At 41.9% G+C, this 230,686-nt stretch carries 216 protein-coding genes, 2 tRNA genes, 1 pseudogene and 1 riboswitch; of the genes and pseudogenes, 135 read left to right on the forward strand and 84 right to left on the reverse strand.

Going from position 1 to position 230,686, the window contains the following annotated elements; all coding sequences use genetic code 11:
• The first annotated feature begins 249 nt into the window (after positions 1-249).
• Together QE417_RS00005 and folB are read left to right on the forward strand one after the other, a co-directional pair.
• Positions 250-1,605 (forward strand): GH1 family beta-glucosidase, encoded by a 1,356-nt coding sequence (locus QE417_RS00005; RefSeq protein WP_311946637.1) that lies wholly within the window; start codon positions 250-252, stop codon positions 1,603-1,605.
• Positions 1,606-1,817: 212 nt separating this feature from the next.
• Entirely contained in the window at positions 1,818-2,177 is a 360-nt protein-coding gene (folB, locus tag QE417_RS00010) for a dihydroneopterin aldolase (protein ID WP_311946638.1), read from the forward strand.
• Here folB and QE417_RS00015 read toward each other — a convergent pair.
• Entirely contained in the window at positions 2,174-2,623 is a 450-nt protein-coding gene (locus QE417_RS00015) for an acyl-CoA thioesterase (protein ID WP_311946640.1), read from the reverse strand. The genes folB and QE417_RS00015 overlap by 4 nt on opposite strands.
• A 146-nt stretch (positions 2,624-2,769) precedes the next feature.
• On the opposite strand from QE417_RS00015, the gene QE417_RS00020 reads away from it, so the two are divergent.
• Positions 2,770-3,210: an Hsp20/alpha crystallin family protein gene (locus QE417_RS00020; protein WP_311946641.1), complete on the forward strand. Its 441-nt coding sequence runs from the start codon at positions 2,770-2,772 to the stop codon at positions 3,208-3,210.
• Positions 3,211-3,391: 181 nt separating this feature from the next.
• Here QE417_RS00020 and QE417_RS00025 read toward each other — a convergent pair whose 3' ends face one another.
• Positions 3,392-3,883 (reverse strand): YajQ family cyclic di-GMP-binding protein, encoded by a 492-nt coding sequence (locus QE417_RS00025; protein ID WP_311946643.1) that lies wholly within the window; start codon positions 3,881-3,883, stop codon positions 3,392-3,394.
• Positions 3,884-4,036: 153 nt separating this feature from the next.
• Between QE417_RS00025 and ppk1 the strand changes: the two genes are divergently transcribed.
• From ppk1 to QE417_RS00100, 15 genes are all read left to right on the forward strand, one after another.
• The gene (gene ppk1 / locus QE417_RS00030) at positions 4,037-6,085 is read left to right on the forward strand and encodes a polyphosphate kinase 1 (protein WP_311946645.1); all 2,049 of its coding nucleotides are present in this window, start codon (positions 4,037-4,039) and stop codon (positions 6,083-6,085) included.
• Positions 6,086-6,089: 4 nt separating this feature from the next.
• Positions 6,090-6,977: a Ppx/GppA phosphatase family protein gene (locus tag QE417_RS00035; RefSeq protein WP_311946646.1), complete on the forward strand. Its 888-nt coding sequence runs from the start codon at positions 6,090-6,092 to the stop codon at positions 6,975-6,977.
• A 150-nt stretch (positions 6,978-7,127) separates the two neighbouring features.
• Positions 7,128-7,694: a UbiX family flavin prenyltransferase gene (locus tag QE417_RS00040; RefSeq protein WP_311946648.1), complete on the forward strand. Its 567-nt coding sequence runs from the start codon at positions 7,128-7,130 to the stop codon at positions 7,692-7,694.
• Between the two features lie 308 nt (positions 7,695-8,002).
• The gene (gene thrS, locus QE417_RS00045; RefSeq protein WP_311946650.1) at positions 8,003-9,928 is read left to right on the forward strand and encodes a threonine--tRNA ligase; all 1,926 of its coding nucleotides are present in this window, start codon (positions 8,003-8,005) and stop codon (positions 9,926-9,928) included.
• Position 9,929: 1 nt separating this feature from the next.
• Entirely contained in the window at positions 9,930-10,496 is a 567-nt protein-coding gene (gene infC, locus QE417_RS00050) for a translation initiation factor IF-3 (protein WP_311946651.1), read from the forward strand.
• A 152-nt stretch (positions 10,497-10,648) separates the two neighbouring features.
• Positions 10,649-10,849 carry a 50S ribosomal protein L35 gene (rpmI, locus tag QE417_RS00055; protein WP_090525627.1) on the forward strand — a complete coding sequence of 67 codons (201 nt, stop codon included), beginning with the start codon at positions 10,649-10,651 and terminating at the stop codon, positions 10,847-10,849.
• A gap of 78 nt (positions 10,850-10,927) precedes the next feature.
• Positions 10,928-11,272 carry a 50S ribosomal protein L20 gene (gene rplT / locus QE417_RS00060; RefSeq protein WP_311946665.1) on the forward strand — a complete coding sequence of 115 codons (345 nt, stop codon included), beginning with the start codon at positions 10,928-10,930 and terminating at the stop codon, positions 11,270-11,272.
• A 147-nt stretch (positions 11,273-11,419) separates the two neighbouring features.
• Positions 11,420-12,232, forward strand: coding sequence for a hypothetical protein (locus QE417_RS00065; RefSeq protein WP_311946667.1), 813 nt, complete (start codon positions 11,420-11,422; stop codon positions 12,230-12,232).
• A 49-nt stretch (positions 12,233-12,281) separates the two neighbouring features.
• On the forward strand, positions 12,282-13,604 hold the full coding sequence (locus QE417_RS00070) for an MFS transporter (RefSeq protein WP_311946669.1): 1,323 nt from the start codon (positions 12,282-12,284) through the stop codon (positions 13,602-13,604).
• 15 nt (positions 13,605-13,619) lie between these two features.
• On the forward strand, positions 13,620-14,348 hold the full coding sequence (locus QE417_RS00075) for a (Fe-S)-binding protein (RefSeq protein ID WP_311946670.1): 729 nt from the start codon (positions 13,620-13,622) through the stop codon (positions 14,346-14,348).
• 13 nt (positions 14,349-14,361) lie between these two features.
• Positions 14,362-14,856, forward strand: a complete 495-nt coding sequence (locus QE417_RS00080) for a DUF6265 family protein (RefSeq protein WP_311946672.1) — start codon at positions 14,362-14,364, stop codon at positions 14,854-14,856.
• 86 nt (positions 14,857-14,942) lie between these two features.
• A complete protein-coding gene (mtaB, locus tag QE417_RS00085) occupies positions 14,943-16,262 on the forward strand; it encodes a tRNA (N(6)-L-threonylcarbamoyladenosine(37)-C(2))-methylthiotransferase MtaB (protein WP_311946674.1) in 1,320 nt (439 codons plus the stop codon).
• Between the two features lie 28 nt (positions 16,263-16,290).
• Positions 16,291-17,463: a prolipoprotein diacylglyceryl transferase gene (locus tag QE417_RS00090; protein WP_311946676.1), complete on the forward strand. Its 1,173-nt coding sequence runs from the start codon at positions 16,291-16,293 to the stop codon at positions 17,461-17,463.
• Entirely contained in the window at positions 17,456-17,929 is a 474-nt protein-coding gene (locus tag QE417_RS00095; protein WP_311946678.1) for a GtrA family protein, read from the forward strand. Before QE417_RS00090 ends, QE417_RS00095 begins: the two co-directional genes overlap by 8 nt.
• Positions 17,910-18,698, forward strand: coding sequence for an inositol monophosphatase family protein (locus QE417_RS00100; protein ID WP_311946680.1), 789 nt, complete (start codon positions 17,910-17,912; stop codon positions 18,696-18,698). The genes QE417_RS00095 and QE417_RS00100 overlap by 20 nt, the downstream gene beginning before the upstream one ends.
• A gap of 180 nt (positions 18,699-18,878) precedes the next feature.
• Here the strand turns inward: QE417_RS00100 and QE417_RS00105 are convergent.
• Both QE417_RS00105 and purB read right to left on the reverse strand, forming a co-directional pair.
• Positions 18,879-19,431 (reverse strand): annotated as a pseudogene (locus QE417_RS00105) (NifU family protein).
• 84 nt (positions 19,432-19,515) lie between these two features.
• Positions 19,516-20,859: an adenylosuccinate lyase gene (purB, locus tag QE417_RS00110; RefSeq protein ID WP_311946682.1), complete on the reverse strand. Its 1,344-nt coding sequence runs from the start codon at positions 20,857-20,859 to the stop codon at positions 19,516-19,518.
• A gap of 224 nt (positions 20,860-21,083) precedes the next feature.
• Between purB and QE417_RS00115 the strand changes: the two genes are divergently transcribed.
• The 4 genes from QE417_RS00115 (at position 21,084) to QE417_RS00130 (ending at position 27,288) form a co-directional block, all read left to right on the forward strand.
• Positions 21,084-23,546 (forward strand): glycoside hydrolase family 2 protein, encoded by a 2,463-nt coding sequence (locus QE417_RS00115; RefSeq protein ID WP_311946684.1) that lies wholly within the window; start codon positions 21,084-21,086, stop codon positions 23,544-23,546.
• Entirely contained in the window at positions 23,509-24,051 is a 543-nt protein-coding gene (locus QE417_RS00120) for a hypothetical protein (protein ID WP_311946686.1), read from the forward strand. Before QE417_RS00115 ends, QE417_RS00120 begins: the two co-directional genes overlap by 38 nt.
• A 190-nt stretch (positions 24,052-24,241) precedes the next feature.
• The gene (gene uxuA / locus QE417_RS00125; RefSeq protein ID WP_311946687.1) at positions 24,242-25,447 is read left to right on the forward strand and encodes a mannonate dehydratase; all 1,206 of its coding nucleotides are present in this window, start codon (positions 24,242-24,244) and stop codon (positions 25,445-25,447) included.
• Positions 25,448-25,464: 17 nt separating this feature from the next.
• Positions 25,465-27,288 carry an AAA domain-containing protein gene (locus tag QE417_RS00130; RefSeq protein WP_311946688.1) on the forward strand — a complete coding sequence of 608 codons (1,824 nt, stop codon included), beginning with the start codon at positions 25,465-25,467 and terminating at the stop codon, positions 27,286-27,288.
• On the opposite strand, the gene QE417_RS00135 is transcribed toward QE417_RS00130, so the two are convergent.
• Complete coding sequence (locus QE417_RS00135; protein WP_311946690.1) at positions 27,279-27,848, reverse strand: GNAT family N-acetyltransferase; 570 nt, start codon at positions 27,846-27,848, stop codon at positions 27,279-27,281. The two genes, QE417_RS00130 and QE417_RS00135, sit on opposite strands and share 10 nt — an antisense overlap.
• 142 nt (positions 27,849-27,990) lie before the next feature.
• Here QE417_RS00135 and QE417_RS00140 point away from each other — a divergent pair, with 142 nt between their 5' ends.
• Positions 27,991-28,257 carry a hypothetical protein gene (locus tag QE417_RS00140; protein ID WP_311946692.1) on the forward strand — a complete coding sequence of 89 codons (267 nt, stop codon included), beginning with the start codon at positions 27,991-27,993 and terminating at the stop codon, positions 28,255-28,257.
• Between the two features lie 24 nt (positions 28,258-28,281).
• On the opposite strand, the gene QE417_RS00145 is transcribed toward QE417_RS00140, so the two are convergent.
• From QE417_RS00145 to QE417_RS00180, 8 genes are all read right to left on the reverse strand, one after another.
• Positions 28,282-28,968 (reverse strand): DUF421 domain-containing protein, encoded by a 687-nt coding sequence (locus QE417_RS00145; protein ID WP_311946694.1) that lies wholly within the window; start codon positions 28,966-28,968, stop codon positions 28,282-28,284.
• Between the two features lie 169 nt (positions 28,969-29,137).
• Entirely contained in the window at positions 29,138-31,732 is a 2,595-nt protein-coding gene (locus QE417_RS00150) for an ATP-binding protein (protein ID WP_311946696.1), read from the reverse strand.
• A 242-nt stretch (positions 31,733-31,974) separates the two neighbouring features.
• Positions 31,975-32,769, reverse strand: coding sequence for an SDR family NAD(P)-dependent oxidoreductase (locus QE417_RS00155; RefSeq protein WP_311946698.1), 795 nt, complete (start codon positions 32,767-32,769; stop codon positions 31,975-31,977).
• 164 nt (positions 32,770-32,933) lie between these two features.
• Positions 32,934-33,863 carry an alpha/beta fold hydrolase gene (locus QE417_RS00160; RefSeq protein WP_311946699.1) on the reverse strand — a complete coding sequence of 310 codons (930 nt, stop codon included), beginning with the start codon at positions 33,861-33,863 and terminating at the stop codon, positions 32,934-32,936.
• A 33-nt stretch (positions 33,864-33,896) separates the two neighbouring features.
• Entirely contained in the window at positions 33,897-34,892 is a 996-nt protein-coding gene (locus QE417_RS00165) for a hypothetical protein (protein ID WP_311946701.1), read from the reverse strand.
• Between the two features lie 17 nt (positions 34,893-34,909).
• On the reverse strand, positions 34,910-36,673 hold the full coding sequence (locus tag QE417_RS00170) for an amidohydrolase (RefSeq protein WP_311946702.1): 1,764 nt from the start codon (positions 36,671-36,673) through the stop codon (positions 34,910-34,912).
• 10 nt (positions 36,674-36,683) lie between these two features.
• Positions 36,684-37,460: an alpha/beta hydrolase gene (locus QE417_RS00175; RefSeq protein ID WP_311946704.1), complete on the reverse strand. Its 777-nt coding sequence runs from the start codon at positions 37,458-37,460 to the stop codon at positions 36,684-36,686.
• A 15-nt stretch (positions 37,461-37,475) separates the two neighbouring features.
• Positions 37,476-38,228, reverse strand: a complete 753-nt coding sequence (locus QE417_RS00180) for an SDR family oxidoreductase (protein ID WP_311946705.1) — start codon at positions 38,226-38,228, stop codon at positions 37,476-37,478.
• 534 nt (positions 38,229-38,762) lie between these two features.
• Between QE417_RS00180 and QE417_RS00185 the strand changes: the two genes are divergently transcribed.
• Positions 38,763-40,136: an alginate export family protein gene (locus tag QE417_RS00185; protein ID WP_311946707.1), complete on the forward strand. Its 1,374-nt coding sequence runs from the start codon at positions 38,763-38,765 to the stop codon at positions 40,134-40,136.
• Between the two features lie 43 nt (positions 40,137-40,179).
• Here the strand turns inward: QE417_RS00185 and QE417_RS00190 are convergent, their stop codons facing one another.
• From QE417_RS00190 to QE417_RS00215, 6 genes are all read right to left on the reverse strand, one after another.
• The gene (locus tag QE417_RS00190; RefSeq protein ID WP_311946709.1) at positions 40,180-40,497 is read right to left on the reverse strand and encodes a helix-turn-helix domain-containing protein; all 318 of its coding nucleotides are present in this window, start codon (positions 40,495-40,497) and stop codon (positions 40,180-40,182) included.
• Positions 40,494-42,131, reverse strand: a complete 1,638-nt coding sequence (locus QE417_RS00195) for a sigma 54-interacting transcriptional regulator (protein WP_311946711.1) — start codon at positions 42,129-42,131, stop codon at positions 40,494-40,496. The genes QE417_RS00190 and QE417_RS00195 overlap by 4 nt, the downstream gene beginning before the upstream one ends.
• 291 nt (positions 42,132-42,422) lie before the next feature.
• The gene (locus QE417_RS00200) at positions 42,423-44,621 is read right to left on the reverse strand and encodes a sensor histidine kinase (protein WP_311946712.1); all 2,199 of its coding nucleotides are present in this window, start codon (positions 44,619-44,621) and stop codon (positions 42,423-42,425) included.
• 367 nt (positions 44,622-44,988) lie between these two features.
• Positions 44,989-45,711 carry a VIT1/CCC1 transporter family protein gene (locus QE417_RS00205; protein ID WP_311946713.1) on the reverse strand — a complete coding sequence of 241 codons (723 nt, stop codon included), beginning with the start codon at positions 45,709-45,711 and terminating at the stop codon, positions 44,989-44,991.
• 75 nt (positions 45,712-45,786) lie between these two features.
• On the reverse strand, positions 45,787-47,037 hold the full coding sequence (locus QE417_RS00210; protein WP_311946715.1) for a sensor histidine kinase: 1,251 nt from the start codon (positions 47,035-47,037) through the stop codon (positions 45,787-45,789).
• A complete protein-coding gene (locus QE417_RS00215) occupies positions 47,034-47,711 on the reverse strand; it encodes a response regulator transcription factor (protein ID WP_311946717.1) in 678 nt (225 codons plus the stop codon). The genes QE417_RS00210 and QE417_RS00215 overlap by 4 nt, the downstream gene beginning before the upstream one ends.
• Before the next feature lie 107 nt (positions 47,712-47,818).
• On the opposite strand from QE417_RS00215, the gene QE417_RS00220 reads away from it, so the two are divergent.
• From QE417_RS00220 to QE417_RS00245, 6 genes are all read left to right on the forward strand, one after another.
• Positions 47,819-48,493: a cytochrome b/b6 domain-containing protein gene (locus tag QE417_RS00220; protein ID WP_311946719.1), complete on the forward strand. Its 675-nt coding sequence runs from the start codon at positions 47,819-47,821 to the stop codon at positions 48,491-48,493.
• 158 nt (positions 48,494-48,651) lie between these two features.
• Entirely contained in the window at positions 48,652-48,921 is a 270-nt protein-coding gene (locus QE417_RS00225; RefSeq protein ID WP_311946721.1) for a thioredoxin family protein, read from the forward strand.
• 151 nt (positions 48,922-49,072) lie between these two features.
• Positions 49,073-50,029, forward strand: a complete 957-nt coding sequence (locus QE417_RS00230; protein ID WP_311946722.1) for an FAD:protein FMN transferase — start codon at positions 49,073-49,075, stop codon at positions 50,027-50,029.
• A 4-nt stretch (positions 50,030-50,033) separates the two neighbouring features.
• On the forward strand, positions 50,034-50,264 hold the full coding sequence (locus tag QE417_RS00235) for a DUF4266 domain-containing protein (RefSeq protein ID WP_311946724.1): 231 nt from the start codon (positions 50,034-50,036) through the stop codon (positions 50,262-50,264).
• Between the two features lie 15 nt (positions 50,265-50,279).
• Positions 50,280-51,515, forward strand: a complete 1,236-nt coding sequence (locus tag QE417_RS00240) for a DUF3570 domain-containing protein (protein WP_311946726.1) — start codon at positions 50,280-50,282, stop codon at positions 51,513-51,515.
• 321 nt (positions 51,516-51,836) lie between these two features.
• Positions 51,837-52,259 carry a nuclear transport factor 2 family protein gene (locus QE417_RS00245; protein WP_311946729.1) on the forward strand — a complete coding sequence of 141 codons (423 nt, stop codon included), beginning with the start codon at positions 51,837-51,839 and terminating at the stop codon, positions 52,257-52,259.
• 96 nt (positions 52,260-52,355) lie between these two features.
• Here QE417_RS00245 and QE417_RS00250 read toward each other — a convergent pair whose 3' ends face one another.
• On the reverse strand, positions 52,356-52,949 hold the full coding sequence (locus QE417_RS00250) for a hypothetical protein (RefSeq protein WP_311946730.1): 594 nt from the start codon (positions 52,947-52,949) through the stop codon (positions 52,356-52,358).
• A 268-nt stretch (positions 52,950-53,217) separates the two neighbouring features.
• Between QE417_RS00250 and QE417_RS00255 the strand changes: the two genes are divergently transcribed.
• From QE417_RS00255 to QE417_RS00355, 22 genes are all read left to right on the forward strand, one after another.
• Complete coding sequence (locus tag QE417_RS00255) at positions 53,218-54,954, forward strand: ATP-binding protein (protein ID WP_311946732.1); 1,737 nt, start codon at positions 53,218-53,220, stop codon at positions 54,952-54,954.
• A gap of 167 nt (positions 54,955-55,121) precedes the next feature.
• Positions 55,122-55,508 carry a 4'-phosphopantetheinyl transferase family protein gene (locus QE417_RS00260; RefSeq protein ID WP_311946734.1) on the forward strand — a complete coding sequence of 129 codons (387 nt, stop codon included), beginning with the start codon at positions 55,122-55,124 and terminating at the stop codon, positions 55,506-55,508.
• Positions 55,509-55,524: 16 nt separating this feature from the next.
• Positions 55,525-55,788: a 4'-phosphopantetheinyl transferase superfamily protein gene (locus QE417_RS23600; protein WP_376717537.1), complete on the forward strand. Its 264-nt coding sequence runs from the start codon at positions 55,525-55,527 to the stop codon at positions 55,786-55,788.
• Between the two features lie 258 nt (positions 55,789-56,046).
• The gene (locus tag QE417_RS00265; RefSeq protein WP_311946735.1) at positions 56,047-62,604 is read left to right on the forward strand and encodes a polyketide synthase; all 6,558 of its coding nucleotides are present in this window, start codon (positions 56,047-56,049) and stop codon (positions 62,602-62,604) included.
• A 5-nt stretch (positions 62,605-62,609) separates the two neighbouring features.
• Positions 62,610-63,032 (forward strand): condensation domain-containing protein, encoded by a 423-nt coding sequence (locus QE417_RS00270; protein WP_311946740.1) that lies wholly within the window; start codon positions 62,610-62,612, stop codon positions 63,030-63,032.
• Positions 63,033-63,048: 16 nt separating this feature from the next.
• Positions 63,049-66,621 (forward strand): amino acid adenylation domain-containing protein, encoded by a 3,573-nt coding sequence (locus tag QE417_RS00275; RefSeq protein WP_311946741.1) that lies wholly within the window; start codon positions 63,049-63,051, stop codon positions 66,619-66,621.
• An 857-nt stretch (positions 66,622-67,478) separates the two neighbouring features.
• The gene (locus QE417_RS00280) at positions 67,479-68,072 is read left to right on the forward strand and encodes an RNA polymerase sigma factor (protein ID WP_311946743.1); all 594 of its coding nucleotides are present in this window, start codon (positions 67,479-67,481) and stop codon (positions 68,070-68,072) included.
• A 75-nt stretch (positions 68,073-68,147) separates the two neighbouring features.
• Positions 68,148-69,113 carry a FecR family protein gene (locus QE417_RS00285; protein ID WP_311946744.1) on the forward strand — a complete coding sequence of 322 codons (966 nt, stop codon included), beginning with the start codon at positions 68,148-68,150 and terminating at the stop codon, positions 69,111-69,113.
• 299 nt (positions 69,114-69,412) lie between these two features.
• Positions 69,413-72,634 carry a SusC/RagA family TonB-linked outer membrane protein gene (locus QE417_RS00290; RefSeq protein ID WP_311946746.1) on the forward strand — a complete coding sequence of 1,074 codons (3,222 nt, stop codon included), beginning with the start codon at positions 69,413-69,415 and terminating at the stop codon, positions 72,632-72,634.
• A 5-nt stretch (positions 72,635-72,639) separates the two neighbouring features.
• A complete protein-coding gene (locus QE417_RS00295; RefSeq protein ID WP_311946748.1) occupies positions 72,640-74,241 on the forward strand; it encodes a SusD/RagB family nutrient-binding outer membrane lipoprotein in 1,602 nt (533 codons plus the stop codon).
• Between the two features lie 10 nt (positions 74,242-74,251).
• A complete protein-coding gene (locus QE417_RS00300; RefSeq protein ID WP_311946750.1) occupies positions 74,252-75,304 on the forward strand; it encodes a glycoside hydrolase family 99-like domain-containing protein in 1,053 nt (350 codons plus the stop codon).
• 27 nt (positions 75,305-75,331) lie between these two features.
• Entirely contained in the window at positions 75,332-76,465 is a 1,134-nt protein-coding gene (locus QE417_RS00305) for a metallophosphoesterase family protein (protein WP_311946752.1), read from the forward strand.
• A 36-nt stretch (positions 76,466-76,501) separates the two neighbouring features.
• Positions 76,502-77,626, forward strand: coding sequence for a metallophosphoesterase family protein (locus tag QE417_RS00310; RefSeq protein WP_311946754.1), 1,125 nt, complete (start codon positions 76,502-76,504; stop codon positions 77,624-77,626).
• 112 nt (positions 77,627-77,738) lie between these two features.
• Positions 77,739-78,905 carry a glycoside hydrolase family 71/99-like protein gene (locus QE417_RS00315; RefSeq protein ID WP_311946756.1) on the forward strand — a complete coding sequence of 389 codons (1,167 nt, stop codon included), beginning with the start codon at positions 77,739-77,741 and terminating at the stop codon, positions 78,903-78,905.
• Positions 78,906-78,943: 38 nt separating this feature from the next.
• Positions 78,944-80,767 (forward strand): cytochrome c peroxidase, encoded by a 1,824-nt coding sequence (locus QE417_RS00320; protein WP_311946758.1) that lies wholly within the window; start codon positions 78,944-78,946, stop codon positions 80,765-80,767.
• A gap of 4 nt (positions 80,768-80,771) precedes the next feature.
• Entirely contained in the window at positions 80,772-82,193 is a 1,422-nt protein-coding gene (locus QE417_RS00325; RefSeq protein ID WP_311946759.1) for a metallophosphoesterase family protein, read from the forward strand.
• Positions 82,194-82,325: 132 nt separating this feature from the next.
• Positions 82,326-84,875 (forward strand): Kelch repeat-containing protein, encoded by a 2,550-nt coding sequence (locus QE417_RS00330; RefSeq protein WP_311946761.1) that lies wholly within the window; start codon positions 82,326-82,328, stop codon positions 84,873-84,875.
• A 161-nt stretch (positions 84,876-85,036) separates the two neighbouring features.
• The gene (locus QE417_RS00335) at positions 85,037-88,180 is read left to right on the forward strand and encodes a SusC/RagA family TonB-linked outer membrane protein (RefSeq protein ID WP_311946763.1); all 3,144 of its coding nucleotides are present in this window, start codon (positions 85,037-85,039) and stop codon (positions 88,178-88,180) included.
• Between the two features lie 10 nt (positions 88,181-88,190).
• Positions 88,191-89,795: a SusD/RagB family nutrient-binding outer membrane lipoprotein gene (locus QE417_RS00340; protein ID WP_311946765.1), complete on the forward strand. Its 1,605-nt coding sequence runs from the start codon at positions 88,191-88,193 to the stop codon at positions 89,793-89,795.
• A 29-nt stretch (positions 89,796-89,824) separates the two neighbouring features.
• Positions 89,825-90,883, forward strand: coding sequence for a glycoside hydrolase family 99-like domain-containing protein (locus QE417_RS00345; RefSeq protein WP_311946767.1), 1,059 nt, complete (start codon positions 89,825-89,827; stop codon positions 90,881-90,883).
• A gap of 135 nt (positions 90,884-91,018) precedes the next feature.
• Positions 91,019-92,155, forward strand: coding sequence for a purple acid phosphatase family protein (locus QE417_RS00350; RefSeq protein WP_311946769.1), 1,137 nt, complete (start codon positions 91,019-91,021; stop codon positions 92,153-92,155).
• Between the two features lie 119 nt (positions 92,156-92,274).
• A complete protein-coding gene (locus QE417_RS00355; RefSeq protein WP_311946770.1) occupies positions 92,275-93,120 on the forward strand; it encodes a phosphatase PAP2 family protein in 846 nt (281 codons plus the stop codon).
• A gap of 75 nt (positions 93,121-93,195) precedes the next feature.
• On the opposite strand, the gene QE417_RS00360 is transcribed toward QE417_RS00355, so the two are convergent.
• A complete protein-coding gene (locus QE417_RS00360) occupies positions 93,196-94,455 on the reverse strand; it encodes a sensor histidine kinase (protein WP_311946772.1) in 1,260 nt (419 codons plus the stop codon).
• A complete protein-coding gene (locus tag QE417_RS00365; RefSeq protein ID WP_311946774.1) occupies positions 94,452-95,129 on the reverse strand; it encodes a response regulator transcription factor in 678 nt (225 codons plus the stop codon). The genes QE417_RS00360 and QE417_RS00365 overlap by 4 nt, the downstream gene beginning before the upstream one ends.
• A 128-nt stretch (positions 95,130-95,257) precedes the next feature.
• Here QE417_RS00365 and QE417_RS00370 point away from each other — a divergent pair, with 128 nt between their 5' ends.
• The 5 genes from QE417_RS00370 to QE417_RS00390 all read left to right on the forward strand — a co-directional run bounded on the left by QE417_RS00370 (position 95,258) and on the right by QE417_RS00390 (position 102,664).
• The gene (locus QE417_RS00370) at positions 95,258-97,717 is read left to right on the forward strand and encodes an outer membrane beta-barrel family protein (RefSeq protein WP_311946775.1); all 2,460 of its coding nucleotides are present in this window, start codon (positions 95,258-95,260) and stop codon (positions 97,715-97,717) included.
• Between the two features lie 588 nt (positions 97,718-98,305).
• Positions 98,306-99,610 carry a mechanosensitive ion channel family protein gene (locus QE417_RS00375; RefSeq protein ID WP_311946777.1) on the forward strand — a complete coding sequence of 435 codons (1,305 nt, stop codon included), beginning with the start codon at positions 98,306-98,308 and terminating at the stop codon, positions 99,608-99,610.
• A gap of 101 nt (positions 99,611-99,711) precedes the next feature.
• Complete coding sequence (locus QE417_RS00380) at positions 99,712-100,137, forward strand: hypothetical protein (RefSeq protein WP_311946779.1); 426 nt, start codon at positions 99,712-99,714, stop codon at positions 100,135-100,137.
• Positions 100,138-100,414: 277 nt separating this feature from the next.
• On the forward strand, positions 100,415-101,344 hold the full coding sequence (locus QE417_RS00385) for an AraC family transcriptional regulator (RefSeq protein WP_311946780.1): 930 nt from the start codon (positions 100,415-100,417) through the stop codon (positions 101,342-101,344).
• A gap of 60 nt (positions 101,345-101,404) precedes the next feature.
• Positions 101,405-102,664, forward strand: a complete 1,260-nt coding sequence (locus QE417_RS00390; protein WP_311946782.1) for an alpha/beta hydrolase — start codon at positions 101,405-101,407, stop codon at positions 102,662-102,664.
• 479 nt (positions 102,665-103,143) lie between these two features.
• Here QE417_RS00390 and QE417_RS00395 read toward each other — a convergent pair whose 3' ends face one another.
• The 13 genes from QE417_RS00395 to dinB all read right to left on the reverse strand — a co-directional run bounded on the left by QE417_RS00395 (position 103,144) and on the right by dinB (position 116,223).
• Positions 103,144-104,211 (reverse strand): DUF932 domain-containing protein, encoded by a 1,068-nt coding sequence (locus QE417_RS00395; RefSeq protein WP_311946784.1) that lies wholly within the window; start codon positions 104,209-104,211, stop codon positions 103,144-103,146.
• 11 nt (positions 104,212-104,222) lie between these two features.
• A complete protein-coding gene (locus QE417_RS00400) occupies positions 104,223-104,393 on the reverse strand; it encodes a hypothetical protein (RefSeq protein ID WP_311946786.1) in 171 nt (56 codons plus the stop codon).
• Between the two features lie 4 nt (positions 104,394-104,397).
• Positions 104,398-104,526: a hypothetical protein gene (locus QE417_RS00405; RefSeq protein WP_311946787.1), complete on the reverse strand. Its 129-nt coding sequence runs from the start codon at positions 104,524-104,526 to the stop codon at positions 104,398-104,400.
• 66 nt (positions 104,527-104,592) lie between these two features.
• On the reverse strand, positions 104,593-105,228 hold the full coding sequence (locus QE417_RS00410; protein WP_311946789.1) for a hypothetical protein: 636 nt from the start codon (positions 105,226-105,228) through the stop codon (positions 104,593-104,595).
• Between the two features lie 520 nt (positions 105,229-105,748).
• A complete protein-coding gene (locus QE417_RS00415) occupies positions 105,749-106,936 on the reverse strand; it encodes an exodeoxyribonuclease VII large subunit (protein ID WP_311946790.1) in 1,188 nt (395 codons plus the stop codon).
• 82 nt (positions 106,937-107,018) lie between these two features.
• On the reverse strand, positions 107,019-107,327 hold the full coding sequence (locus QE417_RS00420; protein WP_311946792.1) for a hypothetical protein: 309 nt from the start codon (positions 107,325-107,327) through the stop codon (positions 107,019-107,021).
• A 4-nt stretch (positions 107,328-107,331) separates the two neighbouring features.
• Positions 107,332-110,244, reverse strand: a complete 2,913-nt coding sequence (gene ligD / locus QE417_RS00425; protein ID WP_311946793.1) for a DNA ligase D — start codon at positions 110,242-110,244, stop codon at positions 107,332-107,334.
• 64 nt (positions 110,245-110,308) lie between these two features.
• Positions 110,309-110,482: a hypothetical protein gene (locus QE417_RS00430; protein WP_311946795.1), complete on the reverse strand. Its 174-nt coding sequence runs from the start codon at positions 110,480-110,482 to the stop codon at positions 110,309-110,311.
• An 87-nt stretch (positions 110,483-110,569) separates the two neighbouring features.
• Entirely contained in the window at positions 110,570-111,139 is a 570-nt protein-coding gene (locus tag QE417_RS00435) for a GNAT family N-acetyltransferase (RefSeq protein ID WP_311946796.1), read from the reverse strand.
• A 78-nt stretch (positions 111,140-111,217) separates the two neighbouring features.
• Positions 111,218-111,826: an alpha-ketoglutarate-dependent dioxygenase AlkB family protein gene (locus QE417_RS00440; protein WP_311946798.1), complete on the reverse strand. Its 609-nt coding sequence runs from the start codon at positions 111,824-111,826 to the stop codon at positions 111,218-111,220.
• Positions 111,827-111,831: 5 nt separating this feature from the next.
• Positions 111,832-112,089, reverse strand: coding sequence for a hypothetical protein (locus QE417_RS00445; protein WP_311946800.1), 258 nt, complete (start codon positions 112,087-112,089; stop codon positions 111,832-111,834).
• Positions 112,090-112,113: 24 nt separating this feature from the next.
• Positions 112,114-115,062: a DNA polymerase III subunit alpha gene (locus QE417_RS00450; RefSeq protein ID WP_311946803.1), complete on the reverse strand. Its 2,949-nt coding sequence runs from the start codon at positions 115,060-115,062 to the stop codon at positions 112,114-112,116.
• A gap of 3 nt (positions 115,063-115,065) precedes the next feature.
• Positions 115,066-116,223 (reverse strand): DNA polymerase IV, encoded by a 1,158-nt coding sequence (gene dinB / locus QE417_RS00455; protein ID WP_311946804.1) that lies wholly within the window; start codon positions 116,221-116,223, stop codon positions 115,066-115,068.
• A gap of 119 nt (positions 116,224-116,342) precedes the next feature.
• Here dinB and QE417_RS00460 point away from each other — a divergent pair, with 119 nt between their 5' ends.
• The 5 genes from QE417_RS00460 (at position 116,343) to QE417_RS00480 (ending at position 118,931) form a co-directional block, all read left to right on the forward strand.
• On the forward strand, positions 116,343-117,137 hold the full coding sequence (locus QE417_RS00460) for an SOS response-associated peptidase (RefSeq protein WP_311946806.1): 795 nt from the start codon (positions 116,343-116,345) through the stop codon (positions 117,135-117,137).
• Positions 117,138-117,200: 63 nt separating this feature from the next.
• Positions 117,201-117,674, forward strand: coding sequence for a hypothetical protein (locus tag QE417_RS00465; protein ID WP_311946807.1), 474 nt, complete (start codon positions 117,201-117,203; stop codon positions 117,672-117,674).
• Positions 117,675-117,705: 31 nt separating this feature from the next.
• Entirely contained in the window at positions 117,706-117,981 is a 276-nt protein-coding gene (locus tag QE417_RS00470; RefSeq protein ID WP_311946809.1) for a hypothetical protein, read from the forward strand.
• A 219-nt stretch (positions 117,982-118,200) separates the two neighbouring features.
• A complete protein-coding gene (locus QE417_RS00475; RefSeq protein WP_311946810.1) occupies positions 118,201-118,494 on the forward strand; it encodes a type II toxin-antitoxin system HigB family toxin in 294 nt (97 codons plus the stop codon).
• A gap of 68 nt (positions 118,495-118,562) precedes the next feature.
• On the forward strand, positions 118,563-118,931 hold the full coding sequence (locus tag QE417_RS00480; protein ID WP_311946812.1) for a helix-turn-helix domain-containing protein: 369 nt from the start codon (positions 118,563-118,565) through the stop codon (positions 118,929-118,931).
• A gap of 27 nt (positions 118,932-118,958) precedes the next feature.
• Here QE417_RS00480 and QE417_RS00485 read toward each other — a convergent pair whose 3' ends face one another.
• The 17 genes from QE417_RS00485 to QE417_RS00565 all read right to left on the reverse strand — a co-directional run bounded on the left by QE417_RS00485 (position 118,959) and on the right by QE417_RS00565 (position 132,266).
• Positions 118,959-119,429 carry a hypothetical protein gene (locus tag QE417_RS00485; RefSeq protein WP_311946814.1) on the reverse strand — a complete coding sequence of 157 codons (471 nt, stop codon included), beginning with the start codon at positions 119,427-119,429 and terminating at the stop codon, positions 118,959-118,961.
• 50 nt (positions 119,430-119,479) lie between these two features.
• Positions 119,480-120,250, reverse strand: a complete 771-nt coding sequence (locus tag QE417_RS00490; RefSeq protein WP_311946816.1) for a hypothetical protein — start codon at positions 120,248-120,250, stop codon at positions 119,480-119,482.
• 65 nt (positions 120,251-120,315) lie between these two features.
• On the reverse strand, positions 120,316-121,446 hold the full coding sequence (gene traM, locus QE417_RS00495; protein WP_311946818.1) for a conjugative transposon protein TraM: 1,131 nt from the start codon (positions 121,444-121,446) through the stop codon (positions 120,316-120,318).
• A 6-nt stretch (positions 121,447-121,452) separates the two neighbouring features.
• On the reverse strand, positions 121,453-121,794 hold the full coding sequence (locus tag QE417_RS00500) for a hypothetical protein (RefSeq protein WP_311946820.1): 342 nt from the start codon (positions 121,792-121,794) through the stop codon (positions 121,453-121,455).
• A gap of 2 nt (positions 121,795-121,796) precedes the next feature.
• Positions 121,797-122,414 (reverse strand): conjugative transposon protein TraK, encoded by a 618-nt coding sequence (gene traK / locus QE417_RS00505; protein WP_311946822.1) that lies wholly within the window; start codon positions 122,412-122,414, stop codon positions 121,797-121,799.
• A gap of 18 nt (positions 122,415-122,432) precedes the next feature.
• On the reverse strand, positions 122,433-123,644 hold the full coding sequence (gene traJ, locus QE417_RS00510) for a conjugative transposon protein TraJ (protein WP_311946824.1): 1,212 nt from the start codon (positions 123,642-123,644) through the stop codon (positions 122,433-122,435).
• Positions 123,645-123,655: 11 nt separating this feature from the next.
• Complete coding sequence (locus QE417_RS00515) at positions 123,656-124,303, reverse strand: TerB family tellurite resistance protein (protein WP_311946826.1); 648 nt, start codon at positions 124,301-124,303, stop codon at positions 123,656-123,658.
• Positions 124,304-124,313: 10 nt separating this feature from the next.
• On the reverse strand, positions 124,314-125,009 hold the full coding sequence (locus tag QE417_RS00520) for a hypothetical protein (RefSeq protein WP_311946828.1): 696 nt from the start codon (positions 125,007-125,009) through the stop codon (positions 124,314-124,316).
• On the reverse strand, positions 124,996-125,670 hold the full coding sequence (locus tag QE417_RS00525; RefSeq protein ID WP_311946830.1) for a conjugal transfer protein TraI: 675 nt from the start codon (positions 125,668-125,670) through the stop codon (positions 124,996-124,998). The genes QE417_RS00520 and QE417_RS00525 overlap by 14 nt, the downstream gene beginning before the upstream one ends.
• Before the next feature lie 69 nt (positions 125,671-125,739).
• Positions 125,740-126,114, reverse strand: a complete 375-nt coding sequence (locus QE417_RS00530) for a hypothetical protein (RefSeq protein WP_311946831.1) — start codon at positions 126,112-126,114, stop codon at positions 125,740-125,742.
• Between the two features lie 15 nt (positions 126,115-126,129).
• Positions 126,130-128,619: a TraG family conjugative transposon ATPase gene (locus tag QE417_RS00535; RefSeq protein WP_311946832.1), complete on the reverse strand. Its 2,490-nt coding sequence runs from the start codon at positions 128,617-128,619 to the stop codon at positions 126,130-126,132.
• Between the two features lie 2 nt (positions 128,620-128,621).
• Positions 128,622-128,936, reverse strand: coding sequence for a DUF4133 domain-containing protein (locus QE417_RS00540; RefSeq protein ID WP_311946833.1), 315 nt, complete (start codon positions 128,934-128,936; stop codon positions 128,622-128,624).
• A gap of 11 nt (positions 128,937-128,947) precedes the next feature.
• Positions 128,948-129,286, reverse strand: a complete 339-nt coding sequence (locus QE417_RS00545) for a DUF4134 domain-containing protein (RefSeq protein ID WP_311946835.1) — start codon at positions 129,284-129,286, stop codon at positions 128,948-128,950.
• Between the two features lie 36 nt (positions 129,287-129,322).
• Entirely contained in the window at positions 129,323-129,931 is a 609-nt protein-coding gene (locus tag QE417_RS00550) for a hypothetical protein (protein ID WP_311946836.1), read from the reverse strand.
• 79 nt (positions 129,932-130,010) lie between these two features.
• The gene (locus QE417_RS00555) at positions 130,011-130,877 is read right to left on the reverse strand and encodes an RteC domain-containing protein (RefSeq protein ID WP_311946837.1); all 867 of its coding nucleotides are present in this window, start codon (positions 130,875-130,877) and stop codon (positions 130,011-130,013) included.
• 4 nt (positions 130,878-130,881) lie between these two features.
• A complete protein-coding gene (locus QE417_RS00560) occupies positions 130,882-132,048 on the reverse strand; it encodes a hypothetical protein (protein WP_311946838.1) in 1,167 nt (388 codons plus the stop codon).
• Between the two features lie 26 nt (positions 132,049-132,074).
• Positions 132,075-132,266, reverse strand: coding sequence for a hypothetical protein (locus QE417_RS00565; RefSeq protein ID WP_311946839.1), 192 nt, complete (start codon positions 132,264-132,266; stop codon positions 132,075-132,077).
• Positions 132,267-132,363: 97 nt separating this feature from the next.
• Here QE417_RS00565 and QE417_RS00570 point away from each other — a divergent pair, with 97 nt between their 5' ends.
• Together QE417_RS00570 and QE417_RS00575 are read left to right on the forward strand one after the other, a co-directional pair.
• Positions 132,364-133,458 carry a sensor histidine kinase gene (locus tag QE417_RS00570; protein WP_311946841.1) on the forward strand — a complete coding sequence of 365 codons (1,095 nt, stop codon included), beginning with the start codon at positions 132,364-132,366 and terminating at the stop codon, positions 133,456-133,458.
• Positions 133,455-134,186 (forward strand): LytR/AlgR family response regulator transcription factor, encoded by a 732-nt coding sequence (locus QE417_RS00575; protein ID WP_311946842.1) that lies wholly within the window; start codon positions 133,455-133,457, stop codon positions 134,184-134,186. Before QE417_RS00570 ends, QE417_RS00575 begins: the two co-directional genes overlap by 4 nt.
• Here the strand turns inward: QE417_RS00575 and QE417_RS00580 are convergent.
• On the reverse strand, positions 134,183-137,227 hold the full coding sequence (locus QE417_RS00580) for a lantibiotic dehydratase (RefSeq protein WP_311946844.1): 3,045 nt from the start codon (positions 137,225-137,227) through the stop codon (positions 134,183-134,185). The genes QE417_RS00575 and QE417_RS00580 overlap by 4 nt on opposite strands.
• A gap of 95 nt (positions 137,228-137,322) precedes the next feature.
• Positions 137,323-137,718, reverse strand: a complete 396-nt coding sequence (locus tag QE417_RS00585) for a hypothetical protein (RefSeq protein ID WP_311946846.1) — start codon at positions 137,716-137,718, stop codon at positions 137,323-137,325.
• 479 nt (positions 137,719-138,197) lie between these two features.
• Here QE417_RS00585 and QE417_RS00590 point away from each other — a divergent pair, with 479 nt between their 5' ends.
• From QE417_RS00590 to QE417_RS00615, 6 genes are all read left to right on the forward strand, one after another.
• Positions 138,198-138,776 carry an RNA polymerase sigma factor gene (locus tag QE417_RS00590; RefSeq protein ID WP_311946848.1) on the forward strand — a complete coding sequence of 193 codons (579 nt, stop codon included), beginning with the start codon at positions 138,198-138,200 and terminating at the stop codon, positions 138,774-138,776.
• A gap of 73 nt (positions 138,777-138,849) precedes the next feature.
• A complete protein-coding gene (locus QE417_RS00595; protein ID WP_311946850.1) occupies positions 138,850-139,962 on the forward strand; it encodes a FecR family protein in 1,113 nt (370 codons plus the stop codon).
• 115 nt (positions 139,963-140,077) lie between these two features.
• Positions 140,078-143,599: a SusC/RagA family TonB-linked outer membrane protein gene (locus QE417_RS00600; protein WP_311946852.1), complete on the forward strand. Its 3,522-nt coding sequence runs from the start codon at positions 140,078-140,080 to the stop codon at positions 143,597-143,599.
• Positions 143,600-143,653: 54 nt separating this feature from the next.
• Positions 143,654-144,586: a RagB/SusD family nutrient uptake outer membrane protein gene (locus QE417_RS00605; protein WP_311946853.1), complete on the forward strand. Its 933-nt coding sequence runs from the start codon at positions 143,654-143,656 to the stop codon at positions 144,584-144,586.
• Between the two features lies 1 nt (position 144,587).
• A complete protein-coding gene (locus QE417_RS00610; protein WP_311946855.1) occupies positions 144,588-145,052 on the forward strand; it encodes a RagB/SusD family nutrient uptake outer membrane protein in 465 nt (154 codons plus the stop codon).
• A gap of 60 nt (positions 145,053-145,112) precedes the next feature.
• Positions 145,113-146,651, forward strand: coding sequence for a TlpA family protein disulfide reductase (locus tag QE417_RS00615; protein WP_311946856.1), 1,539 nt, complete (start codon positions 145,113-145,115; stop codon positions 146,649-146,651).
• 109 nt (positions 146,652-146,760) lie between these two features.
• Here QE417_RS00615 and QE417_RS00620 read toward each other — a convergent pair whose 3' ends face one another.
• The 7 genes from QE417_RS00620 to QE417_RS00650 form a co-directional block, all read right to left on the reverse strand.
• Positions 146,761-147,123: a hypothetical protein gene (locus QE417_RS00620; protein WP_311946858.1), complete on the reverse strand. Its 363-nt coding sequence runs from the start codon at positions 147,121-147,123 to the stop codon at positions 146,761-146,763.
• Positions 147,110-147,595, reverse strand: a complete 486-nt coding sequence (locus QE417_RS00625; RefSeq protein WP_311946860.1) for a MauE/DoxX family redox-associated membrane protein — start codon at positions 147,593-147,595, stop codon at positions 147,110-147,112. The genes QE417_RS00620 and QE417_RS00625 overlap by 14 nt, the downstream gene beginning before the upstream one ends.
• Before the next feature lie 380 nt (positions 147,596-147,975).
• On the reverse strand, positions 147,976-149,910 hold the full coding sequence (gene mobC / locus QE417_RS00630; protein ID WP_311946862.1) for a conjugal transfer protein MobC: 1,935 nt from the start codon (positions 149,908-149,910) through the stop codon (positions 147,976-147,978).
• Positions 149,911-149,920: 10 nt separating this feature from the next.
• A complete protein-coding gene (locus QE417_RS00635; RefSeq protein ID WP_311946864.1) occupies positions 149,921-151,180 on the reverse strand; it encodes a relaxase/mobilization nuclease domain-containing protein in 1,260 nt (419 codons plus the stop codon).
• On the reverse strand, positions 151,135-151,557 hold the full coding sequence (locus QE417_RS00640; RefSeq protein WP_311946865.1) for a plasmid mobilization protein: 423 nt from the start codon (positions 151,555-151,557) through the stop codon (positions 151,135-151,137). The genes QE417_RS00635 and QE417_RS00640 overlap by 46 nt, the downstream gene beginning before the upstream one ends.
• Before the next feature lie 172 nt (positions 151,558-151,729).
• Entirely contained in the window at positions 151,730-152,050 is a 321-nt protein-coding gene (locus QE417_RS00645; RefSeq protein WP_311946868.1) for a hypothetical protein, read from the reverse strand.
• Positions 152,047-152,376, reverse strand: a complete 330-nt coding sequence (locus QE417_RS00650; protein WP_311946869.1) for a helix-turn-helix domain-containing protein — start codon at positions 152,374-152,376, stop codon at positions 152,047-152,049. The genes QE417_RS00645 and QE417_RS00650 overlap by 4 nt, the downstream gene beginning before the upstream one ends.
• A gap of 289 nt (positions 152,377-152,665) precedes the next feature.
• Between QE417_RS00650 and QE417_RS00655 the strand changes: the two genes are divergently transcribed.
• From QE417_RS00655 to QE417_RS00670, 4 genes are read left to right on the forward strand one after another with little or no spacing between them, the layout of a single operon-like run.
• The gene (locus QE417_RS00655; RefSeq protein ID WP_311946871.1) at positions 152,666-154,177 is read left to right on the forward strand and encodes an AAA family ATPase; all 1,512 of its coding nucleotides are present in this window, start codon (positions 152,666-152,668) and stop codon (positions 154,175-154,177) included.
• 4 nt (positions 154,178-154,181) lie between these two features.
• Positions 154,182-155,192: a hypothetical protein gene (locus QE417_RS00660; RefSeq protein ID WP_311946872.1), complete on the forward strand. Its 1,011-nt coding sequence runs from the start codon at positions 154,182-154,184 to the stop codon at positions 155,190-155,192.
• A gap of 38 nt (positions 155,193-155,230) precedes the next feature.
• Complete coding sequence (locus QE417_RS00665) at positions 155,231-157,018, forward strand: type I restriction-modification system subunit M (RefSeq protein ID WP_311946874.1); 1,788 nt, start codon at positions 155,231-155,233, stop codon at positions 157,016-157,018.
• Positions 157,018-158,307 (forward strand): restriction endonuclease subunit S, encoded by a 1,290-nt coding sequence (locus QE417_RS00670; protein ID WP_311946876.1) that lies wholly within the window; start codon positions 157,018-157,020, stop codon positions 158,305-158,307. The genes QE417_RS00665 and QE417_RS00670 overlap by 1 nt, the downstream gene beginning before the upstream one ends.
• Positions 158,308-158,325: 18 nt before the next feature.
• Here QE417_RS00670 and QE417_RS00675 read toward each other — a convergent pair whose 3' ends face one another.
• From QE417_RS00675 to QE417_RS00700, 6 genes are all read right to left on the reverse strand, one after another.
• Positions 158,326-158,994 (reverse strand): MAE_28990/MAE_18760 family HEPN-like nuclease, encoded by a 669-nt coding sequence (locus tag QE417_RS00675; protein WP_311946878.1) that lies wholly within the window; start codon positions 158,992-158,994, stop codon positions 158,326-158,328.
• The gene (locus QE417_RS00680; protein ID WP_311946880.1) at positions 158,987-160,063 is read right to left on the reverse strand and encodes a DUF262 domain-containing protein; all 1,077 of its coding nucleotides are present in this window, start codon (positions 160,061-160,063) and stop codon (positions 158,987-158,989) included. The genes QE417_RS00675 and QE417_RS00680 overlap by 8 nt, the downstream gene beginning before the upstream one ends.
• Before the next feature lie 29 nt (positions 160,064-160,092).
• The gene (locus tag QE417_RS00685) at positions 160,093-162,048 is read right to left on the reverse strand and encodes a DUF262 domain-containing protein (protein WP_311946882.1); all 1,956 of its coding nucleotides are present in this window, start codon (positions 162,046-162,048) and stop codon (positions 160,093-160,095) included.
• Positions 162,049-162,074: 26 nt separating this feature from the next.
• Positions 162,075-163,298, reverse strand: a complete 1,224-nt coding sequence (locus QE417_RS00690; RefSeq protein WP_311946883.1) for a site-specific integrase — start codon at positions 163,296-163,298, stop codon at positions 162,075-162,077.
• A 328-nt stretch (positions 163,299-163,626) separates the two neighbouring features.
• Positions 163,627-164,853, reverse strand: coding sequence for a site-specific integrase (locus tag QE417_RS00695; protein WP_311946885.1), 1,227 nt, complete (start codon positions 164,851-164,853; stop codon positions 163,627-163,629).
• 259 nt (positions 164,854-165,112) lie between these two features.
• Positions 165,113-165,186: transfer RNA gene (locus tag QE417_RS00700), tRNA-Arg, on the reverse strand.
• 124 nt (positions 165,187-165,310) lie between these two features.
• Between QE417_RS00700 and QE417_RS00705 the strand changes: the two genes are divergently transcribed.
• From QE417_RS00705 to QE417_RS00720, 4 genes are all read left to right on the forward strand, one after another.
• The gene (locus QE417_RS00705) at positions 165,311-166,147 is read left to right on the forward strand and encodes an MOSC domain-containing protein (RefSeq protein WP_311946887.1); all 837 of its coding nucleotides are present in this window, start codon (positions 165,311-165,313) and stop codon (positions 166,145-166,147) included.
• A gap of 58 nt (positions 166,148-166,205) precedes the next feature.
• Positions 166,206-166,457: a hypothetical protein gene (locus tag QE417_RS00710; RefSeq protein ID WP_311946893.1), complete on the forward strand. Its 252-nt coding sequence runs from the start codon at positions 166,206-166,208 to the stop codon at positions 166,455-166,457.
• Between the two features lie 190 nt (positions 166,458-166,647).
• Positions 166,648-167,265, forward strand: a complete 618-nt coding sequence (msrA, locus tag QE417_RS00715) for a peptide-methionine (S)-S-oxide reductase MsrA (RefSeq protein ID WP_311946895.1) — start codon at positions 166,648-166,650, stop codon at positions 167,263-167,265.
• A gap of 126 nt (positions 167,266-167,391) precedes the next feature.
• Positions 167,392-168,558: a GAF domain-containing protein gene (locus QE417_RS00720; RefSeq protein ID WP_311946896.1), complete on the forward strand. Its 1,167-nt coding sequence runs from the start codon at positions 167,392-167,394 to the stop codon at positions 168,556-168,558.
• 10 nt (positions 168,559-168,568) lie between these two features.
• On the opposite strand, the gene QE417_RS00725 is transcribed toward QE417_RS00720, so the two are convergent.
• The 3 genes from QE417_RS00725 to QE417_RS00735 all read right to left on the reverse strand — a co-directional run bounded on the left by QE417_RS00725 (position 168,569) and on the right by QE417_RS00735 (position 170,170).
• Positions 168,569-169,390, reverse strand: a complete 822-nt coding sequence (locus QE417_RS00725; RefSeq protein ID WP_311946898.1) for an SDR family oxidoreductase — start codon at positions 169,388-169,390, stop codon at positions 168,569-168,571.
• Positions 169,391-169,536: 146 nt separating this feature from the next.
• Entirely contained in the window at positions 169,537-170,025 is a 489-nt protein-coding gene (locus QE417_RS00730; RefSeq protein ID WP_311946900.1) for an HAD-IA family hydrolase, read from the reverse strand.
• The gene (locus QE417_RS00735) at positions 169,979-170,170 is read right to left on the reverse strand and encodes a hypothetical protein (RefSeq protein ID WP_311946901.1); all 192 of its coding nucleotides are present in this window, start codon (positions 170,168-170,170) and stop codon (positions 169,979-169,981) included. Before QE417_RS00735 ends, QE417_RS00730 begins: the two co-directional genes overlap by 47 nt.
• A 75-nt stretch (positions 170,171-170,245) precedes the next feature.
• On the opposite strand from QE417_RS00735, the gene QE417_RS00740 reads away from it, so the two are divergent.
• The 5 genes from QE417_RS00740 (at position 170,246) to QE417_RS00760 (ending at position 174,594) form a co-directional block, all read left to right on the forward strand.
• Positions 170,246-170,319: transfer RNA gene (locus tag QE417_RS00740), tRNA-Ile, on the forward strand.
• Positions 170,320-170,591: 272 nt separating this feature from the next.
• A complete protein-coding gene (locus tag QE417_RS00745) occupies positions 170,592-171,812 on the forward strand; it encodes a site-specific integrase (protein WP_157541658.1) in 1,221 nt (406 codons plus the stop codon).
• Positions 171,813-171,999: 187 nt separating this feature from the next.
• Complete coding sequence (locus tag QE417_RS00750) at positions 172,000-172,332, forward strand: type II toxin-antitoxin system RelE/ParE family toxin (protein ID WP_157541656.1); 333 nt, start codon at positions 172,000-172,002, stop codon at positions 172,330-172,332.
• Positions 172,333-172,352: 20 nt separating this feature from the next.
• Complete coding sequence (locus QE417_RS00755; protein ID WP_157541654.1) at positions 172,353-173,453, forward strand: HigA family addiction module antitoxin; 1,101 nt, start codon at positions 172,353-172,355, stop codon at positions 173,451-173,453.
• 19 nt (positions 173,454-173,472) lie between these two features.
• Positions 173,473-174,594 carry a beta family protein gene (locus QE417_RS00760; RefSeq protein ID WP_157541652.1) on the forward strand — a complete coding sequence of 374 codons (1,122 nt, stop codon included), beginning with the start codon at positions 173,473-173,475 and terminating at the stop codon, positions 174,592-174,594.
• Here QE417_RS00760 and QE417_RS00765 read toward each other — a convergent pair.
• The 5 genes from QE417_RS00765 to QE417_RS00785 all read right to left on the reverse strand — a co-directional run bounded on the left by QE417_RS00765 (position 174,591) and on the right by QE417_RS00785 (position 181,086).
• Complete coding sequence (locus tag QE417_RS00765) at positions 174,591-175,364, reverse strand: sce7726 family protein (RefSeq protein ID WP_157541650.1); 774 nt, start codon at positions 175,362-175,364, stop codon at positions 174,591-174,593. The genes QE417_RS00760 and QE417_RS00765 overlap by 4 nt on opposite strands.
• Positions 175,365-175,562: 198 nt before the next feature.
• Positions 175,563-176,372: a hypothetical protein gene (locus QE417_RS00770; protein ID WP_198171472.1), complete on the reverse strand. Its 810-nt coding sequence runs from the start codon at positions 176,370-176,372 to the stop codon at positions 175,563-175,565.
• Positions 176,369-178,081: an AAA family ATPase gene (locus QE417_RS00775; protein ID WP_157541646.1), complete on the reverse strand. Its 1,713-nt coding sequence runs from the start codon at positions 178,079-178,081 to the stop codon at positions 176,369-176,371. The genes QE417_RS00770 and QE417_RS00775 overlap by 4 nt, the downstream gene beginning before the upstream one ends.
• A 10-nt stretch (positions 178,082-178,091) precedes the next feature.
• Complete coding sequence (locus QE417_RS00780; protein WP_157541644.1) at positions 178,092-179,675, reverse strand: restriction endonuclease subunit S; 1,584 nt, start codon at positions 179,673-179,675, stop codon at positions 178,092-178,094.
• A complete protein-coding gene (locus tag QE417_RS00785) occupies positions 179,668-181,086 on the reverse strand; it encodes a class I SAM-dependent DNA methyltransferase (RefSeq protein WP_157541643.1) in 1,419 nt (472 codons plus the stop codon). Before QE417_RS00785 ends, QE417_RS00780 begins: the two co-directional genes overlap by 8 nt.
• A 195-nt stretch (positions 181,087-181,281) precedes the next feature.
• Between QE417_RS00785 and QE417_RS00790 the strand changes: the two genes are divergently transcribed.
• The 21 genes from QE417_RS00790 to QE417_RS00890 all read left to right on the forward strand — a co-directional run bounded on the left by QE417_RS00790 (position 181,282) and on the right by QE417_RS00890 (position 198,611).
• On the forward strand, positions 181,282-181,611 hold the full coding sequence (locus QE417_RS00790; protein WP_117381989.1) for a helix-turn-helix domain-containing protein: 330 nt from the start codon (positions 181,282-181,284) through the stop codon (positions 181,609-181,611).
• Between the two features lie 65 nt (positions 181,612-181,676).
• The gene (locus QE417_RS00795) at positions 181,677-181,928 is read left to right on the forward strand and encodes a hypothetical protein (RefSeq protein ID WP_157541641.1); all 252 of its coding nucleotides are present in this window, start codon (positions 181,677-181,679) and stop codon (positions 181,926-181,928) included.
• Between the two features lie 175 nt (positions 181,929-182,103).
• Positions 182,104-182,526 (forward strand): plasmid mobilization protein, encoded by a 423-nt coding sequence (locus QE417_RS00800; RefSeq protein ID WP_127702927.1) that lies wholly within the window; start codon positions 182,104-182,106, stop codon positions 182,524-182,526.
• A complete protein-coding gene (locus tag QE417_RS00805) occupies positions 182,481-183,734 on the forward strand; it encodes a relaxase/mobilization nuclease domain-containing protein (RefSeq protein WP_127702926.1) in 1,254 nt (417 codons plus the stop codon). Before QE417_RS00800 ends, QE417_RS00805 begins: the two co-directional genes overlap by 46 nt.
• Before the next feature lie 11 nt (positions 183,735-183,745).
• Positions 183,746-185,680, forward strand: a complete 1,935-nt coding sequence (mobC, locus tag QE417_RS00810) for a conjugal transfer protein MobC (RefSeq protein WP_127702925.1) — start codon at positions 183,746-183,748, stop codon at positions 185,678-185,680.
• Positions 185,681-185,808: 128 nt separating this feature from the next.
• Positions 185,809-186,675, forward strand: a complete 867-nt coding sequence (locus tag QE417_RS00815) for an RteC domain-containing protein (RefSeq protein WP_127702924.1) — start codon at positions 185,809-185,811, stop codon at positions 186,673-186,675.
• Between the two features lie 147 nt (positions 186,676-186,822).
• Positions 186,823-187,353, forward strand: coding sequence for a hypothetical protein (locus QE417_RS00820; protein ID WP_311946913.1), 531 nt, complete (start codon positions 186,823-186,825; stop codon positions 187,351-187,353).
• Positions 187,354-187,383: 30 nt separating this feature from the next.
• Positions 187,384-187,722, forward strand: coding sequence for a DUF4134 domain-containing protein (locus QE417_RS00825; RefSeq protein WP_117381996.1), 339 nt, complete (start codon positions 187,384-187,386; stop codon positions 187,720-187,722).
• Positions 187,723-187,732: 10 nt separating this feature from the next.
• Positions 187,733-188,053, forward strand: a complete 321-nt coding sequence (locus QE417_RS00830; protein WP_127702922.1) for a DUF4133 domain-containing protein — start codon at positions 187,733-187,735, stop codon at positions 188,051-188,053.
• Positions 188,050-190,539, forward strand: a complete 2,490-nt coding sequence (locus QE417_RS00835) for a TraG family conjugative transposon ATPase (protein ID WP_127702921.1) — start codon at positions 188,050-188,052, stop codon at positions 190,537-190,539. Before QE417_RS00830 ends, QE417_RS00835 begins: the two co-directional genes overlap by 4 nt.
• Positions 190,540-190,554: 15 nt before the next feature.
• A complete protein-coding gene (locus tag QE417_RS00840) occupies positions 190,555-190,923 on the forward strand; it encodes a hypothetical protein (protein ID WP_127702920.1) in 369 nt (122 codons plus the stop codon).
• Positions 190,924-190,976: 53 nt separating this feature from the next.
• A complete protein-coding gene (locus tag QE417_RS00845; RefSeq protein WP_127702919.1) occupies positions 190,977-191,660 on the forward strand; it encodes a conjugal transfer protein TraI in 684 nt (227 codons plus the stop codon).
• Positions 191,647-192,339, forward strand: a complete 693-nt coding sequence (locus tag QE417_RS00850; protein ID WP_127702918.1) for a hypothetical protein — start codon at positions 191,647-191,649, stop codon at positions 192,337-192,339. The genes QE417_RS00845 and QE417_RS00850 overlap by 14 nt, the downstream gene beginning before the upstream one ends.
• 11 nt (positions 192,340-192,350) lie before the next feature.
• The gene (locus QE417_RS00855) at positions 192,351-192,998 is read left to right on the forward strand and encodes a TerB family tellurite resistance protein (RefSeq protein WP_232336538.1); all 648 of its coding nucleotides are present in this window, start codon (positions 192,351-192,353) and stop codon (positions 192,996-192,998) included.
• Positions 192,999-193,008: 10 nt separating this feature from the next.
• Entirely contained in the window at positions 193,009-194,211 is a 1,203-nt protein-coding gene (gene traJ, locus QE417_RS00860) for a conjugative transposon protein TraJ (protein WP_157541637.1), read from the forward strand.
• A gap of 25 nt (positions 194,212-194,236) precedes the next feature.
• On the forward strand, positions 194,237-194,854 hold the full coding sequence (gene traK / locus QE417_RS00865) for a conjugative transposon protein TraK (RefSeq protein WP_127702916.1): 618 nt from the start codon (positions 194,237-194,239) through the stop codon (positions 194,852-194,854).
• Positions 194,855-194,856: 2 nt separating this feature from the next.
• Positions 194,857-195,192, forward strand: coding sequence for a hypothetical protein (locus QE417_RS00870; protein ID WP_127702915.1), 336 nt, complete (start codon positions 194,857-194,859; stop codon positions 195,190-195,192).
• Between the two features lie 7 nt (positions 195,193-195,199).
• Positions 195,200-196,438, forward strand: coding sequence for a conjugative transposon protein TraM (traM, locus tag QE417_RS00875; protein WP_127702914.1), 1,239 nt, complete (start codon positions 195,200-195,202; stop codon positions 196,436-196,438).
• Positions 196,439-196,447: 9 nt separating this feature from the next.
• On the forward strand, positions 196,448-197,266 hold the full coding sequence (locus QE417_RS00880; RefSeq protein WP_127702913.1) for a DUF4138 domain-containing protein: 819 nt from the start codon (positions 196,448-196,450) through the stop codon (positions 197,264-197,266).
• A 34-nt stretch (positions 197,267-197,300) separates the two neighbouring features.
• Entirely contained in the window at positions 197,301-198,068 is a 768-nt protein-coding gene (locus QE417_RS00885; RefSeq protein WP_127702912.1) for a hypothetical protein, read from the forward strand.
• Positions 198,069-198,125: 57 nt separating this feature from the next.
• On the forward strand, positions 198,126-198,611 hold the full coding sequence (locus tag QE417_RS00890) for a hypothetical protein (protein WP_127702911.1): 486 nt from the start codon (positions 198,126-198,128) through the stop codon (positions 198,609-198,611).
• Here QE417_RS00890 and QE417_RS00895 read toward each other — a convergent pair.
• Both QE417_RS00895 and QE417_RS00900 read right to left on the reverse strand, forming a co-directional pair.
• Positions 198,589-198,789, reverse strand: coding sequence for a hypothetical protein (locus tag QE417_RS00895; protein ID WP_311946924.1), 201 nt, complete (start codon positions 198,787-198,789; stop codon positions 198,589-198,591). The two genes, QE417_RS00890 and QE417_RS00895, sit on opposite strands and share 23 nt — an antisense overlap.
• Positions 198,790-198,868: 79 nt before the next feature.
• Positions 198,869-199,291 carry a helix-turn-helix transcriptional regulator gene (locus tag QE417_RS00900; RefSeq protein WP_311946926.1) on the reverse strand — a complete coding sequence of 141 codons (423 nt, stop codon included), beginning with the start codon at positions 199,289-199,291 and terminating at the stop codon, positions 198,869-198,871.
• A gap of 250 nt (positions 199,292-199,541) precedes the next feature.
• On the opposite strand from QE417_RS00900, the gene QE417_RS00905 reads away from it, so the two are divergent.
• The 10 genes from QE417_RS00905 (at position 199,542) to QE417_RS00945 (ending at position 208,058) form a co-directional block, all read left to right on the forward strand.
• Positions 199,542-200,948: a HEPN domain-containing protein gene (locus QE417_RS00905; RefSeq protein WP_164849850.1), complete on the forward strand. Its 1,407-nt coding sequence runs from the start codon at positions 199,542-199,544 to the stop codon at positions 200,946-200,948.
• 445 nt (positions 200,949-201,393) lie between these two features.
• Entirely contained in the window at positions 201,394-201,693 is a 300-nt protein-coding gene (locus QE417_RS00910; RefSeq protein ID WP_127702907.1) for a type II toxin-antitoxin system TacA family antitoxin, read from the forward strand.
• Complete coding sequence (locus tag QE417_RS00915; RefSeq protein ID WP_127702906.1) at positions 201,693-202,193, forward strand: GNAT family N-acetyltransferase; 501 nt, start codon at positions 201,693-201,695, stop codon at positions 202,191-202,193. Before QE417_RS00910 ends, QE417_RS00915 begins: the two co-directional genes overlap by 1 nt.
• A 600-nt stretch (positions 202,194-202,793) precedes the next feature.
• Entirely contained in the window at positions 202,794-203,411 is a 618-nt protein-coding gene (locus tag QE417_RS00920) for a hypothetical protein (protein WP_127702905.1), read from the forward strand.
• A 63-nt stretch (positions 203,412-203,474) separates the two neighbouring features.
• Entirely contained in the window at positions 203,475-203,603 is a 129-nt protein-coding gene (locus tag QE417_RS00925) for a hypothetical protein (protein WP_262707637.1), read from the forward strand.
• A 4-nt stretch (positions 203,604-203,607) separates the two neighbouring features.
• The gene (locus QE417_RS00930) at positions 203,608-203,781 is read left to right on the forward strand and encodes a hypothetical protein (RefSeq protein ID WP_164849849.1); all 174 of its coding nucleotides are present in this window, start codon (positions 203,608-203,610) and stop codon (positions 203,779-203,781) included.
• A 4-nt stretch (positions 203,782-203,785) separates the two neighbouring features.
• A complete protein-coding gene (locus tag QE417_RS00935) occupies positions 203,786-204,853 on the forward strand; it encodes a DUF932 domain-containing protein (protein WP_127702904.1) in 1,068 nt (355 codons plus the stop codon).
• 310 nt (positions 204,854-205,163) lie between these two features.
• A riboswitch (Fluoride riboswitch) is annotated at positions 205,164-205,229 on the forward strand.
• Between the two features lie 177 nt (positions 205,230-205,406).
• Positions 205,407-206,513 carry a phosphopyruvate hydratase gene (gene eno / locus QE417_RS00940; RefSeq protein WP_446670061.1) on the forward strand — a complete coding sequence of 369 codons (1,107 nt, stop codon included), beginning with the start codon at positions 205,407-205,409 and terminating at the stop codon, positions 206,511-206,513.
• A 31-nt stretch (positions 206,514-206,544) separates the two neighbouring features.
• On the forward strand, positions 206,545-206,685 hold the full coding sequence (locus tag QE417_RS23720) for a hypothetical protein (protein WP_446670066.1): 141 nt from the start codon (positions 206,545-206,547) through the stop codon (positions 206,683-206,685).
• A 14-nt stretch (positions 206,686-206,699) separates the two neighbouring features.
• The gene (locus QE417_RS00945) at positions 206,700-208,058 is read left to right on the forward strand and encodes a voltage-gated chloride channel family protein (RefSeq protein WP_157541635.1); all 1,359 of its coding nucleotides are present in this window, start codon (positions 206,700-206,702) and stop codon (positions 208,056-208,058) included.
• A 24-nt stretch (positions 208,059-208,082) separates the two neighbouring features.
• On the opposite strand, the gene QE417_RS00950 is transcribed toward QE417_RS00945, so the two are convergent.
• On the reverse strand, positions 208,083-209,276 hold the full coding sequence (locus QE417_RS00950; RefSeq protein ID WP_157541633.1) for a sulfite oxidase: 1,194 nt from the start codon (positions 209,274-209,276) through the stop codon (positions 208,083-208,085).
• Positions 209,277-209,390: 114 nt separating this feature from the next.
• Between QE417_RS00950 and QE417_RS00955 the strand changes: the two genes are divergently transcribed.
• The gene (locus QE417_RS00955; RefSeq protein ID WP_117392409.1) at positions 209,391-209,786 is read left to right on the forward strand and encodes a YidH family protein; all 396 of its coding nucleotides are present in this window, start codon (positions 209,391-209,393) and stop codon (positions 209,784-209,786) included.
• Between the two features lie 66 nt (positions 209,787-209,852).
• Positions 209,853-210,056, forward strand: coding sequence for a hypothetical protein (locus QE417_RS00960; protein ID WP_157541631.1), 204 nt, complete (start codon positions 209,853-209,855; stop codon positions 210,054-210,056).
• 11 nt (positions 210,057-210,067) lie between these two features.
• On the opposite strand, the gene QE417_RS00965 is transcribed toward QE417_RS00960, so the two are convergent.
• Positions 210,068-210,520, reverse strand: coding sequence for a DUF305 domain-containing protein (locus tag QE417_RS00965; RefSeq protein WP_157541629.1), 453 nt, complete (start codon positions 210,518-210,520; stop codon positions 210,068-210,070).
• Positions 210,521-210,665: 145 nt separating this feature from the next.
• Here QE417_RS00965 and QE417_RS00970 point away from each other — a divergent pair, with 145 nt between their 5' ends.
• From QE417_RS00970 to QE417_RS01045, 16 genes are all read left to right on the forward strand, one after another.
• Complete coding sequence (locus QE417_RS00970; RefSeq protein WP_117392771.1) at positions 210,666-211,772, forward strand: c-type cytochrome; 1,107 nt, start codon at positions 210,666-210,668, stop codon at positions 211,770-211,772.
• A 10-nt stretch (positions 211,773-211,782) separates the two neighbouring features.
• Complete coding sequence (locus QE417_RS00975) at positions 211,783-212,241, forward strand: DsrE family protein (RefSeq protein ID WP_117392407.1); 459 nt, start codon at positions 211,783-211,785, stop codon at positions 212,239-212,241.
• Between the two features lie 32 nt (positions 212,242-212,273).
• Positions 212,274-213,053, forward strand: coding sequence for a molybdate ABC transporter substrate-binding protein (locus QE417_RS00980; protein ID WP_311946940.1), 780 nt, complete (start codon positions 212,274-212,276; stop codon positions 213,051-213,053).
• Complete coding sequence (locus QE417_RS00985) at positions 213,016-213,195, forward strand: substrate-binding domain-containing protein (protein WP_311946941.1); 180 nt, start codon at positions 213,016-213,018, stop codon at positions 213,193-213,195. The genes QE417_RS00980 and QE417_RS00985 overlap by 38 nt, the downstream gene beginning before the upstream one ends.
• Before the next feature lie 4 nt (positions 213,196-213,199).
• Positions 213,200-213,940 (forward strand): substrate-binding domain-containing protein, encoded by a 741-nt coding sequence (locus QE417_RS00990; RefSeq protein WP_117392405.1) that lies wholly within the window; start codon positions 213,200-213,202, stop codon positions 213,938-213,940.
• Between the two features lie 163 nt (positions 213,941-214,103).
• Entirely contained in the window at positions 214,104-214,250 is a 147-nt protein-coding gene (locus QE417_RS00995) for a hypothetical protein (RefSeq protein WP_157541623.1), read from the forward strand.
• 14 nt (positions 214,251-214,264) lie between these two features.
• Positions 214,265-215,158 carry a LysR family transcriptional regulator gene (locus tag QE417_RS01000; RefSeq protein ID WP_117392404.1) on the forward strand — a complete coding sequence of 298 codons (894 nt, stop codon included), beginning with the start codon at positions 214,265-214,267 and terminating at the stop codon, positions 215,156-215,158.
• A 9-nt stretch (positions 215,159-215,167) separates the two neighbouring features.
• A complete protein-coding gene (locus QE417_RS01005) occupies positions 215,168-215,629 on the forward strand; it encodes a hypothetical protein (RefSeq protein ID WP_117392403.1) in 462 nt (153 codons plus the stop codon).
• A gap of 115 nt (positions 215,630-215,744) precedes the next feature.
• On the forward strand, positions 215,745-216,404 hold the full coding sequence (locus QE417_RS01010) for an MBL fold metallo-hydrolase (protein ID WP_157541621.1): 660 nt from the start codon (positions 215,745-215,747) through the stop codon (positions 216,402-216,404).
• 46 nt (positions 216,405-216,450) lie between these two features.
• On the forward strand, positions 216,451-217,059 hold the full coding sequence (locus QE417_RS01015; protein ID WP_157541619.1) for a Crp/Fnr family transcriptional regulator: 609 nt from the start codon (positions 216,451-216,453) through the stop codon (positions 217,057-217,059).
• Positions 217,060-217,118: 59 nt separating this feature from the next.
• The gene (locus QE417_RS01020) at positions 217,119-217,922 is read left to right on the forward strand and encodes a sulfite exporter TauE/SafE family protein (RefSeq protein WP_157541617.1); all 804 of its coding nucleotides are present in this window, start codon (positions 217,119-217,121) and stop codon (positions 217,920-217,922) included.
• Entirely contained in the window at positions 217,909-218,469 is a 561-nt protein-coding gene (locus tag QE417_RS01025; RefSeq protein ID WP_157541615.1) for a YeeE/YedE family protein, read from the forward strand. Before QE417_RS01020 ends, QE417_RS01025 begins: the two co-directional genes overlap by 14 nt.
• Positions 218,466-218,876, forward strand: coding sequence for a DUF6691 family protein (locus QE417_RS01030; RefSeq protein ID WP_198171470.1), 411 nt, complete (start codon positions 218,466-218,468; stop codon positions 218,874-218,876). Before QE417_RS01025 ends, QE417_RS01030 begins: the two co-directional genes overlap by 4 nt.
• A gap of 1 nt (position 218,877) precedes the next feature.
• Entirely contained in the window at positions 218,878-220,215 is a 1,338-nt protein-coding gene (locus QE417_RS01035; RefSeq protein WP_157541611.1) for an MBL fold metallo-hydrolase, read from the forward strand.
• Positions 220,216-220,217: 2 nt separating this feature from the next.
• Positions 220,218-220,835 carry a class I SAM-dependent methyltransferase gene (locus tag QE417_RS01040; RefSeq protein WP_157541609.1) on the forward strand — a complete coding sequence of 206 codons (618 nt, stop codon included), beginning with the start codon at positions 220,218-220,220 and terminating at the stop codon, positions 220,833-220,835.
• Between the two features lie 81 nt (positions 220,836-220,916).
• Positions 220,917-221,888, forward strand: coding sequence for a YeiH family protein (locus QE417_RS01045; protein ID WP_157541607.1), 972 nt, complete (start codon positions 220,917-220,919; stop codon positions 221,886-221,888).
• 63 nt (positions 221,889-221,951) lie between these two features.
• Here the strand turns inward: QE417_RS01045 and arsB are convergent, their stop codons facing one another.
• The 5 genes from arsB to QE417_RS01070 are packed head-to-tail and all read right to left on the reverse strand — an operon-like array spanning position 221,952 to position 224,835.
• A complete protein-coding gene (arsB, locus tag QE417_RS01050; protein ID WP_127702889.1) occupies positions 221,952-223,016 on the reverse strand; it encodes an ACR3 family arsenite efflux transporter in 1,065 nt (354 codons plus the stop codon).
• Positions 223,016-223,435 (reverse strand): arsenate reductase ArsC, encoded by a 420-nt coding sequence (locus QE417_RS01055; protein ID WP_127702888.1) that lies wholly within the window; start codon positions 223,433-223,435, stop codon positions 223,016-223,018. Before QE417_RS01055 ends, arsB begins: the two co-directional genes overlap by 1 nt.
• Positions 223,436-223,870: an arsenic resistance N-acetyltransferase ArsN2 gene (gene arsN2, locus QE417_RS01060; RefSeq protein ID WP_127702887.1), complete on the reverse strand. Its 435-nt coding sequence runs from the start codon at positions 223,868-223,870 to the stop codon at positions 223,436-223,438.
• Positions 223,871-223,881: 11 nt separating this feature from the next.
• A complete protein-coding gene (locus QE417_RS01065) occupies positions 223,882-224,451 on the reverse strand; it encodes a DUF6428 family protein (protein WP_127702886.1) in 570 nt (189 codons plus the stop codon).
• Between the two features lie 51 nt (positions 224,452-224,502).
• Positions 224,503-224,835, reverse strand: coding sequence for an ArsR/SmtB family transcription factor (locus tag QE417_RS01070; protein ID WP_078346180.1), 333 nt, complete (start codon positions 224,833-224,835; stop codon positions 224,503-224,505).
• A 359-nt stretch (positions 224,836-225,194) separates the two neighbouring features.
• Here QE417_RS01070 and QE417_RS01075 point away from each other — a divergent pair, with 359 nt between their 5' ends.
• The 3 genes from QE417_RS01075 to QE417_RS01085 all read left to right on the forward strand — a co-directional run bounded on the left by QE417_RS01075 (position 225,195) and on the right by QE417_RS01085 (position 230,666).
• A complete protein-coding gene (locus QE417_RS01075) occupies positions 225,195-226,508 on the forward strand; it encodes a phage integrase SAM-like domain-containing protein (RefSeq protein WP_311946958.1) in 1,314 nt (437 codons plus the stop codon).
• Positions 226,509-227,121: 613 nt separating this feature from the next.
• Complete coding sequence (locus tag QE417_RS01080) at positions 227,122-228,816, forward strand: DUF4979 domain-containing protein (RefSeq protein WP_311946960.1); 1,695 nt, start codon at positions 227,122-227,124, stop codon at positions 228,814-228,816.
• 359 nt (positions 228,817-229,175) lie between these two features.
• Positions 229,176-230,666 (forward strand): glycosyl hydrolase family 28 protein, encoded by a 1,491-nt coding sequence (locus QE417_RS01085; protein WP_311946962.1) that lies wholly within the window; start codon positions 229,176-229,178, stop codon positions 230,664-230,666.
• The last annotated feature ends 20 nt before the right edge of the window (positions 230,667-230,686 follow it).

The following is a 230,686-nucleotide window of genomic DNA, read 5'->3' on the forward strand; positions in this document are numbered from 1 at the left end:
GCAGGATATATAATCATAATCGGGGCTTAACCCTGAGTTAATGCTTGCGCGTTACCTTCGTTATAACAAAACACCGGGACGCCATGAAAGCATTACAATTGATTAAACACCTGCTACTTAATTTAAAAGAGCTGCTGGTATTAAGGAGCTTAAAATCTTCTTTCATACATTAATACTTAATGCGAATTTTATTTACTGATATCCGTTTTATTTGAACAATTTGGCCCCGGCTTAGTTGGGCATATATAAATGGATATTAACGATACTGCACAAGCTTTTAATAAGCATTTTTTTGGCCCCAATTTTAACTGGGGCGTTTCTACTGCTGCTTTCCAAACAGAGGGTTCCTGCGATACTGATGGCAAAAGTGCATCCATCTGGGATATATTCACGCAAAAAAAAGGCAAGGTTCATGGCAATCAAAATGCCTTTACTGCCTGCGATTTTTATAACCGCTACGAGCAGGATATTGACCTTATCAAGCAGCTTAATATTCCTTGCTTCCGTTTTTCTATTGCCTGGACTCGCATTTTACCTAACGGTACCGGCGAAGTAAACCAGGCTGGAATTGACTATTACAACCGCGTTATTGATTATTGCCTAAAAGTAGGCGTTGAGCCTTGGCTTACCCTTTACCATTGGGATTTACCGCAAACACTGGAAACCCAGGGCGGCTGGACCAACCGCGACAGTATACAGTGGTTTACCAACTTTGTAAGCGTATGCGCCAATGCATTTGGCGACCGTGTTAAAAACTGGATGGTAATGAACGAGCCTGCCGTGTTTACCGGGGCTGGTTACTTTTTAGGTTTGCATGCACCGGGCCGTACAGGACTAAAAAACTTTTTACCCGCTGTACATCATGTTACACTAAGTATAGCAGCCGGAGCACGTATACTGCGTGATGCATTTCCCCATGCTATTATTGGAAACACCTTTTCTTGTTCTCATATTGAACCTGTTAGCACTAAAGCTAATGACGTTGCTGCTGCTAAACGAGCCGATGTTTTAATTAACCGCCTTTACGTGGAGCCGTTGATTGGCTTGGGTTATCCCATTGCCGATTTGCCTGTGCTGCAACGCATAGAAAAATATATGAAGGATGGCGATGAGCAGCAACTGTCATTCGATTTTGACTTTATTGGCCTGCAAAATTACACGCGCGAAATTGTAAAGTATTCGTTATTTACCCCCTACATAAGCGCTAAGCTGGTAGAAGCCAAAAAACGAAATGTGCCTTTAACCGAAATGGGCTGGGAAGTTTATCCGCAGGCCATGTACGAGGTGGTTAAAAAATTCAGCGCCTACCCGCAAATCAAGAATATTAAAATTACCGAAAACGGTTCAGCATTCCCTGATACGTTAAAAGATGGCCGGATCGATGATGTTTTACGCACGCAGTATCTGCATGATAATCTTCAGCAACTGCTGAAAGCCAAAGAGGAGGGATGCCCTGTAACCGGTTATTTTGTGTGGACACTAACCGATAACTTTGAATGGGCCGAAGGCTACCGCCCGCGTTTTGGGTTGATACACATCAATTTTGAAACCCAGGAGCGTATCATCAAAAATTCGGGCCACTGGTACGCCGATTTTTTAAAGTAGCATTATTTACCGTACTTAGGGGCTTAGAAATTGCTTTAACAAGTGCTCCGGAATTGTGCGATTCCCCTCTTGAGAGGGGTGGAGGGGTGTGTCATTTGGATATGCAAAGTTTGCGAATAACACACACCTGCTAACGCTTATTCCTGCCCTCAAGAGGGACGCAAATTATTTAAGGCTATTTCTAAAACTAAAAAAAACACACATCTGCATTTATGATTAAAGTTGGACTTTACAGCGCCGAGTTTTTTGCGCGGCACGGCTATTATAAAGAAGAACAAATTTTAGGGAACCGTTTTTTGGTTACTATCGAAGCTACCTTCAATCCGCAGCACCCGGCCATAAACGATGATCTGGAAAAAACGCTCAATTATGAGGCCTTGTGCGAGGTTGCGCATGAAAACATGAAGTACCCGCAAAAACTACTCGAAACCGTGGCGCAGGGCATGGCCGATGCTATTATGCAGCAATTTCCATACATTAATCATTTACAGGTGGAAGTAAAGAAACTTAACCCGCCCTTGAAAGGGCAGGTGGCAGCATCAGGCGTTACCGTTTATGTTGATAATAATTAGTTGGTATTGGTAATCAATCCCGGCTCGTCATAATCAATCATGCGTTGGCGCTCGCGTGCGGGTATAGGCACTGATTTAAGGTTCGGGTAATCATAAGTAATGCAAACCGATTTGCCCGTTGTGCAAATTTCCTCTTCGCCGTTAGCATTAATTTTCACCAGTACATAGGTTACATCAAAACTACTGTTGCCAATGCGTGATGTGCGCAGGTAGCAGGCAATCTGATCGTCAACCTTAATTGGTTTAAGGTAGTTTATTTCCGATCGGCCTAAAATAACACCGCAATTGTTCCAGTCCCACTCCGCAACTTCTTTCCAATAACTCAGGCGGGCAATCTCAAAGTAAGTAAGATATATAGTGTTACTTACGTTTCCGTAAGCATCTATATCCGAAAAACGGATAGGAACGGGAGCTTTGAATTTATAATTAGCTAAATTTTCAGTCATTTCGTGTCAACTTGTCTTGTGAAAAATATAATAGCCGACAAAAAGTCATTTAAAATATTGTTCTGGTAGCGTTTTAAGCGGTTGGTACACCACTTGTATATATCACCACGAAAATAATTAAAAAGAAACTTTTGGAGGATATAAAAATGACTTTAGTAAAATTTAACAACGGACACAGAAAACCAGTAGCTGCACCTCGTTTTATCGATGTATTTGATTCCATATTTAACGATCAGTTTTTAAACGCTGCACCACAAAGCAAAGTTCCGGCTGTAAACGTAGCCGAAAACGAAACTGCATTTGATATTGAACTGGCAGTACCGGGTTTAAAGAAAGAAGATTTTAAGATTAACGTTGAAAAAGACCTATTAACCATAAGTGCCGAAGTTAAACAGGAAGAAGCAACCGAAGGTAAAAAGTATACTAAAAAAGAGTTTGGCTACCAATCATTCAGCCGCTCATTTACCTTACCCGAAACTGTTGATCAAAACAACATCGAAGCTTCGTACACCGATGGTATATTGAAATTAACCATCGCCAAAAAAGAAGAAGCTAAAATTCAACCGCGCGAAATTGCGGTGAAATAATATTAAAAAGTGTTTTTATAAGTTAAGTGTTGGTTTAGTTTAGATTGAAGCCGTCTCTGTAAAGGAGACGGCTTTTTTGTGTATGAACCTGAATTTTAAGAATTTGTTGAATTTTCAGAATTCTTTAATAAGTGACTGGAAATTCTGTCAATTAGAGAAATTCTTAAAATTCCGGTTCAGATTAATTTCTCATATTAATAAACTGCAGCGGCTGGCCAAAATCTTCGCCGCGGCAAAGGCTGATAACCGCTTGCAGGTCGTCGAGTTTTTTGCCTTGCACGCGTACCTGGTCGTCCATTATAGAGGCCTGCACTTTAAGGCCGCTGTCTTTTATTTTTTTAACTATTTTTTTGGCAACTTCCTTATCAACACCTTCTTTAATGTTTATTTCTTTACGAACCATGTTGCCCGAGGCATACTCTTCCTTGCCAAAATCAAGCGCTTTAGGGTCGAGGCCCTGTTTAACCATACGGCTAATGATCGAATCCTGGATGGCTTTCAAGCGCATATCATTTTCAGTTACCACCGTAATCTGATTTGTTTTTTTATCGTGGTCTACCGTACTTTTCGAATCGTTAAAATCATAACGGTTCAAAATTTCCTTTTTAGCGTTATTAATAGCATTATCAAAGGTTTGTGCGTCTATTTTACTTACAATATCAAATGATGGCATAAGGCGATGTTATATAAATGAAAGGTGCAAATGTAGGCTTGAATTATACTATAAACAAAAACACATTTAAAAAGATTGAAGTTAATATTATATTAACATAGAAATAAGCAGTTTTGCATACGCACATGCAAAGCCTTGCTGTGCTTACCTTATATGGCTACTAAAAACATCCCTTTAATTAATCGCGAGATTAGCTGGTTATACTTTAACGACCGTGTACTGCAGGAAGCGGCCGATATAACCGTTCCCCTAATTGACCGGATTAAGTTTTTAGCCATATTTTCGTCCAACCTTGATGAATTTTACCGGGTACGTGTAGCCACGCTATCAAGATTAACAAACCTGAACGAAAAATCGAAAGCCTTATTAGGATATAACCCTAAAAAGGTACTTAATCAAATTAAAAGCATAGTAGTTAAGCAGGAAAAGAAGTTTCATAACCTGTACGAGAACATCATTATTAAGCAACTGGCCGAAGAAAAGATATTTCTTCTAAACGAAAAGCAACTAAACGTAGCCCGTGGTGCTTTTGTTAAAAAACACTTTAGGGAAAAATTGCTTTCAACCCTGGTGCCCATTATGCTGGAGGATGAAAAGGCTATCCCGATGCTGCATGACCGTGCTATTTACTTTTTTGTAAAGCTTACCAAAGGACGTAAATCACGATTGGCGCTAATTGAGCTTCCTGCTAATATATCGCGTTTTCTCATACTACCCGAAACCAATCAGTTAAAGTTTATCATCCTCATTGATGATATTATCAGGTATAGCCTCGAAGATATCTTCTTTATTTTTGAGTATGATAGCATGGAGGCTTACTCCATACAGCTTACCCGCGATGCCGAGCTTGATCTGGATAAGGAACTGAGTGAAAAGTTTATCGATGCCCTTTCTAAAAGTTTGCAAAAGCGTAAAAAAGGCCGCCCCATGCGTATGCTGTATGATGCTGAGATGCCCGAAGATATGGTGGCCTATCTTAAACGCAAATTGGGGCTAAATACCGAAAATATGATACCCGGCAACAGGTATCAGAACTTTAAGGATTTTATTGCTTTCCCTAACGTAGGCGGCCCCGAACTGGAATATAACCGAACCAAGGCTTTGCCGGTGGATGGCCTTTCGTTTGGTAAAAGTTTAATGAGTTATGTGGCTAATAAAGATTATTTGATAAGTACGCCATACCAGAGTTATGATTATGTAATTCACTTTTTACGCGAGGCCGCTATTGACCCTAAAGTTACCGAAATCAATATATCCGTATATCGCCTGGCCAAAGATTCGCGCATTATGCATGCATTGGTTAATGCTGCGCAAAATGGTAAAAAGGTGAACTGTTTGATCGAGCTTCGTGCTCGTTTTGATGAACAGAACAACATCCAATGGACACGTCGTTTAGAAGATGAGGGGATTAAAGTAATACATGGCGTTCCTGGCTATAAAGTGCATGCTAAAATATGTTTGGTGGTGCGTATGGAGAAAGGTAAGCCCGCATATTACGGCTGTTTATCAACCGGCAACTTTAACGAAAAAACAGCCGCTATTTACGCCGACCATACCCTGCTTACCGCCAATAAAAAAATAACCGGCGATATGCTGAATGTGTTTCGCGCAATAAATAAGGGGCAGTTGGCTAAGGATATCAAGCACCTTGTCGTGTCGCCCATTGATTCGCGGCCGGCTATTTACCGTAATATAGATAATGAAATAGCTAATGCCAAGGCAGGCAAGCCGGCTTATATGATATTGAAGATGAATAGCCTTGCCGATGAACAGCTGATTGAAAAATTGTACGAAGCCAGCAATGCCGGGGTTAAAATACAAATGATAATTAGGGGCATGTGCTGTTTAGTGCCCGGAGTAGAGGGCTTTAGTAAGAATATAAAAGTTTATAGTATAGTTGATAAATACCTGGAACATGCGCGTGTACACGTATTTGCAAACGGTGGTAAAGAACTGGTTTACCTTACCTCGGCCGATTTTATGAGCCGTAACATTGACAATAGGGTAGAAGTTGGTTTCCCCATTTATGATGAAGATATTAAACAGGAAATAAGAGATATACTGGATATCCAACTGCGTGATAATACCAAATCGCGCGAGATCAATAAGAGCAATACTAACAGATACCATCGTACCAAAACCGATGTAAACCACCGGTCGCAGGTAGAGATATACGATTATTTAAAACAAATAAACACCTAATAACTTGAGATACGCAGCCATAGACACCGGATCGAACGCAGTTCGCCTGCTTATAGCCGATATTATACAGAATGACGGGAACATTACGTTCAAAAAAAACACCCTCGTGCGCGTACCCCTGCGCCTGGGTGACGATGCCTTTTTAGATAAGCATATATCAGACAAAAAAGCCGATGACTTGGTAAAAACCATGGCTGCCTTCAAAAACCTAATGGATGTGTATAAGGTGAGCGATTATATGGCCTGTGCAACATCGGCTATGCGCGAGGCTAAAAATGGCCCGGAGCTTATTAAGCGTATTAAACAAGAGGCAAATCTCGATCTGGAGATTATTCATGGAGAGGTTGAGGCCGGTATTATTTATGCCAGTCATATTGGTGTTGATTTAGATGAAAGCAAAACCTATCTATACATTGACGTAGGCGGCGGCAGCACCGAACTGTCGTTGTTTGCCAATGGCGAACAAATTGCTTCACAATCATTTAACATTGGTACTATTCGTATACTCGATAATCAGGACAAAGATGAAACCTGGCGCGAAATGCAGGACTTTGTTCGTAAACATACCAAGCCATATAAAATTATTTATGGCGTGGGTACAGGCGGTAATATTAACAAATTATTTAAGCTGAGCGATGAGAAAGACGGCGAGCCTCTAAGTTATATCAAGCTCAAATCACTATACAATTACCTGTCGTCGTACTCGCTTAAAGACCGCATCAACGTATTGAAACTCAACCAGGACAGGGCTGATGTTATTATTCCTGCATGTGAGATTTACACCACGGTAATGAAATGGGCTAACATCAAATCAATATATGTACCGAGTGTTGGAATGGCTGATGGCATCATCCAAACATTAATTGAAAAGAATTTATTGAAAAAAAATTAATTTAATTTTAATAATTAAAAAATACTTGTTACTTTTGTAATGCCCTCTCATAGGGCATGTTTTTCATAGGTAGATGTAGGGTCGAGTAGTAATATTCGACCCTTTTTTTATGCTATCAACTTTCCTACCTTTGCTTTGTTGTTAAACCAAATGATGAAGAAAAAGATCGTAGTTGCTATTACCGGAGCCAGTGGCGCTATATACGCCAAATTATTATTAGATAAATTACAGCAGCTAAATGATCAAATTGCCGATGTTGGCATCATCATGTCAACCAACGCCAAACAGGTTTGGGAAACCGAACTCGACAATACCGATTACCAGCAAATGCCCTTCAAGTTTTACGATAAGCACGACTTTATGGCCCCATTTGCATCAGGCTCGGCACGCTATGATACCATGGTGGTTATCCCATGCTCAATGGGCACACTGGGCCGCATTGCATCGGGCGTATCTGATGATCTGGTAACCCGTGCTGCCGATGTTATATTAAAAGAGCGGCGCAAACTCATTTTAGTAGCCCGCGATACGCCATTGAACCTCATCCACATCCGCAATATGGCAACCGTTACCGAAGCCGGCGGCATTATTTGTCCTGCTGTTCCCTCATTTTACAGTAAGCCTCAAACCATTGAAGAAGTAGCCATGACGGTGGTAAACCGGGTTATTGATTTGATAGGGCTGGAGAATGAGAGTTATAGGTGGAGTGAGGAGTAGATAAGACTACGCATACAAAAAACGCGTCATTGCGAGGAAGAGGGCGGCCAAGCATGGCCTCCGAAGCAATCCGGGGGGGCCTTCGCACTAACTCAAGTCTCTGCACAAAACCCGGAGATTGCTTCGACGACTGCCCCGCAATCCCAACGCTGTCTCGCAATGACGTAAAGTTTAAAGTATCGGTGAAATCATTCCCAATAATCGGTGCAATCATAATAAATATTCTAACTTTGCCGCCTAATAAATGATCACTCTCGTAGGTGATCTACTAAAACATATTTTTACAGAACAATAAATCATAGTTGTAGATGATTAACATTACACTTCCTGATGGTTCCGTTCGTCAGTACGACAAAGGAATCACTTCCATGCAAATTGCACAGTCAATTTCTGAAGGTTTGGCCCGTAACGTTTTAGCCGCCGAGGTTGATGGTATGGTTTGGGATGCAAGTCGCCCCATTGAGCAAGATGCCAGCGTTAAACTGTTAACCTGGACAAACGATGAAGGTAAAGCCACATTCTGGCACTCATCGGCCCACTTAATGGCCGAGGCGTTAGAAGCCCTTTATCCGGGTACCAAGTTTGGTATTGGCCCGGCTATCGAAACCGGCTTTTACTACGATGTTGACTTTGGCGATCGCACATTTTCGCAGGAAGATTTCAAGCAAATTGAAGACAAAATGCTCGAGCTGGCTAAAACCAAGGCCGAGTATATACGCAAACCGGTAAGTAAAGACGAGGCCATTGCCTACTTTACCGATAAGGGCGACGAGTACAAACTCGACCTGATCAAAGACCTGCCCGATGGTTCGATAACCTTTTACTCGCAAGGTAACTTTACCGACTTGTGCCGTGGTCCGCATATCCCAAACACCGGCTTTATTAAGGCTGTAAAGCTGATGAACGTGGCTGGCGCTTACTGGCGTGGCGATGAAAGCCGCAAGCAGTTAACCCGTATTTACGCGGTAACTTTCCCTAAAGCGGGTGAGTTGACCGAGTATTTGCACATGCTTGAGGAAGCCAAAAAGCGCGACCATCGTAAACTGGGTAAGGAGTTGGAACTATTTGCCTTTTCTGAAAAAGTGGGCATGGGTTTACCGTTATGGTTACCTAAAGGCACCGCTTTGCGCGAACGTTTGGTTAATTTTTTACAGCGTGCACAGGTTTCTGCAGGATATGAGCAGGTAATTACCCCGCACATTGGCCATAAAAACTTGTACGTAACTTCGGGCCACTACGAAAAGTATGGTAAGGATAGCTTTCAGCCTATACAAACCCCGCAAGAAGGCGAGGAATTCTTCCTTAAACCGATGAACTGCCCGCACCACTGCGAGATATATAAAACCAAACCACGTTCGTACAAGGATTTGCCTGTACGTTTTGCCGAGTTTGGTACCGTTTACCGTTACGAGCAAAGCGGTGAATTGCACGGCTTAACCCGCGTACGAGGCTTTACTCAGGATGATGCCCACTTGTTTTGCCGCCCCGATCAGGTGAAGGAAGAGTTTAAAAAGGTGATCGACCTGGTATTATATGTATTTAATGCTTTGGGTTTTGAAGATTATACTGCACAGGTATCTCTTCGCGACCCTGAAAATAAAGCCAAATACATTGGCACCGATGAAAACTGGCAACTGGCCGAAAGCGCTATCATTGAAGCTGCCGACGAAAAAGGCCTGCGCACCGTAGTTGAATTAGGCGAAGCGGCATTTTATGGCCCTAAGCTCGATTTTATGGTGAAGGATGCCTTAGGCCGTAAATGGCAGTTAGGAACCATACAGGTTGATTATAACCTACCTGAGCGCTTTGAACTGGAGTACACCGGCAGCGATAACCAAAAGCACCGCCCGGTAATGATTCACCGTGCACCGTTTGGTTCGTTAGAACGTTTTGTGGCTGTTTTAATTGAACATTGTGCCGGTAATTTCCCGTTGTGGTTATCGCCCGAGCAGTATGTTATTTTGCCTATCTCCGAAAAATATGAAGATTATGCAAAAAAACTTTCACAAATGTTAAATAATTCCGATATTCGCGGGCTAATTGACTTTAGAGATGAAAAAATCGGTCGCAAAATACGCGACGCTGAAGTCAAAAAAATCCCATATATGCTGATCGTGGGCGAAAAAGAGGCTGCTGAAGGCACGTTGTCGGTTCGTAAACATGGCACAGGCGATTTGGGAAGCATGAGTATTGAAGATTTTAAACAACAATTAATTAAAGAAATAACCATATAACTTGGCTTTAAATAAACCGAATTTCAGAGGTCCGCGTCCTCCTTTCAAGAAAAAGGAAGCAGAACACAATATTAATAATTTCATTAAGGCTCCAGAGGTGCGTTTAGTGGGCGATAACGTAGAGCAGGGGATTTTCTCTACCCGCGATGCGCTGGCCATAGCACAAGAACAAGAGCTGGATCTGGTTGAAATATCTCCTAATGCTGTTCCTCCTGTTTGCCGTGTAATTGACTATAACAAGTTCATCTACGAGCAAAAGAAGAAGATGAAGGAGATTAAAAGCAATGCCAAGCAAACGATTATTAAGGAGATCCGTTTCGGACCGAACACCGATGACCATGACTTTAACTTTAAGCTAAAGCATGCTATGGGTTTCCTGGAATCGGGCGAAAAGGTGAGAGCTTATGTTCACTTTAAAGGTCGTGCTATTGTTTATAAGGAGCAAGGAGAGATCCTTTTACTTAAATTTGCACAGGCTTTAGAAGATGTGGGCAAGGTAGAGCAGTTGCCAAAGCTTGAGGGAAAGCGTATGTTTTTAATTATGGGCCCTAAGGCTGCTAAAAAATAATTTTTTGATGTGCAAATGTGCGAATGTGCAAATGTGCAGGTAAAGAATAGATAAATAGTTTTTTAATCCGCGGATGATAAGATTAATGAAGAAAGCAGTTCATCTGCACATTTAAAAATCTGCACATCTGCACATCCAAATAAATAAGTGTTATGCCAAAAATGAAAACCAATTCCAGTGCCAAAAAGCGCTTTAAGCTTACTGGAACCGGTAAAATTGCAAGAAAAAACGCATACAAAAGCCACATCTTAACCAAGATGTCAACCAAACGTAAGCGTGCCTTAGGTCAGACCAGCTTAGTGTCTGATGCCGACATGGGTAACGTTAAACGTATGCTTTGTATCGGAAAGTAATTCATTAATTTTTTAACCAGGTATTCGAGTCCGCAAAGTTTCTTTAATTAGAACACTCACTACCAAAAAAGCAAAAAAATGCCACGTTCAGTTAACGCAGTCGCGTCGAGAAGACGCAGGAAAAAAATCATGAACCTTGCAAAAGGTTACTATGGTTCACGCAGCAAGGTTTACACCATTGCTAAAAACACAGTTGAAAAAGGTTTACAGTACGCTTACCGCGACCGTAAAACCAAAAAAAGAGAGTTCCGTGCTTTATGGATACAACGTATTAACGCTGGTACCCGTCAATTCGGCATTTCTTACTCGCAATTTATGGGTAAGTTAAACAAAAGCGAAATTGGCTTAAACCGTAAAGTATTAGCCGATTTAGCCATGAATCACCCAGAGGCTTTCAAAGCTGTGGTTGACGCTGTTAAATAAGCTTCTCTTACATACAAGCAAACAAAAAACGCCTGCTCATTTTGAGCGGGCGTTTTTTTGTATATGAAATTTTAGCTTCAAATCAGGCAAATTTAACTTTAAATAACAAAACTATTCGTGATATTAGGGCAACTAACATAAACCATTATGAACCTTAAAATCTTTATCACAATTGTTGCGGTGCTTAAATGCTTTTGCGCCGTAGCCCAAACCCATCCGCAGGAATTTTTCGACGGACTAAATAATCTTACCAAAGATGAGCCGTTAGCTAAAAAGCAATTGCTTATTGCCGCTTCAAAAGAGCCCGATTTTTATGGTACTTATCATTTTTTAGGCGTTATCAGCCAAAATAATAACCAGCTCGATTCGGCCATTTACTATTATAAAAAATCTGTCGACCTTAATACTGAAAATGTTAATCATACCCGTGAGATGGCTTACTCGAGGTTGATCATAGCACTACTTTACAAACACGATATAAAAAATGCGTTCGATGCAGCTTGGGAAGCCTGTAAAGCATATCCCGAAAGTAAAGGTTTGGAGAAAAATTTAGGAGACGTTTGCCTCTGGGCTTATTACACTAAGCACAACGGACTAAATCTTGATTATCTGGCTCCAGCTATTAAAGTTGAATACGTGGTTAACTCCATACCCGAAGAGTATTTGATAGTACGATACCTAAAACTAAATAATGAGCCATTGAATGTTGCAGGGCAAAGTCTGGTGCATAAAGGTAGTGGTAGTTATGATGTGCTGAAATGCGTAACCGCAAGCAAGGCAGAGGCAACTGTTAATTGCAAAATAAACTGGGATATGGGCAAAGAATTTGGAGGAAAGACCGGCCCTGTAGCTAAAGTTTTGGCCGATAAAAGCTTGCCGGTTTATGAGCGTGCCGGTGCCGTATTAGTAAATAATGCCAAAGCAGATATTAAAAAGGAAGTACAGAGCATGCTCAATTAAGCGGATGGGCTTAATCATCGCGGTTTATTTTATACTTTAGCTTTCCATAATGGAAACCAAAAACGATCCTAAAACCATACGCGCCTGGGCCATGTTCGATTGGGCAAACTCGGCGTACAACCTGGTTATCACCTCAACTATTTTCCCGGCATATTATGCAGAGATAACAACTTCTGATAAGCACGCTGATAGAATCATGTTTCTCGGGCGGGAATTTATCAATACTGCTTTATTAGATTATGTTCTATCTGCAGCATACATGATTGTGGTTTTGTTGCTACCCATTCTTACATCAATTGCCGATTATCGTGGTAATAAAAAAAGCTATATGCAGTTTTTTACCTGGATGGGGGCTTTGGCTTGTTGTGGTTTGTTTTTTTTTAAAGCCGATACATTAGAAGTAAGCTTATTATTTTGTGCCTTAGCTGCAATTGGCTATTGTAGTGGTACAGTATTTTACAATTCCTATTTGCCGCAAATTGCAACGCTGGAGGAGCAGGATAGAGTTAGTGCAAAAGGTTTTACTTATGGTTATATAGGCAGTGTACTACTTCAAATCATTTGTTTTGTTTTTATATTTAAGCCTGAGTGGTTTGGTATACCTGATAAAGCATTCGCTGCCCGACTTTCATTCTTATTAGTTGGTGCCTGGTGGTTGGCATTTGCTCAAATACCATTCCTTAAATTACCCAAAGGGCAGCCTAATAATACTAATAAATATCAAAATGTACTAACTGGAGGTTTTATCGAGTTAAGACACGTGTGGAATAAAATCAAAAATATGCCGGTTCTAAAACGTTACCTGTCGGCTTTCTTTTTCTACTCAATGGGAGTACAAACAATAATGTTGGTTGCTACAGGTTTCGCTGCAAAAGAACTTAAATTACCTAAAGAAAGCCTCATAATTACCATCTTAATTATACAATTAGTAGCCATTGCAGGTGCTGCTTTAATGTCAAAGTTATCATCCGTATACGGTAATATAAAAGTATTGATGGGCGTGGTTATGATATGGATAGGCGTATGCTTTGCTGCTTATTTTACTCAAAATCAAACCCAGTTTTATTTGCTGGCCGTGGTGGTGGGTTTAGTAATGGGCGGTATACAATCGTTGTCGCGCTCAACATATTCTAAGTTTTTACCGCAAAATATTACCGATACGGCATCGTTCTTCAGTTTTTATGATGTTACCGAAAAACTGGCTATTGTTATCGGATTGTTTACATTTGGCTTTGTGGAGTCTCTTACGGGTAGTATGCGTAACTCTACTTTGGTACTGAGTGTGTTTTTTATTGCAGGGTTACTGCTGCTGTTTTTGCTGTTATGCACACAAAAACGCGAGATAGAAAACATTACGCCCGGCACCGTGTAAATGTTAAGGTAAAAAATGAAAGTTGAGTTATTTGTACCGTGTTTTGTTGATCAGTTGTTCCCCGACACGGCTTTTAATACCGTAAAGGTGCTGCAAAAGGCAGGCTGCGAGGTTAATTTTAACCCCGAGCAAACCTGTTGCGGTCAGCCGGCCTTTAATGGTGGTTTTTGGGACGATGCCAAGGAAGTTGGCGCCAAGTTTTTGAATACATTCAGAGATGATGATGTGATTGTAACGCCGTCGGCCTCATGTACCGGTATGGTGCGCAATTATTATAATGATCTTTTCACTAATACTACCTCTCATAACAAATGCCGCTCGGTGCAGGGTAATATTTATGAACTATCTGATTTTCTAATAAATATCCTGCAATTTGATGCTTTTGGGGCTGAGCTCGACGGTCGTGCCGTTTTTCATGACAGTTGTGCCGGTTTGCGCGAGTGCAAAATAAAGGAAGAGCCTCGAAGGCTGCTATCCAAAGTTTACGGCTTGGAACTGGTAGATTTACCTGCCGGTGAAACCTGTTGTGGTTTCGGTGGCACTTTTGCAGTAAAGTTCGATGCTGTATCGAGTGCTATGGCACAACAAAAAGTAGAACATGCCTTATCGGTTGAAGCTGATTATATAATTTCTACTGATGCCTCGTGTCTGCTGCATTTGCAAGGATATATTGATAAGAATAACTTGCCTATAAAAACCTATCACCTTGCCGATGTACTGGCCAACGGGTGGGGGAATATATAACTCCGATCCACTTATGAAAAAATCACAACCACTCATTATCATCTTCCTGCTCACATTCAGTTTATCAGCGTTAGCTCAGGCACCCAAAGCCACGGTAAAAGACCTTGCCTTTATGGCCGGGACCTGGACACTTAAACACCAATGGGGCGACATGGAAGAATATTGGGGACCGCCCATGGGCGATAATATGGTAAGCAGCTACCGTTGTGTAAAAGATGGCAAAGTAGTTTTTTATGAGTTTGTGGTAATTGAACAAACCAACGGCACACCAGTAATGAAAATGCGCCACTTCAATCCCGGCAATATAGCCTGGGAAGAAAAAGATAAACCCCACACCTATAAGCTTATTGCCCTTACCAAATCAAAAGCTGTATTTGAAGATGATGCGAAAGCTGTAAAACTCATCTACGAGCGCATATCGCCCACAAAGCTAAATTGCATTTTAGAAGAGAAAGACAAGCAAGGTAAACTGCAAAAAGATGTTTTTGCCTACACGCTAAAGCCATAAATTGGTCAAAAACACCGCAGTAGCATAAACCAATCAACCACTCACTTCTAACTACTCACTAAATTAGTTATCTTTGCGGCTTTATAATGAACAAGAAAGTCGCTTTTTACACGCTGGGTTGCAAGCTTAATTATTCCGAAACGTCAACGTTGGGCAGGCTGCTCAATAATGCTGGTTTCGAAACGGTTGAGTTTACCCAAACGCCTGATGTTTTTGTAATTAATACCTGCTCGGTAACCGAAAACGCCGACAAGAAATGCAAGAAGATCGTTAAGGAAGCACTTAAAATTTCGCCCAATGCACACGTAACTATCGTGGGCTGCTACGCGCAACTAAAACCACAAGATATAGCCGAAATTCCGGGTGTTGATTTGGTGTTGGGTGCTGCCGAAAAATTTCAACTGGTTGATCATTTAACTGATCTCACTAAAAAAGAAAAAACTGAAGTTTTTAATCAGCCGGTATCTGAAGCTAATCAATTCGTATCATCCTATTCATACGGCGATCGTACCCGTACTTTTTTGAAAGTGCAGGATGGTTGCGATTACTCATGTACGTTTTGTACCATACCTATGGCTCGCGGAGCCAGCCGTAGCGATACCATTGAAAGTGCCGTTGCACAGGCCTATGAAATTGCCGCATCGGGCGTAAAAGAAATTGTACTGACCGGTGTTAACCTGGGCGATTTTGGCATACGCAATGGCGAACGTCATGATAAGTTTTTTGACTTGGTGAAAGCATTGGATGAGGTTGAAGGCATTGACCGTATTCGTATCTCTTCCATCGAACCTAATTTGCTTACCGACGAGATCATCGAGTTTGTGGCTACGTCAAAACGTTTTGTTCCACATTTCCATATTCCGCTGCAATCGGGCTCTAACAAAATACTCGGCTTAATGCGCCGTCGTTACCGTCGCGAATTATACGTGGATAGGGTAGCGAAGATTAAAGAGCTGATGCCCGACTGCTGTATTGGCGTCGATGTTATTGTTGGCTTCCCCGGCGAAACCCGAGAGGATTTTATCGATACTTACAATTTCCTGAACGAGCTTAATGTGTCGTACCTACACGTATTCACTTATTCAGAGCGCGAAAACACCATGGCAGCCGAAATGAGTGGCATTGTACCCGGTTCAACCCGTGCCGAGCGGAGCAAGATGCTGCACATTCTTTCCGACAAAAAGCGTCGTGCTTTTTACGAGTCTCAATTGAATAAAAGCGACGAAGTACTGTTTGAAGGCGATAATAAAGAGGGGTATATGCACGGTTTTACCCGTAACTATGTGAAGGTAAAAGCCAAGTTTGACCCCATATTGGTTAACGAATTAAAGACCGTAAAACTAACCGCCATAAGCGCCGACGGCGATGTGGAAATAACCGAAAGCGAAGAAATATTGGTTCATTAACCTTATATTCGCTTCAAATTACTACCTCATGTTCCCATCTATTTCCGACCTGATCAATTATCTTACCGGTTGGCATTTACCAACATTACCCATTCAAACCTTTGGTTTTTTTGTGGCAATGGCCTTTATGGCTGCATATTGGGCTTTTGTACAGGAGTTTAAACGTAAAGAAGCGTTGGGCTATGTACTACCCATGCAAAAAACAATTACCGTTGGCGAACCGGCTTCGGTAGGGGAGTTAGTGGGCAATGCCATTTTTGGTTTTATAATTGGTTACAAACTGCTTGATGTAATACTCAACTATAAATTAATGGTTGAAGATACCCAAGGCTTTTTGCTATCGGGCCGTGGAAATTTATTGGGCGGAATTATTGGTGCAGCAAGCATTGCTTACTGGGCTTATTACGAAAAGAAGAAAGAACAACTGGCCGAGCCTGTTACCAAGCAAGTTTTGGTACATGCCCACGAATTGATGGGTAATATATTGGTTTGGGCTGCTGTTTTTGGCTTTGCCGGAGCTAAGTTATTTAATGCGCTTGAAAATTGGGATGAGTTTATGGCAGACCCTGTGGGTATGCTTATTGGTTTTAGCGGCTTAACTTTTTACGGCGGATTAATTTGCGGTGGTGCTGCTGTGCTTTACATAGCTCAAAAAAATGGTGTAAAGCCTTTTACCATGTTAGATATTGGCGGCCCCGGCATGATGCTGGCTTACGGTGTTGGTCGTATTGGTTGCCAAATGGCCGGCGATGGTGATTGGGGCATACCTAATACTGCGCCCAAACCGGGCTGGTTTAGCTGGGCTCCTGATTGGATGTGGTCTTTTAAATATCCGCATAACGTTAACATGGCCGATCATGATAACCGCATTGCCGATTGCGTGGGCAGATATTGTTATGAGTTAAAATTGCCGGTTTATCCTACACCATTTTATGAGTGTGTAGCGTGTATTCTGCTCTTCTTGGTGCTATGGAGTATTCGCAGCCGTATAAAAGCGCCGGGTGTTATGTTTGGCATTTATTTGATATTGGCCGGTGTGGAGCGTTTCTTTGTAGAGTTAATTCGTGTAAATACCAAATATCACCTGTTCGGTATATCATTTACCCAGGCCGAAATGATTTCGTTATTTATGGTTATTGGTGGTGTTGCCTTAATAATTACAGGCAGGTCTAAATACAAAACACAGTTTGCCAATGGCTGATGTGCCTTTTTTTAAACGCATAAGTCAAAATAAGTTTGCAAGGTTCCTGCTTTCGGCAGGTAGTGGTTTTTTGATAGATGTGCTGGCCTTTCGAATACTTGAAGGGTATGTTTTTACCAATAAAGTTTATGTGTTGCTTGGACACCGTACCAGCAATATTGCGCTAACGCTCATCATCTCATTTACATTAGGCGTAATGGTTAATTTTTTAGTTACCCGTTACCTGGTTTTTAACGAATCGAAGTTGCCTTTTTTACAGCAATTTGTGAGGTTTGGTTTAGTGGCCTTTGTAGGTTATTTTGCCAATCTTGAAGTACTCAAGCTCTTTATCAGGTACTTGCATTTCGACCCAACCATTGCACGTATTACAGCGGCGTTGAGTCTTTTCTTCGCCAGTTTTTTTATTCATAAAGTATTTTCATTCAACATATCCAGCCGCAAAAAAAATGCTGAATCAAATAACTAACCAGGTAACCGAGGTGGCCCGCGAGGCCGGTGATTTTATTCGTCAGGAACGTAAGAATTTCAGCGCCGACCGTATTGAGTTTAAGGGATTGAACGACCTGGTATCGTACGTTGATAAAACTGCCGAACAAAAAATAGTTTCCTCACTTAAAAAAATACTGCCTGAGGCCGGTTTCATTACCGAAGAAAAAACCACCACCATAGTTGGCGAACGCTATAACTGGATAATTGATCCGTTAGATGGTACAACTAACTTTATTCATGGTTTACCGGTGTTTTCGGTGAGTATTGCCTTACAGGAATATGGAGAACTGGTTGCCGGAGTAGTTTATGAGGTAAACCAGGACGAATGCTTTTATGCCAGCGCCGATAGTCCGGCTTACCTCAACGGCCAGGAAATTAAAGTGAGCCCGGCTCCAACCATTGCCGATAGTTTGATAGCCACCGGTTTCCCATATTACGATTTTACTAAGCAAGCCCAATATATCAACCTCTTTACCGAACTGATGAAAGGTTGCCACGGCATCCGTCGTATGGGTTCGGCTGCGGTAGATTTGGTTTATACTGCTTGTGGGCGTTTTGAGGCATTTTATGAGTACAATCTCAACGCCTGGGATGTGGCAGCCGGAATTGTAATTGTAAAACAGGCCGGAGGAGATGTAGTAAATTTTTCGGGAGGTAATGAAGTGATCAATACCCGTGAGCTATTGGCTACCAATGGTAAGATAACGGCAGAGATGCTGGAGATGATTAATAAATATTTCAAGTAAAAAATATCCCGTCATTGCGAGGTACGAAGCAATCTCTGCGTAGGACAAGCAAGTAGACCTGTATAGTTCAGAGATTGCTTCGTACCTCGCAATGACGTATATAAAAGTAGAAAGGCCGATTAGTATTTTGCTAACCGGCCTTTCTATATACCTAATAATCGGTGAAATCACCAAAAAGAATTATAATGCTTCCGAAACCACTTCCTGTACCTCTGGTACCATGCGTTTCAACAGGTTTTCGATGCCCGATTTTAGAGTGATGGTTGATGATGGGCAACCGCTGCAAGAGCCGCGAAGCTCTACCGGTAACCACACCTTCGTTAAATGATTTATAGCTGATAGCGCCGCCATCCTGCTCAACAGCCGGGCGAACGTAGTCATGCAATATTTGCTGAATTTTAACTTCAGCATCAGTTCCTTCAAAGTTAGGGGTTTCGTCTTGTGCAACTTCCTGTATGGTGAGTTCCGATTCAACGGCACCTTTTACAAACTCTTTTAATATAGCCTCAATGTCGGCCCAGTTGCTGTCTTCGGTTTTAGTGACGGTAACAAAGTTGCTGGCGAAAAATACACCGTTAACAAAAGAGAATTTAAATAACTCTTTGGCAAAGGTCGATTTCTCAGCACTTTCTTTAGTGGCGTAATCTACACTTCCGTTAATCAACAACTTGTTCACAATGAACTTCATGGTTGCCGGGTTAGGGGTAGATTCGGTATATACGTTGATATTCATGACTATGCAATTTTGAATGAGAACAAATTTAATCAGCTTTTTGATTTAACAATACGTTGCTCTTGTATTTGACCTCAACATGACTTATACACCTGTGTAGTTCTGTGGTGTAATTTGTTTTAATTCGGCTTTTACTTCGGCACTAATATCCAATTTCTCCACAAATTCAGCAATGCTCTGTGCATTTATGCCCTGATTTGTTCTGGTTAAATCTTTCAAAGCCTCGTAAGGATTAGGGAAATTTTCGCGGCGTAAGATAGTTTGAATAGCCTCGGCCACTACCGCCCAGTTATCTTCCAGATCCTGGTTAATGGCAGCCTCGTTAAGCAGCAATTTGTTTAAACCACGAATGGTAGATTTTATAGCAATTAAAGTATGCGCTACCGGCACGCCAATGTTACGTAACACGGTGGAATCCGTCAAATCGCGTTGCAGACGTGATACAGGTAGTTTAGCAGCTAAATGCTCAAATAAGGCATTGGCTAAGCCAATATTGCCCTCCGAGTTCTCAAAATCAATAGGGTTAACCTTATGCGGCATAGCCGATGAACCTACCTCTCCGGCCTTTATTTTTTGCTTAAAGTAGTTCATGGAAATGTAGGTCCACATATCGCGGTCTAAATCCATAATGATATTGTTGATGCGTTTCAGGGCATCGCAATGGGCGGCAAAGTTGTCGTAATGCTCAATTTGCGTGGTGCGCTGCGAACGGCTTAAGCCCAATACATTGTTTACTAAATTATTCCCAAAATCTACCCAGTTAATAGCAGGGTAGGCCACATTATGGGCGTTAAAGTTACCGGTAGCACCGCCAAACTTAGCCGAAAACGGGATAGTTTTAGCCTGTTGTAACTGACCTTCAATACGCTCAATAAATACTTCAACCTCCTTACCTAAACGGGTAGGCGAGGCGGGTTGACCATGTGTGTGTGCCAGTAAGGGCACGGATTTCCAGTCTTCGGCATAGCCTTTTAATACTGCTAACAAATCATCAATAGCAGGGTAATATACTTCTTGCAAGGCCAGTTTAAAAGAGTACGGAATAGCCGTGTTATTAATATCCTGCGAGGTTAAGCCAAAGTGTATAAACTCCTTGTATACTTGCAGGTTAAGTGAGTCGAATTTTTGTTTGATGAAATATTCAACAGCCTTAACATCATGGTTAGTGGTCTTTTCAATGTCTTTAATGCTTTGCGCATCAGCTTCTGTAAACTGCTCGTAAATACTACGCAGGCTGCCGTAAACCGATTTATTAAAGCCGGCCAGTTGCGGTAGCGGATGTTCACACAGGGCTATAAAGTATTCAACCTCAACATAAACACGGTATTTAATTAAAGCGTACTCTGAAAAATAAGCCGACAACGAAGCGGTAGCATTATGATAACGGCCATCAACAGGAGATATGGCCATGAGCGGGGTAAGCGACATAGAAACAGTTTTTTGCGCAAAGTTAATAAAGTAGCCCGAATTTGGGACAGATTGCTCAATTTGAACTCATTGAATACCATATTAAAATTAGCAAGGGCAGGATAATGCAGGATAGTTGATAATAGCATTGAAAAAACGAAAAGTATACATTTGGTTACCATTATAATCTTCGGTTAGTGCATTGCCGAAAACAACACCTTACATATCATAAGTTGAAAAATTTGATGACTAAAAATCTACGCGCACTTGTAATTATAATAACCTTTTTGTTACCGGCGTTTGTTTACGCAGCGGGCTCGCCGCGCATTAAATACAATTTTAATCTTTCATGGAAATTAAATGTAGGCGATGCTCCCGGTGCCGACCAACCCGGCTATGACGATTCGGGCTGGAAAGCGGTAACATTACCACATGCCTGGAATGAGGATTCGGCCTTTAAAGTATCCATCGATCAGCACCCAACCGGTATTGCCTGGTACCGTAAACACTTTAAACTGCCCGCAACCGATGCCGGAAAGAAAGTGTTTATTGAGTTTGAAGGCGTGCGCCAGGCCGCCGAGATATACATCAACGGCCAAGGTATTGGTATGCATGAAAACGGTGTTATGGCTTTCGGGTTTGATATCACTACATTATTAAAGCCCGGCGCCGATAACGTAATTGCCGTAAAAACCGATAACTCATGGGAGTACCGCGAAAAAGCTACCAACACTAAATTTCAATGGAGCGATAAAAACTTTAATGCCAATTACGGTGGCCTCTCTAAAAACGTGTGGCTGCACGTAACCGATAAGTTGTACCAAACCCTGCCATTGTACGCTTTCCTGAAAACTTCGGGTGTTTATATTTATGCCAATAACTTTGATATTACAGGAGGGAAAGCCACTATCAATGCCCAATCAGAAGTGAAGAATGATGCTGATGCTGTTAAAATGTTCCAGTATGAGGTGGAGATCAAAGACCTCGACGGTAAAATAGTAAAGACCTTTGCAGGGGAAGCAACTATGCTTAAACCCGGCGAAAGTAAAACGGTTAAGGCAATGGCCGAGGTAACAGGGCTTAAGTTTTGGAGTTGGGGGTATGGCTATTTATATACAGTTACTACCCGCTTAAAAGTAAATGGTGCGGTAGTAGATGAAGTGCCCACTATAACAGGTTTCCGTAAGGTTGAATACAAAGATGGTATGGTATACCTGAATAATCGCGTGCTCATGATGCATGGATATGCGCAGCGCTCGAGTAACGAGTGGCCGGCCATTGGTCTTTCGGTACCGGCCTGGCTGAGCGATTACAGTAATGGTTTAGCTGTTGAAAGCGGTGGCAACCTGGTGCGTTGGATGCATATTACACCATGGAAACAGGATATTGAATCGTGCGATCGGGTCGGATTGATTGAAGCTATGCCTGCCGGCGATGCCGAGAAAGATGTAGAAGGTACCCGCTGGACACAGCGTACCCAGGTAATGCGAGATGCCATCATTTATAACCGTAACAACCCGAGCATATTTTTTTACGAGTGCGGTAACGAATCGATAAGTGAGCCGCATATGGCCGAAATGAAGGCCATCAAGTACCAATACGATCCATACGGAGGTCGTGCCATTGGCTCGCGCGAGATGCTGGACAGCAAGGAGGCTGAATACGGCGGCGAGATGCTCTACATAAACAAAAGCGCTCATATACCCATGTGGGCCATGGAGTATTCGCGTGATGAAGGTTTGCGTAAGTACTGGGACGAGTTTTCGCCGCCTTACCATAAAGATGGAGATGGACCGCTGTATCGTAACGCTCCGGCAACTGATTATAACCGCAACCAGGATTCGCACGCCATAGAAGATGTAAAACGCTGGTACGAATATTACAAAGAACGCCCGGGTACCGGTAAACGCGTAAGTTCGGGTGGGGTAAACATTATCTGGTCTGATAGCAATACCCACTTTCGTGGTTCCGAAAATTACCGCAGGAGCGGGGAGGTGGATGCCCTGCGTATTGCCAAGGATGGTTTTTATGCCCACCAGGTTATGTGGGACGGCTGGGTTGATGTTGAGAAACCGCGTGTACACATCATTGGTCATTGGAATTATAAAGCCGGCACTACTAAAAATATATACGTAGTTGCATCCGGTGAAAAAGTTGAACTTTGGGTAAACAATAAATCATTAGGCTTTGGCCAACGTTCAAACGGATTTCTGTTCACTTTCGACAATGTAAAATGGGAGCCGGGTACTATCAAAGCGGTATCATACAACGCAGCCGGAAAACAACTGGCGCAGGACGAGATTAAAACAGCTGGCGAACCGGCAGCCATCAAACTCATTTCTATGCAATCGCCCACTGGTTTCAAGGCCGATGGTGCCGATTTAGCATTGGTACAATTTGAAGTAGTTGATGCTCAAGGAAACCGTTGCCCAACAGCCATGAACATGGTGAATTTTAAGCTTAACGGCGAAGCCGAATGGCGTGGCGGACTGGCGCAAGGGCCTGATAATTACATACTGGCTAAATTATTACCTGCCGAAAATGGTGTAAACCGTGTGCTGATACGTTCAACCACAAAAGCCGGCAAAATTGTGTTAACTGCAAGTGCCGATGGATTAAAAAGTGCAAGCCTGACATTGAATACCTTACCGGTAACTGTGATGGAATGGTTTGGCTTTAACCGCTCCGGCTACTGGTTTAAAGCCTGAGCTAAAACGTGGTCCAACTCCGCAAACACCATCGTTCAAACCAAGCCGCAAAGCACTCGAAATTGTGAGTGCAACCGCAGGTGCAAACGCCGATAAAGCCATTGCCAGTTACGATGATAATGAATTATCAGATTGGGTTAATGACGGCAAGCAATCAACTGCCTGGATAAAATATACACTTAAGGAAGCCGAGACTGTAAACGAAGTAACGCTGAAATTAAACAATTTCAGAAGCCGGGTTTATCCTATCCGTATTTTGGTAGACGATAAAGAGGTATTTAACGGCAATACCGAAAAGAGCCTGGGATACTTTACAGCAATATGTAAAGCTGCTAAAGGTAAAACCGTTACCATATTACTTACCGGTGCTGCAACCACTAAAGACAATGCCAGCATAGGTACGGAAGTAGCCGGGCAAAAGCTTGACGATGGTGTTGCCCGGGATGATGCCAAAGCAAAAGGCTCACTCAGCATAATTGAGGCCGAGATTTATAAAACATTGTAAAAAATTATAAATCAGTTTAAAGTCCATAGATATACCTTGAAAAAAATTATTACATATATGGCTTTTTTCCAGAATATATTCAGCCCGTATTTCAAGCGAATAAAGATTATGCAATCGTTTGCATTAATCAATTCTTTAGGCTAAACTTGGCTGCAAATTTTAAAATGAGTGTTGTTATTATAAACACAATATGATACCTAATTTAGAGCAAACTTTCAGATGGTTTGGCCCAACCGACCCGGTAACCCTGCAAGCCATAAAACAAACCGGAGCTACCGGCATCGTATCGGCATTGCACCACATACCCTGTGGCGATGTATGGAGCATTGATGAAATACAGGCACGTAAAAATATAATTGAACAGGCCGGTTTTAACTGGGCCGTAGTAGAGAGCGTAAACATACACGAAAGCATTAAAATGGGCACGCCCGAACGCGATGCTTATATTGAAAGATATAAACAAACCCTAAAAAACCTATCGGCCTGTGGCATTGGCGTTGTATGTTACAACTTTATGCCCGTGCTCGACTGGACACGCACGCATTTGGATTACCGCCTGGATAACGGCGCATCGGCCTTACGGTACCACGCCCCGGCGCTGGCCGCTTTTGATTTATACATCTTAAAACGCGAAGGTGCTTTAAATGATTTTACTGTTGAAGAACAACAGGCGGCCAAAGTCTATCTGGATAGCCTGAACGAAGAAGAGATACAGTTATTAAGCAATACCATTTTGGCCGGATTACCTGGTACCGATGAGGTTTTTAGCATTGAAGAGTTCAAAGTATACCTGCAAAAATATGCTCAAGTAAATCAGGAGGTATTGAAAGCTAACTTAGCTTATTTTCTGCAAAATATAATTCCAACAGCCGAAGAGGCTGGCATTAAAATGTGCATTCACCCCGATGACCCGCCGTTCCCTGTGTTGGGCTTGCCACGGGTGGTTTCTAACGAGCAGGATTTAACCGATGTGGTGAACGCCTGCCCTTCATCATCAAACGGAATTACGCTTTGTACCGGCTCGTTGGGCGCTAACCCGGCTAATGATATTCCACGTATAATTGAGCGGTTGGGCGAAAATATACACTTTCTGCACCTGCGTAATGTGCGTCGCGAGGCAGATGGTAGCTTTTATGAGGATGAACACCTGGCCGGTACAACTAATATGTATGCAGTTATGAAAGCGGTTGTGGAGGAACAACTGAAAAGAGAAAATGCTGGTCGTGCCGATGCAGCCATCCCCATGCGCCCAGATCATGGACATAAAATACTCGACGATTATAATTACAACACCTATCCAGGTTATTCGGTTATTGGCAGGCTGAAAGGGCTGGCCGAACTGCGTGGTTTAGAAATGGGTATCAAATTATCTGTAGAAGTGGCATCAGCAAAATAATTACTTTTGCGGCCTGAATGAGTGATTATTTTAAAAACCTTGCTGCCCTGCTCGATGTGGAACGCCAGGCCGACGAAACTTCTTTTGCCAGTCTTACAAACGGGGTTGGCACTGCGCAACGCCGCGAACTGGGTTTGTGCTGGTACCCGATAGCCATTCGTAATACCGAACCGGTGCGTGGCGATTACATCAACGTTGAAGTTGAACGCACTACGCATAAAGAACTGTCTCACCAAATCCGTTTTGGTAGTTCGGTAGCATTATTCTCCAACCATAACCCCCAAGATAGGGTAAGGGGCACGGTAACCTATTTAGGTTCCGACCGGATGAAAGTAACCCTGCTTACCGAAGAACTACCCGATTGGGCCAGCGACGGTAAGCTGGGCATAGACCTGCTGTTTGATGCTTACAGCTACGACGAGATGAAGCAGGCCTTAAAAACTGCAGAAAAGCTCGATTCGCACCTAATTAAGGTACTTACCGGGCAGGAAAGCCCAGTAACTGCGAATGTGCCTTATCTTAATGCTGCGCTGAATGCATCACAAAATAATGCTGTTGCCCATATTTTAGGTTCTCAGGATTTAGCCATAGTACATGGCCCGCCCGGAACGGGTAAAACCACTACGCTGGTGGCCGCAATAAAAGCAGTTGTTGAGCGCAATGATGAACAAGTGCTGGTGGTAGCACCCAGCAACACTGCCGTTGATTTGCTGAGTGAAAAACTTACTGATGCCGGTTTGAATGTACTGCGCATAGGCAACCCGGTAAGGGTAAGCGAACGCCTGCAACAACTCACGCTTGATAATAAAGTTGCTGCGCACATACAAAGCAAAGAAATAAAGAAACTGCGTAAACAGGCTGCCGAGTACAAAAACATGGCGCACAAATACAAACGTAGTTTTGGCAAAGCCGAGCGCGATCAGCGCAAAGCCCTCTTTAACGAGGCGCATCGTATCATGAAAGACGTAACTCAAATTGAAGAGTACATTGCCGGCGATGTGATCAGCAAAACGCAGGTAATTACGGCTACCTTGGTAGGAGCCAATCATTACAGCATTAGTAAACTCAACTTTAAAACGGTTTTTATTGACGAAGCAGGTCAGGCCCTTGAACCAGCTACCTGGATACCGATACTAAAAGCCCAGCGTGTTATTTTAGCGGGCGACCACCTGCAATTGCCCCCAACCGTAAAATCGAGCCAAAGTGCATTAACCATTACCCTGCTCCAAAAATGCGTTGCCCTGCATCCCGAAGCTGTTACGCTGTTACAAGAACAGTACCGGATGAATAGCCAGATCATGAATTTTTCGTCGCGCAGGTTTTATGAAAATAGGCTCATAGCGCACCCATCGGTTGCCAACCGAATGTTATGGGAGGGCGATAAACCGTTTACCTTTATTGATACCGCCGGAGCAGGGTATGATGAAAACGCCGATGGCACCAGCACGGTAAACCCCGAGGAAGCAGCATTTGTAGTACGGCATATAGCTGCCCAAAACTATATTGGCCGTAGCGTTGCTGTAATAGCGCCGTACAAACAGCAGGTTGTATTATTAGCCGAATTGCTGGCCGGTACCGGCATCGAGGTAAATACGGTCGACGGTTTTCAGGGGCAGGAGCGTGATGTGGTTTATATATCGCTAACCCGGAGTAACAGCGATGGAACAATAGGCTTCCTGGTTGATTATCGCCGGATGAACGTAGCCATAACGCGTGCCCGTATGAAACTTATTATTATTGGCGACAGCGCCACTTTAGGGCAAGACCCTTTTTATAAAGAATTGTTAGCCTATGCCGAAGAAGTTGGCGGTTACAAAAGCGTGTGGGAATATCAAGATTGAGTTTTGGGGAAGTTATATTGCATGTGCCAGTTATCGGTTCCCAGCAGCTTTTTCTCACCCTTAATTTTAAACCCAAGCGAAGTATACAGCTTTTGAGCCTGATGATTGGTTTTAACAACCAACAAACCAATGGCCGGCCAGTTATTGGTGCGTCCTTGTTCAATCAACCCTTTTATTAGCTGCTTGCCAATACCTTTGCCGCGCATAGTTGGTTTTACACCAATGCAGTCAACATAATACTCGCCTTCTTTTGTTTCATCTTCGGGGATACCGTTGAACCCATATTGCTGCTGAATATAAACTAAAAAAGGCTGGCGAAGCTGGTTAAGTTTTGCGCCGTTGTAAGCGCAAATCATTCCTTTTACACCTTCATGGTCACTATAAACCAAGCAGTTTTGGAAACTATATTGGTTGCCCGGAATGGCGGCAAAACGTTCGAACAATAGCAGAGCTTCATGCTGCCCACGGCCGTTTACAAATGAGTTGGCCAGCGTACCCATAGCCATTATTATAAACGTGGCAAGTTCAGGGGCATCATTTGGTGTTGCAGGGTGTATCATTTGTTCAATATATTATTTTTAACATATATTGTGCTGTTCTTCTCAGTAAATTCTAATTCAAAACACCCGTTTGTAACGTTAAAGTTACTTTGTTGAAATGCTGTTTTAGGTAGCTTTGACGTAACCAATTATATATATCATTATGGCAGCATTCGAACTTCAGAACGCCATTATTGAGTTGTTAAAACGTGAGCTTGGCAGTGCACATACTGTTTCATTACTTCGCGATCAGATACTCATTCAAATAAGTACAGCCGATTTTGAACACCGGTTGGGTAATTTTCTTCAACAAATTTATAGCGTAATTGATCACCATGGGCCAAAACGCAATGAGCATATTTCACTCATCATCAGAGATGTAAACCAGCGTTACGAAAACGTTTTTAAAATATGGAAGTCGGTGTTTTAGGAAGTTATTTAAGGGAATGATAAATTATGCTATCCTACGATTTGATATAGCCGTTACCCACTCTTCATTTCCGCATCTTTTACATTTGCCGGCGGCAACTTTTTCTTCGGTAGCGGCACATATACCACAAGCGTAAATGTCTTTTTGTGCAATGTTTTTTTTTGAGCGTTGGTTATATGGTTTAGGAAGTACCGGTAAACCAAACTTTACTTCATTATCTTCATAAAAAAAGAAACTTACCTGTCCGTTAGTTTCCAGCAGTGCTGTACGTACCTGGCCAACATGCTCAATGCTTTGAGCTCGCATTTCGGCAAAAAACTCATCTTTGGCAAAGGTGTTATCGCTTTCTTCTTGCAAGGTAAACATGCCATTTTCAATAATGTACATCGGCTCACCCTCCAGTATACTTTCAAAACGTTCACTCTTGGCAGCAAAATAAGTAAGTAACCTGTAAAAAATAAGTATTACCGCAAATACCAGGAGCGATGGCAGCAAAGCAGCTTCTTTGCTAAACATGGGATCGCCTGCGGCCGAACCCAATGCAATAATAATGGCTACTTCAAATATGCTTAATTGCCGTACCCCTTTCTTGCCCGATAAGCGCAGCAGGATAAGTATAAAAGCAAACATAACCAAGGTGCGCAATACAATTTCAAAAGCAAAGCTCAAATCTAAATCGCTCAATAAAAGGTTATGCCAGTCGAGTTTCATTGTACTAATGGTCAATAATTTACAACAGCCATAGTACTTAAATGTTTATTATTAAAGGAATGCTAACGGGTTTTTAGGAAGACTAATTACAACGGCAGCACTTTAAATTAAAAACGCCACTTAAATTTTTTAAGAGGCGTTTCTGTTATGCTTTTTTTATAGGAATATCTCAAACCGGCAAACTCACAATAAATGTAGTTTGCTCGCCAGGTATGCTATCAACAGCTATTTTGCCGCCGTGTACTTTCACCACAACATCATAACTCAGCGAAAGACCTAAGCCGGTACCTTGTCCGGTAGGTTTGGTGGTAAAAAACGGTTGCATAATTTTGTCTTTAATATCATCAGGTATACCGGTACCATTATCTTTTACGATGATTTGTAATAGATTATTATTTAAAGTTGTACTTACTTCTACCACGGGCTTGTAATTGCCACCAATATTTTTTTGCTTTTGGTGTACGGCGTAAAAAGCATTATTGAACAGATTGAGCATCACCCGGCCCATTTCCTGCGGTATCATATTGGCCATGGGCAGGTCATCAGCAAAATTTGTAATGAGGTCGGCGTTAAAGGTTTTATCTTTTGCCCGCAATCCATGATAAGCCAAACGCAGGTACTCATCGGTCAGTTTATTAATGTCGGTAGGTTCTTTCTGTCCGTTTGAGGCGCGGCTGTGTTCAAGCATGCCCTTTACAATGCTGTCGGCACGTTTACCGTGATAATTTATTTTTTCTAATGCTTCTTTTAATTCTGTAGCCAGGTATTGAGCTTCGGCTATGTCACCTTTCACCAACTCGTCATTTAGTTCGGTCAACATTTCGGTACTTACTTCCGAAAAGTTATTTACAAAGTTGAGAGGGTTTTGAATTTCGTGGGCAATACCGGCGGTAAGTTCACCCAATGAAGCCATTTTCTCTGACTGCACAAGCTGGGTTTGTGCTGCCTTAAGCTCGGTAATTGCTTCGGCCAACTGGTCGCGCTGGGCGGTAATTTCTTCCTGTTTGTTGTTTAAGTCAGCATTCGCCTGGTTTATTAAAACATTTGCTTTACGCTGATTATAGTAGTTTAACCCAATAAAGCCCGATAGAACCACCAAAGTGGCCAAACCTCCCATGTAAAAATAGCTCTGATACTTTTTTGATTTAATTTCGGCTTTTTGCAACTTCATTTGCTCGTTAAGGCGTTGCGTAGCCAAGCGTTGAACGTATTTTAATGAGTCTTCACGTTTTTCGTATTCAAACCGGGCAATTTTTTGTTTAGTATCAGTTTTTTTCGTGATGTTATCTAAACTATCGGCCATATCGCGATACCGCTTATAGTGAGTAAATGCAGCCCGGTAATCATGTAACTTCTCATAAGCCAAACTTAACTCCCGATGAGCATTCTCCATGGAACTGGCATTGCCCGATTCAAAACTTTCATTCCAACCAATGTTTAAATACTTGATCATTAGCATATCACGTTCGCCTGGCTTTATCCCAGCAGCTAATAATGTTTTATCCGGGGCATCCCGAATGATAGTTCCCATGGTGCCATAAATTCCAGTAATTTTTAGTTTGTTATCAGTTTCGAGCCTGGCTGCCTCTTTAATATTGATGAGGGCTTGCTCGTAATTTTTTGCTTTATAATAAGTCCATGCAAGTGCGTTGAGGGTATTAATTTTAGTTGGCATATCAAGCGCATCAGTAACCGCTTGTTTACTGTAAGCCACCGCCTGATCATATTGCTCCACTTCGATAAGATTTTGCGCAATGGTAGCATTTAAACCGCTCAGATACGCCGCCGAAACCTGTTTGATTTTTTTTGCAGCTGTTAATGCGTGTTTATAATTTGTAGCAGCTTTTTCATAATCTTTTAGTTTAGCATAAATACCTGCAAGGTTCATGTAAGCCTGCATCAGCTCGGCCTGGTTACTTTTTGCTATGCCAATTTTAACTATCAGCAATCCGTCCTCAATTGCCTTATTGTAGTTACCTGTTGCCTGATTGGCCATTGCCCGTATAGCCAAAAAATGTGTGTATTGAGGCCACGTTTCATAGCCTTTCAGCATTTTTTCGGTTTGGCTGCAAATCAACAATGCTTTCTGGTAATTTTTGCTCATTACATAAGCCTCGGCAATATTAAGATGGATGGCAAATATTACCGGTAAATTTTTGGCCGCTTTGGCATAACCAAGGGCTTGGTTAAGATATTTAATAGCCTCGCTATATTGGGCTTTTTTTACATAAATACCGCCTTTAAGCAAAAGGTCGTTAGCCAGAATTTTGTTATTTCGGGTTTTTCTCAAATAAGGCTCGTTGGCTTCAATACGTTTAAGCGCTTCATCATATTTGCCTGTGCCTATAAAGCAAGAAGCTATATAGCTATTAATAAGATGTTTTTGAGTTTCAAGATGCAAAGTGTCGGCAAGTGCACCAACCTGCTCAAACCGTGCAATAGCAACGCTGATATTTGCTGCGTAATAATTGGCTACAGCCGATGCATAGAGCCATTTAAACTTACCTTTTTTCCAGTTAAGGCGTTTACTGAGCGCCTCGGCCTCGTTCACATATTTCATGGCCAGCGTAACCTGTCCTGCCGGCGAGTAGGCATTAGCAATATTGCATAATAAATTTAAGCGGGTGCTATCTTCGCGTGCTTTAACCAATTCGTTTTTAAGCGAATCAATTTCGGCCTGTCCACGTTTTTGAGCAAACGTTTGTGGGAGTGAAAAAACTATTAAAGAAAATAGTACTGATAGGGCAGGTACGGTTAGTTTCATATTGTAAAAAACTAAAGTACGCATTATCAGATTATTTATCCATAGTTAAAAATAGCTAACCAGCCGGGTTTCATCTGCTATTGTGACTTTTGTTTGAGTATTGGTTCCTGCGCAAAAATAGATTTTGGCAGTAATAATGAGCCTGCGCCAAACAGCGCAGTACTCTTTAAAATCTTTATGTGTGCTCATTCGGAGTATTATTGATACTGACTCTTAGGTTATATTATTTTGTGTAGGAATTTTTATAAGATTCCCTTTAATAATCCACCTTCGGCCCTAATTGCGGCACCGTTGGTAGCAGAGGCCAGTGGGCTTACTAAGTAAGCAACCATGTTGGCTACTTCACCAGTACTTAAAAATCGCTGTATGATAGAGGTAGGCCGAATCATTTTAAAGAAATCTGCCTCAACCTGGTTCGTTGTTTTATTTTGGTCTTTAGCCAGGTTTTCAATAATGCCGCCAACGCCTTCAGATAAGGTGGGTCCGGGCAATAGGGAGTTTACGGTAACGGCAGTACCTTTGGTCAGTTCGGCAAGTCCGCGGGCTACGGCCAGCTGCGCAGTTTTGGTTACGCCGTAGTGAATCATTTCTTCGGGGATCTGTACGGCCGACTCGCTTGATATAAAAATAATTCGCCCCCAGTTATTATTCAGCATTTTACCGAAGTAAGCACGGGATAAACGAATGCCGCTCATTACGTTTATTTCGTAAAAGCGCGCCCAATCCTCATCTTTAATATCCAAAAATGCTTTCGGCTCAAAAACAGCTACGTTATTGATCAGGATGTCGACCATAGGTATATGATTAACCAGGCTTTTTATTTCTTCGGCATTGGTTAAATCGGCAGTATACCCGCTAACGCTGTTATTGCCGCTTTCCAATTTGATTTCAGCTACCGCTTTCTCTACCCGTTCGGTAGTGCGGCCATTGATGATAACTTCGGCACCTTCTTTGGCTAATTGCAGAGCGATGGCATAACCTATACCGGCAGTAGAGCCACTGATCAATGCCTTTTTGTTTTTTAATTGTAAGTCCATAGTATGTTTAAGTTTGTATGTGATTTGTTAAATAATTTGTGTTTGGTAGGGGAGGTATGTTATTTAATGAGATGGATTAAGACGGCTAAGCATTGTATACAGCAAAGCATTCTGCACACTTAATGCAGAATGCCGCCGAAAGTAATTAAGGGGGTTAGGCAGAGTTATTTAAGCAAGAATGCCAGCAAGTCCTTTTTAACTTGTGGTGTGTTTTCTTGTACCACCCAGTGCCCCGAATCTTTTATTACAGATTCCTGCACATTGGTTGCCACCAATTTTGTATGTGTAGCCAGGAAAGGACCCGCAAAGTGATCAGACCCCATAGTCAGCACGGGCATTTTTATTTTTTGCTTAGCAAATTCTATATTATCCTTAGCGTCCTGGTTAAAGTAACCAAACCAGTGAAAAGCACCCGTGGTAGCACCAGGAACGGAATAGGCACGTATAAATTCAGCACGTTCAGCCGCAGTGAAGGCTTTTTTTTGAAAACCCACTACCGGCCAAAAATCTGTCAGGAATAGCCCTACTTTACCTGAAACCAGTTCGCCTGCATGCGGCTGGGCAAAAAAACCAAACCACCAGGCCTGTGCTTTTACCTGGCTCCAAACCGGCTCTATACCGGGTAGTAAAGCATCCAGTAAGGCAAGTTTTTTAACATCATCCGGAAACTGGGCAGCATAGGCGTAGGCTACCATTAAACCAATATCATGGCCTACAACATTAACCTGCTTGTAACCTAATTTCTGTGTTAGCTCATGCATATCTACAGCCATATTCTTTTTGTCATAACCTCCGGCTGGTTTTCCCGACTCACCAACGCCGCGCAGATCTGGCGCTATAACCGTGAAGTGTTTTGACAATTCGGGCAGTAGCCTGTTCCACATATACCAGTTTTGCCCAAAGCCGTGTATGAGCAGCAATGGCTCGCCTTTACCGCCAATTACATAATGAATTTTGACCTTGTTTACAGTGGCATATTGATGCTTGAAATTTGATGGAGGATTAGCTGCGCTAACTGCTGCCAGTACATTACCCACTAATGCTGTTAAGAGCAGGGTAACTAATACATGTTTGATTTGAGTTATTGTTTTCATATTTGTGATTTGTTGTATTTTATAAATCGGTGGTTATTTTTTTTGGCTGGTGCTGATGTCTTTGTAGGCGTTAGGCAGGTTAAAATTGTAATGCAGCCAATTGAAGAGCATATAGCCTTTATCAAAGGACTTCATGGTGACGGCCGTTTTGGTTTGTTCCAGGCTCAGTCCTTTGTTTACGGCTGCTTCCACCTCTTTCTTTAATTCTTCCACATAATCAATGGTGTTTTTGATGCCTGCTTTATTAGTAATGCGGCCATGACCGGGAATGACAATGGCATCATCGGGCAAAAAATCATATACTTTTTTCAGGTTGACCACTGGCTCTAAAAACACACCGTCGAACAACCAGGGAATAGCCGGACTTTCGGCAATGAAGGGATTAGCGGCCCAAAACACTTTTTGATCAGGCATCCAGACGAACAGATCGGCCTCCGATTGCGCCGGGCTTATGTTCAGCATTTCCACGATCTTGCCCCCGCCCATATCTACCTTGAGGTTACTGTTCTTTGGTATTACGATATCTGCCGGACGGAAAACCGTGTTTTCTATCCCTCTGCCTTTGCCAAATAAACCAACCATAAAAGTTTTAATACCCTCATAGTTTTTTGACAGGTTTTCCTTAGCAAATTCGTTTTGAATGATCATGGTAGAGGACGGTAAGAGGTAGTTACCGAAGCAATGATCTCCGTGGTCGCTGGTGTTAACTGCATAAATAATGGGCTTATCCGTTACCGACCTTATTAGTTTTATTTCCTGGTCATACAAGCGTTTGGTTAGCATCACCTCAATGAGCATTACCCCTTTTTCGCCAACTATAAAACCGCCTGTAGTAGCCTGGGGTATACCTTTGCTGGTTTCCGCTTCTGCAGTAGTTGGTATAATGGCGTATATATCCTTTGCCACCTTATGCAGTCCCAGTGTTACGGTATTGGCATCCCATATAGGAATTGTGGGTGGCATTTGTGCATACGCACTGCTGCTTAGCAGCAAACTTGCTGCTATTAGTTTTAAAATTATTTTTATCATGATGATGGGTTGAGTGTTTATTTTTGATAGCCGCCATAGTAATTAACCGGCGACCAATTAGGCATAGCTTTGTTTAAGGGAGGGCACAGGTTTTTATAAGGGCCAGCGGCGTAAACCACCTTACCATTAACTACGGTCATTAAAGAGGTAATGTGTTTTACCTTATCAGGATTGGCAGAAAAATAATCATCAGAAAGGATAACCATATCGGCATACATGCCTTTGATCAATTTGCCTTTTACATCCTGCTCGCCTGAGCACCAGGCACTGCCAGCGGTGTATAGCTTTAATGCTGTAAACTTATCCAGCACCTGATCTTTTGGCCAAAATTGCAGTGCGCCGATGGTTTTACCGGTCAGTAACCAATGCAGGGCCATCCACGGGTTATAAGTAGAAATGCGGGGGGCATCGGTGCCCATACCTACCGGGATGCCCATGGCCAGCATTTTTTTGATGGGCGGCAATTGCGTTTTAGGCAGGCCGTACATTTTGGTATAAAGTTCGCCCTGGTAGTACATGCGAAACTGCACGGCCACTCCACCACCCAATGCTTTAACACGCGCCAGCTCAGCATCGGTTATCGTTTCTGCGTGATCGAAGAACCACCTTAAACCGTTAAATGGTATTTCTTTATTAACTTTTTCAAATACATTTAACATACGGTCTATAGATTCTCCGTAGGTTGCATGCAGGCGAAACGGCCAGCGGTTTTTAACCAACAGGCGAATTACCGGCTCCAGGTCGCTTTCCATTTCCGGCGAAAGTTCGATGCGGGGTTCCAAAAAGTTTTCAAAATCTGCACCGGAGGCGATAAGGTTTTCACCAGCACCTTCCATCGCATAGCCGTTGGCCATCAGGATATGATCATTCTGCTTAGGATGAGTTTGTTTGATCCATTTTTCATAGTCAGCTAACTCTTGTCCCTTTTGCTGGGCAAATAAATAGTATGCCGTACGAACGGTTAGTTTACCCGCCTTGGCCAGTGCCAATGAAGCCTGGTAATCGGCATCATAATTTTGCGCTCCTCCTGCGGCATCCACCACACTGGTTATACCAAAGCTGTTTATCTCCCTGTAAAAGTGTTCAGAACTGTTGATCCGCTCTTCAGGGGTAAGTTTGCTGGTAAGCGCCAAAGTACGGTAGATGGCCATCGGCGTTTCTTTTGCATACAGTAAGCCGGTTGGATTGCCATCCTTATCCAATTCAACTAAACTACCGGGGTAGTTGGTGTTTTTATCATAGCCCAATACCTCGATGCCTTTCTTATTCAAAAAAGCTTTACCATACAGGTAAGTAATAAATACCGGTTTATCTGGTACGGCGGCGTTGATCTCCTCTATAGTCGGTTGTCTCTTCTCGGCAAATTGAAATTCATTCCAGCCGCCTACAACCTTAATCCAGGCACCATCAGGCGTTCTTGCGGCTTGTTCTTTCAGCATCTCCATGGCGCGTTTCAACGTCTTTACCCCGTCCCAGCGCAACTCCATATTAAAATTTAAGCCTTCGCGAATGGCATGCATATGGCTGTCATTTAAACCGGGTATTACTGTTTTTCCGGCTGCATTAATTAGTTTGGTTGCTTTATTTTTGTAGGATTTTATAATATGCCCGGTACTTCCTGTGCCGATGATCAGACCATCTTTTACCGCTATAGCCTGTTTATACTCGCCGGGTTTAGCCATCGTTGCGATCTTGCCATTGTAAATAATAAGGTCGGCTTTTTGCTGGGCTGAAGCCGTTAGCATGATGGCCAGAAATGATAAGGTCAGTAATTTTTTCATGGTTTTGAATTTAATTTAGCCAGTTGATGATGTAATCAGCGATCTCCTGCCAGCCAGGTTGACCAAGCACAAAATGGTTTCGGTCAGCAAATTCTTTGTAATCGGTCACCGAAGTGGAATCGTTGTATTTGCGATAATTAGTACGATTCAGCGATGGCGGGATAAAACGATCATCGCTGCCAGCTACAAACAATAGGGGGGCATGTGGCTGTGAAAAATCTATTTTAGCAGCATCGGTTGTAGCATCGCGAATGAGCAACTTGGACTCAGGAACAAGCAAATTATAGTAGGCCTCCTTTTGAGCCTCGAATGGCATTCCATTGGTAAATGCGTACTGCCATTCGGGGAAGGACATCAGATAGGTTTTACCGGTATTGGTAAAGAAGCCCAGCGCTGGCCAACCTGCTTTGTAAAAGGAGTATTTAAATGTAAATACTCCTTTTGGCTGGAGGGAATGTATTGCTATCCCCGCCGCTGCCAATCCATCCTGAATTAACAATTGTGTAATAAGACCGCCCATTGAATGCCCGATCAGGATCGGTTTTTCGGGCAGGGATCTTACAATATTTCTAAAATAAGCTGTTAGTTTATCAAGGCGCTGGCCGGCTACATCTGCATCAGGATGGCGCTGGCGCAATGTACAGGCAGGGGCATCTTTAAATGGCCATGCCGGGGCTAAGGTTTGATAGCCGCGCTGTTCAAAATAGCTTTTCCATTCGGTCCAGCAATCGCTGCTCACAAAAGCGCCGGTAATAAAAACAATGATTTTTGAATTGATATTTTTCATGGTGGTCGGCTTTAATTAAACCACCGGGTTTACGATCAGTCCTCCGTCGATCACCATCTCGGTGCCGGTAATGAAAGAGGAATCATCTGAGCCCAGGAAAGCTGCCAGTTGTGCTATTTCCTGTGATTGGCCAAACCGCTTTAACAAGATCTTGTCACTAAGTACTTTACTAAAGCCTGCAATTTCTTCTGCATTTAAACCTAATTTTTCATATACCGGGGTTTCGACCGGGCCTGGAGATATACAATTGACGCGGATTTTCCTGGACGATAATTCTGTTGCAAGCACACGGCTCAGGGCAATTAGCGCTGCTTTACTTGCCGAATAAACACCTGAATTGGGCATGCCCACACTGGCATTCACTGAGGTATTAAAAATGACCGAGCCACCATTGTTTAACAAAGGCAGTAATTTCTGAAGCGTAAAGAAAACGCCTTTTACGTTGATGTTGATGATCTCATCAAAATGCCCTTCGCTGGATTGCTCAAAAGGCGCAAAATTGGCTATACCGGCGTTTAAAAAAATAATGTCGATCGTACCGAAGTCAGCTTTTACCACCTCTGCCAACTTATCAATTGCCAAAATATCTCCCTGGTCTGAAATATAGCCGGTAACCCCTAATTCAGAGGCTGCGTCGTTAACCGCACCCGCATTTCTGCCTGTAATTATAACGTTTGCGCCTTTTGATTTAAATAATTTTGCTGTAGCATATCCAATGCCGCTGTTTCCGCCGGTAATGATCGCTGTCTTTTGATCTAATGTGTTCATGTGAAGAATATTTATGTTGAACACATTGATACAAGCCCAAAGCCATTTATGTAAATATTTGAAAATGAGTAATTTGAAAGTTATTGGTGTTTGCTCATTGGCTATATCTCGTAATTCGGGCAAAAAAGCAACGAAATACGGTTAGGATGCTACTAACAACAATCGTTAACTGTGCAGCCGCACCTACACACCTTATATGATTTTTATCAACTATGCCATGATATATATAGTATTTACGGCACTGATAATTGTTGATCACCTTTTATTGATACAGGTACTGCGGACAACGTTATTTCGTAGTAAAGCCGTTTAAAACCCCGAAATAAAGCCATCGTATAAGAATATATAGAATTTAATGTTCTGTTATTCAGTAAGTTGAATTGCGGGCATTACTCTTGGCTGTATTCAGAAAATGCATAACTAAAATTACAACACTTATTCCACCGTTACAGCCTGGTTGTAGTTATGATATAGGCATTTAGTAAGCATACCACTTTTACGCCGTTGATCAAATAATTCTATATACCTATCCTTATGAAAACGATCGCTTTCTCATTATTTTTCTATTTTACTTGCTGCGCTTGTTGGGCGCAGGATGTGCCTTTCAAACCGTTACGGTACGACGAAAATTATACTTACCTGAAAAAGGATACCTCCACCAATTGGTACCATCAGTTAAAGTTCAATCCGCTATCAAGGGACAAAGCCGTATATTTAAGTTTTGGCGGAGAGGTTCGCTACCAATACTTTTACTTTCATAACCAGGATTGGGGCGAAGCACCGGCGGATAAGAACGGTTTTATTTTAAACCGTTATTTGGGGCATGTCGATTTTCATGCAGGCAAGCATTTTCGCACATTCATTCAGTTACAAAGCAGCATGGCCAGTGGTCAGGTAGATACCCCATCACCTGTAGATCAAAACCTGCTTGATCTGCACCAGGCTTTTATTGATTACTCAATTCCCTCGGGTGCAAATAGTTTTCTAACATTAAGAGCAGGCAGGCAGGAATTATCCTATGGTTCGCAACGGTTGGTTGCCGTACGCGAAGCGCCCAACAACCGGCAAGCTTTTGATGCGGCTAAACTGATGTACGGCCACAACAACCTCAAAATCGACCTATTTTACTCTTATTATGTGCCGGCAAGGCCTGACATTTTTGATGACCGTTTAAATAAGGGAACCAAATTTTGGGGTGCTTATGGGGCATTTACTAAAATACCGGTAGTTCAAAATTTTGACCTTTATTATTTGGGCATTTATAAAAACGCAACTTCTTTTGATGATGGCGACGGTGTGGAGACCCGTCACACCATCGGCACTCGTTTATGGGAAAACACACCTTCCTGGCAATACGACTTGGAAGGTGCTTATCAGTTCGGCGATCTTTCAAAAGGCCGCATCTCTGCCTGGACCATGTCGGCAAATATTGCCTATACGCTCCACCGTACTAAATTTAAACCGCAGATCGGATTGAAGACCGAAGTGATCAGCGGTGATAAAAATCATGGTGATGGCAAGCTGAATACTTTCAATCCACTATTTCCAAAAGGAGCATATTTTGGCCTTGCGGCATTGATCGGTCCTTATAATTTACTGGATGTACATCCGTACATCCAGTTTAATTTGACCAAACGGTTGGTATTTGCAGAGGACTACGATATGTTTTGGCGAATGGACCGCAATGACGGGCTCTACGCGGTTAACGGCAAATTACTTTACAGCGGCAAGTCCGGCAATTCAAAAAAGATAGGCCGCCAATTAGGCAGCGAGTTGCAATATACCTTCAACAAATTTCTTTCCTTTAAGCAGGAGCTGACCTGGTTTCATGCTGGTGATTTTTTAAAAGAGGCCGGACTGGGGGAGGACATTTTTATGGTTGGCAGTACCCTCACGCTGAAATTTTAAAGATGATTATTCTATAAGCTTTCAAAAAACGAATATTTTAACGCTACACACCAAAATCTTTACGGATGCCCAGCTTTTTCATTTTTGAATTAAGCGTAGTAGGCGGCAGGTTTAATAAATGAGCCGCACCGCCTTCGCCCCAAATTTTGCCATTACACTTTTTTAATGCCGCCATAATGTGTGCACGTTCTCCGTCACTCATTGTTGTGGCTACGGGTTCAGGAGGGGCAGCGGCCGGGTGTTGCTCTAATTGCGTAGGCAGTACCATGCTGGTGATCATGTCGTCCCGGGTAAGCAAAACGTTCCTTTCAATCAGGTTTTCCAGCTCCCGGATATTTCCCGGCCAATGATATTGTTTCATGCTTTCTCCAGTACCTGTGGGGTAATTGCACGCACGGTTTTGCCTATCTTACGGGAATAAATGTTTAAAAAGTGATTTGCCAGATCTGCCAGATCTTCTTTCCTTTCCCTTAGTGGCGGCATTACTATTGGAAAAACGTTGATGCGGTAAAAAAGATCGAGCCTGAACCGTCCCTCCGCCACTTCTTTGGTCAGGTCGCGGTTGGTTGCGGCAATAATGCGCACATCTGTTTTGATGGTGGTGCGGCCACCTATACGTTCGATCTCTTTTTCCTGAAGAACCCTGAGAAGTTTGGATTGCGATTCGAGTGGCAGTTCACCGATCTCATCTAAAAAAATAGTTCCGGTATGCGCTTGCTCAAACTTGCCTATCTTGCGCTCATGTGCGCCGGTGAAAGCCCCTTTTTCATGGCCGAAGAGTTCTGAATCGATCAGCGAGGTTGGCAATGCAGCACAATTGATCCTGATGAAAGGCTTATCTTTCCGGAGAGACAATGAGTGTATACGTTCAGCTATCTTTTCCTTTCCGGTACCGCTTTCGCCCAGTATAAGCACGGAAGTGTCTGCCCGAGCTACCTGCATTACCTGATCAAATACGGTTAGCAAAAGATGGCTATTGCCAATGATACCCTGAAAAGGGCTGACCCCATCTGCTCGTTGCGAATGATTTTTGATAGAATAATTCCTTGTTTCTGACACCAGCGGGCTATCCGGAAGGCGATAGACCTTTTCTACAAAACTGTTTAAAACAGGCTGGAACTTTTCACATAATAATAAATGATCGGCCTGGTAGGCATCTGACCGGCGACTGTAAAAATTAAAATAAACCAGCTTTTCGTCACCAGCCGCTATTGGCCAGCATAAATGAGAATGTAAATGGTATGTGTCAGTTATAATGCGTTTTAACGATGGCGTGCGCAGTAACTCATCCAATTCATTTCCATCATACCAGGTCGTCATATCACTGTTAGGATCATTTAGTTTTAAACCCGCCAATTCAAGCTGCTTGTGCCTGGTTATAACCATTAACTCATTAACACCAATAACCTGGTATTCATCAAATCCAACCCTGTTAAAACCCAGTTCATAAAAAGCATTCGTTTCTTCTTGCTTTAAACCGATGGATAAATACTCAAAGGGTAGGAGAGGCTGCAGTACTTTGGCAATTTGCAGCATTTTAAGTTCCCAACTTTGCCCCTTAGCAAGTATTTCAGCTGCTTTCTTTTGTAACTGCGCCGTTTTCGTTGAGCCGTTTTCCAACAGTTGACCGTGACGATAAACCGCAATATCGAGAGCGGTCAAAACATCCTTATCACGAAAAGGCTTGATCACAAAGCCATATGGATTGGTCGTTTTTGCAGCATCGAGTACTTTTTGATTTGAATTGGCGGATATGTATATAAATGGAATGTTCATTTCCGAAAGCCTATGTGCCAGATCGATTCCCGTAAGCTTGCCTTTCAGATAAATGTCTAACAGGACAAATTCCGGCTTAAATTCCGTAATAAGTTCGAGTGCCTCCTTAACGCTGTCGGCAATACCGCAAACATAGTGCCCCGAAGATCTTAAAATATTAGCCAGCACATCGGCAATGATGAATTCGTCTTCGACAATAAGTATCCGTTTATTATCCACGTTCTTCGGTTTTACTAAAAAGTTCAATTATAAAGTTAATATTAATTGTACAGCCTTGTTAATTGCTGATGGCCAAACTGTTTAAACAATAATATAACCATCACCGTGTTCAGAAATCTTGCCATAAAGCCCATTGGTAGCGGTTTAAGTTATGATGACGAGATAAAGCTGTAGTTTTATGATAGGTAAGAAAAATTTATAACAGAATTTAGATGAAATTGATTAGTTAAACAACGATATTCCGTTGCTGTGCAACGATATGTCGTTACTTGCTACATGTATTTATGAGCGCTATGACAAATGGAACGACGTTTTAAGCACCACACCATTTTGGTTACTTATATCTAATTTGCCCCCTATCTGTTTACACAGACCACGGATCAAATTGAAGCCCATAGAATTTGCCTGATCCAAATCAAACCCAGGCGGAAGCCCCTCGCCGTTATCAGCTATTTGCAGGAGATAATCATTTTCACCGGTTTGTTTCAGGATGAGATGAATACCACATTGCTGTTGATGGCCAAAAGCATATTTGATGGCATTGGTGATCGCCTCATTTAATATCAATCCAATAGGTACAGCTACGCTCACCCCGAAGTTAAGCTCATCGATTTGTTTTTCAAATGTTATCCGGTTTCCCAAGTCAAAGCTTTCCTTCAGGTAATCCACCAGTTCGTTAATATAATCCACCATATTAACCACCATATAGCTTTCAGACTGATATAGCTTTTGGTGTATGAGCGCAATAGAATGCATCCGGTGTTCGCTGTCGCGTATAGCGGCTAATGCCTGCTCATTATCTATAAATGAAGATTGCCGCTGTAGTAAACCCATCACTATTTGCAAGTTGTTTTTTACCCGGTGGTGTACTTCTTTCAAAAGCCATTCTTTTTCTGTGATCAACTGGTTGAGTGTTTGGTTCTTCCTGCTTATTACCAGGTTGTTACGTTTATTTAAGCGATAGTTATGATAAAGCACCAGCACAAAAAGCAGTAGTATAACAACGCAAATTATCACCAGGTTCTTTATCTTATCAGCTTGGTTCACCCGATCGCGCTGCAACTGGGTTTCTTTTTTTAAAGCCGAGATGTTCTTTAATTGCTGTTCTGTTTCATATTTAATATTCAATTCTTCAATTTGCTTATTCTTAGTTGCATTGAAAATAGAATCGTTCATTACCTGAAACCTAAGCAGATGTTTGACGGCAGAGTGGTAATTATGTTGTGCCGAATCGACCTTGTATAGCAACAACTGAAGATCTTTTACTCTTTCTACATTACCGGTGTCGGTAGTAGTTTTTGATAAGTATGTGGCCGCCTTGTCATAGTCTTTTTTGGCAACTAAGAACTTGCAGAAATCAAACAGCGCTATATAATATATCTCCGCATCCTTATTTGAATAAAAATCTACTACTTCTTTGTAGTACTTTTCAGCAAGTTTATATTGTTTCAAAGCGTCAAAGCAATAAGCTTTTGCCTGGGCAATATTAATCCGGGCAGCATCACCCACAGGGCCATAATCAAGTTCCAGTTTTTTAAGATAAGCCAGTCCTTCAGCTTGTTTATTTTTTTTAATTAATTGTTGTATTAAAAAGCCTGCGGTTCTGAATATATAGTCTTGCCGCATTAATAGCTTGTTTCTTAGCTCTAAGGTCTTTTTATAATAAACTATGCTTTTGTCTGTTTGCCCCAGCGCTTGGTATATTTGTGCAAATTCACCGTAAACAGAATGTAACTCCTTAATGTCGCCTCCCGTTTTTAGTGTCCAGTTCTCACTTTCAAAGGCATAATAAAGTGCTTTGTTAAAATTAGCCTTATACCGGTAATACTTGGCCATGGCCCTGTAGGCTAACCCAATGGCTTTATGTTTGGAATTTTGATGATCATTGATCAACCTTTCACATAAGATCTTAACCGAATCGCTATTACTCAGCATTAAGTAGGTCATGGCAAACTTTACTTGTGCATCAAGTTTCTTTTCAATATTGTTTGCTTTGGTAAAGTAATACTGAGCGTTCTTCCAATAACGGAAACTTTCTGTTGGCCTTCCAATCAGTGCCGTGTTATAGGCAAGTTTTGCATAGGTATCACCGGCTTTTTCGTAATCATGGGTAAGTGTATAAAAATCAACCGCCTTTTTATAATATGCAGATCCCTGTGCATCCTTGTGCTGTAAATAAGCGATATCACCCAGCCTGCAGAGGATGCTGTGTGAATTATAATTTTTGGTTAGCTTCAACTTCTCGCTTAAAGTCAGGGCCTGGTTAAAATAATCAATTGCCCGGTTGAATTGATTGATGTTTTCTGTAGGCTCAGTTTTAATGAAATAATACTCACCTAAATTGTAAAGCAACCTAACTCGGGTAGAATCGTTATGGCTTGCTGAAAGCTCTTTTTTAAGCTGTTTTGCGTAGGGCGGGCCATACATTTGCGCATATCCGGCACGAGACAGGGCCAGGAGTAAGATTAATTGCAAAAGTTTATTAGGCATTTATTGATAAGCTGATGTGAGTATTTTGAAATTTAAATTGAATTGGCTAAACACGCCCTTCATCACCAATCTTTATCTTCCAAAACTACGAGGCTGCCATTACTTGAAATATCGATGCAATATATTGATTCTGGAAATTAATTTAAATTATCGAAGTTGGGTGGATCAAAGTATTGAGAAGCTGATATTGCTTATCAAAAGTATTTAAAATCACGAAAATATTTATAACGTATTTAAAACGGGAAATAACAGCTTACCAATCCGTATATCTACCAATTCATTCAATGGAATTCAATCAATAAACCTGCTTCGGGTCAACTGTCACGTTTCGTTTGTAAAATTAACTTCTGCATTCACAGATGCCTTATTAAACCTTTACACCAAACAGATAGCCCACCAAAGCTGATAAACCCATAGCCAGCGTTCCCCAAATAACAATACGAACGATAGCTTTTTTTATGCTCGAGCCGCCCGTGAGTGCAGCTATGGTACCTAAAATGACGAGGAAAATGATCGTAAAGCCATAAAGAAAGTACTCCAGATTTTTGACGGGGGCCATCAAAATGACTAAAAGTGGCAATACGCCGCCTGCTGTGAAAGATGCTCCGGAAGCTAATGCAGCCTGTACCGGCTTAGCCTGGCTAATATCATTGATGCCCAATTCATCCCTAACATGTGCGCCCAAGGCATCTACGTCCATTAATTCGGTAGCTACTTGTAAGGCAGTTTCTCTTTTTAGTCCCCGTTTTTCATAGATCTGAGCCAAAATCTCTAACTCTTCCTCGGGCATATCGGCAAGCTCCTGTTGCTCACGGGCAATATCGGCCTGCTCGGTATCGGTTTGTGAACTTACAGATACATATTCGCCGGCAGCCATAGATAGTGCACCAGCCACCAAGCCCGCCACCGTTGCCAGTACAATAGGTTCTCGCACGTTGCTTGCAGCCGCAACACCAATGGCCAGGCTCGATATAGAAATGATGCCGTCGTTAGCACCCAGCACTGCTGCCCTGAGCCAATTACTCCGGTGAATGTAGTGCTGGTTGAGATAATTGTCGATGGTGATCTTATCATTTTTGTTTGCATTCATAACCTAAGAATTATATTCTATTAATAATGATCCAATCTAAATTACCCACTTCGTTACAAACGGATATTATCCTGTTTAACTAAATTTCACTTCAAAACAGTGAAAAAATGGCCGGTATGTGTACTGCAAAGAAAACCCCTGCTTAATACATATCTGCTTCAGTATAGACAGGCCCAGGCCAACACCGTCAGACTGTGGGTCCTTATAAAATCTTTCAAAGATCTGGCCTTGGGGCAATTCTCCTTTGCTGCCTGTGTTTTCAAAACGGAGTTCGCCTTCTTTAAGCTCAATGCGTATCTCGCCGCCATTAATATTGTGCCTTATAGCATTGCTGAATAAATTGCTCAGTAAAATGTCGAATTGATATTTGTTCCCCAATATAGTGGTATCATCAGTTAAGCAGGTTATTTTAATATGACGCTCATCAATAAGCTCTTTAAAATTATCCTTTTTTTGTTCAATAAGTTCTGCAGGTTTAAGAAGCACTTTTTCTCCAAGCAATTCATGATCGATCTTTACCAGTAACAACAGCGATTGATTGATCTTATTGAGCCGGTTAGTTGCCTTGTACAGGTCAAGTAGCGCATTACTGTCGTTTTCGGCAAGGGTTCCTGATTGTAGCAGGGTGTCCAATTTTGAATTAATGATGGCTATGGGGGTCATCATTTCATGCGAGGCATTTTCTGTAAATAATTTGATCTCCCTGAAATCATCCTCTATTTGCCCGGTCATTTGTTGTAAAGCTTCGTCTAACTGTTGAAATTCCGATATGTTAGTTTTTAAAGCCTTGTAACTGGCTTTCATAATATTGAAGCTTTTAATTTGATTTAATATATCGTAAAAAGGCAACCATAACTTCATTAGCAAATAGCGGTTGAATATTGCCAGTAAACCAAATAATATTACAACAGGAATAATGATGGCCCAAAATACGATCTGCACCTGACGGGACTGCGCCGCCTTAGAATTTAGGATGATAACGTGAAAGGGACTTTTTCCGAATATAATATCAGCCTTGAGATAACGTGCAAATTCGGTTTGCTTTTTCCTCGGATTGTAAAATGTGGTATCTCCTGAATATTGCTTCCTGGAGACTTTGAGAGCAGGCTTGTACTCGATGACCAGGTCAACATCCTCCGGCGGTGCAGGAAAAATATTTTTTACATGCTGGTAGTCCATGGCCTCTATCAACTCCTCCCGTAAATTTTCGTCGATCTTGCTGTTCAGCGTGTAGTTAAGGGCGTTGTAAAATAAAAAACCAATGGAAAGCAATCCAACCAGTAAAACAGCTAATAATAACCTGTTATATTTGGTAAATAAATTCATATGTCGGCAAATCGGTAACCTACGCCGTATACAGAATGGAAATAATCTTGCGCGCCGGCATCTGACAGTTTTTTGCGTACATTTTTGATATGCGTATATATAAAGTCAAAGCTGTCGGCCATGTCGGCATCATCACCCCATAAATGTTCGGCAGCGGCGCTTTTAGATATAGCCTTGCCTTTATTGTATATAAAATAAAGCAAGAGGTCATACTCCTTGCGGGTAAAATGAACTTCCTGTTCGTTCACGGTTATCATCTTGGCATCCAGGTTAATACTTATTTCATTAAAGTTAAGCACATTTGAATACAGGTTGTTTTTACGCCTGATAATAGCAGCTATGCGCGCATTCAATTCAGAAAGATGGAACGGCTTGATCAAATAATCATCGGCCCCCAGGTTTAAACCTGTAATGCGATCATCAAGGGCATTACGCGCAGAAATGATAATGACACCTTCTGCCTTTTTTAACGATTTAAGGTGTTGTAAAAGTTTAAAACCATTTCCATCAGGCAGCATCAGGTCAAGCAATATGCAGTCATAAGTATAAAGCGAGATCTTTTGATAAGCCGTTTCGTAAGTTAAAGCTGTTTCGCACAAATTGCCCTCTGTAGTAAGGTAATCCTTTATAGCTGAGGATAGGCCGGGCTCGTCTTCAATGATCAGGATCTTCATTGAGGAAAGTTAATCAGAAATATTGAAGATAATCTGTAGTGCTTCTTCAAAATCCCTCCAAAGTCTAATTATACTTTTATTGAATTAAAATGGCATAACCTATTATCATGGCTATTATAGAACCGGTAAAACAAGATCCGAATCAACCATCTATTACACGCAAGTACCCGATACATATTCGGTTGTGGCACTGGTTGAATACGCTCGTGATCATGGGGTCATTGGTCACCGTTCTGATCAATAGTACCTTAATGGATAATAAAGCTACCGGAGCTATTATGACCGAACAAGCTTTAAAAGCGGGCCAGCAGTTAACCCCGGAACTCTCAAAACAGATCGCGCATGAACTGGAAGATAATGTTTGGAACGTGCATGCCTACATAGGCTTGGTATTGGTAGCGTTACTGCTTTGGCGTATCATTTACGAGATCATTTCCCCGGTGTCACAGTCGCTTTTTCGTAAGGTAAGTATTGCTCGAATAGCTTTAAAAAGTGGTGGTCATGAAGCTTACCTGGCCCGTCATGAATTAGTTGTTAAAGCGCTTTATATCGGATTTTATTTGGTGCTAATGCTAATGAGTGTTACCGGCGTGTTGTTGTTGTTTTTTAAACACGAATTGGGGCTACAAAAACCACTGGCTCATCAAATGCAGGAGTTTCATGGCTTTTGTATGTACCTGGTACTTTTATTTATAGGAGTACACATTGTGGGTGTAATACTTGCCGAGCGTAAAAAGAGTCCCGGTATTGTATCTGATATGATCAATGGCGGCGGTAAATAGCGGGGGAGGGTAGAATGATCAATGCTACAGAATATCTCCAGAATTGGATTTTATAATTACTCAAATTTTCGGGCAAACTGCGCTGATAATATAATGCGATAAGGCCTTATACCTTAACGCAGTTGAGTTTAAATAGTGGTGGTTGAATAAAGAAATTGATGATGAAAGTATTAATGCTCAGTATATTTTTAATAGCTCAGGTTGCATGGTTGGGCAACTTTAATGAGGCGCAGCAGCAAGCTAAACAAACGCATAAAATGATACTCGTTAACTTTTCGGGGTCTGACTGGTGCGGTCCTTGCATCCGCCTGCGTAAAGAAATTCTGGAGACAACCGAATTTGATAGCTATGCACAAGATCACCTGGTATTGGTGCGGGCCGACTTTCCTCGCCAGAAAAAAAATCAATTAAGCAAAGAGCAGGTATAAAGGAATGAGACCCTGGCAGACAAGTATAATGCCGAGGGGAAATTTCCATTCACACTGCTGCTTGATGAAGATGGTAAAGTTTTAAAAACCTGGGACGGCTATCCTAATGTTACTACCGCTCAGTTTGTAGCACAAATTAAAACGTTTGAGCATGCAAAGTAGTGAGCTAACCACTACTTTGCCCGCTGTATTTAAGCGTGGCTTGCGCTTAATGGGTAACCATTTTGAAATAAGCGTGGTATGCGATGATGAGCGTGTAGCGCAAAACTGTATTGACGAAGCAGTTACCGAGATACAACGAATAGAAGCCTTGCTAACCACCTACAAAGATAGCAGCCAAACCAATTATATTAATAATAACGCCGGCATTGCTCCTGTAAAGGTAGACCAGGAGGTATTTGACCTGATCGAACGCTCGCTTAAAATATCGCACCTTACACAGGGTGCGTTTGATATAACCTATGGTTCGATAGACAAAAGCCTGTGGAACTTTGATGTGAATATGAAGCAGTTGCCTGATACGGAAATTGCCATGCAATCGGTGCGACTTATCAATTACCACAACGTTGTATTAGATAGACAAAACCTAACAGTATTTTTAAAAGAGCATGGCATGCGCATTGGCTTTGGCGGCATAGGCAAAGGCTACGCGGCAGACAGGGCCAAAATGTTACTCCGGCAAGCCGGCATACAAAGTGGCATCGTAAACGCAGCCGGCGATCTGGCTACCTGGGGCACCCAGCCCGACGGCAAACCCTGGACGGTAGCCATTGCCGACCCTAATGGCAAGGTGCCCTACATTTCAAAACTAAACATCAGCAACACAGCTATTGCCACCTCGGGTAATTACGAAAAATATGCCACCATTAATGGCAAAAGATACTCGCACACCATTGATCCAAAAACAGGGCTGCCCGTAGCAGGCATTAAAAGTGTAAGTATTATTTGCCCCAGTGCCGAACTGGCCGATGCCCTTGCAACGCCCGTTATGGTAATGGGGGTAAAGGTAGGGCTCGACCTGATTAACCAGCTTAAAGGAGTGGCATGCATTATTGTAGATGATCACGATCAACTGTACACCTCTCAAAACATTAATCTACACTATTAAATCCATGAACAAAAAATATCAGCTATATGTCCTGCTGGCCTTAGTGGCCTTTAGTTGCAGCGGGCTTGCATCATGTGTTTCGGTAAAGCCTTATCAAAAAAACAGGCTCAATGATGCCGAGATGGAGCTTAGGGCTCGCACGGCTCAAAAGTTTGAGCAAAGTTTCCAGCTTTATCGCGAAGGTGGATCGGGTGCTAATGGCGGTAAAAGTGGTGGCGGCTGCGGTTGTAATTAATTGATGGAAGCCTAAATGAAAAAACTATATTTAAACGTCGCCCTGTTTTATATGGGCATCTTAGCATCGCATGCTCAGATAGTTTCCCCTGTTCCTGCTAAAGCAGATACGGCAAATGCTGCCTATCACTCTAAAAAGCTTACGGTCGACGAGGTTAACTTCGTTTCGGCATATTACCATCAGGATGGTAACCATTCGGCAGTAACCGGTGGTATTGGTACCGAATTGCTCACAGATTTTGCCAATACTATTGACGTACAGTTATCTAACTATAACAAGCGCGGTCGTAAGAATACCTTTTTGTTCGAATTAGGCATCGATCATTATTCGTCGGCCTCGTCTGATAAAATAGACCCGTCAACCATATCTTCTGCATCAAAGTCTGATAACCGTATTTACCCATCGCTCAACTGGACCCGTACCAACGAGCAAACGGGCAATGCTTATGGTTTTACAGGCTCTTATTCGCACGAATATGATTACCAGTCGTTCGGCGCTGCCTTTAATCTTACCCGCTTGTCTAAAAATAAGAATACGCAGTTTGATATGCGGCTGCAGGCATTTTTGGATAAGTGGAAAGTGATCTTGCCGGTAGAGCTACGACCGGGTTATGCGCCTGGCAAAAACTATGAACACGATCACAGTGCGGATGGCTCGGCACCACGTAATTCGTTCAGCGCATCGTTTTCTTTATCGCAGGTAATTAATCCGCGGTTACAGGTACTGATTATAGTAGAACCTGCATATCAGCATGGATTGCTTTCTACACGTTACCAGCGCGACTATTTTACCGATGGATCGCTACGGGCCGAGAACCTGCCTGGTAAGCGTTATAAACTGCCTGTAGCGGCCCGCTTTAATTACTTTTTAGACGATCATTTTATCATCCGCACCTATTACCGTTACTACATGGATAATTGGGGCATAAGAGCCCATACCGCAGAAGTGGAAGTTCCGGTAAAACTAACTTCATTCGTATCGGTCAGTCCGTTTTACCGATATAACTCGCAGCAGGGAACCCGGTATTTTGCACCATATGGCCAGCACAACCCCAATGCCGCTTACTACACCAGTGATTGTGATCTGGCCGATTTGCACAGCAGTTTTGTTGGGGCAGGGTTACGCCTTAGTCCGCCAAAAGGAGTTTTTGGCTGGCAGCGCCTCAATATGCTTGAATTGCGTTACGGTCATTACATGCGTTCAACTAACCTGACATCGAACGTTATAACATTGAATATGAGGTTCAAGTAAAAGCTATTTGGTTTGATCTACATTTCATTTACCTAAGCTGGCCGAAATGGAACAAGTCGTTTTGTATTCTAAAAAACGGCTTGGGTAGAAAAATTGAAAGTTCGATTGATTTAGTATTATGTCTACCTTAAATTCACCGGCTCATCGGTCAGGCTGTAGCCGTTCTGAATTGTAAATGATATTTGAAATTACCAGATAGGTGGGACTTTACGGAACCGTGATTTTGTGGGCATTCCTTTCTATATGTCAATATATTAAAAGTTACAGGCGAAATTAAGATATACCGAAAATTTATATTTTCACCATAAAAATACAGATCTAATGGCATCGTTTGTACATCCAGAGTCTGAAGACATTGAAATAATCAGGCAGTTTTATTCAGGCATAAATCGCAATGATATTGAGTTTGTATTGACACTAATGGATGTCGATGTCAGTCGTATTGAACCTGAAGAATTTTCGGCAGCCGGTATCTATCAGGGGCACTCCGATTTGCGAAAGCATCTAACAGCGGGAAGAAGCACTTGGGCAGAGGGCACATGCGAACCGGTCGATTTTTTTTCTAACGGAAATAAGATAGTTGCTACTGTCCATATCAAAGTTCGGCTTAATAATCAATCAGAATGGATTGACGCAAGAATAGCAGATGGGTTCATGATTAAAGATGGCCTGGTGATGGAATTTAATTCATTTGCGAACATCCAGAATGCTTTTGCATGGGCTAACATTGCAGCCAACAGTTAAACTGTTTTTTTTCTAAAAAACACCACTTGCCGCAAATGTTCTTGTTAGAGTTTGAAATTGCCCGGTCTGAATAATCTGGATGCCATAATAAGGTTATTAATTAGTAGCCTTAGTGGTAATTGCCTTAATGATCAAATCCAGCTCTCTGGCACTACGTTCCAGCATTTGCGTTAATTTTAATATTTCAGTTTGATCTTCCTCATGAGCAATTATGTCAGCGATACCAAGAATGTTGGCTAAGGGTTTACGAACTCCATGAGACTGTATAAAACTAATTTCATCCAGTTGAATTTCTGCATGATTGAGCCTTTCTTTTGCCTCCATAAATTCTGTTATGTTATAACCAATGCAAAAAATTCCCTCCGGTATACCTTCTGCGTTTAACATGGCTTGCATTTCCCACTGCGTAACAACAAAGCCTCCTTTTCCATCATGTTTTCGCAATGTTACCGGGAACAATTGCCCCGGAGCCTCAAAACACTTTGGGCCGGTTTCTTCACAAATTTTAATATCCTCCGGATGAAGCGTAACCGAAAAGTGTTTTCCTTTCAACGTTTTTTCACCCATTGCAAAATTTCGGTCATAATTTTTGCTTACAAATGAATACCGGCTATCCAGCCCAATAGAAATGGTATAAAAGAATGAGGAATCCCTGAGGAAATTATTTATTGGGGCGTAGCTATTTATCAATGTTATTTTGTTTAAGCAGTTTAAAACAGTGACGTGAAATTAGTGCATAATTTATTTCGTTCTAATTTATATACGAAATTGCAAATTAAAAGTTAACATGCGCTGCTAAATGAGATCAAAAAGTTGCCAGAATAAATCAATTGACGATAGTTTACTTATCAACTTGAAGTGCCCTGGCACTTCAATCATCAATGTTATTAAGCGTTTTAACGCTTAATAATTCTTAAAGCTATTATTATTTACCTTTGAAGTTTGTTAAGTAACATCAATGAAGATTCAGCAGGCAGCTCAATACATCAATAAGTGGTCAGGAAGTGAAACACTTTTAAACGCACAGCTGAAGCTGTTCACTCTGATGCTCTCTGCCAATGTACTTAAAGGTGGGATATACCTTTATGATGCCATTTATCGTCACGGCGGCGAAGGTAGCGGCAGGGCGGTCCGCCTGATGGTTACGTCAGTAGTTATCATTTTTGTATTACGGAAATTTCCTAAGATTATTCAATGGGGTATCCATTACGCAGTACTGGCTACTATTGCCCATGTTTACTACCGGGCATTTAATAAATCGGTTGGCTTGGATGCGGTTACAATGCAAGCCATTATTATGGTCATTATTTCGGCCTTTTATGGACTCGGAAAAAAGTGGGGTACCGTTTACACGCTTATTGCAGCTGCCTCAACTTTACTGATACATTACATAAAGTTTCGTTTTACGGGATTAATTCCTTTGCCACAGCATCTTAACGACATTTACATAGCTGTAAATTGGGTGGTGATCCTGATTTCTCATTTATACTTTCATGGTGTGCTGTATGGCAACCTGAAGGCCAGCAAAATCCTGAGTTTACAATTGGCAGAAGCTGCACAGGCAAAAACTAATTTTTTGTCGACCATGTCACATGAACTGCGTACACCACTAAACTCCGTTATCGGCATTGCCGGGTTATTAATCAGCGATGATGCCAATTCCAAACAGAAAGAACAACTTGATGTACTCAAATTTTCGGCCGAAGGATTATTAACGCTCATCAATGATATTCTGGATATAAATAAACTGGATGCCGGAAAGCTTGAACTGGAATCAACTCCGTTCTCACTCACCTTACTTTTAAACGGTATAGGTAGGGGAATGGAATTCAAAGCGCATGAACAGGGCCTTAAGTTCAAATTTTTTATGGATGAAAAGTTGAAGGATAAGAGCTTTCAGGGAGATCCTTCACGGCTTAGCCAGGTGCTTTACAACCTGATAGGTAATGCGGTCAAATTTACTGAACAAGGGGAGGTAAGCTTAATTACGGAAGTGATGAACCAGGATGGTTCTAACTACATAATCAGATTTAAAGTAACAGACACAGGTATAGGTATTTCGGAAGAGCAACAAAAGCTGGTATTTGATCCGTTTCAGCAAGCTACGGCCAGCACTACACGTAAATTTGGTGGTACAGGTTTAGGTTTGGCTATCGTTAAACAACTCGTAGAAATGTTTGGTAGCGAAATTAAGCTGAAAAGTAAGATTGGTGACGGAACATGCTTTTATTTTGATTTATCCATGCAGCAGGTAGAGCAGAAGGTTGGCGATGAATTAAGCGAAACACGTGATCAGGGAGAAAAGAACTTGAGCAGCCTACGTATTTTGCTTGCCGAAGATAATATGATGAACATCTATTTCATGAAGCAATTGTTCAAGCGCTGGAATATTTCTGCCGATATTGCCGAAAACGGTACAGAGGTTTTGGAAATGCTTAAGGATGCTGATTATGACCTGATATTAATGGATATGCACATGCCGGTGATGGATGGTATGCAGGCAACTGAACAGATCAGGAAGTTGGCTGATCCGTCAAAAGCAGGTGTACATATCATTGCCTTAACAGCTTCGGTATCTGATCAGATACAAAAACGTGTTATCAGTTGTGGCATGAATGATTATTTGCATAAACCTTTTCAGTTAGATGAGCTTAGGGCGAAACTGGAAGCGCGGTTATATTCGAACGCGTATTGACGCTCTTAGTTGATTTGATTTTTATGAGAATCTCATTTTTGTAAAAAAATCAAACGATAATTTGCATTACATTTTGTTCATACCCTTTTGAAATGCTTGTATATAGTGAGTGGCTTTTTGAGATTTAACAGTTCATTAATAATTTCGATCACAATATTGCTTCACCTATGGACGAATTTGACAAAATCCAGTTTACCGGTATTACCCCGTTTATTTCCCGGTACTTTACACATAAATTTATGGGTGTGGATTGTTTGTCATCTGCCGAACGAAACATCATACAAGGATCTGCCGAAAAACGCCGTATTGATTTTAGTACCGGGCGTTATTGCGCGCGCCAGGCGCTGGGCATGCTCATTAACAGTAAACCGGCCATTATGCAGGGCGAGGGGCGTGAGCCCTTATGGCCCAATGGCGTTGTAGGCTCTATCAGTCATTCGGGTAAACTGGCAGGAGCGGTGGCAGCACTACAAAGCAATATAATGGCCATTGGTGTTGATATAGAGACAGTAGGAGAGGTAAAGCCAGAGATATGGGATTTGATTTTTAAATGATGATGAGCAAATACTTATACGCAGCAAACAGGGTGATACTGCGCTTTGGGCAACCTTACTTTTTTCTCTTAAAGAAGCGTTTTATAAGCTTCAATATCCAATTACCAGGCAGTTTGTTGATTTTAAAGATATTACCATTTCGCAAAACGAAAAACTATTAAAGTTCGAAAGCGCTAACCCCAATATAAATCTTTCACCTGTTTTACTTAGCCAGGTTGAAACGCACTGGATTAAGGCTCAAGATCAATTGATATCAATTTGTTACATTTCAGTGAAGTAACATAATCATGCTCTAATAAGGCTTAAAGGCACATTTATATCCTCCATCAATCACAATATTGATAAGTATAACTATCAGGTTGTGCACAGAATTTATTATCATTGCCATACCCCTAAGCTAATTTATCTGTTAAGTGCCTAAGCAACGGCGCTTATTAATTTTTATGATAACTAAAATGCAGCTTGCGGTTAAATGTTGAAACACTTAACGATTCGCTGCAAGCGGTCGTTGTGGTAAAACGTAAGTTCACACGCGCACATGATCAAGGCAGATACGGTACTCGATATTCTTTCATTTCAGGTTAGTACAACACCCGGAAGTTTAGCATTAAAATTTGGTGAAACTGAGCTAAGCTACAAGCAGTTTGATGAATGTTCCAATCAGGTAGCCAACGCATTGATCTCGAAAGGTGTAACGCCGGGGATGCTTGTTCCTGTCTCCTTACATAATCCAGCCGATATGGTTATTGGCATTTGGGGTATCCTCAAAACCGGTGCTGCTTATGTACCTATCGACCCAGATTTCCCGGCCGACCGCATTAGCTATATGCTTGCCGATACAGGTGCAGGTGTTGTTTTATCTGACAGTGCCTCAACAATATTCATTAAAGCTGCTCAAGATAAGGTTATTGTAACTGCTGATGATAATTGGGCTGCGATACAGGATTTTCCTGCTGCTTATCCGGCTGTAAAAGTAGCTGACGACCAGTTAGCCTATGTGATCTACACTTCTGGTTCTACAGGTCAACCTAAAGGGGTGTTAATAGAGCATAGGTCTCTTCTTAATTATCTTACTGGTTTAACTACCCGCCTGCCTTATCATACTTTAACCACGTTTGCGCTGGTAGGTACCCTTGCCGCCGATATAATTATCACCAACCTTTTTGGCTCCTTTATGGTAGGAGGCGCATTGCATCTTTTTAACAAAGATAATCTTAACGATATTGAATACATACACCGGTACTTTAATGAACACAGTATCGATTGTATCAAGATAACGCCCTCACATTGGCAGTCGCTTACCTTTAAAGGGAAAGAATTACTGCCCCGTAAGCTTTTGATGTTTGGCGGCGAAGCCTTGTATACATCGGTGATCAGGGAGGTAATGGCTGATCCAGCACGGACCTGTATGCTGGTTAATCATTATGGACCTACCGAAACCACGGTGGGTCAGTTGTTGCACGTGGTGGACAAAAATGATCATTACGATCATATCATCCCTTTGGGTAAGCCATTTACCGGTGCCAGTGTTTACATATTTGATAAAACAGGAAATAAAGTTAAAAACGGACAAACCGGCGAGATATACATTGGCGGCAACTGCGTGGCTCGCGGGTATTTAAACCGGCTCGACTTAACCGAACAACGGTTTATAAAAGATAGCTTTAATACCGATAACAACGATCGCTTTTACCGCACCGGTGACCTGGCGCGCCAATTACAAAACGGCGATATTGAATATGCAGGCCGCATAGACGACCAGGTTAAAATAAGGGGTTACCGTATTGAATTAGGTGAGATAGAAAGTGTATTGCAAAAAGCACCCGGCGTTAAACAAGGTGTGGTACTTGCAAAAGAGAACAGCAACGGCGATAAGCGGTTGGTAGCTTATGTGGTTAGTACAAATGGATATGATAAGTGGGCCATCGTCAACTTTTTAGAACAGAAATTACCCGCCTACATGGTGCCCCAAATACTGGTGTCACTTGCCGAATTGCCTTTTTTGCGTAATGGCAAGGTAGATAAAAAAGCATTGCCTGATCCCGATGTATCAACACTACTTACCAATGCTTACCGGGCACCTGCAAATCATACAGAGACACTGATCGCTAACATCTGGAAAGATCTGTTGGCGGTAGCAAAGGTAGGCACCCATGATAACTTTTTTGAGTTGGGTGGCAATTCGTTGTTAGCGCTAAGATTCATTGCGTTATTAAGAGATAAGTATGGGTTGAAATTACCTGTGCCCAAGCTTTATCAATACCCACGTATAAAAGATATAGTAGCTTTTTTAGAAGGCAAGGCAGTTACAATACCCGTAAGGAGAAGTGTAAAACACGCTGATGCCGACATAGCCATCATTGGAATGGCTGGGCGGTTCCCGGGTGCCGATGATATAAGCAGTTTTTGGGAGAATTTAAAGGCGGGTAAAGAAACTACGCGCTTCTTTGAAGACCACGAATTAGATGCCACGGTATCAGCGTCGCAAAAAAACAACCCGGCTTATGTAAAGGCACGAGGTGTGCTTACTAATGTAAAAGGTTTTGATGCTGCGTTCTTTGGCATTACCCCCGTTTCGGCCCAATTGATGGACCCGCAGCAGCGTATATTTTTAGAAATCGCATGGGAGGCATTAGAAAATTCGGGATATGCATCGCAACAAGCACTACGGGTGACTGGGGTATTTGCCGGGGTGCGCTCTAATACTTATTACGCTAACAATGTTGTAAGTAATACTGAATTGGTAGAAAAGGCAGGCACTTTCCAGGTAATGACCTTGAACGATAAAGACTATGTAGCATCGCGCACCGCTTATGCACTCGATTTAAAAGGTCCGGCGGTAAATGTACAATCGGCTTGTTCAACTTCATTACTGGCCATAGCGCAAGCCGTGCAAAGCATTCGTAGCGGACAATGCGATATGGCTTTGGCTGGCGGGGCAACGATTAACGCCCCGGTAAACATTGGTCATTTATACGAAGAAGGCGCCATGCTGAGCAGTGATGGGCATTGCCGGCCCTTTGATGCCGATGCCACCGGTACCGTATTTAGTGATGGGGCAGGTGTAGTAGTATTAAAAAATAAAGAACAAGCGTTAAGGGATGGAGATACGATTTATGCCGTTATTAAAGGCATTGGCTTGAGTAACGATGGCGGCGGAAAGGGAAGCTTTACCGCACCAAGTGCCGAAGGCCAGGCGGCAGCTATTGCCATGGCCATAGACGATGCAGGGGTTAGTGCGGGTGATATAGCTTATGTTGAAGCGCACGGCACTGCTACACCCTTAGGAGACCCCATCGAAATTTCAGGGCTCAAAATGGCTTTCGGTGAGCACGGAAAAAAACAGTATTGCGCTATTGGTTCAGTAAAAAGCAATTTCGGCCATTTGACTGCCGCATCGGGCGTGGCCGGTTTAATAAAGGCCTGTTTAGCACTTTATCACAAGCAAATACCGCCAACTATTAACTATTTTAAACCCAACCCGCATCTTGATCTTGAAGACAGTCCGTTCTTTATAAATACCCAAACAATCAATTGGCCCAAAAACGCTAAGCACATTGCCGGTGTAAGTTCTTTTGGCGTTGGCGGCACCAATGTGCATGTGATATTAGAGAGCGGCAATGATGCACTTATAGCAGAAACCACGACATCCCGACCGGTGCAGCTCCTGTGCTGGAGTGCCAAGTCAACGCAAAGTTTGAATGCTTACGGTGACAGGTTAGCAAGCTATTTAAAAGGTGCTAATGATGCACACCTGGCCAATACAGCATATACGCTGCAAACTACACGAAAGAACTTCAACAACCGTCGCTTTATAATTGTACAGAATGCGAATGAATTTGTAGAAAAGCAAGATCATAGTTCGTTTAGCACCGGGTTAGTAAAAGATAGTGCCGGCAACATCGTGTTTATGTTCCCGGGGCAGGGAGCGCAGTTTTTAAATATGGGTAAAGGCTTGTACCAAACCGAACCCGTATTTAGAGCGGCAATGGATGAATGTGCTGCCATATTGATGGACATATTGAAATTAGATCTGCTGGATATTATTTATCCGGAAGTTGAAGATGAAGCCGCTGAAAAACTGTTAATCCAAACGGCACATAGTCAGCCTGCTTTATTTTCCATAGGCTATGCGCTTGGCAAATTATACATGAGCTGGGGAATATTCCCGGCGGCTTTTATAGGCCATAGTGTGGGCGAATTTGTATCAGCCTATTTTGCCGGAGTATTCAGTTTGGCCGATGGCCTGAAACTGGTAACCAGCCGCGGACAAATAATGGGCTCCGTAGCGCCAGGCAGTATGCTATCGGTTCGCTGCAGCGTTGATGAAATACAGCCGTACTTGTCAGATGAAATTGCTTTGGCGGCAGTAAACAGTCCTAAACTATGTGTTATTGCCGGTGAGGTTGAAGCTGTGGTTAAACTAAATAACACGCTCACATCTAACGGCCTGCTTACCCGCCTGTTGCCAACAAGCCACGCTTTCCACTCACATATGATGGATGCCGTTGTACCATCTTTTGAAGAGGTGGTAAAAACAATTGAGCTTAGTTCACCACTCATACCAGTAGCCTCTACCGTTACCGGTGAATTTCTTACAGCCGATGAGGCAATATCACCAAACTATTGGGCTTCACACCTGCGCGCAACCGTACAGTATAGCAAAGCGGTGCAGCGCTTATTGGATGATGAGTATACGTTATTCCTCGAACTCGGACCAGGCAGTTCATCCTCAACGCTAACACGTCAGCAAGCAGCAGGAAAGGTGGAGGTAATCGCCATTTCAACACTCGAAAAAGCAGATGAAGAGCAATCGTGCAAGTTGGCCATAAATGCCTTGGGGCAACTTTGGTTACATGGTGCAGATGTTGATTGGGCTTCTTTTTACAAGAACGAAACCCGCCTGAAGCTAACCGATGTGCCTACTTACGCTTTTAATAAACAAGATTATTGGGTAGAACCGGTGAGGTTGAATACAACTTTGACGAATATTAACACAGCAGTACAACCCACTTATACAGAAAAACAAAGCAATACTACGCCGGTAATGAGAAAGCAGGAACTGATAACACGGCTTAAACTAACATTGGAGAATGCATCGGGCATTGAGATGCATGCCGCCACGCCAGAAATGAGCTTTATTGAACTGGGACTGGATTCGCTTATTCTCACCCAAGTGGCGATGATTATCAAAAAAGAGTTTGCGTTGCCGGTTACCTTCAGGCAGTTGAATGAAGAGTTGGGTACCTTGGATTTGCTTGCAGCTTATTTGGATGCTCATATGCCGGTAAATGCCTATCCACAACAGGCAGCTATGCATAATAGTTCATCGCAGGCTTCGGCAGTAAATGCGCTAACCAGTAATGGAGATGCCCTTACCATCATCAGCCAGCAGTTACAGCAATTGGCTGCGCAGGTAGCACAGTTACAGGGGCAACCATATCAGGCTGCTACGCCCAGGCATTATGCAAATAATACTACTGTATTGTTGCCATCGGCGCAGTCACCAACTGCACAGCCCGAACTCACCGCAGAAGAAGCAGTTGAGATCAAAAAGCCATTTGGTGCCATAGCCCGCATCGAAAAACGGTCCGAAGCTTTAAATGAAGATCAACAGCAATACCTGGCTGATCTGGTCAAACGCTATAACGAAAAAACCAAGTCGAGCAAAGCCTATACCCAGCAGCACCGCGCCCGCATGGCCGATCCGCGGGTGGTATCGGGCTTTAAGCCGGCCACTAAAGAGTTGGTTTACTCCGTGGTCATTAAAAGATCGAAAGGCAGCCGCTTATGGGATTTGGACGGCAACGAATACATAGATGCCCTGAACGGTTTTGGTTCGAGTATGTTGGGCTACCAGCCCGATGTGGTCAAGAATGCATTACTCGAGCAAGTTGAACTTGGTTATGAGATAGGTCCGCAGCATGAATTGGCAGGCGAGGTATGTGACTTGGTTTGCGAATTTACAGGCTTTGACCGCGCCGGGTTGTGCAACACCGGGTCAGAAGCCGTGGTTGGCGCTATGCGCATAGCGCGTACGGTAACGGGCAGGTCTGTTATTGTAGCCTTTGCTGGCTCATATCACGGTATTAATGATGAAGTTATTGTGCGGGGCAGCAAAAAGCTAAAAACTTATCCCGCAGCGCCGGGTATTATGCCCGAGGCCGTGCAAAATATGCTTATTCTGGATTATGGTACCGATGAGGCATTAAAAATAATTGAAGAACGTTCGCATGAAATTGCCGCAGTGTTGGTAGAGCCTGTGCAAAGCAGGCGTGCCGATTTTCAGCCTGTCGATTTCCTGAGAAAGCTCCGCAAGCTTACAGAAGATACCGAAACCATCCTGATATTTGATGAGGTTATCTCAGGTTTCAGGTTTCATCCGGCAGGAGTGCAGGGTATGTTCGGTATTAAAGCCGATATAGGCACATATGGCAAGGTAGCAGGTGGCGGCCTTTCTATAGGCATAATTGCTGGTCATAAACGATTTTTGGATGCGCTGGACGGCGGTTTTTGGCAATACGGCGATGACTCTATACCCGAAGTGGGCGTTACCTATTTTGCCGGTACGTTTGTAAGACATCCGCTGGCCTTGGCCACTACCAAGGCATCGCTCAATTATATGAAAGCAATGGGGCCGCAGCTACAAGAAAACCTCAATGCCAATACACGCTACCTGGCCGACAGCATAAACACCATTTGCCAAAGGTTAAAGGTGCCTATATTCATCGCTCAATTTGGCTCGCTTTGGCGCATCCGTTTCCTGGCCGAATACCCATACCAGGAATTGTTTTTTACCCTAATGCGCTACAAAGGTATTCACATACTCGAGGGCTTTCCTTGTTATATGACCACCGCCCACAGCAAAGCCGATATAGAGAAGATCATCAGCTGTTTTGAAGAAAGCCTTACAGAATTGATCGGCTATAATTTTATTCCTTCATACGATCATCCGGCACCTGATAAAATTAAAGTATTGAACCAGCCACCTATACCCGGTGCAAGGCTTGGTAAAGACAAAGATGGAAACCCGGCCTGGTTCACCATCGATGAAGCAAACCCCGGTAAATACTTAATGATAAATCAATCTCACTAATTTTAATGCACACTTTTACGCCTGTTGATTTCGATCCTTTTGCTGATGAACAAGAGATAGAGAAAATTATTTATACCAATGAGCCGCAAAAAGAAATGTGGCTTTCCTGTATGATCGGTGGCCAGGAGGCTAATTTATCCTATAACGAATCGGTCTCTTTAGAATTGAAGGGTAATCTTAATTTTAATGCGTTTGAGCAAGCAGTACAAAGCTTGGTTCAGCGGCATGAGGCTTTGCGATCTACCGTTAGTCCTAATGGCGAAACACTTATCATATACAAAAACTTCCCGCTAAATCTATTACTGACAGATATTTCCAACATTTCCGAGATTGAGCAAAATATCGAAATAGAATCGTTTTTACGCCGCGAGATCGGCATACCGCTCGACTTGCATAAAGGGGCCGCTTTTTCGTGCATTTGTTCATGAAATCTCTGAGAAAAAATTGCTTTTTACCATCATTAAACATCATATCATTGGTGATGGCTGGTCTACCGGGGTAATGCTCGAAGACCTGGCGAAATTTTACAATGCTTATAACCAAAACCACAGTGCTTATTTAGCTACACCCACTCAACTCAGTGATTATGCCTCATGGCAAGCAGCTTTTAAACAAAGTGCAGTGTACCATGAAACAGTAGCTTTTTGGCTTAACGAGTACAAAAATGGCGCACCGGTACTTAATCTACCTACTGATAGGCCCCGCCAACCAACAAGGACTTATAAAGGGCACCGCATCGACGTGCCATTATCGCCTAATTTAGCCTCGAAAGTTAAAGCTATGGGAGCTAAGGCCGGTGCGAGTTTGGTGACCACCTTGCTTACGGCATTCGAGATACTGTTATACCAAAAAACGCAGCAAACTGATGTTGTAGTAGGGCTTCCCGCTGCTGGGCAGGCAGCATCAGGTCTTACGGGCGTAGTGGGACATTGTGTAAACCTGTTACCGCTGCTAAGTCATATAGCACCCGCTTCATCGTTTATCGACTATTTAAAGAAGCGTAAAAAAGAGGTATTAGACGCCTATGATCATCAAAACATCACCTTTGGCGAACTGATTCGTAAACTTTACATCCCCCGCGATGCCTCGCGTATACCGTTGGTGCCGGTTATTTTTAATATTGATATGGGTATGGATAACGCAGTAGCGTTTGATGGGCTTGAGCTTAAGTTGATCAGTAACCCGCGATCATACGAGAATTTTGAACTGTACCTGAACGTAACCCGTTCTAAAGAGGACATAGTTTTGGAGTGGTCCTACAATACCGATATTTTTGATGCCCAAACCATTGAAGGCTATAATAGTAGTTATGTTGATATACTACAGGCAATGGCAGATACTCCGGATGCAAATATTGCACAAATTGCCGGAGTACAGCAAGAACCGGTTAACTTAAGTGTCATTTCTGGCGATAAAGCTCATATTGAGGCAAATACCAATCTGATAACCTTGTTTGGGGCTACTGCAAAGCAGTATGCACACAAGATCGCAGTAACTTTTAATCAAACTACGCTTACATACGCACAACTTGGCCAAAAAGTAAACCAGTTATCTGCATTTTTGGTGCAGAAGGGGGTAAGCAAAGGCGACATCGTAGCCCTGTTACTCAGTCGGTCGGCACAAATGGTGGTCTCAATGCTGGCTGTTTTAAAAGCAGGAGCGGCGTATTTGCCCTTAGATCCCAATTATCCGGAAGAGCGGATAGCCTTTATGCTCGAAGACTCGTTGGCTAAATTACTGCTGGTATCTCAGCCCTATAAAGGCATTTATGGTAATGTTGTTAATGAGATTATTGTAGAAGATGCCTGGACGCAGTTAGATAACTATGATACTAACGACACAGCCGCTAAATTAATTGGCGATGACCTTGCTTATATAATCTATACCTCGGGCTCTACCGGCAAGCCTAAGGGGGTGAAGATAACACATGGCAACCTGATCAACTTTTTGCTCAGCATGCAAAAAGTGCCCGGCGTTAATAGTACCGACCGCTTGCTGGCTATTACCACAATATCATTCGATATTGCCGGTCTCGAGCTGTACGTTCCGCTTATATCAGGAGCCGAACTGATAGTGGCTGATGCCGAAACGGCAAGAGATGGTCGTTTGCTGGTTAACAGGATCACTGAGAGCAACATTACCGTATTGCAGGCAACGCCATCTACCTGGCAAATGCTTATCGATTCGGGTATGCAAAGGCGGGAAAATTTAAAGGCACTATCAGGCGGCGAACCGCTGTCAAAAGAATTAGCCAATCAATTGCTTACGCTTACCGCGAGTTTATGGAATATGTATGGCCCTACCGAAACCACCGTATGGTCTACCCTCAAACAGGTAATAAAAGGCGAAAAGCTGATCACCGTTGGTAAGCCGATTAGTAACACCCAGGTTTATATCATGAATGAGGCAGGTAACCCACTTCCTGCTGGCACTTCCGGTGAGATCTGCATAGGCGGATATGGTGTAGCAAAAGGGTACCTAAACAGGGCTCAACTTACTGCCGAAAAATTTGTGACCGATACCATATTTCAAACACATCCCGCTAAATTATACCGCACGGGCGACTTGGGTAAGCTGTTGGATAATGGCGAGATCCAATGCTTGGGAAGAATTGACGATCAGGTAAAAATAAGAGGACACCGCATAGAACTTGGCGAGATAGAGAATTCGATATCCTTATTAGATGGCGTAAAGCAGTGTGTTGTTATGGCTTATGATGATGCTTTGCTTAATAAATACCTGGTGGCCTTTGTTATAACCGACAATGCACATGCAGGGCTGGTAACAAGCAATATAACCAACCAATGGCGGGAAAAGCTGGCAGCGTATCTTCCTGAATATATGTTGCCCGAAGATTTTATACACGTCGCCGCTTTTCCAAAAACGCCCAATGGTAAAACAGACCGTAAAGCCCTTCCTAAGCCCGAGCGTACACAACAGTATGAAAGCAAAAGTGAAGCACTACCAGTAACAGATGAGGAAAAACTGATAGCCACTATATTTGCAGAGATACTTGGCCTTACTAACGTGTGTGTTACCGATGATTTTTTTGCATTGGGTGGGCATTCTTTGTTAGCTATTAAAGTAATGGTAGCTATTGAAAAGCTTACCGGCGACCGACTTCCACTGGCTGCTTTTTTTAATAATTCTACCGTAGAAAAATTAGCAGCCCTATTGGCAGGCCATAAAACTGTTGAAAGTTGGGAAACCGTTGTACCCATTAAAAAAGACGGTATAAAGCCACCGCTGTTTTTGGTACATGGCAGCGGGTTGAATTTGCTGTTGTTCAAATCTATAGGTGATCATTTTGATGAAGACCACCCTCTGTACGGTATCCAAGCCATTGGTCTTGCCTCGCCGGCAGCACTTCCGGAGACTGTGGAAGCTATAGCTGCGTATCATGTAAGCGAGATACTCAAGGCGCGGCCCGAAGGCCCTTATGCCATTGCTGGTTACTCGTATGGCGGCTTTATAGCCTATGAAATTGTGAAAAAGCTTATAAATAGCGGTAAAAAAGTGAGTTTTTTTGGCATTATTGATACAGATGCATGGGCAGCTATGCCGCCCAAAACCACTGCAGGGCGCATCATCAAAAAGGTGATCAGACAATTTCATAAGATCCCTTTCTTTATTAACTCCTTCATTAAATATCCGGGCGAAGCATTAGCCTATCAGCAACTGGTATTTAAAAGGAAATTTGCTCAGAAAGACTTATCCAGATCTGCATCTTCAGTTCAGCAATATACAGCCTATGAGCAACAGCTACGCAAAAGCTATAATAATGTAGTTAAAGCTTATCGCATAACGCCTTTTGATATTGAGGTGTCGCTTTTTAAGGTTGAGAAGAGAATTTATTTTGTAGATAATCCCAAATTCATGGGCTGGAATAGGATCGCACTAAAAGGTGTTAAAGTATATACCGTTCCGGGCGATCATAACACGTTCCGTTTACCGCCAAATGATAAAATTTTTGCCGCAGTAATTCAAAAAGCTATGGATGTAAGCGTGAAAAATTGATCATAGACCAACCTTTCACTTTATCCAGATGGAATAATTGACAGTGAATTAAGCGAAAAATTGCCCGTTTTAAAGCAATTGGATCTAAAGCGTGAAATATTGGTGATCAGTTATTACGTGAAGTATTTGATCACAGTGGTAAGAACTTTAGGTAAAGGGTTTGGATGCAACTGAATTCAAGTAACCTAAAATCGTTAATAAATTAATTGTCAACGGATTAAGTTGTATTTGAAATACCTAAGGTAAGTTTTACCCGCAGGTGTTCAGTTAGGTATTCTGAAACGTGGCTTTACTGAGGGGTAATTAATAAAAAAAACCTTAAATAAGCTATTTAAGGGGTTTCGGGTGGTGGAAAGATCACCTGTTGTGATCCCATCAGGATTCGAACCTGTCCTTGTAATGTGCTTATTATCAGTAATCTATGTAATTAAAAGCATTTCAGGTGTTTACCTGGGTAACTCAAACCATTAACAATTCGAATATAAGCTATTTTACGAGTAACTTATAACTTTAAATTTCTTTCAACTTTAAAGCTATACTTTTTCATTTAACTTACATGCTACCCATTCCTATCTAGCAAAAGGTTTCCATTTACTTGATGGAGGAAGAGCATATATAAATAGGAAATGATAAAAGCTGCTATGACCTTACAGACCGGACCGTATGTCTTTGTTATTTTATAAAGAAGCCAGATTTGTTATGTATACTGAAAGTATTTGACCACATGAGTTTTGCAAATAACATATGTAGCGTGCTTGACCGTTTTTAAAAATAACAGAAACGAAAATATAAATAGATTCATTAGGTTAATATTGAGTTAATACCAACAGCTTACTTTCGCTACAATTAAACGTCCTATGGCTATTGTGAATATTGAGCACCTGAAAAATTTAAAACGGGGAGATAGTAAGGCTTTCAATATGATTTTTAATGCTTATTGGGATAAGCTTTTCAGGGCTGCATTTTATCGCGTCGAAAACTATGATCAGGCTCAGGACATCGTTCAAGAGGTGTTCATTAAGCTTTGGGACTGCCGTTCAGATTTAAATATTACTGAGGAAAATATAGAGTATTACCTGTTAAAGTCAGTTAAACATAGAGTAATCTCCTATTACCGTTCTTCACAAGTAGCTGAATCGGTGTTAGAGGCTTCGTTGAAGGATTTTAATGAGGCTTTTGAGGGAAATATGAATGTTCAATTTGAGGTAGTCGAAAAATATGTTCAAACTCAATTAATGCAACTCCCTCCAAATATGCGTGTCGCTTATCAAATGCGCGATGACGAACACAGTATAACAGAAATTGCCAGTCATCTCAATCTGGCAGAGCAAACGGTTAAAAACCATCTTTATGAGGCCAAAACCAGATTGCGCGCTGCTGTTAAATCAGAATTTCTTACAGATCAGATCGCAATGCTCTTTGTTGCCATTATTCTGCTAACAAAGAATTAACATAAGCCTAAACTCTTCTTAAAGTACTTTGAAGTTTTCAAGCGTGTACAGTATGAAAGATCATCATTGCTGTATATGGATAAAGACTATTTAAAAGAGCTTTTTGAAAAATTTGAGCGTAACGATTTAAGCGAGCAGGAAAAAGAACATCTTGACAACTGGTATAACTCTTTTGAAAAAAAAGCACAGTTTGAACCTTTACAGGATAGTGCAATCAGGAAAGAAGTTTACCGCGCTATAAATGGTCCGGTTACTAAGTTTATCTCTCAAACTAAACCTGTAATTAAAAGGCTTTACTGGCCTTTGGGTATAGCAGCATCTTTACTGATCGTCTTTACCGTGCTTATCCAAACGAAAGGTACCTTTAAGCAAAATAGAACAACTACGGAACTGGCATCGTCGGTTTATACCGTATTTACCCAGCCAGGAGAAGTTAAGAAGCTAACCCTTCCGGACAGTTCGGTGATATGGGTCAATTCTGCATCCAAAGTACAGTTCAACACCCATACGTTTTCGAATAAAAGAGATATACTGCTTAAAGAAGGCGAAGCTTATTTTCAAGTAGTTAAAAATCCCAAAAGCCCTTTTAGGGTACATACAAAAACGCTTACTACCCAGGTATTCGGTACCTCGTTTAACGTGAAGGCTTACGAAAAACTGGGTTATACTTCGGTTCATGTAATTACTGGTCGTGTGGGTGTTAGCAGTAAAAGCGGTAATGCACATGTAATGTTGGTACCTAACCAGTTCACCATACTTAATGCCGGTACAAATAAACTGGATATAAATATTAGCGAACCAGGTGCCAATAGCTGGATAGATGGTACCATAAAAATCAAAAATGCATCTTTTAATGAGTTAGCCTTAATTCTTTACAATCACTATAAAATTAAATGTACTACTACAGTACCTCGTATACAGCAGCAATCATTTACCATAACTATACTGAAATCTACCACGCTCGATCAAACGCTCAGGATCGTTTGTGCAATCCACAACAATAAATACAGGAGGGAAAAGAATGAAGTAATGATCTACTAATTGCAAAAAAAACCGGCAAAGTTGTTAGCGCAACCTTGCCGGCAAAAAAATCATAGTCCGGGCAAGCCTCGAAAACTTCCGGCTATTACCATTAAATCAAATGAAATCAAACGGTATTCAAATTTATGAAAAAAAACAAATGGCTAATCAGGAAAGTTATGCGCATTTCTTTTGTTATTCTAACAATCACCTTATTCTGCGGTCATTTATTATTTGCGGCAATATCTAACGCCCAAGTACTGACCAGATCGGCAAATATTGAGCTCACTGACGGAAAACTTGAATCAGCCCTCTCATTATTGAGTAATAAACTCAATGTGCCAATTGCTTACGATGACAAAGATATATTGGCCAGCAAGCATTTGATAAAGGCACGAACCTTTGTGAATACCAATGTAGCGAGTATTTTAAATTACATGCTGCAACGGACAAATATTACTTATAAAGTTGCTGAGGGTACAATAATTCTTTTTAAAAAGGCAGATCCCATACGAATCAATGGTAAGGTGCTGGATGAAACAGGCGAACCATTACCTGGAGTAAACATTGCTGTTAAAGGTACATCGGTACGGTCTATTACTAATTTGAAAGGAGAGTATAGTATCGCTGCTTCCAGCCGTAATGATGTTTTAGTATTTACATCAATTGGTTTTACAACCAAAGAGGTGTTAGTTGGTGTGCAGTTAACGGTAGATGTTAAGATGACCGCCAGTACAGGATCTTTAAATGAAGTTGTAGTAACCGCATTGGGCATAAAAAGGGAGGCCAAAGCATTAAGTTACAGTCAGCAAAAAGTTGATGTGGAACTCCTTAGTGAAATAAAAAGCCCTAATTTTATTAACTCACTTTCGGGTAAAATAGCAGGCTTGCAGGTTGTGCCCGCCGGTTTTAATACAGGTTCGGCTCGTGTTGTTATCAGGGGTAACAACTCGTTAACGGGTAATAACCAGCCGTTGTTCGTGGTAGACGGTATGCCTATCGATAACACACCAGGCGATGCCGGAAGTTTGGATTACGGTAATAACGCGGCTGATATCAATCCAAATGATATAGAGAATTTGGAGGTTTTGAAAGGACCCAATGCGGCTGCACTATATGGTTCTCGGGCCGCCAACGGTGTAATACTCATTACCACCAAAAAAGGATCCGGGAAATTTAAGGTCTCTTTTAATTCTAACCTGCAATTTCAACGGTTAACAGAGTTGCCCGAGTACCAAAATGCATATGGCGTGGGTACCTCTTTTTACATTGATAACACCCATACGCTGCCGGTAGCCAATGTTAATTACCGCAGTTGGGGATCGCCGCTTTTAGGCCAGCCTTATGTGGCATTAAATGGCGAAACGAAGGCTTACCTACCTCAGCCTGATAATGTCAAAGACTTTTATTCTACTGCACACCTGTTCACCAACTCATTAGCACTTGAAGGTGGGAACGCAGGAACCACGTACAGGCTCTCATATACCAATTATGATGGAACAAGCGTAGTAGAAGGATTAAACACCAATAAGAGCCATAACATAGACCTTAGGTTAACCAACGCATTAACCAAAAGGATCACGTTTGACACCAAGATCACCTATAACCGAAATACGGTTAATAACCGGCAGTATTCAAACTCAAATGGGCGTAATCCGACTAATTTGTACACTCAAATGGCAAGAAGCACCGAGCTTTCGGAACTATTACCGTACAAAGATCCGCTTACCGGCATGGAAATAGGCACACACCGTAACTTTAGCAACCCTTACTGGGTAATAAACGAAAATCCCAACGAGGATACTAAAGATCGTTTGATTGCCGCATTCAACCCACAGGTTACCATAACACCCTGGCTTAAATTTGTAGGACGTTTGGGTGCAGATATTTTTTGGAGAGACGGGTTTGAATTTAATAACATTGGTTCGGTTGTAGCCAGTAATCCAAATGGTTTTATGCGCGCCTTCAACACCAAGCAACAGAATTTCAATCTCGAAGGCTTTTTTACGGTAAATAAAAAAACAAGAGACTTCTCCTTTAATGGTGTTTTGGGTAGCAGCAGTTTCAGGTCTGGGTATGAAGACAGGCAGCAACGAGTTAATTCGTTATTGCAACCGGGGTTCATCAATTTATCCAATGCTAAAGAACTTCCGACCGTAACCCAGACCATTCGTAAAAAACAGATCAATTCAGTTTACGGATCGCTATCGGTAGGGTATCATAATTACGCTTTTGTAGATGTTACTGGCCGTAATGATTGGTCGTCAACATTACCTAAAGCCAACAATTCGTATTTCTACCCTTCATTAGGGGGCTCATTAATACTTACAGATATGCTTAAACTTAAAAGCGGTATCTTAAGTTACGCAAAGCTTCGTGCTTCTGTTGCCCATGTAGGTAATGACGCTGATCCGTACCGCTTAAATCAAACTTATTCGTTTAACGGTTTTTTTGACGGAGCACCGCTGGCCTCTTTATCCACTACCATGAACAACCCGGACCTAAAGCCGGAAAAGACATCATCATTTGAATATGGTGTGGACTTAAACTTTTTTAATAGTCGCTTAGTAATCAATGCGACGCATTATAAATCTGCCACCACTAACCAAATCCTTACTGCACAACTCCCGGCATCAAGCGGTTATCAGCAGCGTGTGTACAATGCAGGTGAAGTTAAAAACTGGGGTAATGAGCTTTCTGCAAGTATAGCGGTCATCAAAAAAAGTAAATTTACCTGGCAAACCAACATCAATTACTCGAACAATAAGTCGATGGTTGTAAGCTTAATAGATGGTGTAGATCGTTTTGTTCTCAATAATAATTCCAGTTACATTTACGTATACGCACAGGTTGGCCAGCCTTACGCATATCTGCGCGGACTTGGGGTAGCACGTGATGCCCAGGGTCATATGCTAATTGACGATGGTGGGGGCTTACTTACTAAAGATAATGACATGGCATTTGGTACGGCCTCTCCAAAATGGCTTGGCGGTATCAGTAACACATTTACCTATCGCAACTTCACGCTGAATTGCCTTATTGATATTAAAAAAGGTGGCGTTATTTATTCTGGAACATACTCCCGAATGCTAACCAATGGTGTAACAGCCGAAACTTTATACGGAAGGGATGATTTTTATAAACACTCAATTATTTTAGGAGAAAATTCATCTGAATTATCCGGAGGTGCAATATGGGATGCTTATTATGCCAATGGCAAAAAGAATACACAGTATATATCGCCTCAAAGCTACGAATATGCCCGGCCTAATTATGCCGAATTTGTGATGTTTGATGCCTCTTATGTCAAATTAAGAGAGCTATCTCTGGGTTATAATATTCCTGTAAAACTGCTGTCTCGTACACCCCTTAAAACCGCACGATTTTCTCTAGTTGGACGTAACCTGGCCATATTTCACAAAAATACCCCACGAGGCATTGACCCTGAAGCGGCTTCTACTTCAGGTAATGGCCAGGGTATCGAGAATGGTTCGCTGCCGCCAAATACCACCTATGGCTTTAATGTTAATTTAACTTTTTAATTGGTATGAAACTAATAAATTTATTATTGATCCTATGTTTAGGCGTGTTGGTTTCCTGCACCAAAAATTTCGAGGAACTTAATACCGACCCCAATCAGCCCACTAAGGTCGAACCTGATTTTTTGCTGACCAGCTCAATATATAATACCCTCAATCTTCAGGGAGGGGATATGAACAGGGTTGTACTTTTTAATTATACCCAATACTTCTCCGGGTTTCAGGGTGAGTTTCAACGTTACACATATAACGATGCGAGCAACAACACAAACTGGTCAAACACCTATATCAAATGCCTGCAGCCTGTTTATCAAATTGAGTTAAATTACAAAGACAATCCTGCATATAGTAATCGTGTGCTTATAGCACGTATATGGAAAGATTATCTATTCTCAAATGCTGTAGCCATGTGGGGAAGTATCCCAATGGAATCTTCATTGCAGGGTAATCCGAGTGTACCTTTTACAAAAGAGCAAGATGTGTATTATAAGCTGCTGGCTGATCTTAAAAATATATCAGACTCACTAAACGTGAACGGTGATAAATATACTGCCGGTGCGGATAAAATTTACGGAGGAGATGTATTGAAATGGAAGAAATTTGCCAACACCCTTCGCCTCAAAATTGCCTTGCAAATATCAAATGATGCCCCTAACGGTGATCCGGAAGCCGCTAAAAAGGCTATACAGGAAATTGCTCAGAACGAAGCTAATACTATTACCAGCCAAGCCGAAACCGCAGCAGCTACCTGGGGTACTACCAGTGATACCTGGAGCTATTTGTACAACTACGTAACCTATAACTATACCGCAAACAAAGCAACTATACCTGTACTTTGCGAGTCATTAGTTTATTACACACTGCCTTACGGTGATCCACGGATAACTATTTATGGGCAGCCAGCCAAACAGGGGCCTAACGCCGGCAAGTATTTTGGCCAAAATATTTCTTACGGCGGGGGCAGTCAATACGCTGGTAATATTGTTAATCCGCACACTGGTTTAAAACAAGACGATTATTCTTACATCGGCACACGCTTTTTAAAGCCCAACGCCGAGTTTGTATTTATCTCCTATGCGCAATCGTGTCTACTAAAAGCCGAAGCTGCCCTTAAAGGATGGTGGACAAATGCTGCACCGCAGACTTACTATTATCAGGGTATAGGAGCTTCATTCGACCGTTATGGGCTTACACCGGCTCAAGCTACCGCTTATCAAAATACGCCGGGTATTAAATGGGGTACCGCGTCAGACACCACCGGCCGTCAGGCACAGTTTCAGGACTGGATGCGCATTTGTACAAGTTATGTACCTGCCGGTGATACCTATCGCCAAATTATTATGCAGCACTGGCTGGCTACTCCCAATCAGGGAATGGATGCCTGGTCGCTCATACGCCGTACAAGAGTGCTTGATTTTGAACCTCAGTTTGCCACTTATGATGGTAATTATGCCTATGTGCCACAACGAATTCTTTTTCCGGCAAGCGAATATGCAACCAATGGGGCCGAAGTTAAAAAGGCTGCGCAGTGGTTGGGTGGAGCCGATAACCTATTTGCCAAGCTATGGTTTGCTTTGCCAAATAAACCCAATCCAAAATTACCTTACTAAATTATTTCAAATGAAAGCATTTCTTTCTATCTCCTGTTGTTTATTACTGGCATTAAGTGCATGTAAAAAGCAGAATGATTATTTACCGCCCGATTTTAATTATGATATTCCGGCTGTTAATATCACCGAAAACGTAAATGTAGGGGCCTATTATTACAACTATGCCGCCGCCGACTGGGCAAAGAAATACACTAATAATCCGTTACAGGGTGAATATAATTCACTGGATTCTAAAGTTATGGCGCAGGAATGCCAGTGGGCCGATGCTGCGGGTGTTAACTTTTTTGTATTTAACTGGAACGGCGCATCGGCCGGAAACCCTATACTTAACAGCTTTATACAGGGAAATACCAGCCAGGTAAAAATGGTGATCAATTACAATATTGCACACTTAAGTGCCACCAATGCCTTGCCGCTTACCGGGACCAAACTCACCACCATGATCAACGAGTTTACCAGTTTTGCAAATACTCATTTTAACAAGGATTATTATTATAAGATCAATGGGCAGCCGGTGGTTCTGATCACACCACTAAACTTGGCAAGCAGTGCAACCACCAGTGTTAATTATGCTACGGTTATACCCGCACTAAAGCAAGCCATGTCTTCTATAGGCATAAACCTGTATATCATAGGAGAAATCACATCGGGTTGGCTGCCTCCTGTACGCTATGCGCCTGCAATTAAAGCAATGGATGGTGTTGATTTGAATAACTGGTCGACCGATGTTTATGACCGGGCTACGTTTATGGCATCATACACCGACACCAACTGGAAAAACTGGACGGACTCTACATCAAAATGGAAGGTTGACTTTGTGCCAGCCATTTTCCCTGCCTTTAATGATAAGACCATGACCCCGGCAAGCAAGTTGTACAACATTGACCGTAACGCGGCATTTTATACCGATTACTGTAATGTAGCCAAACGTAATATGAGCAGCAAGCGCATAGTGCTGATCAATTCATGGAACAATTTTCAGTTAGGCACTACTTTGGAGCCTGCTAAAGAATACGGCACCACTTATCTCGAAATTACCAAAGCTCAGTTCAAAGTTAAATAACGTTAACCTCGATTATCTACCATGGTAATGAATAATTTAAAAAGAAGAAGGTTCTTAAAATATCTTTCTATTGCAGGTATAGCACTTCCTTTTAAGAGTGTTGCAAAAAACATGTTGCCGAGGTCTTCACAAGCCTTTAGCTTTATGTTTTTGGGCGACTTGCATTTTGATAAACTGATGCACCATGATATGGCTTATCTGAAAGAAAAATACCCAAACGATATCCGCCAGATCGAAAACTATTCAAGGATTACAAAAGATAACCTGTCTTCGTTGATACAGGCATCTAAACAACGCGCCAAACAAACCAATTCAAACTTTTATCTGCAAATTGGCGATTTTGTGGAAGGTCTATGCGGTTCTAAAGAATTAGCTACACTTCAAACCTCCGAGCTGATCAATTACATTGATCAACAGCAACTTGGTTTGCCTTTTATTGCTATAAAAGGCAACCATGATATTACTGGTACAGGTGCCCGAGAGGTTTACCAGGAAGTTGTTTTGCCATGGCAAAGCAGGCAGTTAAAGCAACCGGTAACCACTGCAAACAACGTGTATGTACATAAGAACACCAGGTTTATATTATTCGATTGTTTTTCTGAAAAAGAAAGTTTAGAATGGTTTAAAATGGTAATTAAAGATCATAAAAAGAATGAACAGTTATTCTTTTGTACGCATATTCCGTTAATACCATATGATGCACGCTCCAACTGGCATATTTATGTACGCCCCGGGCAAGAGAAAGAGCGAGAGGAACTTCTTAATTTACTGGCCGAACATAAAGCGATCATTTTAAGCGGTCACTTGCATAAAACCAGCATAGTGGTTCGTAACACTCCCTCGGGCAATGTTGTTCAGGCGGCTATTGGCAGTGTTATATCAGCATTAAATGCGCCTGTTAAAAATCATCTAAAAGGGTTAGAGGCTTATAATGCCGACCTGGTTAACTTGGAACCGAACTTTAATCCAACATCGTTGCAATTAAGAAGAGAAATTTTGGAAAAGGAAAAGCCATTTATCCGCCATTACGAATACGCTGATTTTTGCGGCTATGCCTCTATGAACATTACCGATAAGAACGAAGCAGTGCTTACGATATTTGCGAACGCAGACCAAGAGCCTTGGAGCACCGTAAACTTAACACAACTACAAAATTTATAAAGCTGTATGTTGCTTTTTAAGAGAATAAACGGAATAATGCTGTTCTTATTGGTTTGTTTGCCAGGAGTTGTATTATCACAGGATGTGAGCTTTATAGCATTGGGAGATATGCACTATGACCGGTTACAGGATCATAACCTGGATTTTGTAATGAGCAGACCGCAGGATTATAAGCAAATACTAAATGAATATCCGCAGTATACTGCTTTTTACATGCCCCGGTTTTTACAACTTATTAAAAAGCAAACCAACGCCCAGCCTGGGGTTAAAGCAGTTGTACAATTGGGAGATTTGGTAGAAGGCGTTGCTGGATCGGCTGCTCTCGCCAGGCAGATGAACCGGGGAATAGTTGACATGCTTTATGAGACCGGCTTGCCGGTACCGTGGGTATTGGTTAAAGGTAACCACGATGTAAGTAATAGTCCGGGCCAGCCAGAGGCATGGCAGGAAGTAATTCGGCCCTTTATTGAAGGTCAGATAGGTAAATTTATTGGCCATGGTATGTATACTTATCAAATAAGTCCCAACACTGAATTTTTTGTTCTCGACCAATTTTTCAGTGTGGACCGTAATTTACCCGAAAGTGAAATGGTTGATTTTCTTGAAAATGCATTTAAAGGTTCCACGGCTACTTACAAGTTCGTGCTAACCCATCAACCAGTTATTCCAGTTACGCAGCGGTGTTGGCATTTATTAAGTGGTATTAGGAGGCCATTAAAAGATACCGTCCTAAGAGAAAGTTTGCTGAATATATTGGCTAAAAACAAGGCCATAGTTTTATGTGCCCACCTTCATGAGTATTCGGTTTTGAGTAGAAAAACAAAATCCGGAAATGTGGTTCAGGTAATGATCAATAGTGTAAACCGGGGGCTTAATACGCCTTTGCCAAATGTTATCCATAGAGAATACAAAGGAGAAGGCTGGATTGACAGTGATGCGTCATGGCAGCCTGAAACAAGCGAAACACGGCGTAAGATTTTAAGGGAAGAGAAGAAACATATTACCGATTTTCAGTTAATGGACCTACCGGGATATGCTCTTATATCTGTGTCGGATAAAACGCCGCAAGTTACGTTAAAGTATTTTAACGGGTTTGCAGAAGTACCTTATCAAACTATAGATCTGAGTAAACTGATGCTCACAGGAAAGTTGCCTTTTTAATATGTTAATAAGATCTTCTACTATGTTTTTTAAAACTGCAGCTTTTTTCCTCGTGTTCCTTCTTTTACAACCCTGTCTGGCACAAACCAGGCACAGTAAAAACTCTGCTTTTATGAGCTATAAAGGGTTGGTAATGGCGGGTTACCAAGGCTGGTTCAATAGTCCTGATGATGGTGCAAAGAGAGGCTGGAACCATTATGTGGCATCGGGTCGGTTTGAACCTGGAAATTGTAAGATCGACATGTGGCCAGATGTTAGCGAGTACTCAAAAGTATATCCAACAGCATTTACCAAAGCAGATGGGTCGCCCACCCATCTGTTTAGTTCTTATGACGTTTCAACCGTTCAGCTTCATTTTAAGTGGATGAAAGACTACGGTGTAGACGGTGTATTTATGCAAAGGTTTTTTGCCAGCATCAACTCCGATAAAGACCTTGCCCATACCGATAAAGTGCTGTCAGCGGCATTACAGGCCTCTCAAAAAAATCGGCGTGCCATTTCGGTTATGTATGATTTAAGCGGTATGGAAGGTGATGAGGGCATAGAAGTAATTATTAAAGATTGGAAGCATTTGGTAGATGACCTGAAACTCACTTCTAAGGGGGTAAGTCAAACCTATTTGTATCATAATCAACGGCCTCTGATTGCTATTTGGGGTGTTGGATTTAAAGACAGGAATTATACTCTTAAAGCCATTGATAAACTGTTGGACTTTTTAAAAAATAATGCCACATATGGAGGATGTTCGGTACTGCTTGGCGTACCTGCATTTTGGAGAGATCTGAAAGATGATGCGGTGGCAGATTCAGATTTGCATGACTTGATACGTAAAGCCGATATTGTTCAACCCTGGTTTGTTGGGAGATACAACGAGCAGAGCTATGCGCGTTTTAATGCCCGCATTATAGATGACCTGTATTGGTGCAAGTTAAATCATGTAGATTATGTACCGGTGGTGTATCCTGGCTTTAGCTGGCACAATATGTATCCGCGCAGCCCTTTTAATCAAATTCCGCGAAATAGAGGGCAGTTTTATTGGAAGCAAATTGCCGGTTCTATAAATGCAGGTGCCCAAATGCTTTATATTGCCATGTTTGACGAGATTGATGAGGGTACCGCCATATTTAAGATCAGTAAAGATCCGCCGATAGGAAAGAGCGTATTTATTACCTTTGAACAAGATATACCGGGGGACTATTATTTGTTTTTGACAGGTTATGCCGGCGAAATATTAAAAGGTTCGAAGACACTTTCCCTCAATGTCCCTTTAAAGCCGTAGATGTTGAGATGCAAATAAAGTTAACAAAATATAATTAAATGAAATGGCGAGCCCTGTTGATTTTGGCCTTCATGAGCGGGATGATTGCATTGCTGTCCTTTTCTGTATTGGAAAGTCATGATGTTGGGGCATCTCGGGCGGTAGGCTTATTCCGAAAGGATGCCGGTTTATTTTCAGCTTCGGCCAGTGAGCTATATGAAGCAGTTAAGGCAATTGATGAGAACAGCAGCACCATAGTAAACGCAAAGGAGCACTTAAAAGCTTGTCGGTTTCGGTACAAAGCGCTGTCTTATTTCACCTGCTATTTTTTCCCAAGTGAAACTAACGGGTTTAATGCTGCGGCCAAAATGGAAGTTGAGGAGCCCGAGCTTGAACTTGTAGAACCGATGGGACTACAGCAAATTGAGGCTTTGTTGTTTGATGCAGATGTGTTAAGCCATAAAACCGAGTTGGTGGCTCAGACCGAGGCTCTGTATACTTCGGCAAAAGGCATGCCTGCGCTGCTTTATCAATTTAAGGCCAATGACCGGCAGGTGCTCGAAAGTGTAAGAATTGAGCTGATTCGCATGGGCGCGCTGTATATTACGGGGTATGATGCCCCTTTGCTAAAAACAGGTATTACCGAGACCCTGATCAGTACAGATAAGATTAACGAGGTGTTGTTGCCTTATCTACAACATGGACGCAATACAGGTGATATTTTAAAAAAACAACTGAATGCCAGCATCCATTACTTGTCAAGCCATCAGGATTTTAATTCGTTTAACCGTATGGAATACCTGGTTAAATTCCTACTACCTATGCAAGAGCAGTTGGGCATGTTTATCAAGCAGCAAAATTTGGAGCTAAATACTTCTGCATATCTAAATTACCAATCGCGTAATATGTTTGATCGCCGCTTCTTAAAGGCTTTTAATAGTGTTCCCGGGTTACAGGAGCAGCAATTAGCATCACTCGGAAAAAAACTATTTTTTGACATGGCTTTATCGGGCAATATGAAAGTAAGTTGCGCGACCTGCCATCAGCCTGGAAAGTATTTTACAGACGGAATTATTAAAAGCCCCGCATTAATAAAAGATTCGATACTAAAGCGAAATACTCCTACACTATTATATGCAGGGAGACAGCATTCACAGTTTTGGGATGGCCGGTCTATAAGCGTGGTCGACCAGGTAAAGGACGTGGTTTTTAATCCTTTGGAGATGGGGTCAGTAATGGGGCAGGTAGTTAAGCGTGTTAAACAGAACCGGACATATCGCCAATCTTTTCGCAGCCTGTTTCCCGGCAAAAACTCCGACAGGCAGTTGCTGGATGGTATAGCGGTATCCATAGCTGCATACATAGCTAAGTTAGAACCCATGGATTCTCCTTTTGACAAGTACATTAATGGCAATAGAACCGCCATGACAACAGCCCAAATTAAAGGCTTTAACTTATTTATGGGCAAGGCACAATGTGCTACCTGCCATTTCGTACCTTATTTCAACAGCCTCACACCGCCATTTTATGATCATTCAGAGATGGAAATATTAGGAACACCTGGCAATGATGATTTAACCCACCCGGTAAATGACAAAGACTTGGGACGTTTTAACCTGTATCAAATACGGTATTATCAACAGGCATTTAAAACACCAACAATTAGGAACGCTGCAAAAACGGCACCTTATATGCACAACGGCGCATTCAAAACATTGCAAAATGTAATTGACTTTTATATTAAAGGGGGAGGGAAGGGAATTGGCTTGAAAACCAGAGAACAAACACTTTCATCTGAACCGCTTAATCTAACTAGGGAGGAAAGCGATCAAATCATTCAATTTATAAACTCGTTAACAGATGCCAGCCCTGCCAATATTTAACTACATGAAAAAACTAAGCCTCTATTTATTATTCACATTGACCATTCGGGCCACTGCCATGTGTCAAACTACAAGCCCAGCACCAACAATTAGTTCAAACTCAAAAGCCACCATTTTACGTGGCCCTTATTTACAGGTTGCTACTCCTAATGAAATGACCATTCGCTGGCGAACCAATACTGCCGAGCAAAGTACCGTGCGTTATGGTCTTACGCCAGATAACCTGGATATGAAAGCTAATAATTCATTGGTTGTTACAGAACATATGGTTAGACTATCAGACCTTAAACCACTTACTAAATATTATTATTCCGTGGGTAGTTTTGAATTTTCGTTGAAGGTGGATAAGAACAATTACTTCTATACGCTTCCTAAAAAAGGCAGTGATTCGCTTGTCCGAATTGCCGGGTTTGGTGATTGTGGCAATAATTCCATTAACCAGCGCAATGTGCGAGATCAGGTAATTAAATATGTTGGGAACAATGTACTGAATGCCTGGATACTTATGGGCGACAATGCTTATACAGATGGTACCGATGCCGAATTTCAGGCGAAGTTTTTTAATGTTTACCAAGATAATTTGCTGAAAAATTATCCCTTGTTCCCGGTTCCGGGTAATCATGATTATAATAACATCGCCTCAGTAGCTACGGCAGAGCAATTCAAACTGGCATATTTTCAAAACTTTTCTGTTCCTACTGAGGGCGAAGCGGGTGGGGTTCCCTCGCATACCAAGTCTTATTATTCTTATGATATTGGTAACACACATTTTCTGGCATTGGATTCATACGGCCCCGATAATAAAGGTGCATACATGTATGACCAGGCAGGTGAGCAGGCCGAATGGGTGAGAAAAGATCTCAAGGCTAATAATAATAAATGGGTTGTGGCTTACTTTCACCATCCGCCATACACCATGGGCTCTCACAATTCCGATACAGAGCAATTGCTGGTCAGAATAAGGGAAAACTTCATTAAGATTTTGGAAGATAACGGTGTTGATCTGGTTTTATGCGGCCATAGCCATGTGTATGAACGATCAAAGCTAATGAAAGGATATTATGGTAATGAAGCTGAGTTTGATCCTCAAAAATTTGATTTAAGTTCATCCTCAGCGCTATATAATGGAAGCAAAGATTCAGCCCCATACCTGAAAAGCAAGTCAAAGACCGATGGTACTGTTTATGTAGTTGCCGGATCTGCCGGTGCGCTTGGCGGTCATAAACCAACCTGGCCACACAATGCCATGTATTATTACAATTGCGACATTGGCGGTGCAATTATGCTGGAGGTACAAGGCTCCCGGTTAGATCTGAAATGGATATGTGCCGACGGACAGATACGCGATCACTTTACGATGATGAAAGATGTAAGTAAGAAAGATGAGGAGTATTTAAAGCAAGATAAGATTCTGATTAAGAAGTAATATAATATTATCATATACTAAACATTTTTTAATATTGGCTTAATATTAAAGCAGTTACTTTGTATGCTGAATCTGGACATTCAGAGGAGCAATTTGCACTACTGAACCCAGTATATTCATGGGTAAGTAATTATGTTTCGTGCAAAAATTAGCGTTAATAGAATTCAAAAAAGACTTAATTATTTATTCGTATTTTTTTGCTTAAGCACTCCTGCTATTTCATTTGCTCAAAATAACGGACTCCATTTTTACGGGCAGGAGACCGTTCAGGATAAAAGAACGTCACTCGACCTGACTGCCGATGAAGAGATGTGTTTTGATGGTGACTTTGAGTTGTCATTTGATCTTTATTTCACGCCAAAATTCAGGGACTATTATGGTTATGTATTCAGAATTATTGAAGAGAATGGCCATAACATTGATCTGATATATGATCAAAAAGCATTTAATACACAAAATTTTAAATTAGTAATAGGCGACAAGTTTTCTAATATTGCCTTCAACTTACCGGAAAAGCTTCTTTTTAAAAGCTGGAATCATTTCACGATCAGTTACAGGAAAGAGTTTGATGAATTAGTGTTCACTAACGGAAATCAAAAATTTTCACAGAAAAACGCAGGCTTTCAAAATTCTGGTTGTTATAAGGTCTTGTTTGGTGCCAACCATTATAAAAGGTTTAAAACAACGGATGTTCCTATGATGAACATCAAAAACATAAGCGTTTTGGACCATGGAAAGCTGAAGTTCTTTTGGCCACTAGATGAATTTAAAGGTGATGAGGCTTTTGACCGTATCGGAAAAAGGAGAGCAACTGTTGAGAACCCGTTATGGATCAATGCAATGCATACCAACTGGAAATTGGTCAAGAGCGTGGTAATTACGGGGCATCCAAGTGTAGCATTTAATCAGCAAAAACAAATTATTCATATTGTTGGACCAAGCGAGCTATACAATTTCTCTGTTGGGGATGAAAACATGGTAAAGCTTGAGTATGCCTCGAAAAGAGATATCGCTGCCGGCAACCAATCGGTTTATGATCAGCTATCTGGAAGGCTTTATAACGTTTTCATTGATCAAAAGAAGGCTTCATACTTTGATCTCCCATCTGGGCGCTGGGACAAGGACTTTGAACGTCCCACACGGCTCACTAAGTACTGGCATTCCAATAAATTCATTTCTAAGGCAGACTCTGCGCTTTATGTGATGGGAGGCTACGGGCAACTGGTTTATAAGAATGAAGTTCAAAAATATGATCTTAATAATAAGAAATGGACTTCTGTAAAGTACAAAGGGGACGCCTTTAACCCCCGTTATTTGGCGGGGCTAGGTGTAACGGACGATGGCAATACCGCTTACATTATGGGTGGGCATGGTAGCATTACCGGTGAGCAAATGCTCAATCCCACCAACTACTATGATCTGATTAGGTACCAGGTAAAAACCCAAATGTTTAAAAAGGTTTATACACTCAAAAGCCCTGAAAATGATTTTGCGTTTGCTAATTCGCTGGTTATCGATTCTCCGGCAAAAAGCTTTTACGGGCTTGTTTTCGCCAACAACAAATTTAAAACGCATTTACAGCTAATAAAAGGGTCGCTTACGTCTCCTACATATCAACTGATAGGAGGCTATATCCCATACCTGTTTCATGACATCCGTTCGTATGCTGATCTTTACTGGTGCCCCGAATTGAAAAAGCTGGTTGCCGTTACCCTGTTCACAAGAGAAGATAATAATACAGAAATAAAGATATATACAATCGAGTTTCCGCCTAATGGGCTGGGTATAGCAATAGGTGAAGCCCGTTTTCCGATACATAATATCATTATTTTGACGGGACTGGTTTGCTTATTAATAGGAGCGACTTATTATTTTTATAAAAGAAGAAAGATTGCTCAAACGGAAACGTTATTGTCAATACCAGCGCACAATAAAGATATTCCGGCGCCCAAGCAATATCAAACATCCATCCATCTTTTTGGAAATTTGCAATTGTTGGATAACAATGGCGATGATGTTACCAAGATGCTTTCGCCATTGCTAAAAGAGCTTTTGTTGCTAATTCTTTTATACAGCATGCGTAAAGAAGGTGGCATTTCCTCCAATAAATTAGATGAACTGTTATGGTTCGGTAAGTCAGAAAAAGTTGCTAGAAACAACCGTTCGGTAAATATAGCTAAGTTAAAAGGCATCTTAAGCAACCTGGAATATTGCAATTTAAACAAGGACTCCGGCTATTGGAAAATAGACATTGATTTTAACCATGTTTACATCGATTATTTCCATTACCTGCAAATAACAAAGGAGCAAAATCAGGGTACAAAACAACAAATACTGGAATTGCTGAAGGTTCTTCAACGAGGCCCGTTTCTTTCTAATATCGAATACGACTGGTTAGATGATATCAAATCAGAGGTTTCGCATAAAGTTATAGATCTTTTACTGAACTATACCACGTCTGCGGACACCGTTTCTCAACCCGAATTTATCATTGAGATTGCCGATCATGTTTTTTACTTTGATCGTGTAAACGAGGATGCTTTAAAGCTCAAATGTAAAGCGCTTTCGCAACTTGGCAAACACACACTTGCCAAAAATACTTTTGAAAAGTTCCAGCGGGTTTACAAAGCTATTTACACCGTCGACTTTGAGAAATCGTTTCAATCCATCATTGAAGCCTGATAATCATTTCTAATGTTTCCACAAGGTTAACTAATCACTAACAAATTCGCTGTTAAGGCCATATTAATGCGTTATTAATGGCATAAAGCGTCTTTTGTTCAAAATAAGGACTGCGAACCGCAGTGATATACCCTTTAAAATTTAGCTATTGAGATCGAAGTATGAAACGAATTTACTACGCATTATTGTTCTTGTTTGCGTTGCCCTTACAGTTGCTTGCCCAGCAGGTGAGTGTTAGCGGTAAGGTAACCGATGCCGCAGATGGAAAACCACTGACTGGTGTAAGTGTACGTGTTAAAAGTGGTGGAGGAGCTGCTACCATGACCAACCACGACGGAGACTACACTATTAAAGTCCCTGAACGAAACAGCGAACTTATCTTCTCCTATTTAGGTATGAATACCCAAGAGGTAAAGGTAAATGGCCGCACAACCATCGACGTAAGCATGGTTGTAAACCAAACTGCATTATCGACCGTAGTGGTAACTGCGCTGGGTATTAAAAGAGAAGCCAAATCGTTAAGTTATTCCCGGCAAACGATGGATGTTTCTACCTTAACACAGGCGCCATCCACCAATATTGTTGCCTCACTTTCGGGTAGGATAGCCGGGGTTCAAATTACCCCTGCATCCACCAATACGGGTTCTGCAAGAATAGTGATCAGGGGAAACAACTCCATTTCGGGCAACAACCAGCCGTTATTTGTTATTGATGGTATTCCTGTAGATAACGAAGCTGGCGATGGCAGGGTAACCACTTCGGGTAATGTAAACCTCGACTACGGTAACACTGCATCAAACATTAATCCCGAAGACGTTGAAAGCATTGAGGTGCTTAAAGGTCCTAATGCCGCTGCCTTGTACGGTTCAAGGGCGGCCAATGGGGCTGTGCTTATTACCACCAAAAAATCGGTGGGCGGTAAATTCAGGCTCACTATCAATTCCAATTCAACATTTCAACGCATCACTGAGTTTCCTGATTATCAGGACCAGTTCGGCGCGGGAAGTAGCTTTAAACTGGACGGTTCAGGGTCTACCACTAACCCACAGCGCATACCCATGCTTAGTGTATTTAACAGAAGTTGGGGAGCGCCATTATTAGGTCAGCCTGTAATAAGCGTGAATGGGCAGTTAAAAGATTATCTGGCCCAGCCCGATAACGTAAAGGATTTTTACCAAACGGCCGCCATGCTTACCAACTCGGTAGCCATGGAAGGTGGAACGGCTGCTAACAACTACAGGTTATCCTATACCAACTACCAGGGAGGTAGCGTGGTTGATGGCATTAACAAGTCATCGCGCCACAATGCCAATATCCGGATGCAGAACAAGTTTACCAACTGGTTGGATATGGATTCGAAAGTGACTTTTATTAACAACAAAGTGGTTAACAGGCAATACATGAATGGTAGTACTAGGAACCCGGTATACCAATATGCCTATATGGTAAGGGATGATCAGCTTTCGGAATTTGAAAACTATAAAGATGCTTACGGTAATGAGACCAACACCCACACCGATTTTTTAAATCCATATTGGGCTATCAACGAAAATCCGAATCAGGATGTAAAGAACCAGTTATTAGGCGCATTTAACATGAATGCCAAATTAACCAGCTGGTTAAAACTTACGGCAAAGCTCGGCACCGAAATGTATTGGCTTAATGGTTATACTTTCAATAATAAAGGTTCAAAAAGCAGCCCCAACGGTAGTATGAGTACTTTGAACAGTAATCTACAAAGTACTAATGCGGATTTTATGGTTTTTACTAATAATAAGGTTGGAAAACTTTCTGTAAACTCGTTTATCGGTGCAGGTACATTCAGGACAAAGACAGAAAGGAATGACCAAAGTATAAATTCGCTTATTCAGCCGGGTCTTATCAATTTATCCAATTCAGGAGAGTTTGCAACGGTGAACCAGTTCTCTTCTAAAAAGATCATAAACTCTGTTTATGGCTCAGTATCACTTGGCTACAATAGCTATTTATACATGGATCTTACAGCCCGGAATGACTGGTCGTCTACTTTGCCTCCGGCTAACAACTCCTATTTTTACCCCTCGGTTGGTGGATCATTTATATTTACCGAGGCTTTTAAAGGGTTGACCAGCCAGTTTAAAAATTTATTGTCTTATGGAAAAATAAGAGCATCTTATGCCGTGGTAGGTAATGATACAAGCCCTTATCAATTGACACCAACCTACAGGTTTAACGGTATTTATAACGGACAGGCTTATGCTTCACTGTCGTCCACATTTTACAATCCTGATTTAAAACCCGAAAAAACAGGTTCATTTGAATATGGGATCGATTTACAATTCTTGAAAGGCCGTATAGCATTTGGTGCCACTCATTACAAAACTTCAACCACTAACCAAATCGTTTCCGCTCAAATTACCCCTACCAGTGGTTACAATGCGCGATATTACAATGCCGGTGAGATCGAGAATACAGGTACAGAACTCACCTTGTCGGGAGCTCCTTTAAAGTCAAAGGACTTCTCCTGGACCGTATCTGCAAATTACGCTAAAAACAACTCTTTAGTAAAAAGCCTGGTTGATGGGGTTAACAGTTTTCAACTGAACTCGTGGTTTGGCCGTTTGCTGGTTTTTGCAGAAGTAGGTCAGCCCTATGGTGTAATTAGAGGCGCAGGCTGGAAACGTGACGAGCAGGGCCGTAAGCTGGTGGCCGCAACAGGGTTACCTATTGCAGACCCCAATATTGTGTTGGGAAACGCTATGCCAGACTGGACAGGCGGTTTTAGTAATACTTTCCGTTATAAAAACTTTAACCTAAGCTTGTTGGTCGACGTGCGAAAAGGCGGGAAATTTTATTCAGGAACCTACCGACGCTCTTATATTTCAGGCGCAAATGAAGCAAGCTTAGCGGGCCGGGAAGACTATTACCTGCATAGCTACATATACGGTGAAACTGCAGCCAGCCTTGCAGGAGGGTTCATTTTTAAGGATGCTTATTTTGAAGACGGTACACCCAATAACAAATATGTAAGTCCACAATCTAACGGCTTTGCTAATATTGATGAAATGCAGGTTTTTGATGCTTCATACGTGAAGTTAAGAGAGGTCGTATTAGGTTATGACTTGCCTTCGTCACTGGTTAAGAGACTAAAGGCGGTAAGTGCCCGTATATCTGTTTCAGGCAGAAATTTATGGACCATTTACAAAAAAGCACCTAAAGGCATCGACCCTGAATCAAGTGTAACCTCGGGAAATGGCCAAGGTATAGAATACGGTTCTTTGCCCCCCTTCTCAACTTACGGTGTGGATCTAAGAATAACCTTTTAATTTAAAATCAATGAAAAAATTTATCAATATCATACTGATACTGCTGCTCCCAGTATCTTTTATATCCTGTAAAAAACAACTTGCAGAAGCTAATATTAATCCTAACAACCCCGAATCTGTCGACCCTGAATTCTTGTTAAACACATCCGTATTTAATACGATGAATTTGTTTGGCGGAGCAATGCGCCGGGAGGCCTTGTCCCATTATTCTAATTATGTTTCTGTTGGTGGCGGGCAGCTACAACGGTATTATACATTTGCCAGTACGGTGAACGGATACTGGTCTTCGGCCTATGTTTCTTGTTTGCAGCCAGTAAATCAAATACAGCTAAAATATGCGACGGATCCTGCTTACAAGAACCGGGTAACCATTGCAAAAATATTTCAGAGTTATATTTATAGCAATGTGGTAGCTGTGTGGGGCGGTGTACCCAAATCAGCAGCCTTAAAAGGCGACCCTTATTCTGCTTACGAGAAGGAAGAAGACATTTATGTGGCTTTGTTAGACGAGCTGAAAACCGCAGCAAATTCGATAGACCTGAATGGAGATACGTACAAGGGTACAGCAGATGCCATATATGGTGGTGATTTGTTGAAATGGAAAAAATTTGCAAATACTTTAAGATTACGCCTGGCTATACAAATATCTAATGTAGCTCCAGCCAAAACGCGCGAAGTCGTTGCAGATGTACTATCCAATGAGGCTAATACCATTACGACTTCCGCCGAAACAGCAAAAAGCTCTTGGGGCACTACAACAGATACCTGGAGCTACCTGTACCAATATAATGTATTGCAGGCTGGTGCAAACGCGGCCAGCTTAAATGTTATCAGCGAGTCGCTGGTTCAGCATATGTTACCTTACAATGACCCACGCTTACCGGTATATGCCAAACCTGCTACCCAGGGGCCGCAAAAGGGAAAGTTCTTTGGACAGCCTAAAACCACCAGTCTACCAATAGGTGTAAGCATACCCGATAATCCGCATTTGGGATTGGCGCAGCTCGATTACTCGATGATTGGCGACACTTTTATCAAGCCCAATGCCGACTATACCTTTCTATCTTACGAGGAAAGCTGCTTTTTAAAGGCTGAAGCCATGCTTAAGGGTTTTGGAGGAAGTAAAACTGCCGAACAATATTACAACGAGGGTGTAACTGCTTCCATGCTAAAATATGGTATTGCACAGGCATCGGTTACCAATTACCTAAACCAGCCGGGTATTAAATTCAATACCAAAATTGATGTTACAGGCAGGGAAAGGGAGTTTGCTGATTATTTGGGAATAACAACCAGTGCAATTACCGCAGTAAACCCATACCGCCAGATCATTATGCAAACCTGGATCGCCGGATTTTATAATGCAATGGATGCCTGGACGTTGATACGTCGGAGCCAAGTACTTGAATTTCCGCCGCATTTTAATCCTGATGGTGGAGAGGGCGGCACTGCGGGGTATGCTTATATTCCACAACGCCTGAATTATCCCGGAATAGAATACCAGGTCAATACAACCGAACTAAACAAAGCTGTAGGATCACTTAGCGGCAACGACGCATTGACAACTAAGTTATGGTTTGCGCTACCCACTTTGAAGAATCCATTTCTCAAGTAGTTAAGTATTCCTATTTAATAAGTAAAAACATGAAACATATTATTACCATATTGATCATTTGCAGTATCGGATTTTTTTCCTGCAAAAAAGACGACAACCTCATTGATAAAGACAAATATATTTATGACATTCCAGCCGTAAAACTAACTACAGATGCCAGGGTTGGAGCCTATTACCTTAACTATGTAGCAGCCGACTGGGCGAAGGTGCACTCAGATACCTCATTGCTTGGCAAGCCTTATAACGCGGTAACAGATGCCGCCATCTTTCCTCAGCAGCTTAATTGGGCAGATGAAGGTGGTGTGGATTATTTGATATTTAAATGGAATGCAGCAGCCACTGATAACTCCTTACTGAATGCTTTTGCAAGCAGGAGAACCAATCAGAAGGTTAAAATGGTCATAGATTTTAATACTGCACATTTAAGTGCAACTAATGTTTCTCCGTTAAGTGGGGCTAAGTTGCAAACAATGATCAGTGAATTAAAGACGTTGGTTACCCAGCATATTTCTAAAGATTATTATTACAAGATAGATAATCGCCCTGTTATCATGCTTACGCCGTTAAACCTTTCGGCAACTACATTAACCAGTATAGATTTTAAAAGCGTTATGGCAAGCTTAAGAAATGAATTTGCAGCTATTGGACTAAATCCATACTTCATTGGCGAATTGACTACCGGCTGGGCTTCCCCGGCTAATTTTGATCAGGCAGCCTTAGCCTCAATGGATGCATTGGTGCTAACCACCTGGAATACTCCAGACTTTGACCGCTGGTGGGGCTTTAATAGTTACCTCGACCTTAACTGGAAGAACTGGACAAGTAATCTGACAAATATCAACGTGGAGTTCATTCCTTGTATTTTTCCCGGCTATAATGAGCCTTCGGCAACAACCCAACGAGTATTTGATAGGAGTGAGGCAAATTACCTGAATTACACTAATGTTGCCAAGGGTAATATGGGCAAGAACAGCATGATCATCATTAATTCCTGGAATGATTTTGCGAAAGGAAACTCGCTTGAACCGTCTAAAAAGTTCAATAAGCAATATTTAAACCTTACTAAAAATGCATTTAAGGTTCAGTAACAAGGTAATGAGCAAGTGTATAATGATACCTTGCTTATTGTTAGGCTTGTGCATGTATACGGCTGTATATGCTCAAACCGGTAACATCCATCTTAGCTGGGCAGGCAATAAAGCGCCTGACCCCCGGCACATACAATGGCTGTTACCTGGAACAGTGCAAAGCGCACTAACGGCATTGTACGTTACGGACTTGATAGCCTTCGGCTTAAACAACAAGTTGAATCGGCTGATATAAAGGTTAAGGGCGGTAATGACAGTAGTTATAATTACAAGGCTGAAATTAAAAACCTGAACCCAGGAACGCGCTATTATTATCAATGCGGATCAGAAGCAGGAGGCTGGAGTGCGGTCTATACTTTTAAAACAGCGCCTATACCCGGAAAGAAAGGGAAGTATACCATTGGCGTTTGGGGCGATACCCAAAATAATGCCGGGAATTTGGCTTTCGAACAAACAAGTAAGATCGTTGACCAGCTGGCAAAGTTTCCGCTGGATTTAAGTATACACATGGGAGACATTGTTGAAAATGGCTCGGTTGAAAACAGTTGGTTTGACTTTTTAAAAATTGCGCAGCCGGTTACATCCAAAGCTCCTTTTATGCCAGTGGTAGGAAATCATGATGTGGTTAACAACATTGATCAAATCAATTTTCAAAAGCCCTTTCAAATATTTTACAATTCATTTCAATTACCTAACCAATACTTAAATTATTCTTATGATTATGGAAATGTCCACTTTGTAGCAATTAACTCTGGTTTTGCACAGGGAGCAGCAAAGGTGGGCAAGGTATTGTTACATCAAAACTCACCAGATTACATTTGGCTGGAAAAAGATCTATCTGCCGCACGCAAGAATAAAAATGTTACCTGGATAATTTTATATACGCATTATCCGGTATATTCCTTTGGGGTAAGCCACATACAGGAGTGGCAGCATAACCTCAGTCCAATTTTAGATAGGTATAAAGTTGACCTGTGCTTAAGCGGACACCGCCATGTATATGAAAGACACAAAGCTATTCGGACTAACGCGGAGGAAGATCTTAAATTTGGCAGTTATTATGACCATTCCAACGGAACAGTATATATAACCAATGGCTCATCGGGAGGTTCTTTACAGGGAGTAGGAGGTTTTAACATGTCTTCGATTGTGTTTACACCTAAAGAAAAAACCTTTACCTACGCTATTATGACTGTTGACGGGAACTCCATACATTATGATGTATATGATCAAAATGATCATAAAATAGATTTTTTCAAGATCGTTAAATAACCCAATCAATTATAGTGCTTGCAGTACTACCATTGATTTAACCATAAAGGCGATAAATTATTTATTACTACAGAAATTCTACAGTTTCTTGGAGTAAATAGCGGCACTTAACACCGCTTATGAAATTCATCATATTTATAGTTCTGTTTCTGTTAGTTAACACCGCCCGGCTATCTGCCCAAATCGTTGAAAAAGACACGTCCGGCAAAAACATCGTTGATACGTTGAAGAAAGACCTGTTAACAGCACCTGATACGGTACAGTACCTCCGCAGTAAATTTATTTCCCTTATTCCGCCAGCAGCATTAGTGAGCTATGGTATAACCTCATTTTATGCCCGCCCGCTTCGCAGGCTCGACCATTATATTTACAAAGAAGCGCAGGAGCATAATATTTCTACTAAAGCAACCCTCGAAGATTATTTTCAGAATGCACCGGTAATATTGGTATACGGCTTAAATCTTGCAGGTGTGCATGGTAAAAATACGTTTATCGATCGTACGCTGATTTTTGTGATGGCGCAGGGCATGTTGCAGTTAACCCTGAATACATTAAAGCATTCCACTCAACGCCTGCGGCCTAATGAAACCGACCGGCTGTCTTTCCCCTCTGGCCATACAGGTAATGCCTTTGCCGGGGCAGAATTTATGGCGCAGGAATTTAGCGGAAAATCAGTTTACTATGGTTTAGCAGGTTATGCCTTTGCCACAACAACCGGTGTGTTTCGCATCTATCACCGCGACCATTGGTTGAGCGATGTTATTGCTGGCGCCGGTTTTGGTATTTTGGCTACCAAAGGTGCCTATCTGCTGTATCCATATATTCGCAACGCACTATTTAAAGCTAAGGAAGATAAACCAAACACTATTGACGAGATTAGGCGAAAAGCAAAAACAAGTTCATCACTATTACTTCCATCTTATCAAAACGGTTCGTTGGGCTTAACTTTTGTGGCCGGTTTCTAAAAAATGTGTTTTTTAAGCCGGCCATTCTTTACAAGATTGACTTCATATGAATGTCGTCACCAACCGTATACGTCTTCAAGCAGTAGGGGCAAAGGTTATGATAAAATGGTGTACACCGTTAAGGTGCATATAAGCGAGATTGAAACCGTACATGTCGCAAATTTGCTTGCTGATCGTGAGGCCAAGACCCGAGCCTTCTGAGGAAGCAGATTTCTGGAAACGCCTGAACAGGTTTTCGGTATTCAATTTATCAGCATTACTACTGTTGCTTACCTGTAATTTAAGATGATTGAGTTCTGTGCTGATAAAACCTCCGGGTTTATTATGCCGTAATGCATTACTAATTAGGTTACTAATAAGTACCTCCATCAAAAGCAAGCTCGCTTTCATTGGCTTATCATCCAGGTGGCTTTCAATAGTAATTTCTCGCGCAATAATAGGCTCTTCAAACTGGTTCAGCGCCTCTTCTACCAATATTTTAAGGTTAAGGTCTTGTTTGTCGGCAATTAACCTATTCTCAATTTTAGCCAGTAACAACATTGATTTGTTAAGGCGGGTAAGCCTGGTAACCGATGCATACATATCGTTGAGCAGCCTGCTTTGGGTGTCGGTAAATTCACCGGTTTGTACAAAAGTATCCAGTTTTGAATTAATGACCGAAATGGGTGTCATTAACTCATGCGAGGCATTCTCGGTAAATGCCTTGAGGGCTTGGTAATCGTCTTTAACCCGGTCGGCCATCAGGTTAACAGCGCTATCCAGCTCTCTAAACTCATCAATACCCGATGGTACCGTTTTAACAGAGCTGTTTTCGGCCAGATTAAATGCTTTCAGTTGTTCTAATATCTTATAAAAGGGCTTCCAAATATTTGACAGGATGATACGGTTGAGGAAAAAAAGTGCCGCCAACAAGGCTACAATTAGTCCAAGTGTAATGAGGAAGATAACTTTAATCAGGTCTTCAGTTTCTACTTTAGATTGCACCACCACAACCCGGTATTGCTTACCCTGTACTTTAACCCAGGTATAAAGTGCACGAGCCGATTCCAGTTCTTCATCCTTGAGATCGCGGTATACCGTATCCACAAATTTTCGTTGTTGCGGGGTGTTAACGGAGGTAAAAAGTATAGCCTGGTGATTGGTACTAAAAACGTGAGGTAAGGTACCGTTCAGCAAGGCATAATCGCGAACTTCGTGTTCTTCAACCTCCAGTGCTTTGTCAACCTGCCTTGATAATACGGCTGTTATGGCAAAGTAATAGGCCACAGCGGCAACCAACATAATAGCCGTAGTAATGGCAATAGTGGAGCGGTTATATCGGGTAAGCAATTTCATGCCGTGGTAAACTTATAGCCCATGCCATAGGCAGCCTGAATATAATCATTCCCACCCGCTTCCAACATTTTTTTGCGTAAGTTTTTGATGTGCGAATAGATAAAATCAAAATTGTCGGCCATGTCAACACTGTCTCCCCATAAATGCTCGGCTATTGCATTTTTAGATACCACTTTGCCTTTGTTGGCTAAAAAATACAGCAGTAAAGCATATTCTTTAGGGGTTAGTTTTATGGCCACATCGTTTATCTGCACTTCCTTTGCCGATAGTTCAATGTCTATTTCTTTAAACCGTAAATGATTATTGCCATCAAATGATTTACGACGTACAATAGCAGCAACGCGGGCACGCAATTCAGAGAGATGAAAAGGTTTGGTCAGGTAATCATCGGCTCCTAAATCAAGACCGTTCAGCCGGTCATCAAGTGAGTTTTTTGCAGAAATTATCAGTATCCCGTCTGTATGCTGCTCGTGCTTCAGATGCTTTAAAATATCTAAACCACTGCCATCGGGTAAGGTAATATCAAGTACTATGCAATCATAACGATAGAGGTTAACCTTGCCCATGGCCGAGCTAAAATCGAAAGCAGTTTCGCATATGCTGCCTTCTTCGTTAAAGTACTCCTCCATACTTTCCCGTAACCCTGCTTCGTCTTCAATAACCAGTAGTTTCACTGTAGTTTTTCATCAAAGTTACCGTAAAATTCTGTAGGAAATCTGTAAGGCATAAATTGGGCTAATTTAATCATCATGTAACAACAGCATGACAATACCTAACCTACAGATTTAATCCAAAATCGTTCATGAGTTTTGCACAAATGAAATGGATTACTACACTTTTGCTTGCCCTGGTAAGCACCATCGTATCAGCACAAAATAAAGGAAAAATAACCGGTAAAATAATTGATGCCAATAGTAAGGCAGCCATTGATTACGCTACCGTGAGCATCTATCAGCAGGGAAGCGAAAAGCCATCGGGCGGAACCATTAGTGATGATAAAGGCAATTTTACGCTTGATAAACTGGCCGATGGCCAATACCGTGTTGTTGTAAATTTTATAGGCTACCAGGCTTATACAGCTGGTCCTTTCAACATAAAGCAGAGCACTGTAAATGCAGGTAGCATAAGTTTACATTCCTCGAGTAAGCAACTGGGAGCCGTAACCGTTACCGCTAAAACACCAATAATTGAAAACAAAATTGATAAGATGGTTTACAACGCTGCCAATGATATAACCTCACAGGGTGGTGTTGCATTAGATGTACTGAAAAAAGTACCGCAAGTGAGTGTGGATATTGACGGCAACGTTGAATTGCAAGGCATTGCGAGTGTGCGTTTTTTAATAAACGGAAAACCATCAACCATGTTTGGCAGTAGTTTGGCCGATGTACTGGCCTCGCTTCCCGCCAGCCAGATCAAAAGCATTGAGGTGATCACCAGTTCCGGAGCCAAATATGATGCACAAGGTTTGGGCGGTATCATTAACATTATCCTTAAAGATAACAAAGTACGTGGCATTAACGGTACCGTTAACCTTTCAGCCGGAACACGCATGAATAATGGGTCGGCCAACCTGAATGTGCGCAGTACAAACTTTGGCATATCGGCTTTTTTTAGTGGCAACGCACAAGTAAATACCCGCACATTAAACCTGAATGATCGTACTTCAACAGATGCATCGGGCAGGAACACCCGTTTGGTGCAGGACGGTTATAGCGATTTTAAAAGAGGGGGCTACGAATCAGGGATCAACTTCGATTGGTCGCTGTCAAAAATGGATAACATTACGGGCTCCTTGGGTTACGACCATTTTAATAATCAAAACTCCGGTTTAACCTCACAAAGCCAGCAAACAAATGGGTTGGTCGGTGTTACAAGCCAGCGCAACTCGTTAAGTAAATTTAATGCCAATAGTTATGACTGGAGCCTGGATTATAAACACAAATTCAAAACCGACGGCCAAGAGCTGGAATTGTTGTACAACTCGAGTTTTGGAAAAAACAATTCGGCGTATAACCAAAGCCAGGTTTACAGCGGGCAGGCCAATCCTTTTTCGGCTTCATCGAGCAGTAATCCTGGAACGGATAAGGAAACTAATATTTCGATAGATTATACACACCCGCTTTCAAAAGATGTTGTTTTTGAAACCGGGGCTAAAACTGTTTTACAATACATTAACAGCACCGCCGCTGTTAATGCTTATAATGCAAACACAAACCTATACGCTTTTGACCCCAACCAATCTTATAGCCTCAAATACGACCGTAAGATATACGCAGGCTATATTTCGTTAGGTTTTACTGCATTTCATTTTTTTGATATAAAAGCAGGCGGCCGCCTCGAACATACCGATACCCATATCGATTTTCCGGGCACTCTTATCCCATCCTATAATACCTGGGTTCCTACAGCCGTAATCTCGCATAAACTAAGTACAACATCAACCCTAAAAATAAGCTACACCAAGCGCGTTGAACGTGCCGAGTACCGCGAAATAAACCCGTTTATTAACCTGAGCGACCCTTACAACATTACTACGGGCAACCCGCTGCTAAAGCCCGAAATTGGTAACGTATTTGAGCTGGGTTATAACAAATCATTTGAAGCTGGTGGCAATTTGTACATTGCCCTGTTCTCGCGGCATAACACCAATGATGTAAAGACTTATACCAATTTTTACAGCGAGTATCGCGTAGGCGATTCAGTTTACCGCAATGTGTCGGTAACTAACCGGCAAAATATAGGTACCGAGCAAAATACAGGTATCAGTATTTCCGGCTCGGTTCCTTTTAGTAAAAAGCTGAACCTGCGGACCAATACCACTGTAACCGATAAGTACATTGTCAATAAAGTGTACGGCGGTCCATCAGTGAATGCCGTCGTCGTCCGTACTAATCTCAATCTTACTTTTCAACTCTCCGAAACTTTTGTGGCCGAAGCCTTTGGTAACTACAACTCGCCTTTGAAAAACATTCAGGGCCGTACACCGAAATTCATGACGTATAATTTTGCTGTTCGCAAACAGTTTATGGGCAAAAAGGCAAGTCTTGGTTTTACTACTACAAATCCGTTTGCCAAATATGTTGATCAACTGACCACTATTACGCAAGCAGCCACCACTAACGGATTGCCTTACACCAGCTATAATTTAAGACGGGTACCCTATCAATCCTTCGGTGTGAGTTTATCGTGGCGTTTTGGAAAGCTCGATTTTAAGAAGGACAATGAGCAGGACAATATGGCAAAACCCATTGATAACTAATGTTTAAGTAATAGTAAAGGAGGTTTAATGGTATTTTGACTTTGTTATTGGATATTCCGGAGCCGTTGATCAAGGTGTTCCGACAATGAGTTCCGATCATTCCGTTACACTCTGACTATACTAACTTACTGATTTAAATATCAAAAACACAGCTCATTGGTCTAAGTCGCACGGAATCACATGGTCAAGTGAGCCGAAATGTCCATCCAGATGTCCGTATGCTCATTTTGCTGCGTTAAATAAAAATGTAAATTCGCGAGCTGCTAATTGGCAAAGACCTCAATGCTCAGAATTTATAGATGTGAAGATTACCCGGCACTCTGTGCTATTTACAATTGGATATTCTGAGAGGCTTGACCAGGCTATTCCGTGCGCTTTGGAGCAGCGAGTTGTGTAAGCAATTAAGACAAACGCAACTAATTATTAATAAATTAAAATGGTCAACGTGTTACGGAATTAATTGTTTGCTATTCCGGAACGGGGTGATCAATGGCTCCGGAATGTCCAATCACAGGCCGGATCGTTAAATTAAGTAACGACTACAACTTTCAGTCTGATTCCCTCAAATTGCTGCCCTCGGAGCAGACGATGGATATCTATTATAGGAATAATCTGTTAGTGGCCGTATCAGAGGAAGATGCGCTTTGGCAGCAAACCACTAAGGAATTGCTGGCGAAAAGCTGGAAAAGCAGCATTGGCAATGCTGTTAAGGCGTACCGTGAAGAAACGAATTGGTCGACTCTGGTCAAGGAAGGTGCAATGGCTTTGGCCGTGTTAATCTTATTGATTTATGGAATTAACCGCCTGTTCCGTTTATTATTATCTAAAACCCTTAACCCTGAGGCTTGGTACAGCAAGGGTATCCGTGTCAAAAACTACCAGCTGGTTGACCCTGCGCAATCAGCCCATGTCTTGCAAGCCTTGATCCGGCTCACTAAATGGGTGGTCATCATCATTCTCATTTACCTGGCTCTACCGGTTTTGTTTGGCATCTTTCCTTTCACCAAGGACATATCAGATACGCTAATGGGCTATGTGACAACACCACTGAGAAAGATCGGTATGGCCGTTTGGAACTACGTTCCGAATTTCGTCACTATAGTTGTGCTAGTCATCATCTTTCGCTATGTGCTCAAATTCTTCCGTTATTTAAAAACGGAGATTGAGCGTGGCAAGCTGACCATACCCGGATTTTACCCGGATTGGGCTAACCCAACATACCAAATCTTAAGGGTACTGGTTATGGCCTTTATGCTGATCGTGATCTTTCCCTATATGCCGGGTTCTGATTCGCCTGTATTCAAAGGGGTATCCGTTTTCCTGGGCGTGCTGTTTACCTTTGGGTCGGCAGGTGCGCTGGGCAATATTGTAGCAGGCCTGGTGTTAACTTACATGCGGGCTTTTAAAATCGGCGACCGGGTAAAGGTCGGCGAGGTTACCGGTGATGTGATCGGCAAATCTCTGCTCGTAACCCGCATCCGGACCATCCAAAACGAGATCATTTCTATACCCAACTCCACCGTCATGGGTACACATACTATCAATTACAGCAGCGATGCACCTGTTAATGGTCTGATCGTTCACACCACCGTGACCATTGGTTACGATGTGCCCTGGCGACAAGTGCATGACCTGCTCATTAATGCAGCACTTGCTACACCAATGATCGAAAAAGATCCCACGCCTTACGTGCTTCAAACCAGCCTGGATGATAACTATGTAAGTTACCGGTTGAACGCTTTCACGAAAGAGCCCAACCGGCAGGCAGTGATCTACTCGCATTTGCATGCCAACATTCAGGATATCTTTAGTGAAGCTGGCGTAGAAATTATGTCACCGCATTATTCAGCTCTACGGGATGGAAATGCGACTACTATCCCAAAAGTCAATTAGTTTCTGAATCAGGTTTCAAAACGATTTAAACTGTTTTATAACTGGATTGAACTAAAAATATCATGAAAGCCTTAATACTTTCAGCTTCGCTGTGCATCTGTATGTCATTTGCCGAAAATACGTTTAGTCGATGTTACTTAAATAAGTCAATTGCTGCAAGACAAAGCACTAATACCGAAGAATCAGCCGCTAATCCTTTAAAAGCAGTACAATTCACGAAGGATTTAAACGGAATTTATTTAACCCTGATAGTCAGAAGTACAACTTTAAATTCGGATAAAAAAGGTGTAACGATAACTTTAAAGAACGGCATGAAAATTTTCAGGCCAAAAGAAAAGATCAATGTAGAATATGACGGAGGTTATGTATATATGTCGTTTATGAAGCTTACTCCTAATGAAATCAAGAAGATGATGGGAAGTGCTATAATTAATTTCAGGCTATATCATCACAATAAAGTAGTAGAAATGAAGACAAGAAGCAATGCCTTACATGAATTAAGGCAACTTGCTTCTAATGGAATGTAAACAAATGATTGTATTAATAATTTAGTTACTGAATACCTGTCTCTAATCACAAATGAGACGCGTTCCGACAAAAATGCGGTCACAATCATCAATTTAAATCATTGTATATCCGGCTACCTTTCTACAACCCCGTACGCATCAAATTAAAAATAAATTTTATATCATTTGACCTCTACATTGCTTGTCGTTTAATTTGCTTACCATTAAGGATTTAACCTATATTTATTCGTTTGATTTTAGGTACCAAATGTCGTAAGTAATCAATTACCGGTCAGAAATGAAAAATGGTATAACGGATATTCCCAAATATGACCTGGAAAACTTCAGACCTTTACACAGGCATAGTATTTCAGTACCGCCTTTTGGACATAATATACCTGACGATTCCAAAATAATTGAAGGGTTTCAGCTTTATTCCAGTGACGGAATGATCTCAGCAAAAGGACCTTTAAAGTCTATCTTTTACAGAATAGGCATTACGGTTACCGGTTCGCTTAATATGCAGGTCGGGCTCGACAAATATGAACATCAACCACGGACTTTGACCTTTACATTCCCCAGCCAGATCTTTTCAACGGATAATGTTTCCGAAGATGCGTTCGGGTACTACATGTTTTTCACTGCTGAGTTTCTCAATGATATCATTCCGGCAATCAAAATCGCTGAGGAATTTCCCTTCTACGATTTTTCCGGTACACCTGTATTTCAAATCGAAAATGAAGAGCTCGAAAACATACTTGGGTTGGTGATGAAAATAAATGCGGAACTGCAGGGCAACCAGACCGGGCGCATTAAGGCGGTTAAAATGTATGTGTATCTATTGTTGTTAGAAGCCAAAAGAAGCTACGTGCGCCAAAATATAGGTAACACTGAATCCTTTCCGCATAGTTTTAAACTGATCAGCCGTTTCCGGAAATTAGTGGCTCAACATTATCTTGATAAAAAGCAGGTGAATGACTATGCGCAGATGTTAGGTGTCAGTCCGAACCATTTGAACAGGATAGTAAAGGAAAAAACCGGAAAAACCGCTTCAGAAGTTATAAAAGAGATGATTTTACAGGAGGCGAAATCCTTACTGCGCTACACGGGAAATTCAGTTGCTGAAATTGCGTACCGTCTGGACTTTTCTGACCCTGCATCCTTCAACCGTTTTTTCAAAAGTTTAACAAACGAGACGCCGCTCATTTATCGTTCAAGGCAGAATTAGGTCAATATAACGCATAATTTCGCTAATGATCTTCCTTGAAATAATGATCAACTTTGTTTCATGGAACGCAGGCATTTCATAAAAAGCACGGCGCTTACTGCTTTAGGAGCGGTTTTCATCCGCTCTTATGAGGGTTCTGAAGAAAAATCAACAAATGCTATGGAAACGAAAAATCAATTGGACGACCTGGAATTACCGGCAGGCATACGCGAACGGTACGTACCTGGAATAAACGGCTTGACAATACATGTACTGGAAGCTGGTTTTGAGACAGCCAAACGCCCTGCGGTGCTTCTGCTGCATGGGTTTCCTGAATTGGCCTATAGCTGGCGCAAAGTAATGTTCCCACTGGCTGCTGCCGGTTATCATGTGATCGCACCGGATATGCGTGGCTATGGCCGCACGACAGGGTGGGACGGCGATTTTGACGGAAATTATGCTTCTTTCAGGACACATGAGCTATCGAGTGATGCGATGGGTTTGGTCACGGCTATGGGACATGACTCGGTTTACACGATCGTTGGACATGACGTGGGTGCCACAGTAGCGGCTTATTGTGCGCTCGTCAGACCTGACTTTTTCAGGTCAATTGTTATTTTGAGTTGCCCGTTCGGCGGCGTACCTGCTTTGCCATCTAATGTCGCAACGCAATCCACGCCGGCTCAGCAGCCGGCAGTTGCTGTAAAAGATCCCCTTTCCCTATTACCAAAGCCGTGTAAGGATAGCATTACCTACTTTTCAACGCGCAATGCCAATGATGATATGCTGAACTGCAAGCAGGGGCTGCACGATTTTCAGCGGACTTACTTTTATGTAAAGAGTGCCGACTGGAGTCAAAATAAAGGACTTTCTCCACTTACATCAGGTAAGCCTGAGGAAATTGCTAAACAACCGATTTATTATGTTTTGGATATTGACAAAACGATGCCTGAACAGGTTGCGCCCTATATGCCGTCTGCGCAGGAAATTGCCGCGTGTAATTGGCTCCCGGATAATGAAATTGATGTCTATACCCGGGAATTTAAGCGTACCGGTTTCCAGGGTGGATTGAATTGGTACCGTTGCACTACTAGCGGATTAAACAACTCCGACCTCAAACTTTTTTCGGGGCATACCATTGATGTGCCTTCGTGTTTTATTGCAGGGGTTGCCGATTGGGCGAGATTTCGTCCTGTTGGCGCATTAGAGCAGATGCAAAACCAAGCGTGCACGAAAATGGAAAGTTTTCACATTATTGAAGGCGCTGGCCATTGGATAGCCCAGGAACAACCTGAAAAAGTTACCGATTTGATTGTTGATTTTTTGCAACGAATAAAATAAACGATATTAACAAATAGCCGATGAGAACCCGAAAGACCTTGTCGGCTATTTGATTTGTTAAAATCAGCAAGCGCTTCAGCTGCTCTTTCTTTTGCGCTATCAGATGTAATTTTTGCGCTGAATTGCATTAAATAACCAATTTCGCTAAGAAACAATATGCAAAATCGCCATTCACTTCGTTTTTTTAAAAAGTTTAAAGTGCCCTAATGGTTGGTAATTATGCATTTTGGACAGCTCCTGCACCGACAATAAATGCAATGTTATCAGGGTTCTTGAGTCAATTTTAGTGAATAGGAATTGATTTATCTGCTTAGGTAATTGTTTTTTTCGATTATCTAACGGCTTTTTTAGGTGGCTTCGCCCCCTGTTTTCACCGTCAATCATTAACCATAAGAAAACAGGGGGCGTCTTAACGGGCGGGCGATAGCCCGCCGCCGGGCAATTTCAAAAACAAGGGGGATCGCTCCCCCTTAAAACAATTAATTATAGATCAACGCTTCACTTCCCTGTATAGCAAAATCACGGCAAAGGTTAAAGGCGGTTTGCGCCCGTTGCTTGGCGGTGCCGTCCATTATAGATTTAAATTTGGCTTCATCGCTTTTAAAACTGCGCATGTTCTGAAAATAACCCGTTACCGCATTATAAGCACCAAATACCGTTCCTGCGGTCGTGTCCATTTGCTGGGTCGGGCTGGCCATTGCATATTCATAAACGTTATCTATGATGTTGGTGTAATGTGTTGACAAAAGTTCCAATTTACCACCTTCCAAATTGGCTAACACCTCTTCATTAGGTGCCATAGCGATCTGTATCAGCTTTTTCACTTCGGTATCCGTGATACGAACGCTTGCCCAGTGATTAAACAGGCCTTCCATTGCACCGCTCAATATACGGCTGATACCCATTAAGGTATGCGCCTGTTTTAATCTTTCGTTAGCGGATGCAGTATGCCGTATCTTAATTGCCCCTGAATGGTTCCGCATGGCTGCGTTAAGCGTATTATTACATACAATGCGGATGGGTGTAAAAGCAGCCGTAATACTACCTAATCCATCGTGAGAGGTAGTTAAAAACAAATATTGCTCTATCCAGTCCTTCGCACCAACCCGGATATAATCAGGTAGCTTGGCGGTTATAAAAACGCGTTCGCCGTTCCCTAATGCACCTGCCGTTTCGTATAAAATTCCGTCACCACCGCCAACAATGGCATCGAAAAACGAAAATGCGTCACGGTTTTGTACCACCTCGTAATCATTACCGACTACCCCTAAAACCTGCTCGGTATCTGCCCGAACGGTAGCAAAGAAATTAGGAACTTCTATTTCAGGGATAATAATGTCGTCGCTTGCCTCGCCTACATGGTTCGCGGTATCATATGTAAACAAGGGGCGTTTTTCGACAATGTAATCTAAACCTGCGTGCTCTATCGCTTCGCTGCTTGTGGGGTAACGGTCAATGATCTGCCCTAATCCGTGCCAGGCTTTTTCCTTTACGCTCATAAAGCTGTCTCTGCCTGTTTTCTGATTGAAATTGATTTGATGTCCCATGATATTAATATTTAAGATTTTTTAGTTTTTAAAGGAATGATCTCGGCTTTCGCCACTTTCACTTTTGAGGTGCTGGTTAGTTGCAATACGGTTTGCGTTTGCAGTTCCTCAATAGCCTCGTGTATGTCCAAATGCTCGGTTTCGATGGTGACACGCACCAACAGAAAAATTTTCTCTTCCATAACTTTAGTATTGATAGGTATTTAAAAAGTCGCCCAACTCCGCTAAGAATTGCTCGGGGTTATCCTGTGCCAGTTGTTCGGCGTAACCTTCCCAAAAAATTTGGTCGGTCAGTTCAATGAATTGTTCTACCATGTTATTTGAAATTTTGGAGTGGAGTATTAAAGATGCTCCCCGAAGCATCGGGGAGCATTTCAATGTTTAGGCGTTTGGAAAAACGATGTTGGCTTCAATGTCAGCCAGTTTTTCGTGGCAGGCATCAAATATGAATTGTGAAACCATGCGGATCAGGTTCGGGGTGTTGGTGACAAACTGCCTGCGTTTATCATCTTCGATGATCAGTTTGCATCCCTGGTATGGGTTGCTTTCCAGTTCATCGTTCTCTTCCTGTAACTGCACTTCAAAATCCTCTAAAGTTTTGATACGTGCAATTAAGGCTAAACGCTGAACGCTCAAACGGTGCAGGTCGGTAACTGATTTCAACGTTTGCTCTAAGTTCAGCGCAAACTTTTGAGGCTCAAATTTGACTGCTTCTTTTACCGCTTCTTCGGGTTTGGCGGGTTCAGGTTTTTGGGTTTCATCTATTCCCTGTCCTGTGGTAAAGGGCGCAATGTTAGCGGGTTGGTTATCCACTGTAGCGGTGCTACCGGTCTTAACTTCGGCTGCGGGGTTACTTTCTGCCGGTGGCGTTTGGGCGGGTTTTTGATCTGCTGCTTTTTCATCTTCTTTCGCTTCTTTGCCTGTTAAGCTTGGGCGGTTTGTTGTTTTGTTGGTGGTGTCGTTTCCTTTTGCTGCGGTAGCTGCTACCTCGTTTGCATTTTTTTGTGCTGTTTTCATTTTTTAAATGAGTTAAAGGGTTAAAAAATTTTTTTTTCGTTTCCCTCTTTTCCCGAAGACTTCCCTTAAAAGCTATTTTTCAAAAGAAAAAACGGTAAAAAAGAAAGTCAAAAAGGCGGTCGCAGAGCCTGGGCGGGAGAACTATAAGTCCCGAAGGGTGGCCGCAGCGGAGCAAGGACATTATGCGTTCGTACGAACAGGCTGACCGAACTTGACGCCGCTTTTGTCCGTTTTCTTTGGAAAATAGCTTGTAAAGCGATCATCTTTTCGCAGTCAGTTAAGGGCAGAGTGAAGGGCAAGCGCAGCTTTTCCCGGCGAAGCGGGTAAACAAGTGAAGGCCTGAAGGATGCGCTTAACGGATGTTAGGATAGAATACTAAAGGCGCAGGCTTTTGCAGCAAAGCGAAAATGCCTAAGCGGAGATAACAGCAAGGATAATGTGGACCTGTCAAGGATTGCAACGGCATCCTTTTCGGAGAAAAGATATAGTGGAAAGCCTGGCCGCAGGGACAGCCAAAAGATCAATTACCTTTTAACAGGTAGCCAATGATCAAACCTAAAATAACTGCAATGATGAGCATTGTCCAGTTCACCGATGATCTACCGCTAAGTTCTGTGACCTGCGTTTTATAATCGGTGATCTGTTCATTTAGGAGACCGATCCGTTCGGATTGTAGTTTTTGTTCGCTGGCCAACTGACCGTTAAGCATCACCAATTTTTCCTGATAAACCAGTTCCAGGCTTTTAGCGGTGCTTAACCGAAGTTCTTCGTTGGCCTTTAATTTTTCGTTCAGGTTATCGATCTGTTTTTCGTAGTTGGCGCTTAGCTGTAATTTAACAGATTCGATAAGCCTGGCCTTGGAGTTGTGCAACTCTTCAACCGTATGATTAAATACATCGTTAAAGAACTGGCCTAATTCAGACGGTGTGATAAAGGACTTATCCGCCACTTTCTGCAATAAGGTAACATCATCCTTATGACCAATAGCCGTGATGAATAAGGATCGCAATGTGACTGCCTTTTCTGCGATTTTAAACCGGTTAAAAATGTCCAGGTTATCACCACCACCACGCGACACCGCGATCACACCGTAATTTTCGTTATTAAGCCGGTCCAGTGTCGTTACGATCTCTTCTTCAGAAATCAAGTTGATCCGGTGAAAATTCAGATCGTAAAAGCCGATGGATTCCCGTAACTGGTGTTTAATATCATTATCAATGATGCCGGTTTTCCCAATAATGATACCGACCTTAAAGGGTTCTTCATTAATGATCTTCTCTTTGAGCCAACTGTAAACGTCACGATAACCGTTCACCGCTTTCTGCTGCATCAACTCAATTTTTCTGAGATCGTCATCATTGTATTTATTTTGTGTTTGCTCGACCAGATCTGTCACGGTTAGTTGTATCTGAATGCTGCCTGAAGAATTGATCACCCGGCGGGTTACAAATCCATTGACGGTAACCGTTTTGTTCGGTCGCATCTCATTGCGGATCAACGGCGGCACAAGTATGGTAATAGCAGCATCCGATGCTTCGTCGCGAAAAAAATCGTAAAAATAACCGCTGTACTGATTACCCTTGCCCTGCAAATAAATCCCTTTGAGCTGAACGATGCGTTTGATCTGATTTACAGAGATGGAGTTATTGAACAGGTTGAGTACAGCTGCCGGAGAGTAAGATATGATCACGGGGTTTTCGGATTCCATCGGCGATAAAATTAGGAAATTTGTTAGGAATGAGGATAAGATGGCTGCCGCACTTTCAAAGCAGGAAAATATGAAGTTTAGGCTATAGTATTCGCATTTTGAATACAGGGCGGGGATCAACATCCGAAATGATCATTTCCGGATAGTCTAAATACCGGGCATACCATAATGCTGCCTGGTGTAGAATATCCGGAGACTGTCCATGCCAGCCTTTTGTCTCGAAGGCAAGCCACTCACCATGATCATCGCCGAATATATGTTGCTCCTTTTTTGAAGGACGAAAATCCGCTGCCTCCAGGTTGAAGACACACACTTTTAAACCGGTATCGTAATGAATTATGATGTCCCTGTCCTGATCCTGGAGCAATGCAAATTTGAGAATATTCATCATCCACTTAACTGAAAAGGTTTTGTGCTTGTTTCAAGGTTTGCATCAGGTCGATCCCTTTACCGAGAACACCTGCAAAGAGGTCACCTGTCTCCCTTAAGCGACCGACCGCATTATGGATCGTGAAGTCGCGCATGGTCAAGCCAGGCTTAACTTCGTCCCAGGAAACCGGCATAGAGACTGTAGCACCGGGCTTTGGCCTTAAAGAATACACCCCTGCGATAGTTGCACCCGGCCTGTTTTGCAAAAAGTCGAGGTACATTTTGCCTTTACGGTTAGCGATCATCCGTTCCAGCGTGGTGAACTTAGGTATCTGCTGATGCACCAGTTTAACAATGATGTTGGCGAAAAGCTGGCTTTGCTCATACGAGTATTGAGCCCCTAAGGGAATGTAGATATGCATACCGGTTGATCCTGATGTTTTTGGATAACCCGGTATCCCGATGGCATCCAATACTTTTTTGACCTCCAGAGCCGCTTCGATCACCTGGTCGAAATGTTGTTTATCCGGGTCAAGATCGATAACGCAATAATCCGGGTTGTCCGGTGACTGTGCCCGGCTGAACCAGGGGTTCATTTCAATGCAACCTAAAGTAGCCATCCATAACAGCGTCGCCTCATCATTACCTAAAAGATAGTCTTTTTCTTCTCCTTTATCATTGGTATGCGGCATGGTCTTCGCCCAGTCGGGTGCTTTATCTTTCACATTCTTCTGGTAGAAGCTTTCACCATGGATACCGCCGGGAAAACGGTTCAATGACATGGGCCTGTCTTTGAGATAAGGGACCATGAACGGCGCGACCTGATGGTAATAGTTGAACATCTCCCGTTTGGTGATCTTATCCTCCGGCCAGTAAAGCTTATTCAGGTGGGTGAATTTGATCAGGTGGCCATCGACCTTTTGCTCCTCCGTGTCAGCATTCGAGGTAAGCAGTACGCCTGGTGTTTTATGAGCTCTTTCCGGCTTTACCGGTTTACTGCCGGGCGTTTTCAAGACAGGCTGTCCCAAATCTTCCAGATCCGCCTGCAATTCGGTTTCCTTGACCATAACCTCGGTATCAGCTTCGATTTCCAGCACCACATCTTTCGGGTTTTTATCAGTACGCATCCCTTTAAAAGATGCCTGCCTGACCTTACCATCGCTGGTGATCTCGGCAAATTCCACTTCGCAGACCAATTCCGGTTTGAGCCAGGTCGCTTTGGCACCCAGCCTGCGGGGACGGAACCGGGACGGTTCATCCACATCAGGTTCGATATCGAACGGGCTTTCAGTAGTGATCAACGGCTCGAATTGTTCCATTAGCTCTTTTTGGCTGGCTGCATTAAAACCGGTGCCGACCTTTCCGATATAGCGCAGTACGCCCGCCTGATCATGTACGCCAATGGCCAGCGCGCTGAAGTATTTGCCAGTGCCTTCATTGCGGGTAAACCCTGCGATGACCACTTCCTGTCTGCGCTTAGCTTTGATCTTTAACCATTCCCGTGAACGTGCATCTGCGGTATACACGCTGTCTGCCCGTTTGGCAATAATTCCTTCAAGACCCATTCGTTTGGCCGCTTCAAAGAATTCTATCCCACCTACCTCGAAGGTCGGACTGGTTTTGATCAGGTCATGCTCTTTAGGGAGAACGGCATCTAAGATCTCACGTCTTATCCTTAAGGGAAGCTCCGTTAGGTCCTTACCATTGTACCATAGGATATCGAACACGTAAAAAGCCAGGTGAGCAGTTTTGTTATTGCGCCAGTTTTGCAATGCGCCGAAGTCGGCGGTACCATGGTCGTTCAGTGCAACGATCTCCCCGTCGAGCACGACATTAAGGTCCCATTCATCGAGCAGGTCATTGATCGGGCCGAACTGGTCAAAAACAAGGTCGTTTCGAGAAATAAGACTTGCTTCTCCATTATTGACGATAGCCACTGCCCGGTAACCATCCCACTTGATCTCGTAGATCCAGCCCGGCTCATCGAATGGTTCATCCACCAAGGTCGCCTTCATGGGTTTGACCTTTGCAGGTATCGGGGATTCCGGCAAATCTTTCATCAGCTCGGTCAAGCCTTTAGGATCGGAAGATGCCACCTTATCTCCAGTATCCTCACTTTCCTGATTCTTGTGATCCTTGTTTTTTCGCTTAGGTTGGATAATCTCACCATCCGCTAACTCGATCCATACCGGCGCATGGTCACTGGCACCTTTCCATCCCCGGACATGTTTGTCTACCTTTGCGGCGACCAGTTTCGGCGCTACTTTGGGGTTAAGCAGAAAGTGATCAAGCCTTAATCCGGCGTTCCGGCCGTAAGCATCCCGGAGGTAATCCCAGAAAGTGTAGATCCGCTCATTTGGGTAAAGTTTTCGTATGGCATCCGTCCAGCCCTGGTCGATCAAAGCTTTGTAGGCTTCCCGGGTTTCAGGACGGAATAAAGCATTATTGATATATTTCTCGGGTTTATAGGTATCCAGTTCGGTCGGCATCACATTGTAATCGCCGATCAGCAGGACGGGTAGGTCACGATCCACCAGGTCCTTGGCATGTTCAGCGAGGCGCTCGAACCATCTTAACTTATAATCGAATTTGGGACCAGGGTAGGGGTTGCCGTTCGGCAGATAGATACACCCGATGACCAAGCCATTGGTAAAAGCCTCCAGATACCGGCTGTGGGTAAATTCTTCATCTTCTCCGGGCAGGTCATTTCGTAGTTCTTGTATCTCCGTTTTGGAGAGGATCGCTACACCATTCCAGCTTTTCTGCCCGTGCCAGATGGCCTGGTAACCGGCTTCTTCGATCGCTGTTTTGGGGAACTTTGAGTTCTCGGACTTTAACTCCTGTAAGCATACCACATCCGGCTGCGCTTCTTTCAACCAGCGCAGCAGTATCTCCAGGCGGCCATTGATGCCGTTGATGTTGTAGGTCGCGATCTTCATTTATGATGAGACAACAAAGCCCCTTGCGGGGCTTATTTTTCTTCAATAACTTAAGTATCGGCTATTATTTCTTAGCGCTCAGCTTTTTTTCCACAGCGCTGCGTTGGTTAGAGCCGGCTGACTTTTTAGCTGACTCAACATTCTCTGCGGTCGTACCTTTTTTCTTCGCTTCATAAGCTAATTCATGTGGTTGTTCCGATACGGAGTTCCTTTCCACTTTGGTTCCTCTGGTTGCCATAATTCGTTGTTTAGTAAATGATTTATGTGATTATCAACAACGATACAAGTTAAAAGTTCTAAGAGCATGAGTATCAATAATGCTGGTTTATGCCGAAATAGCGTACATATCCTGTTTTTCATCAAAACTATTGACCAATTTAAATCCAGCCTTTAGCAAGACCTTGCTCGCCGCAATGTTTTTTCGGTTCACCACGGCAGCCAACTCTGCTACACCATTACTTTTCAGACCGCTAATGACCTTGGGGAGCAATGCGGACATCAGGGCCTTGCCCTTGGCAGAGCTGTTGAGATAAAATTCAATAAAGTGAGGATATCGTTTTAAGCAGTAATGTTCCCGGGCCACGCTTGGCGGGATCAGGTCGATGATCCCTAACAGTTTGCTGCTTTTTTTGGAGGTGATCAGGTGGGTCTGATTTCTCCCGCAATGAATGTTCAAAAGGGTCGAGCCCAACCAATTCTGCGCTTCGGTAATGGAATGTAACCGTTTTTCCGGGATATACTGAAGCGTTTCATCATCGGATGGCATACTATAGATTTCTTCGATCAATTGTTTTTGACGGCTAATATCGGCTGTCCCTATCGGGCGGACCGTTAGTTTGTCATTTTCCAGATGAATATTGCGCATAGGGTAGTTGAATAGGGAACGTTCGGCCATAGCTGGCTATCTGTTCCGGCATGTTTAACGGACAAATATCGCTTAGTGTTTAGTATAAATTAAAGTTCAACGCTGCGTTTATTTTATTAACCTGAACGTTAAATTTATTCGTGGCTTCATGGGTTTTACCGACTTGGCGATACGGTGCTCCCAGTGTTCCTGCAAGCCGGACTTCATCATCAGTAAAGAGCCATGCTCCAGTCTCACTGAATATTTTTCGCTGTGATCGTCTTTGTGACGGATGTCAAAACTACGCACCTGCCCGAAAGAGACCGAGGCGATCACCGGGTTCTTACCGAGGATATCTTCCCTATCCGAATGCCACGCGACGGAATCATTGCCATCACGATAATAATTCAGTAGAACACAATTGAATTTGATCCCAGCCAGAGGTTCAACCAAAGCTTTGATCCTGAGCAATTCGGGTGTCCAGCTATGCGGTTTCGACTTGCCCAGTGACTGGTAATCGTAAGCTTCGGGATCACCGAACCAAGCCGTTAGGCGAGGTGTGACCACCTCTTTGGTGTACATTTTCCGTACCTTTTGTTCCCAGGGCATCTCCCGGATAAAAGTATCCAGCAGTTCGTCCCCCTCGGACTCATCGATCAGGCCCGGAAAATATTCCAGATATTCTACAGGCAGACCTTTGCTTTGTCCAGCCTCTGCAAATAATGCCAGTTGTTCCATGTGCCCTACCTCCCAAATCCTAAAATAAAGGTCGCCAATTGTTCCTGCTCATCGACACTCAGGTCGTTTCCGTCATAAATCCAGTAGCCCTCGTCATCAAATAGGATACGGCCTAAATGTTCGGTATGTTCCTCATAAGCGGTATACAATTCATACCGTTGAGCGACCAGGTCGGGTCTGTCCGGCAGGATCTGTATGATGTTCTTGCTTCCGTCCCGGCGATTCAGCCAGGCTTTCATTTCTATAGTGATCAGTTTATACATGATCGATCTTTTTAATGTTGATACTTAATTCATTACCGGGTTTCCCTTAATCTGCAATTTTTCGATCTTGGTCACCTCCAGGCTGGCGAACCCAAATTCTTCAACGACCCGTCCCTGCATCACGTAACACCCTTGTCCACGGAAAGGGTAGGAAAGCGTGCGGTTGGGAAAGTGCACTGTATCAAAGAAGTTTCCTTCCGCATCGATAAAATTACCGAACCACATTTTCTGGTTGTTCTTGGTATGCACCGTCTTCTCGCAAACGTAACGGCCGACCATTGCTACGGTCTGACCAATATGATTACTGAGGTCACCGGCCATGATCTCGCCGCGATAGTCTGTTTCCAGCAGCTCGAAGTAGGTCATGGATATTGGGAAACCCAGCAGCTCCAGTTCATGATAGGCATTTTCCAATTGCGTATTTTCCAATACAGGCAAGCAATAATCCTTTTTCTCGACGGCGAAGAGCTCAGTGTGGTTCACTGGTCTCGCTTTTACTCCCAGCAGGAGATGTACTTCCCACAAGAGCTGTTTTTTACTTTTACCGGTGAACCGAAGCGCTCCGATACGGATCAGCGTAATGGCCTGCTCAAGACCGACGCCTGTCCTTTTGATCAGGTCCTCCAGATCGGCGTACGGGCCATTCATTTTCCGTTCCTCCGGTATACGTTCGATATACTGGTTCTCTAATCCATGTACACCGACGAAGCCAAGGTAGACATCAATCCCATCGATATTGACAATGCTGTCACTATGGTTCACGCAGGGCAGATGTACATTGGCGCCTGCGCGCTGCAATTCATGTACGTATATAGCCCGGCTGTAAAAGCCGCCATAATTATTCAATACCGCCACCATGAATTCCCTTGGATAGTAGGTCTTTAAGAATAAGCTCTGGTAACTTTCCACGGCAAAGCTGGCCGAGTGCGCCTTGGAAAAACTATAACCTGCAAAAGAAGAGACCTGCCGCCATACTTCAGCCGTGATATGCTCCGGCCGTCCCAGCGCTTTGGCACATTCGAAGAAGCGCTCGACCAGCCGGTCAAATTCTTTTTTGGAACGGTACTTACCGCTCATTCCCCTGCGCAGGATATCCGCATCCGTGCCATCCATACCTGCATAGTGGATACAGATCTTGATCACGTCCTCCTGGTACACCATCACCCCGTAGGTCTCCTTGAGCTGTTCCTCCATGACCGGGTGCAGGTATCTGACGGTATGCGGCGCGTGATGGTTCTTGATATAGGTGCCCATCATCCCCGAACTGGCCACACCAGGGCGAATGATCGAACTTGCGGCGACGAGGATGCGATAGGTGTTGCAGACCAGCTTGCGGTTGAGCTGGATCATGGCAGGGGATTCTATATAAAAACACCCCAAGGTTTTGCCCTGGCTTAGATTGCTGTTGATCAGCGGGTCCTTCATGAACTTTTTGACCTCATGAATGTCAATCTTGGCCCGCTGGTTATCTTCGGCTAGCTGCACGGCCATCTTGATGTGTCCGATACCGCGCTGGCTCAGGATATCGTATTTGTCAAAGCCGATCTTTTCCGCTTCGTACATGTCCCATTGTACCGTAGGCATACCTTTAGGCGGCAGGTCGAGCGCAGTGTAATAGGTGATCGGTTCCTCGGTAATGAGCACACCGCCTGCATGGATCGATCGCTGGTTGGGCATATTGGCCATGCGCTCGTAAATGGCCACGATCTTTTTAAAGGTCGGGTTGTCACGATTGGCCTCAGCACGCGTCGGGTCGGTAAAACCGTCGATCTCGCTCTTTGGCAGACCCATGACCTTACCGATCTCGCGGATCACACTGCGGTCCTTGAAGGTCGACATCGTACCCAGCAGGGCCGTGTAACCCTTACCGTAACGCTTGAAAATATAGTCCTGCACATCCTCGCGCTCATCCCAGGAATAATCGATATCGAAATCCGGCGGCGAAGTGCGCTGCGCGTTCAGGAAACGTTCGAAGTACAGGTCGAGTTCGATCGGGTCGACATCGGTGATCTTTAAGCAATAGGCTACGATACTGTTCGCTCCCGAACCTCTGCCAACGTGATAATAACCCTGGCTCATCGAGTACCGGATGATATCATAGGTGATCAGAAAGTAAGCACAGAAGTCCAGCTCCTCGATCACTTTGAGTTCATGTTTGACCTTGGCCAATGCCTGCTTGTTATTGCGGCCATACCGGTATATCAGCCCTTTCATGGCCAGTTTTTCCAAAAGTTCCCGGTCATCCTTTTTACTGCCTGAACTGGAAAACGTACGCAGGTTGAGGTTGATTCGCCCTTTAGGGTAGTCCATAACGCAGCGGTCCATTAACCTGCGCGTATTATCCAAAATGAAAGCATAGCGGGAGAACTTAGCTTCCAGCTCACCCGGAGCAAGGAACATATCAGTGGGCAAGCATTTATCCTCGGCTTTAACCTTGGTCAGGATCGTGTTCAGGTCAATGCTACGCAGGTATTCATGCAGGCGGTAAGAGATTTTATCCAATACGAAAACCGGCTGCAAGGCGAGCAGTTTTTCCCGGATCGGCCCCAGGTCAACGCCGTACAATAAATTGAGTTCATCGAAGCGAACGCCTAAAAATTCGTTCGCCCGCAGTTCGCCTACATGTCCGAAAGGGTAGATCACGAACACATTGTTAAAAACTGGTGCCAGGTCCGGTAGTGGCTTTTGCTCCAGGTTATGTTCGGTCAGGTGATCATTGATCTCCTTCATGCCCTCGCGGTTCTGTGCCAGCGCGATATAGAGCAAACGCTTGTCCCGACGGAATTCCATACCGCCGATCGGTCTCATGCCTTTTTCATCGCATACCCGCATGAACTCCATGATCCCTGTGGAGTTATTGATGTCGGTAAGTGCCATCTGGGTAATACCCCTGGCCATGGCCTCCTCGACCAGGGTCTCGACGGACATCGTGCCATAGCGCAGACTGTATTGGGAATGGACGTTCAGGTACATCGCTTACAAGTTCAAGTTGATACCCGAGGCCAGTTTGATCGAATCGGGGCCAAAACGGCGGCGGATCTTATCCATGGCCTGGCACAGGCTATATTGCTCCTCCGATTCGCTGTACAGATCGATCTGTTCGTAGCCCGTTACTAAATTGGACAAGCGCACACCGATGAGCCTGATCAAGATCCGTTTTTGGTAGACCTGTTTGAACAACTCTTTCGCCTTTTTGATCAGCACACTGTCTAGTGCAGTGTAAGGAATGGAGGCCTGCCTGGTCACATCTTCCCGGGTCGAATAGCGCACGGTCACCGTTATGCAGGCACATTGGCGATGCTTCTGCCGTAACTCGAATGCCAGTTCCATCACCATGGAAGTGAGCAGGTAATTGATCGACTCCAAATCGATACTGTCGTTCTTAAAAGTGCTTTGGGTACCGATGCTTTTTTGTTCCTGGTAGGGGATGACCGGTGATTCGTCGATGCCCTTTGCTTTTTGCAGCAGCCAGATGCCGTTCTTGCCTAAGATGCTCGTCATGTACTCCGGGGAGACCTGCGTCAGGTGGTGGATACGTTTGATACCCATGTCACTTAGCTTCAGGAACGTTTTTTCACCCAGGCCGGGGATCTTTTTGATCGATAAGGGATCCAGGAACGGTTTTACACCGGGCTGTTCCACCGATAACTCCCCATTCGGCTTGCACTCATTGGTCGCCATTTTAGAGACCGTCTTATTGACCGACAAACCAAAGGAGATCGGCAGGCCGGTCTCCCGGATCACTGCGGCGCGCAACTCTTTGCTGTATTGCAACGTACCGAAGTGTTTATCCATCCCCGTCATATCGATATAGTGCTCATCAATGCTGGCCTTTTCGATCAGGGGCACCCTTTCTTTGAGAATAGCGGTGATCTCATGAGAGGCTTTAGAGTACTCATCCATGTTGCCCCTGATCCAGATCCCGTGTGGGCAGAGCATGCGGGCCAGCTTGGCCGGCATAGCCGAATGCACCCCGAATTTCCGAGCCTCATAACTTGCCGAAGTCACGACACCGCGGTCAGAAAGACTGCCAATAATAACTGGTTTTCCGACCAATCTGGGGTCTTTTCGTACCTCGACGGACACAAAAAATGCGTCCTGATCCATGTGTATGATCTGGCGGTCGGCGTTCATGAGCAATGAGTTAAGTAAAGTTTCTACAAAACTATGCTAATATTATTAGTATTTCATAGTTCTTACGACAAATTATTTTACAACTTGTTTTTATGGCTTGCAGATCAGTACATTAGTGCATGTGTTATCATTATTCCCTGACCGCCGACAAATTCGAGATCAGCACGCGTTATGCCCTTGAAGATGAAGAGACCATTGCGCTGATGAACGACTATGATATCGTTTATCACAATGACGGTTTCGGGCACAGGCCTATGCCGGTCATCACAGCGGATGAGCCGAACAAGATCCAGCTTTACGACTGGGGACTGATCCCGCACTGGTTTACCCCAAAAGAGGGGGCAGTAGATGCGAAAGGCAACAAACTGACCGCCCTACAGCAAGCCCGGGCATTCAGTAATCAAACGCTCAATGCCATCGGTGAGACCGTTTTTGAAAAACCGTCATTCCGCAATTATATTGGTAAAAAGCGTTGTCTGGTGCCTGCGAACGGTATTTATGAATGGCATCACCTGGACAAGAAGACCAAAATACCGCACTACATATACCTGAAGTCAAAGGAGATTTTTTCATTTGGCGGGATCTTCAGCCACTGGACCGACCCGGAAACCGGTGAGATCGTTAAGACCTTTTCCATATTGACCAATCCAGCTACACCGTTGATGTCCCGTATCCATAACAGTAAGTTGCGCCAACCGTTCATTCTGCAACGGGATGCCGAAGGACGATGGGTCGATAACAATTTAAAAAAAGAAAACATCAAGGAAATGATCCTGCCTTTGGAAGACACCCACTTCACGGCGCACACCATTTCAAAGCTGATTACTTCACGTTATGAAAGCTCCAATACGCCAGAGGTCATGGAGCCTTATGACTATGAAGGATTCAAGAGTTTGGTGGACGATGCGGCTTGAAAAGACAAATTACATTTGTTTTTACTAAAATTATTAGTATAACTTTGTGGTAAATTCATTGTCATGCAGGAAGAATTCGAAATACAGGACCGCGACGGCCACCACATGGTCTATTGCCGCAAGCGTAACCTAGAGATCCTGGTTACGGAACGGTTCGATATACCCGCCTATCCGGAGCACTTCCAACTGGTGTTCGCCAGGATCGACTGGCAGAACCACCCGCCGGTCAGACATTTGAAGGATGATGTGATCGTTTGTTTCGGTGTCTGCGACTACGACCAGATCGAGTATGAGCCCTATTTCAAACATTTGTTGGTGAGCAACGCAATCGGCGAGTACATGGCCCAGCAATGGTGCCTTGCCGCTGACGAGCTCATTTATTCGCCGGCTTACCAGAAGAATTTTATCGATAGCATGTCATTAGACCCGGATCAAATGACACCGGAACTGTTGGCCTATGTAAGCCGTGATCCTGCTGAAGAGCCATTAGATTTTTACACCTGGAAAGAAAAGTACTTAAAGCCTTTTCTTAACTGATATTTAGGAAACGATAATGTTTTCTATTGCTATGGAAACCTCGATCTATTTAAAAAAGGTGCTTATATTTCTAAAGCAGGAACTACCGGAAGAATATCGCGGGAGTTTGGAATTTCATAACGATAAGTTCGTTCTTACTTTGCCAGAGAACGAAGCTTTCCAGTCGAGTTACCAAAGCTTACACGCCCTGATACTAACACAGGTTAACCGTATAAGAGACCGTCAGATCGATCTGCACTTTACTATTAAATCAAAATTTCAGGAGCGGGATTTTACAATTATAAGATCAATCGCTTTCGATGCCTGAAGGATAACGACCATGGGAGCGGTGGGGGGGATCAGCATTTGTCCGATGAAGTGTACTGTAGTATCTTACGATATCAAACCCGCCCTCTTTTAACGACATTTCCAACCTATAAAAATAGGATTGTCTGCATAGGCACCGGCATGCATATTAAAAATAAGTTCGGGTCGTTTTTAGAAAAACTAAAAATTATTTAGATTTGCTAAAACAAATTCAGGTAACATGGTCGTTATCAGCTATGGAACATTACGAGATTTTTTTGAGAAACACGCTGATTCGAAAGATGCACTCAATAACTGGTACCGATTGGTGGAGCAGGCAGACTGGGCAAATTTTCATGAGATCAAAGCCATGTTCAATACCGTAGATGCCGTGGGAAACGACCGTTTCGTTTTCGACATCAGGGGAAATCACTACCGTATAGTGGCCATGATCTTCTTCGACATCAGAACTGTTTACATCCGTTTTGTGGGAACTCATAAAGCGTATGACAAGATCGATTGCACTACGATCTGAGCAATAGTGCACCATAAACCGTCTATGGAAAAGACGAGAAAAACTTTAAGAATCTTTTTATCAAGACGATGAAGAACGAGATAAAAAGCGACGCTGATTATCAGCAAGTAATGACGAAGATCGATGGCCTGATGGCCAAAGGAAGTGCAAATGTTACTCAAGACGAATTGAGCGAGATCAGAACGCTGGCCCAACAAGCACAAGCATTTGAGCAGGCTAAATATGTCATTGATGCACCTACCACATTGATAGGTATGGTCGAGATGCGCATGTTCGAGATGAAATTAAAGCAACGTGACCTGGCACAAAAGCTCAACATCAGTGATGCCAAGCTGTCGTTGATCATGAATGGAAAACAAAGGCCAGGTGTAGATTTCTTGAAAGCGGTCTATCAGCAGTTGCATATCGATGCCGGCTTTTTGCTGGAACATGCGTAACTGTAAGAAAAAACTCGAACCGCCAAATCATAAATCTAATCTTAATTCCCTCCAGTCAAGAGGATGGGCTGGTATGTTCTTCGGTGTTCCAGATATTTCCCAAAGTTTCAGTTCCTCTTTTAAAAACCTGATAATGCGGCGTAAACCTATATCATGGTAGGTAAAGACAGCGATTATGCCATTTTCATTCAACCAGTCTTGCTCATAACCTTGCGGTGTTAGTGGTTGAATGATCACATCTTCATCCCAGTCTAAGTCAAAGCCTAAACTAAAACCTGATGTTTCCTGTAAGAGTGGCTGGACAGCAGGTTCGTCCAGCTCAGATGTCAGGCGAAAATAGGCGGAGGGGTAGTGCCCGCCATCCGTCAACATGATCTCAGCTTTTACAAGCGCCCTGTTGTTAAGGGCCAATGCATTTTCTGTCATCAATCGAACAAAGCTCAACCATTGCTTGTCGCTGATGAAGGGGAGCGGATTGATCTTATGAAGTACTGTCATCGCTTTAAATTTTAAAGGAACGGATCACCAGGACCCGTTCCTGAACTTTTTTAAACACTCATTCCTTTTTTACGCGTCTGCTTTTTTGCCGGCAGGTCCTCCTTGGCCTGCTCGCTTTGCTGTAACTTTTTATTGGTTTTCGATTCGGGTTCCAGCAACAATTCCCGTTTGATCTTTTTCATGCTATCATCGTAGAGGTCGATCGTTTTAAACTGCGGGTTGGCTGCGATATAATACTTGGTATCCTTGCCGTCTTCCGCAACAGTTACCTGTTGTGCATTGCCTTTTTTCAAAGAGCGTAATAGATTTTCCTGGCTTTGCGGGTTATCCATTTCTTTGATGCCAATACCGCTGATCACTTTCTTCACATCGAAGCCGTAGTTTTCGTGATAGTGTTTAAGCTTCATATTCCCTTTTTCGGTCAGATTATCTTTATCCAAAGCAACCCAGGCCTGATATTTCTGCCCCTCCAGGTTGTATAACTGTTTGTGAACCGCACGGCCTTCCATTAGGTTAAAGGCTTCTTTAGCGGTTATGCCGCTGCCTTTATTAATGAAAAAACTTTGTTTCAGGTCTTTGGCCGGATCATTCTGATGCGGGATATTCGCATCATACTTATTGAAAAAGTACATTTCATGATTATCACCTGCTTTGAAGTGCAACGTGTAATCAATTGCCTTCTGGTTGAACTCATGACGGGTTTGAAGATTGAACTCCGGAGATCTCGCGGCAATCTGTTTTTCCAGGTCTGCATTTAAGCTTTCGCCAAACCCCAGGTTCAGCAAGCTTTTTTTCAAAAATTCTGCATTTTCGGTATTCATCGTTACTTAGTTATATGTTATAAAATTGATTGGTTTCGTTACTTAGAACTGCCTACTGTTTGAACTTACTTGTTGATCTTAAGCAGTACGGGATACTGATCATCTAATTTTACCTTGATCTTCCTGATCTTTTTGCTGAACAAGCCTTTTGCGGCATTAACGCCACCGGCTGCCGCCTGGGAAGCTATAGATTGATCCATACTCAGGATCTGCATGTTTTGCAACGCCGTATTGGCATTGGAACCAACCTCGGCACTTAGTTCCGCTTCAGGCGCGGGTATGCCGGGCATGCCATCCAGGCTATACACGATCAGATCTACAGGTACAATTTGCTGGTCTAAACGAATATTGCTGATACGGATAACTAACCTTTGATTGGTAACCTGTGCGGTCCCGTAGACCTCTTGCCCGATTGGGAAATGTTGCCCTTTCAGCGTTACGCTATCAGTCAGTTTTAACCGGACGGCACCGCCGTCACGCACTTTTTGTTTGCCATCGATAGTCGCGGCAATTGCTTTAAAAGGCTTTTCTGTCTTCCTGACGCTTTTCTTTTCCGTAGCATTTTCGGGGTTTTGAATATTTTGTATCTGCGTCAGCATTTTGCTCAACTGTTTCATTTCAGGATCAGCCTCTGCACCCGCGCTGTTCATGCTTTTCATCATCTTCGACAGCCGTTTAACATCTGCATTACTCTCCTGAGTCTGTGAACCACCACCTGAATAACGTGTTTGTTCCGGCTGATCGATCTGGCTAGTGATCTGTGCGAGCTTTGCTTTGATCTGCACTTCATTGGCTTCGGCACTGTTTGCAGTTGCTTCCGATGTTACGTTGGTGTTAAACTTTATGGAAGAATCCTTCGAGGCCGGGTTTGTGCCATCAAATCCTAAAGCTTGGGTAAAGGCGGGACTTATGCCATCGGCATTCAATTCCACCGAATCCTTTTTAGCGGTTTGATAGATACCCATCTTATCCTTTTCTTTCTCGTCTTTGAACTGTGCCTGTGGTAAGGTAGTATTTAACCCGTTTGCCAGGTTATTTACGTTGGTACCATCGTGGTGACGGCCACCACCTAAGGCCCAAAACGCCATAAGGAGAAAGGGAACGATAAGTACAGGTATCATCACCATGAACTTGCGTTCTTTTATAAAATCCGGTGTATGCAGCGGCAGTTGACCGCCTTTAGCTGTTGCTTCCATGATCTGTTATTTAATCGTTAATGAATCAGTGAGTTGTTTTTGGCCGTTTTGCGGTATAGGCAAATCTGATGGTTGCCCGATGTGAGCCGCACTATACGGTACTTTACTTTGTTTTGAAAAAGCATTAAAAGGTCCGTTAAGCGTGCTTAATAACCAGGTTATTATAGACACAGTAACCAAACCTAAAATCCATCTTTGTTGCCTTTTAGAAAATCCATTGAACCATAAGTTGATCGCCGTTGCCAAACGCTTCTTTAAATGAAGGATGGCATTAGCAATAGCCGCTGCCGCCCGATCTGATGCCGGGTTTTCGGTGGCATGTGTGTTTTTATCTTTGAAAAACTTCATGGCTATGGTCGTTGAATGGTCGTGTCCTTGTTAGCTATCGTTTCCCAATGCTGGATCAGGAAACCGTGCGGATTGTTATCGGAACGGGTAACGTTCCTTAAATAGCCCTGGGTGATCAAACTCCGGTTTACCGTAGATGTGGACCGGATCAGTTTTTGGGTCGCATAACATTTGAAATAGTAAGGGTATTGGTTGATGTCCAGTCGAACGCTATCGACAATGACCTGCTGAGAAATATTACCGGAGATCAAGTTGTTATAGTAACTCTTTTCCTTTAAGTCATTATACTGATTCTTGGCGCTTTCATCAGCCAGGTAAAGCGCTTTACTGATGTTGGCGTTGATCACTTTTTCATCCGGGTCGAGTGTAAAGAAGTAATGATGAAACATAGAGATGTGATCTTTAGCCTCCACCGGGATGTTATCTTTTCGGTCCGCAGCAAATGCTTCCAACGCTTTTCCATTAGCGAGAATATAGATATGCCGGCCAGCCATATCGGCTGCCTGATAGCTCTTGTACATGGCAAAACAAGAGATCACCATACACGCTGCGATCAGCAGGTAGGTAAATATTTTGACGTGTTTAAAAGCCGTTTCGATGTTTTTGAGATGTGTGAACATGATCCTCGAGTTTTAATTTTATGATTCTTGTTTACCAGCGATGCGTTGTGCCTGGAGGTCATTTGCCTTAGGTGATGCACTTTGCCCGGCACTATTCCAGCCCTTCATAAAGTTACCCGGCGCATTAACGAGGTTGAGTGCCCCGCTTGCCATCCGGCTACCCACCGCGGATCCAGCCTGCATAGACGTATTGGATGCCATGGTGACCATCGAATTGACCTTTTGCAATAAGCCGTTGCCGCCACCTGCATTTACAATATAATTGGCTACGCTGGGCACGGTGAAATAGCCGATAATACCGATGATCAGGAAGATGAGATAGGCAGTGTCAGTCGAACTAAAGAAAGTATCACCAGCGGTTTGTACCTGGGAAATGTCCAGCTTAAGCATGTTTTCCTGTACTTTTCCGATGATAGCCCCGAAGATGTTAGACACTGGTAGCCATAAGAATACATTGATGTATTTGGCCAGCCAAACTGTCAACGTATGCTGGAAACCATCAAAGACAGCAAGGCCAAAAACTATCGGGCCTAAAATGGCCAGTATGATCAGGTAAAACGTTCGGATAGTGTTGATACAAAGGGCAGCTGCTTCAAAAAGGACCTGCAAAACTTCGCTCATCCATTGCTTTACAGTATTGCGAAAGTTATAGGATGCTTTGGCCATCGCGAATTTTACATCATTACCGATACTGGAAAGCATACCTTCGCCGTCTCCTGTTTTATCATCGGGATGTGTGTATTTATACCACTTATCCCTGTCTCCATCACCATCAGTACCCACGTACATCTGCCATGTATTCGTTTTTTCCACTGCTTCCTGTTTGGCTTTTAACAGCGCTGCGATAGCAGCATCTGAGTTTTTGACCATTCCGCCTGTGGCATTTACTGTAGGCTGCATGATCCCGTTCACCACGGCGATCACCGTTGGAAATAACAGAATGGCTAAACCCAATCCGAAAGGTCTTAAGAGCGGGTAAAAGTCGATAGGCTCGGCACTGGCGATCTGCCGCCAAACACGGCTGCCGATATACCCTAAGGCACCAAACCCGGCGATAGCCCTGCCAACACCGACCAGCTGGCTGCACATAGGCAGCATGTCGTTGTAAACCTGATTGAGCGTGCCTTGTAACCCCTGTATGTCGCCTGACAAGCCCTCGGCTTTGGAAAGTCCGGGCAAAGCAATAGCGGTAACCGCGATCATCGCGGCTATCAAATGTTTCCTTTTCATATAGATCTGAATTAGTTGTTTATCCCGTAAAGTTGTTTTACCGTTTGGATTTCGCCCTTTTCTCTCGTCCGTTGCAAGCTAAGCATGATGCCCTGCCGGTTGAAATACCGAAGAAATTGCAGCTTATCGGTGCTGCCGGTGTAGATACGGTCGATGGCTTTGATCCGTTCATCGTCGCTCATCCGAAGCTTGGTCGCCGTGAGGATGTTGGCCAGTTCACTTAGATCATTAAGGCTTTGTTTAACTAAGCGGGAGTAAACGGTGCCCATGTAATCCAGTTCTTTCGCATTGAAACTCCCGCTTTTCTTAAATTTAGTAAAGGCCGCCTTATATTCATTTAGTAAACTGGCTTGCTGGCTTACTATTTCTGCAACCCGGCCATAGTTCCGAACCACCGGACTTACCTGTAAAAGGCCATTGAGGTAGACGCTATGCAAGCTAAAATTCCCTTTAGCTAAGGAAGATACGGTACCATACCCTTGCTCGTAGATCTGATAGCCGGTCTTCATATCGGCAAGAATACTTTTCAGCTGGGTCAGCTTCTCGATATTCAATAATAATTGCTGCATTTCCTGGCCCTGCGCATTAGCCGTTTTGGAAAAGCTGATTGAAATAAAGAGCAAAACCGTAGTGGTTAATCCTATGATGTGTTCTTTCATAATTCACAGTTTAATGATGATCGCCGTATAGTCTGATGATTGCCTTATTATCCCGACCAGTCTGTTGATGTTGGAGGCCGTATCTTTGTAATTGCCCAATAAAACTGGAAGTGAAACGGTAGTTGTCCTGCATAGCGGCATGGATCTGGTTAAGCCTGCTGATGCGTTCCTCATCATTCATTTGCAGTTTCCCATCTTCGAGCAGGTTGTGCAGTGCCGTTAACTGGTGTTCACAGTCTGCTAACAATGATTTTTTTACTTTATCGAGGTAGACCTTTTGTTCGAGTGTGAATTCACTGTTTTGATCGATCCGGGTAAACCTGCCCAACATCTCATTTTGCCAGTTCACTATCTGGTTCACTTGCGGGCTGTTTTTCACTACTGAGTTTATTGTACTGCGCCTGAAATAATACTCGTTGTGCAGCCCAAATTCCTGTCCAAGCGCTCCGGTGATCGTGCCTAATCCGTTGTGCGCAATGTTGTAACCTTGTTTGACATAATTGGAATACATATGTAATGCAGCGATCTGCTCCAACAGGTATTTTTTCTGGGTTTTCTTTTGCGAGAACCATTCGGCAAATGTTTGTGCATCCGCATGGGCGGACAGCAAGGCTGCTGCTGAAGTGAGTAATGTATAGGTTAGCAAAACCTTACTTTTAAGGCTGATCTGATCGGCCTTATGCTTGATGTTTTTAATTGATCCCATACCATTTTTTGATTGATTTAGTATCTGCTAAGTCGCGACTGCGTTGTAAGCTGACACTAATATTTTGGTTATTAAATTGCTTTAGATCATTATAGTTCCCGTCCAGCTGATCGCTGGCCTGATCAATGAGTTCCAGGCGTTGTTCATCTGTCATTTGGGTTTTGAAGCCATTGATGATCATCAGGATCTGATCCAGGTTTTGCATGCTGGCTTTCAGAATACCACTGTACACATTTTCCATGTAACGCAGCTCTTCCGGCTTGAAATGTTTATCCTGCCTGAATAAGGCCCAGGCGCGGTGGTACTGCTGTACTAAAGATGCTTGTTTAAGCGTCACGTCTTTGATCCGCTGGTAGTAAGCAATGGCCGATTTGATCTTCCAAAGCTCCGTGAAATAATCACTGTAAAGCTGTTTCTGCTGATCGGTCCACCCTGAAATTTCGGTGAGTTTCAACTTGGAAAGTTGGTTTTCGATCACTTTTTGAGCGTTTTGCAACCAAATAGTTTTATTCTGCATTCGCTGAACTTTCAAATCAATGGCTTTGATCACCTTTGTTACCGTTACCTTGATGACTTCAGTTGCTATAAATTGAGCTCTCACTTCGTAAGCCGTTGTTGTAAAGAACCCGGTCATAAAAAGAAATGCAATAATCATTTTCATTTGTTGTTTCATAACACCTCCAATCTTCCGGCACTGGCCGGTGAATCATGTCAATTGTAACGTTCCTGATTACTTAATTTTTATGTACTCGTACCCTTGAATCGTGAGTGAATTCTTATATGAGTTGTAATAGAATTTTCGTCCTAATGCACCTTCGGAAAGAATTTTAGCCTGCTCATCCCACTGTGTTGTCCACTTGCGTTGTTTATACAGTTTTGGTTGTATCACGCCATTTCTTATTTTTTGATACCCCGTTTTGGACAGTACCATGAAGGTGTTATTATTGGATTCAAAAGGCGTGACAACTAAAGTGTCATAGCTTTTAGTGTATTCATCTTCCGATTGGTTTACGTATGTCCCACTAATCTCTACGGCATGACCTGCATCGCTGCAACGGCTGAGTAAAAAAGCGAGAAACATCGCTACGATTGATGCACTTTTCATATCAAATAATTTTATTTATGCTGCTTGTTCTAATTCTTCCCGTACGATAGCCGCAATACCGCGCTGTATACTTCCGTATTTTTTAGCGTAGGCATGTACTTTTGCTTTTTCCGATGATTCGGTGGTATAGGTCCAATATTCCTCCCGGCTCACCTCAGTGCGGTACACTTTAGAAAGCTGGCCATTCAGGCTGATGAAAACCTCCTTGTATTTTAGCGTTTCATCATTGTTCCTATTCATGCTCATGATCAGAGCGGTTTCCTTGTCCGTTATACCTAAGAGCTGTTGAATTTTAGGAAAGTCATTCTGGTATTTGCGTTGGTCAAGCAGAATCTTGCAGTCACTATTGTTAATGATCGCTTGTTTTACCACGGGAGAACTGATGATGTCTTCAATGTCTTGCGTAACCACCAACGCCTCGCCAAAATACTTCCGTACCGTTTTAAACAGGTACTTGATATACTCGGCCATTCCTTCCCGTGCGATAGCTTTCCAGGCTTCTTCGATCAGGATCATCTTCCTTGTCGCTTTATCAAGCTTTCGCATCTTGGATACGAAGGTTTCCATAATGATGAGGGTAACGACAGGAAATAAAATGGGATGGTCTTTAATATTGTCCAGTTCAAAAACGATGAACCGTTTTTGCAGGAGGTCCAGGTTTTCCGTTCCATTCAACAGGTAGGCATATTCCCCTCCCTTGTAAAATGGTTTCAAAACGAATATTAAGTTGTCGATATCGAAACGGTGGTCTTTAACCTTCGACTGCTTCATCGTTTGATAGAATTCACCCCCTAAAAACTCATAGAAAGTATCAAAGCATGGAAAAATCTCAGGTTGGTTCCTCAGTTTTTCGTAATAGTGATACAACGCATCAGAGATAGCTACATATTCTGAACGCTGCACACCTTCGTCTTCCTTTTTCCAGAGGGCCAGGATCATCGCCTTAATACTTTCCTTTTTTTCTGTGTCCAGGTAATCGCCTTCAGGGATATAAAAGGGATTGAAACTGATCGGGTTCTGTTCGGTATAAGTAAAGTAGTAACCACCAACGAATTCACATAAACCCTGGTAACTATGACCTACATCAACCAAAACAATGTGCGCACCTTGTTCAAAGTAACTTCGCAACAAGTGGTTAGTAAAAAAGGACTTACCGCTGCCTGACGGACCTAGAATAAACTTATTACGATTCGTGGTGATCCCTTTGCTCATCGGATCATCGCTGATGTCCACATGTACCGGCTTACCGGAAAGTCGATCACCTAACCTCAATCCACAGGGGCTTAAACTTGATTGGTAATTCGTTTCCAGATTGAGAAAACAAGTGGCCTGTTCGACAAAGGTATCAAAGGAATCATTCATGGGGAAAGTTGATTCATTTCCTGGCAAGCCTGCCCACCATATCTGCGCAGCACCGTCCGTTTCCTGTTTGGGCTGGGCATCCAGTTGCGCTAAAGACGAACTAACCTTGTTTTTCAAGTCTTTCAAACCGGTTGGGTTATCTGTCCAGGCCAAAATATTGAAATGGGCTTTTACCGGTAAGCGCTGCTGGCCGATGGCTTCATTCAAAAAGTCGTGTGTAGCATCCCGGCCAATCGCATTTTCACGCGAGTAGGCTGAAAGGGATTGTAAGCGCAGTTTTTTAGCCTCCAGTTTTTTTAAGGTTTGCTGGCTATCTTCGATAAAAATGTACTGATTATATAAATGGTTGCAGTTCAGCAACCCACCGATCGGTGTGGCAAAGCCTGTACTGAATTTTGTCTTGTCGGTACTGTATTTATCGTAGGTGATCCTTGGCCCGCATAACGGCGGAAGGTCTTCGGCATCACTCATCGTATAAAGCTGACAGTGGTCATCCCCAATTCGAATTTCGTCCTGAATGTGCAGGTCTTTCAAAACAGGCGGCTGATGTTCGTTCAACAAAAAGCAATATTGCTCTAGAGCCCCTGTTTTATTGACCGTCCCAGCTAACTGATCATCATCTAAACGGGTTAGTGAGATCAGCCCACTATCTTCCAATACACGTACAAATTGCCCGGCGCTATCCTGAAAGTCATAAAACAGCTCGTCACAAGTGGTTTCTACCGGTACGATCCGTTTACGCATCAGGGTACTTACCGCACTGGTGTAATATTTAAATTTATCCGGCTTTTTCGTCAGGTAGATGTGGCAATGATGATGCAGATATGCGCGCTCATTGAAATACCCTTCGCTGGAATGGGAAAGGAATGTTTCCGACACCGCTTTACCATCCTTTGCAAAGGCCGCCTGATAGCTGTCGCCTATGAACCAATCCTGTTTGTGAAAAACGCTGTTCTTCGGCAGGAGTTTAAGCGCTTTGATCCATGCCTCGTGAAAAGCATGATATTCATCGTTAGACAAGGTAAATATCTCGGGAAGCTTAACTTTGAAACCAAGCGTCATATCGCCCTGCGCTGAGATCAAACAATTGTGCTCGATCTTATAAATTGGGAAAACTTGTTCCGCTTTGCTGTGTGAGGTCATGATTATCGTTTTAACCGTAAGAAAATTTTCCGGGAACTGAATTTAAGGTGGTTCGGCAGGTATCGTTTGGCCGCCATTTTCATCAGGCCATGTTCACCATATCTGTGGCTTAATTTAAAGACCTGATAAAAGAGCAGGATGCCTAAAGCCGCAATAATGATCAGACATATACTGACAGGTATGCCCATGATGTACGTGGCGGCGAAGACAACCAGTAACATGACCAAGCCACCGGCGAGATAGCCTATATACTGCGCTTTCAAACCTTTAAATTCAATAGGCTTATTAATGCCTTTGTTGATCTGATAGATTGCCATGGCGAACTATTTTATACCCCAAAAAATGATTTCAAAACCGTGGCTACAACAACTAGAAAGATACAGCTGCCGAACCAGCTGGAGGCTACCTTACCGGTGTCGTGCTCGCCGTCGTTCCATTTTTTGTAGACTTTGATCGCACCCACCAGTCCTACAATGGCACCAATGGCATACATCAAACTGGTTCCGGTATCGAAATAGCTTTTTACCTGTGTAGTTGCCTCCTGGATACCCGCATTTCCGTCTTGTGCATAAAGCGGGAAGCTGAGAAATAAAGTGCTTAGGAATACGGTGATGCGGGTCAATGTTGATTTCCAATCCTTTAGGATTTTTACTTGTTGATTTTTCATAACAAAAGAATTAAAGGGTTTACAAAGAGTTATTTGTCAATTGTGCTGAATATCTGCCTCGGTGACTGTAAATGGAAGTTTGTCTTTTGACAGCATTAGCGTTCGCTGCTTTACAGATGGCCAGTCGACTGAATTGGCTTCGGGTGATCGGTAAGAACTGTACTGGATACGAAGCAGAGAGAGGAATTCGGATTTATCATCAATCTCTTTAAAGGCTTCCACCAAATGGGATACATCTTGTAGCAGATCATTAGTCGGGTCTTGCGGTCTTGTATTCACGACTACCTCATGTCCTTTTGAGGCGATCTCTGTTTCAGGTTCTTCCTCAACGGCGAATTGCAAATCGCTCGTGTCAGAGATGGATACGCCGTGATCAGGTTTGGCTAAACCCATCACCTGGAAGGACGAGGTTAAGTTTGGACTCGGGAGCTTGCCCGTAGCGGGCTTCCTATTCACAAAGGCCCACAATTCCTTTTGGTAATACCGTAGCCCTACATAGCAATAGTAGGCTAAGACGATGAACGTCAGGACAGCTAAGAATTGCTGCCAGGAGACTGAAGACAACATAAGCTTTGGTTTAATAACCACCGCACCATGCGGCGATCTCTTAAGCAAAGGTTGAAGTACTCCGAATTTCTTTTTCACCCCTTGTACATGAGGTAGGTGTTTTTTTTTGCCTGAATCGTGCTTGCACAGCTGAAATTCAAGTAAAAATGTGGATAGGTTAGAATTTTATCTTTTGTTGCAGCGTAAAATCTTCGTCCATCTTCTCATCAATCCGCCTCAGTAAGGCCAGTTTTAATTTGTCCAAAAACGAGGTAAGATCTTTTTTACGGCGTGTGATGTCCGTGTATTTGTGATAGTAAGCTCCGAGTTCTACATGAAACGCAACTTGGAAAAAACTCACTGCTGTTTTAATTTCCGCGTTACCGTTGTTAAATACGCCTAAGGCCACTAACGCATAGATTAATTCTACGAGGTCAGTTTTATTGGCGGTCCAGGTTAGCGGGGATTCGATGGCGGTTTCCTGTGATTGCTCGTCATGAAGGATGATCCGTTGTAATTCAAGGTTTAGATAATCCTGGTATTTTTCGTTGGCAATGATTTTCGATAGTTTGTAGTCGTGGCTGGTGGAGTACATTTCGTCCTCCTCAAAATCTTCCAACTCTGCCTGCACATCAAAGCCGCCACGGGTAAAGTAGATCTCGTCCATTTGTGATGAACCAGACCGGTAGTATTGGTAAAAAGCCTGGTTATGGTCAAAAAAGCGTTTTAAATCGGCCAATTCGTAGGTGATATACTCCTTTACTATCTCGTCGCCACCAAGGGGCTTCTGCATAATAAAGTTGTAGACGTTTATAAAGTAAATATACTTGCTGTAAAACTGAGGTTTGATCAATTTGAAAAAGTTCATTTCCTCTTGTTTGTCCTCGAAAGCATAAGTGGAGATATAGCTTTTTAACTTAGCCATAGCCTTTTTGCACAGCAATATCGATGCTCGATATTGCTCTTCTGTTGTGTGCACATTCAGGGGCACCTCATTCAATTCCCTGTCCAGGGCACCAAATAAACGTTCAGCAAATACTTTCATATAATTAGGTTGGAAAGAACATTTTGTTAACTCGGGCGACCATTTTAATGAGAAGGTCTTTTACGACAGCTGCCGTAAATTGATCACTGGTGTAATACAATTTATTCATATTCCCTGAGGAGATATTTTCCTGCTTTTTACTGGTATAGTGGGCTGAAAAAAACCTGATTATGGCCGCAATATTTTTAATAGCAAAAACACCTTCATCATATAGTAGCCTGATCAATAGCGCCATTTGCGCCACTGTTAATTTGAGTTCCAATTTTTCGATCTGCACGTTATCCGACAATTCAAAAGGGAAGGTTTCCTGCTTGGTGAATTCACTTAACCAGTTTTCAAGCTGGCTATTAACCGGCGCAAGTTTTGGATCGTAATTGATCTTCGTATTTACCTGCAAGGATTTCAGTGTAAGCATCTGCTTGTTCATAAAAAAAGGTTGATCCGCAGGTCGCACCAATTGTTTTTTACTGATCAGGTTTTCCTCGTACCAATGACAAAAGCCGCTTTGATTAAAGTTCAAATAAAACAGAACCTCAATAACGGCATGTGTTAAATCCCGGTCGTCCTCAAAAGATGTTGTAGCCTCAACCGTTTCAATGAAGGAAAGAATGTATTCTGCCGTCCTATAATTAAGCGGGGCGTTGACCTCCGCGCCAATAATGGGTGATAAATAATCGCGGATACAGGCCTTTAAACCCAAATCCATTTCAACCTCTTGTAATCCTGCACTCAACTGCTCCGCAGCGTCTGACAGTCGTCTTCTAACATCTACTATCGCTGCATCCGGTATTTTGCCGTTCTCATCGATATACACGTTAAAATACTGTACCTGAAAATCTTTCAGGTTGAGCAAACAGTTTAAGAGTTTATCCGCTTGTTGAAAGTTAATGTCTGTCATTGCCAGATCTGACATCCTACCACGCTGAATAGCGCCAAATAATTGATCAGCCAATTCCACAATGATCTGTTGTTGAAAAGCAACATACCTTTTGATGACAGCCTCTTTAGGCTGGTTCAACAAAAAGTCTGTCCAGACTTTTTTGATCCGCTGGCATTCCGTAGAAATTCGTTTTTCAAGATCGTTGGTTTTGGTGATTGAACTGTTTGTTTCTAAAGCGGCAAGTATATTGACCGCCCATTCTGCCAGCAACGTCAATTCGTCCTTTAACATTGTTTAATTTTTAATTAAATTAGCAATTACAGTTTAAGCTGTCCAACGTTGACTGATTTTCCAAAGCCGGACTGATGACTAACCGTTGTCAGAATGGTAATCGTGGTATTGGTAGGATCGCCAACCGTTGTTTCAAAGCCGTTGGATTCCGATAAAGGGTTGAAACGATACAGTTTGCTGGTTTTTTTCTTGAATAGTTTTGCTTGTGGATTTTTCATAATGATAACTTTTCCCTCAAAATCCGGGTACAGAAGCTTTTATGAAACTTTGTTACACGCACGACATGTTGCTGTAGAAACATAACATTCGATGACAATGAGATTACAATCCAGCCTTATCTTCTTGGGTAAAAATGATTTGAAAATTTTCCTCCGACACTTAACAGGTTGGAGTATTTTCATTGGCTACGAGTTAACCTTTATTTTATTCAGTGGCGGGCGCATCGGCAGCCCATTTGATATCGCATGTTATTATGCGTTGAATATTGTATTGTTCTATTTCAACGCATTGGTTTTGTTTCCCTTCGGTATCCGTTCCAAGTCCCGTTCGCTCATCGTGATCCCCATCCTTGTCGTCTTTGAAATGGTGGCTTACCTGTTGATCAAATATTGCCTTGATTTTTTGTTATCGATCCCTGCTGATGGATTCCCCGATGAACTTTCCTATATCAAAATCATGTTGGTACCCAATATTTATAGAGGAATTTATTTCATTGGGTTTAGTGCGCTGTATTGGTCAATCCTAAGAACGAGCACTTTCCGTAAACGTGCTTTTGATAGTGAAACGAAACAACTCACTACCGAGAAGGAAAATGCCGAACTGGAGCGAAATTTGGCAGAGGCGATGAATGCTTACCTACAACAGCAGATCAACCCGCATTTACTTTTCAATACGCTGACCTTCATCCACAATACTTACTATAAGTATTCAAAAGCGGCTTCGCAATGTGTTTTGCTATTGGTTGATATTATGCGTTTTACCTTGGATGATGTAGACATCAACGGCAGAACTAAACTAAGCAAGGAAGTTGAGCAAATTGAGAACTTTATCGAGATCAACCAGCTCCGGTTCGACCATGAACTTCGGATCGATTTTCGATACCAGGCAGACACGGAATCACCGGTGATTATTCCTTTGATCTTACTGACACTAACTGAAAATATTTTTAAGCATGGCTATCTGAGGAAAAAGGATGAACATGCTAAACTTCATATTTCGGTCAATGAGCATAATGAATTAACGTTTTCCAGCTGGAACCTTAAAAAACACGAGCCGGAAGTTAAGCGTCGCAGATCATTAGGCATCAAAAATGTCATCAAGCGGTTAGAGCACAGCTATAAGCATCAATACGATTTGAGGATGGTGGATGAGGAAGAAAGTTTTGGGGTAGAATTAAAGATGCAATTATGAGTTTAAAATGTTATGTAGTGGATGATGAGCTTCATTCCGTAGAAATGCTAATAGAGTATATTGAACAAACTGAGGGTTTAGAATTGTATGGATATTCCACAAACCCATTGGTTGCTTTGAATGAGGTAACCAGCGCCGATCCTCCAGACATTACCTTTCTGGATATTGAAATGCCTGAGCTTTCGGGGATGGAATTTGCACCCCTGGTTAGTCTTTACACGAAGATCGTGATTACTACTGCCTTCCAAGAGTTCGCGTTTGAAGCATTTGAAAAGGAAGCTTTTGATTTTCTGCTAAAACCCATCAGTTATCCAAGGTTCAGGAGATGTATTCAAAGAATACAAAGGACTGTTGCACTGGCAGCACCTGTACAGGAGAAAAAGCGGAACTTCTTTTTTGTCAAAACTGAAACAAGGGGTAAGATGATCAAAGTAGCGATCAAGGATATTCTTTATGTCGAAGGCGCACAAAATTACATCAAGATCTATGTGGGCAACGAGGTTATTATGCCATACCTTACTATCAACGAGATAGAGCAATATTTGCCATTGGATCAGTTTGCCAGGATTCACCAATCCTTTATTGTTAATACAGAACGGATCAAAGCGGTGGAACAAACCAGGATCACCTTAGAAAATAATACTCATCTTAATTTAGGGCGGTATTACAAAGAACCCTTTCTTGATAAGATGAACGCCTTGCTACTCAAATCAAGGCGAAAGTTTTAACGGTTCGTTTTGTTTTTCGCCCGATGAGATTGAAAATATTTGTAGAGCACATAATATACAACCAGTTCGTTATTACGTTGCCGGTCAACGAACAAGCGGTTAATGTGCATATGGACCAGGTCCGCTAATAACTGGGTATTTCTTTTGCTTTCAAATTGAGCGGATCTGCGACGTACATTGTTTAAATGTAGCGTGAATAAATTAGCCGAATACCTTAATCCTAATTTATCGTAAAACATTTCATCACCTAACAAAAGGCCAACTTCCGCTCTCAATTCACGAAATTTCAGATCCAGATCAACTTTCAAGGTTTTGTCCGAGGAGAATTCTGCATAGAAAATATTAACCATTTGCTCCAAAAAGCTAATCTGTTCGTCAATGTCAGGTATAAATGCTTCTAAAAGTTGTACGACGGATACGAAGGCAAGGCTGTGGTAGGAGTATGCAAATGTCTTTAGATAAGTTTTTTTGATAAAATTTACCACCAACTCGCTACTGCCGTAAAACATACCCTCGACTGATTCGATCAGGTCTGCACCGTAGCGCTCCATTTCCCGCTTGTATATATCCGCCTGGTATTCGCGAATTAAATGATATTTAACTGTGCTGTTGATGCGTTTTTTCAGGCCGGAAAGAACCAAACCAATGGCATTTTCTTCGATATGTAACCGTAACCTAATATGATAGGCTGAATCCCGATACCGAATGAAAAACCAGGAATGAAATTGGCCTTTGTCTATTTGTGACAAATAAGGAAGCAGTTTTTTAACCAGCAATTCGTTTGCTATGGCAGGGTTGCAGTAAAACTTCAGGTAGAGCCACTTGCTGCCTAACACATAATCAGAAGGAATATGGCTATCTCTCAGAGGGGCATCAGCGCGAATTCCAGGGTAAACTTCCTTCGTTTTAAATAAGGAAGCAACGAATTGATTAACCATTGTTTGGCTACCCGTATGATCGAGCACAATTGGTGCGGGCCGAATAAATTCCTGTAATACGGCGGGTGAGCCCCGTTTTAAAGAGTCCAGCAAGAGTTTGACCTCCTCCATATTTTCCAGATCGAATACTAACTGCTGGTCAAAATTGCTCAGGGAGATAAACTGCGGCAAATTCCGCTTTTCTTTTAACTCATTGAAAATCTTGATAGCCGGGTCTTCTTTTGACCTTTTTAAAAGATCAACCTCATCTGCTGATAAATGCCAGGAGGCCAAACTTAAAATAGCATGCTTATAGGTAACCCTTGGGTAAGCGGGCATACCAGAAAAGAAATTTTCTAAATGAAAAGTATATGAACCTTGTACGCCCTGATATTGCAGGTCACAAAGCAAACGAAAAATAGCTAAGTGATTACGGTTGAAATTATAAGCAGAAGAAAGGCGTGGGATTATTACTTTGTTCAAACGTCTGGATTCCAAAACCAATTGGTCACCAACCACTGAGAGCCATAGATCAGGTAACGCGATCTGTTTTTCTACAGGTAAAGTTGACACGACATTGATTGGTATCTCATATTCATAACTATGTGGCCTCCGGTTAATGTTATCTGCATGTTGGTCAGAAAGCTGCCCTATATCCGCGAAGATCACATTAGGATTTGCTCGTTGTTCTTCATTAACCATTGACTTTGTTAATGATAACACATCTTTGCTCCAAGCCGCAAACCGGCCGAGTAACGCAGTTGCCGTAACGCCACCAACTGATTCCAGGTAAGTACCGTCTTCCAATACCCTAAAAAGTACAGAAATTGTAGGGGGTGAGGGGAGGGCCTGCGTTTTGTTCAACAAGCTTAAATCCTCATCCGTTAAATCGATACGATTTGAATTAGGCTTACCAGCCGTCCATTTAGATAACAACATCCGGTGAACACCAGACCATACGACGCTATTTTGGTTAGCCTGCCGCGACATAAATTTCACGTCACGTAGTAGATCTGTTTCATTTTCAACATTTTCGAGTGATCCATAACCAATGCCTATATCCGGGTCAAGTGCCTGCAGTAATGATATTTTTTGTTTGTCATACTTTAGCCTAAAAGCATTGATAAAATCCTGCAACATTGCCGGTTGCTGAGGTGCAACTAAAACGGACATCGCTTTTAAGCCATCGCGTAAATCATTTTGGTGGTCAGTGCCAAGGCATCCAGATCTTATCTTACTTTCTAATCCTGCATAAAAGTATTGTTTCGGTTGCTGTTCCTCATTGATACCCAACAGCTCGTTCAGTCTGCCGCTTATGGAAATAAGTGCTGCTAAGTCGTGTATTTCAACCTTTTTTAAATTTTGCAAAATATCCCCAAACACTTTTTGAAAGCGGTTAGGCTCAGACGCTTGATCTAACATTCGCTCTAAGTAATCCTGCCCGATAATATTAATCGAGGTATCGCTGATCACAATACCAGCTGTTACCAAAAATGTCAGATAATCACTGGCTGTATCTTCATCACAACCGGTAATCGACCTGATAAGACCAATGATCTCGTCACCTTTTTTTCTGCCAGAATGCAGGTAATCGAGGATGCCGGTGGTCAGCTTATTGCGCTCAAATGATTCCAGATCAAAGAAAATTTGGGGGCTGTTGTCTGAAAAACTCGTTTTTATAAATCTGTAATCCTTACTCCAGGGGTAGAGTGCGGGATTAAGCAGGTAGTGCTTCTGGTTAATGTTAAGATTGTTTATCCGCTCTGCGAGTGGTTTTAGGTACGTTTGATCAAAACTAATATGCGTTTTAAAATTAGCAGGTGATTCCAGTACTATTGCCTCTTTTTCACCCCATTCAATAGTCGTGAATGAAGCAAATGTTCCGAATGGTGTAGGTCTAAAACACATTCGGTTGAAATATCGCAGAATACTTTTAATTTGCCCATCTGTCAGCAATAGAGGATCAAACTTTTTTTGTTCCAACAATTTATACAGTGCAGGGCTGGCAAAGAAAATCGACTTTAAGTTTGGATTTTTTAGCAAAGAATCCAAACTTAAAGAGTAATTCTTAATACTTAAAGATGGCGATCTAAGCAATAAAGTCTTTGAGTAGCTGTAATCCATCTAATAACTGATACATCGAAATATTCAATCATAGATTGATTCGACTGAATTTAAAGAGGAGGATATACCTCAATTTAGTAAATCAAGGCGCGGATTTACTTGTTGCTCTTTTTTGACTTTGTTTCGCTTCTTTTATGGTTTGCTTCCTGTAGTGCGATAACTTTCTTTTGAGTGTCGACAATTTCAATCATGTCTTTAAGCTTATCATCCTTTAACCGTAAATCGGTCTCCAACTCTGTAATCTTATTTTGAAGAGAAATAAAATCCTGACTGAACATACTCTTTAATGGTTCTTCGTTTAGATAATAAAGAAATAAATTTTTGTTTAAAAGCTTAGACAACAGTATTAATTTGTCAATATCGACTGATTCACGTTTATAGATCCCGAACAATGTTGATTCACTTACATTGATATAATCCGCGACAACTTTGGCTTTAAGCCCGCGCTCTTTTACCAATTCATGAATTACCAAGCCTATAAATACGCCCATGTACAAATTTCGAGATTGCGGTCGGGCAAAAGGTCAATTGAAACTATGGTATATAGGAAGCAAATACTATCATATTTTAATAGTTAGGTTATAAAAGTTATATTTGTGATAGGATTTCGTGCTTACACTGTTAAATACGCAAGTAAAAGCTACAATGATTTGAAGAAAATCGAATCCAATTAAGAAAATTGATATTTTTGCAGGACTTACCGTTTGTTATTAAGTAGGACTGCTTACGAGCCTCGCAGCTAAATCTGACAATATTTTCCAGCGAGCGTGAGTGAAGCACCTTAACCCTATACTTATGTTATAGGGTCGGTGCTCGCTTATGTCTATGTTGGAGACTTAGGCCGAAAGGCTTTAGTTGGCTTTGTCAGAGCCATGCTACATTTGACTTTGCGAGTTACCGGCCCTGTAGCTTTTGGCCTTAACATCTTTCAAACGCGAGGCTCATATTATTAATCATAATAATGTGAGTAATGCCCGAGTACAAAAAACTATCTGATCAAGAACTTCTCGTCCTCATCAAGGACGACGATCATTTAGCGTACGAGGAAGTTTATCATCGTTATTACTTTCTTTTGTTCACCCATGCCTACAAAAAGGTTAACCGGGCTGAGGAAGCTAAAGACGTCATTCAAGATATTTTTACTAAACTTTGGAGCAATCGAAATAACCTATCAGCCACAAATCTTGCTGGCTACCTATACACCGCTGTCAAAAATAAGGTTTTTGACCTTTATGCCCACGAACGAGTTAAGTTCAACTATGTGCATGCTTTCCAGGAGTATATAAATAATTATCAATTCAGCGCCGCAGATCATCTTATCCGAGAGAAACAACTCCGTATCGCTATCGATCAGGAGATTGAACAGCTACCGCCTAAGATGAGGCGCATATTCAACCTAAGCAGGAAGGAACATCTTTCTCATTCAGAAATTGCACAGCAACTTGAAACATCGGAAAACAACGTTTCTAAGCATATTAACAATGCGATCCGAATTTTAAAGCTAAAGTTGGGCGTAATATCCTTCCTCTATTTATTTATCATTAAATAATTATAAATAGAGTATTAATAATTTTCCTTTTTGCTTTTCCCAGCCGTCTTGTGGTTAAATTGACTAAGCTGTTATGACCGAAGATGATATAAAAGATCTCTTTAAAAGATACCAGGAAGGAAATTGTACTGTTGAAGAACGTGATGTTTTAGAAAGTTGGTATTTACAATATCACTCTAAGACTGAAAGTCTCCGTACCGAGCAAATTGAAGAATTTGGTAAGGAGATATTAGCACAACTACCGGCAAAAAATCCGCATCGCCATTTTAAGATGCCCTGGCGTTTACTCACTGCGGCAACATTAGCATTATTCGCCGTTGGCTTCTCTATCTATCTATTAAAGCCCAATCGCCCCATTACTAAGAATTTTGCATATCACATAAAGCCAGGATCAAATAAAGCTATACTTACACTCGCAAACGGCTTAAAAGTGAACCTTAATGATGTTAGGAATGGCTTTATTACCAAACAAGATGGAATTACAATCGAAAAAGCTACTAACGGACTTGTCCAGTACAAACAGCATGGCAAATTCGCCAGCGTAGCTTTAAACCAGTTAAACACCGTCAGCACACCTAATGGCGGTCAATGGCAAATTAATTTACCGGATGGAACTCATGTTTGGTTGAATTCAGCATCATCATTGACCTATCCCATATCATTCGACCGCCTGCCTAATAGAAAGGTGAAAATAACAGGTGAGGCCTACTTTGAAGTTGCTAAAGATAAAAGTCACCCATTTATAGTAGAAGCAGGCAATCAGTTTGTTAAAGTGCTGGGAACTCATTTTAATATCAATTCTTATCCTAATGAGCCTACATTGAAAACCACACTAATAGAGGGAAGTGTTCAAATTTCGACCACGCAAAAAGAAGTAATATTAAAACCAGGGGAACAAGCAAAAGTATCGAAAGGTAAAATTTCAATTGCCAAGATCGACACTGAACCTGTCATCGCCTGGAAAGATGGGGATTTCATTTTCAAGGATATTGACTTCAAAACTACTATGCGTCAAATTTCAAGGTGGTATGACGTAGAGGTGATCTATAAAACTGAACCTGTCAGTTTCACGCCAGGTGGTTGGGTTTCCCGTTCTAAAGACATCAACACCGTTTTGAAAATAATGGAATCAACAGAACATGTTCACTTCAAAGTTGACGGAAGGAGGATCGTGGTTACCCAATAGAATTTTACTCCCTTTCCAAAAGGAAGGCCAGGTGTGCTGGAAACACAACTGGCCCGGTAGCTGGAAATACGCTAATTAATTTCTCAAGTCATCAACATTTTTCACAACTAAACAAATGTATAAATTTTATACGCATAAATTGGGTGTGCTCTTTTGGCGCTTACTCGCATACTTGTCAAATCTTAACACCAAACTAATCCTAATCGCCGCATTGCTTCTTGCAAGTACTGCTGCCAACGCCCAGCAAATCACTATAAAGGTCAAAAATGCTTCCTTGGAAAGTGTTTTTAAGGAAATTCGTAGTCAAAGTGGGTATGATGTGTTTTTCGACAGAAACCTATTACAAAAGGCAAAGCCAGTCAATGTCGATTTTGTAAGTGCCACTTTAGAGCAAGCAATGATAAACGTGCTTAAAAATCAGCCTTTGACTTATACGATTGAAGCAAGAACGGTAATCATTAAAGATAAACCAACACAACAAATTAAACCAACTTTACCGCAATCGCATCCGGCGGAAATAATGGGTAGAGTTACAGATACTACTGGTTCGCCATTAAATGGTGCGACGATACGTGTCGCCGGTCGAGATTACATCGTTTTAAGCAAATCAGATGGCACGTTTCGTGTTGAAGCTGACATTGGAGAAAGTTTAACAGTATCTTTTGTGGGGTACGATAGCAAAACTGTTAGAATTACTGAAATCATTGCCGGTAAATCAATCATGCTCAAAATGGCAGCAGCGTCATTAGAAGCGATAAATGTGGTCAGCACTGGCTATCAGTCAATTCAAAAGGAAAGAACAACTGGTAGTTTTGCACAACCTAATAAAGAGATGTACAGTTCCAGGGTGTCAACTGATGTTCTGTCCAAATTAAATGGTATAGCCAGTGGATTAGTATTTAATTCAAATACCGTAGCCTCAAGAAACGGCCTTGATGTTAATATCCGTGGTCGGAGCACGATTTTCGCGAATGATCAGCCTCTTATCGTAGTAGATAATTTTCCTTATAATGGAGATATAAATAACATCAATCCAAATGATGTTGAAAGTATTACAGTTTTAAGAGATGCCGCCGCCGCTAGTATATGGGGAGTAAGAGCGGGTAATGGCGTAATTGTAATTACCACCAATAAAGGGAAATTAAATCAAGCATTAAAAATAGGTTTCAATGCAAACTTAACTGTATTTAACAAGCCCGATCTTTACTATAATCCAAATCAATTGGAGTCAAAATCCTACATTGAACTGGAGCGTTTTTTATATGGAAAAGGCTACTACAATACCAGTCTTTCTAATACTACTACAGGGCCTGTTATATCGCCTGCGGTAAAGCTTTTCGCTTCAAACAGTAACGATATAAGTACGCAATTAGACAACCTAAATAGCTATGATGTTAATAAACAACTGAGCGAATATTTTTACAGGAAAGCAGTAAATCAACAGTATGCCGTAAATCTCTCTGGGGGATCACAAAAAGTGAGGTATTACTTTTCAGCAGGCTTTGATAATAACCTTTCCAGTCTGAATGAAAATGCAAGTGAACGAATCACTATAAATTCACAAAATATTTTCAGCGTTCTGAAAAACCTGGAATTGACAGCGGGTGTGAACATCGTCCAAACTAAAAGGGTTATTGATAACACGTTAACCAACATTCAAAATCGAATCTTTCCTTATACCCAGTTTGCAGATTCTAATGGAAAGCCTTTGGCGGTACCATATCAGTATAATGAGGCATTTATGCAAACTCAGATGTCGAAGGGTTTTTTAGACTGGTCTTATGTTCCATTAAATGAATTAGGTGCAACCGATAACACGTCTAAGTTGATGGATGTCAGGATCAATGCTGGTTTAAAATACACCTTAATTAAGGGTCTGACTGCTGAAGTAAAGTATCAATACCAGCGAAGTGATCTCGACAATCGACTATACCAAGGCCTTCAAACTTGGTATGTTCGTAATTATATAAATCAGTTCTCCGTGGTTTCCAGCAACAAAGTGTCTGGTTACAATGTACCGAAAGGTGGTATTCTAAATTTATCCGATAATAATGCTGTTGCAAATAATGTTCGGGGAACATTGAACTATACGTATTTAGACAAAGATCACAGCATAACCGCTTTAGCGGGTTATGAATTATCACAAACAACGGCAGACGGTAACACATCCGTTCTTTACGGTTATGACGATAATTTAGCTACTTACACAAATATTAACCCGCTTACCTCATTTAATATCAATCCTGTTGGGAGTAGTACAATAGCCAGCGGCTTGGGTATATCTTCAACGTTGGTTCGTCTGAGATCAACATTTGCTAATGCTGCTTATACCTATCAGAATAAATATACAATCTCTGGAAGTGCTCGGGTTGATGGATCTAACTATTTTGGGGTAGCTACTAATCAGAAAAGTGTCCCCTTGTGGTCGACTGGTTCCAAGTGGGACCTGAGTAAGGAAGAGTTCTATGAGTTGAAATGGCTACCTAATATTTCTTTAAGAGCCAGTTACGGTTATAACGGCAACCTGATTCAGTCAATTACAGGAATAACAACGTTTCGTTATAATAGTAACGCAACTAACACAAACTTAAATTATGCTCAAATATCGAATATCGGTAATCCAGATTTGCGTTGGGAAAAAACAGGAATACTTAACGTCGGTATTGATTTCGGAACAAAAAACAATCTGATTACTGGCAGCTTCGAATATTTCATTAAGCGAGGAACAGATATATTAGGTTTCAAAACTTTTCCAGCTAACTCAGGTATCACGACCTTACAAGGTAACTATTCGGATATGACCGGGCGTGGTTTCGATCTTTCAATTACTTCAAGAAACATAAACCGTGCTTTCAGTTGGTACACTACAATGCTTTTCAGTCATGCGACTGATATAGTTACAAGGTATGATGTTTCCCCGACGAGTAGCGATTTAGTTGGAGCAGGCGGCGCAGGAGTGCCAAATGTTGGCAAGCCAGTATTTGGCTATTATGGTTACAAGTGGGGCGGTCTCGAATCATCGACAGGAAATCCCTTAGGTTACATCAATGGTGCTCTGAGCCAGGATTATTCTGCAATAACTTCGAGTACTCCCATTAGTGAATTAGAATATGTTGGACCTGCGCGACCAACGTATTTCGGAGGATTAAATAATCGTTTTGCATATAAAGGATTTAGTCTTTCAGTGCAAATCAACTTCAAACTGGGGTATTATTTTAACGCTCCTTCCATATTTTACAGCTCCATAGGCTCAAGTGGAAATGCGTTCATTAAAGGAAACCGTGATTATGAAAAACGATGGCAAAAACCAGGGGATGAAAAAATCACAAATATTCCTTCTATCAATTATCCGTTTTCAATTGCTCGTGATCGATTTTACCAGTTTTCGACAATAAATATTCAAAACGCGAGTCATGTGCGACTACAAGATGTCAGTTTGAGCTATGATTTTAGCAAAGCGGTATTTAACAATTTACCTTTTAATAATCTACAACTATTTGTTTACGCGAACAATATCGCAATACTATGGAAAGCTAATAAAGCAGGCTTAGACCCAGATGCGATCCCCGGTATCATGATCAATGGCACTATGCCTGTGCCGCGTTCCTTTGCAATAGGCTTAAAGGGCAACTTTTAGTTTCTTATATGCTCATTGAGTCGAATTAAACACTACAGAACAAACCTTAGAATTATGGAAAAGACAATGACATCATGGATGTTGCTCACATTATTATTGGGAGTGATTTTAGTGAGTTCCTGCAAAAAAAATTGGTTAAACGCTAAGCCCAGTAAGTCCCTCGTTGTACCAGCCAACGTAGCCGATTATCAAGCGCTTTTAGATAACACCGATATGATGAATGTTCAAGCCCCAACATTAAGTATGGTTGGTGACGGTGACTACTTTATAAAGGATGCGACATATAATGCCTTAGGCTCCCCCTACGAAAAAGGAGCCTATGTCTGGGCAGCGACTGCGGATTTTTATGGTGGTCAATCTAATGCAGATTGGTTAGTGGCTTATGGCAGGATATTGCAAGACAATGTAGTATTGGACGGTTTAAGTAGTTTGAATCCAGAGCCTGTGGACGATGGAGGCTATAGTAATGTTAAAGGCTCAGCATTATTTTACCGTAGTTTCGATTTTTATTGTCTTTCACAGCAATATTGCAAAACCTACAAAGTTGAAACGGCCACAACTGATCTCGGACTTCCATTGCGAATATCATCCAACGTAAATGTTTCATTGGGCAGGTCATCCTTACAACAAACCTATGATCGTATGATCAATGACCTTTTGCTTGCTTGTAAGCTCTTACCGAATGCTTCCCTTTATCCAACAAGACCCTCAAAAGTAGCCGCCTACGGGCTATTGTCGAGGATATACCTCTCACAGGAAAATTATGGAAAAGCTTTAACCTATGCAGACTCTTGTCTGCAACTACAGAATGCTTTAATAAATTATAACGAGTTATCTACGAGCGTTTCCGCACCATTAGCACTATTTAACAAAGAGGTGATATTTCATACCCAATTAGGAAGTTATAAAAAAATAAAAATAAACCTCATTTTCAATTGCAAATGGCATTGTCACACCGGATTTGTATCAGTCATATTCTCAAAATGACTTGAGAAAAGAAATCTTCTACGTACTCAATTCAGGGAATTTGGCTTTTAGGGGGAGTTACACGGGTGCACGTACGAGATTTTTTGGCGGATTGGCTACAGATGAAATTTATTTGAACCGGTCAGAATGTTTGGCCAGGGCTGGTAATATTGATGCGGCGATGCAGGATTTAAATACACTCTTAAAGACTAGGTGGAAGACGGGAACTTATGTCGAATTAAAGGCTTCAAACATTCAAGAAGCATTAAGGATTATTTTGTCAGAACGGAGGAAAGAACTTTGTTTTAGAAATATAAGATGGAGTGATCTTCGACGGTTAAACAGAGATCCAAATTTCCAAGTAACTCTGACAAGAACTATAAACAACCAAGTTTTCACATTACTGCCAAACTCGGGAAAGTATGTATTACCCCTAGATCCAATTGAAACAACTTCAGGTGGTCTGGAGCAAAATGTACGATTTTAATTCCTCGTTCTTATGACGGTAGTCCAGACTTATAATTACTAAAATTAAGAAAACACTATAATGAATTTATATAAACTACTATTGATTATCTTCTATTCCTGCCTGTGCAATTACCTTTTTGCTAAGCAAACTGAGAATGGATCGGACGAAAAACAAATTACATACCTCACAGGCAAGATTAATTCGGATGTACAAGCAGATACACTTACATTGGTACTGCACGGCCCCTTCTTCTCTTATCAAACTGATCCAGAAAAATATTCGCCACAAACGTTGACAACAATACCGAATAAAAATGGTGAGTTTAAATTTAAGATCGTTGCGGGTACTTCACCATTTCATATCTCTCTTTTCCTTTCCAGTAAAAGAAACGGGCAGCTTGGTTTGATAAATGAAGCGGAAATATCCAACTATCTTATCGAGCCGGGTGATAGTATAAATGTTGTTTTTGCGGGACATAAGCAAGTTTACACGGGAAAAGGAAAGACTATATTCGAAGCACAATATACATTACAACAATCAGATATTGATGAACGACTTCTAAAAGCCGACAAGCCGTATTCTTTTGTTAGAGAGCCCTTAAGATGGCTTTCACAAAAGGACTCACTAATGAATATACAGCTTACTGTTCTGGAAAAATTCCGGCCATCTTTATCTGACATAACATTCTCAGTACTTCGCGCCGACCTTATCGGATCGAATAGGGCATTTGTTTATTCCAGGATCAGCTATTCAAAACCTTTTTTTTCGTCGGGGACAATATTAGATAAGAATTTGGATAGTCTTTGTAGAATGCTTGTACTAAGACCAGATTACATCAGTATAAATGATCGATCAATATTAGCGCCCAAGTATGTGGACTATTTATATAAAAAGCTTCAGATAGAAGTAAAATATGGCAGATTAAAGAATGATAGCGATGTTCGGGCTGGCCATAATTATTTTGACGCCATTAAAAATCAATTTACAGGTGTATTAAGAGATAAGTTATTAGCTTGGTGGCTATTAGAACTTGCTTCAATTAATGATCTTCAACCTCAATATTTAGCAAATGCAATGGAATTGATGCAGACCCCTGTATTTATTAAGATAGCTGAGGAACTCAAAGCAACCTTTACAAAAGGTCAGCTTGTAGAGGATTATGGTTTTACAGATGCGAAAGGAAAGATAGTTCATTTATCAGATTTTAAAGGACGGGTAATTGTTATAGACCTTTGGTTTTCGGGATGTACAGGATGTGTTAGAGTCGCGGAAAATATGCCATTAGTCGAAAAGGTTTTTGAAAAACGAAAAGACGTGGTATTCCTGTCAATCTCAATCGATCGAGATAAAAACAAGTGGTTAAAAAGCATATCAAAAGAACACGAGGGACAGGATTATACACACTATACGACACCAAGTACAGTGTATATATACACTGGAGGCACAGCAGGGAAAAACTCGTTTATCAAAAAGTACGTCCCTGGCAATAGTTATCCTTCGATTTTACTGGTAGATAAAAAAAGAAGAATGTTCTCCGCAACACCGCCGACGCCAGTTAGCGCACAGGCCCGGTCAGGTTTAATAGATTTAATCGAAAAGGCTCTTAATTTTAATTAGGTTGAATGTTGTGAAAAGGAATTTAAAAAAATAAAAATCACCTAAGTTCCATATTTGAGATTAACCTAAAAATGGGATGGCAGGCACGCCACCCCGTTTTTAGGTTAAATTATTCGCCGTTATAGATTCCGCGTTGGCTGTTATCTGAAGATAGCATTGGTGTTCCAACGTCGTCAGGACTTTGGCCATTGGTCGGGGCAACATCAGTCGTCCATTGCGAACTGCAAATGTTATTGGTGCCGGTGTTACAATCAGCATCTAATGCATTCGAGAACACGTAATGGCTTGGATCAGTATCCTGTGTATTGCTGGCAAACGCAGGCAGGCGGAAGTACTTGCTTGTTACACTAATGATCTTGCCATCAACATCTTTATGAATCACTGATGTGTTTTTGCTGTTAGTAAATGAACTGAAGCCGATTGCCATAGTACCTACCAACAGGCCTAAAGCGATTTGTTTAAAATTTTTCATTTTGATGATTTTTGTATTTAGTATTTGATTCCAAAAGCCAGAGAGCAAGTGCAGCCAAACCAATAAAAAAAAGGTTAAACCATAGATGCTGCGCCCAGCTTAATTTTTCTATAACGCCACCACAATGGCAAGGCAATGTTTTCTCAAAGATCATTGCGCCAACTATGTAGCCAGTGAATGAGAACATCAACCACAAAAAAGAAACAAAACCCCATTTGACCATCTTCGGAATAAGAAGCAATACAAATGTTAAAATCTCAGAGGCAGGCACGAACCATGAAATATATACGGCGAAGCCATTTATGATATGAACCTTTGACAGACCTTTAATGAAGCGATCATGGTCAACTATTTTGGCATAAGCGGTATAAAGAAAAAGGAACATACAAATCAGTTTGATCCCAATGATAAAACGATCTCGGTCCAGCTCTTTTAGTCTAAGTTCAATCTTGTTGAGTGTAATGTTTTCCATAACCTGCATTGTGATGTTTAAACAAAGTAGCGTCTGCTACCGGCAGGAACGTATCCCGCATTTTTTGTTAAAATACTCTTTGTCACGAACGCCCTTCCTGTTTTGTATTATCCCGCATGAGATAAGTGGTTAAAGAATCAGTTTGTTGATATCAAAGTAACCACAACTATTAGTTTTAAAACAGTAGTGGTATAGTAGCTTATTGATCGCTTGATTTTTTAAAGAATTAATAGGTTTTACAGGGGTGTATAACCACGAATGCTTGCGTAAGCATGTCTCCTAAGGAGCTAATTGATAAATATTTATAGAAAAAAAAGCTACCCCAAACCCGTATAGATTTAATGTAGGTTTAGTGAAGCTTAATTATTCTCAGTCTTAGTTCAACGACCTTGGGTAACAGAAATTACCAAATTTTTAATGTCCGTTTTGATCTGCTGGTAGTTCATCAAAACTTCCTCCGACGACACTTTACGGACTGCTGGAATAGGTTCATAAGCATCTTCTTCTTTCTTCAAAGCGTCATGATCATTTTGTATCTCATTATGGAATGTTTTAAGTTCAATCTTATTGGTTGGATCATCGGCGACCATTCCAACAAATTCCCCTGAAGATAGGCCAGCGATTTTTGATGCAGGAATCGAATAATCTAACTGGACGGATTTACTTACCGACGTATCTGAACTATTGATCGAGACGCTTTCCTTTTCCTGATTGATCTTGCCAAAACGTTCAGATAACTGTTTGGCCGTGTCACCGGTAACCTGCCCGAATACGATATTCCCCACTATGTTTAGAATCACCTCAGCCTGTTCCCGGCCATAGTCTTTTTTAAGCTGGCTGTAATCCTGTACTGCCAAAGTAACGGCAACTTTATTTGAGCGTGCGGTCGCGATCAGATTATCAATTCCATTGAAATATATAGTCGGAAATTCATCAAATATCATACTGCATTTCTGCTGATTCTTCCGGTTAACTAATTTGTTGATGCGATTAATATAAAGCGAAAGTACAGCGCCGTAGACCTGAGATTTTTGCGGATTATTTGCTAAGCACACTATTTTCGGCTCGGCGGGATTATTGATGTCGAGTGAAAAGTCATTGCCACTTAACACGTAGTACAGTTGTGGGGAAGAAAGACGTGCAAGGCTGATCTTGGCACTTGCCACTTGTCCTTCTAACTGTTCATAAGCTTCGTTTTGCCAGGCTGAAATAAAAGGATTGATCAATACCTCAATTTCCGGCTCCTGTAACAACACTTCGAATAATTCTTTATAATTCACTTGTGCCAGTTCGATAACATGTGGCAGCGTACAATAACGGCCGTCCTGGTATTTTTTAAGGAACCACATGATCGCTGTAATGAAGTTAATCGGAGACTCGACAAAGAAATCACCTTGCTTTTTTATCCATTCCCGATTTAGTCCAAGCATAATGGTTCTGCTGGAATCAATCGCGTCTGTAATATCGACCATGGTTTCGGGTTCTAAAGGGTTCGCCCGGTGCATGATCTGTTCTAAGTTAATGATGTATTGCGTAGGTTTTATTTTATATAGATGACCATATTTACGCAGCGCATTGTAAACGATCTTAGTCAGGTCATCATATTTAAAATCATAAAGCAACATGGTAAATCCTTTCTGGATATGCTGGGTAATAATGTGCCGGATGACAAAGTAAGACTTTCCAGAACCTGGACTACCACCGATCAACGTACCCCTAAACGGGTTAATGACATTGATCCAACTTTTGCGTATTGTTCCCTTCAAATAATACACGGCAGGTAGATTGATCGAATATTCATTCATTAACAAGCGTTCTTCCTGTGGAAAGGATTCATTTTCGCGGTTAAAAATATCATTGCCCATTTTAAGTTTGAGCATTCTAAAAAGCAAGCTTAAACCTGATAGCATCAATAAGTAACCCAGCGAGGTTACGCCGATGTAAAAAAGAGCTTTGGCTTGTACGCTATAGTTTATGCGTAAAAGGACGCTGCTTAACCCAAAAAGCAATAGCCCCGTCAATGTATAAGTGATAATCGTTTTCAGTCTGATCTTTTCATCTTTTTTGCCTTTGCTACCGATCAATGAAATTAATAGCAATACAAGAACACTGGCCTTCGCATACAACACCTTTTGAAAGATACCTATTTTAGAGATTGGCAGTAGTACTTTGCTCACCACGAGCGTGGTCAATCCCCAAACCTCGAAGGCTGGAAAACAGACCAAATAGAAATGGATGAGTAAAATCCCAATGCTGAGCAGCCTTGTAAAGTCTATTACTTTTCTGAGGGCTTGTTCATTTTCACCTGTTTGCATAACTTTATTTTTAAAGTGAATGTCCTTTGCGCTTTTTTCTGCGCTTCCTTTGTTGTAATTTTCCGATTGCTGATAAGTCCTGATGCTCTTCGCTAAATAGTATATCAAGTACATTTGAATCATTGCTTGACATTTGATCCTCACTTAATATACTATTGCTTACCAGCGAACTTTTAGCGTCATGATGACCGTGTGCTTCGTTGTGATCATGTAAAATGGAATCGGCATTCAGGAAACGAGCCGTTAGCATTGTAGCGCTATACGCTTTTCCCAGGTCGCTTCCGTTGAAGACAGCTTTTGAACGGTGATCAACAAACGTTAATCCGTATATCCGGCCTTCCTCATTTTGCCTGAAAACGACCTGTATATTTTGCGCATTTAAGTCTTTAGCGAATTTTGCTTTAGATGTTGGATTTAGTAATGCAACATCGATGGCCCTGACCAGTTGATCCTTCATTGGTTTGCGCAGGACTTCGTTTAGCCGAAAACGATCCTCCAATGTTTTTAAGGTCGGTTTACCATAAATGCTGCTGGCCTTGATGGGTACTCCAAGTTTATTGCCTCGTTCATTGGTAACCCAATAAACTAATCCGTTCTTCGCATACATCCTGGAATCTTTTGAGCCTCTGTCAGCCGTTACGTTTAATCGGTTCAATACTGCATTTAACTCGGGTAAACTGGTGAACTTGTAGGTTCGTAGCACCTCGTTGAGCATATTGGAGATCGACCGTTTTGTTTCAGATTTACCATAGATCACTTTTTCTAATGAAACCGGTATAGGCAGCTTGTGAGCGTTAGTTTGATCTTCGGCTTTAACTAGGTTGTAAGTTTGTTCTATCTGCTTACGTGACTGCTCGGAGGCCTTGTTGGCCAACAGGTGAAAACTGATCCGCTCGCCGTTGGCTTTAATATTGGTGGTAACAATATGCAAGTGCGGGTGTCCCGCGTCGTGATGCTGGTAAACGAGAAATGGTTGGCCGCCAAATCCCAAACCTTGTATGTAATCGTCCGCGATCTTTTGGAGCGTTATCCTATCCAGATTTTCGCCCACTGCAAAGTTCAATGAAACATGCAAGGTGTTTACGGCGGTACGCTCATTACGATCTGCCAGGTCCGTTAAGCGGTTTAGCTTTTCGCTAAATGATAAAGCCGTGGGTTCCTTTAGATAGCCTTGCGCCATTATCAATTCCGCCTTATCCAGCCGCACTTTGTGCTCATTGTAATTTATTGCTCCGAGGATGCTTCGTCCGGTTTTGATTTTTGCGACCATATTTCTGAGAAGTTTTGCATGCGGTCTTTGATCTGTGCTATCGCCGGGTCAACCTTTGAGCTTATGATAGACATTAAACTTAACCACAAGCGGTTATCAGCATCGCCATGGGCAGCATTTATTTGCCGCACAGCCTGGTTTAAATTGTTACCAATTGCAGTGAGCTCCCTTCGTAATAAAGCGAGTTCCTCCAGCATATCATCCATTGATTTATCGCGGTAAATTATGGTCAGTGGTTTCTCCAATAACACGCACCTAATGTACTCGCTCATTTTTCGAAAACGGGTTTTTCTGAACCTCCGGTCAATCAATATGAACTCACCTGGTTTAAACCTCGTCGTGATTTTTCTTTCGCGGTTTTCTTCTTCATTTTCCATAATGCAATCTTTTAAAATCCGACTTCGGAGGATTTTACATTCTCCCCGAACCGACTTTGGAGGAGAGGGCAAGATCCGTTTGTCCGACAAACGTTTATCTTGCTGATTGCTCAAAAATGCAATCTCGTCCATTTTCAAAGTCCTCGATTCGGATTTGTTCAACATCAATCATTTACAATGATTCGCTGTAAAATGGAGACTGCCTAAACCTGCGTTTCACATTTTGCCGATAGTTGTAAATCCATTCAGCAGCACATACCTTCCAATTGTAAATTGTAGCGCCGGTCGGCGTCTTCCACCCGCGACCGTCATGCTCATTGAAGAACTCGTTAGCCATTTCTCCTTCGCCTTTTTGGTCAAAGTAAATCAGCAAAACCTCCTTGTCGGGAGGCATGGTAGTTCCCAAGCCGTCGTGATTATGCACAGTATTTTTGCTGCTTTTCCTGACCTCCTTTGGCTGTCTCGGTACAGTGCGTTTGGCCTTGCGTTTCATGCCATCTTCATCTGATCGTTCAACTTACCGGAGGCCATAAGCTTTTCAATTTCCTCGGAATTGTAGTAAGTGATACCGCCCAACTTCTTGAAAGGGATCAGCCCCTTATCTCGAAGATATTGCAGTTTGCTTTCGGACAGCCGGAGCATTTTTTTGATCTCAAAAGCTTTCAGCCACTGGTGGCCAGGCTGGCCGGATTGTTCCCTGAGCAACTTCTTAATGTCAACGATAAGCTGTTGCTTGAAGTCGAGCAAGTCCTGAACCGTGATGAGTTGATCACGGTTTACTTTAGAAAAGTCATGTTGGATTTCATTATGATTTGCCATAGCTTAAAATTTAGCAACAGCAAATGTCAAGAACTGCAAAATAAATTTATCACACCTCATGTATAAGGTAGGATGTTTTATACTCAAAATCTTATCTGACATTACATGGATCGGTAAAAGTTTAATCCCTCATAAGACATTTTTATATCTTTGTTGGCATTGCACTATTGTAAGGCTCAAATTAACTGTGGTAACCCTTGATTATAGGCACTGGACTTGCGTGTGGTCAATTAATAACGGAGGTCTAAAACCTGTTAACCCTCAGTCGTAAAAAACTATAACTCACTTGATGAACTCTATTGGCTTTAAAAATTTTCGTCGCTTTCGCGATTTTGTTCCCATTGAATACAATAGCATTACCTTTTTGGTAGGTAGAAACAACTCTGGTAAATCGACATTGGTTAAAGCCTTATTGCTAATCATCGACTACGTTAAATCTGATGACATATCGATTTTTTCTTTCAATCAACAAAACCTTGAAGAAACTAATATATCAACCTATGGCCGAGCAAAGTCAAAACATGCAGTTGATGATTACATCACTTTTTATTTTTCGCAAGGTTCTTTTGAGTTTAAGTTAACAGTAAGTGGGGATAATGATAACACAACAGTTGGAGTCAATGAGTTTGAAATTCGCGATATGAAAGCAGGATTCTGCTTTAACGTGCGGCCAAGGGAATATTCAATCAGTATTTCAAACTATGTCGACCAACAAAATTTGTCGATCGATGAGGAGGATAAGCTGTTAAGCGAATTAGCGGAAAATGAAAAAGATTTAGTTCTTGCCTTGAGTTCCATAACTCAGAAAACTAGCCAAGAATACATTCAAAAAAATGGTGATCTTATTTCATTAAGAAAAAGGATATCAACAATTAAAGCTGCAAAAAAAAGGGAGCAATCACAAGGCAATTTCCAGCTTCAAACCCACTATAAGGGCACAGAAATCCAGGAAATATTGCAAGAAGCAATTCAAGATTTTTCAGCTGATTATGATGTGCAATATCGAGAGATTCAACGCGGTAAAAAGGCAAAAGCTACTTTTGAAGGATTCAAAGCTTTTAAGGATAATAAATTCAAGGTTGAACGGTCAGTTGACGATTTTTTGCAATTCAGGAAAGAAGTACAGAACATTTATTTAGGTGCTTCTTTGAATAAACAGTCCGCACTCTTCTCGATAAGGGATAAATCAAACCCCCTATCACAATCTATACATGAATTTAAACAATTAGGAGTTGACAAGAACCCGAATGGCGCAGCCTATCAATTTGTGTTGAAATGGATGGGTGAAGAGTTCTTTGCAATAGGCGAATCTTTTGATGTAATCATGCACGCTGGTGAGGCATACGAATTAATCATTTCAGAAGGTGATTTGACCATACATCTCGCTGACAAAGGAATGGGGTCAATTCAAATTATGTTGCTTTTAATCAGGTTAAGCACCATCATCTTTAAGCAACAAATTGACCAACACTTGTATACAGTGATCATCGAGGAGCCAGAGTTAAATCTTCATCCGGCATTTCAAAGCAAACTTTCCTTTTTGTTTTATGATGTAAGCATAAATCATGGAATTAATTTCATCGTCGAAACACATTCTGAATATATGATCCGCAAAACGCAGGTAATTGTTAACGAAAATGAATTTACAGATACTGACAGTCGTAATCCTTTTTCGGTTTTATATTTTGACATGGATTCTACACAATGGAAAATGAATTACCGTGCAGATGGTAAATTTATCGAAGAATTTGGGAGTGGATTTTTTGATGAAACCCGTAAACTCGTAAAAAAAATCCTTTAAATCCATGATTGTATACTTTGATAAAGCAAACTATATACAATATTTAAAAACAGTTGATGACGTTAGTGAAGGTCCAGATACTTTGCGAATGCTTAAAAATCAATTGAGTGTTCACCTTAACTTTAAGATTGAGGATTTAGATGAGTATGAGCAAATTTTACTTGAAGAATTTCAATCAGGTGTCTCAGCTCACTTTAAATTTACATTGGGCGATGATAGAATCGTTCGCCCGATTAAGAAAGAAAATTTGCCTTCAAAAAATGGTATTTACTTACTAGATGACGCAAATCTTAGCTTGTTAAAAAAACAACATACTGTAGTTGCTGGAGGCGTTGGTGAAGAAATAGGCGCACTGAATACTCTAATAATTGACATTGATTATTCTTTTCATTCAGAGAGGGTTATAGGAAAGGACATTACAAACACAAATCATCTCAATATTTTGGGTTTGCCTTTTTCAACCCTTGTCGTAGTTGATAGATATATATTCAAAGGACCGGAGGTAGGTGGGAATTTAGGATTATACCAATACAATCTAGATTTAATACTAAAAAACGCGTTCACAAATAAACAAGGTTATTCACGGCTCATCTTCATATACCAAGTAAATACTAAGGTCGCCAACTCTAGCCCTTACTATGACGAGGGCCCGGATTTGGAAAAGCTTACAACGAAAATCAAAAAAGTTACGCATAAACATTGCCCTGCACCAGAGCTTTATTTTATCGGTGTTCCGTCAGGGGTCATTGATGATGAACATGATAGATTTATCATTTCAAACTATCTAAGAATAAAGAGCGGAGATACTTTAATTTATTTTGACTCATCCGGTGTAGTAAAGACAAATAGCAAAACCGTTGACTTTTACTCATTGGGCAACAAAAATTATAGGGATGTTAATGAAATCATTCTAAACAAGATATCAAGAATTATTGAAGAAACACTTGATAAACATCCAAGATATTCGAAGGTGCCACACGGGACTCAATCAAAAGAAGTTATTAATTTTAATTAAAATATGAAAGTGCATTGGTGTTCTAATGCGATAAGGTAATGAAGAGACTAACGCCAAAGGTAGATGTATCATTCATCTTTCAAATTACTGATAGGGTTTTATGGAATGTTTTCAAAAAAAATGAAATTGGAGATGTCCTACTTCCATTTATCGTGATTAGAAGGTTAGATTGTATGTTAGAACCGGTAAACACTAAGGTGCACGATAAATATGATAATATCAAAAACTTTGAGAGCAACGAAAATATTGACTTTCAACTTAGAAAAGCCGCAGGAGGACTGCAGTTTTACAATGTATCAAAACATACGCTTGAATCCCTCAGGGCATTTCCAAGAAATATAGAGATTGACTTTATAAATTACTTAGATGGATTTAATCTAGAAGTTAGAGAAATACTAGAAAACTTTCAATTCGAGAAAATAATAGGGAGACTCATTAAAAATAAATTGCTATATCAAATGATTGATGCAATTTGTCAGGTTGATTTACATTTAAATAATGTTGACAACCATACAATGGGGTACATTTTCGAAGAACTTATTCGAATATCAAATGAACAAAGCAATGAAACCGCTGGTGAGCATTTTACTCCCAGAGACGTAATTGATCTTATGGTTAACATTGTATTCAGTACCGAAAAACGCAGACTAACCCAGCCAGGAACACAAATTTCTATTTATGATCCTACCATGGGTACAGGCGGAATGGTCAATCTCGCAAAGAAATATATTCTCGAAGAAATTTGTTCCTCGTCTATTAATAAACCTGAGGTAAATACATATGGACAGGAAATTAATGAACAATCATATGCCATAGCGAAATCCGAAGCCTTAATTACTGGTGAAAATTCGGATAATATTCGCCATGGAAATACCTTTACTGAAGATCGCTTCCAAAATAAATTCTTTGATTACATATTTGCTAATCCGCCTTATGGTGTCACTTGGAGTAAAGATGCTGATTTCATTAGAAATGAAAGCGTAATGCACTCCGGAAGATTTTTTGCTGGGTTGCCCTCAATAAGTGATGGACAACTGTTATTTATTCAACATATGATTAGCAAAATGTCTCCAGCTGGATGTCGAATGGCAGTTGTTACAAACGCATCACCGCTTTTCAGTGGCAACGCGGGTAGCGGTGAAAGCGATATAAGGAAGTGGTTGATTACTAATGACTTTCTTGAATGTATAATTGCTTTGCCGAAAGATTTATTCTACAATACGGGCATCAATACTTATTTATGGTTTTTTAATAATAAAAAATCTAAAATACGCGAAGGTAAAGTTCAGCTCATCAACGCAAATGTCGCTGATAATTCAGATACTAATGTGATTGGATTCTCTAGACCAGAAAAGAGAAGCTTAGGCAACAAGCGAAATCGAATCGAACCTTTCCATGTTGAGAGGCTGTTGGAGATTTATTCCAAATTTGAAGAGGACGAGCATTGTAAAATTTACAATAATGAATTCTTTGGTTATTACCAAATTGTTGTCGAGCAGCCGAAGTATAGTGTTACTGGTGACAAGGTAATTGAAAAAAATGGCCGGATAAAGGCAGATCCGAAAAAGCGAATAAAAGAGATTGTGCCTTTAAATACTGATATAGATAATTACGTAAAAAAAGAAATATTGCCATATTTTCCAGATGCTTACATTGATTATGATCGAACAAGAATTGGATATGAAATCAACTTTACCAAGTATTTTTATAAATTTAAACAAGTAAGGCCGTCAAAAGAAATTAAAGCGGAGATTGAAGCAATTGAGTTTGGCAATAAAGATCAGGCTGGAATTCAAGAATTATTGAGGAATTTACTCAAAGCATAATGGTAGATAACAATAATATAATTACTTCAAATCGATCTCCAAGATTTCGTCAAGATTGGAAATTTGCTAAATTGAAAAATGTGGCGCAGGTAAATTTTAGTACAGTAGACCGTCATGAATATGATAGTGAAAATTCCGTTGCTGTTTGCCACTATCCTCAAGCTTATAAAAATGAAATAATTAGCCAATCAACTATTTTGTCTTCAGGGACCTGTACTGACAATGAAAAAAGTCAGTATTTATTAAAAAGAGGTAGAATAATTTTAACAAAAGATTCCGAGAGTGCTGAAGATATTGGTATTGCAACTTACATTAGTGAAGATATACCTAATGCTGTTTGCGGATATCACTTGGCATTGATTGTTCCTGATGAAAACCTTGTTGATCCACTATTCTTATTTTGGTACTTAAAATCCCAAAAGGTAAGGTATTACTTTACGATAAACGCTAATGGCGTAACAAGATTTGGATTAAGTAAATCGGCAATTCAAAACGTTGAAGTTCCGCTTCCGCCGTTAGAAGAACAAAAGTTTTTAGGTACTTACCTATTAGAAAAAATAAAAAACTGTGACGAGATTCTTAAAGGTAAAGAGACAATTATTTCTTTACTAAGGGAAAAAAAGTTTTCATTGATAACTGAAGCTGTAACAAAAGGACTTAACAAAAATGTGTTACTGAAAGAAAGCAGCCAAGCTTGGCTAGGCCGAGTACCTAAACATTGGAACCTGAAGAAAAATAAGTTCCTTTTTAAGATAAAGAAGAATATCGCGGGAGAATTAGGGTATAACGTCTTGTCTGTCACTCAAAAAGGAATTAAAATTAAGAATATCAATAGTAATAAAGGTCAAATCTCATTTGACTATAGCAAATACCAATTAGTTGAACCTGGAGATTTTATTATGAATCATATGGATTTACTAACTGGATATATTGATATTTCCAAATGGAGTGGCGTGACAAGTCCTGATTATCGAGTCTTTTATGTAATTGATAACAATTCTTGTAACAAATACTACTTATATCTCTTCCAGCTTTGTTACATAAATAAAATCTTTTATGGGTTAGGCCAGGGGGTATCACAACTTGGAAGATGGCGAATGCCCAGCCATGAATTCAATGATTTTATTGTACCAAGTCCTCCACTTTTTGAGCAAGTTGAAATTGTAGAATACCTCGATAACCTTACTGGCAACATTGATGCTTTAATAGTTCAGGAATTAGCGACAATTGATTTACTAAATGAGTACCGCACTTCAATTATAAGCGAATCGTATTCACGAAATGATTAAATTAATGTTGAAATTATATCAGGCTTTGAAGCTCAGATCATGAATAAACCCATTTTTCAATCGTTCGAAAACCTCGTCCATTAATAATTCAACAATGGCTATTGCCCTAGATACGTCATCCGTGGTAACAACTATTGCATTGTTGCCATGGGCAATATCATTTCTTATTTTTAATAAAAATCTATCCAATTCAATTGCAATTGAATATCGCGGTCTGAGATAGTCAGGAATTGGTGTAAGATTGAAACTTGCTAGTATATCATTTAGGACATCAAAGCCCACATTGCTTTTTGTGTCCACGATTGGACTTATTTGAAAAGATTCACTATTAATTATTTGTTGCAATTTAGAAATCATTGCTACTTTCTTATTAAGCTCTGATGGGTATTTTTTTAGCTGCTTAACTCTTAATTCTAAATTGTAAATCTTAAGGGAATCGCAATATTCTTCCATTCGAAGATTCAGCCTATTTATTTCCCTTACATATGTTTGAAATGTGGTTTGAATAAATCCCTCCCAAACAGAATAAATGATAGGAAAGGAATAGTTAAGGAAATATTGTTGGTCATTGGCGTTTAAGGAGTTTCGTAGATGAAATGTTTTCGTTTGTAAAAGAAGCTCCTTTCTTTCAATGATATCAGCTTGAATGTCGTTTTCCAAATTGGAAGCGATTCCATTACTATTCATTACTAAAAATTCGTTTGGCTTCTTTAATTCTATTTTGAATTCTTGTAATCTGATTGTTGCCACCCTTACGAGAAAACTTTAATAAAACCGCGTCTTGCCGCACCTCATTGTCAATTTTTGACAAGATAACTTCAGGAGATTGAGTTTTGTAAAAAGCCAAATTTTCAGCAACACCTAAGGTAATTACGTCATATAAAGAAGTCGCAAACCGGCCATCCCTTTGACGGAAAATCTTGTTTTTAAGTGGCGACAACAAACTGAAAACCTCCATGAATACATTTCTGTATCGTCTATAATCAAACTCATTATTTTCTAGCGCCGACTTCATAAACTCAGTCATGTGATGTGCAATGCTTATTCGAATATTGCCACTATTGTTGAAAAGAGATATAAATCTTAATGCTAACTCTTCGTTGTATAATTGTTCGTATTGCTCGTAATCTAAGCTGATTAAATCTTTAAAAATTTTCTCATTGGCCAATTCTTTCAAAAAATCGTTAAATTTTGACGAAATGTCTCTATAAATACAATTTCTTATTTCTTGAGGCGTTAATGGTGATCCACCTGTGTTTAACCGATTAAATAGTTCGAATCTCATGTCATAACTACTGTTCCATCTTAAAATCTCAACCCTACAAGTAGCCCTTTTAATATTTCTTTGTAGTGCAATTGGCAGTGTCAGGTAATCAAATCCTTCTAAAGTTTCAACACGGTCCCCAGATGTTAATACCCAATTATTTTTTTTCCTTATACCTTCATCCGTCGTATTGAGAAGCCCAAAAAAAGAAAGGACTGTTGATACTCTTTGTAAGCCGTCCACTAATTCCCAAACGCCATCACCATCTTCAGCGACGAAAATCGGTGGAATTGGAATGCCAAGCAATATAGACTCGATAAAACGGCTTCTTTGTTCTTCATGCCAGCGAAAGTATCTTTGAAATGCTGGTTTGATAATAAGTTCTTTACGTTCATATAAACTGATTATTTCTCCAAATGACAAATCAAGCCTATCAGTATTAAGAAGATTCCTTTGTTCTTCGATTTGTTTTTTTAAATTGTCTGGGTTCATTGGATATTTAATTGGGTAGTAACATTTTTTTATACCGTCTTTTCAATGTAATCAGTATAATTCATACTGCTTTGGTTTAAATTTTTTTTAATTTCTTTTAAAGTCTTTAAACTGTTACCTGAATAATAATCTTTCAAAAGTTTATTAACTCTAAAGTGGTTAAAATGAACGGTTTCAATATTCCAATCTTTATAGGTAATAAAAATATAATTAGTATTGGCTCTATTTTCGATTGCGCCAGCATAACGTACCGACTTTTGTGCGTAGGGTAAGTTACTTAGAGAGGAATTTTTTTTTCTGTCAACTAAAATGATATTTCCAAGTTTGTGAAGCCATTGCTTGTGATCCTCTTCACGAATGTCCCAAGAAGTTCCCTCGATTTTTTGAGGTATTAGGTGTTCTACAGAAGAAATTGTTTTATTAAAGTATAATTGAGTATGGAAATTACTTAATAATAAATCTAGTTTTAAAAGCAAGTATCGAGTTTTATTGATTTTTGTACCAGAAAAGCTTCCCCATTTTTCTTTATCAAACAATTCATAAAGTTTCTCCATATCAAGAGCTGTAGATGCTTTCTCATCTTGATATTCGTATTTTAATATATCGCTATTTAAAAATTCATCTGCCGCCTGTTTTGGTAAATGAACGGATTTTGTAAGATCGTCCATTTTGCGCAACATCATAAAGATTCTTGACTGCAACCCTCTATGTCCTAAGAGCCATGAAGCTGAGCATAAATTATCCAATTTCAATATAAATTCTACAATACGGTATTCACCAAAACATTCTCTATAATGCATAAGCGGCGCAATGTATGTGCTACCGAATGTTGAAGTTAAGATGTAATTGAGGTTTGAAAAGAAGCATCCAGTATCATCACTTTGAAAATTATTGCTTGTAACCGCTTCAAAGTGCTTTATATACCGGCCTATAAAATCAAATGTATCACTGCCTTTTTGAATGACCTTTCGTTCATACATAAAATTAAAAGCCTTAGTTAGACTTAAATTGTCATCGCTTCTATATTTCATCTTTATAAAAACCATCGCCCATAAGAACTCATCAAATGATTTGTATGGGGCATCAATGCTACTTTCATAAGTTTCCCATAGTTTTGCGTATTCTTTCCTTTGTTTCTCATCAACAATTACTCTCAGATTTTGAGCTCTAAGAATATCACTAACTTGTAATTGAAGACCTCGGCTATTCAATACAGTAAATAAATTATAAGCGTCGTCTAAATTATCGGGTGTGGCGAGATATAAGGCCAAAACTTTTAATGACAGATAATTATAAAAATCATATAAATACTTTTGAATTGCTTCCTCACCGTCTAAATCATCGAACTTCCTTAACCACCATTTTCTCAAAGATAGAATTGCATTAGCCATATTTTTTATCGATGTACTCGATTCTTTATTGACCGCAATTTCTTCAATAAATGCTATGTTATCAGAAGTACTTCCTTTAATTATTATATGGTTGTCGATAAAATTTTTGTCATACCTGATTTGAAATTCAATCCGGCTTCTTTTAGGTATCCCATCAAATTGATCTTCCTCTTGAAGCATTCTTTCTTGAACTTTGTCATGTAATTGTTTACTAGTTGAAAAATCTCTTATAACAGCTTGTAACAAATACAATGTTATAAATCGTTGTTGTCCATCTAAAATGTCTTGGCAAACGTATTCGATATCTCCTTCCTTAACTTTCTTGGTGTTCCAAATCATACATCCCAAAAAGTATTCTTTGTTTTTATCGTGCTCCATTGCTGAAGTGATATCATCTAAAAGCGCTGAAATTTGATCTTCACCCCATACATAAGGGCGTTGATATTCAGGAATATTATAAAAGCAATGAGACGCAAAAATTTCTTTTATATATTTTTTACCTGTGTCTAAAGTGTAGTTGGACATTGTAATAAGATTAATTTGTTTAAAATAAAGAGAATGATTGACATCACAAAAGATCTCAATCATTTCCATATAAAATAGTAAAGTTGTTCTATTAATTATTTCGAAATCCTTAACCGGAGGTTGTCCATATCTTCTTTAAGTTTTCGCTCGATAACCTTAGCATAAATTTGCGTAGTTGTAATCTTTGTATGTCCTAAGATCTTACTCACCGTTTCAATCGGCACACCATTAGATAAAGTTACAGTGGTAGCAAATGTGTGCCTGGCAATATGGAAGGTTACGTTTTTTGTTATGTCGCACCGGTCAGCTATTTCTTTAAGGTAGCTATTTACTTTTTGGTTTGATATTTTGGGAAATACGCGCCCATCATATAAGGCGCGCTCATTGTTTTTATACTTATCAAGAATGATCAAAGCCTTTGGCAACAATGGTACTATAACAGGAATTAGAGTCTTTTCCCGACATGTTCTAATCCATCTGTCACCATCAGCACCAGTTACAATGTGTTCTGGTCCCAAGTTGCTAACATCAACGTATGATAGGCCGGTATAGCAGCAAAAGACAAACATGTCCCTAACCATTTCCAGGCGCTCAATACCGAATTTTTTCTCTTCAATGGCATTCAGTTCTAATTCAGATAATTGCTCCCTATTTACCTTTTGGATCTTCAATTTATAAGTAGCGAAAGGGTCGTTATTTATCCACTGTAAATTCAGTGCAAGGTTTACCATTTTTTTTAGGCGTATGATATGTTTCATAACACCGTTGTTATTAAGTGGCTTTTGATGATCTTTCGGTTTATGGTTTCTCAAAAAAACTTCAAAGTCTTTCACAAACTTATAATCCAGTTGATGCAGGTAAATGTCACTGGTGTTAAATTGTATGTTCAAAAACTTGATCAAATAGCGCTGGGTGACATAATAGTGCTTTAAGGTACTCCACTTCAAGTCGGTAGTAGAAGATTCATTGTGGTAGCTAAAAAGACGACTCATGGAATAAACTTCCTGTTCAGCACCGAGATACAAATCTTTAACGGCTTTTGCCGACAGCATTTTTCTTTTTAAGTGTAACTCTTTATAACTACTGCCAATGGCCAACCGAACTTCCTCCAGGTAATTGTTAATGGATTTGACTTCATCCTTGTTTCCCTTGGCTGTGCCCTTACCGCTATCCCAATTTTTAGGATCAACGTTTTGCTTTAAGGCGATGTAAGCACGCTGGCGATTTACGGTCACGCATGCATAAATAGGCTCTTTTCCGTCTTTGGCTTTGTCCGGACGGGTGGTAAAATGAATACCGAACGACTGTGATGTTTGCATAAAATTCAATTTTTGAGTTTAAATGTTTCATACTTCATCCCATTTTTTGAGGTAACACACAGGTAACTTAAATACATTATTATAAGCCGCTTTTAAACAACTTTTATCGCTGTAACTAAATGAAATTCAATTGCTTGAATCGATTTGTGTTACCTAAGTTAAAAACAAAAAACAGGTAGTCGGACAGGTAACGAGAACTTAGGCTTTACAAAGGGTTATAAAGGGGATAATTAATGAAAAAACCCCTTAAATCAGTGATTTAAGGGGTTCTACCGCCTCGCCAGAGTCGGATTTGTGCGCCCACCTGGGCTCGAACCAGTAGTCTTGATTAAATTGGATTTAATTTCTTTTGCAGCATTTGCATGTCTTCCTTCAGTTTGCGCTCTACGACCCGCGCATATATCTGGGTAGTTGCAATTTTGGTATGCCCCAAAATTTTACTAACTGTTTCAATTGGCATGCCGTTGCTTAATGTTACTGTCGTGGCAAAGGTGTGCCTGGCCATATGAAAAGTCAGATTTTTATGCACGGCACAGATCTCCGATATTTCTTTTAAGTAACTATTGACCTTCTGATTAGAGATAACCGGGAATACAGTACCGTTGTATAACGCACGTTCATTTCCATCATATTTTTTAAGAATTTTCAAAGCACGTGATAGGAGAGGGATGTTCACCGGCACGCTTGTTTTTTCCCGGTAAGTTCTTATCCAGGCATCATCATCCGAATTGATCACAATATTTGTTCTTTTCAAATTCATCAGATCGACATAAGTCAATCCAGTATAGCAGCAAAAAATGAAGATGTCTTTAATCATATCCAAGCGCTCGGTACCAAAGGATTTTAACTCTATCCGTGAGAGTTCAGCCTCCGTCAAATATTGCCTCGAAACTTTTTTCATCCGCAGTTTATAACTATCAAAAGGATCGCGGGATATCCATGCCAGATTATGCGCTAAATGAACCATCTTTTTTAAACGGATCATGTGAACAGTAACGCCATTGTTGCTTAATGGCCGATGATGATCAAGTGGCTTATGATTACGTAAAAAGCTGTCAAAATCCTGAATGAATTCAAAGTCGAGGTCCTTTAATGCTATATCATCCACTGAGTACTTCGCCTTTAAAAATTTGATCAGGTACCGCTGGGATACGGAATAGTGTTTCAAAGTGGCAGGATTAAGTACTTTATTAGAAACCTCGTTATGGTAAGCGATCAACTTCGTTAACGTATACCCATGTTCTTCCTCACCAAGAAAGAGACCTTTGATCGTAGAAGCAGTGATCGCCTTTCCCTTTAACTGAAGGTCATTGTGAATATTCGTGATCACTGTCCGGACTTCATTCAAATAACGGTTGAGATCCTTTGCTTCTTCCTTATGTCCGCGTGCAAGCCCTTTGCCTGTGTCCCACAAACCAACCGCAATTTGTTTTTTTAATGCGACCATACTTTTTTCCTTGTTCAGGGTGATCGCAACATATAGCGGTGCACAACCTGCTTTTTCCTTGTCCATTCTCAGCGTAAAATAGACGCTGAACTTCGATTGAGTCTTCATTTGTCCCTCCGGCGTTTAGAAATTAAAATTGGATCATAGGTTCGAATGCAGCTGAATCCAAGTTGCCTGTGATCGTTAATAAATTAATTGTCAACGGATTAAGTACTTTTGAAACACCTAAGGTAAGATTTACCCACAGGTGTTCAGTTAGGTATTCAGAAACCTGGCTTTACTAAGGGTTACCGAGGGGATAATTAATGAAAAAACCCCTTAAATAAGCTATTTAAGGGGTTTTCGAGTCCGGGGATTGCCCAGTTTGTGATCCCATCAGGATTCGAACCTGAGACCTACTGCTTAGAAGGCAGTTGCTCTATCCAGCTGAGCTATGGGACCATGCTTTTAAGCGGTTGCAAATATGCTAATTTAGGTTGATAATGGCAACCCTCCATAGTGGTTTATTTAAAATAGATGCATTAACAGGTAATTGTATCTTTGCCCTATCCTTAACAAGCTGTTTATGATACGTATTAGTGAGCTTTATATATATCCGGTTAAGTCATTGGGGGGCATTGCTTTACAAGAGGCTAAGGTAACCAGTCGCGGACTGGAGCATGATCGCCGATGGATGCTGATCGATGATAATAAACAGTTTTTATCGCAACGCAAATATCCGCAAATGGCCTTGTTTAAACTACAGCTATTGCCAAACGGCATACAGGTTTTGCACCAACCCAGCGGCAATTCAACAATAATACCTTACCAGCCGCAAACCAGCGAAGCGGTTGACGTTGTGGTATGGGATGATGTCTGTAATGGTACCTATGTAAGTGCAGAACTGGATAAGTGGTTTAGCCAAATACTCAATATAAGTTGCCGCTTGATACATATGGGCGATAGCCACATCAGGCAAGTTGATCCGCGCTATGCCGGACCAGAACATATAACCTCCTTTGCTGATGGATACCCGATGCTGCTGGTAAGTGAAGGATCTGTTGCCGACCTCAATACCCGCTTAGCCGAGCAAATTAGCGTAAAGCGTTTCAGGCCTAATGTGGTAATTACCGGTGCTGAGGCTTACCATGAAGATCGTATGCAGCATTTTGAAGTATCGGGCATAAATTTTTACGGCGTAAAGCCCTGCGCCCGCTGTGTAATGATAGGTGTTAACCCCGATACCGCAGATTCAGGTACTGAACCGCTTAAAACACTTTCCAGCTACAGGCGCATAAATCATAAAGTAATGTTTGGGCAAAACCTTATCCATAATGGCACTGGTACATTAAGGGTTGGCGATGTAGTTAAACAGCTTAGCGTAGGAGAGGGGCTGCAGTTTAGCCTGGCCGCAAACGCTTAAAATTTTTAGGAAAATTAATGTAAAGTAAACTAACTTGCAGCTTAAAGGTTATTACGCTATGTCAAACGCTTTCGAAATAGATATTCCTAAAAAAGACCATCCATTGGCCGTAATGGTACAACAGCGTGCCGATGCCAATGAATCCAATGTTTTCGACCTGTATTACTGCGACGAACTGTGTGGTTGCATTTTTAAAAATGAGCACAACGTATGGATTTATGAGCCACATACACATGCCGGTTTATTACTTGATGCCGACCAGATACAACACCTGGGTAAAGAAATTGGTGAGCACGCTTACAATAGCTAAATATTAGCTAAATGGGTTTTCTCCTTCGGGAGGATTGCAGAGGGATTTAGAATACATTACCTGATCGTCTAAATCCCTCTCAATTATTTATCTGTGAAATCTCTCCCAAACAAAAAGGCGCTCATTATCACCCTAAAGTCATACTTGCAAACACGCAAACTAAACCCGCCATGGCTTACGTAATTTGAGAATGATGAAGATAAAATATATTTTATTAACCATAGCATTTGCCATGGTTATGCAAAATGCTGTTTACGCGCAAGCCAAAAAACCTGCAACCGAAAAGGCCACATTTGGCATGGGGTGCTTTTGGTGCTCTGAAGCTGTTTTTCAGCGTTTAAAAGGGGTGACCAAGGTGCAATCGGGTTATGCAGGCGGGGCGGTTAAAAATCCAAGTTATGAGGATGTTTGTACCGGCAACACCGGCCATGCCGAGGTTATACAGGTAACATTTCAGCCTGATGTGATTTCTTATAAAGATCTACTCGAAATTTTTTGGAAAATGCACGACCCTACTACCCTTAACAGGCAGGGTGCCGACGAGGGTACGCAATACCGTTCAGTAATATTTTATCACACTCCGCAGCAAAAGCAACTGGCCGACGCATATAAGGTTGAATTGAACAAACAAAAGGTATATCCTAACCCTATAGTTACCGCTATTGAGCCATATAAAAACTTTTACGTGGCCGAAAACTATCATCAAAACTACTTTAATCTTAATGGTAGCCAGCCCTATTGCCGCATGGTTATACAGCCAAAAGTTGATAAACTGGAAAAGGTATTTAAGCAAAAATTAAAACAATAAGTTGTATAGGTGTTTTGTAAACTGTAGTTAGTTTCTTATTATTATATAAATTATCGTAAACGAAGGTTTATAAAATATTAAGTGTTAATTTGAAGCGCTAACCTCCTGAACAGATTATAACCATATATGAGTAACGAAACCGAGCGGATTGATGCTGTTAACCGTTTTAAAACATTAGATGCAGGTATTAATAACGACCTGAACGACCTCGTTAACTTAATTGCTTCTATATGTAATGTGCCCGTAGCGCTCGTTAGTCTTATTGATGATGACATGCAGTGGTTTAAGGCTGCTATTGGTACCGGTGGCCTTACCTGTAACGAACGCGATTTGTCATTTTGCCAGGAAACTATTCAACAAAGCGATGTTTTGGTAGTGAAGGACGCTACACAAGATTCCCGCTTTGCCAAATTACCTATTGTTGCCGGCCCGCCCAATATTAAGTTTTATGCAGGTGCGCCCTTGATTACTTTTGACGGCCATGCCGTAGGTACCTTGTGCGTTTTAGATGTAAAGCCTATGGAGCTTACACCCATGCAGGTGAATGCTATTAAAGTACTTAGTAAACAAGTTTTGACCCTAATTGAACTTAATTGGAGCATGCAAAGCCTGGTGGAGCAAAGTTTTACTGCGCAGAAGCAGAGTCGTGTTATTGAAGATTCGGAACTTAAACTGAAGGCTGTTTTTGAGAGTTCGAAAGATATACACCTGCTTATAGGCCGTAAAATGGAGGTGCTTGCTTTTAATAAGGCTGCCCAAACGTATGTTAAAGACCATTATCAAAAAGATATAAGAATAGGCTCACACCTGCTGAATATTTCTAACCAAGCCTTTACAGATGAATTATCTGAACATATTAGTAAAGCATTGAATGGCGAAGTGGTTAATGTAGAATGGCTCATTGCGCCCGAATCGCCCACCTCATGCTGGCTTTCGGTAAGGTTTGAACCGGTTAGTAATGACAATGGTGCAGTTACAAGCGTGGCCATAAATGCTACCGACATTACTACCCAAAAACTCCATACTGAGCAAATAGAATTACAAAACGCCGCATTACAGCGTATTGCCACCATACAATCGCACGAGCTGCGAAAACCGGTGGCCTCGTTGCTGGGATTGATAGATTTGGTTAAAATGGATGATTCCTTAAACTATGCACACAGCCCGTATTTTTCGCATATAGAAGCATCGGTAAAGGAGTTGGATGCCAAAATTAGAGGCATTGTACACGAATCTGAATCAACGGTTGAACAAACCACTCAAATAATTCCTGAGCTTAAAGGTGCTTGCTGATCAGGTTGTTTCAAAAAAGGTTTTCGGCAAAGCAGTCTGCCCAGTTTTTTACTGTGTAATCATAATTCAATAATAGCTGTGAACTTTTGCAGTTAACAATTTTCCAATTCCCTAATTCATCATTAAAAGAGGGCAGGGGCAAACCCGCATGCTTTGCGGCTAAAATGTAAAATTCCTGTTTTTGCGGATGATTGGGCGTGCAGGCATTGAACACATGACCATAGGCTTGGTGCTGCAAAATAGCCTCAGTTATACCAATACAGTCGTGCAGGTGAATGAGGTTTACCGGTGCCCGCCCATTAGCAACGCCGGTTTTACCAGCAAAAAAACGACCGGGATGACGGCCAGGGCCAACCAACCCGCCAAACCGAATAATGCTGGTTAAAAATCCGGTCTCTTGCTTGAAAAGATTTTCGGCTGATAGCAGTACCTTGCTGCTTCCCGAATCAGGCTGTATTGGCGTGTCTTCATCTACTTCGGCATTAACCTCAGGGTATACGCCTGTTGAACTGATGAAGATAAGCTGTTTAACATGATGCTTTTTTAGCACAGCTATCAATTGCTCAATTTTAAGTAAATACTCTTCATGCTCACCTTTACGTAGTTTAGGCGGAATGCTTATAATTAGCGTGTCGCAGTTAAAAAAATCATTATCATAAACAGCGGCACTTCCTGTAATATTAACCTGGTAAGGGTGTATTAAGGCCGCCTCTAATTCATCAAACCGTTCGGGAGATGTAGTTGAACCCTTTATGCTATACCCAACTTGGGCAAGCGCATTACCTACTGCCAGCCCATACCAACCACAACCTAAAATGCTTATAATTCTCATTAGTTATTTGCTTATTTATAAAGTATTGAAGTGTTCAATTCGTTCAACTCGTTCAATATTTTTCATAAAACACCATATTAAATATTCCAGTAATAACGGGAAAATATCGGGCAATTTCGAGGTTTTCAGAATAAAAAATCAAAATGCTACATCAGGTTTTCGCGGCTGGCAAATGCCTGTAAGGTATCGGGCTGAGTCATCAAAAAGGTTTGTATACCCAGTTTTTTAGCACCTTCCAAATGTTGCGGACTATCATCAATAAATAATGTTTCGGCTGGGTTTAGGTTGTTTTCATTTAGTACCTGCTCAAAAATAGCCTGCTCAGGTTTCCGTTTACCAGTAAAATGCGAATAATATATTTTCTCAAAAAGATGGTCGTTGCTCTCAAAATCGAACTTTTCTTTCAAATACTTCATGATGAAGTTGTAGTGGATTTCGTTGATGTTACTGAGTAAAAAAGTGCGGTACTTGTTTTTTAATTGGAGTAATAATTCGTGGTTCCCATCGGCAATACCAACCAGGATACTGTTCCATGCAGCATCAATTTCATCATCGGTAAGACTTGGATTAGCGGCTTTTTCGCGAATTTTATTGCGGAATTCGTCGGCAGAAATTTGTCCGGCGGTCAAAAGCATCAAACACGGGGTCTTGCTGCCGGTGCCCAAAAAATGTTTCTACATCGCTGATTCCCAAATATTTCAGGGATTGCTGTACACGGGCAAAATCGATGTTGAAAATCACGTTACCATAATCGAAAATAATGTTTTTTATATTTTGCATATAATGTTTGGGTATTTGCTGCAAATATCTAAATTTGCACACCCGGAAACAAAAAGGGTACACATAAAAATAACCGCGCCTATAGCTCAGTCGGTTAGAGTAGAAGACTCATAATCTTTTGGTCCCTGGTTCGAGCCCAGGTGGGCGCACAAACTCCGCTTCCAGGAGTACCTAAAACCCCTTAAATAGCTTATTTAGGGGGTTTTTTCATTAATTATCCCCTTCCTAACCCCAAAGAAAGCCAAACTTCTGAGCACCTAACTGAGCACCTCTTTTAAGTTTTTAACTTAGGTGCTCAGTTTCGATGCAATTTGTTGAAATGCAATCGGTTACGGTATTTTTTAGGTTTCATCGGCCACTTTACATGCACGGAATATGTAGCCTGCTACATCAATTTGAACATTAAATAAGGAGATAAAAAATGAAAACATCACAATCATTCAGAGTGCACTTTGTAGTTAGAGCCTATAAAGCGAAAAATGGTAAAGCTCCGCTCTACGCGGCAGTTACAGTAAATAGGGAAAAATGCCTCATTGGATTGAAAGAAAGTGTTCCAATAGAGATGTGGGATGTTGACAAGGGATACCCAAAGGGAACTCGGGATCAGGTCAAAAAGCTCTCAACATTCCTTGAAGAGGTACGCTTGAAGTTGGGAAATTGCTATAAGGAATTGCAATTGAAAGGAAAATTCATTGACACAAAATCGATCAAGAGCCTTTTCCTCGGTGAGAAGGAAGAAGCCTTTACGCTTAATAGCCTAATGAGCTACCATAATGAAACGGCTACATCTGACCTGAAATGGAGTACGCTTAAGCATTACTTTGTTACCCAGCGGTACCTAAAAAAGTTCATTGAAGAGCATTATAAGGCTACTGACATTTACCTACGTGAGCTTAATTACAAGTTTGTGAAAGACTTCGAAGTTTTCTTACGTAACCACAAACCGAAAGATCATCAAAAGCCGCTTAATAACAATGGAGTGATGAAACACATCATCCGGTTAAAGAAGATGACGAACCTGGCCTTAAATCTCCACTGGATAGATGCAGACCCATTCGCCACTTATAAACTTAAAATTCAAAAAGTAAATAGAGAGCAATTGTCGGAAGTTGAACTAAAAGCTATAGAAGAAAAAAAGTTTGGAATTGAGCGTTTGGAAATGGTGAGAGACATGTTCGTCTTTTGCTGCTATACGGGCCTATCCTACGTGGATGTAAGCAATCTTGAGCCCGAGCATATAGTAATGGGTGCTGACGGCGACCGATGGATTAGGACATGCCGTGAAAAGACGCTTATACCTGTGATAGTGCCGTTACTGCCCAAAGCGTTAGCTATTCTTGATAAGTATAAAGATAATGAGCGGGCTTTATACGACGGCCGAGTGTTTCCAAAAATATCTAATCAAAAAGTAAACAGCTACCTAAAGGAGATTGCTGACCGATGTGACATTATTAAGAATGTGACTTTTCATATCGCTAGGCATACTTTTGCTACCACCGTAACATTATCTAATGGTGTGCCTATTGAAACGGTAAGCAAGATTTTAGGTCATACTAAAATTACGACCACTCAGATTTATGCTAAGGTTGTTGAACGGAAGTTAAAAGAAGACATGAAGATGCTTCAAAGCAAATTATCTTGATTAGGGAAAACGTTAAAAAAATCTTAAACATGTCATTGTCTTGCATTTAAATATGTTGTATTAGAATAAACCTCAACGCAAGTCCACTCATTTTCAGCGGTATAAAAAGCTAAGGAATTTGGATTTAAAAAAATATTAAGTAAGTTTGTAAAAATATTACCGAAAATCGGTAATTAAAATTTTTGAAATGAACATTAGTTACCGTTCAAACAAGATCAAGAAAAAGCTTTGTTCCGCAGCCGAAATTAAAAAGGCATACGGTACAATGGCTAAGAAAGTACAGCAGAGATTGGATGATATTGAAGCATCCCCTAATCTTAAAGTACTGATGCAAATCCCTGCGGCAAATTGTCACCCGCTTTCAGGCGATATGCAAGGCGAATGGGCATTGGACATTTCAGGGAATCACCGGATGATATTCGACATCAACCATGATCCTGTTCCTCAAAAGGAATTCGGTGGTATCGAAACATTGGAAGTGACCGATATCAGGATTATAGATACGACAGATTACCATTAATCCATATCAAAAGAAGAGACATGAGCAGCAATATAAAAATAGAAAGAGAATTGTTAACTAAGCCTGGGGACACTATTTTGGAAACTCTTCAGCATCTAAAAATGAGCCAAGCTGAGTTAGCTGAACGCATGGGGAAAACTCCTGGAAAGATCAATGACCTGATCTCAGGAAAAGCTCCTATAACGGTTAATTCCGCTATGCAGTTAGAAAAAGTTTTGGGTATAGATATGCAGTTCTGGCTGAACCGCGAAATGTTTTATCGTGAGAAGTTAGCGAGAATCGAGCAAGAGGAATTTTTAGAACAATGCCTGGATTGGCTAAAAGAACAACCGGTCAAAGAATTACAAAAGTTCGGGTATTTAAAAAGTGATAAGGTTGGAACGGAAATGGTCGAGGAGTGCTTGCAATTCTATGGCGTAGTCTCGCCAGTTGAATGGGAAAACGTGTATATCGAAAATTACGCGCAGACCAGTTTTAGAAAAAGCCCGAATCATAAGACGCTTTTAAGCAGTATGGCAGCTTGGTTAAGGATTGCAGAACTAAAGCTAAGAAAACAACAATATCCGGAGTTTAAAAAAGATACTTTTAAGTCAGTTCTTCAGAAGGTTAAAAATTTAGTACAATCACAACCGGAAGATTTTCCAACTACCCTACAATCATTATGTCAGCAGGCTGGAGTTGCAGTTATTTATTCGAACAGTCTTCCAAAAGCACCAATCAGTGGTGCTGCTCGATGGGTCGGCGGGACACCTTTGATCCAAATTACAGATAGGTATAAGACCAATGATCATTTTTGGTTCACATTTTACCACGAAGCTGGGCACATCTTATTACATGGGAAAAAAGACGTTTTTATAGAGGAATTTGAGGGTGTGGAAAATGACAGTAATAAAGAACAGGAAGCGAATGATTTCGCTCGTGATTGGTTGCTTCCGGATACTTTTTTAGAACAGATTGATGAACAGCAAGTCGATGAAAAGATTGTTCGAAGAATTGCCCGGGAATATTCCACACATCCGGCTATTGTGGTCGGACGTTTACAAAACCTCAAAAAGGTTCCGCATTTCTTTGGATCGAATCTAAAAGTAAAGATCAACCTCGATTATTTCATTGAACACTAATCCAATTAACTAAATAGCCATGAGCATACCAACTTACATACCGGTCTTTAGATTACGTCAAGAGGAAAAGAAAGTATTGACCTCATTCAATTTCGGTGCTGATATTTTTCCATATGTTGAAATTTTCAAGGAATTTGAACGGTTACCACCGAAGCCTAAGGCTGGAAAACCCAAAAAAAAGCCGCGTGAACCTAAACATTTTAATGAGATTTATATCCCAACGCTTAATAGTATCAATAGCGAAAAAGTTTTTGTTGACCTGCCTGTTCATTTGCAGCAGTCAAGGAAAATGAAAAAAGAGGTGCTTGAGTTTCTTCGTGGTGTTGTTGGAAACAGGAAGGTGCGGACAGATTACCTGTTAAGCTTAAGTATTCTGCGGAACAAGGTCATACCTGTGATTAGCACCTATTCTCAATTAACCGGTGAGCCAAATTCGATTAAGTTGCAGGAAGCTGATCTGCGCGTCGTTTATCCAATTCTAGCTTTTAGAACGTCTGAAAAAACATTTACCAATGACATGAATCAGATTAGTTCAGTTGCTCAAGCAGGTGATTTTTTAATCGTCGATTTGGAAGACTACAATCTTTCAGACAAGGAAGATATGGCAACGATTCAATTCATGATCGATTTCTTAATGGCGTTTGATCAATGTCACGTCGTATTGCTGCGCAACAGTATCCTTAACAGCATCAAAAACTTTGAATTGGGGCATTGTGAAAGGATTAACGTCATTGATAACAGCTTAATGAATCGCTATGACAAACTTGGAGCGAACTGCTTTGCAGATTACGCAGGCATCAAAAAGGACAAAGTAGAAGATGGCGGAGCTGTTAGTCCAGGATTTATTTTTTACGATGCTGTACAAAATAATTTTTTCGGTTTTAAAGGATCTGAAAAACGTGAGTTGAAAGACTTTGAGAACATTATAATTCCGGCTGTTCTCGCATCAGATGCGGCTGCAAGAATGCAAAGCGCAGAATCCGACTATCTTTCTGTTGAAAATAAAGGCTGGAAAATGATTGAAGATATTTGGGATGAAGAAGAAAGCGGCAAGAATCAAGCAAAATTCAAACGGATATCAATGGAACATTATTTACATTGTATTAGAACAAAGATTGAGGACGGTTATTTTCTACTTTAGCTGTAGATATGTACCGGTTTGATGTTTTTGTTAAAAAAGAACTGAATATCAATAGGTAGAATGTCATTGGAATGTTCTACAACAAACTCCCACCTGCTACGGTAGCGCTCTTTAAGTGCAAGTTTAAATAAGTCATTTATAGTTGTGATATTATTGCTGATCAAAATATCTTCTTGGTTGCCCATACCGAAAAATTGCACTAATTCCTTTTTGGTTAGCAATGACAATTGAACTGAAGGATTGAGATGCTGATTAAACTTCGGTTTACGATAAAAGCTGTGCTGATCTTTTTCTACTGTGATGATCCCAAAATTCTCTGGTATTATGCCAATGCATCTCTTAAGATGACGCTCATGAATGACCAAGTTATTGAACTCAAAAGCTGATAAATAGTCAACGGATTGTTTTGCCAACTTATCTAAGTTATCCAGATTTGATTTAATCTCGAAACTGGTGGTAAAACCATTAATGGTCAGAAAGTCTACTCGGCTCCTTTTAACCTTTATCTCATAAGCCGCCACGACGTTTTTATCGTGGAATTCCTTAAATAATTCATACTTAAGCACCTGTTCACCATCATAGCTATGTAAGATCAGATCGTTGATCTTTTGATGCAATTCCAATTTGCAGCATTTGCTAAAATTGTTTTTGGGATAGATCATTAAAAGCAATTCCCGCAACTTTGGTCCATAGTGCAAGGTACTGTAACCTTTTACTACTTCCTTAACTGCCTTATAATCAATTGCTGTTTGTTGGCTTCTTTTTCCCATGAGTTCTTTGTAAAATAACTCAAAAAATTATGTTTAATGAATTATTTATGGAATATATCGTTATGGCATACTTTTGCTATCCTGTCACTTTATCGAACGATGTACCTAATAAGCACTTAAACTAAAACTTGCTTTAAAATCACTAATTTTTAACATCTACAAAATTCTATAACGAAGTTCGGAGAATAGCTTAAATATTTAAGCTTCAAGCAGCTGTTGAATCCAAGGATGATTTTCAGCACGTTGACCCCGTAATAGATACCTCATTTCACCACTATAAGGCGCTTCGCGACTTATAGTGGTGTGAATACGCTTGGCTACTTTTTTAAAACCTGGTTTTCTTGTTTCATCAACTTGGGAAATATCAAAAAGATTCTTCGCTTCCATGATGTCGGCTATTAGGCTAACTGCAATACCATGCCGCCTAACGCAAGTAGCATCTCTATCTAAATGGAAAATTTCAATTGATGCATTAACTCTTGACAAATCTAACTGGACTTCTGTCGCACAGCATGGTTTTCCGTTTTCTTGCTGGCACCCTAATAACTCACAGTCCTCGATTACGCAAGGGTCTAATAACTTGGGTCCTTCATTATCTATGGATGCTTGTTGATAAACCCTTCTTGCTTCGTCAAGCAGTGGAAACTTGTCAGCTTTTCCTCCTGCGGTTCCAAATTCTACATCTATTCGTTTACTGTTGCAAAATGTGCATGCCAGACGAAAGTTAGACTTATCAAGTGCGAGCCATCGATATCCAGTATGATTTAATGCTTCAAATACCCTGTTTTTAGGACGATAGTGATCTACTGCATTATCATTACGGTCAACGGGCGATTCGCAATACCAGCATTTGAAATGGGATAATTGAAGCATGGCAGGCTTAAGTTCTCTCCAAATATCTCCATAATCATCCGGGGCTGCTCCACCAGCTATTTGAGCTGCTGCGACAGCTGATCTTGCCAGCCACCCATCTGGCATTCTCAAAGAGTCAATATTAATGTATCTCATATTTGCTGATTGTCATTGTCAGCCAATAAATCGTCTATTAACTCTTTCGCCAGCTGTTCGCGTTCCTGTCTATTCAAACTCACAGTGCTCTTTGATAAGGCCTCTGTTTCTTCAGTTTTGAAACGCTTTGTTAGTGCGCGATGTCTAATTCTTAAATAACGGCTATATTCATCATCGGGATGAAAAAATCTAAAGCCTAACTTGTTCAGTTGATCATTAAGTTGATCAAGCTCTTGTTGTTCGCTTAGTGTGAGATTCTTTTTCGCACCTAAAATTCTTTGTTTTTCCAAAGTCTGTTGCGTCGATTGATCTAAAGTTGATGCTATACCAAACATGTCACTTGCGACAATCGCAGCATATCCCATTCCTCGCGGGTCATCTTCAGGGTAGGTTGCAATTACTTTTCTGTTCTGTTCTACATCATCAATATGCAAAATTTGAACTTGCTCTTTAACCAACTCTGCAATTGCTAATGGATTATGAGTTGTTAATAAAATGTGACTATTAGTATTTCCTTTTGACGACCTTGTAATCACATTTTTTAAGTAATTCAAATAATCTACACTCCATCGAGGATTTAAATGTGTATCTGGTTCATCAAGTAGAAAAAGGCTTTCTTCGTCTGCGGTAAACTTTAATAATCCTAAAACAGTAAGCAATTGTTGCTCGCCCTCACTTAACTCCCGAAAGGTTACCGTTTGATCACTTTTTTTCAATTTTACCTTTATTCTAACCTCGTTGATTAGTTGAGATACATATGTGCTTTCAAGATCTCTAAAAAAAGCAGCTGGAGATTGATCACCGACTAATTTTCGAAGTGAAGCAATGTCTTTGACAAATAAATATTTAAACTGCAACGTTTCCTTATTCCATAGAGAGACTGGAACTCTTCTCGTTGTCTCAATTGGGGCTAAAGAAATATCAAGTAGTTTTGATAAAAATTTACTTACTACGCCTTTTGCTCCCCAAAACCTAAGATCACCATCATCTCGCGGTTTCCACGGTGGCTGTCTAAGTACAAAAAGAACTGATTCTAATCCATCTATTGGATCTAATCCAAGATTATCTCTTAAAAAATCGGCAATTAGATCATCATCGCTTTCTCTTTCAATCAAAAAGGCAAGTAAGACGAACTGGCTATGTACTGGTAATGCATAAAACAATCTTTTGTTACCTGGATCTTCACCTTTTCTTAACTTGTCATCATACCATTCCAAATAAGGTAGAAAAATTTCATGCATCCGCTGGCTATCTCCAGAGTAGTAACTAAATACATACCGTGGAAGAGCCTTGGTATCGTCAAGAAATTTATTGATGGTTATAATATGATCTCTTTTAATGTCATCTGTGAAATACTCGCTTATTGATGCGTTATTCATAAGAGACTTTTCAGCAATATGAATTAAAAACTTATTGCGAATTCTGTCAGGATCATGGTCAATTACTACTGCTCTTTCGTCTTTGTCTGTGCCTATCCAATAGGAAAGATTGAAGGCAAAATCAATTTTCGGATTTTTTTTAGGACTAATAAACTCCCTAAAAATGATCGCTAATGCCTCAAGAACATTTGATTTTCCTGTTCCGTTCCAGCCTATTACAACTGTTACCCAATGATTTTGATCAAAATCAATTGTTATGTCTTTTAAGTTTTTAAATTGATGGCTTGGACTCTTAGACGAGGAACCAATTGTGATTTTATCTAATCGCATTCAAGTAGTATTAATGTGATAATTTAATGCGATCAAAAAGTTTCCTACCTTCAGAATCCAATACTGGTTGTACAGCCAACATACCTTTTTTGTCTAAAGCTCTTAGCTCAGCATATAATGGCTCAATTTCTTCAGTAGTTGAGTCCAGCCTGATGCCACATCGTTGAAATGCTTCTTGAGCAGCAAGCCATTCGTCAGCTTCTGATAAAACATCTAAAAGTTTTTTCATAATATTCGCTGTGCTTTTGCCCGTTTGTTTGGGCTTTCTTATGATAATTTTATTTGCATTTATATCATGCAGTTTAATTTGATCTAAAATATCAATTGCGGTGTGTTCGTGAGTAACATTTCTGGTAAGTTCTCCACTAAATGCTTTTGAGTAAAAGGTGGTTTCGAGACTGCTAAGTTTTCCTGAAGCGCCATCAACGCCATTTATTATATTTATGATACGGTTAAAGTTCTTTTCAATGATAGCGATGATTTCCCGTTGCTCTTCTACTGATGGTAACGGAAGAATAAATGTTTTTAGCTTTGTCGCATTAATATTTGACTGGCTAATTCCGTCGCTTTTAACGCGTCTGCAAAACTCTCTTCCCTGTGGGCTGTTCAGGCAAATATTTAAATAATCAGGAAGCATAACATCACTACAACGCACTCTTATCAAATAACCAGCGTAAATAGCTTCTCTTTCACCTTTATATACAGCAGTTTTCCCAACCAATTCAGGACTATTCGTTCGGTTGAACAAAACATCACCGGCTTTTAATATATACTTTTTTATCTCCTGATTGTCGTTAGTATAAACTAAGTCACTCCAATCAATAGCTCCGTCTTGTATATTACCCATCCGTAAAACTGGAATTTTACCAATTCTAGATGACTTAGATGATGTCCCATAAGTAATTTCTGAAATTATACTGCCAAGTTGAACTCTTTCAGGTGTGAATTTTTTGTGTTTAAATCTCCATTCTTCCGTTAACACTCCCGAATAAGCATTCTCAAGAACTTTGGCCTTCAAGGTTTCCGCTAATTGTACGGCAGCATTTAAATGTGATCGCGTTCTTTGAAGTTTACTATTCAGTCCTGATAGGTAGTTCACAATCACAGCCTGTTCCTCTAATGGCGCCAATGGAAAACTAATAGTAGATGCTTTAAAGCCAGAAAGTTCTTTAAAGGTAGTACCACTTGAAATACTCTCTAAGTAGTTCTTCGAGAATAAAAGATAATATCTGACATATTCGGGATTAATAGAGCCTTTTAAAACAAAAGTCTTAAATCCTTGGCTTGTACACAATTCATTTGCAGCGATAACACAATAACCAACAGGTGCTCTTGAGCTTAAAAGCACAGAACCTCTTGGTACAATTTTGGCCGAACTATTAGCATAGCCTTTCTCACTTAGACTTCTTTTACCCTTTCGTATAAAGGTTTCTGAATACCCGGTTAGATCCGCAGGTGTAATCCATGGTATTCCATTCATTTCAAAATTGGATCCATCTCCGGTTGGTGGCGTTCCTCCGCCAATGACTTCAGCTAATTCTCCAAGCCTCACCCAACACCAATCATCGGGTATGATCCACCGCATCTCAGTCATCGTTACCCTTTGATTCTAAAGCTTCGAAATCCTCTGTTAAATCTTTTATTTCACTCATTGCTTCCCGCAAATGATCAAAAATAGCAGCGGCAATTTCAGTCGTATCAAATACCTGATCTTCTATTGCATTCTCTGCTTTTAACCATGAAATATCAAGACTATCATCATTTTCACGAATTTCATCTCGCGTAAAGGAACGCCATCGCCCTTCATTTCCTTGATCAACTCGCTCGCTGTTACCTTTAGGATCCCTTCCAAATGCAATTTCGAAGGCTGCAAAGTCCTCTGTAGAAAGAGGCCTCCTCTTTCCAAATCTAACGGGTAAAGTCCTCATATCGTAAAACCAGACATTACTAGTATTTGCATTACCTGATTTCCCTTTTGTGAAAAACAAAACATTTGTTTTCACTCCTTGGCTATAAAATATACCGACAGGTAATCTCAAAATAGTATGAAGGTTGCATTTTGCCATTAACTCCTGACGAATGGTTTTTCCAACACCTGCCTCAAACAATACATTATCTGGAAGAACGACGGCAGCCCGTCCGCCAGGTTTTAGGGTCGAGATGATATGCTGTAAAAATGCAAGTTGTTTGTTACTTGTAAAATGAATTATATCTTGTCTTTTTTGCCTTGCGCTACCGGCTTTAGCCCCAAATGGAGGATTTGCTAAAACAACGTCGGCGCTTGAAAGTAATCTTGAATCATCCGTTAATGCGTCTCCTAAGATGATTGATGCACTTAATTGATGTAAGAATACGTTCATCAAACAAATCCTATAAGTTGACTTCTCAATCTCAACTCCCTCGTATTTGGGTGGATTCTCGTTGTAAACATTTAAACTATTATTATCACGTATATACTTATCAGCAGATATTAAAAATCCACCGCTACCAACAGCTGGATCTTGAATTAGTTCGCCAGCCTTAGGGCATATAAGTTTTACGATAGTATCTACGAGAGCTCTCGGAGTAAAATATTGGCCAGCACCAGACCTTGCGTCTTGGGAATTTTTTGAAAGCAGGCCTTCATAAATATCGCCCATGCCATCTTGGGTTATCGAATGCCAATCAATTTTTGCAATTCCATCGATTACAGCTTTCAGATTTTCCGAATGCGAAAATACGGTTGTCGGAAATGCATAGATTTTTCTAATTATATCAACACTAGCATGTCCCCCTAAAAACGTAAGTATATCCCGATACTCAGTCAATAAATCATCACCTTTATAACCGATTAATTTTCCCCATCGACAATGGTCGGGTAACAATTCCTCAGTTTTGTTTTCTTCCGCAATCTTTAAAAATAATAGATATGTCAACTCAGAAATGTACTCATGATAGCTAATGCCATCACCCCTTAGTATGTGACAAAGGTTCCATATCTTTTGAATTATATTCTCATTGTTCATTTACAATCTTTCAAGCTTCATTTTCCTGCTAAAGTACGTTGTTTTAGTGGCATGGCAGCGAGTAATTGACGGTGTCACTTGAACTAACTGATAATTAAAAATAAAATTTCTAAAAAAAAACACCCTACCTTGTACATGAGGTGTGATGTTTTCAATTTTCACTTCTTCACATTTGCTGTTGCTAAATTTTAAGCTATGGCAAATCATAATGAAATCCAACATGACTTTCCTAAAGTAAACCGTGATCAGCTCATCACGGTTCAGGACTTGCTCGACTTTAAGCAACAGCTGATCGTTGATATTAAGAAGTTGCTCAAAGAACAATCCGGCCAGCCGGGCCACCAGTGGTTGAAAGCTTTTGAGATCAAAAAAATGCTCCGGCTTTCTGAAAGCAAACTGCAATACCTTCGGGATAAAGGCTTGATCCCTTTCAAAAAATTAGGTGGTATAACCTACTACAATTCCGAGGAAATTGAAAAGCTGATGGCTTCCGGCAAGTTGAACGATCAGATGAAAATGGCATGAAACGCAAGGCCAAACGGACTATACCGAGACAGCCAAAGGAGGTCAGGAAAAGCAGCAAAAATATTGTGCATAATCACGACGGCCTGGGAACTACCATGCCCCCCGACAAGGACGTTTTGCTCATCTACTTTGACCAAAAAGGTGAAGGCGAATTAGCTGAAGACTTTTTCAACGAGCATGATGCTCGTGGATGGAAGACCCCAACTGGCGGCAAGATCTTCAACTGGAAGGTATGTGCATCTGAATGGATTTATAACCATCACCAGGACGTAAAACGCAGGTTTAGGCAGTCCCCATTTTACAGTGAATCGTTTTAAGTTGATGACGTTGAACAAATCCAAATCGAGGATTTTGCAAAAGGACGAGATTGCATTTTTGAGCAATCAGCAAGATAAACCGTTGTCGGACAACGGAATCTTGCCCTCCCTTCCAAAGTCAGTTTGGGGGCACTATAAAAATCCTCCGAAGTCGGATTTTTAGAAGATGTGAGTTATGGAAAATGAAGAAGAGAACAGGTTACGAAAGATCACCACGCGATTTAAACCAGGTGAATTTTTACTGATAGACAAGCGTTTCAAAAAGACGCGGTTCAGAAAGATGAGCGAGTACATCCGGTGCGTTTTACTGGAGAAACCGATCACCGTAACTTACCGGGACAAGTCCATGGATGAGATGCTGGAAGAGCTGGCTTTACTGCGCCGGGAGCTCAATGCCATCGGTAATAATCTAAACCAAGCTGTCCGTCAGATCAACGCGGCACATGGCTCCGCAGACAACCGTTTATGGTTATCGCTTATGTCTATCATCAGGTCCAAAGTTGATCCCGCCATCGCCCAGATCAAAGACCGCATGCAAAACTTTTCAGAACTATGGTCGCAAAAATTAAAACCGGACGAAGCATCCTCGGGGCAATAAATTACAATGAGCATAAGGTGCGTTCAGGCAAGGCTGAATTGATCCTGGCACAGGGTTATTTGAAGGAGCCGCTTGACCTGTCTTTCAGCGACAAGGTGAACCGGTTGACTGACCTGACAAAACGGAATGAGCGCACACAGGTCAATGCCTTACACGTGTCATTGAATTTTGCTGTTGGCGAAAGTTTGGAAAAATGGACACTTCAGCAAATTGCCGATGAATACATGGAAGGCTTAGGATTTGGTAAGCAACCCTACCTTGTCTACCAGCATTACGATGCCGGACATCCGCACCTGCATCTCGTTTCTACCAATATTAAACCGGATGGTGAAAGGATCAGCTTTCATTTGCTGGCTAATAAAGCCTCTGAGCAGTCGCGGAAGCAGGTAGAGCTGAATTATGGATTAGTCAAGGCAGAAGATCAAGGCAAAGCACAACATAACATAAAATCTCTATCCCTGGAACAAGTAGCTTACGGGAAATCAGAAACTAAACGGGCCATCACTAATGTCGTAAGTGAGGTATTGCGAACATACAAGTTTACCAGTATCCCGGAATTCAACGCGGTTCTGAACGGCTTTAACGTGACGGCTGACCGGGGTTCAAAAGAATCCAGAATGTATGAGAAAAACGGGTTGGTATACTGGGCACTGGATGGTAAAGGCAGCAAGATCGGCGTTCCCATCAAGGCCAGCAGTATCTACGGTAAACCAACGTTAAAGGCGCTCGAAGGACGCTTTGCTTTAAATGACGTGCTACGCAAATCATTAAGAGAGCAGGTAAAGCAGACGATTGATGATCTGCTGAACAAACCGATTGGTAAAACCGAGTTTCAGTTAAAGCTTAAGGAACAGAATATTGAAGCCATTTTTAGGCACAGTGAGGATGGCCGGTTGTATGGGGTGACGTTTGTCGATCATAAAACTAAAGCTGTGTTCAACGGCAGTGACTTAGGCAAAAAATATAGCGCAAACAGCCTTTCACAATTCTTTGCACGATCAGAAGGAAGCATTAAACCAAGCCATAACGTTGAACTATCCGGCAATAAACATTTGCCTGATAACACAGGAATTACAGGTAGTAACAACTTCAGCAGTGGCAGTGCATTCCTAGAAGCCTTATACCAGGAGGAAAAACAAGATATGACAGCCATCGGCAGGCTTCAGCAAAGAAAGCGCAAGAAAAAACGCAGAGGACATTCACTTTAAATTTTACAGTTATGCAAACAGGTGAAAACGAACAAGCATTAAGAAGGATCATTGATTTTACCCGGTTTATCAGCCTGGCCATTCTTATCCTTCATTTTTATATTTCCTGCTATGCCGCATTTCAGCATTGGGGGGTGACCAAGCCGGTCATTAACAGTATCCTACTGTCTGTCTCGAAAATTACAGTCGTCAAAAGTGTACTTTATGCAAAACTTGCAGCACTGTGCGCTTTGATGATTTCCTTGTTAGGCAGCAAGGGGAAGAAAGATGAGAAAATCAAACTTAAGACGATCACTACCTATGCGTTTACTGGCTTGCTGTTATACTTTATCAGTGCAGTATTCCTCAACGCCAACTATCCGGTATCAATCAGGGCATCACTATATATCGGCTTAACCGCGTTAGGGTATCTACTGATCTTGTCAGGACTAAGTGCGCTGTTCAGAATGCTTAAATTGAAGCTGGCTGATGACATTTTTAACAAGGCCAACGAATCATTTCCACAGGAAGAGCGGTACCTTAACAATGAGTATTCGATTAACTTGCCTGCTATCTACCACCTGAAAGGTAAAGCGCGTAAAAGCTGGATCAATATCATCAACCCTTTCCGTGGCACATTGATAGGTGGCAGTCCGGGTTCAGGTAAGTCCTACTTTGTTATCCGCCACATTATCACCCAACATATTCAAAAAGGTTTTTCCATGCTGATCTATGATTTTAAGTATGATGACCTAACCAAGATTGCCTATAACGCATTGCTTCAACATGGTCACTTGTACAAGGTCAAACCGACCCAGTATGTGATTAACCTCGAACAGATTATGCACCGCGCGAATCCACTGGAGCCAGAAACCATGCTGGATATAACAGATGCGATTGACGCCAGCCGAACGATCATGCTTGGTTTAAATCGGGAATGGATCAAAAAGCAGGGAGACTTTTTTGTGGAATCACCGATCAACTTTATCACAGCGATCATGTGGTTTCTGCGAAAGTACCAGGATGGCCGCTTTTGTACTTTACCTCATGTTATTGAGTTAGCTCAAGTGGATTACAAGGAATTGTTTGAAGTATTGCTACAAGAACCTGAAATCGAAGTATTGATCAATCCTTTTATTTCTGCCTGGCAAAATGAAGCCTATGAACAGTTAGAAGGTCAGGTGGCAAGCGCTAAGATCAGTTTGGCGCGTCTATCATCACCGCAGCTTTATTATGTGTTAAGTGGCAATGATTTCTCTTTAGACATTAATAACCCTGACGAACCGAAGATCGTCTGCCTTGCCAATAAGCCGCAAAAATCACAGGTTAACGGTGCTGTGCTGTCCTTGTATATCAACCGCATTAACAAGCTGGTCAACCAAAAGAACCGCCAGAAATGCAGCATGATCTTCGATGAATTCCCAACCATTTACTTTAACGGCATTGACAACCTTATCGCTACGGCAAGGTCGAATAAGGTAGCGGTGACATTGGCGGTTCAAGACTATAGCCAGCTTAAAAAGGATTATGGCCGTGATCAGGCAGAGGTTATTATGAATATCGTAGGTAATATTATTTGCGGGCAGGTAACAGGCGATACAGCCAAACAGTTGTCAGAACGCTTTGGAAAAATTAACCAACAAAAAGAAAGTGTATCCATCAACAGTCAGGATACCTCGGTGAGCCGTTCTACTCTACTGGACTTCGCGATACCTGCATCTAAAATTGCTGGGCTGTCCTCCGGTGAATTTGTGGGCATGGTAGCCGATGACCCGACCAATAAGATCAGCTTAAAAGTGTTTCATAACGAAATTCAAAATGACCATGACAGTATACGCAATGAAGAGTTGAATTATCAGCCAATCCCTACCGTTCGAGATATCGATCAGGTGGAAGTCCTGCGTAATTACCAACAAATCAAAGATGACATAAAGGCTATCGTTCAAGACGTTGTGATTAATTCTTAAGTAATAATGCCAATCGTCATATTAACGTAATATTGATTTAAGGTGAAGTTAAACGAATAACGTGTCGTAACACGTTATTCTTAATTTGCGTATTAAGCAATAATCCTAATTACCTAATCCAACTCCTTATGCGCACTATCACCGAGCGTTTCTACAGCGCTTTAGAAAATCAATTGAACGAAATTTCCACGAACGGCGAACCTTTAGCCGAACAATACAAAGCTTCTATTATCCTTTGCAAAAAAGCAATGGCCAAGCTGAAAAGCTACATCTCCAGCTATTCTTTTGAAAGTATCGAAGACGAGATCCATTTCTTCAAAGAAGTAAAACCCCAATTCTACAGTAAATACATTTACTTCATCAGCGTTTATAACTACCTAATGAAAAGGCCGACAGGAGCCGAAGATCATTTAAAAGAATATATCAACTCTGAACTGGCCGATCTTAAACGTTATTTCGATCATAACGCCGCTTTTTATCAGTACTACCGCTCCGGTTCCACTCAGATGGATGAAGTGTATTTTACGCGTGGTGGATTTGACGTACATGTGGAACTGGAAAAATTTGAAGAAGACGAGGTGTATTCAACCAGTCACGACTACAAGCTTTCCAATATTATCGCGAACGAAAAATATCAGGACTTTTTAAATATCGAACTTCAAAAGCTCAATAATCATGATGAGCGCCCGCCAGAGATGAGCCTCGAATTGCCGCTCACCTGGACATTTTCAAAGACCGATCTGATCGAACTGATTTACGCGCTGGTTGCTGCTGGCGTATTTAACAATGGCAATGCGGAGATCAAAACTGTTGTTAGCTTTTTTCAAACGGTTTTTCATATCGAACTTGGCCAGTACTATCACAAGTACACCGATATAACGCGGCGAAAAAAGGATCGTACAATATTACTTGATAAGCTGAAGCTTGCCTTACTCCGTAAAATAGACCAAAAACTTGATGAAGATGGCTCTATTCAGCAAAAGCTAAAATTATAGCTATTTTCAACTACTTGTTTTTCAATCTGTTATAAAAAATTTATCCTACCCTGTACATGAGGTGTGATAAAAGTTTTTTGGATAGGCCAACCTTTGCTTTCGAGATCGCTGCATGGTGCAGATGGTCTTTAAAATCAAAGTGTTATGTTGTCATCCATCTCCTGGCAGCAGTATTTAGCAGCCATCGCTATCATAAGCGCATCTTACTACCTGTATGTGATTCTTCGCTACTATCAGCGCGAGGTTACCAATCTTTTTATAGCTAAGCAATCAGGTCAGCTACTTGCCCCAAGCAGCACCCTTTCATCTTTTACGGTGATGGGTCAAGCTAAGCAAGATCAAAGCATCACCGTCGTAGCCGACGAAGAGTTACAATTCGCGGAAGCCGACATCGACGAAGACTTAAACGAACCAGTTGCTGAAACAACAGCAGCAAAGCCCGTTGAGTTTTTGCCACAAACACAACTGCTTAATGAGACGGACAAACTCATTGATGCTTTCGCAGACGTTGACAGTAAATCAGAATTTATTTCATTGCTGAACATTCTGCTTACCTCTTATAAACCTTACGAGTCGGAAATAAACTATCTACAGGTAATTGAGCACATCTTGAACGAATCGCACGGAAAATTGCCTTTCGACTTGACAAGCAATGACCTGCCTGCCTTGAATGAGTAACATTTTTTAAACCCTTTAAAATAAATAATCATGAAAACACAGCAAGTAAAAAGAAATAACGATCTGAGGCATCTGTTGAAGAAAGGCTTCGGCACATTGACATTTATCCTTTTCGCCTTCACCTTGTATGCACAGGACGGTAATGCCGGCATTCAGGAGGCAACCACGCAGGTCAAAAGCTATTTTACTACCGGTACAACCTTGATGTATGCTATTGGTGCTTTGGTAGGCCTGGTAGGTGCTATTAAGGTTTACAAAAAGTGGAACGACGGCGAGCATGATACCGGAAAGGTTGCATCCAGCTGGTTTGGTAGCTGCATTTTTCTAGTAGTTGTCGCTACTGTACTCAAATCTTTTTTTGGCGTTTAACTGCATCAATATGGCATTGTATCAGATCAATAAGGGCATCAATAAACCCATCGAATTTAAAGGGCTAAAGGCCCAGTACATCGGCTACCTCGGAGCAGGCCTCGTTATTCTGCTCGTCGGCTTTGCAATCATGTACCTGGTGAGCATACCGGTGACCATGTGCCTGATAATCGTAGGTGCATTGGGGAGCCTGCTGTTTTTCCAGGTGTTTAAGCTTAGCCATAAATATGGCCAATATGGGCTGATGAAGAGATCGGCAAAGCGATATCTGCCGCGTTACCTGCAATTCAAGACACGAAACGTATTTCTCCAATTAAAAAGAAGATCATGAGATCACACAGCAAAGCGGAACAGGTATTTCCTGTTTATAAGGTGGAACACGATTGTATGCTTTCAGCGCAAGGCGACCTGACCATTGGTTATGAAGTTGACCTACCGGAAATTTTTACCATGTCCAATGACGAATACCACAGCTTTCACGAGGCTTGGATCAAGGCAATAAAGCTGCTGCCGAAAAATACCATCTTCCATAAGCAGGACTGGTTTATAAGTGAGCAGTATAAGGCCAGGTTTCAGGAAAACGGCGAAACGCAGGTTAAAACGTTTCTGTCACATTCCAGCGAAAAGCATTTCCACGAGCGTCCATACCTGCATCATCATTGCCATGTTTTCCTGACTAAGAAGCCCGAAAAATTCAAACACTATACGAGCGCGGTAAGCACATTGATGCGAAAACGCATAGTCCCTTCTCAAACCACATCAGAAGAGCTGTTTCGTGACTTTTTAGATAATGCCGGACAGTTTGTAAAGGTGCTGGAAGATAGCGGCCTAATTGCATTGCGGGGCATCAATGACGACGGACTGTCCGGTACGCCTAAGACACCCGGAATACTGGAACAGTACTGCTTTCTGCTCAACAAGAACAGCAATACGGTTTTAAAGGATATTCATATTCAGGACGAGATCCGCATTGGCAATGATTATTGTCAGCTTTTTACTTTAAGCGATGCGGAAGACTTGCCGCCGCTTTGTGGCCCGAGGATAACCTTTGACAAGTACAGCACGGACAAAACAAAGTTTAGTACTGGATTTGCCTCACCGATCGGCACTTTGTTGAGATGCAACCATGTGTATAACCAGTACATATTTATCGAAGACAGCCAGCAAACCTTAAAGAAGCTGGAGGCAAAGAAGCTGCGCTTACAATCGTTATCCGCTTATTCCCGTGAAAATGCGATCAGCCGGGATGCGACTCACGAATTTTTAAATGAAGCAATCAGTCAGCAGCGGCTGCCGGTTAAAGCACACTTTAATGTGATGGCCTGGACAAGCGACCGAGCCGAACTTAAAGACCTCAAAAATAAAGTAAGTTCAGCTTTAGCTCAAATGGATGCGCAACCTAAACAGGAAACGGACGGAGCACCGCAGATATGGTGGTCGGGATTGCCAGGCAATGAAGCTACCTTTCCAATGAATGATACCTTTGATACATTTGTTGAACAGGCAACCTGCTTTTTAAATCTTGAAACAAACTACCAATCCAGTATCAGTGCCTGCGGGCTTAGGCTCGGCGATCGCTTGTCAGGCAAACCTGTCCATGTAGACATCAGTGATGAACCGATAGAGAAAGGCATAACGACTAACCGGAATAAGTTTATTTTGGGTCCGTCGGGCAGTGGAAAGTCTTTTTTTACCAACCACCTTTTGCGAAGCTATTTTGAACAGGGCGCTCACATTGTATTGGTCGATGTAGGGCACAGTTACCAGGGGCTTTGTGAGTTCGTCGGAGGATATTACTTCACTTATTCAGAAGACAACCCCATCAGCTTCAATCCCTTTTATATCGCTCAGGGCGACTACTTGGATACGGAAAAGAAGGAAAGCATTAAAGCCATGATCCTGGCATTGTGGAAGAAGGAAGATGAAGGCGTACAACGTTCAGAATACATTGCGATTTCCGATGCTTTGTACCACTATTATGAAAAGCTTAAAGTGAATTCTGATATCTTTCCTTGCTTTGATAGCTTCTATGATTTCCTTGCAGGAGAGTTTTATGAGACCATGAAACAATCAAAAGTAAAAGATGAACGTTTTGATATTGATAACATGCTGTTCGTATTAAAACCATATTACAAAGGTGGTGAGTACGCTTACCTGTTGAATGCAAGAGAAAATCTCGACTTATTGCATCGCCGCTTTATTGTCTTTGAATTGGATAACATCAAAGATCACCCCATTCTTTTCCCGGTAGTGACACTGATCATTATGGAAACCTTTGTATCCAAAATGCGCAAACTCAGTAAGGCCACCCGCAAAATGATCTTAATCGAGGAAGCATGGAAAGCTATTGCGCGTGAAGGCATGGCCGAATACATCAAATACTTATTTAAAACGGTTCGAAAATATTTTGGTGAAGCTTTGGTAGTTACCCAGGATATTGAAGATATCATCAGTTCGCCGGTGGTCAAGCAGGCTATTATCAATAACAGCGACTGCAAAATTCTGCTTGACCAACGCAAGTACCAGAATGACTTTCCGAAAATTCAGCAGTTATTGGGCATCACGGATAAAGAAACGGCACTGATCATGAGCATGAACCGGAACAATGATGAAAAGCTAAAATACAAAGAGGTGTTTATCAGCCTCAATGGTCAGTTGTCAAAAGTTTACCGGACAGAGGTGAGCCGTGAGGAATACTGGACTTATACAACGGAATCAGCGGAAAAAGCTCGTGTTCAAGAATACGCTAAGAAATATGGAAGTATTCAGCGAGGCATTGCGGCTATTGTTCAGGAAGAATTAGAAAAAGCAGCTTAATTAAATTATATCATTATGAAAGCATTAATCATTCTATTATTGATATTATTTATCATCTACGGATGCTCAGAGACCGCTAAAGAGTCAGACCCGTCCGGGACTTATGTAACCCATTTCAAGAATGAATATTCGCTTACAGACGATACTCTTATTATCAGAAATATCAATTCTTCTAACCAGGCATATAACATTGAACGAAAATCTGGTTTTCAAAAAATCAGAAATGGCGTTTTAAAGAGCAAGGAATTTAAGTCTGCCAAATGGGATGCCACTTACAACGAAGATTCAAAGGTACTACAGCAAACTGACCTTGGAAATCAGGTTTATATTACAGACCATAACGGCGTTAAACTCGGCGATTCCGAATACAAGAAAATAAAATAGCAATTTATTTCTTGCCTTTTTTAATCTGATAAATAATCGGAAAGGGACTTCTTATGAAAAAATTTAAGGTACGACCAGCGATATTAATCGCCTTGATAATGTTATTGTTCACAGTGCCGAAAGCTAATGCGCAGTTCGTAGTAGCAGAAGTAATTAAACTCACCGTCAAGAAAGTGATCAAGGCCATTGACCTTAAAGTTCAGCGGATGCAGAACAAGACCATCTGGTTGCAGAATGCACAGAAAGTGTTAGAAAACGAGCTATCTAAAGTTAAACTTACGGAGATATCCGGCTGGACAGAAGAACAAAAACAATTGTACAGCGGCTACTATACAGAGCTATGGAAGATCAAATCCACCATTGCTTATTACCAGCGGATCAAAGATGTCACCTTGAAACAGGCTGCTTTGGTGGGTCAGTACAAGCGGGCCTGGGGGCTGTTTCAAAAAGACAACCACTTTCGTCCGGAAGAAATCAATTACATGCAGAAGGTTTACAGCGGCATCTTAGATGCCAGCGTTCAGAACCTCGATCAGATATTAATGGTCATCAATAGCTTCAAAACGCAAATGTCCGATGCTGATCGGCTCGAACTGATTAATCATGCAAGTGACCAGTTGGATATCAATTACAACGACTTGCAGCAGTTTAACAATCAAAACATTCGGATCTGCTTGCAACGAAGCCGTGACCTTGCAGATACGAAATCAATTAAGGAATTGTATGGAATCAATTAGCCAGTTAAAGCGCCGTGCTGATGATATCGGCCGGAAAAGCAAGGCACTATTAACCTATGCGCTGGTGACCGCCGCTGCTTCGTTATGGTTGTCACAATCACATGCGCAGACTTTTGCCGAATGGTTCTCTCAAAAGAAAACCCAAAAGAAATACCTGCTTCAGCAAATAGCAGCTTTACAGGTTTACTCCAATTATTTGAAGCAAGGTTACCAAATCGCTAACGGCGGCTTGGGTTATATCACCGGCTCGTTAAAGGACGAGTTCAGTTTGCATACGACCTACTATGATAAGTTGAGATCCATCAATATGGTAGTCAAGAATAACCCGCAGGTGGGTAATATCCTGACATGGCAAAGGGATATTCTAGGAGCAGTTAAAGGTCTTGATCAGGCAACTTACCTGTCAACGAAGGAAAAGGTTTACGTTGGTCAAGTCAAACAGGCACTGCTTTCAGACTGCGATGAACAGATCACAGCGCTGCAAATTCTCCTCACAAACGGCAAACTGACCATGACTGACGATGAACGTTTAAAGCGGTTGAACAGCATTCACCTGGCGATGCAGAGCAATTACCGGTTTATCGCAGACTTCGCAGGCAAGATCAAGGTTTATGGCCTTCAGAAACAGCAAGAAAATACCAACCTCGAAACCAGCAAATACATATTCGGTATTCGATAATATCAAGGATTATGAAAAAGCACATCAAAGCATTTTTGCTGACAGGATTTACAGTAGCGACTCTCTCGCATACTCAGGTATGTAAGGCTCAGGGCCAGGAACTACAGCAGTTGTTATTGAATATAGAAAAGCTAACTCAGTTGAAGAGCATCCTTTCCGATATGAAGACAGGTTACCAGATCTATCAAAGGGGCTACAGTACGATTTCGTCGCTATCCCAAGGAAACTTTAATCTGCATGATGTGTATCTAAACGGCTTGCTTCAGATCAGTCCGGCTGTCAAAAACTACGGCAGGGTTGCCGAGATCATCTCCCAGCAGGCCAGTTTGCTAAGTGAGTACAAGAAGGCTTTTTCCCGCTTTAAACAAAGCGGATCGTTTTCCGCAGGCGAACTTGACTATATGGGTAAGGTATATGGCGGGCTGGTAAAGCAAAGCCTTGACAATATCAATGAGCTAACCAATGTATTGACAGCTTCTAAATTGAGGATGACCGATGATGAAAGGATCAGGGCAATAGATCGGATTTATGTGAACTCTACTGATAAGCTTCAGTTTTTGCGATACTTCAACCGCAACGGTGTGATGCTCAGTTTGCAGCGAACGAAGGAAACCGGCGATGCCCTCTCATTAAAGAAGCTCTACGGTATAAACCACTAATTCAGACATTATGAAAAAGACAGCTTTTTTAACCGCAATCATTGCGGTAACGGGGATTCTTTTCCCATTATTTTCAAATGCAGCAGGGCTTGCAGATAACATCCAGGGATTGCAGGGAACGCTCAATAATGTTTACAATGATATGCTGCCGATGTGCAGCGGCTTGATCGGCGTAGGCAGGGCCATCGCAGGATTCGGCGCACTGTGGTACATCGGCAGCCGCGTATGGCGGCAAATTGCGGCGGCAGAACCTATAGACTTTTACCCGCTGATGCGTCCCTTCGCTCTCGGGCTGGCGATCCTGTTATTTCCCACGGTCATCGCAATCATCAACGGCATCATGCAGCCTACCGTAAATGCGACGGGCGGAATGGTGCAAAACTCAGATGCAGCGATTGCCGCCTTATTAAAAGCCAAACAGGAAGCCGTTGAGAAGACAGATACGTGGCAAATGTACGTTGGGCCTGACGGTGATGGTGACCGGGATAAATGGTACAAGTATACCCATCCTGAAGACAAAGATGGCAGTGGTGAAGGTGTATTAGCAAGCGTTGGAAATGATATGAAATTCGCTATGGCTAAAGCGTCCTATAACTTTCGTAATACCGTGAAGCAATGGATGTCAGAGGTACTACAGGTATTGTATGAAGCCGCAGCACTATGTATCAACACTATTCGTACGTTTTACCTGATCATTCTGGCTATCCTCGGGCCGATCGTTTTTGGGCTTGCGGTATTTGACGGTTTTCAAAGCACGTTAACGGTGTGGCTGGCTAAATACATCAATGTATTCCTATGGTTACCAGTCGCGAATATATTCGGTGCCATTATCGGTAAAGTGCAGGAAAATATGCTCAAACTGGATATTTCACAAGTACAATCAGCGGGTGATACCTTTTTTAGTTCGACTGATACGGCTTACCTCATTTTCCTGATCATTGGGATCATAGGCTACTTCACGGTTCCGAGCGTAGCCAATTACATTGTCAATGCAGGCAGCGGCCATGGGCTTTTACAAAAAGTAAATGCACTGGTCATCACCAGTTCCAATGCCACCGTGGCGGCTGGTTCTCAAGTGGGAGAACGAATGGTCAACGGCGCAATTAATTTAAGCAATGCACCAGGCGACTTTATGAGCGGCTGGAACAATGCGGGTCAGGAAAATAAGTCACAGCCCGCTAACCATCAGGCAGCTCGCATCAACGGAAATTAAGTAGTTCACCATAAAATTCGTAGCCATGTTTACACACCTAAAGAATATTGAAACTGCCTTCCGGCATGTGAAGTTGTTCAGTTACTTCCTGATAGCGGCCTGCACGATCATCTCCTGCTTTGCCCTTTATAAAAGTTACCAGGCAGCAGACCTCGCCAGCAGGCATATTTACATATTAGCGAACGGCAAAGCTTTAGAAGCCTTCGCCGCAGACCGCAAAGATAACATCCCGGTTGAGGCACGGGATCACATCAAAATGTTTCATCACTACTTTTTCACGCTTGACCCTGATGAAAAAGTGATCAATGCCAACATCGGAAAGGCATTGTACCTGGCCGATGAAAGCGCCAAAAATCAGTACAACGATCTTAAGGAAAAAAGCTATTACAACAACTTGATTTCCGGCAACATCAGCCAACAGGTTGTGGTGGACAGCATTCAACTCGACATTGATAAGTACCCTTATTACTTTAAATGCTTTGCTACGCAAAAGCTGATCCGCGCAACATCAACCATTAACCGCAGTCTGGTTACCCAGGGTTATCTCCGAAACGTGGCGCGTTCAGATAACAACCCGCACGGATTCCTGATTCAGCATTGGGAAACATTAGCCAACAGGGATACTACCCTTCAACATCAATAGCCATGAAAACACAAAGTAACGATAATAGCTCATCCACTCCGATGAACGACCGAATAGCGAAAGTGGTCTCGGAATTTATTGTAAGTTTTCAGGCTAAGTTAGCAGCGTCAATCGGCCAACGGTTCAATGCTTATAGCGCCGGTAAGCAAAAGGTCCTGCTGGTGAGTGTCGTGGCGATCATAACGGTCATATTGTTAGCAGGACTTTTTACCAATTCCTATACAATACCGGCCCTTCATCAATCCTATAAACCCGCAACACATATCGGTATGGCATCCGACGTCAATCTCTCTGGAAGAAGGGATGCACAATTAACAGATTCACTAACTAAAAAATGATTAGATCATGGAAGCAACACTCAAACAAGGCAATTTGCCTGCACACGCTCCTGAATTTCTTAAAGAGCGTAAATTCTTAATGATGATACCAGTATTGATCTTTCCTTTTCTGACGATGGCCTTTTGGGCGTTGGGTGGCGGACGGAACAGTAGCCATATGACCGGCGAACAGACGGCGGTCAAAGGGCTGAACACTACTTTACCTCAAGCTAAATTTAAAAATGGTAGTGATCAGGATAAAATGGGTGTCTATCAAACATCTGCGAAGAACTCAGACAGTTCCGCCGCGGGCAGCGTAAGCCAAAACTTCGTTAGTTCGATGGGCTTTGCTGAACAGCAGGCTTCACAAGGAGAACTGCAAAACACCTCTTCGTTACCAGGCGAACTGGCGGCGAACGATCCTAATGAAGCCAAAATTCAGGCGAAACTTGCGCAAATCAATACGCAGCTCAATCAGTCTTCGTCACCGGTACAAACGGGCGGTTATGAGCCGCAGCCAAATTCCGGTGCAGCCGTTAAGCGACTGCAAATGATGATGGCTTCCATGAACAGCGGCAGTGCTGAAGACCCGGAAATGAAACAGCTCAGCCGCATGCTTCAGCAGATCAATGATATTCAAAATCCCGGCAACTCCGATAACGTCCTTCGCGCCCGCTCCCTAAAAAATCGTAACCGTGTCTATGCGGTAACTGCCGTAAGCGATGATAGCGACGAATATGGTGAAGGGCCCAACGTTAGGTATGCAAGCAATAAAACCGCTCAGGGTGAAAATGCGGAAGGGAATACCATTCAAGCCGTGATTCACGAGGATCAAACGTTGGTCAGCGGCGCGGTGGTTAAACTGCGGCTGTTGGACGGGATTTATGTTAAAGGCAAAATGATTCCTAAAGGCAGCTTCGTTTACGGCACTTGTGCCCTGAACAACGAACGCTTGGAAATCAAGATTGCCAGTATACGCTACCTGAATAACATCTTGCCGGTCGCACTCACTGTGTATGACCTGGATGGTCTGGAAGGTTTATATGTGCCTGGGTCCATCAGCCGCGACGCTGCTAAGAACGGAATGGGCAACGCCGTTAGCTCCATGCAGCTGATGACCATGGATCAATCGTTAGGCGCACAAGCAGCCGGGGCCGGTATTGAAGCCGCTAAAGGGCTGTTCGGCAAAAAGGTAAAACAGATTAAGGTCAAAGTCAAAGCCGGATATGAAGTTCTGCTTAAGGACAACAATGACCGCGATAATTAAGGAGGTAATATGAAAAGATTAACAGTTATATTTTTCCTTGCGTTGATAGGGAAAATAGCGTTTGCACAGGACACAGCCTATGTAAGCCACGACAAGGCAACAGCATTATTTTTTCAAGGGCCAGTTAAAGTGCTCGGCAGCCAAAGCAGCAAGTACGTAATTACGGACAAAGGCAATGGGGTGTTAACGATCAAAGCAGTCGCGTCGAATTTTAAAAATGTTACGCTTAGTGTTCAGGATCAAAGCACCAAAAAGGTCTACAGCATCCCGGTAGCTTATTCTTATGGACGGGCAGGGCGACGGATTGGCTATGGTATGACGCTTGTACGTACACTTGTAAATAACAGGCCGGAAAATACCGAAGAGGTTATCGCGCAGCAATTGGCATCAGGAAAACGTGCTGATGTCGCAACCCATGAGAAAACGGGCGGTATCAAGGCCTGGATCAATAAAGTTTCACTTGCGGGTAACCGGATCTATTTGCGGCTTGATCTACGAAATCGCTCGAACCTGCCTTACGGGATTGATTTTGTCCGTTTCTATATTCGTGACCGCAAAACCGTGGACCGGATGGCTACCCACGAACAGGAGATCGTCCCGCTTTACAGCACTTTACGGAGCCGTACAGCTGTAGTCAAAGATCATGATGTTACCAAAGTATTTGCTTTTAAGCGGTTTTCGCTATCGGAGGACGAGGCGCTATTCATCGAGGTTTACGAGCGTTCGGGTAACCGGCACCTTTATTTACAAATCAGGCAAGATGATCTGGATGATATCAAAGTCCTTCCTGTACCATCACGGGCTGCGCTGACGCTGGCCGCTAATTAATAATCATTTAATTAACCATTTAATTCATACAGTTATGAAGACACAAAATTCAGAATTTTTAAAGAAAAGCCTTTTGAATTTAGGTTTTGGAGAAAAGGTAAATGCGGAACTTGACAAGGAAATGGAAGCGAAAACGCCGGAATTCAGGTTAGGCCTAAGCCACGAGTTCAATCAAAAGACCGTCGATTACACCCTTCATTTTAAAGCAGGCGACAACCAGGACATGTACTTTTTTAATAAGTTCGATGCGCATATCCGGCACGAAGACGCTGCAAAGGAGGTCAGCCAAACGTTTTTTATTAATAAAGGAAATGGCGTTACAGCTAAAGAAGCCTTCAACTTGATGGAGGGACGTTCTGTTCATAAACAGCTAACGAACCTGGAAAATCAAAAATATCAGGCCTGGCTAACGCTGGACGACCAAAATCTGACCGAAAGTGGCAATAAGAAGATCAAGCATTACCACGAGAATTACGGCTATGATATTGAAAAGGTCATTGCCGGAAAAGGTATCAAGGAACTGGAAGATCCAAAAGCAAAAGAAGATTTATATCGTTCTCTGAAAAAGGGCAATGCGCAGCAGATCACCGTTGCAACCGGTGAAGGCGAAAAAAAGTATTTCATTGCAGCTAACCCGCAGTTCAAAACCGTCGATCTTTACGACCATCAGATGAAGAAGATCAAGCGGGAAGAGCTGTTAGGTACAAGTGCCAAAGCAACAAAAAGCTTGAAGTCTCATGCGCAATCCTCGGAGGAGCTGCCAAAAAAAAAACAGTCGCGTAAAAGCAAAATGAGTGTTTAACATTTTTAGGCAACAGGTCATCATTGACCTGTTGCTATTTATCTAAAATACTCTATTATGAAAACATTAGATGAGGCACACAATGTATTATTAAGCGTATCAGACGAGCAATGGCTGAAACTCGTCGAGATGCTAACCTATGGCGTGTTAGAGCTGAATGCCCGCACGTTGGCAAAAGTGGAGATTATGTATAGTGTCGGCCATTACCCGGCGATGCATTTTCGTTTAACGACTATTTTAGATGATCCCACTGATGGTAACCCTTTACCACAAGTATCCGGATTCCGGTTTGCCTTCGACCAGGATATTGATGATGACGTATATATTGAACCCCTTAGTTCAGACGGCTATTGGGAAGACTATCTGGAAAAAGAAGGTATCACCCATGTGTTTGCGAGTAACGAAGTTGGAATCAGGAAGCTATATCGGTTCATCAACGAGGAACTGCATCTATGGGATGATGTGCCTTTTGCAGAAGTTGAAAAACCTGTAGAAGATACCTGGAGAACGTTGTTTGAGCTTAACCCGCTTCCTGATCAATGAAGTGCTTGTTGTATAAGTTGATGATATCTCGTTTGAGTTCCAACGGCAGATCATAACCCTCTTTCCATATTAGCTTGCCTGTAGGCACCTCACCCAGAGGGGCTTGTATAATGTCGCAGCCTTCTAAGACGTCCTCAATAGCATGAATGTCAAGATACGGCTCGTACCTGGTTTCCATTGCTTTTAGTTCGGGGTCTGCAACAAGACTGAACATCCTTTCTCTGTATGGCTTTTCGTGCTGCTCCACTGTCATGATATTATGAATTGGCTTTACCTTTAAGAATTTCTACTTTTTCCCGTTCGCTTGCGAGAAGTTGCTCATAAAGCTTCTTGTTTTCTTCGTAGACTTCAATTAACTTGTCTATAGGATTGAATGTAGGGTTGTAATTTACAGCATTTAACATCGAAGTATCGTTAAATGTATTCGAGATGATATTCACCGCCTTTTCCTCATCAAAGTTTTTGATGGCTTCAACGGGAACTTTAAGTATAGCAGCTACTTGCGCAAGAATATCTTCTTCAATAAGCTCTTTTCCCTCCAATAACGATACTCTTTTTTGGCTCCAATCATCTCCTAACGCTAAAGCCAAGGCTTCTTGCTTTAACCCGAGCATCTCGCGAAAGCGCTTCACATTGCGTCCCTGATGAATATTTTTTGGCGAATCGGTAGCTGTCCTCATGACGAAAATGGTTGTTTAAGCAAATGTATGAAAATTTGAAGTTTCAAGTTACCAGTTTTATCGGCCTAAAGCAAGCATAAATTATACGAGTTTGCTACTTCGATAGAAAGCTGTAGAATAGGTTAGAAAGCTGTTCCTGCGGTCATTTGTCTTGCTGGCAACAATGGCGGCATCAAGACCATGACGATGTATTTAGGAAACATAGCACCGTGGGAGGCAGTACCCCAAACATCTGCGTTTTAGCGAAATTATGAATCCTTTAAAAGTCATTACCGACTTTTTCAGTTCTGGGTGGCCCAAAGATCACCGGGAGGATTTAAAGGAATGGCGTTTTTATGTATTAAATGACAAGTTTTATAAAGATCGGCATGGGCCTGGACACGTGTTATTCATTTATGATCAAACCCTTCAGTTGATCGAAGCTCTGCATTTATTACTACTCAGAAATTACGACAGGTGGCCACGCTTACAGGACGTGACCGAAGAGCAGATCGAACAGGAAAAAAAGGAATGGGTATACTTTCCAAAAAATTTGTCTGCAAAAGAACTTGCTAACCCATATAAAGCCGTGAAGAAGTGTTTCAAAAAAATAACGCCGCAGGATTATCGCGACTATCTGCACGAATGGCTGCACAGCGCCTTGTATAACAGTGCTGCTGACGAAACGCTGATCGCTGGCGAGATCATTGACGTGTATGATAATATCCGTAAACTTTATTCCGCAGCATGGCTCATTCACCAGCGCGAGACCGAAGAAACGATCACGCATAAAGGTTGGGGCAGAAACCGGAATGCGTCGGAAAAAGAAAGCATTGATGATAAATTAGCACCACTAAAAGACCTTGATCCGGTATTAAATCAAGCTGAAAAGTCAGGCATTGACGAAGTAAAGAACCTGATCGTTGAGCGTATTCCATCTGTTTGTATGATTTACCTGATGGGTACACACTCCAACCCATTTACGTATTATTTACTGATACTGATAGACGACAAGGAAAAAACGCCTGAACACGAGATTGCCAACAAAATTGAGGATAACTGTCGTCACCTGGCATCAGTATTCGCCTTTGTACATAAACTGGCCAGTGCCAAAGATGCGTTGGCAAACAATAAGCGTTTTTGGCACAACACACTCTTCAAAAGTATTAATGTTTATAAAGCTCCTGATGTTGAGCTAACAGGTGCGCATTCCATTGATAATAGTGTGTGGCTGGAAAGAGCCGGGCACGACTGGAACAGATGGGGTGTTCAAGGCAAAGAATTCATGAAAGGCGCTCTTCGCTACATTGAAGATAACAATTATTCACTGGCACTTTTCTCCCTTCATCAGGCTGCTGAAAGTAGTTTGATTGCTATTATTCGGGCGGTATTAGGTTACCGCTTATCGGTGCATAATTTGTCGAGAAAGATTAGAATAACATTGTTATTTACTGAAGAAATTAAGCGGGTTTTGCAGTTAGACACGACGGAAGGCGTTCAGCTATTCAATTTGCTGCAATCAGGATATTCGGAAGCACGATATAAAAGCCAATTTAATCCAGATGAAGAATCTGTAAAGCGCTTAAAAGATAAAGTTGAACTGCTGATAGCTAAGATTGAGCAAATTTACCAGCAGTTTATTAAAGAAAAATCCGCTCCACCAAGCACCGGCCAGTAGTAGCGGCAGGCGGCTTGAGTTTCTCAGGCCGCCCTGCTCGCTATGATATGCATTGATGTTTCCTGAGTTTAGATGGAAAAGACGCTGCCTGATCAATCTACATCACTGCACTATCAATAGATAGCTAATGTTTATCAATTAATTATCTTGTTTTATATAATCAATCTAACAATGAATTACAACGTGTCATTTGCAGAGATGAACCGGTTAGCTATGAAGATAAAAATCCGTCAACCTAAACTTTCTCTCGAAGATATGCGAAAACAAGCGTTGCGACTTGAAAGCACCCGTACCGCTAAAATAAAAAAGCAGTCACCTTCTCGTTAACAGCTAAATCGTGAATGTTATTAACGATATTGGTGTGAATAAAAATGGATTGATTATTGCAAAGGTCTATTTATTTGTACGGAATTTTTCCGTATATTTGTTTTGAAAGGCAATAATTATGGAACGAGCGATCAAAGCTGAAAAGACAAGATTCGATACCAAACTGACAACAGATCAGAAAACATTATTTGAACGGGCAGCAAAATTAGGCGGTTACCGTACGCTTACCGATTTTGTGGTATCCACTGTTCAGGAAAAAGCAAAATTTATTGTGGAACAGCACGAAGCTGTTCTGGCTACAGAAAGGGACAGGAATGTTTTTTTCGAAGCAATCATGAACCCGCCGAAACCTGGCAAACGCTTACAAGAGGCTGCTGAGCGCTACCGTGAATTAAATAATCAGTCAACGGAAGTTTAATGAGTTATCCGATTGAACCGCTGCATTCAGGACTTAACAAAAAAGAGTTTACCTGCGGCAAGGAAATGCTGGATAATTACCTGCACAAACAGGCAAGCCAGGATATCAAAAGGCGTTTAAGTACCGTGTCTGTCATGCTGGATGGTGACCGCATCATCGGCTATTATACGCTATCAAGTACCAGCATACCCTACGAACTGGTGCCGGAAAAAGTGCAAAAGAAAATGCCGCCTTCTTACCATAACCTCCCTGCTATATTATTAGGAAGGCTCGCATTGGATCAAAACTATAAAGGACAACGCCTTGGCGAATACCTTTTAATTGATGCGTTAAAGAAGTGCTACGACGTCTCTTTGACGCATGTCGGGGCAATGGCTGTGATCGTCGATCCGCTTGACGCCGATGCGGAAGCCTTTTACTTAAAATATGACTTTGTTAAACTGGACTCTGGGAAAATGTTTCTGACGATACAGACCATAGCTGCGCTGTTTACAAATTAGGATTGTCATGTGATATTCTCTGGGTAAACAGCGAGATATTATACAAGCGTATAAATTGAAAGCTCGTTGGCTGTCCCCAAGGCCAGGCTTTTCACTATATCTTTTCCATGAAAAGGATGCCGTTGCAATCCTTGACAGGCTAACTTCTCCAATGTCTATTGCTTAAAATTCCGCTCCTGCATTTTTGCTGCGCTGCAAAAGCATTCGCTTATAACGTTTGACTGGCTACGTCCTGCAGGCGCATCATTCCGGACTTCACTCGTTTACCCGCTCCGTTACCCTTCGCCGGGAAAAGCTTCGCTTGCCTGCATTCCTGCCCTTGCTGATTCGATTTAAGGGACTTCTTTTAGCTGCTATTTTCCAACGAAAACGGACAAAAGCGGCGTCAATCTCGGTCAGCCTTTACGTACGAACGCATAATGTCCTTCGCTTCGCTGCGGCCACCCTTCGGGACTTATAGTTCTCCCGCTCTGGCTTACGACCGCTTTTTTGACTTTCTTTTTTACCGTTTTTTCTTTTGAAGAATAGCTTTTTAAGGGAAGTCTTCGGGAAAAGAGGGAAACGAAAAACAAATTTTTTAACCCTTTAAAATCTTCTAAGATGAAAACAGCAGAAAAAAATGCAAACGGTGTACAAGTTGCAGCAGCAAAAGCAAACGAAGCTAACAGAACTACAAACCGCCCAAGCCTTACAGGCAAAGAAGCCAAAGAACATGCAAACACTACCAATGAACAGCCCGCCGAAAATTCACAAACTGCGGAACCTGCGCCTGCCCAGGCTGCGCCCAGTGGCACCGCTACAGTGGATAACCAACCCATTAACGCTGCAAACCAGCCAGCCACCGAAGAAGTGAAAGCCGAAGCACAGGCCGAACCCGCTAAAACGGAAGAAGTAAAATTTGAGCCTAAAAAGTTCGCGCTGAATTTAGAGCAAACGCTCAAATCCGTGAATGACCTGCACCGCTTGTCTATCCAGCGTTTGGCCCTGATAGCCCGAATTAAGACCTTAGAAGATTTTGAGGTGCAATTACAGGAAGAGAACGACGAACTGGAAAGCAACCCCTACCAAGGCTGCAAACTCATCATTCAGGATGATAAACGCCGCGAATTCGTCACTAACACGCCGAACCTTATCCGCATGGTGGCACAGTTCATTTTTGATGCCTGCCACGAAAAACTGGCCGACATCGAGGCTAACATCGTTTTTCCGAACGCCTGAACAGGTATTGCTCCCGGCGTTTAGCCGGGGGCATTTTTAAGTTTCATCAAAACAGCTACTCCCATGTACGAGCAATTTATAGAACTGACCGACCAGCTATTTTGGGAAGGTTACGCCGAACAACTGGCGCAGGAGAACCCCGCACAATTTCAAATGGAATTCCGTGATTTTTTGAACACCTATCAATATTAAGGCAATGGAAGACAAAATTTTCATACTGGTGAAAGTGGCCATTCAAACCACGCACCCTAACATACACGACGCTATTGCAGAACTGCAAAACAGCGACGTAAAAATTACGAGCACTGGCAATGTACAGGTGCTGCGCACCGAGATCATACCCATGAATACAAGAACTACAAAAAATTAAAGCAATGGCACATCAGATCAATTTCAATCAGAAAACAGGCAAACACAGCTTTATGAGCGTAAAGGAAAAAGCCTGGCACGGTTTAGGGCAGATCATTGACCGCTACCCGACCAGCAGCGAAGCGATACAGCATGCGGGTTTGGACTACATTGTAGAAAAACGTCCTTTGTTTACTTATGATACTGCCAACCATTTGGGTGAAGGCAGCGACGATATGATCATTCCTGAAATAGAAGTACCGAATTTCTTTGCCACCGTAAGGGCAGACACGGAGCAGGTTTTAGGTGTAGTCGGCAATGACTATGAAGTTGTGCAAAACCGTGATGCGTTTTCGTTCTTTGACGCCATTGTCGGCGGTAGTGATGGTATTTTGTACGAGACCGCAGGCGCATTAGGCAACGGCGAACGAGTATTCATAACCGCCAAGCTGCCTGATTATATCCGTGTAGGTGTCAAGGACTGGATAGAGCAATACTTGTTTTTGACCACTTCGCATGATGGTTTAGGCAGTATAACCGCAGCTTTTACGCCTATCAGAATTGTATGTAATAACACGCTTAATGCTGCTATGCGGAATCATTCAGGAGCAATTAAGATACGGCATACCGCGTCTGCTGCCGAGCGGTTAAAACAAGCGCATACGCTCATGGGCATCAGCCGTGAGTTGAGCCAGGAAATGGAAGGCTTGTTTAACCAGTGGGCAAAAGTCCGCATTACAGACCGTGAAGTGAGAAAGCTGATACAGATTGCTATGGCACCTAATAAAGAGGTATTAGAACATTTAGCCGAAAGCAGGTTTGAACAGCTTTCTACGCATTACACAAACATTGTTGACAGCGTTTATGAATACGCTTTAGCCAGCCCGACGCAACAGATCGATACGACTGCAGGAACGGTATTTGGTGCTTATAATGCGGTAACCGGGTATTTTCAGAATGTACGCAGTTTCAAAAGCGAGGAAGCGAAGTTTAAATCCATCATGGACGGCACCGCCAAACAGCGGGCACAAACCGCCTTTAATCTTTGCCGGGATTTCGCTACGCGAGGCAATGAGGCACTAATATTTAACTAAAGCCAACAAGGGGGAGCAATCCCCCTTGTTTTCAAAAATTGCCGGACGGCGGGCTATCGCCCGCCCATTTAGGACGCCCCCTGTTTCCGTATCGATGATGATTTTTGGTGAAAACAGGGGGCGCTTTATTTTGAGCCAAGTTTATATTCAAAAATGATAACTGGCCAGACCTTATCATATCAACAGCAAACTGGACACAAACTGTGTCCAATTTGACATCGACCAATTATCCAGCACTAAAATAACTCATTCCTAACATATCTATTGTATGCTCATATTTTTTAAAAACAAATAGCGTTTTGATTGTTATGATTTAAACGGAAATGGTGTCTTCCGTTCAAAATAACCGCCTCGTGCTGATGACGCCTACAATTATAGCATAGATGAAACCTTGCAGGTCTTGTCGTGAACATTATTGTAGGTGAATGATCAGCGGTACTTCAATCCCTTTTCTATCCCGTCTCGCATTTAGCCAGGTCACCTCCCTGCTCATTGTTCCGGCATCAGTTCATGGTTTTGTCCATGCGATTTAAACTTTTAAAAACAACATAAAATGAACATCAAGAACATTATGGCCAGGGAAGTTTTGGATTCAAGAGGTAATCCGACCGTTGAAGCGGAGATCACTCTAGAAGATGGCTCAACAGCAAGGGGGATCTCACCATCGGGTGCCAGCACCGGCGAGAAAGAAGCGGTGGAACTACGCGACGGCGACCAAAGCCGCTATCAGGGCAAGGGCGTTGAAAAAGCAGTGGCCGGTATCAATCAGGAAGTAAAGCGTGCACTTATCGGCTCCGCATTCGCTGATCAGGCATCCTTTGATCAGGTGCTGATCGACCTGGACGGAACACCCAATAAGGCCCGGTTAGGCGCTAACGCCATTCTGGCCGCTTCGATCGCCTTTGCGCGGGTGAACGCTGTATCCAAAAAGATCCCCCTTTACCGTCAGCTTATCGAGCGCGATACCTATGTGATGCCGGTCCCGTGTATGAACGTGATCAACGGTGGACGTCACGCGGACAATAACCTAGACTTTCAGGAATTCATGATCGCTCCGCACCATGCGCCGAACTTTAAAGAAAGTATCCGCATGGGCGAAGAAGTATTTCATACGCTAAAAAAGCTCTTGTCGAATAAGGGCTATTACACCGGTGTGGGCGATGAAGGCGGTTTTGCACCCAACCTCAGCTCCAACGAAGAGGCCATCGAAGTGATCTTGGAAGCTATTCAGAAAGCCGGGTACAAACCCGGAGAGGATATCTCTGTTTGCCTGGACCCGGCCACCAGTGAGATGTGGGACAATGGTCATTACAAAATGTACAAGAGTAACCAGCAGCGTTATAGCTCGGAAGAGATGGTCGATCTCTGGGCAAAATGGATCCGAACTTATCCTATCGTGCTTTTAGAGGACGGTTTGGGCGAAAACGACTGGAATGGCTGGAAGATCATGACCAATCAGCTGGGCAGCGAAGTGGAACTGGTCGGCGATGATATATTTTGCACGAACCCTTCGATCATTCAGGAAGGTATCGATCGGGGTATCGGGAACAGCGTGTTGATCAAGCTTAATCAGATAGGCACGGTATCAGAGACCTTGCAAGCTGTAGCACTGGCGCAGCAGAACGGCTACCACTGTTTTATCTCTCACCGAAGCGGGTGAGACAGAGGACACGACCATCGCTGACCTGGTGGTGGCCACCAATGCCGGGCATATCAAAACGGGAAGTGGCTGCCGCTCGGAGCGGGTCTCCAAATTCAATCAGCTTTTACGCATCGAACAGGAACTGGGTAGCAAAGCCCGTTTTGCAGGGATCGAAACTTTTAAACGGTAGCAGCAGATCAGTATATGAAAGCTCTCATCACCTCGGAGCGCTACCAGATCATCAAAGAACTGATCAGGTGGAGCTTGCTTATACTTCCGGTAGCTGTCGCTATCGGAAGTATGGTCGCCTTGTTTCTATGGATACTGGACCTGGCCATCAATTACCGGTTCCATCATCCCTGGCTTCTATTTTTGCTCCCGCTGGCCGGGGTACTGATCCACCTGATCTATCGCTCGGTCGGCAGGTCTTCCGAAAAAGGCAACAACCTGATCATGGAGGAGATACACGAACCAGGCGGGGGCGTCCCGCCGCAAATGTCACCGATCATTCTACTGACCACGGTATTGACACACTTGTTCGGTGGTTCTGCCGGTCGTGAAGGTACCGCGGTACAGATTGGCGGAAGCATTGCCCATTTATTTGGAAAGTGGTACCGACTGTCCGTTCAGGATATGCAGTTATTGCTCACGTCCGGAGTTGCCGCCGGGTTCGGTGCCGTATTCGGTACACCGCTGACAGGTGCGCTGTTCGCCCTGGAGGTCTTGGCCATAGGGCGTATGCAGTATAACGCATTACTGCCTGCACTGATCGGCGCTGTCGCCGGGGACTACACGGTAGCAGTCTGGGGAGTTCACCATACGGCCTACCAGATCAGCGCCTTTCGGCATGAGGCATACCCTTTATCAGCTTATCTTCCTTTTGATGGTCTGTTAATGCTGAAAGTGATGTTAGCGTCCGCGGCATTTGGGATGTCCAGCGCTTTGTTCTCTTCACTAGTTCACGCGATCAAGGTCGTTTCAGGTCATTTTATACGGTTGAAATGGCTGATCCCTGTTGCGGGTGGCCTGGTCATTATCGCGCTGACCTATCTCAACGGAAAACCTGACTACCTGAGCCTTGGTGTTGCTGCAGAGTATCCCGGGGCCGTTACGATCCAGTCGGCTTTCCATACCGGAGGTGCAGACCTGCTCAGTTGGTTTTGGAAAATGATCTATACGGCCGTCACGCTTGGCTCTGGATTTAAAGGCGGAGAAGTAACCCCCTTATTTTATATAGGGGCTACCTTGGGTAACACGTTGTCTAATGTATTGCATGCACCGGTGGGCTTATTTGCAGCGCTGGGATTTATTGCCGTGTTTGCCGGCGCGACCAATACGCCGCTGGCTTGTACGGTCATGGGAGTAGAACTGTTTGGCGGGGAACACGTGCTTTATTTTGCGATCGCTTGTTTTACGGCCTATTTATTCAGTGGCCATTCGGGCATTTACAGCGCGCAAAGGATCGCTGTCCCCAAATTGCTGAATGCCGGTATAACGCCCGACTCCGCTTTGGGTGACCTGGGTAAAAGCCGGCCGCATTGGTATGAACGGTTTCTAAAGTAATAACTGCAAAGACGGGGCGCGGTTTTACCGCGCCTCTATTTTAACGGTCACGATCTTGTTGACCATATAGGTCCTGCGATCCTTATCGTGTTCCATAGGTTGCGTATTTCCCTGACTGTCGGTCGCCCTTGACATCAGCTTATACTGGTTCTCGCCCGCAGGAACCTGCCAGTTGTATTCCCAAAGCCGCCAGGCGAACTTAACGTGCTTGCCTAATAATTTTGCCGGTTGCCAGGTTACGCCTTCATCAAGGCTGACCTCGACTTTTGCTACTTCATTTTCTCCGCACCAGGCCGCACCATGCACCCGGTATGTTTTACCTGCAGGGACCACCTCGCTTAGCGCAGGTCTGGCGATCTCTGCTTTGACCTGTACCTCGGTCACTGCGGTCAGTGTCGGCTGGTCATCAGTGCGTTTCCAGTAAGCATATTCCAGGGTTTGCCAGTAGCCATCAAATGGCTTGTCCACCGCGGTTATTTTGGTAAGCCACTTTACGGAAGCCATGCCATACCAGCCTGGGATGATCGCTCTTACCGGGTACCCATGCTCGGGGCTAAGATCCTTTCCGTTCATTTGATAGGCAAGTATCACTTCCGCCTGCATCGCTTTGGTAAGCGGTAAACTTCTGGCGAAGTGGATAGCACCGGGAGATTTGGGTTCTTCCGAAACTTCGCCCTTATCTGCCCCTTCTAAAATGATTTCCACTGTGCCCGGCTTTATACCGGCCTTTTCCAATACTACAGAAAGTGGCACACCTGTCCATTCTGCGTTTCCGACGGCACCCTGTTCCCACAATAAGCCCTTTACCTTTGGAGCCAGGTTGGCTCGCCCGTTACCGGCGCACTCCAGTATCGCCATCACTTTTTTAGCGGGTAAAGCACGTAACTCATCATAGGTTAAGGTGATCTCTCTATTAACATGGCCTCCGATGGCTACTTTCCATTCTTTTGCCTGCAACTTCGGAATGGGAAAATGGGTTCGTATAAAGAACTGGTTATTGGGCGTGATCAAACTGGAAAGCATCGGAAAAGGGAATTCAAAATTGACCGGTTCCTTTTCCCTGATGATTAGGCCCGGGAAGGATGGTTCAGATCCTTTATCTGCGTTACTCGCTGAAGCGATTCCCGGAATGATTGCGGTTGCCATGACGGGAACTGTCCCTTTCAGGAAAGCACGTCGTCCGTTATTGTTCGTTCCGTTATTTTGCGCCTTATCCATAATTGACCGATTTTGATTGGAGTGTTAAATAATTAAGGATCGGCAGTGCATTTTGTTTGAACAGGCAATCTCGACCGGTTGCCAACAAATCAGCTTTTCAATTGCTTAGATCTTATGGAAATACCAAGCGCAAACACGAACAAAGAAAAGATCAATCCCGGTGATCATCTGGCCAATGAACGCACCTTTTTGGCCTGGATCAGGACAAGTATCGCTTTAATGGGTTTTGGGTTTGTAGTCGTAAAATTCAGCTTGTTCGTCAAGCAATTATCCCTCGTTATTACTGACAAGATCGTTCTGCCAGGGAAGGGCTTTTCCGCGACCATCGGGATCATACTCGTCGCTATCGGTGCCCTGATGGCCTTGTTAAGTTATTTCAGGTATCGACGTATTGAAAAACAATTGCTTAGAAATACCTACTTTCCTTCGTTCGCCTTATCGCTTTTGCTGACCGTTGCGATAGTACTGGTCAGCGGGTTGCTGCTTTGGTATCTTTTACCCAATACCTGATAAACTCCTTGTGGAACAATTTCTATGCTTTATGGTTAAATAAACATGGGAATACATTCTGAATTTATGGTATCCGCTACGATACCTGGCGGTTCCGATCAGCAATATAAAGTGACGCACCAGGACGAAACATTTGCCGTGGAGACAGATAGCGGAACGATCACACTTATAAATAATGGTGATAATTCATGGAGTATTGTTAACGGTGATATCTCGCAAGAGTCCGCCAATATTATTGGGCAGGCTATTGAAGACCATTATCAGAAGTAATTCTTTCTGAACTATCGCTCAAGCCTTTCGATCATCTTCTTCATTTGTATGATCTCTGCCTGCTGTGCCTTAACAATACTATCCGCCAGTTTGCGCACCTCCGGGTCTTTGAGTTCGGCGTTTTTACTGGTCAGGACCGCTATAGAGTGATGCGGTATCATGCCCTTCATCCACTGGATATCGCCCACAGCGATTTGAAGTCTTACGCCCCATAAGGCAGTGCCGAAAATGACAATACTGAATACCATGATCAAAAAATTCTTCTTTCGATCGGTATACATATTGCGCATCATCATCAACATTAGAACTGCCATCGGGCAGATCATCAGTAAGGTCATGTAAAATCTGGTCAGGTTAAGATAAATATGATCCCACTCATACACATTAAGATACATAACGGCATACATGATCATGAATGACAGCGCAAGCATGATCAGGAAACGTGTATAGACTTTTTTATTCATGATCGATCTTTTATGGTAAAACCCAACTGTTTCTAAAATGTTCATTTGTTAAGATACCATAACCACAGGTTATCAATCATCAAATTTTGTGATATAACTTCAGCCTTTTTCGCTTGTACTTTTGATGTATCAACCAACAAACAAAATGAAACAGCAAGACGAAAATAGAGAAGTGACCAAAGCCTTGGTAAAAGTATCAAAGGCCTTAATTACCGTAAGTGTTTTGTTTGCGGTTTGTATAATAGTGGTGATCGTGACATTGATAGTACCAACTGGTCATTTACCTGGTAAGGATTCCCAGAAGATAAATGGCAGATCCGACCAACCAGTTACCATTCCATCTACCGAAGCCTCTGCCGGTACGACACCACGCCCTATTCCGGCTGATGCATGGAAAGCTCCAAATGATAATACGATACCTGCCGGTAAAGATGGCGAGATGATCAAATATGGCAGGGAGCTTGTAGCACATACCGCCAGATATTTTGGCCCTCAAGGCAGCATCGCGAAGATCACTAACGGGATGAATTGTCAGAACTGCCACCTTGATGCCGGGTCACGCCTTTTCGGTAATAATTATGCCAGCTTTATTGCTAGTTATCCAAAACTGAGCAACAGGAGTGGCAGGGTGGAGCAGCCTGAAGAACGCATCGCTGAATGCTTCGAGCGTAGTTTGGCCGGTAAAGTACCTAACCCATCCAGTAAAGAGATCCAGGCCATGTTGGCTTACATGAAGTGGATCGGCAAGGACGTAAAGAAAGGTCAGAAACTATTTGGAAATGCAACAGAAAAGCTGGCATTCATGGACCAGGCAGCAGACCCGGCCAAGGGCAAGGAAGTGTTTATGATGAAATGCCAAAGCTGCCATGGTGCTAATGGCGAGGGCCTGCTTAACGCCGATAAAAAAACCTACGCCAATCCGCCGTTATGGGGAAAGCACAGCTATAACGATGGCGCAGGCATGTACAGGCTGACCAATTTTGCAGGTTTTGTGAAAAACAATATGCCATATGGCGCTTCATATCATAGTCCGCAATTAACAGATGAAGAGGCCTGGAACGTTGGCGCCTTTGTTAACTCCCAGCCGCGCCCTCATAAGGATCAGCAACATGACTGGAAAGACCTGAAAAAGAAACCGATCGATTTCCCGTTCGGGCCTTACGCCGACCAGTTCAGCGAGAAGCAGCATAAATACGGGCCGTTCAAACCCATCAAAGACGCACAAAAACAAGCATCAATCATCAAATCATAAAATAAGAACCATGAAAAAGTACATCATCATTTTAGCAGCCTTCGCGCTGACCGCTTTCACAAAAACTGTTAAAGCACAACAAACCGATCCCGCCGCCTTTACGGGCGCAACCGCAAAGCTCAAGCATTACGATGCGCTTTACATCATCAATTCCGGCGATGATAAAAAGATCAAGGGGACGTTAAGGAACATCAATAACGCGCTGGAAGATCCAAGACTAAAAGGTAAACTCCATGTTGAACTGATCGCTTTTGGTGACGGCGTGGCTGTTTACATGAAAAGTAGCGCCTATGAGCAAACTTTAAAGGACCTACAGGCAAAGGGAGTGGTGCTGGCACAGTGCGATAACACGATCAAGGAAAGGAAAATTGACAAAGCCGACCTGTTTCCATTCATCTCCTATGTGCCGAGCGGCAACGGTGAGATCATCATCCGCCAATACGAAGGCTGGGCTACTGTACATCCCTAATAAGCATCCTCATTCAATTTATATAAACCATCATGAAATATCTTCAAAAAATAACATTTGCAATAACAGCAATAACAGCCTTGAGTAGCCAGGTAAAAGCACAGGATCACCGATTTGATCCACCCTGGAATACCCCGCCTGAAAGCAAGGTGCAATTTACCGTCCCGGGAGTCGACAATGTACCCGATCTGTTCGGCGACATTAACGACCCGCAACTGGTGGTATTCTTTGCCGGAAATCAGTTCATGTGTATAGACGACCTGCTGGCCGCGTTCAAAAAACAATACCCGCAATACCAGCGTGTATTTGCCGAAACCTTGCCACCGGGCATACTGGCTAAGCAGATCATAGGTGGCAGCATTGTTATTGGGAACATGCGTATCACCTTGAAACCCGATGTTTACACTGCAGGAAAAAGCCGGATCGATCAGATGCCGGAATATTTCAGCAAGACCGCACCTTATGCCTACAACCGTTTAGCTATTATGGTGCAAAAGGGTAATCCTAAAAAAGTGAAGGGATTGAAAGACCTTGGGCGTAACGATGTGCGTGTAAGCATGCCCAATCCGGAGTGGGAAGGAATTGGTAAACGTATAGAGGAAGCTTATGTAAAAGTGGGCGGTGAAACCTTAAAAAATACGATCATGGATACCAAGGTTAAAAACGGCAAAACTTTTCTAACCCAGATACACCACAGGCAAACGCCAATGCGCATTATGTATCAACAGAGTGATGCTGCACCGGTATGGTACACCGAAGCCTATTATCCAGAAAATGATCGGTTACCCGGCAGATATGGTGGAGATCCCTGAGAAAGATAACATCAGCGCCACTTATGTGGCCGGACAATTAAAGGCCGCGCCGCACGCGCAGGCTGCGCAGGATTTTATGGACTTTTTAGTAAGCCCGGTAGCCAAATCAATTTACCGGAAATATGGTTTTATAACAAAATAACAATATGAAAAGATCGATCATTATCATAGTTCTCATGGCCAATGTAGCTGTGGCCTTCGCCCAAAAAGACACCCTTCACATTTACGGACCCGGCGGCCCGCTTTCAGCCATGCAGGATTGCGCTAAAGCATTCACCGCTAAAACAGGTATTCCTGTAAAAGTAACCGGTGGCCCGGAACCGAAGTGGCTTTCACAAGCGCAGGCAGACGGCGATGTGATCTACGGCGGTGCGGAATATATGCTTACGCAGTTCATGCAAACCCATCCGGGAATGGTTGATGCAGCCACACGTGTGGAACTTTATAAAAGACGCGCGGCCATATTGGTAAGGTCGGGGAATCCAAAACAGATCACAAGTTTAAAAGATCTTGCCAAACCCGGTATAAAAGTGCTGGACGTGAACGGAGCCGGGCAGTTGGGCTTGTGGGAAGATATCGCCGGTAAAGAAAACCTGATCGGCGCGATACAAAAAAACATCGGCGGTTCCTACGCCAATACCGCGCTGGGCATCGAGGCCTGGAAGAAAGACAAAAGCTATGATGCCTGGATCACCTACGCATCGTGGCACAATAATTTGAAGGATGTTACGCAAGTTGTGGAATTGTCTTTGGCATCACGCTTATATCGTGGTACGCCGGTAGCACTTACATCCAATACCAAACAGGCTACGCAAGCCAAACAGTTCATTCAGTTCTTGCAAAGTGTCGATGGCCATGTGATATTTAAGAAATGGGGCTGGGAATAAAGCTCATATTTAAAACCCTAACATGAACTGAACGACAGAATCAGCCTGTTTTTGCCTTATATGCTTGAGCTGTTTTTCATAACCTTAGGCTATCAACCATCTGTTTTGACGATGAAAATGACTTGGTGTTATGATTGATCTTTGAGTTATAAGCAAAGAGATCATGAAAACTATTCAACGTTATGTACATTATCAATTTGATGACCAAGCAATAATAATTGGCAACAAGGTTATAAATATAGCTGTATCAGTCATCGCCTTGGCAGCAGCTACTTTCCCATTTTTGTTGTTATTTTTCCGACTTAGCTAATAACATTTATCAGTATGTTCGATTTTCGATTACAGGTTTTTCATACAGTGGCCAAGAGGCTGAACTTTACTAAAGCTTCTGCTGAGTTGTATATCAGCCAGCCTGCGGTAACCAAGCATATCAAAGAACTGGAGGAACAGTTCAAAACGACGCTGATAGAACGTAGCGGGAATAAAAAAATATCGCTCACACCTGCTGGCGAAATGTTGCTGGCTTATGCGGATAGACTGGCCGCTGTTTACAACGAGCTGGACTTTGATATGAACCTGCTGATCAAAAAACATTCGGGTACGTTGCGTATCGGTGGCAGTAATACGGTTGCGCAATACGTGATCCCCCCGGTATTAGCCCGGTTCCACGAAAAGTTTAGAGACGTACAAGTGAACCTGGTGCCCGGTAATACTGAGCAGGTGGAACTGGCATTGTTAAACAAAGAGATCGATCTGGGTATAGTAGAGGGCATCCTGCGTAATCCGCAACTCAGCTATCAGGAATTTTTGAGTGATGAACTGGTGCTGATCTGTAGCGCCTCAAATACTTTTAAAAAGGACAGCATTAAACCGGAAGAATTAAAAGATTTACCCTTATTACTACGTGAACCAGGTTCAGGGACTTTGGACGTCATTGCTCACGCTTTAAAGCCTTTCAATATTAAGTTATCAGATCTGAATATCGAGATGCAGTTAGGCGGCACGGAAAGTATAAAGTCTTATTTGCTACACAGCAAATGTTTTGCATTTGTATCTGTGCAGTCGATATTAAAAGAACTAAAATACAACGAATGCAGGATCATTGATATCAAAGATCTGACTATAGAGCGTCCATTTTATTTTATCCTGCCACACGGTCAACCTTCATCGTTAGCAGAAATATTTATGCGATTCGCTAAAAGCTATAAGAGCCTATAAGCCTCTGATATGACTGAAAAGAGAAATAAAGTCATCATCATGTTTATTGCTGAAGCGCCTGGTTCTATCGATAAACATTTTTATTTAAAGAACACCAATTTATTCCGGGCAATGCGCACGGCCTTTGAACAGGCTTTTGGTAAATTTAGTTCTGCTGACGACTTTCTTGACTTTTTTAACAAGTCCGGATGCGTCTTGGATCACCTTTATCCTTTGGGTAAAGAAATATTGACTAAACCAACGGGTTATGCTGCCCGGCAGTTGGCAGATCGCATGCGTTCGCTTCAACCTGATCATGTTATTATTCTAATGAAGCGTATTGCTCCCGTTATCTGCAAAGCTGCCGTCGATGCTGATTTTCCCTCGTCTAAAATTCTAATTACAGCATATCCAGCAGGAAGTGAAAGGAACAGGCAGCTTTTTATAAGAGATGTATCAAATTGGTCAAAAAAAATGTTCGATAATATTTAGTTATCGTGATGTCTGTTTACCATAATAGATCTCTTTACGGCAATAGGATCTGATAGCTTGGTTGGGCTGGAAACTTTCCCATCATTTGAGGGTTTATTTATCATATTCAAATGCTATGAAAATATCTAAATATATCCACTCTTGCCTACTACTGGAAAAAGACGGTTTTCAGTTATTATTCGATCCCGGTAAGTTTACATTTGCCGAGGACTTAGTAAAAGTGGAGCAATTTATTAAAGTCAATGCTGTCATCATTACCCATAGTCATCCCGACCACCTGCACGTGGAACAACTGAAAGCCATCGTTAAATTAAGCGGCGCTAAGATTTATACCAACAAAGAAGTCGCTAAAGAATTAAAAGAGTCCGGGCTATCTTATAACTTGGTTGAGGCCGGGTTGTTCGATATCGGTCCTTTTGCTTTGCAGGCGATCAATGTAAAACATGAAAATATTCTTGATAGTCCATTGCCTGATATGCAGGCCTACTTGATCGATGGCAGGGTCTTAAATCCTGCGGATTCTTTTGGCACTTATGATGATGAATTTCAACAGCCTGAATTATTAATACTGCCTGTTATGGCTCCGTTTACGACAGAGATAGCGGTAGCGGAGTTTGCTGATCATATTAAACCCAAGGCCGTACTACCGGTGCACGATGGCTACGCCAAGGAATTCTTTTTAAAACAACGCTACGAGACCTATAGTAAGCACTTTGAAAAACGAGGGATCGTATTTCATCAGGCCATGCAACCGGGTTTTAGTATTAGCATTTGAAGAAGCAGTATTAGGTAATAGATCTTAAGACTGCTAAATTTACTCAATGATACAGTTTGGCCCTGCGTTGCAATTAGAATTAGAGGCAAATAGCCAGCGTAAGCAGTTGCCTGCCGGTACGGTGCTGATGTCGTCAAACAGTTATGTGCGTTCGTTGCCGGTGCTTTTATCCGGCAGTATGCGGGTGATGCGGCAGGATGAGGATGGCCGCGAAATATTACTTTATTACATTAAGCCCGGCGAAAGCTGCATCATGTCATTCCTGGCCGGGATACATGAAGATACCTCGAAAGTACACCTGGAGGTGGAAGAGGATGCCGATGTACTGATGTTGCCCATTACCAAAGCCAGCGAATGGATAAAGAGCTATCCCGAATGGGCCGATTTTATCTTTAAGCTTTACCACCAGCGTTTTGAGGAATTACTCACGGTAATTAACGAAGTGGCCTTTCAAAAACTGGACGACCGCATTGTTGAACTGCTGAAGAAGAAGGCTGCGGTATTTAATTCCCATGAATTTCAGATCACTCACCAGCAACTGGCAGAAGAGCTGGGTACTACCCGCGAAGTCATATCACGCCTTTTGAAGCAAATGGAAAAGAAGGAGATGATCGCCCTTTCTCGCAATAAGATCACTTTAAATTTCCCTGTGTAACATAAGTCACCAATTGCCTGGCTGAAAGCAGATAGCTTTGTTCCATTAATCATCAGGTTTTGGAAATAGCAGGTTACGCAGCTTCGGTTTTAATTGGTTTGTCCCTTGGCTTAGTTGGCGGCGGTGGCTCTATTCTTACCGTACCTATTCTCGTTTATTTTTTTGCTATCGATCCGGTGTTAGCGACCACTTATTCTTTATTTGTAGTTGGACTAACCAGTACCGCAGGCGCGGCCAGCCATTACCTAAAAGGCAATGTGGATGTTAAGACCGCGTTGATCTTCGGTTTACCATCCTTGGCCGCCGTATTTACCATGCGGAGATGGATAATGCCGGTGATACCAATTCACTTACTTACGCTTGGACACTGGGCTGTTACCAAAAGCATGTTACTGATGCTGGTTTTTGCCGCTCTGATGCTGGCAGCATCCCTTTCGATGATCCGGAATAAAAAGGAAGATCGTGGTAGTTCCCTAGAGCTCAGTTATACAAGATTAATTTTCCAGGCCATAGCTGTTGGCCTCATCACTGGTTTTGTAGGCGTTGGCGGTGGTTTTCTTATTATTCCCTCACTGGTTTTGTTCGCAGGTTTGCCAATGAAAAAGGCGGTGGGCACTTCACTTATAGTAATGACCATAAGCTCGCTGCTGGGTGTATTGGGTGATATCACCGGGCATGTAGTAATAAATTATGCGTTTTTAGCCGTCTTTTCGGGTTTTGCCATTGCCGGTATCATCCTCGGCAGTTACCTCACGCGGTTCATCAGCGATACTCGCCTGAAGCCTGCCTTTGGCTGGTTTGTATTGGCTATGGGTATCTTTGTTTTAATAAGCACTTTAACTAACTCACATGGACATCATTAAACAACCGTGGCCCTGGTATGTAGCCGGGCCGTTGATAGGGCTAATCGTGCCGGCACTATTAATATTAGGTAACAAAACATTCGGTATCTCATCTACTTTGCGGCAGATATGCGCGGCTTGTATCCCGGCAAATATTTCCTTTTTTAAATACGACTGGAAGAAGGACACATGGAATTTGTTTTTTATTGCAGGCATCGTTATAGGCGGATTCATCGCCGCGCATTTATTGTCCGATCCCGGACCGGTGGGCATCAATCCTAAAACCATTGTTGCCTTGCAGCAGCAGGGCATTAAAGATTTCAGCGGTTTACTGCCACAGGATATTTTTAGTTTCAAGGCGCTAACCACTTTAAAAGGGTTTGTGTTTATTGTAATCGGCGGTTTCCTGGTTGGCTTTGGTACGCGCTATGCCGGTGGCTGTACTTCAGGTCATGCCATTATGGGTGTTTCCTCTTTACAATGGCCTTCCCTGGTAGCTACCTGCTGCTTTATGATCGGCGGCTTTGTAATGACCTGGTTGATCTTACCTTATTTATTACAGCTATGAAGAACCTCAAATTTTTACTGGTCGGGATGTGCTTCGGTATCATCCTGATCAAATCCGAAGTGATATCGTGGTTCCGCATACAGGAAATGTTCCGCCTGCAAGCCTTCCACATGTATGGCATCATCGGCAGTGCTATTGTAGTCGCCATGATCTCCATCTTGTTGATCAAACGATTCAATATCAAAACGATCCATCAAGAAGCGATCATCATCCCGGATAAGCAGTTTAACTGGGGCTATGTTTATGGTGGTTTGATCTTCGGATTGGGCTGGGCGCTTACCGGTGCGTGCCCAGGCCCCATATTCGCGCAGATCGGCAGCGGCATTTTGGTTACAACATTAACGCTGCTGAGCGCCGTTGCAGGTACCTGGGTTTATGGTTTATTACGTGAAAAACTTCCGCATTGATATGAAAATTGAACAATTTGAAGATAAAGGACTATCACATTATTCTTACGCGATATTAAGCGAATGCGAAAACAAGATCGTGCTGATCGATCCGGCAAGGGATGTTACGCCGTACCTGTCTTTTGCAAAAGCACATGATGCCAACATCATCGGTGTGATCGAAACCCATCCGCACGCTGATTTTGTAAGCGGGCACCTGGAATTACAGCAGGTTACCGGAGCGGTCATTTATTGCTCCAAGCTATTAGAGGCTGAATATGCACATCAAACATTTGATGATGGTGACGTGATCGCATTTGGTAAAATAAAATTGAAAGGCCTGAATACCCCAGGTCATTCGCCGGATAGCATCAGCATTGTTTTGGAGCATAATGGTCAGGACAAAGCCGTATTTACCGGCGATACGCTGTTCATTGGTGATTGCGGTAGGCCTGATCTGCGTGAGCAGGCCGGAAACCTCACTGCGAGGCGTGAGGAATTAGCCCAACAAATGTATCATTCACTGCGCGACAAATTGTTGGTGTTGGACGATGCGGTTTGGGTTTACCCGGCACATGGCGCAGGTACCTTATGCGGTAAAGCGCTAAGCGATGATAATCGCAGCACTATCGGCGCAGAAAGAGCGGGCAACTGGTCGTTACAGGAAATGAGCGAAACTGAATTTGTGCAGACCTTGCTGGAAGAGCAGCCATTCATACCAAAATACTTTGCATATGATGTTGCCTTGAATAAGCATGGCGCACCACCATTACAACCAGCATTAGCTGGCGTTCCGGCCAAAAAACCAGTCGAGCTGAACAGCGAAATGTTTATTATCGACGCCCGCCCTGAACAGGAATTTAAAAAAGGGCATTTGCCGGGATCGATCAATATTCAGAATGGCGGCAAATTTGAGACTTGGCTGGGCAGCATCATCGCACCCAAAGAAGCTTTTTATTTAGTAGCTGAAAACGAGGAGAAACTAAAGCAAGTAATCGGTAAAGCCGCTAAAATCGGCTACGAAGCTTTTTTAGAAGCCGCATTTGTGATTGACGGAGGCCACGAACAAATGGCAGAACTGAACTTTGCTCATTTTGCTGCGCACCCGGAGCAATACACGATAGTCGATATCCGAAACGAAGCTGAAGTAAAAGCGCAGCCGGTTTTCCGGAATGCTCTTCCTATTCCACTATATGAACTGCGTGAGCGTTTAGCGGAAATTCCTTTCAGTAAACCTATTGTGGTGCATTGCGCCGGAGGCTACCGCAGTGCTGCCGGCAGCAGTATTGTTGCCAACGCATTTGATTCGAAAACCAACGTGTTCGATCTTAGAGAAGCGATCAAAAAGTTTATATCTTAACAATGGCTGATAAAAAAGAACACTGGGAAAACGTTTATGCACAAAAAAAGCTGGCCGAAGTAAGCTGGTACGAGCCAATACCAGAAACCTCGTTAACGATCATTAACAGCTTAAATCTTCCAAAAGATGCAGCGATCATTGACATTGGGGGTGGTGACAGCTTAATGGCGGATCATCTGCTGGCATCGGGTTACACGAATATTACCGTATTGGATATTTCTGCCAAGGCTATTGACAGGGCGAAGTTTCGGTTGGGTGATCAGGCTAATGAAATTAAATGGATCGTAAGTGATGTGCTGGATATGGAAATTGACGATCAATACGACCTTTGGCATGACCGGGCAGCATTTCATTTTTTGACCAATACAGCAGATCAAAGCAAATACGCTGAAGTGGCAGCTAAATATTTAAGCGCTAATGGAAAACTTATCATCGGGACTTTTAGTATCGACGGCCCTGAAAAGTGTGGCGGATTAGCGGTTGAACGTCATTCACCTGCTTCGTTATCAAACATTTTCCGGGAGCACTTTCATTTAACGGGGAGTATGGAGCATATCCATCATACGCCATTTAATACCGGGCAGCTATTTAACCACAGTTGGTTTCAAAAATTACCATAACCTTTAGTTATCGACCATCGCCTTTTATGATAAAATTTATCACTAAATAAGACGGAATTTTGGGTATCAAAAGCAAAGATCATGGATACCCAACATCAGTTAACTCAAACCCATACATTTCTTCACCTAAACGAAAATACCCGTAAATTTATCTTTATCATTTGCGTGGCTTTATGCCTTACACCAATCGTCAGCCCGGCTATCGCGCTGTTATTAGGCTTGGCGGTCGCGCAATTGTCAGGTCACCCATACCTGCATTTAAATCATAAGGCTACACACCTGTTGTTACAGGTATCGGTTGTAGGGTTGGGTTTCGGTATGAATGTGCATAGTGCCATGCAGGCTGGTAAAGAAGGCGTGCTGTTTACCATCGCTTCGATTAGCAGCACTTTACTCTTCGGTTTCCTGATCGGCAAATGGCTGAAGATCGAAAAGAAAACTTCTTACCTGATCTCAAACGGTACCGCTATCTGCGGTGGCAGCGCCATTGCAGCCATCTCTCCGGTAATCAAGGCTGAAGAAAAACAGATCTCTGTCGCTTTAGGTTGTGTGTTTATACTGAATTCTATTGCGCTGTTTGTGTTCCCGGTAGTCGGGCATTACTTCAACTTATCACAAACCCAGTTCGGTTTATGGTGTGCCATTGCCATTCATGATACCAGTTCAGTTGTCGGGGCTGCCAGTAAGTACGGCGCACACGCTTTAGAGGTAGCTACTACAGTGAAATTAGCCAGGGCGCTGTGGATCGTGCCGATCGCATTTTTGTCGACCTTTCTGTTCAAAAACCAATCTAAAAAAGTAGCTATTCCTTATTTCATCGGGTTATTCATTCTGGCAATGATCGCCAACACTTACATGCCTGTCGTCAAACTAATCAGCCCCTATATGGTAATGATCGCTAAGGCGGGACTCACCTTGACCTTGTTCCTGATCGGTGCCGGTTTATCTCGCCAGGTGTTGGCTTCAGTAGGATTCAAACCTTTGGTGCAGGGTGTGGTATTGTGGATATTGATCTCAGTAAGCGCTTTGTACGCTATCCTGCATTTGGTATAGATGAACATGGGGTCAAGAAGTATCAAATACCCTGTTTTCGGTCGGTCATTTTATTTTTTAGGATCAGGCTGGGTAGTATTTGGTTCTAAACCAAAAAGCCAAATTCACTAATGCTATCAGCGCCGGAACTTCCACAAGCGGGCCGATCACACCGGCAAATGCTTCACCTGAATTAATGCCGAACACGCCGATGGCAACAGCGATAGCCAGCTCAAAATTGTTACCGGTTGCCGTAAAGGCAATAGAAGTCGATCTTGAATAATCGGCACCGAATGACTTGCCGATAAAAAAACTGGCAATAAACATAATGGTAAAATAGATCACTAATGGGATAGCGATGCGCACTACGTCGAATGGTATTTTTACGATCAGATCACCTTTTAAGCTGAACATGACGATAATAGTGAATAGCAGGGCGATCAAAGTTATCGGCGATATGAAGGGTACATATTTGGTATTGAACCATGTTTCGCCTTTCAGTTTAATGAGCGTATAACGGCTGATCACGCCCGCTGCAAATGGAACACCTAAATAGATGCCGACCGACTTGGCAATTTCTGCGATCGTGATGTTAACGGCCAGACCTTTTAAGCCGAACAAGGGCGGCAGGAGCGTAATGAATACATAAGCATAAACACTGTATAATAGCACTTGGAAAATACTGTTTAAAGCGATCAGGCCAGCGGCATATTCGCGGTTGCCCTCAGCGAGTTCGTTCCAAACCACAACCATAGCAATACAACGTGCGAGGCCAATGAGTATCAGGCCGACCATATAATCAGGATGATCCCGTAGTAAAGTAATAGCTAACACGAACATCAGCACCGGGCCGACAATCCAGTTGAGGATGAGCGAAGCACTCAATACCTTAGTATTACGGAATACTTCGCCCATTTTCTCGTATTTCACTTTGGCCAATGGCGGGTACATCATCATGATGAGGCCAATGGCCAGCGGGATATTGGTCGTACCGCTCGAAAAGGAATTAATAAAAGTGGCCGATGAAGGGAAAAAATAACCAAGGCCAACACCAATGGCCATCGCCAGGAAGATCCACAAGGTGAGGTAACGGTCAATAAAGCCTAATCGTTGTCTTTCAACGGTCGGCGCGCAGTGGTCAATACTCATTAGTCCTTTAGGTTTTCGTTCACGAAATTCCTTGCGTATTGCCTGATCATTTCCCGCACTTCGCGAAACTGCTCCATAATTTGTTCATCGGTACCGGTAGCTTTGGCCGGGTCCGGAAAATTTTGATGTAGTTTAATGGCCTTGGTTGGAAAGTAAGGACAATTCTCCTTCGCGTTATCGCAAACGGTGATCACGTAGTCGAAGGCGATGTCGGCATACTCATCTACGTTGTTGGAAGTATGACCGGATATATCTATACCATCACGTTTCATGATCTCGATAGCTTTGGGGTTTACGCCATGCGTTTCGATACCTGCGCTGTAAATAGTTGCTTTGTCGCCTGCAAAATAACGCAGGTAACCTTCGGCTATTTGGCTGCGGCAACTGTTTCCTGTACAGAGCACTAATATGTTTTTCATTTATAATTTAATTAGTGGTTTTGACATAACGACTGCCGAAACCGGGCAGACATGGGAAAATTCGGATGAAGCTTTTAACGGTTCGGGCACTTCTTCCCGGCTGATGCGTTTAAAGCCATGGTTTTCAAAATGACCAGGAGCTGTTTCTGTCAGCAGAAAAAGCTTGGTCATGTTTTGATCTAAGGCTGTAGCTTCAATTTTTTGCAAGAGTTGAGCGGCGATGCCTTGTTTTCGGAAATTGGGGTGAATGACCACCGAACGCAATAGGCCATTACTGCCGTAGATCTCCACTCCGGCGGCCCCGATGACTTCGCCATCGTTAATGGCGACAAAGAAATTGTTCAGTGTTTCCGGCAGATCTGCATAAGGTAGTTTGGCCAAACTTAAAAGTTCAACTACTTCTGCTTTGTAAGGTTGCGCAGCTTTGATCTCCATGATGAAGTTGTTTAACAGCAGCCCCCGCCCGGTGTGCAGCAGGCTTCAGCGGGTGCAGCCAGGTTCACTAATTGTACTTTTGGTTTTTCAACGACCGCAGGCGCACAACATTCCTCACCCTTATCATTCGTGCCGCAATTGCCGCCGCGACCAATAGCCTTGCATTGCACCGCATCCGGGCGCAGGTCAACGGTTAAAGCATTTTCACTCACGATCATTTCATTGGGGAACATTTGGCGGGTATCAAATTCAGAGTTACCGAACTCGATCTTTACTGTACCGTTGGGGTTCAGTGGCAGCATTTTCTCGACGATATCCACGATAGATAAAGCTTTGCCTACTTTCATCGATTGCTCTTGCTGTTCGCCCTCCGGCACCCAAAGCTGTACGATAATTTCTGTCCAGGCATTCATTACGCCGCCGCAATCCACGGAAGTGATCGGCGCTTGTTTGATCTCGGTGATATGGTAAGCTGGATCTACCAGTTTGCCTTCTGCATATTGGAATTGCAGGTCAAGGTCCGAATGCTGTAATAAGGTATCCTTAAAGGTTTTCCAGTTGATTGCTTCTATATTATTCATGGCTGCATGCTTTATTTATTGCAATATTACGATAGATTAACTCAAAAAATTTTAACAGCAATTGTCTTGCTTTTCTTTGTAAGAACCAAACAGTACATTTAGTTCCAGTTGTAGTGCTTTCCAGGCTTTCGGCTCAATGCAGTAACAAACGCTAACACCCTCTATAGTGCCTTGTATAAGCCCGGCGTTTTTTAGCTCTTTCAAATGTTGTGAAATAGTTGCCTGCGCAAGCCCGAGTTCTTCAACCAAATCACCACATATACAAGCATTCGCTGCGATAATATGCTGCAAAATAGCAATACGTGCAGGATGCGCAATAGCTTTTAACTGCACTGCCAGCTCGTTTTGCTGCTTGTTGAATATGTCCGTTTTGGTGATGCCCATAATTAATATCGCAATATTACGATATAACAACAAATTTTCCAAATTTTATCATTTTCGTATATTTGAATAGTCAATAAAGTGGGCACCTAACTAAGCACCTGAAGATTGACTTTCTTTGTAATAAGCTGATAATAAGCACATTTTAGAAAAAGGTTCGAGCCCAGGTGGGCGCACTTAGTTAAAAAGGCCTTTTCTGCATCAGAAATGGCCTTTTTTTGTTTCTAAACGCCGAGTTCGGTCCCTCAGCAGCATCGTCACTGTGAAGTTTTTGTGACGAGATTTACAGGTTTTTTTGTTGAACTTGACACGTAATCTTCACAAATACGTCACGAAGATTTCGAGTCATAAATTTAAATTTTATGGCAACTGTAGCTGCAGTCGTTTATGAACACCACAAAAAAAATGATGGCACTTTTAATGTAAAAATTAGAGTCTATCACAAATCACAAAAGAAGTATATTGATACCACACATTTCGTCTCAAGGAGACAATTGGATGCGGAATTCAATATTAAGGATAAATACCTTATCAGAGTAATTGAAGAAACTCTTGAAGAATATCGCGTTGAGATCACCCGTCTTAAAAGTAAAATAGACTTTCTAACGTGCGAAGCCTTGCGGGACTATCTCCAAAATTTAAATAGTGATATTGATTTTATAAAATTCTCACAAGAGCACATCAATCGATTGATCGAAGAAAAACGAGAACCCTACTCCAAGTGTTTTCGTGTAGTAAGGAATAGTCTAATCGATTATTTCAAGCGTACTTCCGTTTCAATCACGGAAATCACTTCGACAATGCTCTATGGCTATGAGCGCTTTTTAAAAAGTGAAAGAACGCATAAACGGATCAACCAACTGGGTAAAGAAGTTACAACAACAGAAAAAGGTTTGACGGAAAGTGGCCTTCACAATCACATGAGAGATTTAAGGACCTTGTTCAATGCTGCGAGGGATTTATATAATGATGACGACCTCGGCATTTATAGAATAAAACATTATCCGTTTAAGAAGTACAAGATCGGATCTGCTCCGCTAACAGAAAGTAGAGATAATACGATCGAAGAGGTTAAAACAATAATGGAGTGTGAACCTGAACCTGGAAGCCGCGCAGAGTTAGCAAAAGATCTTTACATGCTTTCATTTTTTATGTGTGGGATGAATGCGGTTGATCTTTACAATTCTGAAACCAAGTGGATCAAAAATGGCAGGCTTGAGTATAATCGTGCAAAAACGAAAGGCAGGCGAAAAGACAGGGCTTTTATCAGTATCAAAATAATTGACGAAGCACTTCCCCTTTTAAATAAGTACATAGGGAAGTTAGCAAGCAGATATTGCAATTACGAAGGTTTGGATACTGCCCTGTCCGACGGCATGAAAAAACTCAGGGAATTGACAGGCATCCCAGATATTACCTTGTACTGGGCGAGGCACACCTTTGCAACACTTGCCAGAAATGAATGTAGGATGAGCAAGGACGATGTTGGACAAGCATTAAATCATATTGATAATGGTCATCGCACAACTGATATTTACATCGCAAAGGATTGGCGTATCGTTGATGCGGTTCAGGAAAATGTTGTTGATTTGCTACGCGCACTCATTTTTACCGCTCAAATATCTAAAATTGACCCCAATGAACAACGCGGAGCGATGCGGGTAATCTATGGATAAAGACCATGCCCATTTTATTTTTATATGGGCAATGATATAGTCTTATTAGACAAACGGGGTAGAAAATTTAATTTCTACCCCGTTTGTCGTATCTAAAGCGTTGAAGGAATGACTTTAAGGTGCATAACCCATGACAAAGGGGAGAAGTATCTTACGAGAAATGTGTTAAGCGAACTCTCTCCCGAATTGGAGCTACTGCTTAGAAGGCAGTTGCTCTATCCAACTGAGCTACGGAACAGATTTTTTTAACTTCACCTATCTCAAAATTGGAAATTTCTAAACTATGACATGTGTTTCCTAACTTGATCTATCAACCTAAGTGGGAACTATAGTAATGCCTTTAAAAGTTGTGTACAATTACTGCGCTTGCACTCATTTGCAGCAAAGTTCCAAAAAAGATTTTTATCTAAATTGAGTATATGATGTGATTGATGTTGTCTGTTAAATAGAGTAAATCTTCATCCATATGATTATTAACTTAAAATTAGTGATGTAATTGGAATTAACCTGGATTAATACCTGGTCTACCAAATTAAGATTGTAATATATATTAATTGTGGTGTTGCTTTTTGAAACATCACTTTACTCTTTAAAAGTTTAACACATCCACCTTATGAAAATTTTAGTGAACGGGAAAATAATAAGATCAGTTGGCCTCATCTTATTATTAGGGTTTATCTGTTCTTGTAAGAAGAATGAAAGACCAGAAGATAAGGGACAAAATGATTCTATAAATCCAGATGTATTCAGGGTGTCAAAGTTGGATCATCCTGGGATATTACATGATAAGGCAGATTTGCAGCGTATAAAAATGTATGTAGCTAATGGCTTATTTCCACCTTATAATTCGTACCTGGCCTTAAAGTCTCTACCTACAGCTTCTGCAACTTATCAAATTCGTGGTCCATTCGCTAATATCGCTCGTGATGGCGTTGATGGCAACACAAAGGGTGCATTTGAACAAGACTTTAATGCAGCATACCATAATTCGTTAATGTGGGTAATCACAGGAAACGAAGCTCATGCGAAAAAAGCGATTGAAATATTAAATGCATACTCCAATACTCTTACTGGGATAACTGGCTCGAATGACAATGCGCTGACTGCCTCATTTGGAGGATTTATCTTGGTCAATGCTGCAGAAATAATGAGATATACATATTCTAATTGGACTTTGGAAGATATTAACAAATGTGAAATTATGTTCAGAAACGTTTTTGTTAAGGAACTGAATGTTTTTTTTGCTAGGCCTGCTTATACGAATGGTAACTGGGGCGTTTCTGCTATGAAAGCAATGATGGGCTTTGGAGTATTCCTAAACGATATTGAGATTTTTAATAAAGCGGTAGAATTTTTTTTTAGCAAAGATATAGATAATGGCAGCTTGTATAATTATGTAATTAATACAGAAGGGCAATGCCAGGAGAGTGGAAGAGATCAGGCACACACTATGTTGGGCTTGGGAAGCATGGCCGAAGCTTGTGAAGTCGGATTTAAACAGGGTTTGGATATGTACGGCGCAATGAATAATCGTTTGATGTATGGATACGAGTATACTTCCAAATACAATTTAGGGTACACAGTGCCCTATGTTAAGTGGAAAGATGTGACTGGCAAATACTCCAATTGGGGCAATATTTCAGAAGCCGGAAGGGGTATTTTCCGACCGATTTTTGAAATTGCTTACAATCATTATGTGGTTAGGAAAAAATTGTCAATGCCATTCACGCAAGAGGTTATAACAAAAGTCGGCGCGGAAGCTGCTGCACCTGCTTGCGATAACCCCGGCTTCGGCTCTCTGCTTTTCTATATTGGCCCAACTCAATTGCCTGATGTGAATTTGGGAAAGCTTAACTGTCAATTTAACGGAACAGATCGCGAAGGATGGAATACAGTTCAGACCGGTGCTTCATCAATTGTGGCAGACGGGAAATTAAAAGTATCTATGGTTAATGTCGGCACAACAGCTTCACCCAAATACCGGGGAGATATTGCACTTGCAAAACCTAATTTAAACCCTATAAATTTTCCAATTTGGGCCATTAAATTTAATAAGCCCGGAAATAGTGTTCTTACATTAGACGCCAGATTGGCTACCCTTAGCGGTCAGGGAACAGGCCTTGTTGCAAAGGACGGAACGTCAGTCTTTTATTGGGATTTAAGCAGCAAATTTAGCGACATTTTTCAGCCGGATTTATTGACGCTTAAGGTTGCTGATATGACGGTTGGAACACCAAACTATGAGGTGGATTGGATTATGACCTTTAAAGATATCAACGATTTGAACACTTACATTAATCAATTATAATCGCTGTCTATAATTTAGGGAATGATTTTCTGTCGATTCGAGAAGAATTGTATACTAATAAAATCTAAAAATTTGCTTCCAAAGAGTATAATAAGAGTTTTTGAGCGTCTTGTAATTGATTTCCCACCTCTCACCTTGGCCATTACTACTCATACAAGGTAAAATTGGTTTGAAGCCCGGTTGTCCGGGCTTCTCTTGTTTCCGCCAGTATACGTTATTTCACCATAATATATCATAAAATGGATTAGGTGTTTTCAAAAACTTTTGCGAGTTGCAACGAGCGGTTCTTTCATTTCAAAACAACAAAAAAGAGTATGTAAAAATACTAAAGTTGTCCTAATAGTAAATTATATGCCATTATGAAAAGAAGTAAAATTTTCATCTTACTATTATTGCTCCTCTTTACAGGTAAATATGCTAAAGCAAAGCTTCTCACTTATCCTGTTCCGTTAGGTATCATTAAGCAAAGTGCATTCTCAATAAGAGTTCGCGAAGCGCTATTAAGCTGGCAACCTATCGAAATATATTCAGCTAATGTCGCTAAAACCTCAGCAAACCATTTTTCGCCTGTAAAAACTAGTTTTGGTTACTTTGATTGTGATAATAACGTTGAAATTGAGGTCACTGTCAAGAATTATATTAAAAGTGCACGAGTAAGCCCTGCTAAGTATGGTATAGTCCCACAAATTAAAAATAACAAAATTGTTTTTTTGCTAAAGCCCGGCCAGAAAATCTCTCTTGAAATTAACGGTGATATTTATAACAACCTGCAGTTATTCGCGAATCAAATCCTTGATAAGGAATATGTCAAAACAGATACATCACTAATCTATTTTGGTCCAGGTATACATAACTTGGGCAGGCGACGTCTAAATTCAAATGAAACCCTGTACATTGCTGGTGGTGCAGTAGTTTATGGAAGCTTAATTATTGATCATGCCGAGAATGTAAAAATATGCGGAACCGGGATACTAGCCCAACTTGAAGATTTCTTTCCAAATAAATTTCTCAAACATACAAAAGTCAACCCTCTTTCAATTGGTGAAAGGGCGGATCAAATATTAATTTCTTTTTCCAAGAATGTAACTATCGACGGGATATGTGTGCTTCCTCATAAATATTCGGTTTTAATCGGTAATTCTGATGGTGTAACAATCCAGAATTTCAAAGCTTTTAGTTTCGAAGGGAATGCTGATGGGATCGATATTTTCTGCAGTAAGAACATCAATATCAGCCACATCTTCATGAGAAATTCGGACGACTGTATCGCAGTCTATGGTCACAGATGGGGTTATTACGGTAATACTTCCAACGTTAATGTAAATGACGCTGCTTTATGGGCCGATGTTGCTCACCCCATTCTTATTGGAACACATGGTGATTCAAACCAACCGGATACGTTAGAAAGAATGAGGTTTTCAGATCTATCTATTCTCAATCATCACGAGAATCAGCTGGACTATCAAGGCTGTATCGCGCTTAATGCGGGCGATGACAATTTAATTCGGGATATCACATTTGAAAATGTCAATGTAGAACGAATTTCCAAGGGACAGCTAATAAATTTGCGGGTCATAAATAATCGCAAATACAATACCTCGCCTGGAAACAGGATTGAAAATATTCTTTTCAAGAACTTGCATTATAGCGGTTTAGGAGTACCGCTTTCTATTTTTACCGGGTATGATTCCACTAGAAATATCAGGAATATTGTTTTTGTAAATTTAAAGATAGGCAATAAAGTGATCAGCGATACTATGGATGGTAAGCCCTCTTACTACAAAACGGGAGATATGGCAAATATTTTTTGGAGCGAACATGTGCAAAATGTCAGTTTTATAACTAACTAAAAGCAAAATGCCGAAAAAAT

Source organism: Mucilaginibacter terrae (genome assembly GCF_031951985.1).
Classification (GTDB): Bacteria; Bacteroidota; Bacteroidia; order Sphingobacteriales; family Sphingobacteriaceae; genus Mucilaginibacter; species Mucilaginibacter terrae_A.

Excerpts from the sequence above, each read along its gene's own strand:
- QE417_RS00005 (WP_311946637.1), top strand. The coding sequence starts at position 250 with ATGGATATTAACGATACTGCACAAGCTTTTAATAAGCATTTTTTTGGC.
- folB (WP_311946638.1), top strand. The coding sequence starts at position 1,818 with ATGATTAAAGTTGGACTTTACAGCGCCGAGTTTTTTGCGCGGCACGGC.
- QE417_RS00015 (WP_311946640.1), bottom strand. The coding sequence starts at position 2,623 with ATGACTGAAAATTTAGCTAATTATAAATTCAAAGCTCCCGTTCCTATC.
- QE417_RS00020 (WP_311946641.1), top strand. The coding sequence starts at position 2,770 with ATGACTTTAGTAAAATTTAACAACGGACACAGAAAACCAGTAGCTGCA.
- QE417_RS00025 (WP_311946643.1), bottom strand. The coding sequence starts at position 3,883 with ATGCCATCATTTGATATTGTAAGTAAAATAGACGCACAAACCTTTGAT.
- ppk1 (WP_311946645.1), top strand. The coding sequence starts at position 4,037 with ATGGCTACTAAAAACATCCCTTTAATTAATCGCGAGATTAGCTGGTTA.
- QE417_RS00040 (WP_311946648.1), top strand. The coding sequence starts at position 7,128 with ATGATGAAGAAAAAGATCGTAGTTGCTATTACCGGAGCCAGTGGCGCT.
- thrS (WP_311946650.1), top strand. The coding sequence starts at position 8,003 with ATGATTAACATTACACTTCCTGATGGTTCCGTTCGTCAGTACGACAAA.
- rpmI (WP_090525627.1), top strand. The coding sequence starts at position 10,649 with ATGCCAAAAATGAAAACCAATTCCAGTGCCAAAAAGCGCTTTAAGCTT.
- rplT (WP_311946665.1), top strand. The coding sequence starts at position 10,928 with ATGCCACGTTCAGTTAACGCAGTCGCGTCGAGAAGACGCAGGAAAAAA.
- QE417_RS00065 (WP_311946667.1), top strand. The coding sequence starts at position 11,420 with ATGAACCTTAAAATCTTTATCACAATTGTTGCGGTGCTTAAATGCTTT.
- QE417_RS00070 (WP_311946669.1), top strand. The coding sequence starts at position 12,282 with ATGGAAACCAAAAACGATCCTAAAACCATACGCGCCTGGGCCATGTTC.
- QE417_RS00075 (WP_311946670.1), top strand. The coding sequence starts at position 13,620 with ATGAAAGTTGAGTTATTTGTACCGTGTTTTGTTGATCAGTTGTTCCCC.
- QE417_RS00080 (WP_311946672.1), top strand. The coding sequence starts at position 14,362 with ATGAAAAAATCACAACCACTCATTATCATCTTCCTGCTCACATTCAGT.
- mtaB (WP_311946674.1), top strand. The coding sequence starts at position 14,943 with ATGAACAAGAAAGTCGCTTTTTACACGCTGGGTTGCAAGCTTAATTAT.
- QE417_RS00090 (WP_311946676.1), top strand. The coding sequence starts at position 16,291 with ATGTTCCCATCTATTTCCGACCTGATCAATTATCTTACCGGTTGGCAT.
- QE417_RS00095 (WP_311946678.1), top strand. The coding sequence starts at position 17,456 with ATGGCTGATGTGCCTTTTTTTAAACGCATAAGTCAAAATAAGTTTGCA.
- QE417_RS00100 (WP_311946680.1), top strand. The coding sequence starts at position 17,910 with ATGCTGAATCAAATAACTAACCAGGTAACCGAGGTGGCCCGCGAGGCC.
- purB (WP_311946682.1), bottom strand. The coding sequence starts at position 20,859 with ATGTCGCTTACCCCGCTCATGGCCATATCTCCTGTTGATGGCCGTTAT.
- QE417_RS00115 (WP_311946684.1), top strand. The coding sequence starts at position 21,084 with ATGACTAAAAATCTACGCGCACTTGTAATTATAATAACCTTTTTGTTA.
- uxuA (WP_311946687.1), top strand. The coding sequence starts at position 24,242 with ATGATACCTAATTTAGAGCAAACTTTCAGATGGTTTGGCCCAACCGAC.
- QE417_RS00130 (WP_311946688.1), top strand. The coding sequence starts at position 25,465 with ATGAGTGATTATTTTAAAAACCTTGCTGCCCTGCTCGATGTGGAACGC.
- QE417_RS00135 (WP_311946690.1), bottom strand. The coding sequence starts at position 27,848 with ATGATACACCCTGCAACACCAAATGATGCCCCTGAACTTGCCACGTTT.
- QE417_RS00140 (WP_311946692.1), top strand. The coding sequence starts at position 27,991 with ATGGCAGCATTCGAACTTCAGAACGCCATTATTGAGTTGTTAAAACGT.
- QE417_RS00145 (WP_311946694.1), bottom strand. The coding sequence starts at position 28,968 with ATGAAACTCGACTGGCATAACCTTTTATTGAGCGATTTAGATTTGAGC.
- QE417_RS00150 (WP_311946696.1), bottom strand. The coding sequence starts at position 31,732 with ATGAAACTAACCGTACCTGCCCTATCAGTACTATTTTCTTTAATAGTT.
- QE417_RS00155 (WP_311946698.1), bottom strand. The coding sequence starts at position 32,769 with ATGGACTTACAATTAAAAAACAAAAAGGCATTGATCAGTGGCTCTACT.
- QE417_RS00160 (WP_311946699.1), bottom strand. The coding sequence starts at position 33,863 with ATGAAAACAATAACTCAAATCAAACATGTATTAGTTACCCTGCTCTTA.
- QE417_RS00165 (WP_311946701.1), bottom strand. The coding sequence starts at position 34,892 with ATGATAAAAATAATTTTAAAACTAATAGCAGCAAGTTTGCTGCTAAGC.
- QE417_RS00170 (WP_311946702.1), bottom strand. The coding sequence starts at position 36,673 with ATGAAAAAATTACTGACCTTATCATTTCTGGCCATCATGCTAACGGCT.
- QE417_RS00175 (WP_311946704.1), bottom strand. The coding sequence starts at position 37,460 with ATGAAAAATATCAATTCAAAAATCATTGTTTTTATTACCGGCGCTTTT.
- QE417_RS00180 (WP_311946705.1), bottom strand. The coding sequence starts at position 38,228 with ATGAACACATTAGATCAAAAGACAGCGATCATTACCGGCGGAAACAGC.
- QE417_RS00185 (WP_311946707.1), top strand. The coding sequence starts at position 38,763 with ATGAAAACGATCGCTTTCTCATTATTTTTCTATTTTACTTGCTGCGCT.
- QE417_RS00190 (WP_311946709.1), bottom strand. The coding sequence starts at position 40,497 with ATGAAACAATATCATTGGCCGGGAAATATCCGGGAGCTGGAAAACCTG.
- QE417_RS00200 (WP_311946712.1), bottom strand. The coding sequence starts at position 44,621 with ATGCCTAATAAACTTTTGCAATTAATCTTACTCCTGGCCCTGTCTCGT.
- QE417_RS00205 (WP_311946713.1), bottom strand. The coding sequence starts at position 45,711 with ATGAATGCAAACAAAAATGATAAGATCACCATCGACAATTATCTCAAC.
- QE417_RS00210 (WP_311946715.1), bottom strand. The coding sequence starts at position 47,037 with ATGAATTTATTTACCAAATATAACAGGTTATTATTAGCTGTTTTACTG.
- QE417_RS00215 (WP_311946717.1), bottom strand. The coding sequence starts at position 47,711 with ATGAAGATCCTGATCATTGAAGACGAGCCCGGCCTATCCTCAGCTATA.
- QE417_RS00220 (WP_311946719.1), top strand. The coding sequence starts at position 47,819 with ATGGCTATTATAGAACCGGTAAAACAAGATCCGAATCAACCATCTATT.
- QE417_RS00225 (WP_311946721.1), top strand. The coding sequence starts at position 48,652 with ATGATGAAAGTATTAATGCTCAGTATATTTTTAATAGCTCAGGTTGCA.
- QE417_RS00230 (WP_311946722.1), top strand. The coding sequence starts at position 49,073 with ATGCAAAGTAGTGAGCTAACCACTACTTTGCCCGCTGTATTTAAGCGT.
- QE417_RS00235 (WP_311946724.1), top strand. The coding sequence starts at position 50,034 with ATGAACAAAAAATATCAGCTATATGTCCTGCTGGCCTTAGTGGCCTTT.
- QE417_RS00240 (WP_311946726.1), top strand. The coding sequence starts at position 50,280 with ATGAAAAAACTATATTTAAACGTCGCCCTGTTTTATATGGGCATCTTA.
- QE417_RS00245 (WP_311946729.1), top strand. The coding sequence starts at position 51,837 with ATGGCATCGTTTGTACATCCAGAGTCTGAAGACATTGAAATAATCAGG.
- QE417_RS00255 (WP_311946732.1), top strand. The coding sequence starts at position 53,218 with ATGAAGATTCAGCAGGCAGCTCAATACATCAATAAGTGGTCAGGAAGT.
- QE417_RS00260 (WP_311946734.1), top strand. The coding sequence starts at position 55,122 with ATGGACGAATTTGACAAAATCCAGTTTACCGGTATTACCCCGTTTATT.
- QE417_RS00265 (WP_311946735.1), top strand. The coding sequence starts at position 56,047 with ATGATCAAGGCAGATACGGTACTCGATATTCTTTCATTTCAGGTTAGT.
- QE417_RS00270 (WP_311946740.1), top strand. The coding sequence starts at position 62,610 with ATGCACACTTTTACGCCTGTTGATTTCGATCCTTTTGCTGATGAACAA.
- QE417_RS00280 (WP_311946743.1), top strand. The coding sequence starts at position 67,479 with ATGGCTATTGTGAATATTGAGCACCTGAAAAATTTAAAACGGGGAGAT.
- QE417_RS00285 (WP_311946744.1), top strand. The coding sequence starts at position 68,148 with ATGGATAAAGACTATTTAAAAGAGCTTTTTGAAAAATTTGAGCGTAAC.
- QE417_RS00295 (WP_311946748.1), top strand. The coding sequence starts at position 72,640 with ATGAAACTAATAAATTTATTATTGATCCTATGTTTAGGCGTGTTGGTT.
- QE417_RS00300 (WP_311946750.1), top strand. The coding sequence starts at position 74,252 with ATGAAAGCATTTCTTTCTATCTCCTGTTGTTTATTACTGGCATTAAGT.
- QE417_RS00305 (WP_311946752.1), top strand. The coding sequence starts at position 75,332 with ATGAATAATTTAAAAAGAAGAAGGTTCTTAAAATATCTTTCTATTGCA.
- QE417_RS00310 (WP_311946754.1), top strand. The coding sequence starts at position 76,502 with ATGCTGTTCTTATTGGTTTGTTTGCCAGGAGTTGTATTATCACAGGAT.
- QE417_RS00315 (WP_311946756.1), top strand. The coding sequence starts at position 77,739 with ATGAGCTATAAAGGGTTGGTAATGGCGGGTTACCAAGGCTGGTTCAAT.
- QE417_RS00320 (WP_311946758.1), top strand. The coding sequence starts at position 78,944 with ATGAAATGGCGAGCCCTGTTGATTTTGGCCTTCATGAGCGGGATGATT.
- QE417_RS00325 (WP_311946759.1), top strand. The coding sequence starts at position 80,772 with ATGAAAAAACTAAGCCTCTATTTATTATTCACATTGACCATTCGGGCC.
- QE417_RS00330 (WP_311946761.1), top strand. The coding sequence starts at position 82,326 with ATGTTTCGTGCAAAAATTAGCGTTAATAGAATTCAAAAAAGACTTAAT.
- QE417_RS00335 (WP_311946763.1), top strand. The coding sequence starts at position 85,037 with ATGAAACGAATTTACTACGCATTATTGTTCTTGTTTGCGTTGCCCTTA.
- QE417_RS00340 (WP_311946765.1), top strand. The coding sequence starts at position 88,191 with ATGAAAAAATTTATCAATATCATACTGATACTGCTGCTCCCAGTATCT.
- QE417_RS00345 (WP_311946767.1), top strand. The coding sequence starts at position 89,825 with ATGAAACATATTATTACCATATTGATCATTTGCAGTATCGGATTTTTT.
- QE417_RS00350 (WP_311946769.1), top strand. The coding sequence starts at position 91,019 with ATGGCTGTTACCTGGAACAGTGCAAAGCGCACTAACGGCATTGTACGT.
- QE417_RS00355 (WP_311946770.1), top strand. The coding sequence starts at position 92,275 with ATGAAATTCATCATATTTATAGTTCTGTTTCTGTTAGTTAACACCGCC.
- QE417_RS00360 (WP_311946772.1), bottom strand. The coding sequence starts at position 94,455 with ATGAAATTGCTTACCCGATATAACCGCTCCACTATTGCCATTACTACG.
- QE417_RS00370 (WP_311946775.1), top strand. The coding sequence starts at position 95,258 with ATGAGTTTTGCACAAATGAAATGGATTACTACACTTTTGCTTGCCCTG.
- QE417_RS00375 (WP_311946777.1), top strand. The coding sequence starts at position 98,306 with ATGGATATCTATTATAGGAATAATCTGTTAGTGGCCGTATCAGAGGAA.
- QE417_RS00380 (WP_311946779.1), top strand. The coding sequence starts at position 99,712 with ATGTCATTTGCCGAAAATACGTTTAGTCGATGTTACTTAAATAAGTCA.
- QE417_RS00385 (WP_311946780.1), top strand. The coding sequence starts at position 100,415 with ATGAAAAATGGTATAACGGATATTCCCAAATATGACCTGGAAAACTTC.
- QE417_RS00390 (WP_311946782.1), top strand. The coding sequence starts at position 101,405 with ATGGAACGCAGGCATTTCATAAAAAGCACGGCGCTTACTGCTTTAGGA.
- QE417_RS00395 (WP_311946784.1), bottom strand. The coding sequence starts at position 104,211 with ATGGGACATCAAATCAATTTCAATCAGAAAACAGGCAGAGACAGCTTT.
- QE417_RS00400 (WP_311946786.1), bottom strand. The coding sequence starts at position 104,393 with ATGGAAGAGAAAATTTTTCTGTTGGTGCGTGTCACCATCGAAACCGAG.
- QE417_RS00405 (WP_311946787.1), bottom strand. The coding sequence starts at position 104,526 with ATGGTAGAACAATTCATTGAACTGACCGACCAAATTTTTTGGGAAGGT.
- QE417_RS00410 (WP_311946789.1), bottom strand. The coding sequence starts at position 105,228 with ATGAAAACAGCACAAAAAAATGCAAACGAGGTAGCAGCTACCGCAGCA.
- QE417_RS00415 (WP_311946790.1), bottom strand. The coding sequence starts at position 106,936 with ATGGAATCCGAAAACCCCGTGATCATATCTTACTCTCCGGCAGCTGTA.
- QE417_RS00420 (WP_311946792.1), bottom strand. The coding sequence starts at position 107,327 with ATGATGAATATTCTCAAATTTGCATTGCTCCAGGATCAGGACAGGGAC.
- ligD (WP_311946793.1), bottom strand. The coding sequence starts at position 110,244 with ATGAAGATCGCGACCTACAACATCAACGGCATCAATGGCCGCCTGGAG.
- QE417_RS00430 (WP_311946795.1), bottom strand. The coding sequence starts at position 110,482 with ATGGCAACCAGAGGAACCAAAGTGGAAAGGAACTCCGTATCGGAACAA.
- QE417_RS00435 (WP_311946796.1), bottom strand. The coding sequence starts at position 111,139 with ATGGCCGAACGTTCCCTATTCAACTACCCTATGCGCAATATTCATCTG.
- QE417_RS00440 (WP_311946798.1), bottom strand. The coding sequence starts at position 111,826 with ATGGAACAACTGGCATTATTTGCAGAGGCTGGACAAAGCAAAGGTCTG.
- QE417_RS00445 (WP_311946800.1), bottom strand. The coding sequence starts at position 112,089 with ATGTATAAACTGATCACTATAGAAATGAAAGCCTGGCTGAATCGCCGG.
- QE417_RS00450 (WP_311946803.1), bottom strand. The coding sequence starts at position 115,062 with ATGTACCTGAACGTCCATTCCCAATACAGTCTGCGCTATGGCACGATG.
- dinB (WP_311946804.1), bottom strand. The coding sequence starts at position 116,223 with ATGAACGCCGACCGCCAGATCATACACATGGATCAGGACGCATTTTTT.
- QE417_RS00460 (WP_311946806.1), top strand. The coding sequence starts at position 116,343 with ATGTGTTATCATTATTCCCTGACCGCCGACAAATTCGAGATCAGCACG.
- QE417_RS00465 (WP_311946807.1), top strand. The coding sequence starts at position 117,201 with ATGCAGGAAGAATTCGAAATACAGGACCGCGACGGCCACCACATGGTC.
- QE417_RS00470 (WP_311946809.1), top strand. The coding sequence starts at position 117,706 with ATGGAAACCTCGATCTATTTAAAAAAGGTGCTTATATTTCTAAAGCAG.
- QE417_RS00475 (WP_311946810.1), top strand. The coding sequence starts at position 118,201 with ATGGTCGTTATCAGCTATGGAACATTACGAGATTTTTTTGAGAAACAC.
- QE417_RS00480 (WP_311946812.1), top strand. The coding sequence starts at position 118,563 with ATGAAGAACGAGATAAAAAGCGACGCTGATTATCAGCAAGTAATGACG.
- QE417_RS00485 (WP_311946814.1), bottom strand. The coding sequence starts at position 119,429 with ATGACAGTACTTCATAAGATCAATCCGCTCCCCTTCATCAGCGACAAG.
- QE417_RS00490 (WP_311946816.1), bottom strand. The coding sequence starts at position 120,250 with ATGAATACCGAAAATGCAGAATTTTTGAAAAAAAGCTTGCTGAACCTG.
- traM (WP_311946818.1), bottom strand. The coding sequence starts at position 121,446 with ATGGAAGCAACAGCTAAAGGCGGTCAACTGCCGCTGCATACACCGGAT.
- QE417_RS00500 (WP_311946820.1), bottom strand. The coding sequence starts at position 121,794 with ATGAAGTTTTTCAAAGATAAAAACACACATGCCACCGAAAACCCGGCA.
- traK (WP_311946822.1), bottom strand. The coding sequence starts at position 122,414 with ATGTTCACACATCTCAAAAACATCGAAACGGCTTTTAAACACGTCAAA.
- traJ (WP_311946824.1), bottom strand. The coding sequence starts at position 123,644 with ATGAAAAGGAAACATTTGATAGCCGCGATGATCGCGGTTACCGCTATT.
- QE417_RS00515 (WP_311946826.1), bottom strand. The coding sequence starts at position 124,303 with ATGAAAGAACACATCATAGGATTAACCACTACGGTTTTGCTCTTTATT.
- QE417_RS00520 (WP_311946828.1), bottom strand. The coding sequence starts at position 125,009 with ATGGGATCAATTAAAAACATCAAGCATAAGGCCGATCAGATCAGCCTT.
- QE417_RS00525 (WP_311946830.1), bottom strand. The coding sequence starts at position 125,670 with ATGAAAATGATTATTGCATTTCTTTTTATGACCGGGTTCTTTACAACA.
- QE417_RS00530 (WP_311946831.1), bottom strand. The coding sequence starts at position 126,114 with ATGAAAAGTGCATCAATCGTAGCGATGTTTCTCGCTTTTTTACTCAGC.
- QE417_RS00535 (WP_311946832.1), bottom strand. The coding sequence starts at position 128,619 with ATGACCTCACACAGCAAAGCGGAACAAGTTTTCCCAATTTATAAGATC.
- QE417_RS00540 (WP_311946833.1), bottom strand. The coding sequence starts at position 128,936 with ATGGCAATCTATCAGATCAACAAAGGCATTAATAAGCCTATTGAATTT.
- QE417_RS00545 (WP_311946835.1), bottom strand. The coding sequence starts at position 129,286 with ATGAAAAATCAACAAGTAAAAATCCTAAAGGATTGGAAATCAACATTG.
- QE417_RS00555 (WP_311946837.1), bottom strand. The coding sequence starts at position 130,877 with ATGAAAGTATTTGCTGAACGTTTATTTGGTGCCCTGGACAGGGAATTG.
- QE417_RS00560 (WP_311946838.1), bottom strand. The coding sequence starts at position 132,048 with ATGTTAAAGGACGAATTGACGTTGCTGGCAGAATGGGCGGTCAATATA.
- QE417_RS00565 (WP_311946839.1), bottom strand. The coding sequence starts at position 132,266 with ATGAAAAATCCACAAGCAAAACTATTCAAGAAAAAAACCAGCAAACTG.
- QE417_RS00570 (WP_311946841.1), top strand. The coding sequence starts at position 132,364 with ATGAGATTACAATCCAGCCTTATCTTCTTGGGTAAAAATGATTTGAAA.
- QE417_RS00575 (WP_311946842.1), top strand. The coding sequence starts at position 133,455 with ATGAGTTTAAAATGTTATGTAGTGGATGATGAGCTTCATTCCGTAGAA.
- QE417_RS00580 (WP_311946844.1), bottom strand. The coding sequence starts at position 137,227 with ATGGATTACAGCTACTCAAAGACTTTATTGCTTAGATCGCCATCTTTA.
- QE417_RS00585 (WP_311946846.1), bottom strand. The coding sequence starts at position 137,718 with ATGGGCGTATTTATAGGCTTGGTAATTCATGAATTGGTAAAAGAGCGC.
- QE417_RS00590 (WP_311946848.1), top strand. The coding sequence starts at position 138,198 with ATGCCCGAGTACAAAAAACTATCTGATCAAGAACTTCTCGTCCTCATC.
- QE417_RS00595 (WP_311946850.1), top strand. The coding sequence starts at position 138,850 with ATGACCGAAGATGATATAAAAGATCTCTTTAAAAGATACCAGGAAGGA.
- QE417_RS00600 (WP_311946852.1), top strand. The coding sequence starts at position 140,078 with ATGTATAAATTTTATACGCATAAATTGGGTGTGCTCTTTTGGCGCTTA.
- QE417_RS00605 (WP_311946853.1), top strand. The coding sequence starts at position 143,654 with ATGGAAAAGACAATGACATCATGGATGTTGCTCACATTATTATTGGGA.
- QE417_RS00615 (WP_311946856.1), top strand. The coding sequence starts at position 145,113 with ATGAATTTATATAAACTACTATTGATTATCTTCTATTCCTGCCTGTGC.
- QE417_RS00620 (WP_311946858.1), bottom strand. The coding sequence starts at position 147,123 with ATGAAAAATTTTAAACAAATCGCTTTAGGCCTGTTGGTAGGTACTATG.
- QE417_RS00625 (WP_311946860.1), bottom strand. The coding sequence starts at position 147,595 with ATGGAAAACATTACACTCAACAAGATTGAACTTAGACTAAAAGAGCTG.
- mobC (WP_311946862.1), bottom strand. The coding sequence starts at position 149,910 with ATGCAAACAGGTGAAAATGAACAAGCCCTCAGAAAAGTAATAGACTTT.
- QE417_RS00635 (WP_311946864.1), bottom strand. The coding sequence starts at position 151,180 with ATGGTCGCAAAAATCAAAACCGGACGAAGCATCCTCGGAGCAATAAAT.
- QE417_RS00640 (WP_311946865.1), bottom strand. The coding sequence starts at position 151,557 with ATGGAAAATGAAGAAGAAAACCGCGAAAGAAAAATCACGACGAGGTTT.
- QE417_RS00645 (WP_311946868.1), bottom strand. The coding sequence starts at position 152,050 with ATGAAACGCAAGGCCAAACGCACTGTACCGAGACAGCCAAAGGAGGTC.
- QE417_RS00650 (WP_311946869.1), bottom strand. The coding sequence starts at position 152,376 with ATGGCAAATCATAATGAAATCCAACATGACTTTTCTAAAGTAAACCGT.
- QE417_RS00655 (WP_311946871.1), top strand. The coding sequence starts at position 152,666 with ATGAACTCTATTGGCTTTAAAAATTTTCGTCGCTTTCGCGATTTTGTT.
- QE417_RS00660 (WP_311946872.1), top strand. The coding sequence starts at position 154,182 with ATGATTGTATACTTTGATAAAGCAAACTATATACAATATTTAAAAACA.
- QE417_RS00665 (WP_311946874.1), top strand. The coding sequence starts at position 155,231 with ATGAAGAGACTAACGCCAAAGGTAGATGTATCATTCATCTTTCAAATT.
- QE417_RS00670 (WP_311946876.1), top strand. The coding sequence starts at position 157,018 with ATGGTAGATAACAATAATATAATTACTTCAAATCGATCTCCAAGATTT.
- QE417_RS00675 (WP_311946878.1), bottom strand. The coding sequence starts at position 158,994 with ATGAATAGTAATGGAATCGCTTCCAATTTGGAAAACGACATTCAAGCT.
- QE417_RS00680 (WP_311946880.1), bottom strand. The coding sequence starts at position 160,063 with ATGAACCCAGACAATTTAAAAAAACAAATCGAAGAACAAAGGAATCTT.
- QE417_RS00685 (WP_311946882.1), bottom strand. The coding sequence starts at position 162,048 with ATGGAAATGATTGAGATCTTTTGTGATGTCAATCATTCTCTTTATTTT.
- QE417_RS00690 (WP_311946883.1), bottom strand. The coding sequence starts at position 163,298 with ATGCAAACATCACAGTCGTTCGGTATTCATTTTACCACCCGTCCGGAC.
- QE417_RS00695 (WP_311946885.1), bottom strand. The coding sequence starts at position 164,853 with ATGAAGACTCAATCGAAGTTCAGCGTCTATTTTACGCTGAGAATGGAC.
- QE417_RS00705 (WP_311946887.1), top strand. The coding sequence starts at position 165,311 with ATGATACGTATTAGTGAGCTTTATATATATCCGGTTAAGTCATTGGGG.
- QE417_RS00710 (WP_311946893.1), top strand. The coding sequence starts at position 166,206 with ATGTCAAACGCTTTCGAAATAGATATTCCTAAAAAAGACCATCCATTG.
- msrA (WP_311946895.1), top strand. The coding sequence starts at position 166,648 with ATGATGAAGATAAAATATATTTTATTAACCATAGCATTTGCCATGGTT.
- QE417_RS00720 (WP_311946896.1), top strand. The coding sequence starts at position 167,392 with ATGAGTAACGAAACCGAGCGGATTGATGCTGTTAACCGTTTTAAAACA.
- QE417_RS00725 (WP_311946898.1), bottom strand. The coding sequence starts at position 169,390 with ATGAGAATTATAAGCATTTTAGGTTGTGGTTGGTATGGGCTGGCAGTA.
- QE417_RS00730 (WP_311946900.1), bottom strand. The coding sequence starts at position 170,025 with ATGCTTTTGACCGCCGGACAAATTTCTGCCGACGAATTCCGCAATAAA.
- QE417_RS00735 (WP_311946901.1), bottom strand. The coding sequence starts at position 170,170 with ATGCAAAATATAAAAAACATTATTTTCGATTATGGTAACGTGATTTTC.
- QE417_RS00745 (WP_157541658.1), top strand. The coding sequence starts at position 170,592 with ATGAAAACATCACAATCATTCAGAGTGCACTTTGTAGTTAGAGCCTAT.
- QE417_RS00750 (WP_157541656.1), top strand. The coding sequence starts at position 172,000 with ATGAACATTAGTTACCGTTCAAACAAGATCAAGAAAAAGCTTTGTTCC.
- QE417_RS00755 (WP_157541654.1), top strand. The coding sequence starts at position 172,353 with ATGAGCAGCAATATAAAAATAGAAAGAGAATTGTTAACTAAGCCTGGG.
- QE417_RS00760 (WP_157541652.1), top strand. The coding sequence starts at position 173,473 with ATGAGCATACCAACTTACATACCGGTCTTTAGATTACGTCAAGAGGAA.
- QE417_RS00765 (WP_157541650.1), bottom strand. The coding sequence starts at position 175,364 with ATGGGAAAAAGAAGCCAACAAACAGCAATTGATTATAAGGCAGTTAAG.
- QE417_RS00770 (WP_198171472.1), bottom strand. The coding sequence starts at position 176,372 with ATGAGATACATTAATATTGACTCTTTGAGAATGCCAGATGGGTGGCTG.
- QE417_RS00775 (WP_157541646.1), bottom strand. The coding sequence starts at position 178,081 with ATGCGATTAGATAAAATCACAATTGGTTCCTCGTCTAAGAGTCCAAGC.
- QE417_RS00780 (WP_157541644.1), bottom strand. The coding sequence starts at position 179,675 with ATGACTGAGATGCGGTGGATCATACCCGATGATTGGTGTTGGGTGAGG.
- QE417_RS00785 (WP_157541643.1), bottom strand. The coding sequence starts at position 181,086 with ATGAACAATGAGAATATAATTCAAAAGATATGGAACCTTTGTCACATA.
- QE417_RS00790 (WP_117381989.1), top strand. The coding sequence starts at position 181,282 with ATGGCAAATCATAATGAAATCCAACATGACTTTCCTAAAGTAAACCGT.
- QE417_RS00800 (WP_127702927.1), top strand. The coding sequence starts at position 182,104 with ATGGAAAATGAAGAAGAGAACAGGTTACGAAAGATCACCACGCGATTT.
- QE417_RS00805 (WP_127702926.1), top strand. The coding sequence starts at position 182,481 with ATGGTCGCAAAAATTAAAACCGGACGAAGCATCCTCGGGGCAATAAAT.
- mobC (WP_127702925.1), top strand. The coding sequence starts at position 183,746 with ATGCAAACAGGTGAAAACGAACAAGCATTAAGAAGGATCATTGATTTT.
- QE417_RS00815 (WP_127702924.1), top strand. The coding sequence starts at position 185,809 with ATGCGCACTATCACCGAGCGTTTCTACAGCGCTTTAGAAAATCAATTG.
- QE417_RS00825 (WP_117381996.1), top strand. The coding sequence starts at position 187,384 with ATGAAAACACAGCAAGTAAAAAGAAATAACGATCTGAGGCATCTGTTG.
- QE417_RS00830 (WP_127702922.1), top strand. The coding sequence starts at position 187,733 with ATGGCATTGTATCAGATCAATAAGGGCATCAATAAACCCATCGAATTT.
- QE417_RS00835 (WP_127702921.1), top strand. The coding sequence starts at position 188,050 with ATGAGATCACACAGCAAAGCGGAACAGGTATTTCCTGTTTATAAGGTG.
- QE417_RS00840 (WP_127702920.1), top strand. The coding sequence starts at position 190,555 with ATGAAAGCATTAATCATTCTATTATTGATATTATTTATCATCTACGGA.
- QE417_RS00845 (WP_127702919.1), top strand. The coding sequence starts at position 190,977 with ATGAAAAAATTTAAGGTACGACCAGCGATATTAATCGCCTTGATAATG.
- QE417_RS00850 (WP_127702918.1), top strand. The coding sequence starts at position 191,647 with ATGGAATCAATTAGCCAGTTAAAGCGCCGTGCTGATGATATCGGCCGG.
- QE417_RS00855 (WP_232336538.1), top strand. The coding sequence starts at position 192,351 with ATGAAAAAGCACATCAAAGCATTTTTGCTGACAGGATTTACAGTAGCG.
- traJ (WP_157541637.1), top strand. The coding sequence starts at position 193,009 with ATGAAAAAGACAGCTTTTTTAACCGCAATCATTGCGGTAACGGGGATT.
- traK (WP_127702916.1), top strand. The coding sequence starts at position 194,237 with ATGTTTACACACCTAAAGAATATTGAAACTGCCTTCCGGCATGTGAAG.
- QE417_RS00870 (WP_127702915.1), top strand. The coding sequence starts at position 194,857 with ATGAAAACACAAAGTAACGATAATAGCTCATCCACTCCGATGAACGAC.
- traM (WP_127702914.1), top strand. The coding sequence starts at position 195,200 with ATGGAAGCAACACTCAAACAAGGCAATTTGCCTGCACACGCTCCTGAA.
- QE417_RS00880 (WP_127702913.1), top strand. The coding sequence starts at position 196,448 with ATGAAAAGATTAACAGTTATATTTTTCCTTGCGTTGATAGGGAAAATA.
- QE417_RS00885 (WP_127702912.1), top strand. The coding sequence starts at position 197,301 with ATGAAGACACAAAATTCAGAATTTTTAAAGAAAAGCCTTTTGAATTTA.
- QE417_RS00890 (WP_127702911.1), top strand. The coding sequence starts at position 198,126 with ATGAAAACATTAGATGAGGCACACAATGTATTATTAAGCGTATCAGAC.
- QE417_RS00895 (WP_311946924.1), bottom strand. The coding sequence starts at position 198,789 with ATGGAAACCAGGTACGAGCCGTATCTTGACATTCATGCTATTGAGGAC.
- QE417_RS00900 (WP_311946926.1), bottom strand. The coding sequence starts at position 199,291 with ATGAGGACAGCTACCGATTCGCCAAAAAATATTCATCAGGGACGCAAT.
- QE417_RS00905 (WP_164849850.1), top strand. The coding sequence starts at position 199,542 with ATGAATCCTTTAAAAGTCATTACCGACTTTTTCAGTTCTGGGTGGCCC.
- QE417_RS00910 (WP_127702907.1), top strand. The coding sequence starts at position 201,394 with ATGGAACGAGCGATCAAAGCTGAAAAGACAAGATTCGATACCAAACTG.
- QE417_RS00915 (WP_127702906.1), top strand. The coding sequence starts at position 201,693 with ATGAGTTATCCGATTGAACCGCTGCATTCAGGACTTAACAAAAAAGAG.
- QE417_RS00920 (WP_127702905.1), top strand. The coding sequence starts at position 202,794 with ATGAAAACAGCAGAAAAAAATGCAAACGGTGTACAAGTTGCAGCAGCA.
- QE417_RS00925 (WP_262707637.1), top strand. The coding sequence starts at position 203,475 with ATGTACGAGCAATTTATAGAACTGACCGACCAGCTATTTTGGGAAGGT.
- QE417_RS00930 (WP_164849849.1), top strand. The coding sequence starts at position 203,608 with ATGGAAGACAAAATTTTCATACTGGTGAAAGTGGCCATTCAAACCACG.
- QE417_RS00935 (WP_127702904.1), top strand. The coding sequence starts at position 203,786 with ATGGCACATCAGATCAATTTCAATCAGAAAACAGGCAAACACAGCTTT.
- eno (WP_446670061.1), top strand. The coding sequence starts at position 205,407 with ATGAACATCAAGAACATTATGGCCAGGGAAGTTTTGGATTCAAGAGGT.
- QE417_RS00945 (WP_157541635.1), top strand. The coding sequence starts at position 206,700 with ATGAAAGCTCTCATCACCTCGGAGCGCTACCAGATCATCAAAGAACTG.
- QE417_RS00950 (WP_157541633.1), bottom strand. The coding sequence starts at position 209,276 with ATGGATAAGGCGCAAAATAACGGAACGAACAATAACGGACGACGTGCT.
- QE417_RS00955 (WP_117392409.1), top strand. The coding sequence starts at position 209,391 with ATGGAAATACCAAGCGCAAACACGAACAAAGAAAAGATCAATCCCGGT.
- QE417_RS00960 (WP_157541631.1), top strand. The coding sequence starts at position 209,853 with ATGGTATCCGCTACGATACCTGGCGGTTCCGATCAGCAATATAAAGTG.
- QE417_RS00965 (WP_157541629.1), bottom strand. The coding sequence starts at position 210,520 with ATGAATAAAAAAGTCTATACACGTTTCCTGATCATGCTTGCGCTGTCA.
- QE417_RS00970 (WP_117392771.1), top strand. The coding sequence starts at position 210,666 with ATGAAACAGCAAGACGAAAATAGAGAAGTGACCAAAGCCTTGGTAAAA.
- QE417_RS00975 (WP_117392407.1), top strand. The coding sequence starts at position 211,783 with ATGAAAAAGTACATCATCATTTTAGCAGCCTTCGCGCTGACCGCTTTC.
- QE417_RS00980 (WP_311946940.1), top strand. The coding sequence starts at position 212,274 with ATGAAATATCTTCAAAAAATAACATTTGCAATAACAGCAATAACAGCC.
- QE417_RS00985 (WP_311946941.1), top strand. The coding sequence starts at position 213,016 with ATGATCGGTTACCCGGCAGATATGGTGGAGATCCCTGAGAAAGATAAC.
- QE417_RS00990 (WP_117392405.1), top strand. The coding sequence starts at position 213,200 with ATGAAAAGATCGATCATTATCATAGTTCTCATGGCCAATGTAGCTGTG.
- QE417_RS00995 (WP_157541623.1), top strand. The coding sequence starts at position 214,104 with ATGAAAACTATTCAACGTTATGTACATTATCAATTTGATGACCAAGCA.
- QE417_RS01000 (WP_117392404.1), top strand. The coding sequence starts at position 214,265 with ATGTTCGATTTTCGATTACAGGTTTTTCATACAGTGGCCAAGAGGCTG.
- QE417_RS01005 (WP_117392403.1), top strand. The coding sequence starts at position 215,168 with ATGACTGAAAAGAGAAATAAAGTCATCATCATGTTTATTGCTGAAGCG.
- QE417_RS01010 (WP_157541621.1), top strand. The coding sequence starts at position 215,745 with ATGAAAATATCTAAATATATCCACTCTTGCCTACTACTGGAAAAAGAC.
- QE417_RS01015 (WP_157541619.1), top strand. The coding sequence starts at position 216,451 with ATGATACAGTTTGGCCCTGCGTTGCAATTAGAATTAGAGGCAAATAGC.
- QE417_RS01025 (WP_157541615.1), top strand. The coding sequence starts at position 217,909 with ATGGACATCATTAAACAACCGTGGCCCTGGTATGTAGCCGGGCCGTTG.
- QE417_RS01030 (WP_198171470.1), top strand. The coding sequence starts at position 218,466 with ATGAAGAACCTCAAATTTTTACTGGTCGGGATGTGCTTCGGTATCATC.
- QE417_RS01035 (WP_157541611.1), top strand. The coding sequence starts at position 218,878 with ATGAAAATTGAACAATTTGAAGATAAAGGACTATCACATTATTCTTAC.
- QE417_RS01040 (WP_157541609.1), top strand. The coding sequence starts at position 220,218 with ATGGCTGATAAAAAAGAACACTGGGAAAACGTTTATGCACAAAAAAAG.
- QE417_RS01045 (WP_157541607.1), top strand. The coding sequence starts at position 220,917 with ATGGATACCCAACATCAGTTAACTCAAACCCATACATTTCTTCACCTA.
- arsB (WP_127702889.1), bottom strand. The coding sequence starts at position 223,016 with ATGAGTATTGACCACTGCGCGCCGACCGTTGAAAGACAACGATTAGGC.
- QE417_RS01055 (WP_127702888.1), bottom strand. The coding sequence starts at position 223,435 with ATGAAAAACATATTAGTGCTCTGTACAGGAAACAGTTGCCGCAGCCAA.
- arsN2 (WP_127702887.1), bottom strand. The coding sequence starts at position 223,870 with ATGGAGATCAAAGCTGCGCAACCTTACAAAGCAGAAGTAGTTGAACTT.
- QE417_RS01065 (WP_127702886.1), bottom strand. The coding sequence starts at position 224,451 with ATGAATAATATAGAAGCAATCAACTGGAAAACCTTTAAGGATACCTTA.
- QE417_RS01070 (WP_078346180.1), bottom strand. The coding sequence starts at position 224,835 with ATGGGCATCACCAAAACGGACATATTCAACAAGCAGCAAAACGAGCTG.
- QE417_RS01075 (WP_311946958.1), top strand. The coding sequence starts at position 225,195 with ATGGCAACTGTAGCTGCAGTCGTTTATGAACACCACAAAAAAAATGAT.
- QE417_RS01080 (WP_311946960.1), top strand. The coding sequence starts at position 227,122 with ATGAAAATTTTAGTGAACGGGAAAATAATAAGATCAGTTGGCCTCATC.
- QE417_RS01085 (WP_311946962.1), top strand. The coding sequence starts at position 229,176 with ATGAAAAGAAGTAAAATTTTCATCTTACTATTATTGCTCCTCTTTACA.